The organism is Algoriphagus winogradskyi, assembly GCF_900182815.1.
GTDB classification, from domain to species: Bacteria; Bacteroidota; Bacteroidia; order Cytophagales; family Cyclobacteriaceae; genus Algoriphagus; species Algoriphagus winogradskyi.
In genome coordinates, this window is record NZ_FXUA01000005.1 from 1 (window position 1) to 230,686 (window position 230,686).

Here is a 230,686-nt window from a genome sequence, read left to right on the forward strand (position 1 = left end):
ATCCTGACTCAATGCCCATAAGAACTTCTCCGGTTCCGTGCAACAGCGGTTTCATTGTTCGTGCTACGCACGCAACGAAAACCTAGTTGTTGGCAACTGGCTTTTTTTATTCAATTCTATTTAGAAATCTTATGTCATTCATATTATACTCGTTCTCGTAAGTTCCTATCTTTTTCAAATAATAGTATCTTAATCTGTCAGAACACGATTTGTAATTTTCATAACCTCCAACCGAATATTTTAGGATTTTAAAGGGTGTCCAATCGTTTTTATCAAATTCAAATCCATTTCCAAAATATTCAATTCCGCCATTTGGATAGTCCATATACTTGTTGAACACCTTGTTTATAAGTAATCCAGCAACAATTTCATTTCCATTATCGGAGTAAAAAATTGTATCGATGATTGTTTCTTTATACTCGAGTTTTGTTGGTAAATCAATTGCCCAATCTCTTTCTATTGAATCATTATAAGTTTTGCCGTTAAAATATCTCAAATTTAAATCCGCTGGTCTTTCAACAATTTTGATTTTTATTAGACTATCAACTAAATTTTGAAGTTCGGCTTTATCTCGTTCGTATTTAGCTGTCGAAACTTGTGCGTTGTAGACAAACTTAACGGGTGTTGTCGTTTCTGTAATTTTCAAAGAAAGCTCCTTTGTCATATTAGTCATATACATCAGGGCAAGTGGACAGCTTAAAATGAGAAAAATCCAGACACTTATTTTTCGGATATTTTTCTTGAATGATAGATAAGTAAAAAGGATTGTAGATAAAAATAGAACTATTGAAGTAATAGTTAAAGTGTCCATTATATTTCCTAAAGCTGAACCACCTTGGTCATTTAAAATATGAAATACTGAAATTAATATTCCAACTATTAAAATTCCCGATAAAACCTTGATTCCGTATTTCATTTTTCAGCTTGTTGCCAACGTTTTGGGGCTTGGCGAAGGTGGCGATTTTCACCACAATTGCTAATGCGGAGAACCAAACTTTGATTAACCACAAATTTGTCTGCGGAGCACTGAACCGCCACTTTTGCCAAACCCGTGTTAGCGGTTCGGCTTTCTTGTTCGTTCCAATATTCCATATAGTAGTTTTTCAATTCCTGTTGTCATTTCGAAGTCGTCTTCTTTTCTGAAAAAGTTATATCCATTTTCACTCCAACCCATTAATTGAGGGCTAAAAATGTCACGAACTGTTTTATGTATTATAGTGTCAGAGTTTGGTAGATATTCAATGATAGTTGTTGAAGTGTCGTTATTAATTAACTTCAATTGTCTTGAATCATATTGAATTTTTCCTTTCTTGAACTCAAATAGATGGGTTCTAGGGTTTAAACTTTCATAATTTTGTCCTGTGCTGTCAATTTGAAGGGCAATAAATTTGTCGGGTAGTTCTTCTTTGAACTTGTAAATGTATGCAACTCTTTCTCCTGTCGTCAAATTTGCAAAATCGCTGTAATTAATACTGTCGTATTTCACATAAGCATTAAAAGTGTCTCTGATTTTATATAAAGTCGTCCCACCGAAGTCTTGAGGGGTTGTCATTAATTGTAAGAATATTTGAAATGAAAATACGCTTAAAAAAAGTGTCGAAAGTTGCCAAATTTTTAGTTGTCGTTTAGTTACCTTAAAAATAATTAAACCAAGTCCCATTGCAATTAATATTGTCAATGGCCAGCAAATTAGTCCACCAAGTCCTGTGTATGGAAATAACCATAATATAATTGCCTCTGCTATCAAACACAAAATGACATAAATTCCAAAAAGTAAAAGTCGTTTTGATTTGTCCATTTATTCGTTCCGTGTCTATTGGTTGTCGTATTTTAAGCTGACCGCTAACGAGTCGCTATACGCAACTAGTTTCGTATATATTTTATATATCCAATTTGTCTAATGGAGAGATGATCTGGCTAAATCCCTTGGTTGTAATATGGGTGTAGACTTCCGTCGCTTTGGAATTGCTGTGTCCTAGAAGACTCTGTATGTACCTAAGATCAGTCCCATTTTCCAATAAATGAGTAGCGAAACTATGCCTTAGCGTGTGGACTGTGACATGCTTGGTTATCTTGGTCTTACTTAACGCCTTCTTCAAAATCTGTTGGATACTTCGCGATGTGTATTGAACAGGTTTTTCCTTGGTGCTTCCCGCTCCTTCAAATAACCAATAGTGAGGCCTTTCTTTCTTGAAATATCCTCGTAAAAGCTCCAATAATTTCTTGGACAGGATCGTGTACCTGTCTTTGTTTCCTTTAGCATTTTCTACATAGATCTGCATTCGATCCGAATCTATCGCATTTATGGGAAGGTTGATCAGCTCGCTGATCCTCAATCCTGCCGAGTAAATAGTGCTCAAAATGGCTTTATGTTTGATGTTTTGGATGCCAGATAATATTTGTTTGATTTCTTCTTCACTGCATACTGTAGGAAGCGTCTGTTCCTGCCTTGGACGCTCCACAAAATACAACTTTCTTTTTCCTCCTAATACCTTCTCAAAATAAAATTTGATAGCATTAATCGCCTGATTTTGATATGAGGTAGATACCTTTCTTTCTGTCACTAAAAATCTTGAAAACTCCATCACATGTCTATCATTTAATGAGTCAAGATCTTCTTTTGGAAAATGATTTATAAATTCTTCAAAAAGCGGAACGTAGCTTTTTACAGTGTTTTCGCTATAGCGTAGCTCTTGGAGCTTGTTTAAATAGGTATCTGGGCATGTTTTGTAATAGGCTGCCTCTTTAGGTTTCAACTTATTGATCCCTTGTTTCTTGGGAGGTTCTTTTTCAAAAGTAATTTTAAGGCCAAGGCGCTTCGCAACTTGACTTATTTCTCCAAGGAATTGTTCACTATAGGGTATTGTCCACCACTTATTTTTGGTATCCCAGATTGAATAAGGAATGGTTTTTATATGCTTTATTAATTCTGGAACATACGCAAATAGTAGTTTAAGGCGGTTCTTTTGAGTTTGTATTATTAAAATCTCGTCTTTTTCAATTGTGGGTTTTGCCACATGATTTAAATTAATTACCTCATCTTTTTCTATAAGAGTTATTCTATCTCCAAAATAGGCCTTTAACTTTTCTAAGTTGCCTGGATAATGCGGTACTTCCCAAACGAATTGATTTTGATTCCACCTAGCGTAAGTGATTCCTTTGACAAAATGGATGTCAGTGTCATTTTTGGGCATTTTAAGTAAGATCTTCCTACCGAAGACTCGAATTTCTATAGAAGTGATCACAAGCGAAAAAAATAAACGGTTGCGTATATATTTCTATAGAGCTACTATGCGCAATTAATTGTGATTCAGAATCCTACTTCATTGGATTTTATTACCCTCCACGTGCTTTACTAATCTTTCGACGTACCGGCTCCAAACTTTTTTCTCCAAGGACCATTTAGCACTTGAAATTCCTAAAAAATCTTCTGATAAACCTCCTCCAGCTTACTCACCGCCATCACCTCAATTTTGTATTTGCTGAGATCCAAGCCTTTCACAGCGTATTTGGAGACAATGATTTTTTTGAAACCTAGTTTCTCAGCCTCTGCGATTCGGTTTTCGATTCGGTGAACAGCCCGTATTTCTCCACCCAAACCAACTTCTGCCGCAAAACAAATCTGCTCAGAAACAGGCGTATCCTCATAGCTGGAAATCAAAGAGGCGCAAACTGCCAGATCCAGCGCTGGATCATCCACTCTTAGTCCACCTGCTACATTCAAAAACACATCTTGCTGCCCAAGTCGCATTCCGCCCCGCTTTTCCAATACTGCCAGTAGCATATTCAATCGCTTGGCATCATGGCCCGTGCTACTTCGCTGCGGAGTCCCATAAGTTGCTGGACTGACTAAGGATTGGATTTCGATCAGAAGTGGGCGATTACCTTCCATCATGGCGCCAATTGCCACACCGTTTAGCACTTCTTCCCGCTGGGTCAATAGGATTTCTGAGGGATTTGCTACTGGACGGAGACCCTCTACTCGCATCTCATAAATACCGAGCTCATGGGTAGATCCAAATCGGTTTTTGGAAGTTCGCAGAATTCTATAGCTCATGTGTCTATCTCCCTCAAACTGCAAAACGGTATCCACCATATGCTCCAGCACTTTTGGTCCTGCGATGGAACCGTCTTTCGTGATATGACCAATTAGGAACACCGGAGTTCCTGTTTCCTTGGCAAACTTCATGAGTTCGGCAGTGCATTCCCTGACTTGGGAAACTGAGCCTGCAGCAGATTCTACATACTGAGAAGTCAAGGTTTGAATAGAATCAATCACCAGTAAATCTGGCTTTAGCGCTTCGATTTGCTGAAAAATCTGTTGGGTATTTGTTTCCGAAAGCACGTAGCATTCCGGGTTTTTTGCAGACATACGATCCGCACGCATCTTGATCTGAGCCTCGCTTTCCTCACCGGAGACGTAGAGGATTTTTTTGGTATTGAGAATCAAAGCAATCTGAAGCATCAGCGTAGATTTCCCTATTCCAGGTTCTCCGCCAATTAATACCAGCGAACCCGGTACAATTCCTCCTCCCAAAACCCGATCAAGCTCCGCATCTCCCGTTACATATCTTGGTTGCTCCTCGTAGTTGACTTCTTGGATTTTCTTAGGTACAGATGCTTTTTTGGGGCCTGTTGTTGGAGTTTTCCAAGACCCTTTCCCTGATTCCTCCTTTTGGATTACTTCTTCCACATAGGTATTCCATTCCCCGCAAGCAGGGCATTTGCCAAGCCATTTTGGACTTTGAGCACCGCAGTTTTGACAGAAGAATGTTGTTTTTATTTTGGCCATTTGGATATGGGAATTACGAGATGCGATTTAGGAGGTTTGCTGGAACCTCGGAGATTGAATTAGGAAGTGAATTTTTCCTAGCAAGTTAATCTGGAAGTTATTTTCAAAACTTTCAATTTATAAATAATGAATGCCGAACGTTGAATATCGAATTTAAAACCTTCCAACCTTCCAACCTTCAACTTCCAACCTCCTAGTGCGCCTGCAGCCAATCCGTGCCTGTTCCAACTTCTACTTCTACCGGTACGGCCATTTTGATGGCATTGGACATCAGACCAGGTATGTTAGCTTTCAGGAGTTCAACCTCATCCTTGTGTGCATCAAAAACCAATTCATCATGCACCTGAAGGATCATCTTGGACTTGAGGTTTTCCTTTTTCATCCATTGATGCACATCGATCATGGCGACTTTGATCAGATCGGCTGCAGATCCTTGGATTGGTGCGTTGATTGCATTTCGCTCCGCAAAGCCACGCATGGTTGCATTTCGACTGTTGATATCCCGAAGATATCTCCGGCGACCGAGGATAGTCTCCACGTATTCGTGAGTTTTGGCTTTTTCAATCGCTCCATCCATGTATTCTTTCACTGCTGGGAATTCCTTGAAATAGGAATCAATAATCTCTTTGGCCTCACCGCGTGAAATAGACAATCTCTGTGAAAGTCCAAAAGCCGAAATACCGTAAATAATCCCAAAATTGGCTGTTTTGGCTTTTCTACGCATATCTGAAGTCACTTCTTCCAGGGGAACCTGGAAGATCTTTGCAGCGGTAGTTGCATGAATATCTCTTCCGCTTTTGAAGGCTTCGATCATAGATTCATCGCCTGAAAAGGCAGCCATAATCCGCAATTCAATCTGAGAGTAATCCGCTGCCAATAGGATGTGGTTTTCATCTCTTGGGACGAAAGCCTTTCGGATTTCCCGGCCTCTCTGGGTTCGGATTGGGATATTCTGAAGGTTTGGATTGATGGAAGAAAGACGGCCTGTTGCAGCCACAAACTGGTTATAGGTCGTGTGAATTCTACCTGTTTTGGAATTGATCAAGAGCGGCAAGGCATCCACGTAGGTAGATTTTAACTTCACCATTTGGCGAAAGTCCAGAATATTCTGGATGATTTCGTGCTCATGTGCCAGTTTGCTAAGTACTTCCTCACCGGTAGCATATTGACCAGTTTTAGTCTTCTTGGCTTTGGGATCGAGTTTTAATTTATCAAAAAGCACTTCGCCCAGTTGCTTTGGAGAAGCTAGATTGAAGCGAACTCCAGCCATTTCATAGACTGTGTTCTCGATCTCCTTACTTTCTTTTTCCAGCAAAAGGGACATTTCTGCCAGACTTTCCATGTCTATCCGCACTCCTTCAAATTCCATATCCGCGAGTACATTGATCAGTGGATTTTCTACCTCATCAAAAAGTTTTTCCAGGTTATTCTCCTTCAGCAAGGGGTCAAATTCTGCCTTCAATCTCAATGTAATATCTGCATCTTCAGAAGCATAAGCAGTCACTTCATCTTCGTCTACATCACGCATATTTCCCTGATTCTTGCCCTTTTTTCCAATCAATTCTGTGATGGAAACTGGCTCGTAATTCAGGTATTGCTTTGCCAGCCAATCCATGGAATGCTTGCCATCCGCATCGATCAGGTAATGTGCAAGCATGGTGTCATAAAGGACTCCCTTGACTTCGATATCGTAATTTTTCAGTACCAAAATATCGTATTTGATATTCTGGCCAATTTTCAGAATAGCTTCGTTTTCAAAAACCGGCTTCAGTAACTCAAGAATAGCTAAGGTCTCCTCCCGACTTTCTGGACAAGGAATATAATATGCCTCCCCTGTGACATAGGCGAAGGATATTCCAACCAACTCAGCTTCCATAGGATTTACAGAAGTAGTCTCTGTATCAAAGCAAAGCTCTTTTTGAATCTCCAAATACTCAACGAGCTCCAAGATTTCAGCTTCACCTTTTACTTTGTGATAATTCTGAATATTGCTGTGAATAGTATCCGGTGCTTTTTGCTCGGCTACGTTTACAGATTCCTCTTCAAATTCTATTGCAGGTGAGGAAGAGGCTGTAGCAGCTGGAGCCTCTCCGAAAAGTCCTAATTGATCGTTTTTCTGAACTGCAGCTTTTTTGTCTGTGCCTTTGAAAACCCTGGAAGCAAGGGTTCTAAACTCGAGTTCTGTAAATATCGCACGAACTTTCTCCTCGTCGATTCCCTCGTATTTCAAGTCTTCTTTAACGTAGGTAATTGGCACATCGCATTTGATCGTGGCAAGTTCCTTTGACAAAATACCCTGCGCGGCAAAGTTCTCCACATTCTCCTTTTGCTTTCCTTTCAGATCAGCGGTGTTTTTCACCAATTCTTCTACGGTGCCATAAGTTTTTAGAAGTTTGACAGCGGTCTTTTGTCCAATTCCAGGAATTCCAGGAATGTTATCCACAGCATCTCCCATAAGGCCAAGAATGTCCCGAACTTGATCTACATGCTCTATATCCCATTTGGCGCAGATCTCTTTTGGCCCCATGATATCCACACCATTTCCCATGAAGGCTGGCTTGTAGAGGAAAATATGATCATCTACAAGTTGCCCATAATCCTTATCGGGCGTCATCATATACACAGTGAAGTTTTCCTTCTCTGCCTGCTTGGCCAAAGTGCCAATTACATCATCAGCTTCGTAGCCGTCTAATTCCAAAATCGGGATGTTGAAAGCCTTCACAATTTCCTTTACCCAAGGAATGCCCACGGCTATATCTTCTGGCTGTTCCTGGCGGTTTGCTTTGTAAGGTTCGTACTGAACATGGCGGAACGTTGGGGCGTGGGTATCGAAGGCGACCCCAATGTGGGTAGGTTTTTCCTTATCAATTATTTCGAGTAAGGTATTGGTAAAGCCCAGCATGATGCCGGTATTCAATCCTTTGGAGTTGATTCTGGGGTTTTTGCTGAAGGCAAAATGCGCTCTATAAATAAGCGCCATGGCATCGAGTAAAAAAAGCTTACAGGGCTGTTTTTGGGACATTTGAAGTAAATTTATAGTAAAAAGGCATCTGCGTTTTAGCCAAGCAAGTTACAAATTTTAGACAAGGAGCTACCCAAAATCTAGCTATATCCATTGATAGTGCGACAGAGTTTGGCTGTAATATTGACAATAGATCAAACCTGACTTTAAACAAACAATCTTATGAAAAAATTATTCGCAATTCTCGCACTTGTATTCTCCGCTCATATGCTTGTAGCAGCGCCGGCAAATGACGATAATTCCAAAAAAGAGAAAACAGAATTGACAGAAGCTCAAAAAGAGCGCTTAGCCGAAATCCAAACTAGAGTGGATGAAATCAAGGCCATGGATTTTAGTGAAATGAGCAAAGAAGAAATTAAGGACGTTCGTAGTGAGCTAAAGGAGATGAAGGAGGAAGCCAAACGTGCCGGAGGTGGAGTTTACATTTCTGTAGGAGCAATTATTATTATTTTACTTCTGTTGATTTTGCTTACCTAAGTAGAAAAATTATGTGATTATCCGCATAGATGCCAGTCACCTTAGCTTCTTTGCTTACTTGGTAGGAAGACCCATGAGCGAAGACTCCCGCTTTGGCGGGACAGGCTGAAGTGACCTCAATTATAATTTTGAACAAATTCTAGATTGCTTTTCCCTTTTTACTGGCACAAAAGCGGATATATATAAAAAATTAAATCTATAGAAGTGAAAAAGGAAGATCAGTAACGATCCTCCTTTTTTTGTTACAGGGTTTCTTCACTTTTATTTTTGTGTTTCAGCAAGATAATTTTTTACCTGAAGTCCCCTCAGGAATACTGCAATCAGCGGAATAAGCCAGAGAATTTCATTGAAAATAAGTTGGAATGCAGTGCGCTTATTCCAGCCAAGATCAGGGACAAAACCCAAGGCAAACCAGATTGAAAGGATAATTTTCCCAGTGATTCCTGCAATAATCAGATATACCCAGCTGATCGGATAGAAGGCACTAAAAAAGATAAGTATACCGACTATAATCCCAAACCCTCCATAATAGGCTAAAGAAAGACTAGCATTTACTTCAGAACCATTTGCGAGCCATGTCAAAATGGAAGGGCCCATCAATCTGTAAATTGCTGACCAAGCGATGGTGTACATCCCAGTTAGCAGAAGAATTCCACGAAAGGACATTGGGAATACAGGAAAGGAAGGATTTTGATCCATTGGTTGATTATATTGGGTAATTGATATGCACATAGCATTCTTGGATTACATTATGTGATTATCCGCAATGATGCCAGTTGCCTTAGATTATTTGCTTATCTGGTCGGAAGACCGATGACCGAAGACTCCCGCACTGGCGGGCCAGGCTGGAGTGGCCTCAATTATAATTTTGAACAAATTCTAGATTGCTTTTCCCCCTTTACTGGTAGAAAAACGGATATACATATTACTTACATTATTACAAAACTATTCAATGGAATCAAAAAACACAGTTTCTTCATCCGCTTTTATACTTATCGCTGCAGCAGGATGCTTACTTCTTGGATTCACGCTTGGTAGAAATACCGGTGAAATTACACCTATTTCCATAGAGGAAGCTTCCGAGATTTTTGGCTTGTCTTTTACTCCTGCAGAAAAAGACAGCATGTTGGGATCATTAGAAAATCAACGCAATAGGTATGAAGCCTTGCGTGAAGTAAAGCTAGACAACTCAGTAGCACCATCTTTGGTTTTCAATCCCCTTCCTAAAGGTTTTCAACCTGAACAAACCCAGAGACCGCTAGACTGGGGCTTAGCCACGGAAATGCCCCTGCCTGAAAAGGAATCTGACATTGCCTATATGCCTGTTCACGAACTCGCTGTGCTAATTAAATCAAAGAAAATATCCAGTGAACGTCTGACAAAAATTTATTTGGATCGCATCAAAACCTACTCAGATACGCTCCAATGCCTGATTTCTTTGCTTGAAGATTCTGCATTGGAAAAAGCTAAAGCGATGGATGCTGAATTGGCTGCAGGAAAATATAGAGGTCCTCTTCACGGGATTCCTTATGGAATCAAAGACCTTTTGGCAGTGAAAGGTACCAAAACAACTTGGGGTGCTATGCCATACAAAGATCAGGAAATCGATATGACTGCTACGGTTGTGAATAAGTTGAATGATGCAGGTGGTGTATTGGTTGGCAAATTCACTCTTGGAGCCTTGGCGATGGGAGATGTATGGTATGGAGGTGTAACCAAAAACCCTTGGAATCTGGAGCAGGGTTCCAGCGGTTCCTCTGCAGGATCTGCGTCAGCGGTAAGTGCAGGCCTAGTTCCTTTTGCTATAGGTACAGAAACATTGGGGTCGATAGTTTCCCCGTCCACTAGAAACGGTGTCACTGGCTTGCGGCCCACCTATGGCCGTGTCAGTAAGAATGGCGCGATGGCTTTGAGTTGGTCGATGGATAAAATCGGGCCGATCTCCAGATCAGCGCTCGATGACGGGATTGTATTGTCTATCATCAATGGGGAAGACGAGATGGATGCCAGCACGATAAAAGCAGCTTTTAATTTCTCATCCAAAACTGATGTGAAAAAGCTGAAAATTGGTTACTTCGAGGGTTTTTTTGAAGGGGAAGGCTCAGGGTCTCAGAACAACCGAGATGTACTTGATCTGCTAAAAAATCAGGGATTTGAGCTGCATCCAGTTGAATTGAAAACTTCTGTAAATCCCAGAGCGATACAAATTATGCTTTCAGTGGAAGGCGCAGCGGCATTTGATGAATTGACTAGATTAGGCTGGGATGATCAATTGGTTGCCCAGCACAAAAATGCCTGGCCTAATACTTTTCGTGCGGCTAGATTTATTCCTGCAGTGGAGTACCTGCAGGCGGCACGGCAGCGAACTATTCTTATTGAAGAAATGCATCAAATCATGCAAGACTACGATGTAATAGTTACACCAAGTTTTGGTGGAGCCCAGCTACAGATCACCAATTTAACTGGCCATCCTGCGCTTTGCCTTCCAAATGGATTCAGTGAATCCGGGAGCCCAACTTCTATTACGTTGTTGGCTAATCTTTTCGAAGAGGAGAAACTGGTAATGCTTGGAGATCTAATTCAAAAAAATAGCGATTGGCAAGCTAAGCGGCCTCCGATGTTTGATAAATAATTAAACAATGTGATTATCCGCAATGATGCCAGTTGCCTTAGATTCTTTGCTTAACTGGTCGGAAGACCGATGACCGAAGACTCCTGCACTGGCGGGACAGGCTGGAGTGGCCTCAATTATAATTTTGAACAATTTCTAGATTGCTTTTCCCCTTTACTGGTAGAAAAGCGGATATACATATTAAACAATATGATCCTCCTCAATTTTGCCAGTAACCAAAAATTCATTAGAAAAAGAAAGGACTGAAGATTTTCTCCAGTCCTTTACTTTGTTTTTTAATGTGGAAAAGCCCTTAATCTTTTGCGACTATTGTTCCTTCGATTTTCATGTTATTCTCATCCAAAAACCAAATCTTCTGAGTTGTCTCAATGGAATAATGATCAAATAACTTGGTAGCATTATCAATATAGATAGCTGCCAAGGTAGTAGTAGAGTAGAATAAGTTATCATCTTCTATTTTGATTGAAACACTGCTTACTGCTCCATCATCATAGGTTACTTTGACGAATTTCACTTTTTCTTTGGAATTTGGTAGCGCTTCGTGAGTCAAACCCTCGTCTGAAGTCGTGGTTTTATAGGATTGTAGCATGGAAGCCTTATTGATATCAGCTTCTTTGAAAATGCTAAATTCTTCCTCCCAATCCTTGATAGAATAGACCACTTTCACTTCCTTTTTCTCTTCTTGAATCTGAGAGACTTTGGCAACTTCTACGTTATCTACTTTTTGGATATTCTCTTCTACAAATCCTTTTAGATCAAAATAGGGGTCTGTTTCGATGGTATTTGAAATCTCATCCACACAGGAGGAAAGCCCAAACAAAACGAAAAGGATCCCTAAAGAAAAACTTTTGCAATGTTTCATTAAGTCAAAAGGACATTTCCAGTCATATCGCTTGGCTTTTCTATCCCCATCAGTTGAAGAATTGTCGGAGCCAAATCTCCAAGTTTCCCATCATTGATAGTCAACTGGTCATTTTTGTCCACCATGATGCAAGGCACTAGGTTGGTAGTATGCGCGGTGTTTGGAGAACCATCCTCGTTGATCATCATGTCACTATTACCGTGATCTGCAATTACGATAATCGTGTAATCGTTGGCCAAAGCCGTCGTGATTACACTTTCTGCGCAAGCATCCACAGCTTCACAAGCTTTCACAGCTGCATCGAAATCTCCTGTGTGACCCACCATATCTGCATTGGCGAAGTTCAGGCAAATGAAATCAGCACTTTTCTTTTTCAGCTCTCCATTGATTTTGGAGGCAATTTCAAAAGCACTCATCTCAGGTTTGAGGTCATAGGTTGCCACTTTTGGAGATGGGCAAAGTAATCTGCTTTCTCCCATGAACTCCTGCTCTCTTCCTCCGGAAAAGAAGAAAGTCACATGAGGATACTTCTCAGTTTCAGCTATTCTTATCTGCTTCTTATTGGCTCTTTCCAGAACTTCTCCCAAGGTATTATTAAGATTGTCTTTTTCGAATAGAACTTCTACTCCTTTGAAAGTCGCATCATAATTCGTAAACGTGATATAGTCTACATTCAACTTTTTCATATTGAAATCTTCGAAATCACGCTGTGTAAGCGCTTGGGAGATTTCCCGGCCTCGGTCAGTGCGGAAGTTGAAGCAAATCACAAGATCGCCATCTTCAATCATAGCCAAAGGCTTATTATCAGCTCCAACATGGATGATTGGGCGTATAAATTCGTCAGTCACACTGTTTTCATAAGATTTGCGCATGGCGGCGATGATGTCCTTGGACTTTTCTCCCTCACCTTTTACCATGGCATCGTAGGCAAGTTTTACTCTCTCCCAACGATTGTCTCTATCCATTGCATAATATCTGCCTACTACCGAGGCGACTTTCCCTGCAGAATGAGTCAAATGCTCCTGAAGGTCTTCAAGATATCCTATACCTCCTTTAGGATCTGTATCTCTACCATCTGTAAATGCATGAATAAACACATCGTCCATTCCATTAAATTTTGCTGCATCACAAAGGCCTTTCAAATGCTTAATATGCGCATGTACACCACCGTCGGAAAGCAATCCCATAAAGTGAGCTTTCTTCTTTGCTGCTTTAGCTTTGGCAAATGCTTCTACCAAAACAGGATGTGTATTTAGCTCTTTATTTTCTACGGCAAGGTTGATTTTCACTAAATCCTGATACACCACCCGGCCTGCACCTATATTCATGTGACCTACCTCAGAATTGCCCATTTGGCCTTCTGGTAAGCCTACAGCAAGACCAGAAGCTTCCAGTTTTCCATGAGGATATTTTGTGTAAAGACTATCTACAAAAGGGGTTTTTGCTTTGTCAATCGCAGAAACAGAAGGATTGGTGGCTATTCCCCAACCATCCAAAATCATTAAAAGTACTTTCTTATCCATACCGCAAATATATTATAATTCAGAGTAAAGTAGTCCCGAAATCCTGATAACACAAAACTTCCAAGATATGCGCTTGGTAAACTGATAAATGCAGAACATGATTCCTTTTTTGGCTTAGTATTTGCCTAGCAAGGGCAATGACCTCATTATTAAGTTTAATCGTTTCGATATTCCTGTTTATTCAATCTCCCGTTGAGGATATTGAAAACGTGAACTCCATAGAAACGGTTATTTCTGCAATTGAAAGTGGTTCTAGCAGCGATTTAGCCAAATACTTCGATTCCAGTATATCCTTAAATGTAAACGGACAGCAGGGAGATTATTCTAAAAATCAGGCAGAACTTGTCTTAAAAGATTTTTTTAAGAGAAATCCTTCATTAGGTTTTAATCTTGTTTTCCGAAGTGAAAACAACCCAATTTTGAGCTCTTATATTGGTGATTATCAAACTGGCCAAGGAATTTTTAAGGTGTTTATAAAAGTCTCCCAACAAGCTTCTGAATTTAAAATTTACAGTTTGGAATTTGTAAAAGGCTAAGGTGTTTTTTAAAGCATTTTTACCCTGAGGAGCTTGGAGAAAGCATAATGTTGGTGATCGCTTTCCCTTGAATATTGAATTTGATTACGGATCATTGCTCATTATCTATCTTCAATTCCAATGAAATGCTTTTTTACTGAAAGAAATTTGCGCATTTGCGCCTTTGCGGGAGCTTCAAATCCCTATTTTTGGGCATGAAACCTACTTATCTTACCGAAGAAGCCATTTCCACATTTATTGCAGCTGCCTTTGCAGAGGATATTGGTCCAGGTGATTACTCTTCACTTTCTTCTATTCCAGAGGGAAAAACCGGGCAGGCAAAACTCCTTATCAAAGACGATGGTATAATAGCGGGTATCGAGTTGGCAGAGAAGATTTTTAAGACTTTTGATCCCACTCTTGAAGTAGAGCTGTTGATCAAAGACGGCGATGAAGTCAATTATGGTGATATTGGTTTGATCGTAAAAGGGGCTTCAGCTTCTATTCTTTCTTCTGAGCGGTTGGTCTTGAATTGCATGCAGCGTATGAGTGGGATTGCGACCCTAACTCATCGTCTTACTAAAAAGATTCTGCATACAAAGGCTCGTTTGATGGATACTCGTAAGACAACTCCTAATTTCAGATTGATGGAAAAATGGGCTGTATTAATCGGTGGAGGCGTTAATCATCGCTTTGCACTCTATGATATGGTCATGCTCAAAGACAACCATGTAGATTTTGCGGGAGGAATACCTCAGGCTATTGAAAGATGCAATGCTTATTTAAAAACCAATAATCTGGATCTGAGAATAGAAATAGAAACCCGAAATCTGGATGAAGTCAAGCAAGTGCTGGCCGTAGGGGGAGTAGATCAGATAATGTTGGATAACATGGATTATGCGACTATGCGAGAGGCGGTAGGTTTAATTGGAAATCAATACAAAACCGAAGCTTCTGGGGGAATTACCGAAGAGACCCTTGTAGATGTGGCTGAATGCGGAGTAGATTATATATCAATGGGGGCATTGACACATTCGGTGAATAGTTTAGATATCAGCTTGAAGGCTTTTTAAAATCAGATGTCGGAACAATTTGGCATGATTTAGGACTTATTAGAAGTAAATCACCCAATTATGAAAAATATATTCCTTGCATTCACACTTCTTATTTTAGCTTCCTGCAGTTCCAAATCATATCCTGATAAAAAGTGGGACGGCAAGCAATGGACTTTGGTGGAGATCATGCAAGTACCGGTTCAAACTTCAGGTTCGGAGCAGGATGCTCATTTAATTTTTGATTCCAGAGAAGGTATGATTACTGGGACTGGTGGATGTAATCGTATTTTTGGACCTTATGAAATAGGGAAGAAAAACACATTGAAATTCGGGGAAATTGGAGCAACAAGAATGGCTTGTCAAGATTCTCCTTTCGAAAACAAATTTTTGGAAGTCCTCAAATCTGTGCGCTATTATCAGGTAAGTGCTGGAGAGCTCTTACTTAAAAATGGTAAAAAAGATGTCATTTTAAAGCTTCAGTAAGCTATAGCCAATTTTTCCTTCGGAAAAAAAGAAGCATACCAATCACAGCTGCTGTCATTCCACCCATGACGACGAAATAGCTGTATTTCCAATGTAACTCAGGCATATTGTCGAAGTTCATTCCATAGACCCCTGCCACAAAACTCAGTGGAATAAAGATCGTGGAGATGATGGTAAGCACCTTCATGATGTTATTCATGCGGTTGGAAAGGCTATTCATGTAGAGATCCAAAACTCCTGAGGACATGTCTCGAAAGACCTCCATGGTTTCGATTACCTGTATGGTATTTTCATATAAATCACGGATAAAAGGTCGGGTTTCGGGACTGATTTTGTCATCTGCGTATTTGTCAAAAGAGCCAATCACTTCACGAAGTGGATACACCGTCCTGCGAAGATCCATCATTTCACGTCTTTGTACATAGAGCGCATTCAGCGTCTCATTGCCTGGGGTGAACATCGCTTGGGATTCCAGGTTTTCTATCCGTTCACCCACATTTTCCATCACGATGAAGTAATTGTCAATCACGGCATCCAGAAGTGCATAGAGTAGGTAATCGGCTTTTCGCTGTCGGATGGCGCGTTTTTGATCAGCCAGGCGACTTCTCACAAACTGAAATACGTCTCCTTTTTTCTCTTGAAATGTCAATAAAACTCCATCTTTCAACACAAAGCTGATTTGCTCATCGTCTATCGGTGCCTCTGGCGAATCACATTGGATCATCTTCATGGCGGCAAAAAGATAATCCTCAAATGCTTCCATTTTCGGACGCTGATCTACGTTCAGAATATCTTCCATAGTCAGCTTATGGATTCCAAACAGTAAACCGATTTTCTCCATCAATTCTACGTCATGAAGGCCAATCACATCTATCCAAAGTACCTTCTTTTTCAGCTTCAAATGTTCCTCCAGTTGATTGAGAAGAATAGTTTCTTCATATAAATCATTTTCATCATAGGTGATGATATTGATCAATACTTTTTCTAGCTTTTTATCTCCGGTAAAGACTAAAGCACCAGGAGGTAGACCAACCTTGTGAGTGTTTTTCTTTTTCTTCTTTTTAGGCTTAAAAAGCTTCTGAACAGCTTTAAGATTTGGAGTTTGAGGGCTCATAAGAATCTCGGAAGAGGTTAATTTGATTTCAGAAAGTCGATATTTCTTTTTAACCCTGCAAGTTTGGTGCGCTTTACTGCTGATTTTTTGAAAACCTTACGGAAAGTTTCTTCAGTGATTTCTTGCCAATCCCGATTGGTAAATTCTTCTAGCTCTGGATGAGGTTGGAATTTTGGCTCCTGATGAGGCTTGGAAAAGCGATTCCAAGGACATACGTCCTGGCAGATATCACAGCCAAATGCCCAGTTTTCCATCTTGCCTTTGAACTCGCTGGGAATGGAGTCTTTTAGTTCAATGGTCAGATAAGAAATGCATCGGGAACCATCAATGACTCCATTTTCCACAATCGCATCTGTGGGACAAGCATCGATGCAGGCAGTGCAAGTACCGCAGTAATCTTTGGCAAGAGGGGGATCCGGAGTTACTTCCAGATCAATGATGAGTTCGGCTAGAAAAAAGAAACTGCCCATCTCTCTATTAAGTAGAAGACTGTTTTTTCCCAACCAGCCCAAACCGGCTTTCTGCGCCCACTGACGCTCCATGACGGGAGCGGAATCCACAAATCCACGACCATCGATTTCACCGATTTCATCGCGTAGGATTTCCAAAAATTCATTCAGTTTGTCCCGAATCACAAAGTGATAATCCTCTCCGTAGGCGTATTTGGCAAGCTTGATATTGGAGTTACCTCTTGGCAATTCATCCTTCGGATAATAATTATAAACCAAAGAAACCACCGTCTTGGCACCTTCAATCAGTTTGGTTGGGTCGAGTCTCTTGTCAAAGTGATTGGCCAGATAGCCCATTTGACCGTTGTAATTCCAGTTAAGCCAATCTTCCAGTTTAGGTGCTTCCTCCTCCAAAAATCCTGCTTTTGCTATCCCGCAGAAGTCAAACCCCAGCCGTTTGGCGGTGGATTTGATGATGGATGCGTTTTTTGAGGCGAGAGTCATGGGGTAAAGATACAAGTCTTACGGTTCTCCGTGATTGCGAAGGGGTTTAAGAAAAATTACAATGTTGAATTTTGATGTGTCGCCGAAAATCAATAAACTAAAGAAATTTTTACATAGTCAACTAATCAAATTTTATGAAAAACATTATACCCCCCCCCAAATGCAATTATCTGAATAAGTTGCTTGGTCGATTATTTTTGGCCTTTCTTTTTACCCAAATAGTTTTTTCCTGTACGCAGGAACAGAATCTGAAGATCTCCCAAGATGAAATTCAGCTGATCCGTACATACATGGAAGGGGAATTGACTGGGAAAACTACCTTTGACAATCAGCCGCTGGAGATGGATTGGGAAAATGCTACATATTTTAAAGGTAATTATGAAATTCCCCTGCATAGCCCATTACTTGGCTTTGTTCCAAACTATCAAAATGTGGAAACTAGACTATTGGTTCCCAGTTCTAAAATCGAGAATTATTCTTTTATGACTTTGGATACGGAGGAGATACTAGGTGGCCTCAGCTTTATTGAATTGACTTCCGACCCGGACAAAACCTCTCTGGATACTTATAGATATATGAATTTTAGTAAGGATCTACAGCCTGGAGACTTTGTATATAAAAGAACTACAGCTTCAGCCTGTTGATTACTGAACAACAGGAAATAATAAATACAAACTTGCAACACAGATCGGGGCTAAAGGGAACAAAATGTAATTGAAATACCTATGAAAAAGATGATTTTAGTATTCCTTGTTTTGCTTGCTGTTCCATTTGTTACGACTGCACAATCAACTTCTACCGAACAGGAGAACGATTTTATGCAGTTGAGAAAGAGTTTGCAGCCCATTGTATTACATCACCCCAAGGATCTTGATGAGAGAAAATACATAGCATTTTCATTCGAAGTCTATTATGGTGAAAAAGTAATGGTCTCCTTTTCGGAAAATACGCCGGAAAATATTAAAAGACGAAAGAAGCTATCGGAAGAACGAATAGAGGCGACTTTAGTTGAAAAGGGGATCGAGTTTAATGAGCCTTGGCGCGTTATTTATCCGGTGTTTCTAATTTGGAATGATAAGAATGACAGAACTGACAACTTAGAAGAAGAGCTTGGTTTTTTGATTGGCGAAAATGAATATATCGGTCATGAAAAAATAAGAATAGAAAGACCGATTGTGAATAAACTACTTGGTCCAGCCCATTAGCTGAGAGGGTATAAAAATGATCAAGAAGCCGCCAAACTATTTGTCGATGGAATTAAATACGCAATCTACTGATTTGGATGATTTATCTTCCACTCAAATTAACAATACAGATCAGGTTCAAAAGGGACAAAATGCAACTATACATTATGAAAAACATAAAATTATTCCTTCTTATTGTTTGCCAGGTCCTGTTTTCAAACATATATGCTCAAGATCAAAACAGTGAAACTGATTTTAGAAGTATTGTTCAGAGACATGTCAGGTGGTATCCGCTAACCTTTGATGACTGGGAAAAGAATACTAATCAATATTTTGGTTACTATTTAAAATTGACCTTAAAAGAGAACAAGGTCATTCTAGCTGAATTTTCTAAAGAAACACCGCTTAAAGTAGTACAACGTAATGAGGAGCTCAATCAAAAACTAAGTAGCAAAATTTTAGAAGAAAAATTAAGTAATATTCCAGATGGAATACATGTTTTTCCAGTAATCTGCGAGATGATCACTATACCTAAAAAAGAACTACAAAATAATTTGGAAGGTGAATTGGAAAAGATGATTCCTAATCCAGAAATGGTTCATCAAAGTGAAGTTTTGTTCAATAAACCAATTCTTGTTAAGATTTATCCTCCAATGCGATAATTAATGGATTAAACATTTGGAGGGTTTTCACCTGCCCATTGGCGCTTAGTTTATATTGTATATTTAATCCACCTTTCGCTATCCCGCAGAAGTCAAACCCCAGCCGTTTGGCGCTGGATTTGATGATTGATGCGTTTGTTTCGGCGGGAGCAATTATTTGAATAAGTCGCTTTATCGTCTTTTTTTAATCCTGCTCTTTGCTCAGATGATTTCTTCCTGCACACAGGAGCAGGATCTGGAGATTCCCAAGGATGAGCTTCAGCTGATCCGTACATACATGGAAGGGGAATTGGCAGGGAAATCCACCTTTGATAATCAGCCTCTTGAGATGGATTGGAAAAATGCTGTGGTTACAAAAGAACATTATGAAATTCCCTTGCTGAGACCTTTGCTTGGCTTTGTTCCTAAATACCAAGATGTGGAAACGAGGCTATTGGTTCCAAACGGAAATATGGAGAAATATTCCTTTATGACTTTGGATACGGAGGAGATAATAGGTGGCCTCAGCTTTATTGAATTGACTTCCGACCCGGACAAAACCTCTCTGGATACTTATAGGCATATGAATTTTAGTAAGGATCTACAGCCTGGAGACTTTGTATATAAAAGAGCTACAGCTTCCGATCCTAACGCCTATATGCCTGTACAGTGTGAACCTGCAACGATCATTTATTATGAAAAGGATTGTTATATAATTGCAAGTACATTAGTGAATTGTAGCGAATGGCGTGAAGTAGAAAGAGTGGAAATTGAAATTTGCGGTCCTGATGGTATTATTGGGGGAAATAATTACAAGGTAATTCAGATTGATATGAAAGATATTTCAGAATGTCATCAAGATTTGATAAGAGATCTAATAGGCGGAACAAATACTGAAATTAAGAAAATATTAAACATGTTTAATGATGAAGCAACTACATCTGTTCCATATAATTTAAAATTTCAATATGGAAACTGTGGAACAGCAACTGCATGTACAAGCCCACAAATTACAAATAACTATGCAATAGTAAGCTATAATCAATCTGTAATATCAAATGCTACCGATCTTTCTATGGCACGATCTACCATGCATGAGGTACTTCATGCATATTTAGTATATGAATTAGAATATCCTAATGATTGTGATTTAAATTGTTTGCTAAATGATTATATAGCTATTTATGGTGGAGAAGATTTAAATCCTGTCCATCATAATTTATTTGTAGAAACTAAATTTTTGAATGATATAGCTGTTGAGTTAAAAAATTACGCCTCGAGCGTAGGGTATAACGTTGGAGTTATTGGGGATCAATATTTTAAAGATATGGCGTGGGGTGGTCTCCACGATACAGATGTTTTTAAAAATACATTAACATTGTCGGAACAACAACGAATTAATAACAGATACAATGCTGAACTTAATAATACCAATGTTGGAAATATTGCACCAATTGGAACGTTACTTTGTGATTAGCCTTCGATCCATTATACTGTGTATTGTTTTTTCTTTAGTTGGATGCTCTTCTGTAAAAAATGAAGATCTAGAAATTAAGGAGTTAATCACTACAGTACTTGCGAGAAAAATTTCCATAAGCGATACTGTGAAAGTATCTATGAAAGCGGATGCGGAGTGGGTTCAAAATCCCCTCTTAAAACCGTGTAATCTTGAGTCATTTTCAAGGCTAAGGAGTATAATTAAAATAGAGGGAAAATCTTTACAGAGTATTCTTAGTGAAGAAGATTTAAAAAAGATATGTGTAGAGTCGGAAGAGGATTTTATCTTTTCTAAAAAAATGGTTCCTCAATCGGTTAAACTTGTAGAACAGAACTATTTAGATTCGCTCTTTGCTGCTTACACTCTGTCTTTAAAGAATCAAACTGTTGCTTCTCAACAATTTGAGAATTTGAATGCAAATGCATATATCCGTTTATCAAAGCCTATATTTTTGCAAAAGGGTAAATTTGCCTTCATATATTATTCTAATCACTCTTCAGAAAGTTCTTCAAGCTTACTTGTCTATGAGAAAACAGGTCAAAAATGGGAATTGATTTTATCATTTCCTTTATTGATTTCTTAGGTGCCTCCTTTAGAAATCCCGCTTTCGCTATCCCACAAAAGTCAAAGCCCAGCCGCTTGGCGGTGGATTTGATGATGAAAGAGTGTTTTGAGGCGGGAGTCATGAGGCAAAGATACAAGACTAAAGTTTCCCCTTTAAATTCATAAATGGAACATCTTTCCCCAAAATACACGTATATTTAAATCAAACACGTGTCACTTATGAAAACCAAACTCACACTCACTGTAAAAAAGGAAATTGTAGAGAAAGCCAAGATGCAAGCGGCTAAGAGAGGAATTTCGCTTTCTAGGATGTTTGAAGAGATTTTTGAAAAAGAAACACCTAAAGTTGAAAAAACTCAGGAGCAGCTAGCAGCTGCACGATTTTTAGAGAGATTAAAAAAGGAGTCTCCAATCAAAGCCCTCGAAAAGTCAGATAAAGAATTAATGCGAGAACACCGCGATAAAAAGTATGTATAGGATATTTTTGGATTCTAATGTTGCGCTGGACTTAGTTGCAAATCGGGAGCCGTTTGTGGAAGACTCTTTGCCATTTCTTACCTTAGTGGCAGATGGTGAAGCTCAGCTGTTCATTTCTGAAGTGTCTTTAGGCCTACTTATTTATATGTCTTTTGACCGCTATAAACTAGTTGATGCTAAAGAAAAACTGCTTCAGTTTAATGGCTTTTGCAAGGTAATCTCTGGGGGAGAGCAAGCATTTTTGCGTGCTATGAATTCAGATTTCAAAGACAAAGAAGATGCTCTTCAATACTTTACTGCCATTGAAAATAAAATGGATTTCCTAATTACTCGTGACCTTAAAGACTTCAAAACAGCGAATCAAATTCCTGTTCTCACTCCCAAACAATTTTTCTCAAGCTAAACCCCTTCTCCGCATTTCAGGCTCATCCTGATACCATTGTTCTTCAAAAGTTTCTTTTACGACCACATCTGCAATCAGCACTGACCACACCATCCACAAGACCAAAACAGGGCCTACCAAGAAAAGCAGCCATATCAGAAACATACCTAAATTGAATTGTATAGCGCTGACAAATATGATTAACACACCAGTGACTATACCGACGGCTCCAAGGTAGTTTTTCATAATTTTAGAGTTTTTATTCCATTTACTAAACTACCATACCCTTCTGTTTGTTACCTGAACTGTCGGAGTCAATAAAATTCCACTAAATTGAATTTCAAGGCTTTCCGGCTTAGTTAATTTTGACAAGAGTCTCGTTGGTTACTTTAAAACCAAAGTCTTGTGTCTTGAATCTTGATACTTGAGTCTAATTATGAAAGGATTTCGATTTACTCAGTTCGTACCCACTCAGGATCCTGAGAAGAATACGTTTGAGAATCTGTTGAATATATTTTTGCAACTCGTCACCATGACTGGCGGGGATGTGGCTGAGGCGATGAGCTGGCTCACCAATCTTGACAATCGCTACAACATGACCAATCCCAAGTATGGGATCGGAGACTTTATAGAGGATCTGAAAAGCAAAGGCTACCTAACCGAGGAAAACCGAAAAGGAGAATTCAAGGTCACTGGGAAAGCTGAGCAGACGATTCGCAAGTCAGCTTTGGAAGAGATATTCGGCAAACTTAAGCGCGGAAAATCAGGTCAACATAAAACCACACATTCAGGACAAGGAGAAGAGCGTGGCACAGATCGCCGAGCTTATGAATTTGGAGATAATCTGGATCAGATTGCTTTGACGGATTCTTTGAGAAATGCCCAGGCAAATCATGGTTTTGGTGGAGATTATTTGCTTACCGAAGATGACCTGGAAGTGGTGGAAAATGAGTTTCGATCACAGACATCTACGGTGCTGATGATAGATATTTCCCACTCTATGATTTTGTATGGGGAAGATAGAATCACTCCAGCGAAGAAAGTAGCCATGGCTTTGGCAGAACTGATCAAAACTCGATATCCAAAAGACACACTCGACATCATCGTCTTCGGAAATGACGCTTGGCAGATAGAAATCAAAGACTTGCCATTCCTGCAAGTTGGCCCTTATCATACGAATACCGTTGCTGGTCTGGAACTAGCGATGGATATACTTCGAAGAAGGAAGAATCCAAACAAGCAGATTTTCATGATCACCGATGGAAAACCGACTTGCCTGAAATTGGGAATCAAATACTATAAAAATGCTTTTGGAATAGACAGCAAGATCCTCAGCGAGACACTGAAACTTGCGGCCCAATGCCGAAAATTGAAAATACCAGTGACTACCTTTATGATTGCTTCAGATCCCTATTTGAAGGAATTTGTAAAGGAATTTACCAAAGTGAATAATGGGAATGCCTACTACAGCAGTCTGAAAGGGCTCGGCGACCTGATTTTTGAAGATTATAGACGAAATAGAACGAAACGCTTTTAAGCAATATGGACTACCAAAAACTGACACCACAGGAACTCACCCAGATAAAAACCCTCGGCCAACTGAAGGCAGCGGGCTACCAACCCAAATCCATCAAAGAAGAACTTCGCGACAATTTGATCTTGAAGATCAAGCGAAAGGAAAACGTATTTGAAGGAATTTGGGGATATGAGGATACTGTGATTCCAGATATCGAGCGGGCGATTCTCTCCAGACACAATATCAATTTACTGGGACTTCGTGGGCAAGCTAAAACAAGAATTGCCAGAATGATGACTCATCTTCTCGATGAGTATGTCCCGGTGGTTTTTGGAGCTGAGTTGAATGACGATCCATTGCAGCCGTTGACTTCTTTTGCCAAGGATTTGATAGAGGAAAAAGGTGATAATACGCCAATTGGATGGTGGCATAGATCAGACCGATATACTGAAAAATTAGCAACTCCTGATGTTTCTGTAGCCGATTTGATTGGTGATGTGGATCCTATCAAGGCCGCCACTATGAAGCTGAGCTATAACGATGAGCGCGTCATCCATTACGGTTTGGTGCCACGATCGCATCGCTCCATATTCGTGATCAATGAATTACCCGATTTGCAAGCCAGAATCCAGGTAGCCTTGTTCAATATCCTGCAGGAAGGCGACATTCAAATCCGTGGATTCAAATTGAGGCTGCCGCTGGATATTCAATTTGTCTTCACGGCAAACCCTGAAGATTACACCAATCGTGGGAGCATTGTAACACCACTAAAAGATAGAATTGAAAGTCAGATCATTACGCATTATCCTAAATCTATAGAGATAGGGAGAAGGGTAACTGCACAGGAAGCTAATTTGAAAGGCAAGCCTGTGGACAATATCTATGTGCCTGAACTGATGAAAGACTTGATCGAGCAGATTGCTATTGAGGCTCGAGGTTCTGAATTCGTGGATGAGAAAAGCGGTGTTTCTGCGAGATTGACAATTTCGGCTTACGAAAACTTGATTTCCGCTGCTGAGCGCAGAATGTATATGAATGGAGAAAGCGATACCATTATTCGAATTGCGGATCTGATCGGAGTAATTCCTGCTATCACCGGAAAGGTGGAGTTGGTCTATGAAGGCGAGCAGGAAGGCGCAGGTTTAGTTGCTTATAATTTGATCGGAAAAGCCATCCGTTCGCAGTTTATAAATTATTTCCCATCACCTGAGCAGAAGAAAAAAGAAAAGCAAGGCAATCCTTATGTGTTGCCTCTAGCTTGGTTTGGTGAAGGAAATGAGTTGGATATCCTAGCTTCTCAGGGAGACAAGGACTACAAGTCTGCACTTCATTCCGTACCAGGTTTGGAAGAGGTAGTGACGCAGTTGGTGAAAGACATGCCTGAAAAAGAGAAGGAATTCTTTATGGAATTTGCGCTACATGGATTGGCGGAATTCTCTCAGCTAAGCAAAAAAGTGCTGGATACTGGCTTGCAGTTTAAAGATCTATTTAGCTCCATGTTCGATATGGGTCCGGGAGAAGAAGATGATTTCGAGGAGGATGATTTATAAATGATTTCCCGCAGATCAGCGCAAATAAAAATCGCAGATATTCGCCGAATGTTTCTAATCAGCGAATTTCTGCGAAACAATTAGCGTAAATCTGCGGGAAATACATTTCTTTTTTTTAATGTAAATGCAGCAATACCAAGGCGATTAGCGCTGGTAAACCCTGTACCCAGAAGATTTTTTTACTTGCCGTCAGTGCACCAAAAATTCCAGCAACCAACACACAGCTCAGAAAAAATACCGCCACATAAAAAGACCATTTCTGATCCTCAATGAGCAGCGACCACACCAATCCAGCTACCAGAAAGCCATTGTAAAGTCCCTGATTTGCAGCTAGCCCTTTGGTTTTAGGAAATAATTCTGCTGGTAGGGATTTGAAAGTTTTTTTTCCAATTGTTTCCCAAGCGAACATTTCGAAGTATAAAAAGTAGAGGTGAAGGGCAGCAATGGCACCGATGAGAATTTTAGCGAGGATTTCCATAAATCTTTAGAATTTAGACAATCTAGCAATTTCTAAGATTTGATAAAGCATTTCAGTTTCTGAAAACTGATTACTGAGACTGCGAACTGTTGACTTATATTTGTCCCATGCCAGAAACCAATCTTCCAAAGGAATTCGAGTCTCAGATGCTCGAACTACTCGGTCAAGCCGAATTTGAGCAATTCAAAGAAGCAATTAATAATCCTTCCCGAACTTCCATCAGATTAAACTCTGCTAAATCTTTTTCACTTTCTTGGGCAAACACGCCCATTCCATGGTCCAAGACAGGATTTTTTCTAGAAGAAAGACCTTCATTTACTCTTGACCCTGCGATCCACGCCGGAGCCTATTATGTGCAGGAAGCATCTTCGATTTTTATAGAACATATTCTTAATTCACTGGAAATCCCCAAAGGAATTTACCTCGATTTGGCAGCTGCGCCAGGTGGGAAATCAACCTTACTCTCTACCTATTTAGGTAGTGAAGGAATGTTGGTTGCCAATGAGGTCATTCAGCCTAGAGCTCAGATTTTGAAGGAAAATATCATCAAGTGGGGGTTGGGAAATACTGCGGTTACCAACAATGATCCTGATCATTTTGCACCCCTGGAGGGCTTTTTTGACTTGGTTTTGGTGGATGCACCTTGTTCCGGAGAAGGAATGTTTCGCAAGGATCCTCAGGCTAGGGAAGAATGGTCCATTGACAATGTGCAGCTTTGCTCTGCTCGCCAAAAGCGAATCATGGATCAAGCTGGAGCTTTGGTGAAAGCTGATGGATATTTGGTTTACAGTACCTGCACGTTCAATGAGTCGGAAAATGAAGATATGATCCGGTTTTTGACCGAGGAGTTCTCGTATGAGCCGGTTCGAGTTCCTTTAGACGCTAGTTGGAATATTAAGGAAACCGAGGTAGAAGCTGAAGGAAAAACATTTTATGGCTATAGATTCTTCCCGCATTTGGTGGAGGGAGAAGGCTTTTTTATTACGGTTTTGAAGCGATCAACAGAGGCTTATATCCAAGAACCGAAGCGAATAAAAGATTTCAAACATCCTTACCTGAAGGAAGTATTTAATCGGGAATCCAGCGGATTGGATGAGGAATTAGGGTTTGATGGTACTGGAAAATTCTACACGCTGAATGATTCTTATTTCAGGATTTCCAAAGATTGGAATCTGCATTTTCAGAAAATTTCACAGCATTTGAGCTTGAAGTATTTCGGAGTGGAAATTGGGAAAAAGCAGAAAAACGATTGGATTCCAAATCATGAGTGGGCTTTATCCACATTACCTAAAAAGGACTTCCCTTCTCATGAGCTTTCGGAAACTGAAGCCATTGAATTTTTGCGTAAAAATGAGTTTGAAATACCTGATTTACCAGTTGGCTGGGTGTTGATAACTTATAATAACTTACCGCTTGGCTGGATCAAAAACTTAGGAAACCGTGTGAATAACTATTATCCGAAAGAGTGGAGAATTAGGATGTAAGGGGAAGTACAAAGTAAAAAGTCTCAAGTATAAAGTAGGTTACATTTTGAGCCCGGTAGCTGAAAATACGCATGTTAAAATTTAGTGTTCGCAGGATCTTTTTTCTAGGCCAATTAAAAACGCGGTTGACAGGAAGGTTTTCACATAGGAAGCAAGTTAACTATGATGGCTAGAAACATCGGACACCCGACATCCGACATCTAACATAACAATCAAATCTCCTCAATAACAGACTCGCCTCTAGACCGATCACCAGAAGTCCATTCCCAGGTTTCATGGAGACGGATTTTACCATTTTCTAGAATTTTGGGTTTGGATTGGCAGATGCCAGTCATGAGTTCTCCAACAGAATTTACTTGGTGATAGCGCATATTTATATTTCCTTCTTCATTCACTAACCCGATTAGATGGCCTTTGACAATCTTTCCTCCAGCGTATTCTGCTGTTAGAATATTACCTTCTTGCTGATAGTGGAAAACTGTTTCGGCTGAAGTTTCCCCATTTTCTGTGTTTTGAACTGCACGGAATTTACGATTGTGGTAGTTGATTTTGCTCATATTAATTAGGTTTCACTCTTCTTATCGTTTACAACCTTCATTTCACTAAAATTAAGTCCTTTCGTGGAAATGTATGGCTTTTCAATTGATCCTACCCAGTATCTTGTGGTTTCAAATTCCAAATTTCGCCTTCGTCATGAGATTTATACTACTAAGCTTTTCCATACTCCTTTGCCTTAGTGCCCAAGCACAAATGTTTCCTCATGGAGAGAAATTCACGCGTCAGGACACATTGCGAGGTACCATTACTCCTGAGCGAGCCTGGTGGGATTTGCAATATTATCATTTGGAAGTGACAGTTGACCCGGATACGAAGTCACTTTCGGGCAAAAATACGGTGAGGTACAAAGTGCTGGAAGATGCAAATCGCATGCAAATCGATTTACAAACACCTATGCAACTTTCGAAAGCCGAGCAGGATGGAGTGGAATTAAAAATTGAGCATGAGGGGAATGCTCATTTTATCACGCTTAAATCGGACCAGCCAATCGGGGAAGAAAAGGAAGTGGTTTTGACATTTTCAGGAACACCTGTGGAGGCGGTTCGCCCGCCATGGGATGGTGGTTTAACTTGGCAAAAGGATAGTAATGGCTTGCCTTTTATCGCAAATTCCAATCAGGGAATTGGGGCAAGCGTCTGGTGGCCAAATAAGGATCATGGCTATGACGAGCCAGATCAAGGAGTTCTGATGTCTGTAACTGTACCCGAAAATCTAATGGATATATCCAATGGACGCTTAATCAAAACAGATCATGACAAAGCAGCCAAAACCAAAACCTATCACTGGGAAGTGAAAAACCCAATTAATAACTACGGCATCAATATCAACGTGGGCGATTATGTGCATTTCGGAGAAAAATATAAAGGTGAAAAAGGCGAGCTGGACATGGATTACTATGTGCTTCGTGAGAATCTGAAAAAAGCCAAAAAGCAGTTTGAAGATGCACCAAAGATGATGGAGGCGTTTGAGCATTGGTTTGGGGCCTATCCATTTTATGAAGACAGCTATAAACTAGTGGAAGCGCCCTACCTGGGTATGGAGCACCAAAGTTCAGTTACCTACGGAAACGACTATGCAAATGGTTATCTAGGTCGTGATCTCAGTGGAACAGGCTGGGGATTGAAGTTTGACTTTATCATCATCCATGAGTCAGGGCACGAATGGTTTGCCAATAATATCACCTATCGGGATGTCGCGGACATGTGGATTCACGAGAGTTTTACGGCTTATTCTGAGAATCTTTTTGTGGACTACTTCTATGGAAAAGAAGCCTCGAGCGAGTATGTGCTGGGTACCAGAATGGCCATTACTAATGATAGCCCGATCATCGGAACTTATAATGTGAATTCCGAAGGATCTGGTGATATGTATTACAAAGGTGCCAATATGCTACATACCATCCGGCAGATTGTGAATGACGATGAGAAATGGAGGTCAATTTTGAGGGGGCTGAATTCCGAATTTTATCATAAAACTGTCTCCACTCGCCAGATCGAAAATTATATTTCCCAAAAAGTTGGCATCAACCTTAAGCCAGTTTTCGATCAATATTTAAGAGATATTCGCATTCCGATTTTCAGCTATAACTTGAAAGATGGCCAGTTGCTTTACCGCTGGGAAAATGTGGTGGTTGGATTCGATATGTCCCTAAAAATCTATGTGGAAGGGGAGGAAATGATTCTGAAGCCCACTCAGCAATGGCAGTCAGTAGATGTGGCAAAGAAAGATGCAAAAGTCACTGTAGACAAAGGTTACTACGTAGGCACTCTGAATGTCTCTGGGAATTAATTCAAAAAAGGAATCAAAATCTCTTTTGCTTTACCTTCAGTGAAAAGCACAAGGCCGGTTAGTTGGTCCGGATATTTGAATACTATCATTTGATTTCCTAAACACTTCACTTCAAATCGAAGCGGAGGATCAATGTCATCGATGAATTCTAGAATTCCTTCGGGAGTTAGGATCCAATCTAATGCATCCTCTTCCCCATTTTCTGATTTTATGGAAGTACCATCTTCGAAAAAAGTGAAATAGCAGTTTATCTTTCGGGTTTCGTCTAGACAATACCAAGGATTTGCAATTAACAACTCGCGGGAAATTACCTTCCCGAAAAAAATGATGTCAACGGACAACTGATTGATGAAGTCGAACATAGTAGTTGAAAATACGTAATTTTTGAATTCCTATTTCAATGGGCAACTAGAAAATGTTATACCAGCTATAGTGCGGGTTCTGAGGGCAGGTTTGGTTTGTAAATCCCCCTTGCCACCTTTAGAAAAGGGCAATTTCCAACATTGAACCTCAATCATGAATTCTTTGGAGATATTTTTTAACAAGAACATCATAAAAAAAAGACTGGCATTGCTACCAGTCTTTTTTGAATAATGGTATTACTCAGACTTAAGAGAATAGTAATCCTCCGTTGATATCGATGTTAGTTCCTGTGACGAATGAAGATTCATCAGAAGCAAGGTATGCAACCAAGTCAGCTACTTCTTTTGCTTTTCCTTCTCTTCTTAAAGGAGTTCCACCTGCAACTTTCTCACGTACTTCGTCCTTAGTAAAGGTGTCGTGGAAAGTTGTGGCAATCATTCCTGGGCAAAGAGAGTTTACTCGGATGTTTTTTGGTCCAAGTTCTTTTGCCATAGATCTAGTAAAGGTGATCACGCCACCTTTTGCAGTCGAATATGCAGAAGCTCCCGGTCCGCCACCGTCACGACCTGCCTGAGAAGCGAAGTTCACGATAGAAGCACCGCTTTTCATATGAGGAACGACAGCCTTGGTCACTAGGAAATTAGAAGTAAGGTTCAATTTCAATAGGAAGCTGAAGAAATCAAGATCCATTTCTTCCAACGTCTTTCTAGCAACTAATCCACCAGCCACATTCACTAAAATATGTACTTCATCTCCATAAGCTTTTGTTGTTTCTGAAACTAGGTTAGCAACCTCAGCCTCGCTTGTCATATCACCTTGCACCAAAATCGCGTCGCCGCCGTCCGCTTTTATTTCCGCCAAAGTTTCCTCAGCTTGCTCTTTATTGTCAAAATAATTGACCACTACTTTAGCGCCTAGTGCTGCTAATTTTTTGGATACCTCCTTACCGATGTCTCTTCCACCGCCTGTTACGATTGCTACTTTTCCTGATAGGTTCATACTGTTCGAATTAAATTTATTTTGAAATGAGATTAGTTACTGGTTTGATTTTGCCTCCTAGCAGTGCAAATGATATTAAAGCTAGGGGTACTAGGGATGCTCCCAACACGAAGAAAGGAATGTAAGATGTTGCTGTGATTACTGGAACTAGCCAGATCGTAATCAATACTCCAATCACTGCAGCAGATCCGCTAACTCCAGCTAAGGAGCCTACAGATTTGCCTGAGAAATAATCACTTGGAAGTGTCTGGATATTGCCGATTGCGATTTGGAAACCGAAAAGAATCACTGCGATTAATAATACTGCGATCAATGGAGTCGCTGCATAAGCCGTCAAGATCAGCGGTGGGATCATGATCAGGCATCCGAGATAAATAATCGTTTTCCTGGCTTTATTGACTGACCAGCCTTTGCGGAGCCAGACACCTACGAGCCATCCTCCGAATAAACTTCCAACTGCCGCTCCTACGTAAGGCACCCAAGCGAACAGCCCGATTTGCTTCACGTCGAAGCCAAATTGATCTGCGAGATAAATAGGAAGCCAAGACACGAATAACCACCAAACGGGATCGATAAAGAAGCGCATCAAGATGATAGCCCAGCTTTGTTTTAGTTTTAATAGTTCCCGTAGCGTAGGTACATATTCCTCCTCCTGAGCTATATCGTCAGGCTCAGGTTCTGGCTTTTGGCCTTTGATGATGTAATTCCGCTCTTCTTCTGTGATCCAAGGATGCTTGTCCGGCGAGGATTTGTACACGATAACCCAAGGAATAATCCATAGTAATCCCAACGCCGCTATGCAAACGAAGGTCATCTGCCAACCAATTGTCACGTACATCCAAGCAATAATTGGTGCTGAGATGACTGCGCCCAAGGATGCACCTGAGTTGAAAATTCCTTGTGCTAGGGCCCTTTCTTTGACAGGAAACCATTCTGCGTTTGCCTTAGTAGCTCCTGGCCAGTTGCCTGCTTCCCCAAATCCAAGTGTGAATCTGAAGATTCCAAAGGACAAAACAGATTTGGCCACTGCATGTAATGCGATGGAAATTGACCATATAGAAATGGAGAGCAAAAAGCCAAAGCGTGTACCGATTTGATCAAAGATTTTCCCAAAGGCTGTCTGCCCTAAGGCGTAGGCGATCATGAAGAAGGAGAGGATCAATGCATAATCTTCCTTTCCCATGTTCAAATCCTCCGCCACTCCCGGCCACATGACCGCGAGCGCGTTTCTATCGATGTAATTGATGACGGTAGCTAGGCCGACAAGACTCACTACCAACCATCGTAGTCCTTTTACCTTTTTCATTATTTATACTTTTCTCCTGTGAAGAAATCCTCTCTGATTGGACTGAAGACATCTATCAAGACTCCAGCAGCTAAACACACCGCACCGTGTGGCTCGTGAGGAGGAATGTAAAAGCCATCTCCAGCCTTAAGTACTTTTTTGGCTCCACCTATATTGACTTCAAATTCCCCAGATTCTACGTAGGTAGCCTGACTATGAAAATGATCGTGAATCGGTCCTATGCTTCCTTTCTCGAAAAAAACTTTTACGATCAAAATTTTATCATCGTGTCCCATGATCTGACGCTTCACGCCTTCACCTACCACTTCCCACTTGATATCTTCCCCTTTTTGAAATATGTCACTTTGAAATTTCATGCGTTCTTTATTTAGATGTACTAGTTTGATTACTAATTGATTTCGTAGTTTTTGATCCCTGAATCTTTGGTTGTTACCACTATTGATTTTTTTCCGTCTTTTACTGTAAGTTCCAGTGCTTGGATTTGATTGGAGGCATTCATAGTCACTTCATTTTTGGAGTCAAAATCGCCATGAGTTTCCAAAGCAGAGAGGAAATAGTGATTGCCGTGACCTGTACTTCTAAGGATAATGGAGCGCTCATTTCTAAGATTGAAATCCGGATCATTTGCACCTAATTCAGTCACGATCAATTCATCCTCTGCGCTGGTTTTGGTGCTCCAGGTGTAGAATCTGTTATCCAGCAGCCAAGTGAATTGACTGAGCTTGTCGTGAGCTTTTCCTTGAGCCATATTCCAGAGATGCTGGTAGCCATTAGCTTTTCCTAGCGGGCTCATTTGTGTACTGTTCGCCTGCAGTGGCACATTTAAGTGAATAAATTGCCCATTGAAATGAATTGGAAGATCATATTGATGTGCCTCATTAGATTCTATTTCGAAAAGATCGAGGACCACCGGATATTCAAAGGCTTCATCTCTCAAGTAAATCATCGTACGCGTGAACTTTACACCTTCGTAAACTCCTTCTATTTCGGCGCTTGCGATTTGGTAATCTGGATCACTTACATCGAAAATTAATTCAGTTGGAAAAGCTTTCTCAGCTGTGGATAACTTTCCGCCGAAGTGACTTTTTTCATCAACTACCACCGTATTGTGTGCGATGGATTGCTTAGCCCATGTATTGTTTTCAGCCAAATAATGTCCACCATATTTGGCTTCAATGTTCAAAAATCTGGCTGCACCATAGTCACGAATGATTTCAGAATTATTGTCGTAATACAACCAGGTCAGTTTGTCGAAATGACCATGACCCATTCCCTGTGCTGTGTACTTGTAGATTAATGCAGAGGAATTGGTATAGGACTCTGCTCTGAAAATGGCCAAACCTCCTTCTGTTCCGTCATTCCCATCTCTCACCCTTATAGATTTGAAATCATAAGGCTTAGTCAATCCAGCTGCTACTGCTGCCGCCACGCTAAACCCACCATCGATGGGAGCAAAATTTTGCTGGTATTCTGCAATAGACAGTAGGGAGGGATCCTTGGTAATGCTATAGGCGATATCCACTCCAAAAACCATCTCGGAGGTTTTCAGATTTTTCTCTTTTAACGCATCATTGATCGGGAAGAAATGACCCGCATAGGTCAGGTCTATAGCTGTATAAATTGCCTTAGTCAGAATAGCATTCCGGTGTTCAAAAATTTTCAGTTCTGGATTATTAGTTGCGATGGCCTGACCAAAAACCACAAAGGGTAGCAATGCATATCTTTGGTAATAAGGACCTTCGGTGTAATAGCCGTCTGGAGAAAAGAGCTGATCCAACTGGGCAATAAAGCCACCTGATCCATCTGCAGCGGTACCTTTCAATGCCATCTGCACCCACTCATCTACTTCCAAACTATAACCAGTCATCCCTACCGCCGCTAGAGCCCAAGTACCATGATTATGGATTTTATTGAAGGTTTCCGCGCCGTCTACACTTAGAAATTCCACATAAGGCTCAAATAACTCTGTTTTGAGGTAATCCCGCTCTTCAGGTGTCAAATAGGATTTGATTGCATCGAAGCCTTGAACTGTATAGACTAGCCACACGGCATCATTCAAACTTTGCCAAAACAGCTTTCCTGGAGTCTGCTCCTTTTTCTCAGGATGCAGCGGAAGGGTTTTGTACATTTTCGCGTAAGCAGTTAAAAGTACTTTGGAGTGCTTCGCGTATTTCTCTTCTCCTGTAAGTTTGTAGAGCACCCCTGCCTGGAAAATCGAGAGTTGATTCGATTTGTGTTTCTCATGAGTGAATCCTCCCCCGGCATCCTTTGGGATAGGTACATTGATAGGCTCAGCCATTTCTGCTTCGACTTTGGCTTTCATTTCCTCTATCTGTTGCACAGCTTTTGGATATTTTGCTGCCAAAAATCTGTAGTCCTTCACACCTTTGGATGTAAGAAGAAGTTTGCTTTCGGCTGAAGGGATTTTTTGCTGCGCAAAGCAAAAGCTTGTGCAAAAACTTAAAGCCAGTAAGAATAGTTGGGTTCGGGTCATTGTTATTTGATTGCGTGGGTGAATAAAGAAGGCATATCAAAATCGTTATCCGAAAATTTCAGCATGGGTGTCCCCACTGTTTCCACCAATTTTATTGGAGATGAGGAGGTAAAGGAATTGCCTGTGACCAGCACCCATTGTGCTCCGTGTATTACTAGAGAAGCTCCGTCTTGATTTCTACTGTTTTTTCCGACCGTTGTCAGTTGGTTATTGCTTGCGATGAGGTAAGGTCCAAACGTACTTTCGTCTGTCCCACCTCTATACATATCCACTACTTTTCCACCGATATTTGAAAAGGAATTCCCCTCCAAAATCACATATTCAGCGTTGTATTTGCCCAGATCATCTGTTTCCTTATTAAGGGTGAGTATAGATCCAGTGAAGTTTTCAAACTTGGAATCTCTGATCAGCACGGTATCAGCAAAACTGCCTTTTGAAGCTTCTAAGAAATTGAATGAATGGTTGACCGTCATGTCTACAAACTCACTGTGGCTAACTTCCAACTTGTAATTTTTTAGCGTACCAGATCTATTTAGCCTTACTACCGCGTTTCCGGCAGCATCAGCAGAATTTTTTCCATTGACTTTGATGCCTTCCAATCTCAAAGCACCACCATCGTATATCTCAAATAGATGAGTTCCCTCAAAGCTGATTTCAGAGTCCGACCCACCTTTTACAGTCAATGGGAAGCTGACTTCCAGCACTTTGCTCTGTTGATAAGATCCAGCTGCTAAATCCAGTATATCGCCAGTTTCAGCATTTTCCAATGCATCGGCGATCGTATTCAATCCCGGAGTTACTGGAATAGTTTTTCCAGTAGAAAAGACGATTTCTTTAGAAACCTTTGGGTACCAAGAAGTGCCAGTTTCAGACTTTTGTATCACTACCAAATCTGCTGGAGCGCCGATAGAATTGCTCGCATCAGATGTATACATCAGACCATTTTCGGCTTTTTGAAATTTTAATGACTGATTGCTCAGGCCATTTGGAATAAGCCTGGAAGAAAAATTAGAGACGTTTCCCGCAAAGGAAATTCCTGAAATGTCGTCGTATGCTTTAAAATTATCAGTTTGATTTTCGTTGAAAATCAAGTTGTTGGTAAAATGGCTATTCATCGGAATCGCTGACCTCTCTTCGTCACTACCTACAGCCAATTCAATGTGCGCTACATTCACAAATGTGTTATTATTGATTTGCACATTTTTCACCTGGTGATACCGATTGATACTGGAATTGGGCACCCCGTTCATCACTGTGATGCCTGCACGGAATTTATCCCCGGTGAGATCCTGCATGTAGTTGTTTTCAATCTTATGATCTGCATTGATCACGCGGATGCCACCTGTCTCTGGTTGACCGTTTCCTAGAAAGATATTTCTTTCTACGATGTTGCCATTTCCATGTCTCAGGGTCAGTGATCCTTTTGATTCGAAGAAAACATTTCCGCGGATAATGTTTCCTCCAGATTTGATGGAAATGATCTCAGTTTCCCCATTACACTTATCGAAATAGTTATTCTCAATTAGCGTGTTTGAGTTGCTCAGGGAATATTGACTTGTGCCCACACGAAGCGTCTCGCCGCCATTTGAGCCTAAGATTGGGCGTGGGCCAAAGTAATTATGGTCGATGCTGTGGAGATTTTCTTGACTGTCTTCAGAATTCAGTCGCACAGCCATCGTCACTCCTTGATTTCGCTTTCCTTCGATATGATTGTGATCAAATCTGTTGTTTTGTCCATACATCATAACCCAGGAATCTTGAGCGTTTCTGTCCGGATTGTTGAAATTATCAATCACACATTCCGTGATTCTAGAGTTGAATGCAAGATTCTTACTGTCTTTTCTGAATGAAATCACTTCTCCGGATGGAGTGTAGCCATTTCTGAAAACTAACCCTTTCACGACTAAATATTCGCCGGCTATACTCAGATTGGATTTGCCTACTATAAATACTTCTCCGGGAGTTTCTGCTAGGAGTACGATCAGGGAATCAGCTGTTCCTTTTCCTTCAAATACTAACTCCACATCCTTCCAAACTCCATTTGCGAGAAATAAGGTATCTCCAGGCTTAAGAGATTTTACAGCAGAATCATACTCGGTTTTATTTTTCACTACTGAGTGGCTCTGCTTGCTTTGACATCCCATTGGAAGCAGGCAAATCAGGGCCCAGCTGAGGTAATAATTCAAATTATGTATTGACTTAGTCATTGAGTTGGGTTTAGTGTCAAGGTTTCTAGCGCAGAGATTGTGAAATCCTGGCCGTTACTTCTTAAGGTTATTTCCTTTTCTCCGAAGGATTTGATTTCCAACTTCCCATCCATCGTACTGATCAAAACGTCAGCTGGAATTGCGGATAAAAAGGTTTGGCTTCCTAGCGTCATCTCGGTCATGCCTACCAAGAAGGTCATTTCATCTTTTTTGAAAATGTATTCTGCGACGTAAGAATCTTCCATAATCTGGCTGCTGCCTTCATTGATTTGCCATTCACCTACGGTCATGGTTCCATCAGATTTAGGTAAAGAAGTGCGGTCTTCGTATTTTCCATAAGGCTTTATGATGGTGGTGAAGCGATGTTTGTTAGCACTTATTGATTGGAAAGTGATTCGGTTCTTGCCTTTATTACCACTTATTTTTGCATTTGAAATTTGGTCCCCAAGCTGGATGATGTCCAGTCCTGAAGCGTTAGCTAGATTAGCTCTTGCTATCATCGGAGTATCTTCCAAGGAGTAGTTTCCTTGAAAATTCTGGTAGAATTCATGTGCTCTTTCTCCTTCAAACTCATCAAGGATCAGAAAGAAATCTCCAGAGAAATAATAGATCGTACGTCCATAATTCACCCCTATGGTTTGGTATCCATCGTGTGATCCGCGGAAAGCTTGAATCTCACCTTTTGGCTCCCATTGGCTGACCAAAGCTTTCGGTAAAGTCTGAAACTTACCAAAACCACTTCCTCCTTGATTTCCAGTCCAGTCTTGGCCTTGTGGGATTGAGTCCACCAATGCGACATTTTTCACCCAGGAATTTTTGAAAAACTGGAATTCGGGTAATGGATAGCGAACTTGGTAATTTGGCATCAGCATCTCGCCATTGGCAAAAAGCTGAAAACCTAAAACGTCGCCGTGCTGGTGATCTGGCTTTTCCTTTGAAACTCCTGTACTGATGAGCATGTAGAGGTCATTTTCTTTCCAGCCCTCTCGGAATACATAATATCCAGTAGATTCCAGTGCAGTGGATTTGACGGTGGGTTTCTTAGATTTTTTTCCTTGAAGATTCTCCAAGTCGGCTTTTCCCAGCAACCAATAGTATTCCTCGGACGGGTGATTTGCGGCTAAGAATCCGTATTCTGGCTCAGGAAAAAGCGCGTAGCCCAGTGCCATGATTTCACCCAGATTATTTTGAGTAGCCATCGGTTGATCAGTGTCGTCCTGAATGACTGGGGCATTTTTATTGGGTAGAGCTATAGCTAGCATCGCCGAAAACATTGCTTTCAGTTTGCCTGACCAAGCTTCAGGAATAGGACTTCCTGTAATTTGAGCCAGTTTATATACGCGGAAATAATTGTCTATATCTCCCACGTGATAGTGGAAGGAGCGCTCAAATTGAAACCCGTCAGCATTGACTTCCTTTTCTAGGTGCTCGCCTAGGATAGCTATCGCAAAGTCATAGTATTTTTTATTCGTATCAAATTCCGGATACATCATTGAGATTACTGCCAATGCTACCATTCCTTTGGTCTGGTGATTCCCGTAATTGAAGGATTGGTTGGTGTGGTAAAGGACCTCTGCATGATGTAAGAACATACGCATGGCTAGTACCTGGTCTTCGGCCGAGTATTTCTCCGAAGCCAGAAATAAATGATGTGCCAGCACCCAGTTTTCTATTCTATTTCCCCCACGGAAAGCCTCATAGGCTCCATTTCCATCTTCGATCAATTCTATAGTTCCAGCTTGATAGGCAGAACCTAGGCTTTTCACATGCTCAGTGAAATATGGTAAGTATTCTGCTTTGTCTGAAAGAAAAAAGCTAAATGCTAAATCGCCTGCTTTGTGCTGACGAAATAAATGTCTGATGGCATAGGCATCCATTTGTTTGCCTGCCTTGTTTACAAAAGGTAATCTCCACGAAGTAGAAGCCGAAAAATCACTAGTATGATCTTGCGCGTCTTTAAGGTGACTTTTGGCTGCAGAAGGATACATTTCATTGTACTCAGTCATGCGCTGAGGTACATTTTGCCAGTTAAAAAAGAATCTTTCTGCTGCTTTGACTTTGAAATAGGAAGCCAGTTGTTTTATAGCTTCAGTACGACTTCCATCGGTATAAAGGCTCTTTATTTCTGCAAATCCCGGAATAGAGTCGGGTAATGTTTCAAAAAATGACTCTTCAGAAGGCATAGGATATTCCTTAGTTTCATTCTGAGACATGGCTTTCACAGCTATGAATAAGAAGAGAAAGAAGATGTAATTCCTAAGATGGTTCATTTGATTTTGGACGGATTGTCCTTGGTTTTCTTTAATGAAAAGACAAAGCGGTGGCTAGTCTTAAGCATATGCTTAAGAAGAATGGCCGATCTGGAAACCCCCATGGTAAACCAGACCGACCGTATCTATCTACATAGGTTTAGTTGCCCTGATTAAATATGTCTACTTCACGCTGAGGTAGTGGAAGCAGTAATTTGTCAGATTGTACTGGACTGATTCCGAAGGTATATTCAGAGTAGAATACTTCGGTTTCATATTGTGTATTTAGCGTTTCTTCTACCATATTATATAGTACTAGATCAAACCATCGCTGATTTTCAAAGGCAAATTCCAACCTTCTTTCTAATAGTAATTTTTCAGTAAATGCGTCTTTAGAACCAACCTCTTCAATGGTATAAGCAGTCAAGCCTGCTCGCTCTCGCACTTGATTCAAATAGGTCAGTGCCATAGCCGTTTTTCCGTTTTCATTGAGCGCTTCTGCGTACATCAGGAGGATGTCGGCATATCTAAGCACTGGGAAATCATTTTCTGCATCTTGGCTGATGGAGACAGGAGAATAAAATTTATAGACGAAATTATCTTCTACAAAATTTCCACCTGCGCCTATGTATCCTCTTTGAAACGCTACATTTTGACGCAGGTCTGCTGAATCATACAGATTGATTAATTCATCTGTAGGTTTATTGAAGTGGTTTCCATCTCCGTTGATTACAAAAGAACCGCTATTCTGAGGTGCGAAGTAATTTGCTAATGGAGAACCAATTCCCAACCCACCTGCTTTAAAACGCACTGCAAACAAGATCTCTTTATTTAGCTCATTGGAGGTGGAGAATACTTGCTGGTAGCCATTAGCTCCAGTAAGTAAAGCCGCTCCGCTTCCGGCGATCACTTCTGCTAGTAAGGTTTCTGCCTCGGTAAACTTGCGTTGAGTTCTATACACTTTCGCCAAAAGACCTTTTGCAGCCCAAGAAGTTGCTCTTCCGGCACTTTCTGCTGGATAGCTTGTTGGGAGCAAGGAAGCCGCAGCGGTCAAATCTGAGATTATAAAAGAATAAAGTGCGTCCACACTAGCTGGCGTCAGATTTTTGGCTTCTTGCGCAGAGATTCGCGAATCGACCAAATACACTTCTCCAAATAATCTTACTAAGTTGAAGTAATGATATGCTCGAATAAATGAAGCTTCACCTTCAAGTTGAGCACGAAGGGACTGACTTTCTATATCATCTAGTCGATCTAATACAGTATTTACGCGAGAGATATTCTGATAGGTATCTGCCCAATACTCGTAGATATTAGGCTGCTCTGCTGTGAAGGTCATCAAGTCCAACTCCCGAAGTGGGATATAAATGTTGCTCGCAGTTTGCGAGTTGTGGAGACGTGTATTATCAGATCTCAATTCTGTCATCGCCCACTCATTGAGAATGGGTGCTTGCATGCCATTGTATGCAGCTACCATTGCAGTATTGAAATCTAAATCTGTTTGATAGAAGTTTCCCTCGCCTATCTCAGAGATAGGCTGAAGGTCTAAATCACAAGCAGTAAACAAACCAAGCGAAGCCAGGCAAACGAAGATATTTCTAGTTATTTTTTTCATGTTGATCAAGATTAAAAGCTGACATCTATACCGAATACAAAAGCTCTAGGTACTGGAAAAGAGCCTCTTTGATACCCTGTTACCAGCGGAGAAGCATATTGTGAGGAAGTAGATCTCGCCTCTGGGTTGATTCCACGATAGCCTTTTGCGCTGAAGTAAAGGGCATTTTGAGCGGATCCATAAACTCTCAGGCCTTTCAATTTGATTTTTTCTGTAATTGACTGAGGGAAATTATATCCAAGAACAATATCTCGAACAGAGACATAAGACCCATCTTCGATCATGTAATCGGTAAACTGCCATCCAATGCCATTCGTGCTATATGGTGTGACGCCATCCCCTGGAGACTCTGCCGATACCCACCTGTTTTCCACATATTTTCTATTGGTTCTTTTGGTCTCATTGTAGTGACCATCACCATTGAAAACATCTATCCCTTGTACCCCTTGGATCAGCACGCTCAAGTCAAAATTGCCGAAGTTGAAGTTGTTAGTAATTCCCCAGGTGAAGTCTGGGAATGGATTTCCTAATACAACGCGATCATCGTCATCGATGATACCATCTTCATTGGCATCCAACAATCTTAATCCTCCTGGGCGGTCCAAGCTATTGCTAGCATTTGCATTGATTTCTTCTTGAGAGTTCCATACACCAATTGCTTTATAACCAAAGAATTGGATGTAAGGCTGACCGACTTGAGCTAGGTAGATTTCATTTCGCTCTCCGTAGGAAAGTAATCTGTCCTCACCACTGAATTCAACCAATTTGTTCTTTACAGAAGATAGGTTTAGTGAGGTTGACCATTGGAAGTTTTTCTTATTGACGTTATTTAAGTTCATTTCAAATTCAAACCCGTTGTTCTGAATTTTACCTATGTTGTTCCAGAATTCAGTAAACCCTGTAATTGCCAGAGTAGGCTGTCTAAGTAGCAATTGGTCAGTCTGAGACTGATAATATTCGGCCGAAAGGCTAAACCTATTTTCGAGAAATGCGATGTCAAAGCCAATGTTGGTAGAGAAAGTACGCTCCCATGCGATGGATCTATTGGCAAGTGTGCTGCCTGACTGAGCTAGCCCTGGAGTTAACGTGCCTGTCCCAGCTCCGAAGGCATAATTTTCGGGATAAAGTCTATTTACAGAAGCATAATTCTCGATGTCGTTGTTACCAGTGACACCGTAGCTTGCTCTTAATTTCAGAAGATCTATCACGCTATTTCCTTGCAAAAAACCTTCTTCAGATAGCACCCATCCTGCCGAAACTGATGGAAACCAACCCCATTTATTGTCTGGACCGAAAAGTGAACTTCCGTCAGTTCTTGCACTTGCTGAGAATAAGTATTTGTTTTTGTAGGAATAGCTAGCTCTAGCTAAATAAGAAAGCAATAATGTTTCATCCTTTAAGGTGTAGGTATTTACCAAATCAATCACCGTTGCCCCATTCAACGTAGGGACATAGTCCGTTGGGAAGTTGGTTCCTACAATACTAGAATAGGTATTGGTTACTTTTTGAGCTGTAAAACCACCTACTGCTGACACTTCGTGATCCCCGAAGCTCTTGTTGTAGCTTAATATATTTTCTGAAAGGAGGTCGATTCGAAGGTTTGTTTCATAAGACCCTCTGTTAGGATCTCCAGCTCTATTAGTACCTTCATTTCTGTATTCTTCCTGTACTCTGTTGGTGATATAAGCACCTTGAGAAGCTTTGAAGAATAGATTTTTACCCAGGTCTATCTGTAAATAAGTAGATGCTAGCAGTCGGTATTGGTTGTCTACACGCGAATCGTTATCTGAAATGAACTTTGGGTTGTTGTTTGATGTGCTCCAAGGTCTAGCAGAAGTAGTAGACACATCTATACCCTGAGGAGTTGTGAATTCATACAAGACATTGCTGAAATGACGTCCATGTGCATACTCACCGACAGGAATTCCAGTAAGAGCAGAAGTCTCTTCATTATGTCTTACAGGCATGAAAGATGGCGTTCTGAAGTAATCCGTGAAGTTGGAAGCTGGAAGAATACGCTTGGTATAAGAAGGGTTAATATTTACCCCAACTTTCAACACCTTATTCAACTTCGCATCCATTTTCATTCTGAGGTTTAATCGCTCAAAATCGTTATTGATAAGCATACCCTTTTCGTCATTGTAACCGCCAGAGATTAGGTATGTGATGTCTTTTTTACCTCCAGAAACCCCTAACTGATAGCTGCTAACTACCCCTTGTCGAAGTCCTTCTTCTTGCCAATTAGTTTCGTTTTCCACAGACCAAGCGGCTTGCTCATGAATAGTAGGTGCCGCTCCTCCTCTAGTTTCCTCTTCCCACAACATCTCTGCATACTCTTTGGATGTAAGCATGTCATGGAGTTTATAGGGACTTTTCACGCCAGAAAACATCTTGAAGGTAAAGGTCGGCTTGTCTGCTACTCCGCTTTTGGTAGTTACTATGATGACACCATTTGCACCTCTAGAGCCATAGATAGCTGCAGAAGCGGCATCCTTGAGGACTTCGATTGATTCGATGTCGTTAGGGTTGATAAAGGAAAGACCGTCTGGCGTAGGGAAACCATCCACTACTACTAGAGGCTCATTATTAGCTCCTATTGAGCTATTGCCACGGATTCTAATGGATGGAGAAACGCCTGCTTCCGAAGTAGTATTCTGAATTTGTACACCTGCTATTTTCCCTTGAAGGGCTTGATCTGCCTGTAAGATTGGCAAATCACCCAAGTTGGTGTTTTCAAACTTAGATACTGCACCAGTGAGATGAGATTTCTTTTGGGTTCCATACCCTACTACTACAACTTCGTCTAGTTGAGTTTGATCCTCATCAAGTACTATGCTGAGCTGGGTTTGATTACCTACTACCATCTCTACTGTCGTGTATCCAATAAAGGAAAAAATTAGGATGTCAGTGGGACTTGCATTGATACGGAATTTACCGTCTAGGTCAGATACCGTTGCAGTAGTGGTACCTTTTACAAGAATGTTTACTCCTGGAATATATAGCCCTTGAGCGTCATTCACTTGGCCTGTGATCGTATTGGCAGATTGGCTTTGAAAAGCCTGAACATGGGCTACATTGCCGATTAAAAGGCAAATGCATAAGGTTAGAATTTGAAGATTAATCACCTGCCCATTCCAAATTTTATTAGGTAATGGTTGTCTCATTTTTTGGGTTTTGTTTAGAAAATTTTTTTGTAGGAGACCAGGGATAGTAAGTAATTTAATAGCTAGCGAATTTTTCTTAAATTTGACTATCCATTAGGGAGACTACGGTTAGGACCTCGACAATCTTTATACAGTAGTACTTAATATTCCTGATGTGAAATTTGGTGGATTCTGTCCACCATTTTTTTTACCATAGGCTACTCATTTTTTATTTATGATTTCAGATAGGTGGTTTTTCATGGCGAATTCTGCCATTGTTGTGTCTTGATTAATGATATGGGTAAGGATTTCTTTATGCTCCTGCAAAGCCCCAAATGGCTTGCCTCCACCACAGACATTATGTTTAGTGAAATGTGTCAGAATATCAGGAGTGACAATAAGCATCAGCGATTTGAGCACATTGTTTTTGCTGGCTTCAGCGATTTTGATGTGAAAAAGTAAATCCTCATCTATGGCCTGTGCTCCTGATTTTACTTTGGCTTCGTAGAGATCTAATGCTTCCTGTAGCGCTTCAATATCTTCCTCAGTCCGTCTCTCTGCTGCGAGCCTCACTGTTTGAGATTCAAGAATCAATCGGGTCTCTATCAAGGAATGAAAATCACTTCCTTCCATTTTCAGGACATCAGAGATCAATCCTTCTAAAGCTGTGATTCCCAGACCTGCGATGATAGTTCCGCTTTGTGGGTGGGTTTTGACTATCCCGTAAAACTCAAGTTTCTTAATAGCCTCTCTGACGTAAGTTCTGCTGATGCCTAGTTTTTCGGAAAGTTTGCGCTCAGGAGGAAGCTTGTCACCCGCGTTAAGTTCGCCTGAAATAATCAAATCTCTTATTTGACTGATAATAATATCTACAGGATGATCAAGCTTAATTGTTTTAAAATTACTTAAGGTTTCCATGGGTTTAAATTGGTTGACCAATAATTGGTTGACCAATTTTAAACAAAAAAATCTGTGTTCCAAAAAAATGTTAAACTTTTTTTACAAACTCATTCTGAGCGAGATAGAGATTTCTCTCTATTAAAAAATTTGGCTTTGCTGTTTGTGGAGGGTCAAATAATATTGAGAATTCCTATTAAGGCAAGATTTTATAAATTTTACCTTCTGTTTTACTCATAATATAAATGTTGTTATCAGCATCCTGGCCGAATTTTAGATCTACTCTGTCATTCTGCACCAACTCTCTCAAAGTCATCTCTTTACCGTCTACTGTGACTCCCCAGCTTTGAACCTTCATTTTCCCCAGATCCTTGAGGTCTGTGAAAAAGAGTCTTCCTGAAAGAATATCACCAAAAATAAACTTCCCTTTCAGGGCTCCATAGGGCATTTCATATCCTGCGAATATAGCCGCCAGTTCGTCATGATCGAGCTGGACTTCCGGATAAGTCACTCCAAAATTCCCGTCATCTTCATTCAACGCAAAAATCTCATTAAACTTACCATAAGGATTAATGATAAATCGACCTTCCCGAATCGGCCATCCATAAAATTTGCCTGGTTCTATTCTATTTAACTCTTCCACTGAATGTTGACCTATATCTGTGGCAAACATATTTCCATCAGCATCCCAGAACACACGATTGGGATTTCGGAATCCATAAGCATACACTTCTCCAGCTTTTCCCTCTTCTTCTGCAAAAGGATTGCCTGGTGGAATTCCATATTTACCATTTGGGCTGTTATTCCCTTGTGGATCAATTCTGAGAATGCTGCTATATACTTTAGTCCCCTTATTGTCCGAAAGATAAGCGGCTCGTTTTTCAGTCAGACCGCCATCACCGAATCCAATATATAGCAATCCATAATCCTCATCGCCTTTATTTGCGTGGGGATTGAATGTCAGTTCCTGCATCCCATGAGCCTGTGTAGGGATATCAATCCGAAGTAATTCCCTGTCAGTTCCTTTAAATACGGCACCTGTCGGATCCTCAGCTTTCCACTCCGTTACTACCCACTGCATGAAAACTCGAATGGTGTCAGAATAACCATAATCGGCAATTTGTGATCCACCCGCATCTGTATGTGCAGTATAGAAAATCCCATTTTGATCGAATTCCGGGTGGAAAGTAAAACTTGCCAAGCCAGTAGCCCATCCAGGTTTGCTCACGAGGTCAGATTTATACTCAGTGATTGGAAGGTAGAGGTTTGGCTTTCCATCGATTAACTCATATAATCCGACCCGTTGATCGTTGATAAATAAGCGTCCTGAATTTCGCTCAGGCTCCATTTTGGTCATTTTTGCCATTGGAGCTTTGGGATCTGAAGCAGGAAGCTGCGCAAAATATTCAATAGCTAACCGTACCCCCGAATCAGGAATGCTATCAGGAATAGGATCTTTCAGTCCAACCATCGGAACGGTGTCAGGGAGGGCTGCAAATGTGTGGAGGTAACTTAAAACTGCGTCAAGCTCCTTCTCGGTGAAACTTTCAAAAGGAGGCATAATTGCCTTATACTGCTCTAGCAGGGTCACCCCACGCGGATCGCCAGAACGGATTACTTCCGAAGGATTTTTAATGAAATTTCTTATCCACTCGGTTTCTATAGTATGTGTTAAACCACTTAAATTCGGTCCTATACCATTTTGGTCAAAACTATGGCAGGTGCTACAGTTAGCTTCAAATAGAGACTTTCCAGCCATAATCTGTTCAGAATCTGTGCTGATGGAGCTTCCAATTTCACTTTTCTGAGAGCAAGCGAAAAAAGCTAAACTGATAATAAGAAGTTTAAATAGAGATTTTTTCATCAGTGCTAAGTTGTAATTAATGCATCACGAGACCAAATAATAAAGTATAATTGGTCTATCTGTCCTGTAATGTCTTTGGCTTCGAAATAATTTGCAGCAAAAGAATTAGGCAGGGTTAATGATATGCATTTAGTGAAATTCGAAAGGTGGTCCCTTCTTCAGGAATACTTTCTACTTCAATTGTACCGCCCAAGCCCTTTACGTGATTATAAACTAAATAAAGACCAATTCCAGTGCTGTCTTTTTTAGAATGAAATGATTGCTGGAAACCGAAGAGTTTATTTCCTACTTTATCCAAATCAAAACCTTGGCCATTGTCCGTGAAGGAAAGTTGGATTTTGTCTTCTACGAGTTTGCTGGTAATTGTAATCACTGGAGGAATTCCGGGCTTTTTATATTTAATTGAATTGGTAATCAGATTCAGAAAAATGCTTTCTAGGTAATTTGGGTTGGAATGGATTTTCTTTACCTCTGAAAAGTCACTCGAAATTGTTGCGTTAGAATTTTTTATCAGTAAACTGATTGATTTAGAGACTTTTTTAACGATTTTATTGAGGTCAATTTCTTCAAATGGAATGTAAAGTGATTGTTTGTCTTTGAGCTCTTTAGAGTAAAAATTAAGCTTCTCTCTTAAGTCTTCACAGCAAATTTTAAAAACCTCCATGAGATCCAGCGTATCCTTGTCTGTGATTTTTGAAAAATCTAATAATTCATAAATAGAGAGTAAGTTATTGACTGGTGACCTGAGATCATGGGAAGTCATGTGGCCAATATGTCGAAGATCTTTATTGATCTCAGTTAAGTTGGTCAAGAGCGTGTTTCTTTCAGCTTCAAGCTCTTTTTTTTGGGTAATATTTTTCGCTATTGCAAAAACTAATTTGGATTGTTCTATTGGTTGGGAGGTCCAGGAAAGCCACACCACCTCTCCTGATTTGGTTACATATCTATTTTCAAAATCAACTAGAGGCGTAGAATTAAACAATGATTTTCTTACCATTGCTGTTTTTTCTTTATCCTCATCGAACACGAAGTGATTTACTGGCTTTGCATATAACTCTTCATAACTATAGCCTAAGACATCTATAACTGCCGGATTTACTTTTTTGAAATATCCATCAAAACCTGCGATACATACGAGGTCAGGTGTTATTTCAAAAAATATGTCATATTGAGAATACTCAGAACTCATACTTGTATGGTTAGCTAAAGAAAAAGGTCAAAAATTATAGTGAGGATAGGGAAAATAATAATAGAAAAGAATAGGGAGAAGTAATAAAAAATTGGGTATCAACAGAATTAATACCCAATCAGAAATTTTTATTCTTCTAGAGAAAATGTTTGATCCTCTAGGTAGTGAGGATATATTTTTCGATGCTGCTTTTTTACTTCTGCTATCAATGCCTGGCGAAAACCTTCCACATTCTGACCATTTACTGCGGCCATGAATACTGGTGGGATCCCGGTTTTTTTCTGATATGCGTCTGCAAGCGCCTCAAAATCAATAAAGTTTGCTTCTTCGAGTTCAAGCTCTGTCATCTTCATACTTTCTTCCTCACTAGGCATAGTTTCTACTAAGTCGATTTTATTGAAAACGAGTAGGGTAGGCTTATCTCCTGCTTTGATCTCATTGAGCGTTTGAGTAACGACAGCAATGTGATCCTCAAAATGAGGGTGAGAAATATCTACCACATGCACAAGTAAGTCCGCTTCACGGATCTCATCCAGTGTAGATTTAAATGCTGCAATTAGATGCGTAGGGAGTTTTCGAATGAATCCAACTGTATCAGACAGTAAGAAAGGTACATTTTCAAGTACTACTTTTCTGACAGTAGAGTCTACCGTTGCGAAAAGCTTATTTTCAGCTAGAATATTTGTCTTGGTGATCAAGTTCATCAATGTGCTTTTACCCACATTGGTATAGCCAACTACGGCCACTCGGACAATCCCCTTTCTGCCTTTTCGCTGAGTTTCTCCTTGTTTTTCTATTTCACGAAGCTTTTCCTTGAGGAGTGTAATTCTTCCTCGGATATCTCGCTTATCCGTTTCTATCTCCTTTTCACCTGCTCCGCCTCGAGTGGTAGTTCCTCCTCGCTGCCGCTCTAAGTGAGTCCACATATTCGTCAATCGAGGAAGCAAATATTGGAATCTTGCCAGTTCTACTTGGGTTTTAGCCTGAGCAGATTGCGCGCGATTTAAGAAAATATCTAAGATTAATAAGGATCTGTCGTAGATAGTCACCTTAAGTTCATTCTCAAGATTTCTCATTTGAGAAGGTGAGAGGTCATCATCGAATATGACCATATCTACTTCAAAATGCTTAATGTAGGCAGCGATTTCCTCAAGTTTACCAGTACCAACAAATGTCTTGATATCAGGCTTTTCCATTTTTTGGGTAAAGCGATAGACAGTCTTTGCACCTAAGGTCTCAGTCAAAAAAGCTAATTCATCTAAATATTCCTCAGTTTGTTGCTCAGTTTGATATTGTCTCACCACACTTACTAAAATGGCAGTTTCCTCTTTCGGAGCTGTTTCGTAAAGTTTTTGGATTTTTCGGGAATGTTTACTCATATTTTGTATTCTATGTCAAAACAATGCGGAAAACTTGAAATTAGTTTCCTTATTATCGTAAAAACCACCAGTTAAAGTACTGTTTTTAGAATTTCTAGCATCGGATTCAACAAAGTTCGACATATTTCCTTAGAATTGATTAGGATAGTGTTTTGTCTCTTGGTTATTTTACCTTTCAATGCCAGTATCAATATTCACCCCATGGCCCAAATAATAAAAGCACCTTTAGCAGGTGTACTAGAGGTATTTCCTAGGATTTTTGAGGATCAAAGAGGTTATTTCTTTGAGTCCTATCGAGCAGATTGGTTGCATTCTGAAGGTGTAGTGCATGACTGGGTGCAAGATAATCAGAGCTATTCCCAGAAAGGGACAGTCCGAGGATTACATTTTCAGAAAGGTGAATATGCTCAGGCGAAATTAGTAAGAGTTATACAAGGGAAGGTGCTCGATGTGATCGTAGATTTGAGAAGAGATTCTTCGACCTTTGGTGAGAAATACTCAACTATTCTTGATGCTGACAGAAATAATCTGATGTATGTTCCAGCAGGATTTGCGCATGGCTTTTCAGTTTTGGATGATGCGATATTCGCCTACAAGTGCTCTAATTATTATCATAAAGCTAGCGAAGGGGGAATTCTTTGGAATGACCCAGCATTAGCCATTGATTGGCAAGTGAAAGACCCGATCACATCGGATAAAGATGCTGTTTGGCCCACGTTAGAAGAATTTAAGATTAGTGAAGGAGGATTGTAATGGGATTTTTAGATCTATTTAAAAGAAAACCAGAGGTGATTGAGGACCTTGACCTTAGTTGGTTACAGGTGGATATGCACTCGCATCTGATTCCGGGAATAGATGACGGATCTAAGACCATGGAGGAATCGCTCCATTTGATAAAACGGCTTGCTGATTATGGCTTGCGAAAAATAATCACCACTCCACATATTATGTCTGAGTATTATCGCAATACGCCGGAAATAATCAATATGGGGCTTGAGGATTTACGCAAAGCGGTTAAGAAAGAAGGTATTTCTATTGAATTAGAGGCTGCTGCGGAGTATTACATGGATGAGATTTTCTTGGAGAAAATTAAAAATGGAGAAGAGGTTCTGACATTTGGAAATAACTATATTCTCGTAGAAACAGGCTTTATAAATAAGCCTCAAATGCTATTGGAAATACTTTTTCAACTTGAAATGGCGGGTTACAAACCAATTCTAGCCCACCCAGAGCGATACCAATACCTGATTTCAGATAAGGGGTTACTTCAGGACCTTACTGATAGACAAATACTTTTTCAAGTAAACATATTATCCCTGACTGGGTTTTATTCCAAACCTGTAAAGGACTTTGGAGAAATGCTGGTGGAGACTGGACTAGTTAGGTTCCTAGGGACCGACTGCCATAATCCACGCTATTTGGATATGATGGAAAGCCTTCCGAAATCAAAATTGTACCAAAAATTGAAGCAACTAGAATTGCTTAATTGCTCTCTTTGATTTGCATAAAAGTCAATGAAAATTCTCATCACAGGCATTACGGGATTGTTTGGTAGCTATTTAGCGAAGGAATTTGCTACTCTTGGAGAAATACATGGTTTGCGTAGGGCAAGCTCTTCTACAAGGTTAATTGATGAGGCGCAATTTCCTATAATTTGGCATGAAGGGAAGCTTTCGGATATTGAATCGCTAGAAGAAGCTATGAATGGGATTGATTTGGTGATCCATGCGGCAGGTAAGGTTTCTTTTGACCCAGGCGAAAAAGATAGCCTTTATCGAATTAATATGACTGGCACTACTAATGTAGTCAATGCCATGTTGAACACCGGAGTAAAAAAGTTGGTACATGTCAGTTCTGTTGCCGCGATAGGGCGAAGTCCTGAATTAAAGCATCTTGATGAGAACTTTAAGTGGGTGGAGTCTCCACTTAATACAGATTACGGTGTTTCTAAGTATTTAGCTGAACTGGAAGCTTGGCGTGGAGAGCAGGAAGGAATAGATTTGATTGTTGTAAATCCTTCGATATTATTGGGGAAGATCAGCGATGATCGATCCTCCACCGACCTATACCATTATGTCATCGATGAACACACCTATTATCCTGAAGGAGATTTGAATTATATAGATGTGCGTGATGCGGCACAGCAAGTGAGAGCCTTGGTATATAAAGAAGCTTGGGGCGAGCGGTTTATTTTAAACAAAGAAAGCATTTCGTATAAAGAATTTTTTGAGAAAATGGCCTTGACTTACGGGAAAAAAGCACCTAGTAAAGCAGTAAGTCCTTTGATGTTAAAAATTGCAGTATTCTTCAATACAACGCTTAGAAAAATAGGGCTGAGTAAAAGCCCTCTGAATAGGAAGACTGCCATGATTTCACAACAAAAAGTTTTTTTCGATAGCAGCAAAGTCAACAAGTTATTAAGAACCTCCTATCATAGCCTGGAAGATACCTTTGAGTGGTCAAAGTAAACTTATTTTTGATCCTGTTCGTTGGTAAGCAAAGTCTGAAGCATAGAGGGTGCTATTCTCTCGTGATCAGAAATAAAATTTAACAAATCCAGATTTTGAGAGACCAAATTTATTGGTAAATTAAATAAACCATAACGCATCCTAATGACCGGAGATCACGATCACGATTGGGAAAATGACAAGAAGCTGGTAGAGCGATTTGAAAATTCCCTACAATCCAATCTGGACCTTTATTTCGAGGAAGAAGAATTGGAGGATATTATCCGATTTTACTTTGATCAACAGAAATTCCTGAAGGCGTTACGCGCAGCCGAATTTTCATTGGAAAGATTTCCTTTCTCGGTAGAAATTAAGCTCCTGAAAGCCCAATGTTTGATTTTCAATGATGAATTGGAAGAAGGACAGGAGATTTTGGAAAATATCAATAATATTTCTCCGAACAACGAAGAAATAATTCTTGCATTGGCAAATGCTTATATTCTTAGCGGAACGCCAAAAGAAGGAATAGAACTTTTGGAGAACTACCTGCCCTTAGCAGAAGACAAAGCAGAGGTATTCTATTCACTTGGAAACCTTTATCGTGTTCAAAACAATAATGAAAAGGCGAGCTTTTATTTTAAAGAAGCTGTAAAAAACCGTATCAATCACGAAGACGCCCTATTTCAGTTGGCGATGATCACTGAAGAGGAGGGCTCCTTTGATGAAATCCTAGAATTTTACCAGGAGTTCATTGATCAGGATCCTTACAGTGCAGGCGCTTGGTACAACTTAGGGGTAGTTTATAACCGCCTTGGCCGATTTGAAGAAGCGATCAAAGCATATGATTATGCAATTATCATTGATGACAGCTTTGCCTCGGCTTATTTCAACCTTGGAAATGCGCTGATGAATACCCAGCAATATGAGCTGGCGCTGGAAGCATACCAAAATACGATTAACTGTGAAGGAGCAAATGCGGAAAATTGCTGTTACATGGGTGCCGCCTATGAAAAACTTGAAAAAATAGATGAGGCTTTCAAGTATTTTAAAAAGTCTGCAAAGTTTGATGAAGAATACGACGATGCTTGGTTTGGACTAGGAATGTGCATGCTGAAGAAGGAAAAATACTTCGAAGCCATACATTATTTCAAAAAAGCACTCAATCTCACAAAAGAAAATTCAAATTATTGGGTTGGACTTGGTGATGCAGAATTCAATTTGGGAAATATGCAAGCCAGCTCAGAAGCCTACGAAGAAGCCATCAATTTGGAACCGGGAATTCTGGAAACCTATGTGAATCTGGCACTTATATATTTTGAACAGAATCGCTTTGAAGAAGCTATAGACGTAACTCGGGAGGGAATAGAAGAAATACCGGAGGAGGCAGAGCTGTATTATCGCCTGGTGGTATACCTAATTAAAATGGGCAATTATAAAGAGGCGTTTTCATTTTTGGAAAATGGGTTAACTTTGGACTTCGAAAAGCATACGATCATGTATGATTTGATGCCAGAGCTGAAGCAGCAAAAGGCCTTATACAAGATTATTGCCCAATATCGAGAGGAAAACCTCGAGTCTTAACATTAAAACCTCGCTAATGAATTATGAGCTGAATAATATCCCTGTTCGGACTGAAAAGCCACGAACCAAAGGATTTACCATGGCCATGGACAAAGGCTTAAGCCTACGTGCCACAGAAGATTTTGTAGAAAGTTGTTCCGATTTTGTAGATATAGTAAAACTTGGTTGGGCTACATCTTATGTGACCAAAAACCTCAACGAAAAACTTGCCATCTATAAAGAAGCTGGTATTCCAGTTTATTTGGGTGGTACTCTTTTCGAAGCTTTTATCGTACGAGGTCAATTTGACGATTATAGAAAAGTATTGGATAAATATGATCTTTCCTTCGCTGAGGTGTCGGATGGTTCTATTTCTCTAAATCATGACAAGAAGTGTGAATACATAGCTACACTAGCCAAGCAAGTAACGGTGCTATCCGAAGTGGGATCCAAGGATGCAGCTAAGATCATTCCTCCGTATAAGTGGATTGAGCAGATGCAGACAGAATTGGATGCGGGCGCTTGGAAAGTAATCGGGGAAGCGAGAGAAGGCGGAAACGTGGGTCTTTTCAGAGATTCTGGAGAAGTGAGACAAGGGTTGGTTGAAGAAATCCTTACTCAGATCCCTGAAGAAAGAATCATCTGGGAAGCACCTATCAAATCTCAACAGGTTTGGTTTATCAAGCTGATCGGAGCTAATGTGAACCTTGGAAATATCAGCCCTTCGGAGGTGATTCCGTTGGAGACTATCCGATTGGGATTGAGAGGTGATACCTTCGATCATTTTCTTGGAGAAATCAAATTGTAATACAACTCAACTCATTACAGGCTGATTGGAATATTCCGATCAGCCTTTATTTTTGACCATGGATTTTATCAAAAAATATGTTCTCACCTACCTAAAAGGTATGGGAATGGGAGCGGCAGACATTGTACCAGGGGTATCAGGCGGATCGATAGCGCTGATTACCGGGATTTACGAGGAGCTACTCAATAGTATAAATTCTGTTAATGGAGACAGTCTGAAGTTGTTACTCAAGTTTGAGTTCAACAAGTTTTTTCAATCGATAAACGGTGCTTTTTTGCTTAGTCTTTTGCTTGGGATCATGACGAGCATCTTTTCACTTTCAAAGCTAATCACCTATTTGATGGCTGAGCATCCTATTCCGCTATGGTCGTTTTTCTGTGGGTTGATTTTAGTGAGTGCATTCCTGATTTTGAAGGATATTAAAAAGTGGAGCATAGGAGTAATTATCGCTTTAATCATTGGGACAGTTTCAGCCTATTTCATTACAGACTTACCTCCTACAAGTAGTCCTGATGCACTTTGGTTTACTTTTGTAGCTGGGGCTATTGCGATTTGTGCGATGATTCTACCTGGAATTAGTGGAAGTTTTCTTCTATTGATCTTAGGGAAATACGAGCCTATTCTTAATGCAGTATCAGAGCGTAATTTTGCTACACTTGGCGTTTTTGCGCTTGGATGTATAGTAGGACTCTTATCATTTAGCAGAGTCATTTCCTGGTTGCTGAAGTACTTTTATTCCATCACCATTGGCCTGCTGTCCGGCTTTATGCTTGGGTCTATAAATAAACTTTGGCCATGGAAAATAGTGACTGCTTACCGCACATCTTCCAGTGGAGAGGAAAAGCCATTTTTGACAAAAAACCTTTTTCCTAGTGAATATCTTGATCAAACTGGTCTTGAGCCAAAGTTACTGATCGCATTAGCAGCCTTTACATTTGGAATTATTTTAGTACTTGGTATTGAGCGCTTAGCGGCATATTTGAAGAAATCATGAGGAAATTCGGACTGATAGGGCATCCACTTACGCATTCTTTTTCAAAGAAATATTTTACAGAGAAATTTGAAAAAGAAGGAATTCCCGACTGTTCCTATGAATTATACGACATACCGAATGCGCGTAATCTCGAGGATATTCTAAGTGAAAATCCAGATATCGAAGGCATCAATGTCACTATTCCGCACAAGGAGGATGTGATTGCCTTGATGGATGATCTGGAAGAAGCCTGTGAGGAGATCGGCGCGGTAAATTGCATTCATATTCAGGATGGAATTCGCACAGGTTATAACACAGATTACATTGGATTTAAAAATTCGCTTTCACCTTGGCTTGGTGGAGTTAAACTCAAGGCCTTGATTTTGGGAACAGGCGGAGCATCAAAAGCAATTAAGCAGGCGTTGATAGATTTGAATATAGAGTTCCTGAATGTATCCCGCTCAGAAGATGAGGATCAAATAACTTACGGTGACCTGGCTTCCAACCCTGAGATCATGAAGACTCATCACCTAATCGTAAATACTACCCCTCTCGGTACTTTTCCTAATGAGGAAGGGATGCCTGCTATTCCGTTGGATCAGTTTTCAGCTGCACATTTTGTGTATGATTTGGTCTATAATCCTCCGGTGACTACGCTGATGAAAGCTTGTTTGGATGCTGGAGGCAAAGCTAAGAATGGCCACGAAATGCTAATTTTGCAGGCAGAGGCTTCGTGGGAGATATGGAATTCGTAAAAGCTGGAAGACCGAAGACGGAAGACCGAAGTAGCGTCAAGCCAAGTTGTTGTGCATAATTGAAAACCTATGAGAATACAAAATAGAAATGCAATTCTCACGAAATTTTCACTTTCGATTATATTTCTATTCGGACTAAATTATTACGCTTTTTCTCAAGAGTATGAATTCACTCTTTATTATCAGGATCCTTGTAATAATAAAACTGAATATGCCTTAAACTTTTCACTGGAAAAAGATGGAATTGAATTTTACCCAACTTTTGAAAATGGAGCTGCCAAATTAAAAACAAAAGGGAATTATAATTTAATTCATGAGCGTCAAACCATTCCGATAACTATTGACCAAGAGAAAAATTCTCACACAATCATTATATCTGACATACAGGAATTCATTGTAACCCATGACAAACATGGATATATATTTAAAGCTTGTGAAAGCTCTCTAAATGGAGATATTATAGATTATTTCGGGAATGGAAAAGTAAAATTTATGGGAACATTTAAAAATGGACATGCAATTGGTTTCTTGACTGAATTTTACGCAAATGGAGAAATAAGAAAAATCAGACTTTTTGATAAAGAAGGATATTTAATTGAAACAATCCTGTCTAATGAATAACAATTACTATGGTCTACGCAATGCCCTTCGGTACACTGCGCATAAATAAACCTTTTATCAAAAAAGCCGCTTTTATCTTTACAGGTAAGTAAATCATTGAACTATGAAAAAAGCCATACTTATCATTCAGTGTCCCGATCAAAAGGGAATCGTCGCCCAAGTTTCCAAATTCCTTTACTCGTATGAAGGAAATATACTTGAAGTAGATCAGCATGTGGATGAGAATTTGGGGATGTTTTTCATGAGAGCAGCGTGGGAATTGGATTCTTTTTCTTTGGAGAAAGATGAGATTGCTGCTCGATTTAAGGAAGAAGTAGGAGATCGATTCCAGATGGAATTCAAACTGCATTTTAATTTCCCTAAGCCAAGAATGGCGATTTTCGTCAGCAAACTTTCACATTGCTTGTTTGATATTTTGGGAAGACACTATGCAGGACAGCTTGAGGTTGATATTCCTTTGGTCGTTTCCAATCATCCTAATTTGAAGCAAGTTGTGGAGGCCTTCGGGATTCCATTTCACCACATTCCAATTACTTCTGAGACCAAAGCTGCCGCTGAGGCCAATCAGTTGGGATTGATGAAGGCAAATCAAATTGATTTTGTGGTGCTAGCAAGGTACATGCAGATCTTGTCTGCGGAGTTTATTCAGCATTTTCCAAACCGAATTATTAACATTCACCACTCATTTTTGCCTGCTTTCGTGGGAGCGAAACCTTATCACGCAGCATTTGAGCGGGGGGTAAAAATCATTGGTGCCACTGCTCATTACGTTACCGAAGAATTGGACGCTGGGCCGATTATCGAGCAGGAAGTAGCCCGGGTGAGACATCATAATACCATCGCTGAATTAGTACAAATCGGTCAGGACGTGGAGAAAGTGGTACTTTCCAAGGCCATCAAATATCACCTAGACCGCAAGGTGATGCCGATCAATAACAAGACCGTTATATTTTATTAAGGAATTATTTTTCTTGGAATTTCTTTCGGCAATCTGGTGAGCATTTCATAATTCACTTGTTGCGTCGATTCTGAAAAAGAGGCAACTGTTATTTCCTTTCCGCCTTGCTTTCCTATCAAGATCACCTCATCTCCGACTTTTAGATCTTTAAGTTTGCTTACATTCACGGCGATAGCATTCATGGTGACAGTGCCCACCACCTGGCAATATTGCCCTTTGATCAGCACCATTCCCTGATTACTCAGAAGACGGCTGTAGCCATGCCCATAGCCCACGGGTACGATTGCCATCCGTATATTTTCTAGCGCCATGTAGCTATTTCCATAGCCTACAAACTCGCCGGTTTTCACTGACTTCAGGCTCATGATGGTGCTTTTCCAAGTGATCAGCCTTCTCAGAGGATTCTTATTTCCTTTAGGAAGTGAGTTTAGCTTCGCAAAAAAAGTCTCTTTGGTAGGCCAAAAACCATAGCCTGCGATGCCTATTCTCACCATGTCCATGATCGTTTCTGGGAAAATAAGTGTGGCCGCGGAGCAGGCGGTATGATAGGTTTTGAACGTGATTCCTTGATGGTTGAAAAAGTCTTTGAACTCGTGATATCTGGCAATCTGATTTTTTACTCTAACGAAATTACTCACTGATTCTGCGCCCGCATAATGCGTACATAGGCCTACGATGGAAATGAAGCTAGAATTTTCTACTAGCATTTCTGCAAGTTTTTCCCGTTGACTCCAATCAAATCCAGTTCGGTGAAATCCAGTCTCCACTTCGACATGGATTTTGGCAGGAATATCAATTTCCTTGGAAATCTTGATCGCTTTTTCCAGTCGTTCAAAATCAAAAACATAGAAGCTGATTCCCTTCCGGATGAGTTCTTCCAATTCCTCCAAGTGGAGCATCCCTAAGATCATGATTTCTGATCCTTTTTTTGATTTCTCCCATACTTCCCATGCTTCATCCGAGCTGAAAGCACTAAAATGTCTAATTCCGGCTTTTTCGGCTATTTCTACCATTTGTGAAATCCCATGTCCGTATGCATTACCTTTCACGACTGCGGAAATGATAGGCGTAGGTCCTATTTCTGAGCGTATGTAGCGTATATTTTGTCGATATGCTTTCGCGCTGATTTCAAGGGTGGAGGTGGCAATCATATTTGTATTCTAATTGAATTGAGAAAGTAATGCACTCTGCTTCCTTATCCCAATTCTTCCTTATTTTTATTCTTTAACAACAGACTAAATGAAAAATACCTTTCAAGTTTCTGATCAAAAAACTCGCTGTCCTTGGTGTCTTGGATTCGAAGAATACGTTGCGTACCACGATACTGAATGGGGCGTTCCAGTATGGGATGATCGTGTTCACTTCGAGTTTTTGATTCTGGAATCTGCTCAGGCTGGCTTGAGTTGGGCTACGATTTTGAAGAAGAGAGAAGGCTATCGCAAAGCTTTTGCAGACTTTGACTACAAAGTTGTTGCGGAATTTCCTGAGAGTTATGTGCAGGAGTTACTGCAAGATCCGAGCATTGTCAGAAACGTGTTGAAGATCCGAGCGGCTATCAATAATGCCAAATGCTTCATGGAAGTACAGCAGGAATTTGGCTCTTTCTCCAAGTACATCTGGGGATTTGTTGGAGGAAAGCCAATTCAAAATCGCCTATCCTCCATGAGCGAGGCTCAAGCCACCACCAAAGAATCTGACTTGCTTGCGAAAGACTTGAAGAAACGTGGATTCAAATTTCTGGGAAGTACAACAGTCTACGCACACATGCAGGCAACAGGCTTATTTAATGACCATTTGGAGTCTTGCTTCCGATTTGAAGAGGTTTGATTTTATACAAAAGCAAAGAATACCAACCAAACTAGAATTAGAATCGGTAATAAAATGGGTAAGGAGAACCGGATAATGTATCCAAAGAAGGAAGGCATTTTAACACCATTTTGCTCTGCAATGGACTTCACCATAAAGTTTGGACCATTTCCTATATAGGTCATCGCTCCGAAGAATACGGAGGCAATTGCAATTGCCATTAATTCAAAGGCAGAATCATGATAACCATCCGCCGCAAACTGGCGAACTTCTTCAATATTACTGATAGAAGCTCCTTTGGAGGCCATCGCTGCTGCAAGGAAGTTGAGGTAGGTAGGGGCATTGTCTAGGAAGCCAGAAAGAACTCCCGTTCCCCAATAAAGCGTGTTGTGCGTAATCATAGCTGCGCCTTCGGGAGATTTTGCAAAGGTGCCTACTAGCTCCAGTGCTGGCATCATGGTACCAAATATTCCTACGAAAATAAATGCAACTTCCCGGATAGGCTCAAAATTGAACTCATTGCCTTTGATGGCTCGCTGATCTGCGAATCGGTATGACAGGAAGGCAACACTTAGCATGATAATTTCTCGGATATAGGAGAATTTTTGACCGTCATACACTATAGCAGGAACGCCGTCTATCACATTAGGGTCTAGGAATACTGAGCAAATGATAATAAATAACCAGCCGAAATTCTTAACTCCAATTAAAGAAAGCTTATTCGAATAAGTAGTTTCTTCGAGTTCAGTATCGTCAGATGCCCTTCCAAATTTTTTATCAATAAAGTAAAAAGCAGCGGCTAGTACGATCAATGCAAAAACCCAAGCTGGCCAGTTATGCTCTAAAGTCCAAAAGAAAGGAATGCCTTTCAAGAATCCCAAGAATAGCGGAGGATCACCGATTGGAGTGAGGGACCCACCAATATTACTTACCATAAAAATGAAGAATATGATGTGGTATGCTTGGATATTCCCTTTGTTTAATCTAATAAATGGTCGAATCAAAAGCATGGAAGCTCCGGTAGTTCCGATCAGATTGGAAATCAAGGCTCCGATTACCAGCAAAGTTAGGTTTGCTAATGGTGTTGCCTTTTTATCAATCTCAATGAGAATACCTCCAGACGCAATATATAGCGAAGCCAGTAATGCAATAAACTGAATATATTCGGCTAGCGCATGGACAGGTGCATGGACATTTCCTAGGATAAATAAATAGTAGAAAACGACCAATAGCGCAAATCCTATAGCAATTTTAGGATAATTGTGGTGCCAAAAATGCTCATAAAACAAAGGTCCTGTGGCAATCATCAGTAGTAGTGCCACGAAAGGGATGACTAGCCAAATGGGAGCGGTATGGTGATTTTCTTCCCCATTTTCGTCAATACCTTCTCCATGAACATCTGCATGTGCTGCATCTACATGATCGGCCTGAGCTAGGTAAACCTTCTCAGTGTCACTATTTTGGGCGTAGGCGTACTGCTTGTCTAGCCCGCCTAAAAATAATATTCCGAAAAGTATGGTGAAACTAAAGATAAAATTCTTCATTAGGCGTAATGGGTATGCTGGGTGTTCTTTTCGGTTAATTTAAGCAAATAATTAATTGTTGTTGTCCAACTGTGGCTTCTGCTAAACTACAGATTTTGGCTGACACAGCACAATCAAAACATTCCATCCTGATGGAATTAATCAAAAATTAACTCCATCAGGGCAAAAGAAAAGAATGATTTTACACGAGTTGTGCTAAAGCTATGCTAAAGGAGCTTTCTGCTAGTTTGACTTTTCCAGGATTTTTTGAATTTACCTTCAAAAGCGCTTTTTCAATTGTCTTGCTGACATCTGTAAATATGGCTTTGTCGGTGACTTCTGCATTATCAGTCATTAAGTATGCAAATACTCTCGCCATACCACAATTTGCAATGAAATCAGGAATAACAGAAACACGCTGATCAGTCCAAACGCCTATAGGCCCAAAGAAAATCTCAGGGTCCGCAAAAGGAACGTTTGCTCCACAAGATATAACTTCCAGACCGGCATTGACCATTCGCTCCGCTTGGTCCTGGGTGATCAGCCTGGAAGAGGCTGCCGGAATAAAGATTTCACTTTCTAAATCCCAGATTTTTTCATTGATTTCTTCGAAAGAAAGTTGATTTTCCGCTACCAGTTTGTTTCCATTTCTATTCAGAAAAAGCTCACGTACCTCATCGAGAGAATATCCTTCCTTGTTGATTACGCCTCCATCTCTGTCTATTATACCAACTATTTTCACTCCTTCGACAGCTAGAAAGCAGGCAGCTGCCGCTCCCACATTGCCCCAACCTTGGATGACAGCACGTTTTCCTTTGATACTTCCTCCCCAAATGGTATAATAATGTTTTACAGCTTCGGCCACGCCAAAACCTGTAATCATATCAGCTACCGTATATTTCTTTGTTCCATTGGGAGTAAAATCGGGGTCCTCTAGTACTTTTGAAACTCCCTGTCTCAATTGGCCGATTTTTCTGATTTTCTCAGGTTCTGTAGCGTGGTAGTGACCATTTACTACACCTTCCTGAGGGTGCCACAATCCATAGGATTCGGTGATTGGAATGACTTCATGAATTTCGTCCACATTTAGGTCGCCACCTGTCCCGTAATAACTTTTTAACAAAGGAATGACAGCTTTGTACCAACGTCTCAGGACCTCATCTTTGCGTGGATCATTTGGATCGAAGTTGATTCCTGATTTTGCACCACCGATAGCGGGACCTGAGACGGTAAATTTCACCTCCATGGTTTTGGCAAGGGATTCTACTTCTCGTTTATCTAGGCCTTTTCTCATTCGTGTGCCGCCGCCAGCAGCTCCGCCTCGAAGAGAATTTATTACCACCCAGCCTTCTGCTTCTGATTCGCTGTCGCTCCATTCAAAAGTGATTTCCGGCTGTTTGTTTTCAAATTTTTTAAGTAATTCCTGCATGTGATTTGGGTTTATATCAAGGCAAAAATAGAAAAATAAACCAGTGTTGTCCTATGAAGTCTGACGGGCGGTTAACCATAAATTACTCCTCCGCAAGAGTCAGTTATTGCTCCAGTGACAGAACCCAAGCAGTTGTTTTCATTGCGGAGACGCAATACTCCTAAAAATCCAAAAATCAATGCTTCCTTAAATTCTATAAGTTCTGGCGAAGCAAAAGTATGAACCCATTTATTATCAAGCTGTTTCGCTAGACATTCTATGAAAAATGAATTATACGCACCTCCCCCAGTAATCAGGACAGAAGGCTGATCAGTATGTTGGTAAAATTTGATGACTTTGGCGATTTGAACTGCATAATGCTCTACAAGAGTTCGCAGAATATCTTTTTCTGAGAGTCCGCTAGAACTTATTAGTGGGATGAAATCATTTTCCAAATCCTCCCTACCCAAAGACTTTGCTTTTGATTTTGAATAATATGGAAGGGAATTCAAAGCCTCAAATAGGGTCATATTCAGACGACCTTCCTTTGCCCACGCTCCATCTTTATCATACTCAGCACCTAATTTTTTTGCCTCAGAATTTAGCAACAGATTAAAAGGGCAAGTATCAAAAGCGATTCGTTTGCCTGAGGTATCCATGCTAATATTTGCTATGCCTCCCAGGTTGATACAAAAATTGCTAGAGGTGAAAAGCAATCTATCTCCAACGGGAACCAAAGGCGCTCCCTGTCCACCAAGTTGGACATCTTTCATCCTAAAATCATTAATTACGCGCTGTCCCGAAGCATGATGTAGTGCCCAGCCATTCCCGATTTGTAGACTGAGCTGACTTGATGGCTGGTGAAATACCGTGTGACCGTGAGAGCAAACAGCCATGGGTTTAATTTGCTTTTCGTCACAATATTGCTTGACTTTTTCTCCCATCCACTTACCAAAGCTTACATCAAGAAGTGCCAAGTCCAACGCTGAGAGTTTGTGGCAATTCATGAGCTTAGACCCTAGGTCAGCTGGAAATGGAATCGTTATCGCGTCCAAAATCTCGTAAGACCACTGATGATGAAGTTCATAGCTACAATAGGCTATATCTAATCCATCTCCGGAAGTACCAGACATCAATCCGATCATGGTGTATTGTGTAGGACTCATGGGTTAAAGTTTGTTAAGTACCAACTAGCCCAAAGATAATTTAACATGTATAAAAGGCAGTACTTTTTTTGAATGGCTATTTTGCAGACTATTAATTAACCTGCATGACTAATCTCATCATAGATATCGGTAATACACGAATCAAATCAGCACTCTTTGAAGGGGGAAAGTTGATGGAGGAAGAAGTGTTTGACCTATTGGAAAATGCATTAATCTATTGGGATTCAGTGTCATTCGTTCATTGTCTAATCAGTTCTGTTAGGTGGAATCAAGTCGAATTGCAGCAACTAATACCCTTCCAATTTTCATTTTTAAGCCCTGAAACCAAATTGCCAATTACGAATGCATACGGAACTCCGGCAAGCTTAGGCTTAGACAGAATAGCTGGAGCAATAGGAGCATGGGCAATGCGGGGTAAAGGACCTGTTCTCGCAATAGACTTAGGAACTTGTATTACTTTTGATCTTATCGATGAAAGAAACTCGTATCTGGGTGGAGCCATCAGTCCTGGTCTCGGGATGCGTGCCAGAGCCATGAAGGATCAAACAGCGAGATTGCCCTTAGTTGATCTTAAATATAAGCCTAGTGAATTAATCGGCGACAATACCATATCCTGTATGCAAATCGGAGTTTGGTACGGAGTTGAGTTTGAAATACGAGGGCAAATAGAAGCTTACACTAAAAAATTTCCAGAAATTGAGGTCTTTGTTAGCGGTGGAGACGCCCAATCTTTTGATTCATTGGCAAAAGACCTCATATTTGTAGTCCCAAATTTGGTCCTATACGGATTGAATTCTATTCTAAACCACAATGTTGAGTAAAATCAAATTGCAATTGCTGGGTGTACTATGCACCCTTTTCTTATTTACAGAAGCACAGGCTCAGTCCAGTGCGTCTACTTATAGTGCGCTAGGTATCGGTGAATTTAACTATTCAGGTCTTACCAATAATCAAGCAATGGGGGGACTTGGCATAAGTTACGGTACTCCATGGAATCCGAACACAGTAAACCCAGCTCTTTCTACCAAAAATACAATTTTCAATTTCGAAGCGGCGCTGAATTACAAAAGGATCGCTGCTGACAACGGTTCGGAAACCTCTGATGTAGATGGAGGTGGACTGTCATATATTGCTTTTTCACTCCCAGTGAAAGTAAACAAGTTTACAGTTGGCTTAGGCTTAAATCAAATCACCAGTGTGAACTACCGATTACTGATAGAAAGTACTGTTGCAAATTCAGATGTGAGAGCTCTGAATTCTATTGAAGGTGATGGTGGTATTTCTGAGGCTTACTTAAGTTTAGGGATGGTGGTTGCAAAGAATTTGAGTCTTGGCTTGCAAGGATCATATCTTTTTGGGTCAACAATTCGCACGGATCAATTGGCACTTTTTAGTGATGAAGGAGTTCCGGTCGGGAATGTCACAGAATATTATGAAAGATTAACAGTTAGCGATGTGGGTATCAAAGCGGGTGCATATTACTTCATTCCTTTGAACACAAAGAGCAGATTACATTTGGGTGCCATTTATCAGCATTTAGGAGATGTTAATGGAAAAGCCTTTGCCAAGCTCGCTGCATTTGGCCAAGCTAGCGATCCGGATTCGGATGGAGACTTGATTGCTAACGACGAGCCGGGAAGCATTTATATCCCTAATCGCTACGGATTCGGGGTTTCTTATGAGAAAAACAACAAATTTGTAATCGGATTGGAAGGACAATATCAGGACTTTAAAAAGTTTAGATCTTTGCTGGATGATCCTCTGAGATTACAGGAAGCAATTAAGGTAGGCTTGGGATTCCAGTTTACACCTGATTATCTTAACGTAGATAATGCATTGAAAAGAGGTTCTTATCGAGTCGGTTTGGAATACCAACAGACTCCATATTATTTGAACGAGACAAATATTAATGACCTTGGCATTAACTTTGGAGCTTCACTTCCTGTAAATCAACTTTCGTTATTGAATTTCGCAGTGAAGGTAGGTCAGCGGGGAACCACTGATAATGGCCTGATCAAAGAGAGTTATGTGAACTTAACCTTAGGTTTATCCTTGAACGATAACAGTTGGTTCTTCAAACGAGTATTTGACTAATTAATTAACCAAACCATTCAATCAAAATGGTTAAATCCTGAACCTCGGATTTAGACATGAAGATTAAATTGTGCCGAATTAAACCATTATGAAAATGAAAATTAAATCTACAATCCTAGGGCTTACTGCCCTGCTTCTGGCCGGAATGGTCCAAGCTCAAGAAGGGTGGAATTTTCCGTCTGACCCAGCTCAAGAAGCAAAAGCAAGAGAATTAAACGCAGCCTACACTGATTATATGAATTCTGATCAGGTAATAGAAGCTACGCATCCACTGCACTGGTTGCTAGTTAATGTACCTGAGCTGAATGAGTCAATCTATCAGAATGGTATCAAAATTTATGATGAAGCATCGAAGATTACAACTGATGAGGCTCAGAAGAGAATTTACCAAGATTCTGTAATTACTCTTTTTAATAAAAGAGGTGAAATCTACGATAATGAGAAAAACTGGATAGAGAATAAAGCTTATTATGGCTATCAGTACTATAAAGGCGACAAAGATATGTTGGCTGGACCAATTGCTGATTTTGAAAAGGCAATGGAACTGAACGGTACTATCAACTATCAATTGACTGCTGCATATTTTGATTTAGTCTACAGAAACTATGCTTATCACCAAGCTTATACAGGTGAGGAGATTCTAGCTATTCATGACAAAATCAATAAAATGTTGGATGAAGCTGCTGCAGAAGGAACAGACGTTTCCAGTCAAAAGTCTACACTTGAGACATTATTAGTGGCTATGGAGTTGATCGATTGTGACTTCATCGAAAATACGTTGGGTCCAAAATTGATAGCTGATCCAACTAACGAAGTTCTTGCTGACCAAATTTTCAAGTATTCTGTACAGTATAAATGCTTTAATACTAATGCCTTCCTACAGGCATTAGAGATCAAGCATGCGAAAGAGCCTTCATTCTCTACTTCTCAAGTCATTGCGATGAGATATATGCAGGAAGATAATGCTGCTAAGGCAGAAGAAATGTGGAGTCAAGCATTGACCCTTGCTGAGAATGATACTCAGAAAGCAGAAGCTCAATTTGAATTAGCAAAAATCTACCTGAAGCAAGGCAAAAAGTCTGCTGCAAGAACTGCAGCAAGAGAAGCTGCTAATCTAGATTCATCTAGAACTTCAGACGTCTATACAATGATAGCTGGCATGTATATGAACTCTTTCAATGATTGTAAAGCAGGTAATAGCCGTGTGAAAGATTATTCAATCTATATCGCTGCTTATAATGCTTACCAAAGAGCGGGTGATTCTTCCGGAATGGCGAATGCTAGATCTAGATTCCCTTCTAAAGAAGAGTTGTTTACTGAAGGAATGCAGGCTGGTCAAACAATCAGCACTGGCTGTTGGATTGGTGAGACTGTCACATTAGCTACAAGAGATTAATATAAGAATAGAGATAAAAAGGCAGTCTTCGGGCTGCCTTTTTTCATTTATACACTAAAGCAAATTTCAAGTATCTTTGAGCCGTGAAATCCAGACTAATTTTCTTCTTTATTTGTGTACTTTCTATTACTAGCTCCTGCAGAGAGGATGTAGATGCATCTCTTTTACAGGAATATGAAGGTCCCATGAACATGAGTACTAATTTTCACTTGACACAGAGTGATTCAGCTATCGTTCGTTCTGAAATTAGAGCACCTAAGCAGTTGGAATTCGCGAATGGAAATATGGAGTTTCCTGATGGAATAGAAATTCAGATTTTTGAGAAAGATGGTCAATTGAGTACGACCTTGACTGCTGATCGAGGGTACTTATTTAAGCAGGAAAATATCTTCAAAGGTGAAGGAGACGTACAAGTTCACAACTTAGCTAAGGACCAAAAATTGCAGTCAGAAGAGCTTTTTTGGGAGCCAAACAAGAAAAAGATATACACTGAGAAATTTGTTAGGGTACAGGAGCGTAATACCTTTTTCTTTGGAACTGCATTGGAATCCGATGAGACTTTTACAAATTATTCCTTGAAAGATATCAGGGAAAGCAAGTTGGAATTGACCGACGATGGGCTTTAAATGAATTCTTTAGAAAGAAATTTCCTAGTAAATAAAACTGAACTTTGCTCCTTCAGTTTTCTTCAATACTATTCAACATGAAATTACTTGACGCATTAATATTATCGCTTTCGCTTGCACTGATGATTGTTGGCATCCACCAGACTATTACCCAAGGAGTAGGTGCATCGTATGCAATTTTTATGTTTGCGGTAGCCTTATTATTTTGGTTTCAGTACCGCAAAATGCAAAAACCCGATGAGCCTCCTACCTCTAAGAAAAAGACCAAACCCCGCAAAAAGCGCTAAGCATGGAAATTAGTTATTATTTGATTTATGTGATTATCACGCTTGCGATGTCTGCCTTTTTTTCAGGAATGGAAATCGCGTTTATCTCAGCGAATAAGCTTCAGATAGAACTTCAAAATAAGCAAGGAGATCTCACGGGTAAGATCTTGAGCGTATTTGTACAGCGTCCTGGGCAGTTCATCGGCACTACCCTGATGGGCAACACCATCATGTTGGTGCTCTATGGTATTTTCATGGCTTACTTGATGGAAGATCCGTTGAAAAATTTGTTAGATGGCTATGCTAACGATGCCATAATACTTATGCTGCAGACAGTGATCTCTACCATAGTTGTCCTCATCACTGCTGAGTTTTTGCCAAAAAGTCTTTTCATGCTGAATCCAAATAGCATGTTGAACTTTTTTTCACTGCCATTTTGGGTCATTTATATTCTGTTTTACCCTGTGGTATGGGCTGTGGTAGGCCTTTCCAGGTTTTTTATTACCAAAATTCTGAGATTAGAATACAGTGAAGACAAGCCTGTTTTTACGGTTACAGATCTCAATAGCTTTGTCCAAAATCATATTCATAAAGGAAAAGAGGAAGGACATGTGGAGATAGATACCAAGATTTTTGATAATGCGGTGGAATTCAAAACTGTACGAGTACGGGAATGTATGGTTCCACGTACAGATATCGTATCTGTGGAAGTAGATGATGCAATCGAGGAATTGAAGCAGGTATTTGAGGAAAGTGGACATTCTAAAGTCATCGTCTATCGGGAATCTATCGATGATGTGATTGGCTATTGCCACCAATTGGAGCTTTTCAAAAAGCCTAAAACCATTGAAGAAATCCTGACTCCTATCATTATTGCTCCAGAATCCGCCTTGGCTAATGAGTTACTCATACAGTTTATTCAAGAGAGAAAAAGCTTGGCTTTGGTAGTAGATGAGTTTGGAGGCACTTCAGGGATAGTTTCTATGGAAGATATTATTGAAGAGATTTTTGGGGAAATCGAGGATGAGTATGACTCAGATGATTTGATTGAGCAGAAAATTTCAGATCAGGAATATTTGCTTAGTGCACGCCATGAAATTGACTATCTCAATGATAAATATGGGTGGGAATTGCCGATAGGAGACTTTGAGACCCTATCCGGCCTGATTCTTTCGCTTACAGAGAACCTTCCAAAGAAAGGGGAATCTGTAACTTTTGAAGCGTATAATTTCACGGTGGTGACTAAGCAAGAGCATAGAATAGAGACGGTTCGCCTCAAAATAAATAGCTCTGGAATTTTCTAGTTAAGAGTTTGATTCAGAATATATTTTGAATTTCGTTAGTAATGCTCTTATTTTGCGACTCTCTAAAAAAGCGTAGTAACAATAATGGCGTTAATTAAACAAATTAGACAACGAACTGGTCTGATGATCGGCGTAATTGCCGGCGGATTGATTTTATTCCTCCTAGGAGGAGATCTATTAAGCCCAAATTCCTCTCTTCTAGGCTCAAGTCAGAACATAGTGGGTGAGATTGCTGGTGAAGATATTACTTACGAAGAGTATATCGCCCGCGTGGAAGAATTTAAAATTGCTAATCAGCAGCGTACTGGAAGAGTTCCTTCTGAAGTAGAATTGTATTCTATCAGAGAGCAAGCTTGGCAGTCTATGATTGTGGAGCGCGTGTTCAAAGAAGAATATGAGAAATTAGGCTTGACTATTTCTGATGCTGAATTAGTTGATATGGTTCAGGGAAAAAACATCGTTCCGGAATTGCGTCAGCAATTGGTAAATCCGCAGACAGGTCAGTTTGACAAAAGTCAATTGGTGGCTTTCCTACAATCTTTGGAAACAGCAGATCCTGCGCAGCAGGCTTATTGGAATCAACAAGAGCGGCTTTTTGCTGACTCAAGATTGAGAATCAAATATGACAATATGCTCGCTACTTCTGAGTTTGCAACTGAAGCTGAGGCTAAAGAAGAATACAAAGCAGCGAACACTATTGCAGACGCTTCTATTCTTTTCGTTCCTTTCTATGCAGTTCCTGATGCAGATATTACGGTTTCTGAAAGTGAAATGCAGGCATATTTGACTAAGAATAAAAGCAAGTTTAACGCTGGAAATGCAGCTAGCATCGAGTATGTAACATTTAGCATTCAGCCAAGTGGAACTGATTCAGCAGAAGTTATTTCTCAGATTCAAGAATTGACTGAGGAGTTAAAAACTACCGAGAACGATTCGCTTTTCGCGTTGAGAAACTCTGAAGGACAAATGCCATTTTTGACGGTAAGACCAGGTGATGAGCTTCCAATCAATTTGACTAATAACGTTTCTGATATTCAAGCAGGCCAGACCTATGGTCCGTTTATCACTGCTAACTCCACTTACGTTTCCTATAAGATCTCTGATCAATACGAAGGAACCCCAAGATTGAGAGCGTCCCATATCCTATTCAGTACAGAAGGAATGGACGATACGTCCAAAGCCGCTGTGGAGGCACAAGCTCAAACAGTTCTTTCACAGCTGAAATCCGATGGAAACTTTGAAGTTGCTGCTAGACAATACGGGCAGGATGGAACCGCTCAGACTGGCGGAGACCTAGGATGGTTTGCGAAGGCTGATTTTGTGACTGAATTTGCTGATGCTGCCTATGCTGCAAAAGCTCCTGGTATTCTTCCGAACCTAGTAGAGACAGAATACGGCTACCACATCATCAAGGTGACTGAAATGCCTAAGACTACTTATACCAAAGTGGCCACAGTAGAATTAGAATTGGTAGCTAGTGATGCCACTAGAAACGAAGCTTTCAGAAATGCGGATTCCTTTGCTGCGAATGCAGGAAACAGAAATGAGTTCACAGAAAATGCTACGACTGAAAATTACAGAATTCTACAGGCTAACAATGTAGATGCAAGCGCGAGAAACATTAACAATCTTCAAAATGCTAGAGAAGTGATTCGTTGGGCATTTACAGATGGTACTTCTACAGGTGAGGTTTCTGACGTTTTTGAGCTAGACAATGCATACATAGTTGCTACTCTTGTGAGTAAGAGAGGCGAAGGCGACTTGCAGCTCGCTGATGTAAAAGAACAAGTAGAAGCTCAGGTGAGAAATGAGAAAAAAGCTGAAGCCATCAAAGAAAAGCTTGCTGGTAAAACTTCATTGGAAGATATGAAAGCCGTATTCCCTGAAGCTGCTTCTCTAAACGAAATTCCTGATTTGAAATTGAGTGCCAATGTAATTCCAGGAGTAGGATTTGCTCCACGTGCGATCGGCGCAATCTTCGGGATAGAGCAAGGTAAAATTACCCAACCAATTCGTGAGGATGTAGGTGTGATCGTAGGTAAACTGAATGCATTGACTCCAGCGGCTGAAATAGGTGACTATTCTGCTTACCAAGGTCAATTGACTCAAAATGCGTCACAACGTACGACATATTCCGTTATGATGGCTCTGCAAGATCTAGCAGGCGTCAAGGACTATAGATATAAATTCTTTTAAAAAAGAAAGAAACTAGATACGGAACCCATGCCATTCAGCATGGGTTCTTTGTTTATATTCGACACGTAATTTGCCTAGCGCGTACTATTATGGACAAAAAGAAATTCGATAAAGAAAACTTTAAAGAGAAATTGGAAGCTAGTGGAGAATTTCCTCAGCTTTATATGTTTAAATTTATAGTTCCTAATGGAAAGGAAAATGAAGTAGCAGCCCTTTTTCCAAAACATGAAGTGTCAACAAAAGCAAGTTCTGGAGGGAAATACGTAAGCGCCACTATCCAGGCAATGATGAAAGACCCCGATCAGATAATTAAGATCTATGAAGAAGCTGCCGAAATAGAAGGATTAATCTCACTCTAAACTCATTCGATTATGTGGAAAGAAGAAGATAACAAGCTTAAAAAAACATTCAAATTCAAAGATTTCCAGGAAGCTTTTGGCTTTATGACCCGCGTAGCATTTTTGGCGGAGGCTTCGCAGCATCATCCTAATTGGAGCAATGTTTACAATACCGTCGAAATCGAACTGACTACGCACGACTCAGGAAATAAAGTGACAAAAAAGGATCATGATCTGGCAAAAGCCATAGATGGGCTAAATGCATGAGTGAAAATTCCCCAAACCTATATTTAGTACCTACGCCAATTGGTAACCTGAAAGATATCACCCTTCGGGCAATTGAGGTATTGAAAACGGCCGATGTGATCCTGGCAGAGGATACACGTACCAGCGGCCAATTGCTAAAGCATCTGGAGATCTCACGTCCACTTCAGAGCTACCATATTTTCAACGAACACAAGACTGTCGAGAAGCTCGTAGAGCGCATGAATCGCGGTGAGGTCTTCGCGTTGATCAGCGATGCCGGAACTCCTGCTATTTCGGATCCAGGATTTCTTTTAGTCAGAGAAGTACTCGCTGCAGGGTTGGATGTGCAGTGCCTTCCTGGTGCTACAGCATTCGTACCGGCTTTGGTAAATAGTGGATTGCCAAATGACCGTTTTGTATTCGAAGGATTTTTGCCTCACAAAAAAGGACGAAAAACCAGAATTGATGGACTAATCGAAGAAGTAAGAACCATCATCTTTTATGAGTCCCCCCATCGCCTCCTTAAAACGCTAGGGCAGCTTGCTGAGGCTTTTGGAGCCGAGAGGCAGGCTTGCGTATCCCGTGAGCTCACTAAGCTGCACGAGGAGAATGTTAGAGGCACCTTAGCCGAGTTAATTGAATATTATGAGACCAACACCTTAAAAGGCGAAATCGTCCTTACAGTGGCAGGTAAGAATCCCAAATCCTGATTTAGAAAATCAACTTTTATGATTTCAACAGAAAAACTAACTCTGCTTCTTGAGAAAACCCAGGAAGTAGCCAAAGAAGCCGGCGCTTTTATCCGTAAGGAAAGACGCCATTTCAATCCAGAACGCGTGGAGCACAAAGGCGTCAATGACCTTGTTTCCTATGTAGATAAGGAAGCAGAAAAAATCATTGTGAATAAGCTTTCTCAAATTTTTCCTGAGGCAGGTTTTATAACTGAAGAAGGAACCAATACCACGCAAGCAGAAGAATTCAACTGGGTGATAGATCCGCTTGACGGCACCACTAATTTCATTCATGGCGTACCTATTTATTCTGTAAGTATTGCATTGATGGAGCGGAACGAGGTGGTTTTAGGAGTAGTCTATGAAGTTAATCTTCACGAGTGCTTCTATGCTATGAAGGGTGGGGGAGCATTCTGCAATGATACCCGGATTAAAGTAAGCGGAGCCAAGACGCTTTCCGAATCGCTGATAGCTACTGGATTTCCCTACAGTAATTTCGATTTGATCGATAAATACCTTGCGGCATTGAAATCAATCATGAAGTCTTCACATGGTGCTCGTAGATTTGGAAGTGCGGCGGTAGATCTTTGTTATGTTGCTGCTGGGCGTGTGGAAGGATTTTTTGAGTATAATCTGAATTCCTATGATGTCGCTGCGGGGACTTTGATCGTGGAAGAAGCAGGTGGAAAAGTAACTGATTTCTCCGGAGGAAGGAATTTTGTGTTTGGAAGAGAGATTTTGTCTACGAATGAAAAAATCCATGAGGAGATTTTAGCCAATTTGAAGACTGCTTGGAGCTAATCAGCTAAGGAAATAATACCAAACCATAATTGTAACCAGAGAGATTGGGATTCCCAATCCAGCTAGAAGTGTGGCCAATTTTGGCCTGAGATCATATTGTATCGCCACGATAGAGCCTGTGATCATGGGAGCCATGCCACTTTCCAATACCGTGACTTTCAGTTCAAGACTGTTTTCTGAAAGAATATTTCGGTATACCAGCCAAACAATTAAAGGAGCCAGCAAAAGCCTATAGCCCATTCCAAACCAATAATATTTGGAACTCAGAGAATCAAAGTCTAGGGAGAACTTGAGTCCGATAGCAAAAATAGCCATTGGAGCCATTGTTTTGCCTATGAAGGAAACGATGGGTATAAGGAGTTCTGGAGTCTTCCAGCCTAGTATGCTCATCACTATGGTGAGTAAAAGGAAACCGAATGGTGGGAATTTGATAATTTTCAGCGGGATTTCGCTTAGATTACCTTCTTTGTGGGAATAAATCGAGCCTACTAAAATCGACAAGGAAGAAACCAGCAAAAAGGATCCGCCCTGATCTATAAGGAGTGCAATTGGTAAGGCCTCTTTCCCATACAGTCCCTCCACTACAGGAAACCCTAAGAAGGAGGTGTTGGCTAAGCCAGCCACTATCACTAGACAACCCGTTAATTGGTTATCCCATTTTAAGAGTTTTCCCAGTGTCCCAAATATCAGCCAAGAAAGCAAGAATGTGAACCAGGCTGAGGAGATAGGAATGAGTAAGTTCCAGCCGGGATTTATTTGGGGAATATATAAAAGTGCAAGAGCGGGGAGGACAATTTTGAGAAGATAAGCATTGACCCATTTCGTGATTTTTTCTTGAGGAAGGCTAGGTTGTTTCTGAAGGAAAAGACCTAGAAGAAGACATAAAAATGCAATAATAGCTCCTGTCATGCTGTTTTTCGATGGATGGTATTTTTTGTTAACATAAAATTAATTTGCTAAAATTGTACTTTGCTGATTATCAGCATACTTTTGATGCAAATAACTGAGAGTCTATGACTAAACTTATACCGATTTTTATCAATGGAGGAAAATGGATTCAACTTTCACAGCTATCTAAAGAGCAAGCGTTAAAATTGAAATCATGGCTTCCAGTTAGCTGCCTGAAGAAAATCATGTTTCAAGGAAGCGAATTTACTGAATGTCTGGATTTCGAAACCTACGAATATTGGTTTCGCACACAACAAGTCTCAGAGCAAAAGCAAGCCTTGTTGGATTTTTAATCCAATCCGTAATTTTTTCTTTTTTCATCAAAATACTTTCTCAATTCAGGGTAGAAGTCACTTTCTACTTCGGGAATTCCGTCTAAGATCAATTCCATATTTCCCTCCATCGCGTCAGTATTCACCTGCATGCCTTCGACTAGATAGACCATGTCTTCCATGGACAAAGGTTCAAAACTTGATGATGGATAAAGCATGTAATCATTTCCATAGAAATCAACTGCCTCAAACTGGATCTTTAGCTCCAGAAAATGTGCATAAATGCTAATTTGTTCTCCCCATTGGCTCTCAGGGTAGTTCAATTTAACCAATAAAACAGAGGTATTTTCTTCAGTAAAGTAGCTTTTAGGCTGAAATTTGAAATCAATCATCAGCCAAAAATAGCAATTCCTTAGAATTGGAAATCCCAATCCTATTTTTGGATTGGATAATCGGGACTTTCGGACTATTTTTGGGCACATTTGCAGGTAGGCCTTTTTGGCTACCTTTCCATTAAAATTTGCTTTCAAACCCCTGATTATGAAAAGAGATTCGCTTGTTTTCGACCTAATCAACGAAGAAGAGGACAGACAAAAGAGAGGCATCGAACTGATTGCTTCCGAAAACTTCACCAGCAAACAAGTGATGGAAGCTGCGGGAAGTGTGCTGACAAACAAATATGCTGAAGGTCTGCCGGGCAAGCGCTACTATGGTGGTTGCGAAGTTGTCGATAAAATCGAGCAATTGGCGATAGACCGCGCAAAGGAGCTTTTCGGAGCTACTTGGGTCAATGTACAACCACACTCAGGTGCGCAGGCAAATGCCGCAGTTTTATTAGCATGTTTGAATGCAGGGGATCCAATATTAGGCTTTGACCTATCGCACGGCGGTCACCTGACTCATGGTTCTCCGGTGAATTTTTCTGGTAAATTATATGAGCCGCACTTCTATGGAGTAGAAGAGGAGACAGGTAGAATCGACTACGACAAGCTTCATGAGAAAGCATTGGAAGTATCTCCAAAGGTGATCATCTGTGGTGCTTCTGCTTATTCTAGAGATTGGGATTATGCACGATTGAGAGAAACTGCGGACGAAGTTGGAGCAATTCTTCTGGCCGATATCTCCCATCCATCGGGCTTGATCGCAAAAGGACTTTTAAATGATCCGTTGGATCATTGCCATATCGTGACCACAACTACCCACAAGACTCTTAGAGGTCCAAGAGGTGGTATGATCATGATGCGTGAGGATTTCGACAATCCATGGGGATTGACCACTCCAAAAGGAGAAATCAAAAAGATGTCTTCTTTGCTTGATATGGGCGTGTTCCCAGGAACTCAAGGAGGCCCGTTGGAGCATATTATTGCTGCAAAGGCCATTGCTTTCGAAGAATGTCTATCTGACGAGTACATGCATTATGTACTTCAGGTGAAAAAGAATGCATCCGTAATGGCTGATCAGTTCGTAAGTCTTGGATATCAAATTATCTCTGGAGGAACGGACAATCACATGATGCTTATTGATCTTAGAAATAAGGACCTTACTGGTAAAATCGCTGAACAGACACTTGGGAAAGTGGATATTACCATCAATAAAAACATGGTACCATTTGATACCAAATCTCCGTTTGTTACTTCCGGAATGAGAGTAGGAACTGCAGCGATTACAACCCGAGGGTTGAAGGAAGATGACATGGTCAAAATTGTCAACTTGATCGACAGAGCGTTGCAAAATCATGAGAATGAAGCCGAATTGGCAAACATCCGAAGCGAAGTAAATGCTTGGATGAATCAGTTTCCATTATACTAGACATTAGATACCACCCGTGGCGTTAGATCAATACCAAGAAGAAGAGGAAGAAGAAGGAATGTCCTTTTTGGACCATTTAGAAGCATTGCGCTGGCATCTGCTTCGTTCTGTAGCAGCGATTCTAATTTTGTCTGTTGCGGCCTTTCTGGCCAAAAGCTTTGTTTTCGGAGTTGTAATCCTTGGTCCTTCCAAGGTAGACTTTGTCACCTACAGATGGCTGTGTGAGCTAAGCGATTATGTGGGCTTGCCGGCACTTTGCATAGACGAATTGCCGTTTACGATCCAGAGTAGGCAGATGACAGGTCAGTTTACCATGCACATGACTTCGAGTTTTGTGGTGGGATTCATTGCTTCTTTTCCGTTTGTATTCTGGGAAGTATGGAGATTTATCAGTCCGGGATTGTATGATCAGGAGAAAAATGCCGCCAGAGGAGCTGTCTTCTTTGTGAGTTTATTGTTCTTCATGGGTGCAGGATTCGGTTACTTTATCCTTTCGCCGCTTTCGATCAATTTCCTTTCAAACTATCAGTTGGATCCTTCCATTCTGAATGAATTTGATATCACTTCCTATATCTCCACATTGACTATGCTGGTATTGGCTTCGGCCATCATGTTCCAACTCCCAGTGGTGGTATATTTCTTGGCCATGTCTGGCTTGGTGACTTCAGGGATGCTGAGATCTTATAGAAGGCATGCGATCGTCGTTATTCTTGTATTATCAGCAATTATCACTCCGCCGGATGTGATTAGCCAGATTCTGATTGCCATGCCGATACTAGTTCTATATGAAGCTGGTATCCAGATCGCGAAAAGACTGGAAAAGAAAAGAGCTAAGAAAAAAGCGGAGGAAGAAATAGATGATGCTCTTTAAATCTAGACGCTAGACATAAGTATTAAGTAGCTAGACTTAAGTATTAAGATGCAAGATTTTAGAATCTAGAGTCAAGATATCGGGATCGAATCCTTAGGATAAAAGAGTTATAGATTAGAATATAGAATTTAAAGATAAGATGGAAGGCCTTTCTAAAGTCTTCTGTCTCACGTCTTATATCTAAAATTAATTATGGCAAAGAAAATAGCAATAGGAGGAGATCACGCAGGCTTTGAATACAAAGCGAAAATGGTCAGTAAACTGGAATCACTTGGTTATGAAGTAAAGGATTTTGGTCCTTTCTCAGATGCTTCAGTAGATTATCCGGATTACGTGCATCCCTTGAGTTCTGCGATTGAAGCAGGTGAGTTTGACTTGGGAATAGTGATCTGTGGGTCTGGAAACGGTGTTGCGATTACAGCCAACAAACACCAAGGTATTCGTGCTGCACTTTGCTGGAATGAGGAATTGGCTGCACTTTCCCGTCAGCATAACAATGCGAATGTGATTGCCCTTCCTGCCCGATTTATTTCTTATGAATTGGCTGAAAAGCTAGCTGAGACGTTCCTTACAACAGACTTCGAAGGTGGAAGACATCAGAATCGAGTGAGTAAGATAGCGTGTAGTTAAAAAATGTAAGGTGCCGGATGTCCGGTGTTAGATGTTAAAGCCCAAACTTGAAAATTCAGGTTTGGGCTTTTTTTTAGTTTAGGGTAAGCTTTTACAAGCTTACCGTTCCGTTTGCAACTTGGCTAGCCAGGATCAAGGCATTGTATAGGTTGGCGATTTTGCCGGATTTAGAGATTTCTGAAAAGGACTTTTCTACCCCTTCTGTTCCGCCAACATGAACTTTGACCGAAGGTGAAATACCTGATTCCAAGATCACTTTCTTCACTTGCACTGCTGTTAGCGTAGGGAAATAGGATCGAATCATCGCTGCAAGGCCCGATACTGCTGGAGCAGCCATGGAAGTACCCCCTTGAAATTCGTAAGAATCATTCGGCATAGAAGAATATATTGCATCTCCTGGTGCAAAGATATCGACATACTCTTTCCCATAATTAGAGAAGACAGCGATCATATCCGCTCCAAAATATTGTGTCAAAGCACCTACAGTAAGGTAATTGTTTGCAAAATTAGCCTCATCTCCATCCGGATGGTCATTAGGATAGTTAGTGTTTTTAGGATCATCCAAATCAAGCGCGTCATTTCCTGCTGCATGTACAAAGAGTACATCCTTGGAAGCTGCATAAGTTAAGGCTTCATACACCCATTCAGAATTGGGAGAAAACCCTTTCCCGAAGCTGGCATTGATTACCTTAGCGCCATTGTCAGCCGCATAGCGAATCGCGAGAGCAATATCTTTGTCGTATTCATCGCCATTTGGAACAGCTCTGATCGACATGATTTTCACATTGCTTGCGACACCATCCACTCCTTTTTTATTGTTTCGGGTGGCTGCGATGATTCCCGCTACATGCGAACCATGACTTTCATCTGCATACCTGGAATCTGGGTTTCCATCGCCATAGTCCTGATCGGAATAGTCGTAGGGATCATCGCCCACGGGAGTTCTTCCATTGAAATCTACATTCAGATTGTAATTTACCTGAGCCTCATAATACTTGAGCCCGTCTTGAAGGTCCTTGATTGCAGCTGGAATTTCTTCGCCCATGGACATTACCTGCATCAGCATGCCTACAGTTCTTTCCTCTTGCGTATTTTTGGGTTGGTAGGCTTCCAAATCAGCAAGTGTATAATTCTCTTTTCCTAAAGCTTCTTTGATATTTTTATCTGCCATGGTCACCATAGCTTCGATCTGCTTGAGTTGAGGAAGTGCGGCTTGAGCTTCAGGAAGCTTTTCATTTAGTTTTTGTCTGGCGGCTTCTTGATAGGCTTCGTCACCGATTTTAAGGCGAAGGATTCTTGCCATTTCCATTTGCTCGTTGTAGGATTCCCCAAGAAAGTTGTACCCATGGATATCATCGATGTAGCCATTTCCGTCATTGTCAATGCCATCACCAGGTTTCTCGCCAGTATTGGTCCAAAGCACATCTTTTATGTCCTCATGATCTAGGTCAATGCCCGAATCAATCACTGCCACGATAACTTCCTCGCCTTTTTTCTTTTTCAGAAGTTCGGCGTAGGCTCGGTCCACACTCATTCCCGGAATTGTGTCTTTTTGTAGATCGAGATGTCCCCAATGTCTGGATTGCTGGTCTGAGAGTTCAGCTACTTTTGGGCTAGTATTTGTGTAATTGATAGGAGGGGCTGTCAGTACTAATGAAGTATTACATCCCATCACTAGCAGCCCAATACCTAGTCCTGCCAAAATTTGAATCTTGCTTTTAATCATAGGTAAAATTAACGCTCACATTTCTAAAAGAGAGAACTTTTAGTTGTTAAAAATGGTGAAGTATAGCTTATTTTACTTAAATGGAAGATTCCGGATCATAGTAGGTATTTCGTGTTTTCAATCGAATTTATTGGTTCTTTTTTAAGCTTTCTATCCTAGTTCTGGCGTGTTCGTTAGCTGGATTTAAGCGAAGCGACGTTTCATAGTTTGCGATCGCTTTTTCTATATTCCCTACCACTTCATAAGCTTCTCCTAAGCTATCAAATGCATTAAATGATTCTGGATAATTTTCAGTGTTTAGTATGAAGAATTCTAGGCTCTTGGATTTCTCTATTTCGTCTCTGCTTTGAAGTCTGCTGTACCCTATTCTGTTTACGAGGTTTTCAGGAGGGCTAAATGTCCAGGAAAGTCTATGGGAAATTTTCTCAAAATGCTCGGTGAGTTGATCCAAACTGTCCACATCTCTATAAGAAATGCCATAGCCTTCAAAAATGCTCGATATTCCATGGTGAAAAGCAGGGATGGGCACTGAGCTATGATCTTCATTTTCGAAATATTCCATGCTAGCCGCAAATTCTCCCTCAACTTTACTGTTCAGTGATTCAAACAGACGCACATGTCTGTCCCGATTTCTGATATTTCTCTTTCCCCAATTTGCTGTGGCGAGATAGAGATATCTATTAAAAGAATTGGTAGTAACGGCTTCTAATTTTTTATCCATCGTAGCAGCATCCCAAGAGCCAAAACTTGGATCTATGGCAATAAATGAATTGAAAATTGTAGTTTCCTTCATGTAAGCATGGGTAGCGAGTAAGCCGCCCAATGAATGTCCAAATAGAATTCTATAGGGGGCTGTTCGGTATTCTTGATCAATATTTGGGATAAGCTCTTCCTCCAGAAAATCCAGAAAATTATCCCCGCCTCCAAAATCATTTTCCCGGGTAGTTACAATCTTATCAGGGGTGAAATCCCGAGTTCTACTCACATTTTGAATGCCGATGACAATCATCTCTGGAATCCTTCCAATTCTGCCCATGTAATTTACCGTGCTGCTAATGGAATGAAAAAAGGAGTTCCCATCTAATACAATCAGCAAGGGGTATGTTTTATAAGACGATTCTTCTTGGCTATATGATTCGGGAAGGCTGATCCAAAAAGCCCGTTCTTCCTCCAAAATTTTGGAGTAAAGGGTATGTTTGCTGCCAATTTGGATGAGTTCGTTTTCTTGTGATTTTACTTCGTGAATTCCGAGTAAAAAGATGATCAGTGCGAGTAAATTTTTAAGCATAGAACTAATACAGGTTTTCCTTTTCTGGCCATTAAGAAAAGAAACAAAATTTATTTTATCCTTATACTGTACGTTTTTTTGGATTGGGTAGCTTGAGTCTAGAATGTCGGATTCTTGGTTTTTTGATGTAATAGAAGCCTTTTTCTCTCTGCCTCAAGTAATAAATGCCGCGCATATGAAGATGAAGATATGAATCCCACTCGCTCAAGTTTGTAGGGAATTGTTCTATAGTTTAGAACTTTTTGAAACCTGAAAATAGGAATTGAAAACTTAAATGGGAGGATGGAAATACGTTTTTAAACTTCACCTTCCAGGCTTAGCTTAAACCCTCTTCATGTCACGATACCAGGCATTAATCAACAAAAATATGCCATACATGGCCAGGCCTAAGGCTACTAACGATAATACAATTGTACCGAATTCATCTTGAAGAAAGCTAAACGCATCCTTGGTGCCTCCTGCTTCCTCAGTACTGTAGGAAAAGGCGGCTCTATACGTCAGAAATGCAACCACTCCAATGACTATTCCCCTTGAGGTATGGCCAATTTTTCCAAGGGTAATCATTAATTTTTCTGTTTTAGGACCCAAATTTTGAGCTTTCATTCTCTTTTTATACAAATTGGTGTAGGCAATGACCATTTGAAAAATTGCTCTCCCTAGGATGATGGTAGCAATAATTAGCACGATGATCTGACCGGACGGCTTAGTTAAGGCACTTGTAATTAAAGATTCTTGCCCGTCTCCCGATCCACTACCTGATCCGATTAGAATCTCAAAAGCTGAAAAGGCTAAAAGGCCATAAAAAACACCACTGGAAAAGAACCCTAACCTATTTCCAATTCCTTTCAAATCAGTTCCTTCCTTGTCCGGATCCTTGATAGCTTGATAAAAACGCCAAAATACGTAAGCCACTAATCCAATGGCCGTGATTCCGAGTAAAATGGTGCCAACGGTATTGTTTTGTAAAAACTTTAGCGCATCACTAGTACCCGATTTTGTACCCCCGGAACCTATAGCTGCCATAAAGGTGAGCACGCCCATTAGCGTGTACACAAAACCCTTGGTGGCAATACCAAAACGCGCAATATTCTCTTTGTTAAAATTCATGAGTTGTTCAAAACATTGCCCGATCAAGCAAACTATTTTCCTAATATAAATGATTTTGAAAAGAAGGAGCCTAGGAAATGGGATTGGTGGTTTTGCGGGCAGTGCTAGGACTCATGTTCTGGGCATAAAACTTCAGATAAAAAGGTTGAACATTCAGTATCGAAGAATGAAATTTCAGGTTCTGAGTATGAAGTTTCATTAGTAAAGGTTGAACATTCGAGTTCCGAGCCTGAGCGTTCAGGTAAAAAGGTTGAACGTTCATTATCAACGTATAAAATTTCAGATTCTGAGTATGAAGTTTCAGTAGTAAAGGTTGAACATTCGAGTTCTGAGCCTGAATCTTCAGGTAAAAAGGATGAATATTCAGTATCTAAATATAAAACTTTAGAAAATAGAAAGGTGTCGATGTAAACTCCCCCTAGTTTCAAAATAATTCATCTCGTCTCAAACTCAATTAGTCAAAAAATAATTCCTCTACACTCCTAGGTGTCAAGAGTTCATTTAAAGACGGCCATCATTTTGTTGAATAGAAAAGGTTCTAGAGTTTTGTAACTGAAATTCCCTGTATTTTTCAGTAATTTTTTTACTATCTGAATCAGATTGTTTGATCCATCTAAATGCATCAGAATTTTGACCTCCATTTTTGTTATAGATAGTTTCATGCACAAGGATTACATCATTAGCTAGTTGTATTTCAAGAAATCCAAATCCTATTTCTCCATTTGAATTGGGATTGTGTTGGAAATGTCCTTTTCCATGGTTGAAGTTATTTTCATCCATTGTTATCATTCCATTAAAATCTTCATTTCCTATCACAGAAATTCCGTTTTCTATTAAAAGCATGTTTTTATCTTGTTTCAATATAAAACAACGGTATGCGCTTTTGTTTTCACGATCATACTTTTTATATGCCAAATAAACTCCAGAGTATTTGGAATATAGTTTTTTGAATCGGCGATACTTAGATTTCTTTCCTATCCATGATGCAATCTTGCTAAGAAGCAGACCTAAGAACGCACCAAGTATAGCCCCTATCCAAAGAAGTTGAAATTCATTACTATTGACTAAAGTAATATTTAACGTAGCAAGTTCACTTAAAACTTTTTCCTGAATATTCAAAATAATTTGGTTATTGGAGTCTATTTCTGAAAGTCGATTTTGAATCTCAGTAATAATTGAATCCTGATTATTTTGAATTGAATCTGACATTATTAATTCCACAATTGAAAATCATTTTCTGTATACATAAGCTCCTATTTTTTTAAGAAAAAAAATGATATACTTTCCTACTATACTCCATACAGGATATTTTTCCTCACCCTTCCCTCTGATACCAGCTAATTAAAGTGGGTATTTATTTAGGAATATGGAATAAGGGGTAAATTATTTTAGGAAAAAATGAATCAGGGAAATGATTCATTAAAAAATTTCAAGATCATTTATGCATTTAATCTAACGTTTGGCTCTGCTCGTAAAATGGCTACCGTTGCAGGTCCAATTCCTGGGGCAGCATCTAATTCTGCATAGGTAGTTATACGTTTTTTATTTCTCTGAGTGATTATAGCTTGTGCTCTTACTTCGCCTAAACCATGAACTCTTTGAAGGACTTCAATAGGAGAATCATTTAGATAGACCATAAAGTTTAGCCTTCCTGTTCCAAAACCAGGGATGGAAGATTTGTTGTGAGCAATATTAGATGGAATATCCCAGTTTGCAGGCTGAGTTGCAGCAGGCACCCAATTATTATTGGTGTACTCTAGCTCTTGAAGACTGAAATTTAAGCTATCGGCTACATAGGTGTCAGGGTCACTTTTGACTCCATTACTTAAGTTTTGAGAGTAATTTACCTCAACTTCATATCGAACGACTTTACCCTCATCGATTATATGCTGCTTTGCAAAACGCTCAAACTTAGAATTCATCTCAGAATTTGTTTGTTTTGCGATTGGAGTAAGGTTCCAGGAAACATTTCCTGGGCCATGAAGCTTATGGTTTAGAAGGTGCCCTTCCACAATATAGTTTGGATAATTCATCTTCAATAACCTACCTAATCCAGTGGTATAGGTTGGTTGGCTACCAGCTAAACCACCGGGATCCAAGCTCAGCGGATTTACTACCACATGTTTACCCATTTCCATTCCAGCTCCTGAGACTTTATCTTGTATTTCTAATCTAGTCTGAGGAATAGGTGGCCCCCCTATTGCATTTAGAATTGAAACAATCTTTTCAAATTCCCTCATGATTATTTGACCTTTTTCTACTCCTTGCCCCTCTCTATTTCTGTCTATTTCACTTGCGGAGGTTTGTAGTTCAGCGACTTTGGGGTCAGGTATTGCTTTTCCATTCCAGCTTTTACTTGAGATAATCTGGCCAAGAGTTTTTGGATCAGCGCTGGCTATAATGATTTGTGCTTGTGGGCTTGAATCTTCAAAATATGCTTCATGCTGCTCACCATTTGGAAGGGTAAATCTTTTTCTAAATCCAAGCCAACCAAGAACAGCGTCCGCAGCATTCCTCCCCGCCTGTAAAATCGCTCCTCCCACGCTTATCGCCCGATCAATCAACCAATCAATCGCGGCATTTACCCGATCTCGTAGGCCGCCGATCATTTCAGCTATTCTTGCTCCCAGACCTCTCAGTCCAACTTGATTTGCTAAGAAGCCGATGGCCACTGGGATAGCTCTAGCCAATGCAGCCTCAAGGAAATTAGCTGCATCTGCAATGTTGCCACGGGCGATATTCGCTACGCCAGCCACGAAGGAATTGACGATTTCCAGCATTTCCCGAAGCTTCTCAATAAAGGATTGAATGGCTCGATAAAATGCTATAAAACTATTGACCACCGCCATGATTCCCGTAGGGTCGAGCATCGAAAGCAATCTAGTGGTGACCTGAGTGATGATCTGAGTGACCACCCAGTTCTGCACCTGCTCCAGCACCATAGTCCAGAGGTTGCTCAATTGCTCCTGTACATATTCCCAGATCGCAATTGGGCCACGCTCCCACACGTCCTTGATGAAAGTCCAGATGCCCGTCAGGGTATCGATCGCCCCACGGATCTGAGCTACACGCTCTGGTCCGAGTTTCATTTCGAGTCTTTCCCATACATTGTCCATGGTCAGACCAAGAACATCCAACACAAATCCCAGAATACTTTCGAAGGTCAAATCAGCTGGCGGATTGATCCCAGCAGATGCTAATTCTCCAAATAGCCAATCTCTCAAGCCATCAAGTAGGTGAGTGAGAATATTATCAAAAAACTGTACAAATCCTTGCTTGACAGCAGCTAGTAGATTTCTAATAAATCCGATGGGATCCCTCTTGATATCAGCAAAAGCACTTTGTGCATTGGCTATTATCTGCTGAATAGTATCAATAGGGAAGTTCATCACCACCAGGATCACCTCCACCAAGATCTGCACTATGGTGACTACAAAGGCAAAAAGGCGTTGAACAGGCGCAGCTAGCGTCTCAACTATTCGGAGAAATGCATCAATTGGATGAAAGACATCCTGAATGGAAAAGCTATTCCAAAGACCAAGGAATAGTCCTGTGATATACCCCCAAGACAAATTAAGGGTTGCTACGGCATCGTCTATTCTGGAAGCAGTTTGCTCAATCGCTCCCGTTTCCTGCATTTGCTGGAATTGTGCCTCTCCGCCTGGCATCAGGCTCATAAATCCTCGAATAAGATTAACCGTCGTTCTTGGGACAACTTCTTCAGTAAACGGATCTTTTTCGAGAATCACAGTAAGCAGATGAAAGCCCTGTTGCTCCCTTGCATAGGCAGAAAGCTGTGCCAAAAGAGCTGTTTTGATAAACTCAAGGACCTTGATGGCAACATTGCCTGCAAAAGTGAAAACACGGGTAGTGAACGGTGTGAATATGGCCACCGTTCTCTGAAATGCACCCATTGGATCCCGGATATCTTCAAGTGAAAATGCATTCCAGGCTGTTTCAAATAGTCCTCTAACTTCCTCAAAGCTGAAGTTTAAAGCGGCGAGTTCAGCATCGATCCAATCAGCAGTTTCCTGAATGGTACCCTCAGCTTGCATACGCTCTAGCTCTTCTTCTTTTCCGATCAGGAGTAAAAATGCTTCGATTTTCTCAGCCGTGGTAGAGTTTACTTCCTCACCTGTGAGTGGGTCGTGTCCGAGTAATTTGGTCAGTAATGGATATCCAGGGAAAGCGTCGGCAAGTGCTTTCAAACCTGCCATTAATGCATCTTTGATTAGGGTGAATATCTGGTCTTTTACCCTACCTGCAAAAGTGACTATGTCTCGATAGAGTTGTCCAAAAGTCTGATCCAGAATCCTAATATTCCCATCCCAGCCTTCCGTAAGCCCCATTCGGTCCCAAGCTTCTTCCAATGTATCACTCAGTCTGCTGGAAGTTAGATTGAGAGAAGTCATCTCGCTTTCTACCCAAGTAAAGGCATCGTTGATGATTCCTAGTTCATCCAGCTTATTGTAAAGTAGCATCCCGAAAACCGGAATAAGCCCTAAAAGTCCACGAAGGAGATTTGGACCATTTCTTTCAACACTTCTGCCGGCCAATGGGTCATATCCGATAATAACTGTTAGTAAGGAATAGCCTGGAATATAGCTGGCAAACTCAGCCAATCCCTCTCTCACAGCCCAAGGCAGGCGCTGTACTTGAGGTTCTGTTGAGCTAATCTGCTGAAGTGGCATTCGCTGAACAGGAGCAGCTCCTTGCTGTACGGTATGGGTCAATTCATGGGCCAGCAAATGCTTACCCTGAGAAGATTCCGGTTGATATTTTCCTTCGTTGAAATAGACATCATTTCCGTGCGTGAATGCCTGTGCTCCAAGAGCATTGCTCATTCCAACTGCCTGAGAATCGGTGTGAATGCTGACTCCGCTAAAATCCGCTCCAATCTTACTTCCCATTTCCGCTTGAACTGGTGCGGGAAGTGCTTGGCCTGAACCTTTACTCTGGGTGATTTGTGAAGAAATGTCTGGAGAATTTGTAGCTGTGCCATCTGCCGAAAGTTGGATAGATTCTTCCTCTTCTTCCTGTCTTTGGATTGTTTTGGAAAAATCCGGGCTGAGTTGGATTGATTCTTCTTCTTCCATGGAACTCAGTTGAAGAAAGGAAGTGCTTTCTGCAAAAGGCATCATTTGAAGCGTTTCTTCCTCCTCTTCTACTTTCATTTGAAAAGCTGCCTCAGAAGCTGGTGCGGGACTCATCGCTAATGCGGGTGCTGCATTTGATGGAGCCATCACCACGTGATTTGCTACAGACTCTGCTTCTTGTTCGTATTTGTCTCCAGGTCGACCAATTTTTAAGCTTGGCTGAATCGTATGTCTTCCCTCCCCATTTCTCAATGGCATAGGCATAGGCTTACGTTCAGCTAGAGCTCCCATATTATTTTTTTACTTCAGCTTTCATCGGAGATGCAGCTGCCAACGGTGTCATCGGCTCTTGTTCTTCTTCCACAGGAGTCATTTTCACTTCTGGTTTTTGATCTTTCTCCTTTTCCTTCTCGGCTACTACGACCACCACATCTTCTTTATCTTTATCTTGATCCTGCTTTTTTCTGACTTTCTTCCTCATATTGTCCTTCCCATTTTATGATATTCTCTTCTAACTCCTTCTTTGATATCGCCAAGCTTTACTTGGGCACTTTGCTGATCTAATGCCATCAAAAGACTATGCTGAATCACCTGAATTATAGATCCTCCTGAAAGCTCATAGGTTCTTGCCAATTCCTGCAAATCAATGCGATCTTCCAGTTCTACATTGGACGGAAATCCTTTTTTCCAGAGTTTTTTTCGTTCATCAGGCTGAGGCATAGGAAAAAAAACAGAGGCTTGAAATCTTCTCATAAAGGCTTCATCCAAGTTGTTTTTAAGATTCGTAGCCAAAATCACCAAGCCATCGTAATCCTCAATCCGCTGAAGTAAATAAGAAACCTCTTGGTTTGCATACCGGTCATGTGCGTCGGAGACAGAAGTCCTTTTTCCAAAAAGAGCATCAGCCTCATCGAAAAATAAGATCCATCCCTTTCGCTCCGCCCGATCAAAAATCTTCGCAAGATTTTTTTCAGTTTCTCCGATATACTTTGATACCATTCGCGAGAGATCGATTCGGTAGACATCCAATCCTAGTTTTTGTCCAAGTAGCGTTGTAGTCAGCGTTTTTCCTGTGCCAGGAGGTCCATAGAAAAGCGCCTTGAAGCCGGGCTTTAGTTTCTTATGCATGCCCCATTCTTGAAGCAATTTATCCTTGTGCTTAAGCCAGATTTCAATCTCCCGAAGCTCCTCTTCAGTATGTGGATTGAGTACGAGGTCATCCCAGCTCATTTCTGTTTCCAATAATTGCGCAGGAAAATCTGCACTGAAATCAGGCTTACGAACAGTACCACTGGTTATTTCTTGAAGTGTATCTCGGGAGATAGTCAGGGTTCCATTCAGGTAGGGATCATCAGGATCCGTATCACTGAGCTTTAAGTGACCTTCTTTGAAAAGTGTGGTTTCTTGACTGAGCAAGCCGAGGTATTTGAATCGCTTTGCGAGGTCGCTTCCAGCTAGGATAAAAAGAACAGTCTCGCCTGTGGGGATAAAACCGTTGTGGTTTTTGCCTTTTCTACCGCCGAATTCCGTGAAAATCTGCTGGGTCAACTGATTTTTTCCCATAAACATATCCAGCATCTGAGGCTTGATATGAGGGACAGCTGCCAAAATCAACAAGAATCTTTCCTCTGCAGATAGATTTAGTCGCTGAATAAGCCTGGCATAAGAGCCAGACTCCTTTTCAAAAGTTGGAGCGGGAATTTCTAAGACGTCCCGAATACTCGAACCAGAATTGGCATTCATTGCCGAGCGGGCTTTCAGAAGTGTCTGAAGCCAGTCTAGCTCTGCCTGAACTACCTCCGCATTATTTGGGTTCGATTTTACCATTCTACAGCTATTAATTCATCCATCCAGGGCAACTTGATCATCCCGATAGTCCAAGGCAGGCGATCCAACAATAGATCGAAAGGCATTCGTTGGATCTGAAGTTGATAACCCTTACTAACTCTTCTAAGTGATCCTTCCCGTTGGAAAAATCCCTCAGAAACCATTTTTCCGGAGCGGCTTTTTAAAGCTGTCCATTGCTCCGCCATGCTATTAAGAAGAGATGTGATTTCTTCTTTTTCAGACAAAGTGATTTTTGGAAGTAAGCCGAGCGCTGCTGCAGGCGGAATTCCACAAAGAAGCTTGTTAAGAATCAAATCTGTCTCGTCATATTCTTGATCTGTTCCGAGCGTTTCCTGCAGAATCACTACTGCCCTCAATTGAGCTTGATCAGAAATAAATCTACCTGATTTCACCAAGCCTAAATTTTCAAAAAATCGAGGAAGAAAAGCTGCTGTCAAGACCAGACCGGCGTTGTTGATAACTATCAATTCGTCTAGGTCTGCTGCATTTGATTGCGCCAGATTATTCTCAAGAAATTCTAGCTTTTCAAGCTCAGTGTTGGCTGTGGATAACTCCTTCTTAGGTAATGATTCACTACTTAAGTTTTCCACAACGGTTTTCCAAAATGGACTAACCGAGGGTAGAAATTTTTCGACTTTTGAAAGATCAATATTCTTATTCCTAACCAAATTGAGAGATTCAGAGGCTGTTTTTCCGTCCTCTGAGGTAGATTTATTGCTACTGAATTGGACAATAAACCTGCTCATGAAATTCAGAAATTGCGCTGTTTCTATAGCTTTCTTTTTTTCCTGCGTTTTCAATGATGCAAATCCAGATTGGATAAATGAAGTGAGCCCAGTCTTTCTTCCAAAGAGAGAAAACAAGACAACGGCACTTAACCAAAATCGAATTTCAGCTTTCCTTAGGATTGATTCAGTAAGCAATAGTTCGAGGAAGTTTAAAATGAGTTTGAACTCCAGTTTGGTAGGTCCTGAGCCACTTTGAATTAGACTTTCCAGGTCATTGTCAGTAAGAAGAACAGACAGTCTTTTTGCCGTAGCCAAGGAAATAGGATTTTCCTTCAACCAGGATTTGAGTAAGGAATGATTTTCATTCAGTACTTGATTGAAAAGCGATTGAATGGATTTTTTTTCTTTGGATGAAGTCCACCAAGGAAGTCTCCCGTGAATAAGGTAAAAAGTGATTTTTTCCCAGTCCGAATGACTTTTAGATAATCCAGGTTTTTCTTTCTTGAAATTAGAAGTGGAGGTAGGATCAGCTAAAATTCCTTTTTCTAAGTAGATTTTCCTGAGCTGATCTTCTAGCACATCTCTCAGCCTATCCCGCATCATTTTTTCGGGCAGATCAGCAGGGAATCTTCCTAAGTCAAGTTCTAATTTTTCTATCCTGAGCGACCAACTCTTGGGGCTATATTCATCAAATACCTGCTCCATCAATGGAATTAAGACATTTTTATAGCGTTCCTGAAGCAAGTTTTGCCCAGATAAAGCAATTTCCTTATTCTGAAAGTTTGCTTCTATAAGTTGCCGATGGATCAAATGTGAAGCCATTATTTACCCAGGATTTTGCCAATTAACACACTCTTATTGTCAGCAGAGCTGGTGGATATTGATTTTTCCTTGAGAATATTAATCAATGTGTCTTTCTTCAGAAGAGAGAGGTCCTTTTCAGTCAAGGCGGAGTCAGTGATTGCAGCTCTGTAAGTTTCATCTAGGACGGTTTTATCAGAAGTTTCCAAATAGGACACTTTATTTGAGTCCAAGATTACCTTGATTTCATCGGCAGTTAATAGCTCGGAGGACACTCTACCCACAATCACCCGTCGAGCACCGCAATTACTATTTTGGTATTCCTCAATTCTTGTCGCATACAGTTTTGGACTTATACTAGCTGAGTCTATGCCTACACTTTCCAAAATCATTTTTTGAATTTCCGAAGAACTTGCAGTCGTTTCGCGAAGTTCTGTGGAGGTGAAGCCAGCAGCTGATCTTAGGCTTTCCAGCAGATTAGTGATCACTTCAGGAAGGTTTCCTGATGGACGAGTCAATTGTCTGTCTTTTGCTACGGCTCGAATGAAATCTTCTTGCCATGTGGAGATAATTGCGATGGAATAACATTCTCTGGCTGGTTTAGGACTTGGAACCAACGTTACGTTCGCTTCACTTTGGCTGCAGATTTCCACCTCTTGGTTTTCAAATCCTTCAAATTCAAATAGTAATGTTTGGCCAGGCGATTGGAATTGGACTTCGTATATTCCCTCACCATTAGTAAATGTGTTTAGATCTTCCCCAACCACCGTCACCCGTACTTTGGAAAGAACATTTCCATCCACTCCTGTCACAGTCCCTTTCACTCCTAGCGAAGTACATTCTGGAGTTACTATTGCTCCACAATTTTTCCCCTGATGATCCAAGATTGCTTGTTCTTGTTGTTGATAAGTCATCTGATCAGTTAGGAGGCCTAGGCAACTCAGTAGCTGCCTCCTTGATTGCTCATCTTCCAATACGTTGAACCTAATTTCGTCAATTGAGAAGCCTTTTGTATCTGTGAGACTTTTCAGAAGCAAGTCAACAGCACGAGAATCCGACTCGTTTGCTGCTTCAATTTTTCTTTCCTCCAGTGTCTGTCTTACTCGTTCAATTCCCCAGCAATTAAGCACTTCAATAGAATAACAACCTAGTGCGCCTTTGACTAAAATGCTGACTTTTCCCTGATCGGATTGATTTGTATTGGTATCCCGTAGGACATATTGGAAACTATCGACCCCGGTAAATCCTGGAGCCGAAGTGTATCTGAAACTATTTGAATTTGGGTCTTTTTCTACTTTTCCATTCTGAGCGGAGGATGATCCAGACGCTAAAACAACATAGCTTCTGCCCGAAACTAAGGCGTCGTTTAAGGTGATCTCCAGCTTGATTGGTTGTTCTGTATAGGCTACTGCATAATCTGGCCTGGCGAATGGAGGTAAAGAGAACCCTTGCTCTCCGCAGGCATCCAAGCATGGTGAGCACTCACAACAGTAATAAGGCAAGCTGAAATCTCCGATAATGCGCTCTTGCTTTGCATCATGGAGCAAAAAGAAAGTGCCTGCTTTCAATACACCAGCCTCATGGGTAAGCCCATTGTGTTTTTTGAGGTAGGTAGAAAATTGATTTGCTTTGACAAGCTGCTGAATCCGATTTTCATAGCTGGTATATATTCGCTGCAGCTTGGTGAAGAAAAACAAATCTAAAACCCTATAAAGAACTGGCGAAAGCCTCATCAATATGCCATTATAGAAATCCAATTCTTTGGTGTTTTCTGGATTTGCTTTTACCTGATTCAAAAGGCCTGATTCCAACAAAGCGAAATCAATTAAGTATTGAAGTAGTTTTTTATAGGTGTTTTGAAAGGTTGTCCAAACCAAATCTTTGAGACATTCTGGCAAAGCATTAACCATCCCAACAAGTAAATCCAAAACCTCCGAAGCTTTTATATAGAACTTGTTGGAGGTGAAATCCTCCTCTTCAGAGTCCTTGGCATATTCCGTCACGTAGTCAAAAATCTGTTTCAATTCCATGATCATCCCAAGCATAAAATACCGCTGGAAAGCATACTCTTCCTGAAGGTCTTTCCATCCACAATCTTCTATTAATTCTGCTTTACCAACTTCTCCTAAATGAAGGGTTTCCACATGTATTGGGAGATTGAATTGTAAAATGAGCTGATTCAAATAATTGAGTGTGCTATCTAATGGTTTTCCTAGGTGCCCTTCAATCCGCAGAAAAGGATAAGATTCTATGTCAAAGAATAGGGGAGTTTCAATAGGGTTTTTGGCCTCGATAGCCTCATCATCTGGCTGGTTATCATAAGATTGAACAGGTATTCGTGCTGGATTCACCAACTGAATATTCCCTGGATCTACCCAGCTGTTTTCCAGAGAAAACCAGGTTGATATAGCTCCTTTGGACTTGATGTCGTAATAATATGGAAGCGCACGATTTCCCAACAGCCCCAATTTTTCTTTGGAAGGAGTGATCTTGATTGGGAATTTTTCAGTGTCAGCTTTTTTAAATATATCTGTTTCAAGCTTTTCAAGCATTAAAATCACCCTTCTATGTCGCTGAATACAGGTTTCTGCAAGCAATTTCTGCTGATTGAATATGGGCGGCTGTACGAACCCATGACGATATTTTAGGAATTGGGCATGTGTTTCTGAGCTGGTTTTTGCCCGACCGAGCATGAGATGCAGCGGGAAAAGTGAGCTATCAGTCACACAATTGTACCAAAGCTCAACTGCGGAATCACGGAATTCTCTGTATGCTTTCAGAAGTTCCTTGGCGAAATCCCAGAGGTATTGAATGCCCTGAATTTCTGCTGGATTACCTTCTATTAAAGAAGAAATGGTAGAGATCTTGTTTTGTAAAGTAGCATTATCCAGCGGGTTGGAAAAGTTATAACCCTTACTTAGGATAGGTTCAAAAATGGTATATGAAAGTGAAATCGCTTCGAAAAATTCCTTGCTTAATGCTTGGGATATAGAGTTTTGATAGTGTTTTACAAAGGCTTCATATTCATTTGATTCAGGATTTTCCGGGTAAAAGAGCGGGGTATGGGGAAAAAATTCTGGAAGGTCTAGGGCATTTGAAAATGGTGCACGAACGTTGGAAGATTTAGTCAAAATTTTATCCAAATCCGCTCCGCTTACAACAAGCCTTCTCAGCGTAAGTAATCGATCCTGACCACGATCATCGCAAGCATTCCCGAGGCAGGATTTCAGGTCTTTGTCAAAGATTTCCAGAAAAACGAGAACATATTTGTCATTTAGAAAATTGGCGGGATTAGTCAGTTTTTTTACGCCGGAGTTGTCAGTAGGGACTTCTGTCAGTAATTCGAAAAGTGAAACCTCATGATCCACGTCCTTGAAAGGCTTGTAAACTACGCCCTCTGGTAAAGAATAAGGGCGATAATGTGTGGCATTGAAAGTGCCTCCTTGGATCAAAAAGCCTTCGGATGTAATTCCTAACCCCTTTGTAATCTGCAGACCTTGCGGATAGGGCTGAACCTGCATTCCGCAGACTACACCAATTCCGATGAGCTTTGATCGGGTGAGCCTGCCTTGCTGATCCAGGTAGGCGGAGAGCTGGTTGAGCTGAGTACTGGTCAGTACCTGGCTACCTTCAAAAATCGGATAAGTTGAAATGATCTGGCTCATAATCGTTGTGGTTAAAATTCTCCCAGTGATGAGGAGTTGAGAATGATGGAGTTTTCCAAATTGTCATCCTCGTCACAGTCGTGAAGAGTGCCTACAGGATAGACGTTTCGGATTTGCGCCAAGGCATCAATTAGCCCTGCGAGTGTCTCAGCAAGCTTTTTGGGCTCCTGAGTAGATTTTAGCGTTTCGAGTAGCCAAAGTTTCCAGGCCAATTCCAACGCTTTCATATGGCTAGGACTAATCCAACAAATGGTCAAAAACACATGCGCTGGAGTCTCCCTTTTTATCTTTTTCTCCAGAAATCTCCTGAAGTCTGTAGTTGTAAAGCGACCTGCCCAATAAGGTAAAATCACATGCGCCATGCAGGTATAAGGATCATCGAGTGTGCAGACACATTCATCTTCTGAGTGCGGATCTAGGAGTTTATCTTCCAGGATTTCATTGACAAATCCGCCAAGTCCATCAGGCAGCTTATATTTACCTTTTACTTTTGGTCTGAGTAAAATATGCTCGATCAGATGTGTCCCTTCATGTGAGAAAAATTCCCGAACGAAAAATTGCTGTACTTTTTGAATTGCTTTCGTTTCCGCTCCGCCTAGTATTCTAAAAGAGTCTCCAATCACAGTTTTTACCTCAAACTGTCTGCTGAGAATCACGAAACCTCCGGGCTGCTCTTCGGCATTTTCAGGATTTTCCACCAAGTCAGGCCTTGGCTTTTTCTTAGTTACCAATATGGTATCCCCATCTTCTTCCCGGATTTGATGGATGGTGTAGTAAATCAGATGCTCGGTTTCACCCTGCATAAATTGAACTTCAAAATCCTCGAAATCTTCAAAGAGTGCTGCTTGTAGCCCTGCTATTTTAATTTCATGTGCTTCTACATCTAACCCAATAATCTCAAAAGCACGCTCGAAATGAATCTGATCAGACTTTTGCGGCGTTGGATCGGCTTTGAGCTGAATAAATGGACCAATGGCTGTTGATTCAGTGATGTCCAATTCTATTGGTTCGAATCCAGCCTGAACTAGCCAAGCATCTCCCCAATCCTCATTCAAAATGGATGTGGCTAAAGGAGCATTGAAGTTAGATTCCACACTTTTAGCAAGCATACCCCCACGGATTGGATCAGTAACTGAGAATTTATAAGGTGAAGAATAGGGAGCAGGATCAGTTACATAGGCTGCTTCCATCACTCCAGCAGTACAAATCTGCCAAATCAACTCTTCCAGTCTTTCTTCAGCCAATTCTTGAAGCTCGGGGTCAGATGTCGCATCAGGAACTTCTACTTCCAAAGTTCCTTGAATCAATTTTGTCCCAGCCCCGAAAGGAGCGTCAAAAAGTTCGAATTCTAACGTGTATTTAGGAGGAGACGAACCCAAGCTTACCGTAATCTCAGCCTGCCAAAATGCGTCCAATGCAAGACTCAAATTTTTACGGTTTGCGAGGGGATTATTTAAGAATTCTTCTCGAAAAATCTCCCATACTTCTGTAAGAGCAAGATCTGCATCACCTCCTTCGGTATCGTCTCCAAAATCAACTTTTAAGCTTGATCCTACAGTTTTTCCATCCCAATGCAATTCAAATGAGAAGCCTGAATCTTCTGTGCTAATCTGGTAATTTTCTTTGTTTGCTCCGATCAAAAGTGTTATTTCCAATGCCAAAGCAGCTTCTTCTTTACTAGGGAAAACTGCTTCTAATTCGAATAGAACTACATCTGAAGAATCCTTCACCTGAACTTTCCAGTTGTCAGAAGCTTCCACGAATTCAAATGCAGGAGAGAATCGGAGCCAGGAAGCAGATTTTTCTCTAATTCCCATCAATCCTTGGATCCGATTTTCCAGTCCAGACAAGTTTTCCCGATGCCAAAAATGATCTCCGATTTTGTAGTCAAATCCTTTTCCTCGGTAAGAGGAGATTTTCGGATAGTTATTGAGAAAAGCCATTTTGTCCTCAATCAATCTAGCTTGGCCTTGGGCAGGATTCAGTCTTAAAGCGAGCAAGCCGTAATCTGTAAATTGCTCGGCAAAACGTGCTAACAGATGATCTAGGAAGCGGTTCCTTCTGATTTGAAAGTCTTCGACTGACTCTGTAATTTCTTTGACAGTAGGCTCAAGAGCCACTAAATCCTTCCAAAGTTCTGCTCCATCAGGAGTTAGCTTTTCTAAGCTCTGGGAAAAATAAGTCGCATCAATGATTGGGTTTCCAAATTCATCAGTGCTATTATCTATGGAAAATAGGTGTCTAGTATTGGCAAGTTGACTCAAGTAATTCACCAGCATCTGCTCAAAAACCATCAAATAGGCCTTCAATTGCTGCACCTGAGGCAGATTCGGCCTCCCTTGGGATTTTGGAAGCATACCGGCTTCTGTGATACCGTAAACCAACGGAAAGTCATTTTGGATGGAATCGTAATTTCCCGGATCTCTGAAATTTCCCGTTGGCAAATCGAAATCCATTTTAGGATAATAGATCTTTTGCTTGCGTTCCCCAGCTTTATATTCTTGCAGCAAATCCTCGACCTTCTCCCGATTTGCCCGGAAAGGCAATTCTTCCTTGTAGTAAGTGATTTTAGACAGCTCGGTATTTAGTCTTGGGACGTAATACTCATCCACTGCTAATTCAAGACACCATCTTACACTTTTAGATGGAATAGATCCGCTGGCATTATCCTGTGGTTTGTTCGCTATTTGGATACTTTTAACTGCCTTCACACCTGGAATGTCCATAATTATATGGATCAGATCCGTTACATGAATGCTGGATCTTCGGTCGGCTTTAGCTAGTTCTCCTTCATCTATAAAGCCATGTTTTAGGAGTGGTCCTTCGAAAAGTTTTTCTGTTGGGATGCATTGAGATTCCTCCCAATTTCCTAGAAATACTTGATCGTCATCCATCAAAACCGGTGAGGGGAAATTTGGACTAAGTAGGATTTCGCAGAGTTTACTGTTTTTTGGATCTGTTCTCACCTCAAGCGCCTCATAGATACCTACGTTTCCACCTGAGCCGATTATACTTAAGCTGGACTTTGGTTTTGGATAGTCAGAGGTTGGTATTTCGATCCAGATTTTTGCTGGATTTTGCTGGATCTTGGCTATCGGCAATGCTTCATTTTTGCAGCGATTGAGTATCTCTTCCAAATTGAAAAAGTTGACCTGAGGAGAAAGAAATGCGCTTATTGTTTGAAAAATCAGTGCTTCAGTTTCATTAATAGGAGCGTTTGGAGACAGTTCTATGTCTGCGCAAACCAAGATTTCCTCCACTCTCAATGCATGAAAATCCACAAAATCCTCACATAGGTTTCTATGCGCATTCAAACTCGCTTTTGCCTTCCCGAGAATTTGTCTGATTTTGGCTACTTTTTTCAGGTAAAATGCCAAGATACCCTCAGGACTAGAGTAGGTGAACGTATTTACCTGATTGCTCAAAGTTCCAAGTCCCTCAAGAGGATCAAGGCCCTCAGCCACTAATTTGTTACCTTTTAATTCAATGAGATTGCTTGGGCTGAGGTCGAATTCAAGCGTAATCCCATCCGGTACATTTTGGAATTGAATGGAGATTGCACGTACATTTTTGCGGATGCTAACCGAATCTGCCCAATCGACATTGGTATCATCCCATCTTGGGAATTCAATCTGAATATCGATGACCACACCTTCCAAATCTGGGTGTTCCTCGACTTCGATTTCCATGCTAATTTTATTCTCGTTGAGGTCTCCAAGATTCTCGCAAGAGTCAAACTCCAACAATACATCGTACAAAATCCCAAGTTGAAGAGCTTCTTCGGTTGTTGGAAAAGGGTTGTACGCTAAGGTTTTTTCTTTTCTGTCAGGATAAATAGCAATTTCATTGCTTTCGCGAATAATTACCCAGGCATTTTTGATTCCAGCACGAGGGCATTCTAAATCCTCTTCATCGACGATTTCCACATCCATCAAAAATTTCCGATAATCATTTATCGTGACAGGTGTAGAGGGAAGGATCTCGGAAGCTGAGAAAAATTGGTTTTTCAAGCTTCCAGATTCATCCGCTAGGAGATCCTGTATGGGAAAATTGCTTCGGTATCCCAAATCTGTAATTGCATAACAAAGTACTTCCAGAATGGTGATGCCAGGGTCATGACTATTGTAGTCAGTCCATATTTTTCCTCCCACGCGTTGGATATAGCTGATTGCTTCAGTGCGCAGCAGCTCATAATCCATGCTTTTGATGGTAGGTTTCGCTTTCGATATGGTTATTGACTGTTCCATTTTTTCAAGTATCAAAATGCCTCATCCAAGTCCTCGTCTTCTACAGATGCGATGCTCGCAGCTGGTTTTATTTCATTGTCCTCACAGAGGCAATCCTCAGTTTCCAACACTTCAATAAGATGATCTCCATAGGAATTCAATGTGCCGATTGACCCAAGGACCGAAACTCCGCGACTGCCTTTGGCAGCCTCTACTCTGGTTCTTGAAAGGAGTTCTCCAGAAACTGGATTTTTGACTAGATGGTAAAGTTCAAAGCAGGTCAAGTAGTCCACATATTCCAGTTTTTCCACAAAGTGAAGTACCACTGAGCTGTGTAAGGATTCGGTGAAAGTCCAATCGAAATCCGTTTCAAATGCCCAAGGAGAAAGGAAAGCCTTGAGATCATCTTCCAGTTTTCTGGCAAAAAAGTTCTTGTCCGCCCAGGAGTGAAATTTCACTTTTGTTCTGACCTGAATCTCCTCAAATACTGGATTTACCACATGTAGGAAAACTCCCGGAGGATATATTCTAGTGATAAAATTTCGGATTGTAGACAGCTGGGCTACACTTGCTTTTGGACGAAGCGGGTCGATGGCATTTTTGTTTTGCACATTTGAGATAATTACCAAAGTCACATTTCGAGGAGCCAAGGCACGGTATTTTGTGAGATCTCCATCGTAGCTAGTATGGTTAAGGCATTTCACCTGATACACTTCAGGGAATTCCTCCAAAACTAAATGCTCGTAATCCCAAGATGTGATCGCACGTTGCTTATGGCGAATCCGCTCAGCAATTCGCTGGTAAAAATCATTGGAGGATTCAGCAGTTTTGCCCCCGAACGATGAAAAAGGCTGCTGGATTTTACTAATCGCACTTTCACCAATTTTAAGTTTGCTGATAGTTTCTGCTGGAATTGCTTTCCCCACTCGCAAAGGATCGTTCTCGTAGGATTCAAACTTTGTCTTGACGGCTTGTGCTAGAACGGCAATAAAATCAGGGATAGCATCCGAATCAGAATTGACTGAAGCTTTCAGCCAAGTAAGCTGATCTGTCAGAATCGTATGCGTATTATCTGCCTCTCGGGGCATAGCAAAGGATACCAATCCACTTTGAATCAGTCCATTTGTTTCATCAATTAGGACGGAATATTTATCAAATTCTTTCCATTGATTTCCTGCCAAATAGCTCCAATTGACTTGAGGAACAGGTTTCTCAGGATTGGCAGAGCCATCCAGAATCTGAATTAAGAGCTGAATATTTTGTGATTTTTGATGAGAAGAAAGTCCAATTAGCAATTCTCCTTCATCAGAATAGTTAGGCAGCAATGGTGAACTCTCATTCTGTCCTGAAACTTTTGCCTCTCCAAATGCTCCAAGGTGAAAAAAACCATCCCATTTACTTTGCTTCAAATTCAGTTCTTCCTCAGAAGTGTAATCTAGACTAACCGTTTGAAGTTCTGGAGTATATGGCTCTTTAGGAAGCGCTATATCAGTAATTGTTGGTGAAGCTTGTGAAAGTGCAGCCTTGGCAAAAAGTAGAGGGTATTCCTTGTGTCCAAAATCTGGGCTGTTCAGTTTTAATCGAAGAAAACCACGGTTGGAAGCTGGGGACCATTGGGTAAGGTGCTCTAAATCGGGATCTTTTGTGATTGAATTCCAAGCTGCACCGCTGAGATTTATTGTTTTGTCAGTGCTTAGTGGAAGACTATTATTTCCTTGAAATAGTGATTTTGATGCGTTGATGGGTTTCCAGGTTTTCTGATCCAAGAAATCCACAGCTGCTGTAAAGCTCTGGTTATTTCGAGTTTCATAACCTGCATATTGGTCTGCAAATCCCGTGGTAGCTTCCGGTAGTCCATGCCATTTGAATTTCAACTCAACCGTTTTCGGGGATTTACCAAAAACCTCCTTACTTCCGATATAAAAATTCGATCCTTTGACTGGTCTGAATCCAAAGGGCTGAATGTTTTTGCCAATCGGTAAAATGGTCTGGTCGTTCTGCAGGATCAGGTTTTCTACGCCAGCTACATCGATTTTGATAGTGGCTGATTTTACCTCACAATCTTTCAGAATCTCATAGCCATAGCTTTGGATGGTATTCGCCAAATTCACTTTCATAATTGGTAAATTGGTTTGAATTCGTTGCAGCAGGACTTCTTCGTCATAATTTACCACTGCTGGATCCTCCGGCAGCAGCATACAATTCAAAATGAGATCGATTCCGTAAGGACCAGAAATGAGCTTGTGTTTGGTGTTCCGAAAGGAGTAGCGGAGGTCATTGAGTTTGTCTGAGCCAACTCCGCGGACTGCTTCTACTTGATTCAAAGTCGAAAATCTCTTGGTAGAAAATGAATCTCTTCGACTTAGAATATTTTTAGCAGTGATCTCTCCTATGTCATAGCCCTTGAACGGACGGTGCTGGCCAAATTCAGGATCATCTATTACTGGCCCGAATTGAGGTTCCAGCCCAGCGATGTCTTGCCAAGAAGTAGCATTATTTAGAAATGCCAACACTTCTGCATCCACATTATCTGCAGCGTTTTCCCAACCTATAGTTGCGCGAATCCACTCTTCTTCTCCGCTAAACCAGATTTCGAAAGTTTTATCCAACGCGAGCGTTCGCAATCTTTCTAATAACCCCTCGGTTGGTTCAAATCGAATTCTTAAGGAAACTTTGCGGGTTCCTTCTCCCATCAGCAGAATGGGAGAAGCAAATGCAAAGCCTATGGTGGCTAGCTCTCGATCCTGATTTGGGAATTGTGTAGAGGGTTTTCCAAAGGTCTTCCATTGTTTCTCATCAGACAGAATTTCTGCACCCGATCCATCTGCGGAATTGGCAATTGAGGATTTGTAAAGCCTTCCATTTTCATCTTTAAAAAGACTCATCAATGAACTGACCTCTGCCTTGTTGATAACGTTTGGATCTGTTGTTTGGAAAAGAATTTCTTTCCCTAAGTCATCTTTTCCAGCTTTGAAGGCCGTGTCTTTGGCAAGAAAATGTTCTTGAATATGCTTTGCAAGCTTAATAATCAAATAAACCTGATCAGACTCTGCCGGCTTTTCTCTCAACCGAAGTACGTCACGATAATAAAAATCTAAATGCCTCTGGGTGATAGTATTTATATCCTGCTGCGCAAAATTGAAAAGCTTTAAGAAGGCGAGGAAAAGAGCAAAATGAGGGTTGGTTAATTGGTTTTCCTGTATTTTCTGATCGAAAAATCCTGACCAATCTCCTACAGTCCAAGGATCTTCATTTTTGATGAATTTTAATTCTCCTGCAATTTTTACTGCAAATGCCTGCAAATCTTCCATTTTCCGCTCATCCACACGGACATAGTCAGGCAAAAGACCTTCTATAAGTCTTTGCGCGCGGCTAGTTCCGTTGCCGGGAAGGGTCAGATCGTTGCAGTCTTTACTCATAATTCAATGTCTGTTGCTTCGGTGAATAGATAAGGATACACCAAGTTTCTTCGGTTGTTTGTGGCAATGATGGTATAGGTGACCAAGACCTCGATTCTTCCTTCATTATAATCTGGCCTTAGGTCTATGTCTTCAGTTTTCACTCTTGGCTCATGGAACAGAATCGCCTTTTTGATGCGATTAGCAATCATATTTGCAGTGGTCACATTCAATGCTTCGAATAGTAAATCCTCCATGTTTGCACCGTAATCAGGGCGCATCACACGCTCTCCCAGTGTAGTATTTAGAAGAATGATCAGGCTTTGCTGGATATCCACCTCATCTTCTGCCATCTGCACTTGCTGGCTTTCAGAGCTGAAAGTCACTGGAAATGCCCAGCCTCTACCTAGAAATGATTTGTTATTTTCCATGTTATCCAATGATTACAGTTGGTTCTCCCACAGCAGCTGAAGCACCGCATACGCATGCATCCCCAACTCTCACTGCGGGTTTTCCTCCAATTAAGACAGTTGCACTTCCAGCTATGAAGGGGCTGACTGTTGGCTGATGGGAATTTGGAGGCAATGAGCAGGCATGGTTGTCAGCCAAAACTGCCGCAGGCATACCTCCGATCAATACCGTAGGTTCTCCTGGGCCAATGATGGTTCCCCCATGTGTAGTTGTATCTCCGAATCGTGCTGCTGCAGGCATAGTTTAGTTGATTTGTACTAGTGAACCTGAAATAACTGTTTGTCCTCCAGAGGAAACTTCTGCTCCTGCTGATCCTTCAGCTTTGAGTTGGGCACTGGCTTTTACCTCCACACCGGTCCCTTCAATGGAAACATCGCCGCTTGCTTTTAGAATCAGATCCTTAGCACTCTCGATAGTAATTCCATCGCTATTCATACTGATCTTATTTCCATTTTCATCTTCCAAAAGGATAGCTCCCTCGTCATCTGTGAGGAGGATTTTATTTCCATTTGGAGTCTCAATAGAAATTGTCTTTTTGTCATCATCGAAAAGCAACTTGAGTTTGTCTCTAGTTACAATCCCTTTTTCGTGATTATCATCTTTCTCTTCAAAGGGAGAAGGTTTGGTACTACTGTGAAGCATGCCCAAAATCACTGGATCTCGAGGGTCCTCATTGATAAAAGAGACTATGACTTCATCTTCAATTTCTGGTCTGAAATATATTCCCCGTTCATTTCCAGCATCGGGTGACGCAAATCTTGCCCAGATTCCTTCTTCATCTTTGCTTATCAGCGGTAGCCTTATTTTAATTCGGTTTTCTCCATCAGGATCGCCTTCTAATGCAGTTACAATGCCGATATGTAAGCCTTTGATTGCTGGAACCAGTCCTGCTGCAGGCACATCGATGATGTCATCGTATTGCTGAGAAACCCATTTTGGATCCAAGCCCAAACCTAGGTGGGTAAACCATTTTTGATTGGGAGAGATCTCGTGGTAGACGGCAGACACGAAGGCCTTGCCATTAAATCGTGATCCGAAGCCCTTCAGCTCTACCATGTCTCCGGGTTTTACCGTGTTATCACCAAGAATTTTTACCCTGCCTTGAATTTTCGAAAGTCGGCTTCGCATCAAACCAGCATCGGTCCAAGCCTGAAGTTCTTCGTCTGCTAATAGACCACCATGCTGCATCTGGAAGGATTCCAGACCAATAACTGCTGCTAGATCATCTCCACTGATATCTCCTTGAAAGTCCATGGATGGATTAGCGCCTTCTTTTTCGGCTACTTCTTGCTTGATGAAATCCCAGCTAAATCCCTTAGTGGCGGTATATTGCTGCCTTGCATCCATCTCGGCCTCAAACTCTACGACATTATCTCCATATTGAAGTTCGATGATAGGATCAGCACTGGTTTGTGGCTTTTGGATAGTTACTTTTCCAGCTTCTGTTGTAGCGATTTTTCCATTTGCGTCAGCTCTGCTCAGGATGAAGTCCCAGTCAGTAGCGTGGTATTGAACAATCTCTGCGTGAGATAAACTAGTGCTTTCTACCTCAGCTTCCAGACCGGAATATTTGCCAATCAACTCTTCCATCACATCGCTGTCGCTACTTTCAAAAAAGTACTTGTTTTTTCTCCCGACAGTCATTTTGATCACAGGATCACGAAGCTCTAGAATTAGTCTTGATGCCTTGTCGGTATAGATTTCCAGTCCATGCTTGATAATTATTCCTTCGAAAATAGTCTCCTCCCTATTATCATATCCCGCATCAATTTTCAGTTTTACACCTGGCTTGAATAAGTCGCCTTCACTCCATTGGAACTCACCTGTGGCTATATCTCCATCAAAAAGCACCAGCTTCGCCATTGGAATCTTATTCACAGCTTTGCGAATCGCAATCATTGCCACTCCTACAGAAGGCGGGAGTTCTTGACCTTCAGAATATACTTTGAAAGTGGCGTGATCTAGGTTGCTTTGTGTAGCTATCGGGACTAAAGGCATATCAGTTTTTTGCTATTGGGGGAAAAATGAGTTTCTGACCTGGGACGAGTTTTCTGAAATTTCCCAATTGGTTTGCTCGGGCTACTTCCATGTAATATTCCTGTGTTCCATAGATTCTTTGACACATTAAAAGCAAGGTGTCTCCAGCTTTTACAATGCGCTCATGAGTCAGGTCTGGTGAAGTCCGGGCTGTAGTTGCGGCTTGTTCCTGTCGGGAAAGGGATTGGTCAAAATTGGCCGTGACAGTTGCTCTAATGGGCAGGCCTGAGCTGTTGAAAAGTTTGTAATTAATTGTGGCTGAGGCCAAAACTCCTCTGAATTGATAGGCTCCCCAGTTGATCTGCAGGTAATTTGGCTTATGCGTGTCAGACTGAATGTTTTGTGTGATATCAAGAAACTTCCGAATTGCACGATCTACGTGTTTGTCCTGATTTATTAGTTCTATCGCAGAGATTTTATTGCCAGAGATACTTTCCAGATTTGGCTTGTCCTCTCCGAGGTAAGAGAAATTTGTATCACCTGATTTGTCTTCACTTGGCGGGGAAGCAGCACTGGCATCGAAAAGAAACTCAAAAGATACCGAGTCAGATTCCAATGTCCTGAATTGATATTGTTTTCCATCGGAAGGCCCTTCTTCTGGAATCCATTTAGACTTGAATTCCTGGCTGAATGTTGTAGGATTATACATCACCACATAAGTCGCAGTGGACTCATTGTAGTTTTCGTCTTTGAAAGCTGTGATTTTCAGCTTTTCTAACCCTCCTTTTTGAGAAAAAATATCTAAAAGTGACATTTAGCTAAGTTTTAGCGTTCGTTTTTTTCTTTAATTATTCGGCTCAGTTCTCTAATTCCGTCCATTACTGCACCTGTATCCGGAAGTTTATTTCCGCTACCTGTAGGCTTGCTTTCTGCTGCATCCACCGTAGTACGGATGATGAGTTCTTTGATTTCTATGGGCATCTTCTTATGGCAAAAGGTCGTCTGGACTAATCCTCCTATAGTATTGATAGGCGAATTCTATGTTTTCGATCATGATTGAACTTTCCATCGCATTGAGTCCTTCCACCGACCATTTCACTGGCCAGGCATTGACAAAATTCCAAGCCTGAAGAGGAACCTTCTCTGGACTTAAAAGAATGACCGTGATATCCTGCGTTTCAAACTGAAAGCCTTCCACGCTGTCTTTGAACCATTTTGCGATTTGAGAACTGATTGCCATCCCTCTTTTTAAAACTAGATTTGGATAAGAAATCGGGTTAGGCATTCTATGCTTGAATCGGTTTTCTCCACCTTCGGCATATTCCTCAACTCCTATCTCCACGCTCAAGCCAGATACCTCTTGGAACCCTATATCAGGTAAGGCCGGGTATTTTAGTAAAAGCCCTTCAAACCTTACTAGAAAGTGAAACCCGGTTGGTGGATGAAATAGCGCCATTGTTTACGGGGTTTCGATTGCCAATCCCTCGTGGCAAAGCTCGATCGTTTCAATCGCCACTTCATTTCCTGTTGAATTCAAGGAAGGTCCTTCCACTTTGCACGGCCAAGCTTCTTTTACCTTCCAGACCATCACTGGTTCATGCTCTTCGTTGAGCAAGCTGATGGTGAGGTCTCTACGCTCAATGTTGTTCATTTTTACCGTGTTGAGCCATTGGAAAAATTCGTTGTCAGCTCTGAACACCCCTCTTTTTAATGTAATATTTGAATATTGAGGAATGCCAGGCATTTTGCTCACATGGTATTCAAGTGAGCTGCCTTCACGATAGTCTATGCTTTGTAGCTCCACAGTAAGGCCTGATACTTCTGTGAAACCTATGCGGGATCCGCCCCATTCTACCTGGAAATGAAACACGGAAACTGGATATGCTACTGCCATAATATTTTGATTTTAAGTTTGCTTTCAATGAAATGTTAGGTTAGGATTCCTGAAGCTTATGAGAGAATTTCAGGATAATAAATTCGGCAGGTCTTACTGCTGCCATTCCGATTTCGATAATGAGTCGCCCTTCGAGAATATCCTGAGCAGACATCGTCTGACCCAGTCCCACTCTTACAAAAAATGCCTCTTCGGGTTTGGCTCCTGCCAATGCTCCATCCCGCCAAAGTTTAGAAAGGAAGTTTTCGATCATGGTTTTGCTGCGCAGCCAAGTATTGGCGTCATTTGGCTCAAAGACCACGAATTCAGTCGCTTTTTTCACTGATTCTTCCACAAAAATGTAGAGTCTTCGCACGGGTACATACCTCCATTCGTTATCGTTTCCAGCCAATGTTCTTGCGCCCCAAACTAGCGTTCCTTTACCAGTGAAAGTACGGATGGCATTGATGGATTTTCCTGAAGTAGCATCTACATTAAGTGCTGCTTGCTGATCATGGGAAACTTTGCGCGATGGACCGATTACTGTTCTTACATCCACATTTGCCGGAGCTTTCCATACACCACGCTGACGATCTACTCTTGCATAGATGCCCGCAACTGCTCCTGATGGAGGTAAAGTGATGTATTGTTTTTTGATCTCTGCTAGAATTCCCCTATAAATACTTGGTTCGCTAGTTTCAAGAGCTTCTAAGCTTAGCGTATCAGAAGCTCCTGCTTCTGTAAGAGTTCCTCCAGAAGGATAATTGCTGGTATGCGTGATCGTTTGATCTGCTAGAGAGTAAGCGTAATTCAAAGAAGTACTCAAGTTTGGATAGTATGCCGCTCCATACTTTAGATTGCTCATTCCTATTCCATTATTTCTGAAATTCTGTGCATCAGCAAAGGGGTCAGCAGTAACTATTTTGACATCTATTATTACAAACCTGTCCTTCAAAGAGTCGCATTGGGCAAGTGCAGCATCGTAAATATCTTTATAATCAGACCCAGTAAGATCTGTGGGAATTTGATCAGGAAAGACGAGCAAGGTTGGTTCGTCGATCGCTTTGATAGCTTCAAGACCTCCCAGAATACTCGCGGGAGTAGCAGAATCCCCTTTGATAGGTACATTGTCATAATCATTGACTGACACGATGTAACATGGCCCACCACCGTTGGAAAAATAGAGCTGCATGCTGTAATAGAGCTTGTAAGGGCTTGGTGTGGCAGGAGGGGTAGCAGTGATTTTCCTGGTTGCTAATTTCTCTCCTGAACCTTTAGCAGCGTCGTAGCTGTCCACCACCGAAATCGTAAAAGTTTCTGGATTTCCTTTACCAAAAATCCCTTCGAATTCAAGCATGTTGGTGATTCGTGTTGGGACTCCCCGAACGTCCTCACCGTTTTTTTCAGCTCGATCTGTATGACCTATAAATGCGGGGACTGCTGTTTCCACAGAAGCTACCGATGCTGGTAAAGTGGCGATTTCTTCGATATATACGCCTGGCGTTGATTGTATTGACATGGCTAAATTTTTTTAAATGAAATGGATTAAGATTCCTGAAGTTTATGAGAGAATTTCAGGATGATAAATTCTGCCGGTCTCACTGCCGCCATACCGATTTCTACTATAAGCCTTCCCTCCAAAATATCTAAGGGAGTCATAGTTTGCCCTAAACCTACCCGCACAAAAAATGCCTCCTCAGCCTTGGCACCAGCCAAAGCTCCATCTCGCCAAAGATTGCTCAGAAAGTTTTCGATCATGGTTTTTACCCGGAGCCATGTATTGGCATCGTTTGGTTCAAATACCACAAATTCTGTTGCCTTTTTGACCGACTCTTCTACAAAAATGTAAAGTCTGCGGACAGGGATGTAGCGCCACTCATTGTCATTTCCTGCGAGTGTTCTAGCTCCCCAAACCAAGTTTCCTTTTCCTTGGAAAAAGCGTATCGCGTTAATAGATTTTCCTGAAGTGGGATCTACGTTGAGTAAACCCTGATCCTCCGCACTGATAGAGACTACTGGTTTGATTACTCCTCTCACATCCACATTTGCCGGCGCTTTCCAAACACCACGCTGCCGATCAACTCGAGCACAGATACCTGCCATCGATGCAGATGGATAGAGTTCCATTTTTTTGGATTGAAGCTTTGCTACTATAGTATTATAAAGAGTCTTATCAGGTGCTTGCCAAGAGAAAGTGCCTGAACCTGAAATGACAGCCCCTCCATCGCCATTGTCATCATAGGTCAGGGCGATAGGTGCCCCAGCAATTCCTGGTGTGGTTGCCACGAGCGTGAGTGTGGAAGTAGAAGGGGTTCGGGAAGCAGTAAAAAGTGGGTCTGCAGTTGCATTGATTGCATTTAGCAAGGCATCCGCGGTATTGATATCAGTGGCGCCTGGAGTAAAAGTGATACCAGCTGTATATGCTGTGCTTCCGATAGTAATAATATCACCATCGATATTTGCAGTATTATTTATGCGTATTGTTGCAGTTGCAAAAGCATCACCGTTACCAACAGTAGTAAGCATTTTATTGTGAAATGGTCCTAAACCTGCTCCGCCTCTATTATCAGTAATGGTCAATTTGGATTCGGAATAATATTTATAAAGTGAGGTTTTAAGCGATGGATAATAAGCTGCTGCATATTTCAAATCGCTGCTTCCTACTTCATCTCGGAAAGAGTCTCCATCTTCTTGAACACTTTGTCCATTGTAGTTTAGTGCATCCATCAAGGCAAACCTGTCTTGGAGTTTGGAACATTGCGCTATTAATGTGTCATGGATAGTTTTTCGATCTGTTGGGCTCAGAATCACAGCCTCTGGTATCACCAAAAGTGTTGGCTCGTCTTCTTCTTCCAGCGCATTAATCCCTGCTATCAATTCGCCTGGGTCGATAGATGCTGGAGCTGGATTAGGTCCGGCTACGAATCCGCCAACAGGAACAATGTAACATGGGCCACCACCATTGTTGAAATACATGAAGACCTGATAAGTCATGCGGTAAGGCGAAAAATTTGTTGGATCCGTGATTTCTACCACTGTTGATCCGTCCGATGCTTCAGTCAAGACCACTCCATAGTCTTCAGGATAGGATTCACCGAAAATCTCCTTGTATTCCAAATAGGAACTGACTCGAACTGGCTGATTTGCCGGTAAAGTCTCACCGTTTTTTTCGCGAGTAGCGGTATAGCCTACAAATGCTGGGATCGCTGTCGCGACTGGAGCAATAGAGGCGGGAAGGGTTGATATTTCCTGAACATAAACCCCGGGGGTTTTAAAGTCTGCCATATTCGGATTGTTTGCTAGATGAATACATATATTTCTGAGTTTGCCTCTCCACCACTTTGCTTAGTCGGAGCGGATCGGGATGGATTTGGGAGGTTTGGGATTAGAATCTGATTTCCGGGAGTTCTTCTAAGCTGAAAATTGAGTTTTGGAATCTCGAAGTATGGAATCTTACTCTGCGAGCGGAAAACCACTGTTTCCAGATTATTTATTTTAATGTCAGCGTTTGGACTAGCTCCAATCTGGTCAAATGCGTAGGAGCCATAGGGAACGCTGCCTACATTTCCTTGATCCTGAATTTGCAGCTGCGTAGCAACTAGATCTATTTTATTGTTGCCATTCACTACGAAATAAGTCCAGCGACTTTCTTTTCTTGAAAAGGAAACTTGATAGTATTCCATAGCTCCATAGAGATGATTAGGAGCAGCTTGGTATCGTAATTCAATCAAGCCAAATGGCTGAGCCGAGGCGGATTCACCAAGCCAATACTTCTTGGACCACAAGTCATCCGTATCTCCGGAATTTCTAAGTGTGAATGTGTAAACACCTTCTTTTTTTCCTTTGAGATCAAAAAGAATTCTAAAAAGGCCATTTTCATCAGGATTGATTTCATATCCATCAGGCAATGGATTTCCAACAGCATCTTTACCGGCTGATACTACTTCTCCTGCAGCATTTCTGACCTTGATCCGAACTGAAGCTGGTATCGGATCTAGTGTGAGCTGCATGGAGAAAGCTTTTGGCCTAAGCCCATCTAATAATTGATAAGACAATTCCTCTGGATTTTCACTCGCCGTTGAGGCGTTTGCCGGAGTATTTTGAAAAAAAGGAATTTTGCCGGCTTGAAATTCTTCAGAACCATTATTTAGGTCAGTTACCTGAAGAAATGCGCCTGCATTCTCTGGTTTAAAAAAGAAGAAAAATGACTGGGGTAAAGCTAATGGCGTAAGAGGAGTAGTTTCATCATCTTCTGCACGATAAAGTAATACAATACCTCCAGGTGTTTTTCTGAATAGGATTTTGCCGTTTTTCATCAAATGCGCGGTTTCAGCTGAAGGCATAAGAATCAGGTCTTTGGCCAAGCCGTCGCGGTAAAAGTCATGGCGAAGCGCTACTTCGCCGAGGCGGGTGTAGATTATGCTCATGATTTATGAAGAGTATCGAGATGTATTTTTTCAATCGGATCTCCGCTTTCCTGAATAGCGTTTTCCTGAATTTTCAGGGTCTTAACCTTATATAAAACAGAGGGTAGGTATTTTGCGCCCACCACTGTCCAGAAGTTATAGAGCTGCTCGAAAGAATAACTGTATAGCTCAACGACAATTTTTGAAAGTTCAGGATCGAAGTTTGCCAAGCCAGGACTGTTTTCTTTCGTGAATACATTTTTGGATTGGAAGAAAGCAATGGCGTATCCCAATTGCTTGAGTCCTTCCACATAGTCATCTGAGGAATCATTTAACTTTTTGTTCTGGAAGTTTGCAGTGATCAACACATATAGATTCAGTTGTATCTCTGGATTTCTCTTTTCAGTCTTTCCGACAGCATTGATATAGGTGCTACGCTGTTCCTTGATCGTGCGCTCTTCTTCTATATTTATAAGTGAAAGGCCAAGGCTTTGATCGGGTATGGCGAGCCCAGATTCATTGGTGACACTGGAGAGATAAATTCTATTCCCCATCGTATCACCTACCTTTAGCTTGATAAAGGCATTGAGTTCTGCGGTTAAAAATTCCAAAGTGGAGTGGATCATGTCTGTATAAAAAATGTTTAAAAAACCAGTTAAAAACCTTTGTCAAGGTATTGAACTTAGCTTGCAAAAGACAGGAAATAATATGGCGGAATTATGCAATAATTAAGAATTAAAAAATTACAATTCGCTGAAAATCATTTGAATAGTTAAAATATGTGTTTAACTATTGACATTTATCATTCTCAATAATTCAGAAAGTGATGACGCTTTCAGGAGAATAATTCGTTTGGGAGCTGTAGTGATTAGAAAATTTGGTTTTTCGTTTTTGCAGTGATCCAACCATCATATCTAATTAGCTCAGAAGAGCTGGGTCTCCACTCTAAGCCTTCATTTTCATTTTGAAGTTTAAAGAGAACTGGATCATAGACGTAATCCTGCAAGCCCGCATTAAAAAGTGATTTTTGCATTTTTGAAAAAATTTGGAACGAGAGGTGAATTCGTTTTAAGGTCTTGCATTTATACCTTGAAATTAATTTTCTGAAGTTTTCAATTTTATATTCTAGCCAGTCTTCATCATTTTGTTCAAAAAGGATCATAATCTCCAACATTTTTGAGCCTAAATAGTATTCAGAATTACTCTTCAGATATTTTTGGCATGAATGAATCTCCTTCAATGCAGTTTTAAAATTGCCTTGTTTGAAATAAATGTAGGCTTCTAGATAACTCCATATTTTATCTTGTGAGGAATCCAATTTCATCAGATTTTTTCGAAGAATTTGATGTGCTTCCTCGATTCTATTTAAATGGAATAAGGCATACCAATGATTTAGTGAAAACCGAAGTTTATTTTCAATGGAGAATTTAATTGGGTTTACCGAGTATATGCACTCCTCCAATACTTCGGCATATTCCCGCTTTGCAAGAAGTATAGAGGTCTTGGTTAATACTAATTCATCTTTTGTTCGAGACTCTGTATTCTGATTTAAATCCAATTCTGCTTCATTGACCTGAGTCAAGGCTTTTTCATAATCTTTATGCTGTATGGCTCGGTTAATATCGTCCAATATAACCCAGGATTTGCGGCTATAGTTAAGTTGACGAATCATCGTCTTTAAATGCTCGTTTTTTGACTCCTTTTGATCTGTAGGTTTTTTATAGTTTTCCTTGATTAATAACTGTAAGTGACTTTTAATAGCAATCTCGAGTTCTGGCAAGTCATTGTTGTTCAAAACCTCGCAAATTCCAAAGCGGGAAGCTGTACTGTAAATTGTTAGGACTAAATCATGAAAGCCATTTTTAATGGCCATTTTCAGGCCACGTTCTAGTAATTTAGAACCCTCATTTCGTATGCCTCTAGCAAGAATTAGCTCGCTTTTCAAAAGTAATTCGGAACATTCAATGTGAAGCTGATTTTCCCGCTTGATACAGCTTGGCTTAAGTATTAATAATAGTTCTTCAAACTCATCTTTCACTCTTTTTTTGAGTTGAAAATATGCTGAACCTTCTGGCTTTTTATAGATTTTCTGAGAGTACTCTGTATCGCTAAGCCCAGGTTGGTTTACAAAGAGTTTCATGAGCATCAGTTTCTTTGAACCAGGAGGGTTTTTGATTTTAGCAAATTCTAGCAACTGCGTTTTTTCTGGCAATGAACATGCTTCCAACAATTGGTTGATAGATTCCATAAAAAAGTATTAAAGGCGTAAAAAAGGGTTGACTAGGCCTAAAATACGATTTATTTACCTGGTAATCAAACCATTAAAACATAAGTTGCCCTTAAGGTGTAGTGCCTAAAACAAGGGGAACCTTACTTTATCAAAGTGAAAACACTGGCAGAGGTTTTTTTGTACTGACTTTCCAAAGCCGGAAATTGCTTGAGTAGTGTTTCGAAATCGCCATTAGGATCTATGACTTTGGATGGCAGCTGCTTTTGAAGCATTTGAAAAAGTCTTGCCTTTTCTCTTAAATCCCGATCTTGATCCAGATACAGTTTACTCAGCCGATAATTTAAAAATGGCCCGCCAATTCTGGTGTTAAGGTATGGAGCGAGATTGTCTCCCATTATCAAGATATCACCAGAATAATTAGATTCATTTTGTCCTACAAAATATTCTGAATCCGTGATTTTTTGTTGCCAATACCATATTCCAGCCACTGGAAGCCCTACTACTAATAGGTAAAAGGCAATTTTCGCAATTATTTCTTTTTTGATATTCAGGAAAAACTGATTAATCAAATAAGTAAGGCCTGGGATTAAAATCACCAATTGATAAGCTGCCTGTTTTTTGATAATAAAGTATTCAGCAGCTGAAAAGACCAACCAGATTAGTATAAGCTGCCTTTGCTTTTGTTGATTGATAGTAGATCCTCGCATGACTGTAGCTATAAAATAACCTACCACTGCTAATGAAAGAGGGAATATTCCTAGAATTAGCCAGTCAATTAGAGATTGATATTCATATTTTTCTGATAGAAAAGTGAGTGGCCAGATTTGTATAGCTTCTTCCAAGCCATCGTTCCAAAAGTAAAATACTGTGATCAACAATATTGGCAGAAAATATCCGACTAAAGAAAGCATCAACTGCCGGAAGGAAAAGCTACTGATCGCAATTCCAGTGAATATCATATAAGGCAGAAATAGGATATAATTAGGTTGGAATCCTGTGGCCAATCCAGCATAAATACCAAGTAAAAGAGTGGCTTCACTTGTATCTTTTTGCAGCACAGTTTGTGAGAAAAGCTGTCCAAGAGCAAGTATTAAAAAGGTGCTGCCAAGTAACGCCGGGCTTAAGCTCAACATATCAAATGAAAAATGGAAGAGCGCAGCCATAATAATAGCTGGAAGATAGGTATTGATGTCAAAGGCCTTAAATTTGATCAACATGGAATTCCAATACAGAATCTGGAAAGAAATCAAAAGCCTTCCCACCACTTCATAAGCAAGGAGGCTGCGACCAAACAGCAAGTCCATTAAAGTGAAGAAACCCGCAGATAGAGGACCATTGTCGTCTATAATATCCTGATATAAAAAATAACCTTGCTCCAGGCGCTCTCCGAGAAGCATCCACATCAATTGTGGGTTGGTAATAGGAAAAGGATTTAGCATCAAATAGGCTAATGTCAGCAGTAGAACGTATATTCCTATGCCGATTAGCCTGAAGGGATCATTTAATTTGAAAAAGCTGAACAAGGTAAATTGGAGAAGAGTGTTTGGTTGGTTTTGCCCGAAATTAAAGCTTGCCCAACTATTTCGCTAAATTTGTACCACAAATACTTCATATGGAAAGTAAAAGACAACAAAAATATGCCAAGCTTATCCAAAAAGAGCTTGGAGATATATTTCAAAAAGAATCAAAACACCTAGTCGGACGTGCTATGGTGACGATTACTCGTGTGATGATGAGCCCTGATTTGGGATTGGCAAAAGTTTACCTAAGCTTTTTATTGGCTGATCCAGAAGCGACTTACAAGTTGATCAATGAGCACAAAAAGGAAATTAGACATCAATTAGCCAAGAGAATCGGAAAATCAGTTCGAGTAATTCCTGAAATCGCATTCTTCCCTGATGATTCGGCTGCCTATGCTCAGCATATGGACAAGGTGATTTCTAACCTAGCTATTCCACCAGCGCCGCCTGAAGAAGAAGATCAAGAGGAAGAGGATTAATCCAGCTATCGTTGAATCTCAGCTTTTTCATAGCCACCAGATATTTTCGCAGTAAAAAGAAGCGAAACTTCATCACTATTTTGTCCAGGATTTCTATGATAGGAGTCGCAGTGGGCACGATGGCGCTGGTGATTGTCATGTCTGTATTCAATGGCTTGGAAGATTTGATTCGCGGTATCTTTGCCAGCTTCGATGCGGAGTTGAAAATAGAGGCAGCTGTTGGTAAAAGCTTTATGACCAACGAAGAGTGGCTGGATAGTATCAAAAACCTAGAAGGGGTAGCAATTCTAACTGAGGTCATTGAAGACAATGTACTGTTAGACTACAACGGCAACCAAATGGTAGGGAGAATCAAGGGTGTTTCAGAGAATTTTCTCGACCAGGAAAGATTCGCCAATGGTTATTTTTGGGGTGACACTACGCTAGGCACTGAACATAATCCTGCAGCAATTCTTGGAAGAGGTGTGGGCTTTTTCCTTTCGGTCAATCTTGAGAATGTCAATGTGCCTTTAAAAATCTATTATCCAAAAGCACCTAGAAGTGCGGCCACTATCGATCCCACTCAGTTTTATGAAACTGCAGTCCTAGACCCGGTAGCCTATTTTAGCATTGATCGGCAATTTGATGACGAATATGTGATAGCGCCCCTGTCTTTTGTAAAGAAGTTGTTGAAATATGGTGATAAAAGGACGTCACTTGAAGTGAAAGTAGCCGAAGGATATTCTATCGCAGAAGTCCACAAAACACTAAAAGCACATTTAGGGGAAAATTTTCTGGTGAAAAACGCAGACGAACAGCATGCAGGATTGATCCGGACCGTCCAGATGGAAAAGTTATTTGTGTTTCTTACACTTACTTTTATTCTTGCGATAGCCTCTTTTAATATTTTCTTTTCACTCAGCATGTTAGCAATAGAAAAAAAGAAGGATATAGCTGTGCTGAAGGCCATGGGAGCACCAGAGAAATTAATCAGAAGAATTTTCCTAAAGCAGGGTGCTATGATTGCTTTTAGTGGTGCAGCAATTGGTCTTATACTTGGTTATTTGGTATGCTTTCTACAAAAGACATTTGGTTTAGTATCTCTTGGTATTTCATCGGCGGTTGTCGATGCTTATCCTGTCAAAATGATTTGGAGCGACTTTTTCTGGATTAGTATTGCGATGGTTGGAATCACTTTTTTGGCTTCCTCACGGCCAGCTTGGATAGCATCGCAGGTTAATACGGTCAAGGAGATTTAACTTTTTTAAATAAGCAGTTTTCATGAATTAGGTATCCAAATTTATCGCACAAAACTTATCAGAAATTCTGGCCACAATATTAATTTTTGTGATTATCCGCAATGATGCCAGTTGCCTTAGATTCTTTGCTTATCTGGTCGGAAGACCGATGACCGAAGACTCCCGCATTGGCGGGACAGGCTGAAGTGGCCTCAATTCTTAAGTTTAACCTATGTCACATTACTTTTGTCAGCATACTGGAAGAAAAGCGGATGTATATATTATTATTTTAAATAATTGATAATAAGCCAAATAGATTGATTTATTTGTGGGTAGGTATAGTCCAGTTAAAAAATGGCCTTGTATATCCCCTGTAAGGCATGTTTATTGGTTGCTGAAGTCATTCACTCTAGTTTGTAAATTAATTCCCCAATGAAAAGAATACTACTCCTATTCCTTATCATAACTTTCTTTATTACTCATCCATCACTCATCTTTGCCCAAGAGGCTTCCGAGGATAGCGGTTCTCTTGAGTCAGGCACGATTGATAGTCAATTTGATTATATCTACAGTGTGTCGAATAATTTCCAAGAATATAAAGTTGTAAAGCGATCAAATTTGGATCAGCTGAAAGCTAATATTCTTGATTCCATGAGTACGATGAGAACTGAGGTCGGTGATCTAAAACTATTGATTGCCAATGAGAAGGATTCAATCAATAATCTAAATACAATACTGGCAACAGCCGAAACTGAGAAGTTAGCTGCGATTGCCGAAAAGGATAATTTTTCATTCCTTGGTATCGGAATCCACAAAGGGGTTTACTCATCTATGATGTGGATTCTGGTGGCAGTACTTGCAGGCGCACTTGCTATTTTTTCTTTTCAATATTTCACTAGCTTCAAAAAAATCAAAAAGGCGCAGAAGGATTTGGCCGAAGTCCAAGAAGAATTTGAAAACCACCGAAAGAATATGCTTGAACGTGAGCGTAAACTTAAGCGGGAATTGGTTGATGCGCAATTGGGCAGATAGTTGCCTCATTCCACAGCGGCGGTCATTTATACTAATATCATTTCAAAAGTATTCAGGAAGGTTCTAGGTAGTCTAGGAATACTTTGGAAGGTTTTACCTTTCTGGTATTCGCGAGACCCATATTGGATTGATTTATTAGTCTAAGTTGATTGTCAAAGCTTTCGCTTTTACTGAGGAAATCCTTGCAAAAAAGCCTTAAGTTTGTGCCCTCAATACCAAAATTAACGGATGGCTAAGAAAAGAGGAACTGCTTTGGAAGAGGGTGAAAAGAGAAAGTTGAATAAGCAGAATTTAAGTAAACTGGGAGGCATTTTTCAGTTTTTAATGCCGTATAAAGGAACCTTCTTTCTTGGATTGGTTTTCCTTGTATTTTCCTCACTTACGCTACTCACCTTCCCTTTTGTAGCTGGCAAGCTTATCGATACCGCGCAAGGCTCAGACTGGATAGTAAATGATATAAATTCTATTGCCCTGATCTTAGTCGCGATCTTGGCAGTTCAGAGTATTTTCTCTTTTTTCAGAGTTTGGCTTTTTGCCTTAGTCTCGGAGAAATCGATGCGGGATATCCGGCTAGCCCTGTACTCTAGAATGGTGCGACTTCCTATGACTTTTTTTGATAAGCGCAGGACTGGGGAGCTAATCAGCCGTATTACATCTGATGTCAGTATGCTTCAGGATACATTCTCTGTTACACTTGCGGAGCTTTTTCGTCAGGTAGTTACACTTATTGCAGGTGTAATCTTCTTGATGGTCAATACACCCAAATTAACCTTATTTATGCTCGCTACCTTCCCAGTTTTGGTGGTAATAGCGATGGTTTTTGGGAAATTTATTCGAAGACTTTCCAAAAGTACGCAGGACGAACTGGCCTCGGCAAATGTGATTGTAGAGGAAACGCTACAGTCTATCAGTACTGTTAAATCTTTTGTAGGCGAAGCGTTCGAGTCAGCTCGCTATGGCACTGGTTTGAATAGAGTAGTAGGTGTTGCTTTGCGGGCTGCCAAGTACCGTGGAGCATTTATTTCCTTTATCATTTTTGCCTTGTTTGGAGGAATCGTGGCGGTGATGTGGTATGGTGCCAGCTTAGTCAGCTCAGGTGAAATGAGTGTAGGGGAATTAGTTTCCTTTGTTTTGTACACTACATTTATCGGCGGATCCATAGCGGGATTAGGAGATATTTATGGGCAGGTTCAGAAAGCCATAGGATCATCTGAGCGAGTTTTGGAAATATTAGACGAAGAGCCGGAACCAATTACCGGGCAAAAAGCCGCTAATTTCCAAGGCAAAATTTCTTTTGATCACGTTGGGTTCCATTATCCAACACGTCCTGAAATGGAAGTTCTAAAAGACCTGACTTTCTATGTGAATCCAGGAGAGAAAGTTGCCTTGGCAGGTCATTCAGGAGCGGGTAAATCTACCATCATTCAATTGCTGATGCGCTTCTATGACGTGCAGAAAGGATCAATTAAAGTTGATGATCGACAACTGAGTGAGTGGGATTTGCAAAATCTTAGATCACATGTGGGCATGGTACCACAGGAAGTGTTGCTCTTTGGTGGATCAATTCGTGAGAATATCGAATATGCTAAGCCTGGTGCATCGGAAGAGGAAATTATTATGGCTTCAAAGCAAGCTAATGCTTGGCAGTTTATTTCACAATTCCCCGAGGGTCTAGATACCTTAGTAGGTGAGCGAGGGATAAAGCTTTCTGGCGGTCAAAGGCAACGTGTCGCTATCGCCAGAGCTATATTAAAAAACCCATCTATTTTGATATTGGATGAAGCGACCTCTTCTTTGGATGCGGAATCAGAGCACCTGGTTCAGGAAGCGTTGGATGAGTTGATGAAAGGAAGAACCACCATTATCATCGCGCATAGGCTAGCGACAATCCGCAAGGTGGATAGGATATATGTACTTAGCGACGGCGAAATAGTCGAGCAGGGTAATCACGTAGATTTGCTCACTAGAGAAGATGGTTTTTATGCCAACTTGGTTCGCTTACAATTCGATGATTAACCTAAATTGTGGGCACTGATTGATTTGATCATGCCCATGAATCTTTCCAGATACAGTTTAGATTCAGGGAAGAGCTGCTGCATTTCTTTTTGATCAAGTAATCGGATTTCATCTAGATATTGCTGCGCATGTTTAGAATCCCATTTCTGAAGCCTACTCACTTTTGTTTTGGTGAGGAAAAAGAAAAGCAGGTTATGAGGAAGGTATTGGGCAAAGGGAATTGCGTAATGCGCCTCAATTGGAAATGTCCGGTTTGGAGTTTGGATAAAATGCTTTTTACCCACACGGAGTATTTCATTGGCCATTTTTTGCTGATTTTCCCAAGTATACAAGTGCTCAATTACAGAGTTTGAAAAGACCAAATCAAAACTATTGTCTTCGAACTCAGGCATACTCGTTGCATCGCCAACTACAGATTTTATTTTAGGATGTGTAGTATTTTCCTTTCCTAGATTTAGAAGTGTGATTTCAATATTAGGCAAGGAGGGAAGACTGCTGGTATCCCAGAAATAGGAAGCACCACCCACATCAAGAACTCGAATCGGATCGTTTTTAGAAAAATTCTGAAAGAATAAATCTTCAAAATCTTTTTGTCTTTGGTTTCTAAATTTAGCTCCCAAAGAATTGGGATTGTCGGAAGGTGAAAAGAAATTCGAAATAAAACTCATGCGTTGCCCTAGAGGCGTTTCAGCTAACAAATAATCACAAAAGTAATCAGCCTTGGGGATTCTTTGCTTAATTTCGAGATTGAAATGAATCTCATTTCGTATCTAAATGAATTGCTGCAGCTCTTAATTGATAATAAGCTTGGTTTTGGCCCCACTACTTTCCAAAAATTCAAAAAACTTTATCGAACATAGAATTGTAAATCGATCCTAGCACGAGCTAATTTTTATTTGTCCTAATAGCTATTGATTTGTATAAAGCCTGTAAGTTTTGTGGAAGTTTAAGCCTTATATCTTTTGAGGCTACAGAGAGAATGTTTGGAATGGGCGGATCCTTTTCCTATTCGGAATGCGCTGATTGTAGGTCTATTCAACTTGACGAGGTCCCACCAAATCTTGGCGACTATTACTCCCAATCCGGATATTATTCATTTCTACCCTTAGTACAATCCGGCTTAGCCAGAAGGATATTTAAGCAGGTTCGTATGAGTTTATTGCTAACCACAAAGTCAAAGGCCTTTGAGCCTAAGGAATATGGTTATTGGTTAAAAAAGCTAGCGCCAACATTTCATTCAAAAATTGCTGACGTCGGATGCGGCAATGGCCAATTGTTATACGAATTGTTTGCTTCAGGATATACCGATTTGCACGGGTTTGATCCTTTTATGAAGCAAAATCTCACAGTCAATCCAAGTCTCCATCTTTGGAAAAAGGGAATTGAAGAAAGTGAAAATACGTTTGATCTAATAATGCTACATCATGCTTTTGAGCATATGGAAAACCCAATGGAAGCTCTGCAAGCATGTTATGATAAACTCAATCCAGGTGGAAGGCTATTGATCAGAACTCCTGTGGCCGATGCTGCAATATGGAAGGAAAAGCGGGAGTTTTGGGTGCAATTAGATGCGCCTAGACATTTGATTATTCCATCCATTTCTGGATTTGAAATTGTTTCTAAGAGCATAGGATTTAACTTGGATGAAGTGCTGTTTGATTCTACTGCATTTCAATTCTGGGGGACAGAATTATATGAAAGAGGCATTTCACTTCATAAGAAATCTGCACATGATGTTTTTTCCCAAAAGGAAATAGAGAGTTTAGAAAAAAAAGCCCTCCGTTATAATAAGGAGGGCAAAGGTGATCAGGTATGTTTCTTTCTAAGTAAAGCAGATTAGACTTTAAATAAAGCTTCAAAGAAGCCCATTGTTTCACCCTTTTTCTTAAAGATCAGCATTGGTAAAACGTTATTTACCATAACTAATTTTTCGGCCACACTACCAAGAAGAATTGCTGCTGATTTAGTTTTTCCTCTAGATCCAAGTAATATCATGTCTGCACCGAGTTTTTCGGCTTCTTCCAGTAGGGCTTTGCCCTGTCCCTCACCGTTGTTCAATACGAATTGGCATTCTAATTCTTTATGGTTATGCTTTTGAATGAATCGTCTAAAGTCTTCACGAGCATTCTCTTTCATGATTTCTGCAAACTCCTCAAAGGATTTGCCGGTTTTAGAATATCCGTGAGGTACTTCATATAGGTGGACTGGAATTAATTCCGCCCCTAATTCTTCGGAAATCCTCTCTCCAAAATCATAGATCAAGTCCGTGTGATCAGAGAAATCGGAAGGAATCATTATTTTCTTTGGCAATCCTGGCTTCCTTCTTTCTTGTAATAATAAGACTGAGCAAGGTGCTTTTTTTGCAATGCCTTTGGCAAGAGAGCCTGATCCTTGCAACTCTTCTTTTCTACCCATGATGATCAAATCAACATCTTTGATTTTAGCCCACCTTAGTAGGGTTTCTAGCTGGTGCGCTCCTTCTTCCGCAAAAACCTCAATATCCATCGTCTCTGGAAAATCAAACTCGGCTAGTTTCGACTTAATCAAGGCCTCAATAGACTCATCGCCTGGAGCAAGTAACTCAGGATGGTTTTTAAGAATTTCGTCAGGAACTGCCAGATTTTTGGCTACATGCACAAAATAGCATTTATCTATTCCTAAGAAATTTAGGTAAACTATCGTTTTTTTGATCAGGATGTCATCCATCTCAGTCAGATCAAGACCAATCATAGCCTTATAAAAATACTTCATAGTTGTTTGGTGTTTATTCCCCTTAATTTAAAGCTTTGATCCAGTTTATCGAATAGTTTTTATGTTTTTACTTGCTGAATTCCTTTTCGAGGTAAATTTGCCTGATGAAGATAATGCAAAAATATTTTTTGGCCATCGTACCTGATGGTGAGTTTGAAGAGCAAGTAACAAACCTAAAATTGGAGATAAAGAACCGTTTTCAGGCTAAATATGCATTGAAATCTCCTCCTCATATTACCGTGAAAATGCCATTTACTTATAATGAGGCCAAAGAGGAGCAACTTATTGGGAGACTGGGAAGTTTTATGGCCAACTATGAGCCAATGCACCTCATAATAAAAGGAGTGAAAACATTTGGCGAGCGTGTAATCTATCTTGATGTCCATGCTGAACAGGACTTATATGACTTTCAAAGTGACTTAAAAAACTTTTGTAAAAGGGAATTAAACCTAGTGGATGAGCTGAGTGATCGGAATTATCACCCTCATATGACGGTAGCATTTAAGGATATTAAAAAAGATAAGTTTCAGAATATTCTTCACTTCGTGTCTGAAATGGGGTTAATGCATAAAATCGAAGTTTCTAACATAATGCTTTTAAAAAGAGTAGATAGGGTGTGGAAATTGCATAAAAAGCTACAGAAATTGGTTGATTCATGATTGTTGCTACATAATTTGTCGAAAAAGGGATAAAATCTGAACTTTTTTTCAAACTCTTTAAATCGTGCTATATTTTGCATTATTTGCAATTTACAGAATTTTATTCTTTTCAATTTTTTCTTAAGTTTTATAGTCTCGGATTAATATGGAGGTTTTTTCATTAAACTAATTGATTAAAAGAATTTTGTTTGGATAATTTGCCCAAAAAGATTTTTAGTGCATACGACCAGTTTTAACTATTTAGGTTACACGGGATCGAATTCAGATTTTTTTTAGAATAATTCAGATTTTTTAGGAGCTAAAATTGAAAAATGAGAAATAAAAATCTGAGCAACGTAAAGATTGGGTGTTTTTAAATTCAGTTTTTCATTTTTTAACAAAATTCCGAAATAAAGTATTTTATCGGGTTGATATAGTGGAAGTTGTGGGTCATTGAAAAACCAACTTTAGGTTTAATATTCGCGTCAAATACCACTCCACGTAAATGATTAATCTATGAAGAAAGTTTTATTAACCTTTGCTTTCGCGATTCTGACTTTGGTGTCAGTCTTAGCCCAAAGCAAGTCAATAACTGGTAGAGTCACTTCGGCTGAAGAGCCTGAAGGCATACCAGGTGCAAGTGTAATAGTGAAAGGCACTACTGTAGGGGCGATCACAGATTTGGACGGAAGTTATTCAATCCAAGCTCCAGCTGACGCGACCACCCTTGTATTTAGTTTTGTTGGCTACCTGTCTAAAGAGATGCCAATTGGATCCAATTCCGTTATAAATGTAGTTTTGGATGTGGATGTAAAAACCCTCAACGAAGTGGTTGTAGTGGGATACGGAACACAAGAAAGAAGAGAAATCACAGGTTCAGTAGCATCAATTGATGCTTCAGCGATTGAGAATTTGGTGTCTCCTTCCTTTGAGACTCAGCTTGCGGGTAGAGCACCAGGTGTGCAAGTAACTACTCCAAGCGGTATTTTGGGTTCTGCTCCAATCATCCGAATTCGTGGCGTGAACTCACTTACTTCAAGTGCAAGCCCGCTGTTCGTTATTGATGGAGTTCCTATGGTTAATTCTGACAGATCTGCTGTTAACGCTTCAAACCCTATGGCAAATATCAACCCTTCTGACATTGCTTCATTTGAAGTATTGAAAGATGGTTCAGCATCTGCAATCTATGGTTCTAGAGCTGCAAATGGTGTTATCTTGATCACAACCAAAAGAGGAGCAACTGGGAAAGCTAAGGTGAATTACAGCACTACTATGGGCTTCAATGAGGCTGTAGATACATTTGACCTTCTTACTGGTGATGAATGGGTTACTATTGCCAATGAAAAAAGAACAAATGCAGGTCAATCTGAACTTGCTGCACCAGGCGTGAATACAGATTGGCAAGATCTTGTTTTCAGAAAAGGATTTACTCAGCAGCACAACCTATCGATTAGTGGTGGATCTGAAGCTACAAAGTATTTCTTCTCATTAGGATTTACTGATCAGGAATCTCCGGTAAGACCAAACGAATTAAGCAGGTATTCTTTCAGAGGCAATATTGATCATAATATCTCTAAAGCGGTACGAGTGGGAACATCTATGTCCTATTCATATACTGAGATTTTTGGCCTAAATAATGGTTCAAATTCACTTTCAGGAGCGATCTACAATGCTACCCGTGCTTTGCCAAACGTACCAATCTATGATGCAGAGAATACAGCATTTGATGGATTTAATGTTACTGCGAATGGTGCAACGACTGGATTTGGAGCTAACGCTGCTGGACCAGATAACAACATTCCAAACATTGGTTTTGTAATCCAAAACAACATCTATAGAAGCCGTACGCACCGTATGATAGGAAACGCCTACGGTGAAGTAGATATTATCAATGGCTTGACTGCTAGAACACAAATTGGTGTTGATTTGACAATGGCAGATGATTTCCAGTCTCTTGATGCTAGACATGGTGACGGTAGAAGCTCAAATGGTAGCGTCTATATGGCTACTAACCCAGCTTTCCAGTGGAACTGGCAAAATACGTTGAACTATCAGACCGTATTTGCTGATGACCATAGCCTAAACGTAACTGCTGGTTTGGAATATCAGTTTGCTAAATATTATGGTTTTAGTGGACAGGGTACTGATATCTCAGATGATTATTTCAGAAGAAATAACTTGATTACAGGTTCTTACAATAACCAATTTTCAGGTGGTAGCTACACTGAAAGAGGATATGATTCTTACTTCGGTAGATTCAACTATTCTTACAAGGGTAAGTATTTGGCTTCCTTCACGGTTAGAAACGACGGAATCTCTGATTTGGCAGTAGAAAATCAAAGAGGAACATTCTTTGGTGGTTCTGTGGGATGGAGACTTTCTGATGAGGCCTTCTTTAATTCTGATCTGATCTCTGATTTAAAATTGAGAGCTTCTTATGCTGAAGTAGGAAATACGGGGATAGATTCATTTGCTGCTTATGGAGGTTATAGCCCAGTTCTAGGTGGTGCAGGTGCAGGCATCGGCTACAATAGAATTGCTAACGCTGACCTTCAGTGGGAAACTTCCAAAAAACTAAACTTCGGTTTGGATATGACTATTGGGAGAGTAACATTCTCCGCAGATTACTTCAAAAACAACATTGACGGAATGATTCTAGCTGCACCGACAGCACCTTCTTTGGGTGTTCCTGGTAACAGCATCAACCAGAACGTAGGTCAGATGGAGAACTCAGGTTTTGAATTGAGAGTATTCTCTAATGTAATCAATAGAGGTAAATTCACTTGGGATACTGATTTCAACATCACATTTATCAAAAATGAGGTTACTAACTTGATTAGCCCGCTAACAGGTACTTATAATAAGACTGAAGTTGGAAATCCAGTAGCCCAGCTATATGGAGTAATGTGGGCAGGTGTTAACCCTGCAAATGGTAACCCAATGTATTATTCTGGCGAAAATATCGTACAATACAACTTGGTACCAGGTGCACTTGGCTTTAAACAATACAATCCAGCTGATCCTTCAAATGTATCTACCGCAGCTTCTGGACCTACTCAAGAATATTTGGGAAATACACTTCCTAAGTGGCAAGGAGGCTGGTCTAACAATTTCAAATTCGGAAACTTCGATGCTGAGATTTTTACTAGATTCTCTGGTGGAAACTACATTATGAACGAATCTCTTAGAGGTTTGCTAGGCCAAGGATTCTCTAATAACCAAGCAAGCATTCTAAACAGATGGACAGAAAGCGGTCAAGTAACAGACATTCCTAAGCTTTACTCAGGTCAGGATCAAAACATGTGGCAAAACTCTGTGTCTAACTCTAGATTCGTAGAGAAAGGTGATTATGTGAAAATTCAGAATATCGTTCTTGGATACACTGTCCCTACTTCTGCATTGCAGTCCACATTTAATGGAGCGATTACAAATGTGAGAATATTTGGACAGGTTCAGAATCCATTCACATTTACTGGCTATTCAGGCTTGGATCCAGAAGCAAACTCTTACTCTGGTCAGCTAAGCTTCGGTGTAGATTGGAATGTCGCTCCGATCATCCGTACCTATACACTCGGCATAAACGTAGGTTTCTAATCACTCCAACCGAAAAATTATCATGAAAAAATTCGCAATAAAAAATATAAAATTAGCATTGGTTGGTGCGGCCCTTTTAGGCTTTACTAGTGCTTGTGATGTGACTGAATTGGTTCCTGCTAACCTAATTCCAGATTCTGAGGCATTTACTACAGGAGCTAGAATTGAGTCAGCGATCTTAGGGGTATATGAATCCGCACAAAGAGGATTTTACGCTGGCGCTGTTCAACGTGGTTATCCTTTCGGAGCTGCTAATGTGGAGCAAGGTGACATGAGAGGAGAGGATATGTACAACGATCAGGCTTTCTACGAAATCACTTATAATAACTCATACAGCCCTAGTTCTGCAAACAATGTGGGTATGTGGATCTCTCTTTATCGAATGATTAACAGGCTGAACATCATTTTGGAGAACTTAGATATTGCTGTTGAAAATGGTGTATTATCGTCTGAAGATGGTTCTGCCTACAAGGGTGAAATGTTGTTCTTGAGAGCTTTAGCTCACCATGAATTGCTTATTCACTTTGCAAGACCTTATTCTGACAATCCATCATCTCCAGGAATTCCTTACAGAATTTTTGGTATCGATGACGTTACTAAAGTTCCTGCAGGAGAAGCTGTATCTAGAGGAACGGTAGCAGACGATTACGCACAACTTCTTCAAGATCTTGATGCTGCAGAAGGCTTTCTGCCAGAAGGTGGTCCTTTCAGAGCCAACAAAGGTGCTGCGATTGCTCTTAAATCCAGAATCAAATTGCATATGAAAGATTGGCCAGGAGTATTGGCTGAATACAACAAATTATCTTCTAAATATGCTGTTACAGCTAATCCGGCTACTCCTTTCAGAGGAGGTACTAGTTCTGATAATATCTTCTCTTTTGTAAATTCTGCAGAAGCTAATCCTGGCGTAAACGGTGCCCTTCCATCTATGTATGGAAACCCTGATCGAGGAGCTAGAGGTTTAGTGAAAATAAGCCCGATTATCTGGAGATCTGATTTCTGGAGTCCAGAAGATACTCGTCGTACGTTATTGACAACAAGCAGTGCAACAGGTATTTTCACAGATAAGTATCAAGACGCTACTACTTACACAGATCCTAACATAATTTTGAGATTTGCTGAGGTAGTACTTAATGCAGCTGAAGCTAATGCTAGAACTGGCAAAACGACAGAAGCAGTTACTTTATTGAATTCTGTTAGAAGCCGCGCTTTACCTGCTTCTGTCCCTGCATATACAGTGGAAGGTTTAGGAGATGGTTTACTTGATGCAATATTCAATGAGAGAAGAATTGAGTTTCTTGCCGAAGGTAGAAGATGGTCAGATATTCACAGATTGTCTGGAGAAGGTTTGATGTCTGGTATCCCACTTAAAGCTACTTCCAGATCAATTACAAAAATCAGCTTCTATCAGGGTGGAACTATTCCGATGGATCACTCACTTGAGTATTCTAGCCATTTGTTCGTGTGGCCAATTCCATTAGATGAATTAAACACCAATATTTCGGCTCCAATCGATCAGAATCCTGGTTATTAATTAGAAATTAAAAAAGATTAAAAGTCCGGCCTTTGCCGGACTTTTTTTTGTTCAGTGAAATCAATTCTGTTAAAGGGGTAAAGTTTGAGATTAGGAAGTATTACAAAAGAGTATTTCATCAAAAACTTAAAGTAATTTGAGTTATTGATGAAATCAGTTCAAATTGAGGACGAAAAAGGGACAGTTAAGCTAGTTGAGGAAAGCTTAATAACCTTAGGCCATATTTTTTAAAGCTTGAAGTTTCCTTCTCCAAGTATGATGGTTGGCCAGCAAGAAATTTTTGATACATAGGATTAATTTCTCGCTGAAGCTAGGAGTTAATTACAGCTGGCAAGATGAGTCTCATGAATTTCACCTCACATAACTGCCAAGTTCATTGATTCTAGGGTATTTGGTTTAGGAACACTCATACTTATGTTTCAATAGTGAGCCTTCTATTGAATAAGAAGGTGAACAAAACTGAGCTTTTAAGAAGCTTGGTGCTTATTCGGTTATCTGTAGAAAACTACCGTTTAAGAATTAAATAGCCTTGCTATTACTTGAAATACCTTTCAATTGAAGATGAGAACCTTTTTAATATGATAAAAAAAAAGTAGCCGAGATGACTCGGCTACTTTTAGTAAATAAAGAATATGGCTTAGTAGCCAGGGTTTTGGTCTGCATTAGTTAAGGCAGAATTATTATCTAATTCCACAGTAGGAATGGGCAGAAGATCATGCTTTGACTGATAGCCAGCAATAGGTTCACCTTGTAAGGTCCCCATTCTTCTCCATCTACGAATATCTCTGTTTCGTACTTGCTCGCCTGGCATCTCCACTCTTCTTTCATGCTGAATAGCGATTCGAGTTTGCTCTTTTGTTCCAGTTGGATATTGAGCAGTTGGATATTCTGGCATCATTACATCTGCTCTTTTTCTTGTTCTATTGAGATATGGTAAAGCTGCAGCTGGGCCAGTTAGCTCATTCTCTACTTCCGCCATCATCAGATAAACATCAGCAAGTCTGATCACGCGGAAGTTGATTCCAGATTGAGTGTTTTCATTGGCTCTCTTATAGATAGTCTGGTATTTTCTCCAGCTTGGCTTATTGAAATCCCCCTGAACAGTTGATTCATTCAATACACTTGCTCCAGCATTGAATGTGTCACCTAATCTGTAGAAGTTATAGCTCATTCTAGGGTCCTCTTTAGGAGCTCCTGTAGAAGGTTTTTCAAATTCAGCCACCAAACTAGTGTTTGGAATTAAATTCCTCCAAGCATTTGGTCCATATTCTTGGCCTCTAAAGGTCACTTCAGCAATACCTGTACCGTCACCATTCCATCCACCAGCATTTCCGAATGCTTCAGAGAATTGGATCTCCCAGATAGATTCGGAGTTGTTTTCGCTTTCTTCTTCAAAATTATCTAGGTATCGCTCAGTCAATGAATACTGATTGGAATTTATTATCTCAGTGAGGTAAGGTTTTGCTTCAGAGAATTTTCCTTGGAAAAGCAACAATTTAGCAGCTACTGCTTGAGCAGCCCCTTTACTAGCTCGTCCCACATCGGTCCCTGAGTAAGTAGAATTGAGAGGAAGTCTCGAAATAGCTTCATTTAAATCACTTAAAGATTGTGCGTAAGATGCTTCTTGTGTTGCCCTTGGAAGACCTTCAGGAGATGATGCAGATGTTGTCATAAGTGGGACCCCGCCCCATAAGGTAGATAATTCGTAAAAGGCTAATCCTCTTAAGAAATAGGCTTCTCCTACAATTCTACTTCTAAGCGCCTCAGTAATATTATCTGTAGCGTTGTCTGCATTTTCGATCACTAGATTGGCACGATGTATCAATCGATACCAACCTCTCCAATTCGCTTCAATTTGAGGATTGGAACCATCAAAAACGTAGTTTAATACTTGCGCTCTCGGTGCTTCTAATTGCGCTCCTCCAGTCTCTACATCATCGGATAGGAGGTCATGTAGGAAGAAATATTCTCTATTATATAAATTGTTTCCTTGAAGTGTAGCATATACCGAATTGATCGCTGCTAATAGTTGCGGTCCAGTCCGATAGAAAGTCTCAGTGCCCAATTGATTAGGGTTTACTGGACTTAACACTTCCTCATCACAGGCAATCATACCAACAGACATGATTATTGCCAAAAGTGTGGATCTTGTTTTCATGATTTTTCCTTTTATAAATTAAAATGCAAGTTGTATACCTCCCATGATCGTGCGGGCAGCTGGGAATTGGCCATAATCAATCCCTGTCCCTAGGGATGAATTTATACCTGTTCTTACTGCTACTTCAGGGTCATATCCTGTGTAATCTGTTATGGTAAACAGATTTTGTGCAGAGACATACACTCTTACTTTTGATACAGTTCCTTTGCTCCAAGATTGTAGAGCTGCGCTAGGAATGCTATAACCTATTGATATGTTTTTAAGCCTCAAATAGGAACCGTCTTCTACAAATCTCGAACTTGCTCTGGCATTTCTATTTGGATCACCGGAGATTGCTCTTGGAACATCTGTATCCGTATTAGTAGGAGTCCAACGGTCTAACACCACAGTGCTGGCGCCAAATAATCGGGTCATACCTTCTGTATGGTATCTTAGATTATTGAAGATTTCATTGCCTGATACTCCCTGCAAGAACATAGTGAAATCAAATCCTTTATAAGATGCATTCGCATTCAAACCGTACGTAAAGTCTGGAAGGTAATGACCAAGGTTTGTTCTATCATTGGCATCTATTACACCGTCGTTATTGATATCTCTGAATTTAATATCACCCGCTGAGGCATTTGGCTGCTGAGTTGTGCTTTCACCAGATTGGAATATTCCATCTGCAATCCATCCATAGAAGTAGGCAATTGGCTGTCCCTCTTCTGTAAGCGTCATTGCGTCTCCTTGGAAATTAGGGCCGAAAATAGTGTTGCCTGTACCCAAGGAAGTTAATTCGTTGGTTACAAATCCCATATTTCCATCAATTCCCAATTGGAAATCCCCAGATCTCAATTCATAGCCAGCTGTGATTTCAAATCCGCTATTCTTGACAGTCCCTACGTTTGCTACTGGTGCTCCGTCATAACCTAAAGATGGTGGAATAGGGACGCCAAGGATCATACCTTCGGTAGTATTTTCATATACTTCCAAGGAAAGGCTAAACTGATCATTGAAAAGCCCAATATCTAAACCTAAGTTTTTCATGATAGTAGTTTCCCATTTCAAATCAGCATTTGCAAGAGCTGAAATAGTACTGCCAGTAAGCAAATTATCATCAAAATTGTAGAATAAATTAGAGTTAATCGTAGCCTGGTAGACGTAATCACCAATTCTGTCATTACCAGTTTCACCATAACTTGCACGCAACTTCAAGTCACTTACAGCATTTAGACCTTGCATGAAGCCTTCCTCACTTAATCTCCAACCAACAGATAGAGAAGGGAAAGTACCCCACTTATTGTCTGGGCCAAATCGAGAGCCACCATCTCTTCTTATACTAGCACTGATCAGGTATTTCTGTGCATAATCGTAGTTGATTCTACCCACATAAGATATTAGTGCGTACTCAGTTTTAGAACTTGTCGTAGTTTGATTCTCTACACCTTGAAGTTCTCTCACGTCATTGGTTAATGAGTTTTGTCCGGCGCCATTTAAACTGGTGAAAGTGGAAGTTTGTCTTTCAACCACACCTAATAAATCAAAATGGTGTTTGTCGATATCTTTAGTATAAGTTAGCTGATTACTGAAGAGCGGAGAAACAAAGTTTGTTTTGGTTTTGGAAATTGTCGCAAAGTTCTGAATGCTAAAGTCTCCAGCATTGAAGCTAGGAGTATACTGGTAGTTGTCACCAATCCCTACATCCAATCCTACTAAAAATTTATAATCTAGACCCTTAAGGATATTTACGCTCACATAAGCAGATCCAAGGATTTTATAATCCTGACTGTTGTCATTTCTGAGTGTGGCATTCAATACTGGGTTTTCAGGATCAGATCCATCAACTCGGTCTGGGGCTCTGAAACCTCCAAGTCTGGTAGCATCCCTAACAGGGATATAAGGCACAGCCTTTACAATATGCTCTAGCTGGCTTCTGCCTCCAGAGAATGGTTCATTGTTTCTGTTTGAGTAGGCTACCGTTAAGGTCTGACCAATTTTAACTCGCTTGTTTACTTTGAATTCAGTATTTGATCTCAAGGAAACTCGCTCAAAATCAGTTCCTAGCATAATGCCTTCTTGGCTAAAATATCCGATGCCAAAGTTGTAAAGCACATTTTCCGTACCTCCAGAGACACTTAGATTATGATCCTGAATTGGTGCTGTACGGAACATCTCATCTTGGTAATCAATATCTACGTTTGCAAATTCACCTAGATTATCAAAACGTGCTGGAGCGTCAGCACCTGCATTTCCTAGAAGTTCTCTACCAAAAGCGATGTATTGATCTCTATTAAGTAAATCCAGTGTTTTCCAAGCTTTTTGGCTTCCGTAATAAGAGTCCAAACTAACTAGAGGCTTGCCTATTTTACCTTTTTTGGTTGTTACCAAAATCACACCATTAGCACCCCTTGAACCATAGATAGCTGCTGTAGAGGCATCTTTCAATACTTCTATTGATTCGATATCAGCAGGGTTGATTTGATTTAAACCACCTGCTGGCATTCCATCGATCACATAAAGTGGATCATTATTACCAACAGTACCTATACCTCTGATTCGCACAATAGGATTCGTGCCAGGAGAACCAGCGTTGGTGACTGCGACTCCTGCAGCCCGTCCTTGTAGTGCTGAAGCTAAACTTGGTACTGGTAAAGCTCGAATCTGCTCTGAACCAACAGAAGAAATTGCACCGGTCACTTTAGCACGTTCTTGCGTACCGTATCCGACTACTACCACTTCTGATAGGGAAGAAAGATCCTCTTCTAAGACGACATTGAGTTCACTGGAATTGCCTACACGAACTTCTTTTGAAGTGTAACCAATAAATGAGAAAACTAAAATTGATTCGTCAGAAGGGACGGTTAAGCTAAAGTTGCCATCGATATCCGATGCTGTACCGGTGGTGGTACCTTTAACTAAAATATTCACACCGGGCATGGTTTCCCCGGATGATGATTTAATAACGCCAGTAACATTTCTGCTTTGGGCGAATGAGCTTCCTATAAAAATAATTACTAGGAATAGTGAGAGCATTAGCCCATGAAAATTTTTCCATGGAGGTAATGCACGAGTTTTTGGGTAAATCGTTTTTGACATAACAATAAATTTGTGGACAGATTCTTATAATCTGCCAGGTCTGAGATGGGTTTTGTAAATATGTTTTTATAACATTACTACCAAAGTAATAATTTAATTATGATGTTCCTCAAAATTTTGCTTAAATAATTTTTTAAGAAATAATTGTTTGTAGAAATTAATTATTTTAATGAAGTGAGTCTTTTTGTAGGGTCTTTGCAAAATTTTAATGATTTTCACTTTAATTAGTTTTGATAGCCTTAATTGCATCCTCTGTTTCTACTATTTTTGAAGTTAAAGCAATTTCAGGCCAAGAAATAAACCGATTTGATACTTCTATTTTGAACCTATTATAAATTTAAGTGAAGTGAAAAACGCCCATTTTCATAAGTGCATACCCATCCATTTAATCTTCCTATTTTTTTATGCATGTAACAATCCTGCTGATAACACCCTATTCCAACGGGTAGGCGCTTCAGATACAGGAATTGATTTTGCTAATCAATTAACAGAGTCTGATTCCTTTAACATCGTGGATTTTGACTATATCTACAATGGGTCAGGAGTAGGCATCGCTGACTTAAATGGGGATGGTTTGCCTGAAATATTCTTTGGTGGAAATCAGGTAAGTTCGAGACTCTACCTCAATGAAGGAGGGTTTAATTTTCAAGACATCACCCAGAAATCCAAGCTAGCAACCCAGTCTTGGGTGGAGGGGGTTACTTTTACAGATATCAATGGAGATGGGAAGTTGGATATTTACCTTTCTGTTTCTAATCGAAATGAGTCCCAGAATCCAAATTTATTATTTGTCAACCAGGGAAATGATGAAAATGGTATTCCTGTTTTTGAGGAACAAGCCGCTGATTTTGGATTGAATGCGGTAGGGTATTTTACCCAAGCCGCTTTTTTCGACTACGACCGGGACGGGGATTTGGATTGCTACCTTTTGGCAAATGCTCTGGAAAGCTTTCAACGTAATATAAGTCGTCCCAGAATCACTGATGGCTCCGGCAAAAGCAATGATTTATTGTTTAGAAATGAGGGGGAGGGAAAATTTGTAGCTGTGACTAGCGAAGCTGGAATAACCTACGAAGGATATGGCTTAGGACTTACCATAGCGGATATCAATCAAGATGGTTGGCCGGATATTTACGTAGCTAATGATTTTCTTACCAACGATGTGCTTTACATCAATCAGCAAGACGGAACATTTATAAATGAAATACAAGATCGCATAGATCACCAAAGCTTCAATGCCATGGGTGTCGATGCTGGAGATATCAATGGAGATGGCTGGCCGGATTTGGTAGTAGTAGATATGTTTCCTCCAGACAATCTAAGACAGAAAACAATGTTTTCTCCAACTGAAAATTACAATCTCTATCAGGCTAATCTTGCTAAGGGCTACGAACCTCAATATGTTAGAAATACTTTACAACTAAATCGAGGCAATGGGACTTTTGCTGAGATTGGCGAATTGGCAGGGATATCGCAAACTGATTGGAGTTGGTCACCGCTTTTTGAAGATTTTGATATGGATACCCGGCAGGATCTGATTATTTCCAATGGCTATGGAAAGGACATCACCGATATGGACTATATAAACTATACCAATAATTTGGGTCCGTTTATGTCGCCTGAGGATAAGAAAAAGTTGCGAATGGATGGCCTGAATCTACTGAAAGAAGTCAAACTTAATAATTACGCTTTCAGAAACACGGGAAATCTGACCTTCGAAGATGTTTCTAGTAGCTGGGGTGTTGACGGATTAGAAATATCGAATGGAATGGCTTATGCAGACTTGGATGGTGATGGTGACTTGGATTTGGTCACCAATAATCTTAATGAGGCAGCAGGAATTTTCCGAAATAATAGAAATACAACGCCATCGAATGCGTACAATGCGAATTGGCTGAAGATTAAGCTTCATGGCAGCAATCAAAACCCACTTGCGATTGGAGCTGAAGTAAAAGGCTATATAAATGAAAATGGCGGCGTTCGTGTGCTCAGTAAGACTATGAACCCTTCTAGAGGCTACAAATCTGCCATGTTTGGAGATGTAATATTTGGATTGGGCGATAGAGAGAGCATTGACTCCCTAGTAGTCCTTTGGCCAAACGGTACTCAATCGAAGATAGGTAGTACTGAAAGCAATCAACACATAACAATAACTCAAGACTCTTCACAAACTGAGTTTTTGTCAAATGAAGAAATTGAAAAGACTCCATATGACGAAGTGTCAACCGCCTTAGGGATCAATTATGAGTCTGCAGCAATTTCCTACAATGATTTTAACAGGCAAGGGTTGTTGCCTATGAAGCATAGCAGTCTGGGACCTGGAATTGCTGTAGGAGATGTAAATGGTGATGGACTGGATGATTTCTATTTATCTGGATCTACTGGACAACCTGGACAAATTTTCATTCAAAAAAATACTGGTGAATTTATATCTGAGGCATTGAAAGGCTCGGGAAGCTCGGTTGAAATGGGAGCATTGCTATTTGATTCAGATGGAGATAATGACTTGGACCTGTACGTGGTTTCAGGAGGAAGTAGATATGATGCGGAAAGTCAGGTATATCAGGATGTCCTGTATATTAATAATGGGAGGGGTAGTTTCCATGCTGATTCGTTACTTCTACCAAAATTGGTAAGCTCTGGTTCACTCGTCACTGCTTCAGATTATGATCAGGATGGGGATCTGGATTTGTTTGTAGGAGGAAGAATCAAGCCAGGAAGATATCCGGAGCCACCAATGTCCTATTTGCTTGAAAATATAAATGGAACATTTGTCGATGTGACTGAAGCATTAGCACCAGGATTGAAGGAAGCTGGTATGATTAGTTCGGCACTTTGGACGGATTATGACCAAGACGGTAAACTTGATTTGTTGATAGCAGGCGAGTGGATGCCGATCACTGTCTTTTTACAGTCAAATGAAAGAGGTAATAGGGTGTTTAATCTTAAAGTGCTCGATTCTGAATCATGGAAATCTGCTGGTTGGTGGAACAGTATAACTCCTTTGGTTTTTGAAGATGGGAAATTGCCCAGTTATGCTTTAGGGAATGTTGGATCAAATTCTAGATATAGAGCTTCCCAAGCCAAGCCATTGCAGATGCACTTCGCGGATTTTGATAAAAACGGAAGTGTGGATCCTGTCATTTTCCAATACTTTGGAGATACCATTTATCCACTGGCCAGTAGAAACCAGCTGGTAGGACAGGTGCCTAAGTGGAAAAATAAATTCTTGGTGTATCGTGAATTTGCATACGTGGATAGGGATCAGTTTTTTTCCGCCGAGGAAAAAGAAATGGCCAGCGTGCTACAAGTTCATGAGTTCCGATCTGGTGTTTTGAAAAATCTAGGAGACTCTATTTATTTTGATGGATTTCCTCAAGAAGCGCAGTTTTCGCGCATTTTTGGAATGATGGAGATTCCGGAAGGTGTTTTTGCTGTTGGAAATTTCTTTGATAATGAGACAGTCACAGGACGAAATGATGCTGGGCGCGGGGCTTTACTCAATACCAAAAATGGACTATTTCAAAACTTTGAATTTGGTAGACAGCTAGGGCTAGAAGTGCCTGGAGAAAGCAGGGCTGTAGCCAAATTGATGGGCGCTGATGGAAGAGAGATTATTTTGGTTAGTAGATACAACCAGTCATTGATGGCTTTTCGATCAGCTATTCAAACCTCTAAAGTCATTCAGCCAAGTGCTGATGTGCAGCAACTTATTATTTATCAAAACAATAAACCAACTTTGAAAAGAGAGCTGTTTTATGGTTCTGGCTATCTGAGTCAATCGTCAAGGAAACTGATACTTGGGTCTGGGGTTGATTCTGTCGTGACGGTAAATTACAAAGGAGAGAGAAGCAAAATCTCTCTTGATTAGTTGTCTAATTTCCCAGTTTCTGCACCTTTTCCTAATATGATGCTTTTAGGTGAGGTTTTATCAAAATAGAACTGAATGACATTCTTTTGATCAGGAAAAATATCTACCAGTAAACTGTTTTTTACTTTAACAGAGGTTGGATTTTTTACTTTCTCAGATTCAAGGTAGAACCAAGCCGCATCTTCCTCCACTTCATATCCAATGAAATTCAAGGGGACTGTTTTGTCGGCAATCCAAATCATATTTTTTTCTTTCAAATAGGATTCAATTTGCTTATTGAGCTTGTCTTTGTTGGAAGGATTTAGAAAATCAATGGATTCCTTGTGGAAATCGCCCAGCCCAATCTCTAAATCGTCCCAAAAAATCTTCTGCGAAATCTCTATATGCTCAGTCTCAGCATTCCATCTAATCTCTGTCAAGCTGATGTGAAAAGGGTGGGTAAATACCAGCCATCCCAAGCTGATCATGTATAAGTAAAACTGTTGCATTTGGTGCTATGTTGCCTGTCTTTTCTGCCAATTATGACGTATAATTGCGCAATTTACTTCTTTAGAGGTATTTCACCCTTCTTATGAATTCATTTGAGTTATATTTTCGTCTAGGCCTTGAGCATATCCTTGATATCAATGGCTATGACCACATCCTTTTTGTGTTGGCACTCTGTGCAGTTTTTATTCCTAGAGACTGGCGCAAAGTTGTGATTTTAGTTACCGCTTTTACCATAGGGCATTCCATCACGTTGGCACTAGCCACATTTCGATTGATCAATGTCAACTCTGATCTCATCGAGTTTTTGATACCAGTTACGATAGCGATCACTGCTTTTATAACAATTCTACGACCAAAACCTGCGTCTGGGAAAGGACTTTCGATTAATTACATCTTCGCGCTATTCTTCGGACTAATCCATGGACTTGGATTTTCTATTTACCTGAGAAGTCTTTTGGGCAAAGAGGCAAGTATTTGGCATCCCTTACTAGCATTTAACCTAGGCTTGGAATTGGGACAGCTGGTAATCGTTGGCATATTTCTTTTGGCTACCTCAATACTTGTAGGACTGGCAGGAGTAAGTAGAAAAGAATGGACTTTAGTTGTGGCATCCATGGTATTTGGAGTGGCCCTAATGCTGATGTTAGAAGCTAAATATTGGTAAAAATAGGTTAGCTGCCAGTAGCTGTTGAATTGACATACGAATAGAATTGAGCATAAAAATTATACAATGAAAAAATTACTTGCACTTACAGCGCTAGCAATCACGGGGATTTTCCCTGCTTTTGCGCAGCAATCAGAGCAGAATCATGCAGAGCGATTTGAGCAGCTCGGACCTATGCTTCGCTCTCCAAATGTTTATCGCACTGCCTCCGGAGCTCCGGGTCACATGTATTGGCAGCAGCAGGCTAACTACGTGATTAATGTAGAGCTGGATGATGAAAATCAGTCCATCAAAGGATCAGAAAAGGTCACTTACATCAATAATTCACCGGACCAATTGACTTACCTATGGGTTCAATTGGAAGAAAATCAGCGTGGTCCTGACTCAGATGCTCCTAAATCTTCCGAGAGCTCTATTAATTCTAGAATGACTCTTCGTTCCCTCGAAGGTCTAATCTGGGCAAATGATGACTTTGGTTATAAAGTACTTGAAGTAAAGGACGCTAAGGGCAATCCACTTCCTGTTACAGTAAATAAAACCATGATGCGAATCGATCTTCCTACACCTTTAAAAGCTGGCGACAGCTTTACTTTTGGAGTAGATTGGACTTTCAATATTACCAATAGAGTTGGGTATATCTCTGGTCGTCCAGGATACGAGTTGTTTGAAGAAGATGGCAATTACCTATATACCATGGCTGAGTGGTTCCCTCGAATGGCAGTTTATTCCGATTTCGAAGGATGGCAAAACAAGCAATTCCTAGGTTCCGGAGAGTTTGCTTTAGTCTTTGGAGACTATGAAGTGAATATTACTGTACCTGCAGACCATATGGTAGGGGCAACTGGAGAACTTCAAAATGCAAGTCAGGTTCTTTCGGCAACTGAGCTAAACAGATGGAATACTGCCAAGAAAACTTACGATAATCCTGTAGTCATCCGTACGCAGGATGAAGCAACCGAATTGGAAAAGGGTAAATCAACTGCTAAGAAAACCTGGAAATTCAAAGCTGAAAATGTTCGTGATTTTGCATGGACTTCTTCCCGTAAATTCATCTGGGATGCCATGGCTGTAAAGCAAGGTGGTAAAGATGTGATGGCTATGTCTTATTATGCCAAAGAAGCTAATCCGCTTTGGGGTCAGTATTCTACCAGAGTGGTGGCACATACAATCAAGTCTTACTCTGCACATACCTTTGATTATCCATATCCTACAGCCATTTCTGTAGAGGCTGCTAATGGAATGGAGTATCCAATGATCTGCTTCAACTACGGTCGTCCAGATTCGGATGGTACATACTCTGAAGCAGTGAAAAACGGGATGATCGGCGTGATTATTCACGAAGTAGGACACAACTTCTTCCCAATGATCGTGAACTCTGACGAGCGTCAGTGGACTTGGATGGATGAGGGGTTGAATACTTTTATGCAATTCATGGCAGAGCAAGAGTGGGATCGGAATTTCCCTTCCCGTCGTGGGCCAGCACACAAAATTGTGCCTTACATGAAAAGCAGTGTAAATACATTGGAACCGATCATGACCAATTCTGAGAATATCATTCAATTTGGTCCAAATGCTTATGCAAAACCGGCAACTGCGTTGAATATACTTCGCGAGACAGTGATGGGTCGAGAATTGTTTGATTATGCATTTAAGGAGTATGCACGCAGGTGGATGTTCAAGCATCCTACTCCTGACGATTTGTTCCGTACGATGGAAGATGCTTCTGCAGTTGATCTGGATTGGTTTTGGAGAGGTTGGTTTTACGGAACTGAGCCTGTGGATATAGCTATTGAGAATGTAGCTTTGTACAAAATGGAAAACCGGACCCCTGCAGAAATCAATGCAGAAAGGAAGGCGCAAGCTGACCGTGAGGAGGATTACGTTTCCAAAGAGTTTAATAGGACAGAAATCCAAGAGACCGTAATTGAAGCAAATCCAGCTACGCGCGATTTCTATACTTCTTATAATCCTTTCACCGTGACTCCGGAAGATGAAGAGAGCTATAAGAAATTTATGGCTAGCCTTTCGCCGAAGGAAAAGGAGTTGATGGAAAGTAATTTGAATTTCTATGAGATCACCTTCAATAACGTAGGTGGCTTAGTAATGCCTATCATTTTAGAATTCCAATACGCAGATGGTACCTCCGAGATCGACAGAATCCCAGTAGAGATCTGGAGAAAGAATGAGTCTCAGGTGACTAAGGTTTTTGTGAAGGAAAAAGAAGTAACTCAAATCATACTCGATCCAAAAAGAGAAACTGCCGATATAGATGAGTCGAACAATTACTGGCCAGCTCAGCTTCAGCCTAGCAGATTTGAACTGTTTAAAGGTTCAGGAGCTGCTAGAGGAACATCAGTCGGAAGCAATCCAATGAAGAAAGCTCAAAACAATAAGTAAGTAGAAAGCCGACGTGAGTCGGCTTTTTTTCATTAAATCTATTTCTCTGTATTCTCAAATTTCTGTTAGGGTTGTTCGAACAGGATTGATGAATTCAATGTTTACCTTAGATTGCAATTCAATTACCCATTCTTAACCTAAAGCCTAAAAAATGAAAGAATTAAAAACATTATCACTCGGTTTTTTTGCGTTGTGCCTGCTCCTAAGCTCAAGCTTGATGGCTCAAAAAAGAGATTTCTACGAACTGAGAACCTACCACATCGAAAATGCCGAGCAGGAAGCAATGCTTGACGATTACCTAGCCAATGCTTTTATTCCTGCTGCCCACAGACATGGAATAGCAAAAGTTGGGGTTTTTAAACCTATCGCTTCTCAGCCTGATGCAGGAAAGAAAGTGTACTTATTTGTCCCGTTCAAATCGATGGATGAATTCCTAGCTTTGGAAAGTAAATTGGCAAAAGATGCTGCTTACCAAACTGCTGGCAGTGCTTATATCAATGCGGCTTATGACAATCCACCTTACAAAAGAATAGAAACTTCGATCCTTCAAGCAATGACTGGCCAGCCTAAATTTGCGGAGTCTGAATTGACTAATGCTAAAAAGGATAGAGTTTACGAATTGAGAAGTTATGAAGGGCCAACGGAAAGACTTTACAAGCAGAAAGTGAAAATGTTTAATTCTGGTGAAATGGACATTTTCAGCAGAATAGACTGTAGTCCGATTTTCTATGCTGAAACGATAGCTGGTGCTAATATGCCAAACTTAGTCTATATGACTACTCATGAAAATATGGAAATCAGAAATGAACACTGGAATGTTTTCAGAACAGATCCGGCTTGGTTAGCCATGAAAGATTTACCAGAATATGCCAATACGGTATCCCGCAACGACACCAGATTGCTTTATCCGGCTGAATATTCGGATTTGTAAGAGATCTCCCGCCAAGGCGCTACCGCGCAAAGTTCTGTTGATCTCTGTTGGCCTGCTTCTCCACAAGCAGGACTTCAGCTAGACCCTCCAGGTTTTGAAAACCTGGAGGGTCTTTTTTTTACCCATTCACCTTTCTTGCAATTCCCTCAAAAATCTTCACGCCAGTCACTATCAACTCATCTGGGAAATCATAGGTAGGTTCATGGAGTTGTGGGCAGTTTTCTCCCGATCCCAATCCAAAAAGATAGGAAGGACAACTTTGGCTGAAAAGCCCAAAATCTTCCGACCAGCGAAAGGGTTCCGGCTTCTCAATTACTTGCAAGTTTTTTTCTTTAAGTACACCTTCTGCAATAGCAGCTGCTCCGGGATCATTTTTGGAAACGGCGAACGATTCTACGAAGGAGAATTTACAGCCAAGCTTTTCGGTAGTTGCAATTCTCTTGACTTCCTCGGTAATCATCTTAATCAGATTTTCCAGATCATCCTGATCAAATGCCCGGATCGTCAGGCTCAGGCTTCCTTTTCCAGCACTAGTCCCAAATGCCAAACTTCCGATCTCCGCATGAATAACTGTGACTAAAGCAAAGGTGGAAAGCTTTTCTGTAAGTTTTGGAAGGGTTTGAATCAACTGTGCAATTGCCTGAGCGGGGTTTATTCCTGCATCGGGGTGGGCAGCATGGGAAGTTTTTCCTGTAAGGGATATCGTCAAGCCTGTACTTCCTGCGGCAAAAGTTCCTTGCCTGACAACAACTTGACGAAGTGGGAATCCTGGTAAATTATGTAACGCAAAAGCATAATCCGGTTTGATCTGCTGAAATTTTGGATCATCCAAAACCCTTCTTGCGCCTTCGCCGGTTTCCTCCGCTGGCTGGAAAAGCAATACTACTTCACCACTGACAGGTCTTTGCGCAGCAAGCTTTTCCCCTAGTCCGCAAATAATCGTCATGTGACCATCGTGCCCGCAAAGATGTGCTTTCCCTGCAGTCTGGCTTTTATAGCTTGGATCTCCTTTTTCCTGAATTGGCAATGCATCCAGTTCAGCTCTGAATAAAATTCGCTTACCAGGATTTTTCCCTTTAAAAATAAAAGCTAGCCCCGTTCCCCCTATATTTTGAATGGTTTGATCTGGTTTTAGGTTGGCAAAAAAGGCTAAAATCTTCTCGGCTGTGGCAGATTCTTCACCGGCAATTTCTGGAGTTTGGTGTAAAAGCTGGCGAAGATTTATAAGTTCTGTAAGGGGCATTTTTATTAATTATTTTCGGAAGGTAAGTTTCTACTGCTCAGTTGGAATCATTTTTGACGAAAAAAATGAGGCTTCGATCAGGAACTATTCAAGATCGCTGGCTATTTTAGGATATCATTTCAACCCTTAATCTAACTTTTATGAGCGAAGCACAAATTCAAAACTACAACGAGCAAATCCAAGCTTTGGAATCACAAATCACCGGTGACATGTTTGCAGACATGGAGATTCGTGACAAAATCCATAACCTGAAGATGGAACGTGACGGTGTGAAGCCGACTGATTCCAGCATTGATTGCGTAGGCTGCGGCAGTTAATTTACTGACTTTGGCTAGATACTTTATTATATATAAGCCTTTCGGGGTTTTATGTCAATTTTCTGGAGAGGGGCAGACGCTTGCCTCTCTTTTTGATTTTCCAAAGGAGGTGTACCCGGTAGGCAGGCTCGACAAAGATTCTGAGGGACTTCTAATTATAACGGATGACAAATCCCTAAACCATCATTTGCTTAATCCTCGTTTTGGACATCAGCGGACTTATTATGCACAAGTGGAAGGATCTCCTGAGCCAGAAGCATTGAAAGGATTAATGCAAGGCGTAATGATCAATGTGGAGGGTAGAGATTACAAAACTAAACCTGCGATAGCCAAGGTATTGGATCCAATTCCAGCACTTCCAGACCGCGATCCTCCGATTCGCTATCGAGCGTCCATTCCTGATACCTGGGTTTCTTTGACTTTAATAGAGGGCAAAAACCGGCAGGTTCGGAAGATGACTGCGGCTATTGGTCATCCTACGCTAAGGCTGGTTCGCTGGTCTATGGAGAAATTAACCATTCAAGGATTCAAGGTGGGTGAAGTGCAGGAGATCGATGAAAAAACCATTTACCATAGGTTGGGACTGACTGGGTTTAAAAAGACGGAGGCAAATAAATCAAGGAGGTAGGTCCTTTCCCGCTCAAAACCTTCGAGGTTTTGTAAACCTCAAAGGTTATCTATTGCTGCGTTGCCGCGCTGCCGCGAGAAATAAGCTTCTTAAAAAATCATAAAATCCCTTTAATCGTAAGGCATTACCGCTTCTAAGATTTAAGATTGTCCTTTGGGACAAAAACCTCTATTTTAGTCTCCGATTAAAAAGCACTCAAAGATTCAGATTCCATGCATCAGGAAAAAATAGCAGACGTAATACAGGAAGTAAAGAAAGTAGTAGTAGGCCAGGACAGAATGGTCAACAGACTTTTGATTGGACTTTTTACCAATGGACATATCCTTTTGGAAGGTGTACCAGGCTTGGCAAAGACCTTGACGGTAAATACGCTGGCCAAAGTGCTACATCTTGATTTCAATAGAATTCAGTTTACTCCGGATTTGCTACCGGCGGATTTGATAGGTACGATGATCTACAATCCTCAAGCAGCAAGTTTCGAAGTAAAGAAAGGACCAATATTCTCCAATGTGATTTTGGCGGATGAGGTTAACCGTTCTCCTGCCAAAGTTCAATCGGCACTTCTGGAAGCCATGCAAGAAAAGCAGGTGACGATTGGTGATACTACCTATCAGCTTGACCGTCCCTTTTTGGTTTTAGCAACTCAGAACCCTGTAGATCAGGAAGGAACTTACCCATTACCGGAAGCTCAGGTAGATAGATTCATGATGAAAGTTCATATCGACTACCCAAGCAAAGCTGATGAAATGGAAGTGATGCGTAGAATGGCAAACATGTCCTTTAGCTCAGAAGTGAATGCGATACTTTCAAAAGATGAGATTTTTGAGATTCGTAATCAGATCAATGCGGTAAAAATGGCTGAGCCATTGGAACACTATATCATAGAGTTGGTTTTTGCGACTAGATTTCCGGAGCAATATGGTCTGAAGGAAGAAGCCAAGTACATTCAATTTGGAGTTTCTCCTCGTGCAAGTATCAATTTAAACTTAGCATCCAAGGCGGTTGCCTTCATGGATGGTCGAGATTATGTGTTGCCCGAAGACATCAAGGAAATAGCAGAAGATGTACTAAATCACAGAATAATTCTCAATTATGAGGCAGAAGCCGACGGAATTAATACGCGAGATCTGGTCAAAATTTTAATGGAGAAAGTTCCCATTAACAAATCGGTAACATTGAAATAACTGCTATTCTAAGTAAAAAAAGGCTTTTCGTAAGAGAAGCCTTTTTTTATGCACTTTTTGTTATTCCAATATTAAATTCTGTAATCAATATTAAAAAAAGCATAATTCGGAAAATACTCTTGCGGTGAATAATTGAAGCAGATTTGCAACGTCAAAGAAGGCAAACCATTTCAATTATACTATACCAATGAAAAAGTTCAATTCCCTATTATTCATGTTTGCAGCAATCGTGATTGGATTCACAAGCTGTATAGACGGAAATGACAAACCAGTAGATCCTGTGGATCCAGGAGCAGATAATGTTTTGCTTGTAAACACAAACATCACTTCCAATACAACTTGGGAGACTGGTAAGACTTATGTACTTGGAGGAAGAATTACTGTTACTTCTGGGAATACATTAACCATCCAGCCAGGTGTAATTGTAAAAGGCGAAGTAGGATCCGGCTCTAATGCTACAGCTTTGATTATTGCTAGAGGTGGCAAGATTGACGCACAAGGGACCGCAACATCTCCGATCATCTTCACTACAGTTGCTGATGAAATCATACCTGGTCAAATTGCTTCACCTAATCTTGATCCAGATCTTTCTGGTCTTTGGGGAGGTTTGATCGTTTTGGGAAATGCTAAGGCTTCCCTTGCAGGTGATGTCACCGAGGTACAAATTGAAGGTATACCACCATCCGATACAAACGGACTTTACGGTGGATCAAATGATGAGGACAACTCAGGAACTATCAAATATATTTCTATCCGTCACGGTGGTGCAAACATCGGTGAAGGAAATGAAATTAACGGACTGACACTTGGCGGCGTAGGCTCTGGTACAATTATCGAAAACGTGGAGGTGATCGCAAATCAAGATGATGGAATCGAATGGTTCGGTGGTACTGTAAGCGTGAAAAATGCAATCATCTGGAATGCTGGTGATGACGCACTTGATACTGACCAAGCTTGGGCTGGTACGTTGGATAACTTCATCGTAGTTGCAGGTGGCGAAACTGATCACTGCCTAGAAATCGATGGTCCGGAAGGCTCATACAATGCTGGCCATACGTTGAAAAACGGAACTGTTAAAGGTAATGCAGTTGCTGAACTAGGCGACTTCCGTGATGGAGCTAGAGGTACATTTGAGAACATTTACTTCTTCAACTTTGCTGACCCAGCAACCACAGATGGTCGTGGTGACTTATCCCTAAGCGGTGACAAAACACTCGCAACATTCTCTGAAGGATCATTGAAATTTATGAATCTCGAAGCTACCCTAGCAGATGGTGTTACGTTGGCTACAGTTTTCAAAAATGGTACTGCTGCTTCAGCAACAATGGTAGCTGCCGGTGCTAATACTGTAGGGGCAAACAAGACTGCTTTCGCAAGCACTTGGTCTTGGACTGCAGCCTCAGGCGCTATTTCTGATCTAAAATAAACAAACACACTTTTGAAAGAAGGGAGAAAGAACTTGCAAGGTCACTTTCTTCCTTCTTTTAAAATTTATTCTAATTGCTGTATGAAAAATCAATCTACTAATCCACTCATGAAGGGATTTCTGATTTTAGTTCTGCTTGTGCTTTCTCAAGTATTTGCAGGATTTGTTTTTGCCCAAAATGGTACCATTCGTGGCGCTGTCTTCGAAGAAGGTACAGGCGAACCTCTATTTGGTGTCTCTGTTTTAGTAAAAGAAACATCTACAGGAGCTGTAACAGATTTCGATGGTAAATTCGAAATTAAAGTTGCTCCAGGGTCTTACACTCTTCAGATCTCTTACATCTCCTATTCTTCTATCAACTTGACAGAAGTAGTAGTAAAAGCAGGAGAAGTAAACGTAATCAATGATCTGATGATGGCTGAAGAAGCATCAGACCTCGAGACCGTAACTGTCTCTGCCTCTGCAATCAGAACTACTGAATCAGCTTTACTTTCTGTAAAACGAAATGCTGCTAACCTCCTTGATGGTATTTCTGCCAGCACTTTTCGTCAAATCGGTGACGGCGATGCTGCTTCTGCAGTAAAACGAGTGACAGGTGTATCTATCGAAGGTGGTAAATATATCTATGTAAGAGGGCTTGGCGACAGATATACCAAAACTGTTTTGAATGGCGTGGATATTCCAGGCCTTGATCCTGATAGAAATACAATCCAAATGGATATATTTCCTACCAATGTGATCGATAACATTATCGTTTCCAAATCTTTTACAGCTGATCTTCCTGCGGATTTTACAGGTGGTGTTGTAGATATAGAAACAAAAGATTTTCCTGAGGAAAAAACAATGCGATTGAGTTTGAGTGGTGGTATCAACCCATCCATGCACTTCAACTCAAATTATTTGAAATACGATGGTGGCAACACTGACTTTTTAGGATTTGATGATGGCACAAGAGCTATTCCTACAGACGGAAGAACAGACATCCCTCAATATGGTGATGCAGTAGGTAATCCAAATGGCCCAAAAGGCATGGAGTACCAAGAGATTCTTGGAAACTTCAACAAAACACTGGGTGGCTACAGAGCTAATAGCTTGATGGATGTTGGAGTTAGTTTTTCCCTTGGAAATCAATTTACAAGATCAAAAGCCACTTGGGGTTACAATTTTGCTTTGACCTATAAGAATGAGACTGAGTTCTATCAGGATGCAGAGTACAACTTGTATGCTAAGCCTAGAGAGGCTGATCAGACGGAGCTTGAGCCTTTGGAAAGACAGCGTGGAGACTTTGGTGTAAACAATGTATTGCTTGGCGGACTTGCGGGTATTGCCTTGAAGACTGACAATTCAAAATTCAAGTTGAATTTAATGCATTTGCAAAATGGAGAGTCTAAGGCAGCTGATTTTGCTTTTATCAATACCAACCTAGGAGCGAACTTTGAAGCTAGACAATATAACTTAGAGTATAGCCAAAGAGGATTAACTAGCATTTTGCTAGCGGGTACACATTACATCAATGGAAATGATTGGGAGCTTAATTGGAAACTAGCTCCAACAAGATCTACTATTTCTGATCCAGACATTAGATTTACAAGATTTAGAGAGCCTACCAATACTGTATCCACTGAAGTAGGACTTCCTGCTAGAATCTGGAGAGATCTAGAAGAATATAGCATTGTTGCAAAAGGGGATATCGCTAAAAGACTGACACTTTTCTCTAGAGAAGGTAAAGTTAAATTTGGTGGTAATTATGTCTTCAAACAGCGTGATTTCAACATTCAAAGCTTCCAGTTTGCTACAGGAAATACAGAGTTTACAGGCGATCCAAATGAGATTTTGCTTGAAGAGAATCTTTTCTCTGCAGACAATAGAAATGGGGTAAGGTACAATGCGGACTTTATTCCGATTAATGCGAACGCCTACAATTCCATCGCTACCAATATGGGCGGCTATGTGTCAGTGGAGGCAAATCCAGCAGATAAATTAAAAGCTATCGTAGGATTAAGAGTTGAGAAATACAATCAATACTATACTGGTACTAACCAGACTGGAACAATCAATTATGATTTGGTTGAAGTACTTGATGATATGGATTTCTTTCCAACTGTCAACTTGATTTTCAACTTGAAAGAAAATCAAAACCTACGTGCTTCAGCATCTAGAACCATCGCAAGACCTTCTTTCAAAGAACTGTCTTATGCGGAAATTCTTGACCCAATCACAGGTAGAACTTTTATTGGTGGTCTATATCCTGAAACTACCAATGGGGGAACAGAAGTCCTTTGGGATGGTAATTTAGTTTCTACTCATGTGAATAACTTTGATTTGAGATGGGAAGCTTTCCAGGAAAGAGGTCAAATGCTTTCAGTAAGTGCCTTCTATAAAACCTTTGAAAAGCCTATTGAAATGGTTCAGTTCCTAGCTGATCCTGGAACTTTCCAGCCTAGAAACGTAGGTAATGGTACTGTTGCAGGTTTAGAGTTTGAATTCAGAAAATCTCTGAAATTCATTGCTCCTACCTTGGAAAATTTCTCTTGGAATACGAACGTTACGGTTACTAAATCTCAAATAAAAATGTCTGAATCTGAATTCAGATCAAGATCATTGACAGCTAGAGAAGGTCAGGTAATTGAGGATACACGTGACATGGCCGGACAGGCACCTTACTTGATTAACACGGGCTTAAGCTATAACTCGTTCACTACTGGTTGGGAAGCTGGTGTTTTCTATAATGTTCAAGGATCTTCTCTTCAGTATGTTGGATTTGGTAACAGAACAGATACATACTCTGTACCATTCAATAGCTTGAATTTAAACATCAATAAGACTTTTGGGGCAGATGAGCGACTGCAAGCTGGCTTTGGGGTGCAAAATATTCTGAACTCAAAGAGAGAGTATGTTTATAAGTCATATGAGGCACAAGATCAGATTTTCAGCAGCCTTTCTCCAGGCACAAAAATCAACATGAGAGTTTCCTTCTCTTTCTAATATTCCAACTATCACAATTGAAAAAGGCTCCTTTAAGGAGCCTTTTTTTTATGTCAATTTATTGATGATTTCGAAAGATTCTGGGAATTGTTGGAGAAGTGCCTTGGCCTCGAAGAGTTCAAAATCTGCAAAATCAAACCCAGGCGAAACGACGCATGAAACTAATGCGAAACTGTCAGGCTCGTCCACTGTGCTACCAAAGATGGTATGAGCTTTTACTAAATGCTGAGGAGAAGTAATTGCCGTACTTGATGGATATCCAAGCGAAAGCTGCTTATGACCAAGTTCACTTAAGGTGTGAACTGTCAAATTGCTTCCTTCATGGAAGAACCAAAGCTCATCACTTTTGATACGATGGAATTTTGATACATTCTCTGAGGTAAGTAGAAAGTAGATAGCTGTTGTTAGGTTTTTATTCCCGGCACTTGTTTCAATGTTTGCTTCAGATCGATAAGTCTCTGAATAGAACCCTCCTTCTGGGTGAGGCAGTAGGTTCAATTTTTCTACCAAAAAAGCTATTCTGTTCTGCACCTCCATATCAAGCTGCGGAATAGGAATCTAGTAATATAGCTACTATTCGCTCTGCTGTTTTTCCATCCCAAAGCGGAATTCCTTGGTATTGCTTCCATTCTCCCTGCATTATTTTTTCCAAGTAAGGTTTAAGCTTAGCTGGATCAGTCCCTACAAGTTCATTGGTGCCAAGGTGGATGGTTTCAGCACGTTCAGTATTGTCTCTGAGAGTAATACAAGGCACATTCATGACAGAAGCTTCTTCAGTAATTCCTCCAGAATCGGTGATTACACCTTTCGCATTTTTTACCAGATAGTTGAATTCCAAATATCCTAAAGGTTCACACATATGAAGGTGCGGTGCATCGATACCAATTGTTTGTAAGTTCTTGGCGGTGCGTGGATGCACTGGAAAAATGATTGGTAATCCTTTTGTGCCTTCCAGAATCGCATCTATCATGGCTTTTAGTTTTTGCTCTTGATCCACGTTTGCAGGACGGTGCATGGTCATCACAAAGTATTGACCAGGTTCCAAGCTTTCGAAAATCTCACCTTCCGGCTTTTGGAATCTAGGCATCTGCGCCATCAATGTATCTATCATCGTATTGCCTACGTAATGGATTTTTTCTTCAGAAAAACCACTATTTCTAAGATTGCTATTTGCTATCTCAGAGGTGGTGAAAAAATGATCGGTAATACTATCTGTGACCATTCTGTTGATTTCCTCGGGCATGGTTAAATCGCCAGAGCGTATTCCTCCTTCTACATGAGCTACATCTATTTGGAGTTTTTTGGCAGTAATAGAGCAGGCAAGTGTGCTGGTGACATCTCCTACAACTAGTACAAGGTCTGGGCGATTTTCAAGAAGTTCTTTTTCAAATGCGACCATAATTGCGGCTGTTTGTTCAGCTTGAGTTCCACCTCCTCCTCCAAGATTTGCGTTAGGCTCGGGGATATTCAGTTGATCAAAAAAGTCACCTGACATCTTTTTATCATAATGCTGTCCAGTATGAACCAATCGGAAATTGATATCAATGCCTTCCTGTTGCTTTTTGATAAATTGGTGAATGATAGGCGCAATTTTCACGAAATTGGGTCGCGCACCTGCGACTATGGTAAAAGTAGCCATCTCATATTTTTTTTTGTAGCCAAAAATAGTAAAACCTTTTGGAGACCTGAGCTAAAATTACCCTTCTTTTGGTAAGTCTCATTTGGCTCCTTTTTTGTTTCTTTGCAAGGTTCTATTTTCTTAACTAATTGAATTTGATGGATTATTATAAATGGTCAAAAGCAGTGAAGATACTTCTACTACTTATGACTTTAGGGTTTGTTTCCTCTTGTACTGAAACATTGGAGTCAGAGCAAGTGGTCTATTCCAATGATTTTTCAAATCTAGATTTGGCAGGATTTGAAAACGGTAGGTTTTTAATTTTTGAAAATGACACAGTAGTCGGCTATTACCATAATGAAGAAATTGCAGTTAATTTGTCTGGTCTTCCATCCCACAATCTGTTAAAAGTTACGCTTGAGATTTTGGTTCATGATTCCTGGGATGGAAATGCTTCAGATAACGGAAATGGTCCAGATCAATGGTTTTTTGGGGTAGATGATGAGGAGGTTTTTAGAACTACATTCTCCAATACGCCTTGTGAATCCACCTATTGCCTTTACCAATCTTATCCAGATCATTTCTTCAAACAAAATAGACCTAAAACAGGAGCAATTCAGACGAATATGCCTGGTCTCTGTCTTTTTGGCGCATTTCCGAATTATACGACCAGATATAGTATTTCCAAGATTATTGAACATAGTAATCCCAATTCCAGAGTTTATATGAATTCGGAATTAGTGGCGGATAATGCAACTGACCCTTTGTGTGATGAATCTTGGTCTTTAGCTAAAATTACTATTGAAGCCCTTACCTTGAAATGATGATGAAGACAGGGAAAATTTTGAATAGTTTTTTTGGGACATTAGTGCTATTCCTTTTGCTCAATAATTCTTCTTTCGCGCAGACTGTACCAGTAGGCACGCCAGTATTGGATGATTATTTAAGAAGAGCGCAACTATTGGGAGATGTGGACTCCGCATCTTCTTTTATGATCAGACCACTCTATCCCACTGAGGCCTTCGGGATTAAATATGGCTTTGACCTCGATAGCTCTGTCGTTGATTTGGATGTCTCCAAGGTCAACAAAGTTTTTGGAAAGAATAATCAAGGCAAGTTTTTACTTCTGCCAGCAACTGCTAAGTTTCAGTATAATTCGACATATGCCTTCGGAGTGAATGATGGCGCTTTTATTCCAAATCGAGGAATTCAAAGTATACTTAGTGTCGGCGCTTATTTAGAATATGGACCATTGAGCCTACAATTTCAACCGGAAATGTTAATGGCTCAAAACAAGGATTACAAGGGCTTTCCAATCGAGCATCAAGCAACTGTTTTATTCTATTATGAATATATGAACAGAATAGATATGCCAGAGCGATTTGGAGAGAATGCCTACAATCGTGCCTATTTAGGTCAGTCTAGTCTTCGCTTTAATTTTGATGAGTATTCAATAGGCATTTCCTCCGAGAATCTTTGGTGGGGGCCTGGTAGACGAAACTCGCTTTTACTTGGAAATAATGCCCCAGGATTTGTCCACTTCACGGCTAACACCCGAAAACCAGTAAAGACAAAAATTGGATCATTTGAAGGGCAGATGATTGGTGGATTCTTGAGATCTTCAGGTTACTTGCCTCCATTGTCTGATTATAGAATTCAGGAAAATCCAGTTTTAATTCCTAAACCAGAGGATAATAAGCGTTTCTTGTCAGGAATCGTATTGACTTATCAGCCAAAGTGGGTTCCTGGATTATTTTTGGGCTACGGGTCAACAAATCAAATGTACAGAAGTGATATTTCTGATCTAGGAGATATACTTCCGGTATTTAATGGCAGGAAAAAAGCGCAGAATATTGTAGATCCTACTCAAGAAAAGAGACAGCAATTTAGCTCAGGGTTTTTCAGATGGCTAAGTCCAGAAGGTCACTTCGAATTCTATGGTGAGTATGGGACCCGGGATAATGATCGCAAAATGAGCGATTTCATGATAACTCCTGAATCTGGCAGAGCCTTCACTTTTGGGTTTTCGCACTTGATGAGTTTGAAAAAACCTGGTCATTTTTTCCAGATAAGTTCTGAGATGACTCAGACGGGACAAACTATCAGAGAAGATATCAGAGCGCTTAAAACATGGTATATACACGATCATGTTGTAGAAGGCTATACTCAAAATGGTCAGGTGTTAGGAGCAGGAAATGGTCCTGGCAGTAATGTGATATTCGTTGAGTTTGCTTGGGTTAATAAAATGAATAGAATTGGATTCCAAATGGAGCGAATTGTCTATAACAACGACTTTTATTACTACAGATATGAAGCTTCGAAAGACTGGCGAAACAAATATGTGGATCTTGTCCCTTCTTTGATAGGTGACTGGAAGTTTGGTAGTGTTTTAGTAAATGCCCGACTGCAATATGTCAATACCTTGAATTACAAATGGTATCTGGAAAATAGCCCAGATCAGTATTTTGTGCCTGGTTATGATAGGAAAAACTTCGTAGGTCAAATCGGAGTTGCTTATCTATTTAGATAGGGTTTTCATTCAAAAGCTATAAAATCTAGCTTGAGGATGGCATCAGAAAGTTTAATAATTATCCATGAGGCGAGATTCCATTTCTCATCAAAAAACAATTAAATACACATGAAAGTAGAGAAGAATAAAGTGGTAGCAGTTTGCTATGATCTCAAAGTGGATGATGGAGAGACGGGCATGGTTCCGTATGAAACTGTCCCAGAAGACAAGCCATTTTACTTTTTGTTTAATGCCGGTGAAGTTTTTCCAAAGTTTGAGGATGCCTTGCTAGGGAAGTCGGCTGGAGACACATTCACAGCTGATCTTAGCTTTGAAGAAGCCTATGGGGATTATATGGAGGAGAAAAAAACCATAATTCCAAAAGCTAATTTCAAGGAAAAAGGAAAGACAAATAAGAACCTACTGCGCATAGGCAATGTAATTCCTATGCAGGATAATAAGGGTGGACAGATCAGAGGAGAGATTACGAAGATTGATTATAAAGGTGTCCATATGGATTTCAATCCACCACTAGCAGGATACGATTTGTCTTTTGAAGGTAAAATCATCTCGGTACGGGATGCCTTACCGGAAGAACTCGAACATGGACATGCTCATGGTCCAGATGGTCATCATCATCACTAACCTAACTTAATCAAATGCCCTGTTCATAGAATAGGGCATTTGTCGTATAGGGAGCTTCAAAAAATGCGAATATTTTTGAAATAACAAACGAACCTAACTCTAATGACAGAGGATGTTATTATCGCTGTGATAAAAAAAGCTCTGCTTATTGGGTTCTTCGTAGCATTTATGGCTTAACAAATACTAAAATATTGGAGTAAGGTTTTTTTAACAGATTGTTTGGACGACAGGGGTGATTGGTCCAACAAGTTTAGGCCTCCTTTAGGAGGCCATTTTTAGTTTGATGCTAGCAAGTTGGCTTGTTCTTCTGCTAATGCTTTGAGGCCTTCAATTCTCTCAGAATTGTAAAGTTTCAGTGCCTTATTTAATTGTGTGGAAGCCTTTTCAAAGCGTTGATCATTGAAATATGAGATCGCATCATTATAATATTGCAGTCCGGCTAATTCAGTCAAATTGACTTTTCTAAAAATTGCATTATCAGAAAGATCTGCTTTCGGAGCTCCTAGTCTCTGGTTAAGAGACTTGAGCTGGGTTGAATCATCAGCTTTATACCCTTCTAAATAAGCAATAACCTCCGTTGGAGCTGTAATCATCCCACCGATGGGCAATGTACTTTCCAAAATAATATCTTTCCCCTCGTGATTCACTACTATAAACACATGATAATCCGTTTCCACAACTTTGTAAACAAACCCATATCTTTCTAAGAGAAGGGCCAAAGCAGCAGAAGCGCTTACGCAATCATATTTTCCTTCTTCCAACATATCATTGAAAGTGGAATGTTGTTCGTAGGTTTTGAATAGCTGCTGATGAGATTTTTCAAAAATACTGCGGAGTACACTTAGGTGTGTGCCTTTTTTATTGAATTTTTTGTCCAGTTCAGATACCAGGCCATCCCACTTTTCGTCTGAAAGGGATCTCTCAGCTTGAACAGCTCTAAAAAGTAAATAGGGATTCTTTTGGCCTGCCTCCCATAACTCCTTCTCTGAATCGCTTTCAAAGCGTAAACCCTCAATTATTCCAATAGCATCTTGAGCCATGGCAAAAATGCCAATTGCAGATATTAGAATAAATGTGAGTAAAACTTTTTTCACCTGGGATGAAGCTAATGTTACTATTGTTACGGTCAATGTTAGGTAAAGTTAACAATTTGGTAATATTAAAACATATAACTATCCAAAACTTAACATTGGAGTAATTTTAGGGGTAAGTCTTCAGCCTCAGTTACAGCAGCCGAAACAATATTTTGTGGTAGCTAATTAAAACTAGATGGCTTGTGCCTATAGTAAATTCACTTGAACCGGAATGAAGGCTACTTAATATCGCACAATGCGGCTTAATCCTACCTATTCGTGATGATAGGGTTCATTTCGCAGGATTGTAAACCCACGATACAATTGTTCGATAAAAAATGGACGGATCATTTGATGTGAAAAAGTCATCTTAGAAATGGAAAGTTTACCGTTGGCTCGGTTATAAACTGCTTCAGAAAATCCATAAGGGCCACCTATTACAAAAATCAATTGCTTCAGTCCACTATTCATTTTCTTTTGAAGAAACTCAGCGAAATCCATAGAGCTGTAGCTTTTGCCGCGCTCGTCCAATAGAATTACCTCGTCTGCGGGTATGATATTTTTCAGAATTAATTCGCCTTCTTTTTCCTTCTGGAGGCTTTCAGAAAGAGATTTACTGTTTTTAAGGTCAGGAATCACTTCAAATTCAAACTTGATATAAAAATTCAGACGCTTACTATACTCCTCGATCAAAGAGATGATTGCTTTGTTGTCAGTTTTGCCTATTGCGATAAGTTTTATTTGCATTCCCAAATATGTGGAATTTCTATTTATGGTCCATTTGTGTAGCTGAAAGGTCTAAAATTGGGGTGTTTGATACTTATATGTTTTTATATTTCTTCATGAAACATAATTCTTAAAAAACTGAAAAACAATTGATTATAAGTAGTGTTATAGGGGTATTAAACCAATTTTAAAATTAACACTTAACAACAATGAAAAAATTAGGAATAGTAGTGATGCTAACAATGCTAGTAATAGCATCATCTTTTGCACCAAAAAGGAATGCTGTCCATGAGACAAAAATTGAAGCAGATATTGTTGATTTAGCAATTTCTCAGGATTTCTTGAGTACGCTAGTAGCAGCTGTGAAAGCCGGTGATTTAGTGGATGTATTGAAAGGAGATGGTCCGTTTACAGTTTTTGCTCCAACAAATGATGCTTTTGCAAAGCTTCCTGCTGGTACAGTCGAAAACTTGTTAAAGCCAGAGAATAAAGCGCAATTGGTTAAAATCCTAACCTACCATGTAGTACCTGGAAAAGTGATGTCTAAAGACTTGTCAAATGGTCAAATGGCAAAAACTGTACAGGGTAGCTCTGTGAAAGTTACAATTATGGATGGTAAAGTGATGATTGATAAAGCAACTGTAACAGCGGCTGATATCGAAGCGGACAATGGAGTAGTACATGTGATCGATACGGTTATCATGCCATCTATGTAACAGGTGATTATTTTAATCCCCAAGAAGCCTATCCATTTGGATAGGTTTTTTTGTTGAGGAAATTCCTAAATGTTGCATTGCAGATTGCATGGATCGGTAATTATTCCGCTGCCTCTACATTAGTAAATTGAATGGCTAGCGTGTAAAATGAAAAAGCCTCCCAATTTGGGAGGCTTTTTCTATGAGTTGGGGTGATCTTATTTGATCAGTTCTTTACGCTTCAGGATTGTTTCCATAAATTTTCGCTCATTGTCTGAGTTAAAAATTCGAAAAGGCAGATGAATGAATTGCGCTTTGGACATGTAAAGGACGAAAGCATCTTTTCTGACTTCAGCATTTTTGATCATATTCCATTGAACGGGCATGCCTTGCTTAGTATTGATTTTCATCAGAATCTGACGGCTATCTATTTCGTATGCCATCTTATCAAATATTACTTTATTTTGCTCCATCTGGGTTACTCCAGTGAATTGAATCGCCCAAAACAGTACATAAAGGCCATATGCGATCAATGCTCCGATGATCCACCAGATCGAAGGGATCCAAAAATAACCGCACATAATCACTAATGCTATTGGAATAACCCACCATTGTTCCTTCAAAACATTAACCAAAGCCATTTTGATATAGGTGCCAGTAGGGAGCTGATATTTTTTTGTTTTTACTATCATCACTTTTCTTTTTCAGAGCGCAAATATCCACCTATCCAAGGGAATTAGCAAGTCCGCTTAAATCATAAAAAATATCTTTATGCGAAAACAAATCGGCACTACCATTGATTTAAATCTTGTATTCAAGTATATTATCTGAAACTTTTAGCGATGAGCAGTCTTGTAATCGATTTGATCCTTTGTGGTTTGGCTTATGTCATTTTGATATATGTCATGGCGACTATGACTAAAAAATCTTTAAAAAAGGGTGGTAGGAGTGAAGATGATGGAGATGGCGGAGTCGAGGATTTCACACCACCTAAGATAGATTTACCTCCTGGGGTTCAGTGGCCTAGTGATTCCCCGAAATCAAGAATTCCTGAACCAGTGGAATATTAATGACACTTGTTGCATACACCTTGAACCAATAAACTCATATCCTTCTTTTTAAAGCCTGCAGGTAGCTTGATACTCGGCAGGGAAATAGATTCCAGGCAGGTAGTTTCTCCACAAATTTCACATTTGAAATGGACGTGTTCGTGGTTATGATCTTCCTCTTCGTGGGAGCATAGCGCATATTTGGTAGCACCACTGTCATCAAGAACTTTATGCACTACGTCTTTGTCTACAAACGTTTTTAAAGTCCGATAGATCGTCACACGGTCAAACTGGCTATCCAATGATTCTTCTAAATCAGAATGGGCTAACGCGACTTGTTTGTCCAAGAACTCGCGGATTATTTCCTGCCGACAATCTGTTATGCGTAGTTTATGACTCTGAAGTATGGAAAGAGGTGAGGACATGTTGATTCGTTTGAAACAAAATTAATCAAAAAATCATATCAAATGTTGAAAATCCCGCAACGGCGCACTGAGGCAAAGTTTTTAAAAATTGGAATTAGTTCGCTAATTATTGCGAGTCAAATCCCAAGTTCTAGAGGGCGGTAAAAGCTGAGCCTTCGTAAGTAGTGAGATAGCGGTAGAAGTTTTAATAAAAAAAAATGGGCACCAAAACTGGCGCCCATTTAACTTTATTGCTTCTTCTTAAACCTTACTTCGGGTCAAGAATAGTATTTACTCTTTCTAAGGCATCTTCAAGATGCAGCTTAGACATTCTGTCAGAAGTTCTGGCAATCGCGGATCTGATATCTCTCTGTAGGATTTTCAATTCTCCTCTTGCCATCGGTCTGATGTCAGATTGAGATGCATTGATCTGTGGACCAACAAATCTTCTGAATGAAGCTGGTACGGTAGGGCCGTCGGTAGTCATCAGATACTCCAAGCGCTCAATATAAGCTCTCTGTAGTGCTCTTCTGTGCACGTCGATTGTTTTTCCTGAAGATAACTCGGTCCAGATGCCTTTTCTCAGGTCATCAAATAGCTCAGTCATCTTATACGCTTCATTACCATTCAATGCCTCGTTTTCGATCACACGACCAAGTCTACCAAGGTCAAGTACTGAATTCAACGTACCAGCCTGTACTCCACGGATTCTTTCCAATGCTCCAAAATCTTCTGTCCTTGCAAAGATGTCATCCTGCATCATCCATTCTGGAGTGGTAAAAAGCTCTTTGTTCAAGAAAGCAACAGCTGACTTCTGAATTTCTTTTGAAGTGTGTGTATATACTGGCAGGTCCTGTCCAACGGCTCTGTAAACTTCAGATACACCACCAATGTTGGTTTTCACATGACCCATATATCTGTTGAATTGAGTGATCACTTGACCATACATTTCTTCCAGATCATCGAAATCTTTGTAAGGCTTATTTGGCTCTGAAGTCCAATCCATAAGGTTTGGCATGATTCTCTTCAGGTTGGCAATGCCGTATTCAGAAGCTTTCATAGAGTTGTCACCCAAATCTTCACTTTGTGCAGTTGGATCATAGCTATTTCCCTGACGTCCATATCTGTAAATAGGATCACCTTGTTTCTCCAGGATCCATTTATCCAGTGTCGCTAATTCATCTTCAGGCGTAGCAGCATCAGGAATAGGTCTATACCCCCAAGCCACTGCATATTTATCATAAGGTCCAACGTTTGGCATTAAGCTTACACCTTTGTCACCTGGCTGTGCGATGTAGTTAAATCTCGCATAGTCCATGATTGATGGTGCGGTTCCCATTTCCTTTGTAAATGCAGCATCTCTTAGCTTCTCTACTGGATATGCATGAGAAGAGGCAAAGTTGTGAGGAAGACCAAGGGTATGCCCTACTTCGTGAGAAGAAACAAACTGAACCAATCTGCCCATTACTTCATCCTTAAATTGTACGCTCTGTGCATCAGGATTGATTGCTGCTGTTTGGATGAAGAACCAGTTTCTTAATAGGTTCATCACGTTGTGATACCATCCGATATCAGATTCTAAGATTTCACCTGATCTTGGATCAGACACGTGTGGTCCATAAGCATTCTGGATATCTGAAGCGAAATATCTGATAACAGAATATCTCGCATCTTCTGGGCTCCAATCAGGATCTTCTTCTTTTGTTGGTGCTAATTTGGCCACAATTGCATTTTTGAAACCTGCAGCTTCAAAAGCGACTTGCCAATCATTCACACCGGCAATTAAGTATGGGATCCACTGCTTAGGAGTAGCAGGATCGATGTAATAAACAATTTGCTTTTTAGGCTCTACTAATTCTCCGGCTTTAAATTTAGCCATATCCTCATCCTTTACTTCAAGTCTCCATCTGTCAAGGAAAGTACGGCTTTCAGCTTTTTGAGCATCAGCTCCATAATCGACGATAGAACGGCTAAACCATCCTACACGCTGATCTCCCAATCGCTGCTTCATCGGTTCTTTTGGTAGAAGAAGCATAGAAGAGTTCATCTCCAATGTGATAGAACCTGTAGAGCTGTTTGAAGGTGGGTCATTAGCAAGGTAAGTCATTACATACCTCGCTTCAATATTGATAGGATAGGTATGGATGTGTGCAATGTACGATCTATCTGTATCTAGTCGAGAGACTTTATATTGTGTACGCTCGCCTTTAGGTAAGCCTAATGCTTGCACATCTTTTGACCAAAGATCAGTAGCATCGATTACGATTCCAGTACTGTCTGTTCCAAGAGATTTGATAGCAAACTTCTGCAGGATTGGCTCCAGGTTAGAATTCTTAACAGCCATCGCGATAGGAAGTGAATCGGCTGCATAATTGTTCACAGAAATAACCTTTAGATGAATATCGTTGTTGTACTTTTCCCAACGAAGCATGAGCGTATTGGTGCGCTCTCCGCCATATCCAATTCCATTTGCGGTTTTGGCAATGGTAGTGACCATCAACATGTCTCTTCCGAGTAAAGAATCAGGGATTTCGTAGAAGTATTTGTCCTCAATCTGATGAACCTTAAAAAGACCATCCTTAGATTTGGCCTTCGCAGTAATTACCTCCTTATAAGGTTTTGGATCTGAATCATTACCTTTTGGTTTAGCCGGGGTTGCTGGTGCAGCTGTTTCTTTCTTAGCATCCTTTTTCTTCTTTTTCTGAGCAAAAGTATCCGTAGAATAAAACATCACACCCATTACACCAAGGATTAATGGTAATCTCCTGAGTAATTTGGGTATCTTATTTCTCATAGTTATTATTTGGTTAAGTATTTTCTAAACCGTGAATTTCTTGAAAGGATCAGTACCTAGTACTCATTTTTGATGAACGGTTTATATGTAAAATTAAAGGCAGAACTGTGAACAATAAGTACAATACAGTGGTAATTGGAGGTGGACTGGCAGGTTTGACTTCATCGTATTTATTGGCCAAAGCTGGACATGATGTGCTTTTGGTCGAAAAAAAGCAGTATCCCTTTCATCGGGTATGTGGAGAATACCTCTCTAATGAAGTACGTGATTTTTTAGAAAGGGAGAGTCTTTTACCTGAGCAACGTGAGTTTCCGACGATCACATCTTTTCTTTTTTCTGATACTGCTGGGAAAAGCGTAACCACTGCTTTGGACTTAGGAGGATTTGGAGTTAGCCGCTATGTGTTAGATGATTATATCTATCATAAAGTTTTGGAAAAAGGTGGGGCAGTACAAACTGGTGCACAAGTAGATACTGTGGTTTTTGATAAGAGCGAGAATTTATTCAGAATCGGCTTGGCCGATGGAACACAGCTAACAGCCTTTAATGTAATAGGAGCTTTTGGCAAGCGATCTAAACTGGACAAAACACTCAAACGAGCATTCATCGAAAAGAGAAGTCCTTATATAGGGGTTAAATATCACATAAAGACTGATTTCGATAGAAGCACAGTTGCGCTTTATAATTTCAAAGGCGGGTATTGTGGACTGAATACCATAGAAGATGGCAAAGTTAATTTATGCTATCTGGGAGATAGGGGGCAATTGCGGGAATACGGCTCAATTGAGGCAATGGAACGAGAAGTTTTGTGGAAAAACCCAGCGCTCAAGCCCTTTTTTACAGACAGTGATTTCCTTTTCGATAAACCGGAAGTGATCAATGAAATCAATTTTGAGCGAAAGGAGCCTGTGGATAATCATGTACTCATGGCAGGCGATTCAGCTGGATTAATCACTCCACTCTGCGGCAACGGCATGGCAATGGCTATCCATGCAGGGAAATTGGCAGCAGATGCAATTTTGAAAGGAAAATCCAGACAAGAAATTGAAGCTCAATATGAGCATTCTTGGAGATCACTGTTTGAGCGGAGACTCTGGCTAGGAAGGAAGGTTCAGCGCCTTTTCGGATCTAATCAAGCGTCAGTTTTGACAAGAATGTTAATTAAGCATGTGCCTTTTATTTCAGATCAAATCATAAAGAATACGCACGGAAAACCTTTTTAATAGCCCAGAGCTTGTATGATCTGCGTGTTTTCCAGAAAGTAATAAATGAAGAAAGCATTGAGTGCTAATGCCGAGAAATAATTCATCCCCATAGCCCAGTTATAATTAGCATACTTAGATGGATTCACTCGGATGAAATTAAACCAAGTCAAAAAGTAAAGCATAATTGGGGTCATCGCAGCTAGATAAATCCAAAGAATGTTGAGTTGATTACGGTCAAAGAAAAACCACGCAAACCCAGTGCCGGTCACCATAAATGCCATGGCTGAAAAAAGAAAAGTGCCTTTTATTCCCAACACCAAACTTAATGTTCGGTCGCCTCTCCGAGCATCTTCGCTATGTTGATAAACCTGTGTCAGCGGATAGTTTCCCCACAACATCAAGCTGGTAAACAGACCCGGGATCAGCACATGAGGCTTGTATAGGACTTCCCAACTTAAATTGCTAAGTCCGGCATAAGCTGTGGCAAACGTGAAATATCCTTGGAAAAATCCAGCAATGAACCAACTGAGCCAAGGATACTTTTTGATCCGGATAGCCGGGTGAGAATAGGCCATACTCACCAAGCCATAAATCAAAATCATAAGTGCAACGCTGAGATTTATACTTGCACCTATCCAGATCGCAATCAAGAAAAAGGTGAGTGAAAGCCAATAAAGGTCTTGGGTGACTTTTGGTGGATGCTTCAGTCCACCGATACTTTCTTCGTCCTTATCAAAATAACTATTGTAGCCGTTACTAGACGGATATAGAAAAAGATGAAGAGCAATAAACACCCAAAGAATTCTTGACTCATTATGGTTGGGAGTGAGTGCCAAAGCAAAGAAAAAGATGGGCATCAAAAAGAGTGAAAAGGGAATTCGAAGATGCTTAAGGCTAGAACTAGAGATCATATCGTAAATGAGGTTGAGCTAATAACTATTCCAGATGGAGATAGTTACAATGCATTCAGCCAATTTAGATATATTCAATTAACTTGATCAGAAGAACTGAAAATTGGATGAATCAAATTTTCTAGGATTTATTTAATGAAAGAAGCGAAACCGACTAAATCTTTATACATGAAGGCAACCTCCACAAACCCAAACTTCTGTTTATGAGGAGTGGAATCGTAAGTATAGGCCTGGCAAATCCAGGCGACCCTATTGATCAGTCGGTAATAGCCAGCTTTATGCAGAAGGCGCATCAACTGGACGAAGTTGAGTCAAGAAAATTGGGCTTTTTGTATAGAAAGTCTGGAATTTCCAGTCGTTACAGTGTGCTGAATGATTTTGAGAAGTCAGACCCAAATGACTTTACTTTTTTCCCGAATTCAAAAGACTTTGAACCCTTCCCTGGCACAAAGGCAAGGATGGAAGTATTTCGTCAGACGGCTCCAGGTCTTTGTGAAGAGGCTGTGATTAATTGCCTTGCAAAATCTGAAATAAAAGCTCAAGATATCACTCATTTGATATTAGTTTCATGCACAGGAATGATGGCTCCCGGAGTTGAATTAGCCCTGATGAAAAGTCTTAATCTCGATGATGCCGTGGAGCGATACTGCGTACATTTCATGGGTTGCTATGCAGCATTTACAGGGTTGAAATTGGCAGACAAAATAGTGAAAGCAGAACCAGAAGCTAAAGTGCTGCTGGTTTGTGTGGAGCTATGCACCTTACATTTTCAGAAGGAATATATGGAGGATAATATTCTGGCCAATTCACTCTTCGGAGATGGGGCAGCTGCGGCTTTGGTCATGCGATCTGAGAAAGGATTAAAAATTAAATCTTACCTGAGTCAGGTGCTTCGCGAAGGCGAGGAAGATATGGCTTGGGGGATCGGGGATTTTGGTTTTGAGATGCGGCTGAGCAAGTATATTCCTACACTTCTGGATCAAGGCATTAGCCAATTGAAAGAGAAATTTGAGCAGAAATTCAAGTTATCCACAGTGGATAACTTTGCTATTCATCCAGGCGGGAAACAGATACTCCAGAAAGTTCAAGAAGCATTTGGTCTGGAAGAATCTGTCAATTCACATGCATTGGAAGTGCTCAAGCAATTTGGAAATATGTCGTCAGTGACCATACTTTTTGTCTTAGCCCGAATGATGCATGATGATCAAATTCAAGGAGATATACTTTCTATGGGATTTGGACCAGGGCTTACGTTGGAAACTTTACTGCTGGAAAAGTGATGAGTAAATTTGCGCAGCGAAGCGAGGAGAAGGAATTGATGGACGACCTCAATTGCTCTGGCGAAGAACTTAATCAAACTTTGCGCGAGCTAAAAACCATCAATCGATGGCTGGGTGGAAATTATGTGACTACTTCTGGTCTGGCGAAGATTTTTAAGAGTTATCCACAAGATAACTATTCAGTGGCAGACATTGGCTGCGGGGGCGGAGATATGATCAGAGTAATGAATGAATGGGTAAAAACCCAGAAAAAAGTGGTTACCTTTATCGGAATCGACGCAAACAGGAACATTATTGACCTAGCGAAGGTTAGACTACGTGACTTATCAGAAGTCACTTTTGAAGTTCAGAATGTTTTTCAAGAAGAATTTTCTGAAGAAAAAGTAGATATCTCTACGTGTACGCTCTTTACACATCATTTTACAGACAGCGAGTTAGTTACATTGCTGAACTCTCTTCGAGCAAAATCCCGATTAGGAATAGTCATTAACGATTTGCACAGGCATCCACTTGCTTATTATAGCATTAAGTGGTTGACTCGGGTATTTAGCAAATCAAAAATGGTTCAGCATGACGCCTGTTTATCTGTTTTAAGGAGCTTTTCGAGATCAGATTGGGAAAGAATTTTGCACACTGCACAAATAAAAAATTTTGAAATAAGCTGGCATTGGGCTTTTCGCTGGCAAGTGAATATTATATTTTAGTAACAAATCAAACCAACCAAAAGTAAGTAACATGGAAGACTTTGGAATTTCACAAGAAACCACAGATGCATTATATGCGCAAGGTATCAGTCTAGCTGTAGAAGTAGTTCTTAGACTTATAGCTGCAATTTTAGTCTATTTTATCGGGCGATTTATTATCAAAAAAGTACTCAAATTCATAAAGCACTCGCTTGAGAAAAGAGAGGATTCGCCTTCATTGAATGATTTCCTATTTGGATTTGCGAAAATTATGCTTTTCGCAGCCCTAATTATCGCTGTTGCAGTTACACTAGGAATAGATGCCACTTCATTTTTGGCAGTCTTCGGTGCAGCAGGTTTAGCTATTGGTCTTGCACTTCAGGGTTCCTTGTCAAATTTTGCAGGAGGATTATTGATTTTAGCTTTTAAGCCATTCAAAGTAGGGCATGTTATCGTTGCTCAAGGTCACACAGGTGTAGTCAATAGAGTTCAGATTCTTTACACCCATCTAATGACATTTGACAATCAGGAAGTGATTATCCCGAATGGTAATTTGGCAAATTCCGATATTGTCAATATGAGTACACAAGAAACTCGAAGAGCAGAATTGAAGGTAGGTGTAGCTTATGGCACAAACATCAAGCAAGCGAAAGAGATCATTTTGGATATTTTCAATAATGACCCTAGGACTCTGCAAGAACCAGCACCTTTTGTGGCTTTGAATAATTTTGGGGATAGCTCATTGGACATTGTGGTAAGAGTTTGGGCAAAATCAGCAGATATGTGGCCACTTTATTTTGCAGGAATGGAAGCTATTAACACTGAATTTGAGAAACATGGAATAGAAATTCCTTTCCCTCAGCGAGTTGTTCATCAAATCAAAGAAAAAGCTAAAGAAGAAGAGGCTTCTTAAGTTGGAAGGCTAAAAACAGAAAGGCGATCATTGATGTGATCGCCTTTCTGTTTTTAAAACCTTTTTATGATTTCATTAAGAGACTTTCTTTTGATAGCTGGCACGTATGTTTCTGCCTTTGGATAGCCTACTGGAATCAATAGATAGGGTTTTTCATTAAAGGGTCTTTTAAGAATCTCACTCAGAAAATTCATTGGGCTTGGCGTGTGGGTGACAGCGGTGAGTCCTGCTTGGTGAATTGCAGCAATTAGAAATCCACAGGCAATTCCCACGGATTCGTTTACATAGTAATGCTGGATTTTTTCACCATTTTCCATACCATACGACTGCTTGAACACTACAATTAAATAGGGTGCTTCCTCCAAAAACGGTTTCTCCCAGTTTGTTCCCAATGGTTTCAAATCAGATTTCCATTGATCCGGCATCCGGCTCGAATAGCTGATTTTTTCTTCTTCTTCTGCTGCATCTCTGATTTTCTTTTTGATAGAAGGATCTGAAATCAGGCAAAATGTCCATGGCTGCTTGTGCGCACCTGAGGGAGCTGTGCTTGCTGTGAGGATGATTTTTTCCAAAATTTCGATTGGAACTGGACGTGAATCGAATTCTCTAACTGTCCGACGCTGATCCATTTCCTGATAAAACTGCTCTGAGCGTAAAATCATTTCCTCAGGACTGAGCTGCGGACGCTTATATCTGACATGCTCAAATCCTTCAATTATTTTCTTGTCCATAAAAAAAACGGCTAAATCGAAAGATAGCCGTTTAGATTTTATAAATGGAATTGAATTAATCCAGCGTCACTGGCTTTGATCCACTTGGATAGAAGATCGTTGCCATTTTATCACATGCTCCATCTCCGTAGTCCACAGTCACTTCAATTCCACTGTATTGAAATGCCAAGATTCCCGAATTTGGAATTTTCACGCCCGAATCAATACAGCTTTTGGTGTAAATCAGCGGTTCAGCAATTGAAGATGTATAATTAAGTCCTGCGCGGCTTGTACCGGAAGCTGTACCCGTAATGGAAGCTTCGTATTCTCCCTGGGTACCAAGTTTGATGACACGTACTTGGTCGCTCGTCAACGTCACAAACGTATTGTCAGACCAAGTAACTTTTCCATTTTGGATTTTCACTTCCAAAGTGATCGTGCCATTCTCAAGGCTCACACCTTTATTTGTAAGTGTTCTTGTGCCTTCAATCTTATGACCGTTGACTTCATAGTCTTCAAACGTAGTGGTGATTTTTGCACCTGTTATCAAGAGGTTGCCAGTGTAGGCCAAATTGACGATCCCTTTTCTAATAATGCCATTTACGCTAGTACAGCCGTCACCAAAATCAACTTTAATTGTCTTGGTGCTTTCATCCAAGGTGATTATTGCTCCATCACATATATTTGAAGCAGGGATAGTTACGGAGGTTCTAGCGCTGAGTCCGCTGGTACTCAAAACTGAGAGTGTGAGGTTATCCAAATCCTCAAATGCCATATTTACTTCCATGTCTTCATTGACTACTGCAAGATTTGGCACTGGAGGTTCATCATTCATATCACAGCTGGATACGAGCATGATGCCGAAGATCATCAGAAATAAAATTGTGGGGTTAAGTGTCTTTTTCATATTCTTTTACGATAGATTTTGGTAATTATTTAGTTGGTTTTTTTATTGAATTGTTGGGCTTTTTGGACTTTCCGCCTACACAGCCGATGTTCTGCGTAAAAGCGACATCATCAGGCAGAATTCCCATCCCCTTAGAAATGTCCCAGTCCTCAGCTTCTGTTTCCTTGTCTGTCATTTTTTTAGGTTTGTTATTTTCCATAATTCTGATGCAGTTAATGATTAACGTCCATGACTTGCTAAAAATTTGAATAGGTGTCAAGGATTGCGCCAATTTGAATAGTTAGCGTGATTCAATTCCTATCTTTGGGCATGAAAGGATTTGATTTTGAAAATTCTAATCTGTCTGAGAAGCTAAAAACGGTTAAAAGTAAGGTTGGAACCTACTCTCTAATGCGTTTGGTCGTCTTTTTTGGCATGGGTGGATTATTTGTTTTAGCAGTAGCGGAAAGTCCGTTTTGGTTCTTGTTTTTTGGAGTCTCAGTGGTGATTTTCATTTCTCTGATTAGAAAGTATAATTTTCAGAAAGATCAGGAGGCTATTTATCTAGCACTTGAGAAAATGAATATGTCTAGAGAAAAGCGGGTTGGTAGAAATCTAAAAGATCTTGATGCCGGAACTGAATTTCAAGAAAAAGCTCATCCTTTCGCGAATGATTTGGATCTATTTGGAGATCACTCTTTATTCCAACTCCTGAATCATACTGTTTCTAAAAAAGGTAAGGAAACCCTTGCTGCCAAAATAAAATCTGAATTTGAGAGTGTGAAAGCTGGGGCTTTTCGGGAAGCTTCTAGTGAGTTATCCACAAAATCCGAATTTCTTCAAGCGATGGAAAGCATTGGGATTGCTTTTTATAATGAGGAGAAATCAAATTCAGGCTGGACCAAATGGTTGGAAGAAAGTGACAAGAGTACATTATTAGTTACTATTGGAGCTTTCCTCGGTCCAATCGGAGGTATAACTCTTTCTGTTTTAATATATATAGGAATAGTTCCTGGAGCGTTTTTCGGTGTATGGATTTTGCTTGGAATGGTGTTTTTGGGAATGGTATTTAAACCATTGAAGAAGGCGGCTGAGTCGATTCCGAGTCGCCATCAATTGAAAACATATCGCTATTGGCTGGCAGTACTTGAAAAGGAGCCAATGCAATCAACTCTTCTCAAGGAGAAACAGGCACCATTCCTCACCAAAGAGGTCAAAGCTTCTACACTTTTTGATCAGTTGGACAGCTTAGGATTGTGGATCCAAAACCGGATAAATATTCTTTATATCCCGATTAACCTCATTTTTTGGACAGACTTGTTTTTATACGTTAGACTAGTTTCTTGGAAGAAAAAATATGGTCATCTAGTCGCTCACTTTCCAGCCCAGCTAGTAGAATGGGAAGTTTTGATTTCCTTAGGAGCATTTGAAAATGAAGTTGGTGGAAAGGGGAAACTTATTTCTATTGAGAAAGGAATCAAAGCCAAGTCAGTTTCTCATCCTCTACTTTTGCCGGGAACTGCAGTGCCCAATAATTTCAAAATCGACGGAAATCAACGAGTCGTTTTGCTCACGGGTGCAAATATGAGTGGAAAGACCACTTTTATGCGAACGCTCGGGATTAATTGTGTGTTGGTGAATCTAGGCTTGAGACCTTTCGCTGAGGAATTTGGATTTAGTACATTTCAACTTTATACCAGTATGAGGAATTCGGATAATTTGGGAGAAAGTGTCAGCTCATTTTATGCGGAACTTAGTAGGATTAAGAAATTGATCGATAGAATCGAAAAAGGAGAACAAATCTTCTTTCTTTTGGATGAAATCTTGAAAGGAACCAATACCGAAGATAGAATTGCTGGTTCAGAAGCCTTGATTAGGCAAGTGAATGATACCAATGCTTTTGGAATCATCAGTACGCACGATATTGAGTTAGCAGAATTGGAAGAAAGAATGAGTACTGTGTGGAATTACAGTTTTCATTCTGAGATTCATGACCAAAACATAGATTTTGACTACAAAATAAAACGGGGAGCATGCCCGAGTTTCAATGCACATAAACTCATGGAGTTAATGGGAATTCGCTTTCAGCAGGAAAAGTGAGTTCTGTTTCTTGAGATTATATTATTTTTGATTACAAATAAATTATGGCAATACCATCGCAATCACCCATTTTGGGAGTCCTCGGAGGAGGTCAATTGGGCCGAATGCTTATACAGTCGGCAATCAACTATAATCAGGATATCCACATTTTGGATCCAGATCCGAATGCGCCATGCAAGGATCTTTCACAACGATTTACAGTGGGTTCTTTAAAGGATTTTGATACTGTTTATGCATTTGGTCACGGCTGTGATGTTATTACGGTTGAGATTGAAAGTGTTAATACAGAGGCACTTGAGAAATTGCAGCGTGAAGGAAAGAAGGTTTATCCACAGCCTGATATACTGAGCTTGATAAAAGATAAGCGTAAGCAAAAGCAGTTTTATCAACTAAACGGAATTCCAACAGCGGATTTTATCCTGACGGCGGACAAAGCTGAAGTTATCCACAATGCTGATTTTCTTCCTGCTGTAAATAAATTGGGTAAAGAGGGCTATGATGGACGTGGTGTTCAGGTCTTGAGATCTGAAGCCGATTTGGATAAAGCATTTGATGCTCCGGGTTTATTAGAAAAACTAATTGATTTCGATAAGGAGATTGCAGTGACTGTGGCAAGAAATGAGGCTGGTGATTTAATCGCTTATCCTGCAGTAGAATGTGCGTTTCACCCAACTGCCAATTTGGTTGAGTTTCTTTTTGCTCCAGCTGAGATCAGCAAAGAAGTAGCAGAAAAGGCTGAACAGATCGCCAAAGATGTAATTCTGAAATTGGGAATGGTAGGGATTTTGGCTGTGGAAATGTTTGTGACCAAAGAAGGTGAAGTATTGGTTAATGAAGTTGCGCCTCGACCTCATAACAGTGGTCACCATACCATAGAGGCCAATTACACCTCGCAATTTGAGCAGCATTTGCGCTCTGTGATGAATTGGCCGCTAGGAAATCCTGACTTGAGATGTCCGGCTGCCATGATTAATTTGCTCGGAGAAGATGGATTTACAGGGCCAGTTTTGGTAGAAGGGCAGGAGGAAGCACTTGCAGAGCAGGGAGTATACATTCATTTGTATGGCAAGAAAATCACAAAGCCTTTTAGAAAAATGGGGCATGTGACCATTGTATCAGATACCGTTGCAGGCTTAAAAGAAAAAGCGCAGCGAATAAAAGAGTTAATTAAAATCAAATCTATATCATGAATCCACAGGTAGGAATTATCATGGGCAGCCAATCCGATCTCCCGATTATGGCAGAAGCTGCACAAATGCTAGAGGAATTGGGAGTAAACTATGAATTGACAGTTGTGTCTGCACATCGTACACCGCAGCGGATGATTGATTATGCACAATCGGCCCGTGAGCGCGGTATCAAAGTGATCGTTGCAGGTGCTGGTGGAGCGGCTCATTTGCCTGGAATGGTAGCTTCGATGACCAGTCTTCCTGTAATTGGCGTTCCCATCAAAAGCTCCAATTCCATCGACGGCTGGGATAGCATTCTGTCGATTTTGCAAATGCCAGGAGGCATTCCGGTAGCGACGGTTGCCTTAAATGGTGGGAAAAATGCTGGAATTCTTGCGGCTTCTATTGTAGGGTCATTCGATTCTAAGGTTGGAGAAAGTTTGGATGCTTATAAAAAATCATTGAAGGAAAAAGTAGAGGAATCTGCCGCTCAGCTAGAAGCGAAGGGCTGGAAAGAGATTTTAAAGAAATAAAAAATGCGGCTCTTAAGCCGCATTTTTGCTTGTTGCTATGAATTGGAAAAAGATAATTCGATTTAAAATCGGAGATGTACCTTGGGAAGTTCCATTGGATGTTTTAATCCTGATGGGAGTAATTACTTTGATTTTGATGGGAGTCGGGGCTTATTTTGGCTTCCAATTTGGAAGTAGTTAATCCGTAAAGATTCCCCAGCCATCATCATTTTTTTCATTTGAGTCAAAGCCATTTTTCCAGTCTATGAATAGTATGCGGTATTCCTCAATAGCCTCTCGAAGTAAATCAAGATGCTCCTCAGCGTGAGTTTCTTCCATTCCTAATTGATAAGTCATGGTATTCAGGTTTTTAGCATGTACTTTCATGATCATAGCCTTTTCCATTTTTAGTACATAATCAGGGATAGCTTCTGCCGCAGCGAATTTGGTACTCAACACTATCGCATCTTCCATCATGATATTGCCGTAAAGTTCCCTTCGAGCCTCATCCAGACTTCCTACCAAAGCGCGAGTTAAGGCAAAGATGTCCTTTGCCTTTTTCATTAATGGGTGCTTATAGATGTTTTCGTGTTCCTTGCGTGCGTCGAATTCATCGTCTTCGTCCCATCCTGACTCATCATCATCGTCATCATCCCACATAGGACAAGTGTTTTTTAGAAAGGTAATTTATCTTCTTCTCCCTCCGAATGGAAAGTATCCATTTCAGGCATATGTGAAGGGGCTGATCCACCGCCATTTCTATCTACTTTGAAAGCCTTCACTTCAGTGTACCATCGACCATTGTATTCTCTGCTTTCTACATCTATACTCATGGTAACATTATCGCCTTCTGAAATAGCGAACTGATCGATTTTATCCCCCCAAACTGACACGCAAACCTTTTTGGCGTATTGCCCTGGGGTTTCTAGTATATATTCTTGCTTTTTCCAAGAGTTTCCACTTTTTGATGTTCCACCTACTTCGGGTAGTTTTTGGATAATTTTTCCGCTCAATTCCATTGTATTTTTTTTAAATTTCTATCTCCGCGAAGTTACACAAAGCACTTGAAATGTCCTGTTCGTATAGGTTCAATTTACTTCTATCTAAATGTGGATTTTAACATTTTTTGGCATAAACATTGGTTAATGTGTACTCTGGATTTTGTATGTTTCAAATAATGTATTGGCTTTGATACTATTTGAAAAATAAAATTTGGATTATGTTCTTCATGAGCTTTGTGAAATAAAATCCTTGAATTTTTTTTGCAGAGTTGTTTTCGAAATCCTACTTTTAAAGACCTTTCTTTTTCTTTCACCCTTACTGGATACTATGGCCTAGACCTTTACGTTTATAATAAACCAACTTAAAATGAGTAAGCGAATTGGTCCTAAGGACAGTGAATTGATTGCACAGTATCGAAATGGTAGTGATGCTGCCTTTGATCTCTTAGTAGATCGATATAAAGGTAAAATGTATACCACAATATTTTTGATCGTTAAGGATCAAAAGGTCGCTGAAGATTTGCTTCAAGATGTGTTTGTCAAAGTGGTCAAAACACTTAATTCAGATAAATACAACGAAGAAGGGAAGTTTCAGCCTTGGGTGATGCGGATAGCTCACAATCTGGCCATTGATTATTTCAGAAAGGCCAAAAGATATCCAACCATATTGATGGAGGATGGTTCTAATATATTCAATTCGCTGAGATTTGCAGAAGAGAATGTAGAAGACCGACAGGTAAGGGATGAAAATATTGAGCTCGTGAAGCGTCTGATAGAAGAGCTACCCGAAACTCAAAAGCAGGTTCTGATTATGCGCCATTATCTGGATATGAGTTTCCAGGAAATAGCGGATCAGACAGGTGTAAGTATTAATACTGCTCTTGGAAGAATGCGATACGCGCTGATCCATCTGCGGAAGAAGATGAAACAACTAAATTTTGCATATGATAAAACCATTTACCCCAAATGATCTGATAAGATATATTTATCAGGAAATGTCTGAGGTAGAGCAAGAACTCTTCGTGCAAGCCTTGCATAGTGATGATTCACTGATGCAAGAATATGTAGAAATGCTGAGCACAATAGAGCAGATGGATCAAATCCAGCTACAACCTTCGGAAAAAGTAGTACAGGCGATCAAGTCGAGAGCTCAATCTACGGGACTCGAGCGAGTCTGACAATATGGTAATCCCGCTTCTGGCGGGATTTTTTGTTATAGTTCGTTGATAAAGATAGCAGCCTGCTGAAATAAGGAAGGGTAAGTTTGGAGTGCAAAGCCATGACCTTGATTGGGCACTATAATGAAATTATGTGCTACATCAGCCTCAGTTAGGGCTTTTTCTAAAAGGAAGCTTTGCGAAATAGGCACTACTGTATCATCAGTGCCATGAAAGAATATGGTGGGGACAGATTGGCTGTCAACAAATGTAATCGGACTGGAAGCCGCATAAGCTTCGGGTCTTTCCCCGGGATTTCCTCCTAATAATCCTCCTAGACCAGTTACCGTAAGAAAGCTGAAGTCATAAAGCTCAGCTAGATCGGTGGGAGGAAAAAACGCTACCACAGCTTTTATGTTTCCAAATGGCTTATGCTTATAGGCGTGCAGTAATGCCAAATGTCCTCCTGCACTTGCTCCAGCCAATATAATCGTGTCAGATATATTCCATTCATCTGTTTTGCTTACTACATAACTGATAGCTTCTATTACGTCATTTTCTTGGGTGGGAAATTTATTTGTTCCGTTGGCAAGATTATAAAGGCTATAATTGATAGAAACGAAAGCGTATTCGGGAAAGGCGGAGGAAAGGGAATTTTTAAATTGCTTGAACTCGTCTTTACTCCCTTCGATCCATGCGCCTCCATGGATATAAATAAGCAGTGGGGTCTTTTCAATAGAACGGCCTGCTGGTAAATAAACATCCAAAAGCTGGGTTGAGTTAGGCCCGTAGGATTGGTCGGACAAATCCAGTGCTGTAAGTTCTCCAGTTGGATTTTCATCCCGCTCCGAGGAACAGCTGCCTAGGGCTAAAATCAGGAAAACCCCTAAAGTTAATTGTTCAAAAAGTCTATAAATCCTAGGTGTCATTTTTAGAACCATTTAATAAGTGAAGCAATAATTTGTTTCGCTTTGATTCCGTAGGGTGGCCTTAGCAGTGTCACATTATTAATACCGACTCGCTGCTTGAGTACACCCTTTTCATTGCTAAATGCCAGAAACCCATGGTAACCATGCGCTTTTCCGATACCACTATTATTTACTCCTCCAAATGGTAACTCCAAATGAAGGAAATGTAAAACGCAGTCATTGATTACGGTATTTCCGGAGCTTGTTTCCCTTAGGACCTTTGAGGTCTGTTCTGAGTTTTTGCCAAAATAATAAAGGGCTAATGGTTTAGGTTTGGAATTGACGTATGCTATTGCGTTTTCTAAAGAACTATAGCTCAGGATAGGTAAAATAGGTCCGAAGATCTCCTCTTGCATTACCTGCATATCATTATTGACATTTGTCAGAATAGTAGGATCAATATAGCGAGTAAGGGGGGTATACTTTCCTCCGAAAACTAACGCTGCGCCTTCCGATAAAGCATCTTCAATAGTTTGTGTAAGCCTTTTAAAATGCTTGTCATTAATAATCCTAGCCATATCAGGTGACTTTTCTATCCCTTTATAATCCGGGTCATACATCTTTTGTAGTGCCACTTTCATTTCCATGATAAGTTTCTCCTGCTGAGATTCATGCACCAGAATATAGTCTGGTGCTATGCAAGTTTGTCCACAATTGACGTATTTTCCCCAAATAATCTTTTCAGCTGCATCTGTTAAATCCGCATCCTCATTCAGGATGACAGGAGATTTTCCTCCTAATTCTAAAGTGACTGAAGTCAAATTCGCAGCTGCGGCCTTCATTACAATTTTTCCTACTGAAGGACTTCCTGTGAAGAATATGTGATCAAAAGGAAGTTTTAGTAATTCAGTAGAAATCTCCACCTCACCTAAAACTACAGCCACTTCACTTGGATCAAAGAGTTCTGAAATCATTGTAGAGACCAGATCAGAAGTATGTGGAGTCATCTCTGATGGTTTGATAATAGCCGTGCAACCTGCGGATAAAGCAGAAATTAGAGGGCCTATCGTCAGATTAAATGGATAGTTCCATGGGGAAATTATCAGCGAAGTACCTTTCGGTTCCAGGTAAATTTTGCTGGATGTCCCAAGCATGGGAAGAGGAGTTGGAACCGAATTTGGCTTCATCCATTTCTTAAGATTTTTGATGCTATGGTTGATTTCTGCAGTGACGGGGAATATTTCACTGAGGTCTGTTTCAGCTTCAGGCTTTCCAAAATCGTTCTTTAGCGCCTCACGAATTGCTTGTTGATTATCTTTTATCCAAGATCCTATTTTTTTTAAGTGAGCTATTCTCTCCATTGCTGTTGAAGTCCTCCAAGCTAAGGAAGTCAGTTTCTGGCTCTGCAAAAGAATGTCAAGGTTTATGGTTGAGGGGGCTTTGCTTTTGTGTTTTAGCATTTTGACAATTCTTGATGGTTCTGGGCTGTCTATGAATTTAATGTACAAATATTTTTCCGGGAAGAGGGTAATCAAACATACTTTATTAATGAGGTTTCTCTCCCATAATATTATAAAAATTTCACGCTTTTAATCTAGTGGGAAATACTTTTCAACACCTGTAAAATTATTTTCACATAAAAAAAAACGTATTATGTATGAATATTTTTCATATAAAGCTTGCATATGAAAAACATAAAAGTGTATTTTTACAGCAAATAAATAGTGTTTATTGGAAAATTGGCTACTTATTCAATCATTTTTAAATGATTTAGTCTCCAGAAACAAGGAAAAAAGTAGTTTGAGAAGCAGATTTTTTCTCTACTAAGTATCTGAAAAAGAGAATATTATAGAACGACAATTACGAACTAGAAAAATTTTAAATACTAACGATATGGACAGTACATCCAATTGTCAATTCAGCTCCCGACCACAAACCAGTGGATTTTTCGAAAGGGGTAAATTTCAAAAAAGTAGTTTAGGGTTAATTGCCTTTATCTCTTTTTTTATTTTTGGTTTATTTTTGGGCTCGAGTGAATCCATTGCTCAATCAACAGTTCCGGGAACAATAGTCGGATCAACTCCTTTGAATATTAATCCGAATTCTCCCCCTGCCTGTCCGCAAAACAATATGCGAGTAACGGGCTTGGAATTCAGAGATCAAAATGGGAATGTAATTGATCCTAATAATCTTAATGAACCTCTTGGAACACCCATCACCGGGACTATTTTTGCCACTTTTGCGGTGAATGGCCAAGGGTATAACCCTTATATTCAATATGATCTATTAATCAATAATCAATTGATTACATCTAAATCTCTGTGTGTAGTTTCACAAAATGCAGGAGGTCAAACTATAAATATAAGTAACGGGCAAAAATTACGTATTGACAATTTTACATGGAACTATGGGGATAAAGTTGAAGTTAAAAATTTCTATTTAACATGGACAACAGGTAATGCGTCAGCTAGTGATAAAACTTGTTCAGCAGACCTTGGGAACTCTCAGTGCTATTTTTCAGCTCCTGGCTTTATAGTTAATACACCTTTAGTTGCGAATTTTAATGCCGTGACTTCTTGCGAAAATCTAAATGTTTCTTTTACCAATTTGACTACAGGTGGTGATCCTGCAATTTCTGCTACTTATTCTTGGAATTTTGGAGATGGTAATTCTTCCACTTCTGCCAATACAAGTCATACTTATTTATCGACTGGAACATTTACTGTTACACTTACATCTACAAAATCTGGAGTAGTTAAAACTATCTCTAAGGATGTTGTTTTATATCCTGCATTAGGTGCCAGTGGAATAAAAGCCGATGATGATTGTAGTGATAATAATACTGGTTCCATTGATTTAAGTGTTTCTGGAGGGCTTGCTCCTTTTGTTTATTCTTGGAGCACAACTAACGGATCCGGTTTAGTGGCGGGTGTTGAAGATCAGACTGGATTATCTGCAGGAACTTATTCAGTAATTGTAACTGATGATAGAGGTTGTACGGTTACTAAAGAGTTTACAATCATCAAACCTAATCAAGCGCCTACTCCTAGTGGTGATGATGCAGTCGTTTGTGAAGGCTCTTCAGTTCTTGGTTATAATATTACTGCGGATCCAGGGTATAGTTTGATTTTTTATGATTCGAATGACCCTAACGCTTCTCCAATTGTTGGGACTCCTACAGTTGATCCTTCGTCCAGTGGAACAGGTACTTTTTCGGTTTGGGTGAGCCAAACAAAAGCTGGAGAATGTGAAAGTGAGAGAGTGGAGGTTTCTATTCAGGTAGTTAATTGTGGTATTTCTATAGTTAAGCAGGGTGAATTTAAAGGTGAGGGTGAATGTACAGTCGTTGGTGATCCAATTTTATATACATTTTTAGTTACCAATCTTGGAGATATCACTCTTCAAAATGTTGAAGTTACGGAACTAACTTTTTCTGGAACCAATGGTGTTCCTACGCTTACTTTTGTTAACTCCTCTCAGGGTAGTCCAGCAGGGACTCTTAAGGCAGGAGAAATAGCCGCTTACACCGCAACCTATTATGTTTCTCAGGAAGATATTTTAGCGGGCAAAGTTGAAAACCAAGCAAAAGTTACAGCTGATGCAGGCACTTTAGATTTGGAGGATATTTCTGGTAGTGGTTTTAACTTTAATGAGTGGAACCTTATTGTACGTAATAATGTGACAAATTCATCTGAAGTAGAAGGATCCTCTTTAATAGGAGGTAATTTGTCAGGTACGTCAAACTATTCTATTGTTTCGCCAACAGCATCAAATGGAGCTGGTTTAATGCTTGGAGGGGATTTACTAAGTGGTTCTATTCAAATTAATGCGGGTGGTGATTTCTACATTGGAGGATCATCAGCAGGAGGCACAGTCAATTTAAATGGTGGAGCACAATATTCTACGACTGAAATACCTGCTTTAGTAAGTGAAGCATTTGCCCAAGCAAATGCACTATCTGCATATTTAGCAGCGCTTACTTCCACAGGTTCAATAGATGGTGGAGGGAATATGACTTCTCCTACTACTACAAATGTAAATGGGGAAGAGCTTGCTATTTATTCCGTTACCCAAGCAAGTATTAATGGTCTTGGTCAATTGAATTTAAATTTTGGTACAGCTGATGTTGTAATCATTAATTTTGATGCTTCTGGAAATGGTGGTACGGCAAGTTTAAGTGCACCTCCAAATTTGATAGGAGCTTTTACTGGTAGTCAGAGAAAAATCATTTGGAATTTTGTAAACACTACACAAGTGAATGTTAACAATTCATTTGAGGGTATGCTTTTAGCACCAAATGCAAATTTGATCCATTCTGGAGGCCAAATTAATGGAAATGTTATTGTTGATAATATTTCTAGCATGTCGGCTGAAATCCATGACTATATTTTTAATGCAAATGTGACTAATCTTGGTCAATCTGGAGAGTCAGGATTGACTGTGGTTTATTTGTGTCAGAATCCAAGCTTGACGATTACTAAGACAGTTGATCAGGAGAGCATCAATGCTCCTGCGACGTTGAACTATACGATTACGGTGGTAAACACTGGAAATGTTGCCTTGACCAATGTGGTTGTGAGCGACGTATTGCCAGACGGCAGTGCAGGAGTTCTTACCCAGACGCAGGGTGACGACAGCGGGCCACTAGGCTTCGGTGAGACCTGGATCTATACGATCAGCTATGCAGCGGATCAGGCGGACATCGACTTGGGCGAAGACCTGGAGAACATTGCATCGGTAGTGACTACAGAGCTTCCGACACCACAGTCTGATAATGCGATCACTGAGATCACCGCAGAGCCAGCGTTGACGATTACTAAGACAGTTGATCAGGAGAGCATCAATGCTCCTGCGACGTTGAACTATACGATTACGGTGGTAAACACTGGAAATGTTGCCTTGACCAATGTGGTTGTGAGCGACGTATTGCCAGACGGCAGTGCAGGAGTTCTTACCCAGACGCAGGGTGACGACAGCGGGCCACTAGGCTTCGGTGAGACCTGGATCTATACGATCAGCTATGCAGCGGATCAGGCGGACATCGACTTGGGCGAAGACCTGGAGAACATTGCATCGGTAGTGACTACAGAGCTTCCGACACCACAGTCTGATAATGCGATCACTGAGATAGATCAGGATGCGAGCATTGCAATTGTGAAATCAGCTTCTGTAGATTCTGATGACGACTGCTATGATACTGATGACTTAGTAACCTACACTTTTGTGGTAACCAATACTGGAAATGTGACCTTGCAAAATGTGGTGATTGATGAAACTTACCACTTCACTGGAACAGGAACATTGGGTGCAGTAATGTTTGTAAGCAGTAGCATGAGTAGTTCAGAGGGTGTTTTGTTGCCAGGTGAGACGGCTACATACACTGTAGAATATATAATTACTCAAGAAGATACTGACACAAGGTTCATTAATAACCAAGCAGAGGTTACTGCTAAATATGGTGATGGCTTGTCTGTAGATGATTTATCTGGTGATTCAATTGACACTGATAATGAAACTCAGGTTGATTTGTGTCAGAACCCATCTCTAGACGTTACCAAAACACTTATATCTAATGACGATGAATTAGCTGGAGACTTAAGCTACGAAATCAAGGTTGAGAATGATGGCAATGTGACCTTGTACAATATCTATGTAGAAGATGAGACTACAGGTGATAATTGGACAATTGCTGAATTGGCTCCTGAAGGAGAAGCAACATTCACTGTGATTGTTACCATTACTCAGGAAATGATCGATGGTAAGTGTTATGAGAATACAGCATTTGCTGAGGCGAGAGAATACAATGACGAGCAATCTCAGCCAGGGTCTGAAAATCCAAGTGCAGAGTATATAGTGATAGCAAGAGACATGGATTCTGTAACAGAATGTTTCACACAAACTCCGGCTATTGCAATTGTTAAATCTGCAGAGGTTAGAAGTGACGATGATTGCTACGACACTGGAGATACGGTTATTTATACTTTCCTAGTGACAAACACAGGAAATGTAACTCTAGAGAATGTTGATGTAAATGAGACTAGCTTCACTGGTTCAGGAACATTCGGCGCTATCACATTTGTGAGCAGCAGCATGACTAGTACTGAAGGAATGTTGAAGCCAGGTGAGACAGCTACTTATGAGGTGACTCAAGCGGATACTGATCTTGGTTATATCAACAATCAAGCAGAGGCAACTGGTATGTTCGGTGAACAAACTGTAAATGATCTATCAGGTGATAGCAACGATGATGATAATGAAACTCAGGTTGATCTATGTCAGCAACCAGCTATTGCAATTGTTAAATCTGCAGAGGTTAGAAGTGATGATGATTGCTACGACACTGGAGATACGGTTATTTATACTTTCCTAGTGACAAACACAGGAAATGTAACTCTAGAGAATGTTGATGTAAATGAGACTAGCTTTACAGGATCAGGATCATTAGGAGCTATCACATTTGTGAGTAGCAGCATGACTAGTACTGAAGGAATGTTGAAGCCAGGTGAGACAGCTACTTATACAGCTACTTATGAGGTGACTCAAGCGGATACAGATCTTGGTTATATCAACAATCAGGCAGAGGCAACCGGAATGATCGGAGAACAAACTGTAAATGATCTTTCAGGTGATAGTAACGATGTTGATAACGAAACTCAGGTTGATCTATGTCAGCAACCAGCTATCCAGATTGTGAAATCAGATAACGGAGCTGTAGTAGATGCAGCAGGCGATGTAATTACTTATACATTAACAGTTACGAACACTGGAAATGTGACCTTGACAGATGTGATGGTTACGGATCCATTGACAGGACTAGATCAAAATGTAGGAACATTGGCCCCTGGAGCATCTAAAGCTGTGAATACAGATTATGTGGTGACTCAAGGAGATATGGATGAAGGTTCAATCTTGAATACTGCGCTTACGACAGGAGACGCTCCTGGAGATAATGATCCAAGTGATGATGATCAGGTTGAAACACCTGTTATCCAGATACCAGCTATCCAGATTGTGAAATCAGATAATGGTGCTGAAGTTGATGCAGCAGGCGATGTGATTACTTATACATTGACTGTTACGAACACAGGAAATGTGACCTTGACAGATGTGATGGTTACTGATCCATTGACAGGACTTGATCAAAATGTCGGAACATTGGCCCCTGGAGCATTTACAGCTGTGAATACAGATTATGTGGTGACTCAGGCGGATGTAGACGCTGGTTCAGTATTGAATACAGCATTGACGACGGGTGATGGCCCTTCCGAGGATGATCCAAGTGATGAGGATGAGGTTGAAACACCAGTAATCCAAACTCCAGCTATCCAAATTGTAAAAACAGATAATGGAGCTGAAGTTGATGCAGCAGGCGATGTAATTACTTATACATTAACTGTTACGAATATTGGTAATGTGACCTTGACAAATGTGATGGTTACGGATCCATTGACAGGACTTGATCAAAATGTCGGAAAATTGGCACCTGGAACATCCACAGCTGTGAATACAGATTATGTGGTGACCCAGTCAGATGTAGACGCTGGTTCAGTATTGAATACTGCTCTTACTAGAGGAGATAGTCCTGATGATGAAACTCCGACAGACGAAACGGAAGAGACCACACCAATAGTCCCTATGCCTTCTATTACATTGGACAAATCAGTTGATGTAAGTTCGGTAAGCAAAGAAGGAGTGGTATTGAACTATACTCTATTGGTGAAAAACACGGGTAATGTAACACTTACAAGTGGTGAGCTGAAAGATCCTAAAACAGGATTGGAACTAGGTTCACTCACGCTGGCTCCAGGAGAAGAAAGAAGCTTCCAGACCACCTACACAGTGACTTTGGAAGACATACTTAGCGGAGAACCTATTCTGAATGTAGCCACAGTGAAAGCGGTCCATGAAAATTCAGGTACTCCAGTGGAAGCAGAAGATAATGCGGTTGTTACTGTAGATCTGACTGCAGGCATTCAAATAGACAAGACAGCTGATAAAACGGTAGTCTATGAAATTGGAGAAGTAATAACCTACACTATCACAGTGACCAATACGGGAACAGCACCATTGGTAAATGTGGAAGTAAATGATCCAATGACAAATTTCTCTGAAACAATCACGATGTTGCTACCAGAAGAGGAGGTTGAGTTTACCACTACCTACACTGTGACAGCCTCTGATATTGCGAAGCAGGAAAGCTTAATCAATGTTGCGATAGTTACAGCGACAAATCCTGTTGATCCTGATAGTCCAATTACGGAAGAGGATGATCATGTAGTGGAAATTGGTTGTATCGATGGTACGCTTATCACAGGCATCATTTACAACAATGAAACGGGTGAGCCATTGGCTGGTGTGCCAGTTACTTTGGTTCCACAAGAGTCAACCCCTGGTGATATCCTGATATTAGTGACAGGTGCAGATGGTCGATATACATTTAAAGATTTCGCTCCTGGTCAATACCTGGTACAAGTACAGGATGCAAACTTGAATGGTGCTAGAGGATTGTATCCAGTAGAAAGTTCCTTGTTCTTTACTTTCATTGAGAATTGTAAGTATCAAACACATGACTTCGGCTACGAAACCTATGACGGAATTGTTCTTGGAGACTTTGTATGGTTTGACTTGAACGGCGATGGAATACAGAACGAATGGTTCGATGCAAATAACGATGATCAGGTAACTAAGAATCCTATTAATGGTACTCCTATAAGTATTAGAGAATGGGAATGGTTTGATCTAAATGGTGATGGTAGATATGATGGTCCTGAGAATGAAGGCGAATTGAATAAGGCTGGATTCGGTAATGATCAAAGTGCAAATATCATTGTCACTGGACCTAACGGCTACACTGATGATGTAATTATCGGTATCCTTGGATACTGGAGATCTAGACCAGATGCCGGGCTAGGAGACTATACAGCAACTATTGAAGTTGATGAATTCTTAAGTCAGCAAGCTGTATTCATTAGAGATACAGGTTTGATCAAGATCTTACCAGATCCAGGTGCTAGAACACAGGGTATCAATGAAGGTATCAGATTTGAAACGAGATGTGGTGTAACGACTGATAACTCTCATACAAGAACTGCCACCGCATCTGAAGTTGTATTCCTTGATATGGACTTCGGAATCAGATGTCTGGAAGCTGAAGTGAGAATTATTGCAAATGATGACGACTTTGGTACTTACTTCTTAAGCTATGGCGGATTGTTAGGAAATATCCTAGATAACGATCTGCTTGAAGGTCAGCGTCCTGATCCTGCTGATGTGGACTTTGAATTCACAGAACTTGACGGAATCGTAGGTCTATTGATCGATGAAAATGGAGAGTTGAGCTTGATCCCAGGAGTGAATGAAGCAAGAGAATATACATTGAAGTATACTCTTCGTGAAACAGCATTCCCAGATAACCAAGATGATGCCTTAGTTGTATTCAGATTGATGAATGATGAAGTGGATCTTGGAGTAACCAAAACATCCTTTGAGGCTGAAATATTTGAAGGTGACGAATTTGAGTATGAGATCGTCATCACCAATGGAGATACGCCGGCGACGAATGTGGTTGTGACAGATAACCTTCCTGCTGGGGTGACTTACATCAGTAACACTGTAACCGCAAATAGTACAAATGCTACGGTTAGTGATAATGTGTCAGGAAGTGCCATTACTTGGACAATTCCTGCACTGGAAGCTGGAGCTACCATCACTATAAGAGTTAAGGTGAAAGCAGTAACACCGGGTACAATTACTAATACAGTGATTATTGGATCTGATGAAGATGATACTGATGATTCTAATAATCAGGATGACGATGTGAATACAATTAAGCCATTCCACATACCAAATGTGATCACTCCTAATAATGACGGAGATAACGATACTTTTGAAATTGAAGGAATTAATATATTTGTAAGCACCGAGATAACTATCTTTAACAGATATGGTGACCATGTTCTAGAGCAGAAGAATTATAAGAATGATTGGAATGCTCCTGGTCAGACAGCTGGCACCTACTTCTACATACTAAAAGGTGTAGACACTAGTGGTAAAGAACATGAGTACAAAGGTTGGATACAGGTAATTAAAGACTAATCATTGGTCTACGGACAGGAAGAAAATAGATAGCATATGAAAACTACTTTTAAAATCATTGGAATGACCTTTCTGGTGGCCATACTGGCCACCGGGGGGACTTTTGGGCAGCAGCTTCCGCAGTTCAGCCAGTATATCTTTAACGGGTTACATATTAATCCAGGGTATGCAGGCTATAAACAGGAGGGCTACATTCAGTCTACTTACCGCAGCCAGTGGGTTAATTTCCCTGGGGCTCCCGAGACCTTCACAGTTACAGCAGATTTGTCTGCTAACGAAGGTTCAATGGGATTCGGGGTATCGTTTCTGAGTGATAACTTAGGGCCGACAAAAACCACAGGAGGCTTGTTGACCTATGCTTATCGTATACAAACAGGAGCAAATAGTCAATTAGGACTAGGAGTCAGTGCAGGGTTTTCACAATATTCCATTGATGGAAGCATGCTCGATCCTAATGACTATCCTGATAGCGAAATTCCTGACGGAAGAATCAATCTAACCGCACCTAACCTCAACACAGGGTTGTTTTTCAACACCAAAAAGTTCTATGCAGGTTTCAGTGTATACAATATGATTGGTAAGAAGTCACTGGAGAAAGAAGATGTTGCCTTAGCCTATCATGATTTTCACTATTATTTAACCGCAGGAGCACTGTTTGATTTGGGCAAAACTGTCAAATTCAAGCCAAGCTTCTTAATTAAGGAAGTCAAAGGAGCTCCTACCAACTATGATATCAATGCGATGTTTTTATTCGCTGAGAGGATTTGGGTAGGAGGGTCTTACAGAAGTAATATCAAGATCTGGAATGATAATTTGCAAGAGAATCTAAACAGTCGAAATGCAGTTGCGGCGATTGTTGAGATCTACGCTACCAAGCGTTTAAGATTAGGTTATGCTTATGACCATAACCTCAATGTGCTTAGCAACTACAGAAATAACTCTCATGAGCTATCTGTAGGTTACTATATCACTCCAAAAACAGCAGTAATGAAAAACCAAAGATGGTTCTGATTATGAAAAAGACATTTACAATACTCAGTATTACCGCAGCCATGATCTTTGGATCAGTTGGAGTTACAGAAGCGCAGAAAAGCAAAATCCGATATGCCGACAAGCAGATGGAGTTGATGAACTACACCCATGCTTTGGAAGTGTATGAGCAGTCCTATGCTAATAAGCCAAATTATGAAACTGCTAAAAAAGTAGCTGGTGCAGAGGATATCATCCGTGATTATGACAAGTCTTATGAGTGGTGGAAGACTACAGTAGGATATGATGAAGCGACTAATTCTGATTATGCACAGTTCCTTAGAGCTGCTCAATTAACAGATAATTTTGAAGAGGCAGTAAGTATCATAGAAGCTAAAGGAGTATCGGCAGATAGTTTGGACGTTGCTAAATTATTGACGCTTCAGAGTAAGAGAAAGGTTAAGTTAGAACCTGCTGAAGGTTTAAATTCTACAGGTTCGGATTTTGATTTGGCTGTAGATTCAAATGGAAATAAATATTTCGTTTCGGATCGAGGAGGAATTTATCCTAGTGAAATGCCAAGCTTAAGGTTTGATGCTAAGAATAAGTACTTCAGTGATGAAAAAAGTGATTATACAGATCGCGAATATTTTTCAGTTTACAAGCAAGATACTACCGGAAATGTAACTGAGCTTGTTTCAAATGTGCCAGGAACATACAACTTCTCTGATCCAAGCTATGATAAGGGACAGGGTATTCTTTTCTACTCTATCACAAGAGATATTAAAAAAATTAAGAAGAGAGATGATATTGTTGTTCAGCCAGAGATTTACTATAGCAAATTGAATGAAGATGGAACGATGGAAGGTTTCTACCCAGTTCCCTTCAACGATTCTATTAAATACGCTGTAATGAACCCCTATGTAGATGAGGAAGCTAAGAGGTTGTATTTCACTTCCGATATGCCAGGTGGTATGGGTGGAACGGATTTGTACTATGCTACCTATGATGCTGACATGACATTTGGAGATCCTGTTAATTTAGGGTCTACCATCAATACTTCGGGTAATGAATCACATGCTTTCAGAAAAGATGATAAGTTTTATTTCAGCTCAACTGGACATCCAGGTGTTGGGGGAATGGATGTGTTTCAGTCTGATTACACTGCTACCCAATTTAGCAATGTGCAAAATATGGGAATGCCTATTAATTCCCTAGCTGATGATTTTGCATATCGTGAAGTGTTAAATGAAAAAGGTAAGGAGGAAGTATATCTTTCTTCTAATAGAAAAGGTGGACAAGGCCTCGATGATATATACACTATCCAAGATGTTTATAAGCAATTCCTAGCTAGAGTAATTGATTGTGAAGGTTTGGTCATCACGGATAGTTACATGGCTACCTTAAGAGATAAAACTCAAAATGGTAATGTGCAGACTACTAGAGGAGCTACTGGTGAGCTTCTAGCCGAACTGGAGCCAGATAGTGACTTTGGAATTGTAATTTCGAAGCCAGGATACTTCAGCGTGACTGACGAGAGTATTACAACGAAGGGTTTTGAAGGAGATACGGTGAAAAGGGAGTATACTTTAATCGCTATTCCTTACCAATTGCCAGTATATGTTGATATAGTTTATTATGATTTGGATAAGTTTAAAATTAGAGATGATGCAAAACCAGCTCTTGATAAACTAGGGGAGATGATGAACAAATATCCATTCCTGGATTTACTTGTTGCTTCTCATACTGACTCAAGAGCAAGCGATGAGTATAACATTATCCTTTCTAATAACCGAGCAAAAGCGGTGACTGAGTACATGGCGCAGCATAATATCTCTGCCGATAGAATCAGACTAGAATGGTTCGGTGAGCAGGAATTGGTGAATGATTGTGGAAATGGTAAGCCATGTAATGAAGTGGATCATCAAATGAATAGAAGATCAGAGTTGATCCTTGAAGCCTTCCCGGACCCGAGTAAGCAGTACGAAATTCCTGAGAGCTTTAAAGACCTAAATTTCTGCGATCCAGAAACTCTTTTTGAAGATATACAAAAAGAGCTTGCAGCGATTCCGACAATCTACTTTGACTTTGATAAATCAATGTTGAGATCAGTGCATAAGAAGGAGCTAGAACGTACAGCGATTATGTTGAAGCGTATGCCAAACTTAATGTTATACATAGAAGGGCATACTGATCAAAGAGGTTCTGACGAATACAACAAACCGCTATCAGAGCGTAGAGCCGATGTGGTTAAGAAATATTTAATTCAGAGAGGAATCGAAGACAATAGAATGGAAGAGACATGGTTTGGAGAGACTAAACCAGTCAATGATTGTAATTCTATCAGCTGTACAGAAGCGATGCACCAGTTGAATAGACGCACCGAACTTAGGGTAGGAAAAACCTCCTTCACCTATACAGGGAGGAAGAAGAAAGTTGATACGTTGTAATACGTGATTGATGTGAATAGTAACCTGTAAAAAGAGTCCCGCATTTGTGGGACTCTTTTTTGTTGTACAACTCTGTATGGGTTATAGCTTGAAATTCCTGACAATCCCCACACTCAATCTGCTCGAATGCATGATCTGGTTACCATTTAGGTTTTGGGAAATGGGATACTGGTATACTAAATTTAAAGTAGTTTGAATGATATTAAAATCCATTCCGATCTGCGCAAAAGCTACTTTTCCACCTGTAAGATCCTGCTTTACATCATCCCATAGATCTTTTTGCGAAGCCTCATAATATACTCCTGCATTGGGAGCTAAAAGCACTTTTTCACTAGCCTGGAATTGATGGAAATATATCGCGTAAGCATTAAAACTGTTGCCTGCCTGATAGTCTTGAGCTCCCTCGGTACTGAATTGATAGCTTGCTCCCGCATTTACGCCTTGATTGTTTAGAAACCACTGATAATTTAATCGTGGTATAAATGCAAAAGCATTTTTCCCAGGCTGTATGATGGGGTCAAAGTAATCCTGGTTTTCATTATCTGACCGAACCAAAGCCTGTCCTGTAGGTAAATTCATGGCAAATCCTGGGCGAATGGTATGTCTGGATTTTTGGTTGTAAACCATCCAAATGTAGTCGCCTGCCAAAGTCAAATCCCCCCATCCTTGAACAAACAAGGTAGTGTCGCGGCTAGGGTTAGGAAGGTCAAGGTAATTTTCATAGTACACCTTGTTGAATTCATAAGGCAATACTACCGTGAAGTTCCATTTATTTTTTACAGTAAAATTCCCTCTCACCTCGACGGTTTGATAGGTTTCAAAGTCTTGTTTTGATTTTTGCACATAAAGATTGTTTCCCTCAGGCTCATGCATGATAATGGGATAATTCCCAGGTAGTAACTTAGTCGATTGCTGCTGTGGATAAGTCAAAACGGCTTGGGTAGCCGGCGTGATGGAAGTATAACTTTTATAGTCATTGAAGCCTCTGTATCTATAGAATACTCCCAAATAACTTTTGTTTTGGAGTAGGCTATACTCGAAGAAATTGCAGCTATCACAAGCATAGCTTTTTTGCATTCCGAGAAATGAAATGCAGATAAAACTTAGAAGTGTTATTTTCTTGTAGAATGATTTCATCAGTTTGATTTTGGATGATGATTATGAATAAATAGGGAGTCGGTCAGAGTAGCCAAAAATGCAAGCAATGCTTCTCGTTCTTGCTGATTTATTGCAATTCCATTTGTTAATTGTGAAGCCAGCGATTCATTGAGCTGGATGCCATTTTGATAGTGGTCGAGCACCTCTTCCAAAGTCTGGAATCTTCCATCGTGCATATATGGTGCTGTTAGGGCAATATTCCGAAGGGTTGGAGTTTTATATGCTCCCATATCCTGAGGATTTGAGGTGATTCTAAAACGACCTTGGTACAAACCTTCCAGTTCTAGAGGATTGAGATAGGTTTTGTCTAATCCATTGTTGTGAAAGCTTCGGTCAGTGAAAAGCCCCTCCTGATGGCAACTAGAGCAGTTTTTTTGGTAAAGCTGATACCCTTTGATCTCTAGATCAGTCAAAGATTCTTCCTTCCTTTGCCAGCGGTCATACTTGGAATCTTGGGAAATCAGCGTTCTCACGTATTGACTAATCGCCCGGCTTACTTGTGCACTTTCAATTTGTTCTTCAGGAAAAACTACGTTGAACTGCTTCTTGTATGCAGGATCATGCTCCAGATATGTGATTATTTCGTCAAGATCGGCTCCCATTTCGTCTGGATGAGTCAGTGGGCCAAAATTCAAAGACTCCAAATCATGTGCACCGCCATCCCAGAATAATCCTTCAGTTTGCCAGGCCAGATTGAAAATCGCCGGAGCTGTGCGGTGCAATTTTTCTCCCGAAACACCATGTTCAGCTAGGCTCACTCCGTCGGTAAAAGCCAGTTCTGGATTATGACAGCTGGCGCAGGAAACCTTGCCATTCGCAGATAGATTTGGGTCAAAGAATAACTTTTTACCCAAGTCAACACCCTCTACTGAAATCATATTTCGCTCCGGTTGTGGAAATCCAGCTACCTGAAGGGTAGGAGATAGCTTAGGGACAAAGTAATTGACCGCACTGATTGGCTCTGTAGGATCTACATCCTGGGCGCAGGCGGTTGCCAGGCTTATGGCTGTTAGCAGAAGAAATTTCTGATAGGTTTTCATACTAAAACCCGGGGGATAAAGCCCCCGGGATAGGAATTACTTCACAGTGATAAAACCTTCAGAATAATTTTCAGCAACTTTGGCAGCCATCTCTCCAAACATGATCGTAGTACTCTCCAAATCGCTCAATTGAAGGGTGTTCGGATCTTTGAATAGCTCATCCAGATCAGCAGCAAGGATTAAAGAGATAGCTTTGCCAGCTCTGACTCCTGTGAGCGGTTGAGTGATAGTTTGGAAATTAGGATTAGTGCCAATATGCAGGATAAGTCCTTGTCTTTCAGTGGTGTTTTTGTTTGTGAATTCACCTTCGAGCACCAGAAATTTGTAACCTGTGTTCCAGTTCCAAGCCATGTCGGAGTTAGGATCCAAATCGCCGGTCTGGTCAGTCTTACCATTTGCCACTTCGTCCACGCCTATGGAGAAAGTCAGTTGGTTGTAATTGGCAGAAGGGATCATTCCCAGGTCAATGCTTTTGTTTCCGTCCTCAGAGATGAGGTGGTAGCTATCCATTTCCTCATACATTTCTCCTGTCTGAGTGTTGGTGAGTACTACATTCGAGATGTAGTATTTGAATTTTTTCGGAGTGAAATCTTCACCAGAAGGAAGAGTAAATGACTTTCCATTAAGTTCTAAAGTTTGGCCGTCCAGCTTATGCTCTAGAGAAATGTCCATTGCCATAGTTGCAGGAACTTCCACATCATTACAAGAAGAGCACATCAAAATTGAACTGAGTAATGCTGTATATACTAGATTTTTCATCTGTTTTAAATTTGTAATTCTGAATTAGTTAAAAGGATTAGAGAACTTTGAATTGGTTATAAATTGCTGATCCGTAAGTGTGTGGAGAAAAGCAATAATTGCTTTTTTTTCTTCCTCACTCAGATGCAGCTTCACGGCTTCGGAGCCGTTTGGAAGTTCATTGCTGGCTTCCAAAATCAACACATCAAGCGTACCGCTGTTTTGAATGTGATCATTGTAGTGATCAAGTACTTCTTCCAAAGTTTCGAATCTACCGTCATGCATATAGGGAGCTGTCAGGGCTATATTTCGTAAGCTGGGCGCTTTGAATTTTCCCTTATCAAAGGCATTGGATGTGACTTCCATCAGACCTGAAGCTAGGTTTTCTTCCGAATCCAGACCATTATTGTGAAAGCCAGCAATTCCATTTGGATCCCCTGCCGTAAGAAATCCCAGATGACAATCGCTACAATTCCCACCGCGAAGCTGCAGCTTGGGATCAGGATGCGTGAAGAAAAGCTCCAAACCCAATTTTTCTTCAGGGGTAAGTTCTACTTCATTTCTGATCCAGGCATCAAACTTTGAATTGGCAGAAACCAACGTGCGCTCAAACTGAGCCAACGCTTTCCCTATCAGTTCCGGAGTGATTTCCTCCGTGCCAAAAGCACTTTTGAAAAGAATCGGATACTGTCCATCAGCTTGTAACCTATTTACAGCCTCTTCTATTGGAAGATTCATTTCCCTTGGATCTTCGATCGGCTGAACCGCCTGTATTTCAAGTGTGGCAGCGCGGCCGTTCCAGAAGAATTTATTTTGCCAGTGAAGATTGGACAAGGACATGGCATTCATGTCTCCAATAGAGTCATTGACGCCAAAGCTGAATTGATTGCCATCAGAAAAGGCTTTTTGTTGCTGGTGGCAGGAGCCACAGGAAACAGTACCATCAGACGAAAGCTTTTTTTCATAGAAAAGCATACGCCCAAGTTGCACTCCTTCCTCAGTTAGCGGATTGTCGGCGGGCATGGCAATATTCCCCGGAAAATAATCCGGTGCCTCCAAAGAAATCTGAGTGGGCCCATCTATAGGGTTTTCCTCAGTATTCCCACAGGAAACTATGCCACACACGCAGACCAACCCTAGCCAAGCAGGGAATTGAAATCGCATGAAATGTAATTTTGAAATAAGAACTCGGTTACTCGATCAAAAAATCACACTTGCGGTGGATGGTCGATTTCTGTAGTGTTGGTTTGGCCAAACCAGTTTTGGTAAAAAGATTGATGAGCAAAAGGCTCAGTGGAATTTGAAGGATGCTGATAGCTCAATGTCGGGTTTTGGACGTAAACCCCAAAGTCCTGACTAAATGAAAGTGCAGTTTTATTTTCCTGTCTTTCTTGCTCTTCTTTAAGTTTAGTTGCGAGGTAACATTTTCCATCACAGTTCATCATTGGCTTGTCTGTATTGATACAGAAATTGTCTATGATGTATTTCTGATTCATCGTGAAACTCACTTTGATCACCGAATACACCATGCTGTTCATGATTAGAACAGCGCAAAGCCATATATAAAATGTGCTTTTAAGCATTTGGCACAAAGGTATATCAGAATCCGTTTTTGTGCTATTAATTATACTTTTTATTGATCAAATGATATTGCTGGCTTATCCAGTCTAAAATAAATTACCTTTTGTAGAATGGATTTTGGGCTTATCTTGATCGTTCCCTTTTAACCCAAAATCTCTTAAAATGATTAAGCACAAACTTTTCTTTCTAATATTTTCTCTTGGCACTGCTACTGTAGCACAAGCGCAATTCGATCCTACAAGTGCTGGCTATAAATTAGTCTGGCAGGAAGAATTTGAAAACTCAGGTCAGGTTAACCCAGAGTTTTGGTCTTTTGAAAAAGGTTTCAAGAGAAACAATGAACTGCAATGGTACCAGGAACCAAATGCAACTGTAAAAGACGGAAAGCTAATCATCACTGGAAAAAGAGAGCAACTCAATAATCCCAATTTTGATCCGGATAGTAAGGATTGGAAGAGAAATCGGAAATTTGCAGAATACACATCATCCAGTATCAATACGCGTGGAAAGTATGAGTTTCAGTACGGAATCATGGAAGTTCGGGCTAAAATCGACACATCTATGGGGATGTGGCCTGCGATATGGACATTAGGGATTTCCAAACCATGGCCATCAAACGGTGAGATCGATGTAATGGAATATTATAGGGTGAAAGGGGAAGCTACCATCTTGGCAAATGCAGCTTGGGCAGACGAAGGGCAATACAATGCAAAATGGGATAACGCTAAAATCCCATTCACCGACTATTTGAAAAAAGACCCAGATTGGCCAAATAAATTCCATCTCTGGAGAATGGAATGGACTGAACAATCCATCAAAATTTATCTTGATGATGAATTGCTCAATGAGGTGGATCTAGCGAGAACTATCAATCCTGATGGTTTTAACCCTTTTCATCAGCCTCATTATATATTGTTAAACCTTGCCATTGGAGGTAACAATGGTGGTGATCCTAGCAAAACTATATTTCCAAAAGAATATGTAGTGGATTATGTAAGGGTTTATCAGAAATAGATTCTAGTATTTCGAGTGATGCTGCTTCTCCAGAAGCAGCATTTTTTACGCGGATAAGTGCAGCTTCTGGAGAAGCAGCACAACGAATAACCTGTCGGTTTAAGTATCTCTATAGCTCGAGATCGAGAATTCATAATAACGTGCTTCTGGAAAAGCAGTACAGCAGAAAGAATGAAAACTGCGCCCTCTGCGAATCCTCCGTGGACTCAGCGGTTAATACCCTCAATCAAAAGTCTTCGAACTATCGGAAATCATATCATTGATTTCTGCCATTTCCTTATCAGTCAAATCACGCCATTTTCCAACTGGAATATCCAAGTGCACATTCATGATTCTGATTCGTTTCAGCTGTACTACTTTGAATCCAAAATGCTCGCACATTCTCCGGATCTGCCGATTGAGTCCTTGAGTGAGGGTAATTCTGAACTTGAATTTACTGATGCGTTCTACTTTACAAGGATCAGTCACTGTGTTTAGTATGGGTACTCCGGCTCCCATTAACCTGATAAACTCATCATTCACCGGCCGATCTACAGTTACTATATATTCCTTTTCATGGTTGTTTTTGGAGCGGAGAATCTTATTTACAATATCTCCTTCACTGGTTAAAAAAATTAATCCTTCACTATCTTTATCCAGTCGGCCAATTGGAAAAATCCGCTGTGGATGACCAATGTAGTCAATGATATTGTCCTTTTCACCTTTAGTGTCAGTGGTGCTTACTATTCCTACTGGTTTATTAAAAGCAATATAGGTATGTACTTGTTTTGGCTTTCCTACGGGTTCCCCATCCACAGCTACTACATCGGTCGGGCCTACTTTAGTGCCAAGTTCAGGGGCTTTTCCGTTGATTGTAATTCGACCTTCTTCCAGAAGTTTGTCCGCTCCGCGTCGAGAGCAAAATCCAACTTCACTCAGGTATTTATTGATTCGTATGTATTGATCTTCTGCCACTGGAAATCTAGAATGGATTCTGGCTGCAAGTTACGTAAATGTTATTTACCGCGGTGAACGCAGAGGGTTTCGCAGAGAGCGCTACTAGATAATTTGAATCAATCAAATCCAAATCAGTTGCGTTCTCTGCGAAACCTTTGTACAGTTTGCGGTTAAAAAAAAAGCGCAAGACCGAAGACCTGCGCTTTTGAAATGATGTGTTTGAAATTCTATTCGCTTTTACCTGCTACAACTGGCTTTGGAGTCTCGGCCACTAATCGTGCTGGTTCACCTGGAATAATAATAGTTGCTAATCTATCCATATATTCAGTTTTGGTAGATTCAAATGCAAGTTTGTTAGCAGAAGAAATAGGCTCGGAAGGTGGAATCTTCTCTCTCAACCAATCTTCCTGTTTGCCATTTTTCCAAAATCTAAAGCAAAGGTGCGGGCCAGTTGCCAAGCCAGTGCTTCCCACATAACCAATTACCTGACCTTGTTTAATTCGCGTTCCAGGCTTGATGCCTTTGGCAATTTTAGACATGTGTAAATATTGGGTAGTGTAGGTGCCATTATGCTTGATCTTTACATAATTACCATTTGCTGAAGTATAACGGGCATCTATTACCGTTCCTTCTCCCACAGAGCGGATTTCCGTGCCAGTTGGGGCAGCGTAATCTGTACCCAAGTGAGCTTTATAGCGTTTTTGAACTGGATGGAATCTTTTCAGGCTATACCTAGAGCTTATTCTCGAGTATTTCAGTGGATCTCTCAAAAATGCTTTCTTGAAGCTGTCTCCGTTTTGATCGAAGAAAGCTACTTCTCCGTTTTGCTCAAAAGGAATCGCATAATAAGGGGTTCCTTTGTGTTCGAAAAAAGCTGTTTGAATGTCTGAAACGCCAACAACTACTCCGTCAATTACTTTCTCCTGGTAGGATACTTTAAACTTGTCGCCTTTTTGCAAAGCTCCAAAGTCAATAGACCAACCATATAGATCGGCAAATTGATCAATAATATCATAAGTTATTCCAAGACCAGTCATGTCAGCTGAAAGATTGGAATTGATAATTCCGCCAGCTTCCTTGGTTCTGTATTCTGCGGGTTTCTCTGCTTTATAAATATCTATGGAGTCCAGGTTGAAGACTACATATTCAGCTGGATTTGGCTCGTAAATGAAAAATGCTGCCTGAGCTGAATCAGCAGGAGTAACTACCGTAAATTTCTTGTTTGCTGCTATCCCTCTTACGTCAAAAATCTCCTTTGATTTTTTGGCTATCTGATCGATAATCTGATAGGGGACATTGAAAGGCGCTAGGATAGACCCTAAAGTTTGGTTTTTACTCACGGTTCCTTCTACAATATTCAACCCGGTGACGTTGATTCCGTAAAGAAACACCTGGTTCGCAAGGGAATCAATGAGCGGTGGTTCTACGATCTCAGCTTCCTTTTCTTTCTGAAAAGGCAGGTCGAAAAATTGGAGTGAAGATGCTGCGCCAATGGTGATAACGAGTGCAGCAATTCCTATCCAGATCTTTTTCATTAATCTAATTCTATTTGGGGGAGGTGAAATTTAACTCAATCAAGCAAAAAAGGGCTTTTAATCCAAGTTTTGGGGTATAAACCTTTCGATCGCTCCTTTCCAACTATCATACCAACGATGAATAGTGCCTGAATATTTCATAAAAAAATATTTTCGGCAATTAAAACTATGACTAAGAATTCCCATTAGGCCTCGACTTCGCTCCACCACCGAGATATAATTAGGGTAGATAAGAAGTGGATGGGAGCGGAAAAACTGCACTTCTCCAGTCCATGCTCAAGCACTAGCCAAGCGGACACCGAGCGAAGTCGAACTGGGAATATTTATCTTGGATATTCATGTAATTTTTGATAGCTACATAAATCACAAGTCTTCATCTTATTTCAATTTTCATAAAGAATAGTCTGGTTTTTCAGGAAAAATGGAAGGAAATCACTGAAATTATTGCTAATCATCCAATGATTCCTGTGTTCTGACTGTCATTTCTTTATCTTTGACATCCCAAAAAAAACTAAATTAACATGCTGAGAACGCATACTTGTGGCGAACTACGCCTGGATCACGTTAATCAAGAAGTTACCCTTGCTGGCTGGGTTCAGCGGGTAAGAAATAAAGGAGGACTCATCTGGGTCGATCTTCGCGACCGTTACGGTTTGACTCAATTGATTTTTGAAGAGGACTCAAGCGAAAAAGCATTGTTGGAAAAAGCTGCAGAACTCGGTCGTGAGTTTGTGGTGCAGGCTACTGGCAAAGTAATCGAGCGGACTTCCAAAAACGATAAAATCCCAACAGGATCTATAGAAATCAAAGTAACTGCACTTGAAGTGTTGAATGCTGCGAAAGTTCCTCCGTTTATCATCGAAGATGAAACTGACGGTGGCGAAGAGCTTCGTATGAAATACAGATACTTGGATCTTCGTAGAAATGTAGTTCGTGAGAAGCTTCAACTGCGTCATAAAATGATGCAGGAGACTCGTAAATACATGGATGCGCAGGAATTTATTGAGGTGGAAACCCCAGTTTTAATTAAGTCCACTCCAGAGGGGGCACGCGATTTTGTCGTACCTAGCCGTACCAATCCTGGTGAATTTTATGCTTTGCCGCAATCTCCGCAGACCTTCAAGCAATTGCTGATGGTTTCTGGTTTTGACCGATATTTCCAGATCGTAAAATGTTTCCGTGATGAGGATTTGAGAGCGGATCGTCAACCTGAGTTTACTCAGATAGACTGCGAAATGGCTTTCGTAACCCAGGAAGATATCCTAAATACCTTCGAAGGATTGACTAAGCATTTGTTTAGCAAAGTGAAGGGAGTGGAGTTGGAAGAAGTGAAGCGAATGACTTATGCAGATGCCATGAAATATTATGGTAACGATAAGCCAGATCTTCGTTTTGATATGAAATTCGTAGAGTTAAATGAATTGGCTCAAGGAAAGGGATTTAGCATTTTTGACCAGGCTGAGCTGGTAGTTGGTATCTGTGCGAAAGGAGCTGCAGAGTATACCAGAAAGCAAATTGACGCACTGACTGAGTGGGTAAAACGCCCTCAGATCGGAGCAAAAGGCATGGTCTACGCCAAATACAATGCTGACGGAACCATCAAATCTTCTGTGGATAAATTCTATTCTGCTGACGATCTTCAGGATTGGGCAGATGCATTCGGAGCGACTCAGGGTGACCTGATTTTGATCCTGAGCGGAGATGCAGATAAGGTACGTAAGCAACTTTCTGAGCTTCGTCTTAAAATGGGTGAGGACCTTGGACTTCGTGATCGTTCTGTTTTCAAACCGCTTTGGGTAATGGACTTTCCTTTGTTGGAGTGGGATGAGGAGACTAACCGATACCATGCCATGCACCATCCATTTACTTCTCCTAAGACAGAGGATATTCCTTTGCTGGATTCAGATCCAGGAGCGGTGAGAGCAAATGCATATGATTTGGTTATCAATGGTGTGGAAATTGGCGGCGGTTCTATCCGTATTCACGATAGAGCTACTCAGCAATTGATGTTCAAGCATCTTGGATTCTCAGAGGAAGAGGCGCAAAAGCAATTCGGATTCCTGATGGAAGCTTTCGAATATGGAGCCCCACCACATGGAGGGATAGCTTTCGGATTTGATAGATTGTGTGCGATTTTCGGTGGATCAGATTCCATTCGTGATTACATCGCCTTCCCGAAAAATAACTCGGGTCGTGACGTGATGATCGATTCTCCAAGCAGCATTGCGGACGAGCAATTGAAAGAATTATCGATACAATTGGCTGTAGTGGCTAAATCATAATATAAACTTTTCGGTCTGTGGGGACACAGACCGAGGCGCTAAAGTGTAGGGCGAATGATGATTTGCCCGAATATAAAATAAACATACAAGGCTGTTTCAGAGATGAGACAGCCTTTTTTGGTGAATATTTTGTCCTTCTATAGTTGAAGCGTCTATTCTTAGTGCAAGTTTCTAATGATTAAAGGAACAGGCTTTAAGCATATCGTTTTTTTAGTTCCGCAAGAATTCCTTCCAATCCATTGAGTCGGATTTCATAAAGCGTGTGCAGCCACATACCTAGTTTGCCTTCTGGAAATCCTTGGCCGTACATCCATACCAAGTAGTGTTCTGGTACATCGCATAGTAATCGGCCTTTATACTTTCCATAAGGCATTTTTTTAGTCACCAGATCAATAAGGATTTGTTGGTCCATGGGGCAAAGGTATAAGGAATTTGATCCAGCCTTACTGCTTATTTCTTGTTCTTACATTCTTTTTTCTAGGAATCACATTTAATTTATTATGAAATTAGTTTAGCTTTTCAGCTTAAATCCAGCTGATTTATTTATGAAAACAAGTTTACTTATTCTTTCTTTTCTAATCCTTTCGTTTACTGCTTCCTTTGGGCAGGTTGCTAAAGATTCCATCACGATTAGGAAAAGTTTTTGGGGGTATAAATTTTATCAGGGAGACACAAGGGTACAACTTGGAGACTTAGTGAATATCATGCAAACAAACCAAGAAGCTTACAAATCAATAAAATCCGCACAGTCCAACTATACCCTGGCATCAATCATAGGTTTTGCTGGAGGGTTTATGGTTGGCTGGCCTATAGGAGCAGCTGTGGCAGGTGGTGACCCAAACTGGGCACTCGCAGGTATAGGCGCAGGATTGCTTGTTGCAACCATCCCTATTACAAATAGCTTTGTCAAAAAATCCAGATTTGCTCTAGACACTTACAATAGAGGATCTACTGCAAGTTCCGTCTGGGATAGAACTGAACTAAACCTGTCTTTTTCAGCAACTGGAGCAGGACTTTCGCTCAATTTCTAGATGTGCCAGTTAAAAATCTTTAGCTTACAGCTACCATTTCTAAGAGTGTATTCAAATTATCAGGACTCTGAACAGTAGAGCGGTGAAATTAAGTCTACTGGCCAAAGTGCTTATTATCACAACATTCAATTTGATCAATTAACCAACTCAACTTTAAATCATGGGATTATTCAATAAAATATTAGGCAATGCCAGCGAAGTATCTGTTGAGCAACTGAGCAAGGATTTCGGAAGATTGCTAGCAGAAGGAGAGCAGATTGAACTTGGATTCAAGCTTATTCGGGATACGTTTATGTTTACGGATAAGCGTCTTATTTTGATAGATGTGCAGGGACTAACAGGAAGCAAGGTGGAGTACAAGTCCATGCCTTATAAGAGTATTTCCAGGTTTTCACTGGAAACCGCTGGCACCTTTGATTTGGATGCGGAGCTGAAGATCTGGATTTCGAGTGAAGACATGCCTTCGGTCAGCAAGCGCTTCAATAAAAGCATTGATGTCTATGAAGTGCAACGATATCTGGCTTCAAAAGTGATGTAATTCTCGCAACTGAATGACCTAGCGTTATTTGAGGTATTCACTTTACCATTTCTTCTTCAAGCCTTTTAGTTATTGAAATCGAAGATCCCGGGTTCGTTTGCCCGAGCTGAACCGAATCGGCAGGGAAGCGATTCGGGAACAACCAATCTACTACTTATCTCTTATCTACATCTGGAGCAGGATCGATCACCTTCTCTCTTCAGAGCGAGTCACGAGAATCGGGAAGAAGAAGGGCGTAAGGTAGGAAGGCCAATTGGAAATTGGTAAGAATATTAGGGTGGAATTACAAATCCCACCCAGTCAAATAGACTATTCGACTACACCCAGACGGGGGAATCCTGTATGCCCGGCTGTCAATCTATCTGGTGTACTCTTGGGTGATCCATCTTATGGTAGTGTTTCATTTATATCAAGCCAGTACTATCTCCCTTGATGCTCCCTTAATCCTCCCTTGCAGTTCCCTTACGTCTCCCAGTGATTTAGGGAAGTTCAAAGGAGAAGCTAGGGCGGAGCAGTGGTGAATGGTAAGCTTTGGTAAGGCTTCAAGTCGACCTTTCTACGATGCTACTCCGATGGTATATCGAAGAAGCTATGTTTTTAAACCCGACATGTTTGAAGTTAAAGTCAAGTTGAAATCCGTAAATGGATGCTATATCTGAGAGTTTAATCTAGCTATTGATATTCTGATATATGACTCTGCTTTCTGTTTTTACTAATAATGAAACGAGGGCCCCTGATATTTTTACAGCATGTTTTTGAGAAGACTGATGGTCAATAGAACAGTAACAATAGTAGCCTTTACCCAGCTTTTCCCGACAGGAATTATTTCCGTTTTCCGTATTATTCAAATAATTTTAAGAGAGGGTGTTCTGTAGACTTGAAACTTGGAGTAAAAAATTGGTGGGGTAACTTTTCAAAGCGCGATTAAATACCAAATAAAAATAAGGGAAGGGGAGATTGGGTAAAAATTTAATGTGATTATCCGCAATGATGCCATTTGCCTTAGATTCTTTGCTTATGTGGTCGGAAGACCGATGACCGAAGACTCCCGCATTGGCGGGACAGGCTGAAGTGACCTCAATTATAATTTTGAACAAATTCTAGATTGCTTTTCCCTCTTTACTGGTAGAAAAGCGGATATACATAAAATTAAATTTTTATTTTGTTAAAATATAGTTAGATCTTTTTTGATACCTAAGAAACAACAGATGAAAAAAACACTACTCTCTGCACTGATTTTTACCTTCGGAATCAGTGCTTCTTTCGCACAAGACGATGCTGCAGAACTTGCCAAGAAACTAGCCAACCCTATCGCGTCCTTGATATCTGTTCCTTTTCAGAACAATACAGATTATGGGATAGGTGATTTCAAAGGCAGCCGCAACACTATGAATATCCAGCCAGTGATACCAATTTCGATGAGTAAAGACTGGAATATGATCACAAGAATAGTGATTCCTGTGGTCACACAATATAATATCACTTCTCCGGGAGAGAAGCAATCAGGACTTGGAGACGCAGTGATGTCTGCCTTTTTTTCACCAAAAAACTCTGAAAAATTGACTTGGGGTGTAGGGCCTGCCTTGCTTTTGCCTATAGGAACGAATGATTATCTGACCACCAAGAAATTCGGAATGGGACCAACCGCTATAGCGCTGAAATAGGTAAATGGCTGGACTGTTGGTGGCTTGATCAACCAACTTTGGTCGGTTGCTGGAAATGAAGATAGGCCTGACGTAAGCCAGATGTTTGTTCAGCCTTTTGTGAATTATAACTGGAAATCCGGCGCAGGAATAGGAGGTAACTTGGAGTGGACGCAAAATTGGAAAGCCTCAACTGCTACAGTTTGGTTGAATCCGACCATTTCTGCGGTGACCAGTCTGGGTAAGCAGAAAACTCAATTTGTGGTAGGTCCTAGATTAAATCTGGCCTCTCCTGATGGGGGCAAAGCTGATTGGGGATGGAGAGCTGTAGTGATCTTTCTGTTTCCAAAGTAATGTGATTAGTATCAGCTATTAAGCGATTGCAGTCATCCCGTTGGCCTTACCCTATTTACCCTTGTCGAATAACTTATCGGACAGCCTCAGAGAGCGGCTTATAATATGCTTTCATTCAACTTTACGCCAATTTTTTATCGATTCAACTTCGATCTTCCAACGATAGTATATCGAAGGAGCATCGAAGGAGCATCGGAGAAGCATCGAATAAGCTACTGATTTGCCGACTTTAATTTCTTACTAAAACCAAGCAGCAAAGGGGATGAGAGAATACCTCTGAGTGCCTTAGATTAGTCGTTATAGGTGAATACTCTTTTGGAAGAAAGTTCAGTTATCAATTAGGAATTATCTGATAGGATTTCAGATCAAATTGGTTGAGCTAGCTATGCTAAAATCCATATCTAAAATTTGAAAAATCGGAATATTGAGGTAATTCTAGTACATAGTGCCCCGTAGTAAATGCGAATAATCACCCTTTTTTGATTTTAATCGCTTAATTTTTAGTCAGTACTCTGATTTTAATCTAATTTTATCTAGACATTTTCACACCAGCAAGAGGAGCAAACCGTAGGCAGTAAAGAGCCCACCGAAGAAGATATGGAGGCGGAAGACATTGAACAATCCGAAAACTCAAATGCCACAATGGCTAGAGAGCTTGAAGAAGTTCCTGAGGATACCGATCCTGCCGTTCAGAAAGATAACAGTAAGATGCTGATGCGTAAAGTAGATGATGATCCATCGCTGTTTTTGAAAAGGAAATTTGCCTACCAAGTGAAGAAGGATAGCATAAAACCAAAGGCGCATGAAAGGAATTGGTAACTATAGGCAGCTTTTCTTGATATTCTTACTTGCCTTCATTTCTGTTGAAGTGCAGGCTCAAAAGCTTTGGGCAGAGCTTCATATAAATCCAAGCAATCCCTATTTGGGGCAGCCTGTGGAGGTGAATATATTTATCTACTCTTCCACCTGGTTTACTACAGCTCCAGACTTGGGCAATATCAAAGTTCCGGGAGCTTTCTCCTACTATTTAAGGTCGGTTTCGGTGTCCAAACAAGAAGGAAGTCAGACCTTTGCAGGTGTCCAGTTGATTTACAATATATTTCCTTACACGGACAAAGATGTAGTTTTTCCTGATTTGAATATAGCGCTGGAGTCCCCCGAGGTCGGAGATTATAAAGGGAAAAAGCATGTCATCAAGGCTAAAGGGAAAACCATCAAAGTAAAGCCAATTCCATCAAAATTCTCAGAGAATGAGTGGCTCGTGGCTAATGGACTAAGTGTCTCTGAGCGTTGGTCGGGAAATAGGGCTAAGGTCAAAGTAGGTGATGTGGTGGAGCGAACAATTTCCAGAACTGTTTCCGGTACAGTCTCTGAATTAATTCCCCCGATAGAATGGGATAGCATTGCAAATGTTAGCTTGTATCCTTCGCGTAGTGAGGTGTCAAATAATCAAACAAAGACTTCTATTTCTGCATCCAGAACAGAAAAGATGCGCTACCTCTTCGAGAAAGAGGGGGAGGTCATCTTGCCCGAAATGGTATTTACCTGGTATAATCCCTACAGAAATCAATTGTACGAGCGAACCCTGAAAGAAGTGAAAATTCAGGTCGAAGCAAATCCAGGTTTGGGAGTATTGGCTAGTGTAAGGGATTCCTTGGCGATGATTCAGGAAGAGATTGTATCTGAAGAAGCTGAAGATCAGCCCTTGACAATATTGGGGATGAGCCTTGAGAAATTTGCAGGAGTGGTTGTTATAGGAATACTAGTATTGATTTTACTTTTCAAAGCGCTTCGCAAATTCGTCAGCATTTTGAAAGAGAGAAGAGCGGCATATTTGATTTCGGAGGAATATTATTTCCATGAATTTAAAAAAGCGGCTCATGGGAAAGACAAAAAAACTACTGCGGCCAAGCTTTATCGATGGATCGATGCCCTTGATCTGGAGGAGCCTAGTGCCGCATTTTTTGCAGAGATGTATGGTTCTGAAAGTTTGCAGAGGCAGGTAGCAACAATGGAAGCTAAATGGGGAAATGGAAATCAGTTTTCAGGTCTGGCGATCAAAGAATGGGAATTCGCCAGGCATAACTATCTGAACCGTGGTGTGGTGGTAGATTCCGGATGGATTAATCCTTAGCCAATAGACTTTAGCGAAGATGCTTTGGTACTTGGCCATCCATTTCTTTCCACTTTTTGGTGAAAAATTTCCGCACTAATAGTTTGGCACTTATACCTACTGCCGCCGTTATTGCAGTATAAAGAACTACTTTTCCGAAGGATGCTTGATCTGTTTCTGGGTTTTTAGGCGCAGGATCTCCTGTAACAGCTTCGTATCTGTTGTCTATGGCAGCTTTTGCTAATGCAGCCACTCCTAGAGATAAGGCTGCGGATAAAATTGTGAATTTATTCTCTGATAGTTTCATATCTCCTTTTTTCTAAAAATCTGCAAACTCTGTGCGCAAACAGTTATAGAATAATATGATTATCCGCAATGATGCCAGTCACCTTAACTTTTTTGCTTGTCAGGTTGGATGACCGAAGACTTAGTCCACATCGTTGCTCACCATATCAAACGTCTCTCTTACTTTAGGCTGAAAGTTCCACTTCAAGGCTACGGTTGGCCCGTAATACACGTCAAATTGAGTTCCGCTGCTGCGAAGTTGCATTTGAGCAATGATCCCAGTTAATACAGTTAAGTTTTTAGTAAGTCCTGCGGAGTAATAAACCGATTGCCTTAAGATGTCAAAATGGTCTTTTGCATAATCCTTTGGAGCAAATTTGAACATGACCTCAGTGTAATAGGAAATATTGTGCGACTGGAAGATTGGATTCTCACCTTGATTCAAGTAGTGGTTTACTCCGAATCTTCCTCTTATTCTAGGGATTGTTCGCTTGATGCCATTCTTATCTTCAAAGAATTTGGTTTCAAATCTAACTTGCTCGAAAATACTTCTTTGGGCATTTTTTGCATGTAAGTTCCCATGAGGATCAGTCGCCTTTCGAGAATTTCAGGGTTACCGGCCTCTACTATTTCATATTTCTTATTTCGGGCGTAACCCACATAAAATTTCATATGCTTGAATCCTGAATAGATCAACCAAGGTCTAACCACAAAACGCTGCACATATGCATAAGGATTTGAATTGGAATACGCGCCCTGTGATACCAATTGAAGGTCTACTTGTCCAGATATTTTCCATTTCTCCAAAAGTGGAAATGCAACATCAATCTCGGAAATTGAGGCAGGGATAAAACCTACTTCATAACCGGGCTCTGATTGAGCCATTAAGTTATTAGACAAGAAAAATTGAAGTAAAAACAAGCAGCAAGTAGTAAATACTTTGCGGACTTTCGGTTTGGTCGAGTAACTCCAGGTTTGTATCATTTTCTATTGAGAGGGAGTGTTTAGTATGCCTAGCTCTTAAATGGTAGCTATTTTTAAATCTAGGATAAAGTTGGTTTAATTAGATGTGATCGAATACCCATCACTATCATCAGCTGGGCGATAGCATAAGTGCCCATAATGATGATACCTGCATCAGGAATGGGGAGGTAAAATTTATCCAGAGCAATAACTCCATCAGAAATAAAGAAGAGAATAGCTCCAATGAATACTTGCCAAAATGAAGCTGGATTACATTTCCCATAGCGCTCTCTTGCAGTGGTTACCATACTTACTATCACTATAATGTAGATAATCACGGGGATTTTCAGTGCGCCAAGATTCGGGTTGATCATGTAAAAAGTAAAGGCCGCCAAAAAATAAACCGGGAGATTGATAAAGAAGGTCTTTACAAAGTTCACATTAAGGAGAGATTCCGGAGCTTTTTGAGCTACCTTAAATCCTATGATATAACAGACATGGGCCAGAAGGAAGGCGCCAATTCCATATATAAAAAGGTGATCCCACAAAAGTAGAATATCTCCAAGCAGGGAAAATATCAAAGCACCTAAAATAGATTTGGATAGTAAAGTAGAGGAAATTGGTTTAGTAATTTGGTAGAAATATCCAATCAACCCCAATATAATCAGAGGTTTGGAAAAAAATCTTAGCTCTAATTTTTGCTCCAGAATAAAAGCTAAATCAATTAAAGTCGCGAATAAAAACAGGTAGAGCCAAAGGATATTTTTCTTTTTCAAATGATGGATAATTTTGAGTAATTTTTAAGAGACATAATTTTTAAATAGGTTGTTCCATATTTTCAGAATAAAATACTGATAATATTGAGAATTTCAATTCTTGGGTGACTGAGGTTCTTCTGAAATTTTATTCTAAAATAAGTCTACTTTTCTAGGTAAAAGGAATGTGTAACAAAACTTTTTGGCCTTTTGGCAGAATATTATTCACCTTTCTATGTTAAGAAATAGTTAAAATTAGTGAAATTTGTAACGCAAAACTTAACGTTATGTACCCATAGATCATCGCGGGTGAATTTACCTTTGCAGGGAATAATTTCAAACCAGTTTATATCAAAACGTACAAATTATGAGGAAAAATTTACTTAAAATTTTGGTTTCACTCGTATTGGTAATAATTGCCACTATTGGTGTATCCCAAGCACAAGTAACTACCAGTTCTATTGTAGGACTAGTGGTTGATGCACAAGGGGAGACACTTCCTGGAGCGAACGTTGTCGCTACACACGTGCCTTCTGGTACGCGTTATGGTGCTGTCACTAACTTAGACGGCCGATTTACCATTCCTAACATGAGAATTGGTGGTCCTTACACTATTCAAGTTAGCTTTATTGGATACCAAGCTGCTTCCTACAGCAATGTGGTTCTGAGACTAGGCGAACCTTATGCGCTTTCAGTTACGCTAAACGATGATAGTACGGAACTTGGCGAGGTGATCGTTTCTGCATCAAAATCTTCGGAATTTGATTCTAACAAAACAGGTACTTCTACAAGTATTTCTACCAAGCAGTTGACTGACCTTCCTCAGATCAACAGATCTGTTACAGAATTTACTAGATTGACTCCTCAGGCGAATGGTACTTCTTTCGCTGGTCGTGATTCCAGATATAACAATCTTCAGGTCGATGGAGCAAACTTCAACAACGGTTTTGGATTGAGCAGTAACCCACTTCCAGGTGGAAATTCTCAACCTATTTCTTTGGATGCGATCGAGCAAATCTCTGTGAATATCGCTCCTTTTGATGTAACTCAATCTGGTTTTACTGGTGCAGGTATCAATGCTGTAACACGTAGCGGTACAAATACATTTACTGGTTCTGCATATTTCTTCACCAAAAACCAGGACTTGCAAGGAAAGAAAATTGGTGATATTGAGTTGGAAGCAACGGATGCTGCTACAAATAACTTCGGTTTTAGACTAGGTGGTCCAATCATCAAAAACAAATTATTCTTCTTCGTCAACGCTGAAAGAGAAGTGAACACTGGAGCAAATGCTTCTGGAGCTAACCTATGGAAAGCATCTACAAATGGTGTAGCGGATCCAGATAATAACATTGCAAGAACTACTGTAGCTGATCTTGAAGCAGTACAAAGCCACCTGATCAATCAGTGGGGATATGATCCAGGTAGATACCAAGGATTTGCGAATGAAGCAGAACAGTTTAGCACCAAATTTTTGGCTAGAATTGACTGGAACATCAGTGACAAGCATAAGCTAGCTGTACGATACAACCAAGTAGTAGGTACTTCTCCTCAGATTACTAACGGATCTTCAGGTCCAAGACCTAGAACTCCGGGTTCTGCACAAAGAGTTAGTCAAAACTCTATGGCTTTTGAAAACGCAGCTTATGGCTTCGAAAATACAGTAAGGTCTGTTACTGCTGAATTGAACTCATATTTCAGCCCTAAGATCTCTAATCAGTTCCTAGCAACTTATTCTAAAATCCAAGATACCAGAACTACTCCAGGAGCTGAGTTCCCAATGGTGGATATCTGGGATGGCGGCGGAAGAGGTGATGGCGATGCCAATTACATGAGCTTTGGTACGGAGCTATTCTCTTATAACAACGATGTGATAAATGATAACTTCTCTTTTATCAACAACTTGACTTATACTGAAGGTCGTCATACGGTCACTGCAGGTGCAGCATTTGAGATCCAAAAATTTGGTAACTCTTTTGTAAGAATGGGTACTTCCTATTATAGATATGCTTCTGTTGAAGATTTCTTGACTACTGGTACGCCAAATGAAGTGGCACCAATCATGTTCGGTTTGACTTACCCATATGAAGGACAAGAGACTTACGCTAGAGTGAACTTTGGCTTGGCTTCTCTATACGCTCAGGACAAATTCGCTGTAAACGATCAATTGACCTTGACTCTAGGTTTAAGAGCTGAGTTACCAATTTATTTGAATGATCTTACTCCAAACGAAGCGATCAATGATCTTACTTTATTGGATACAGATTATCAGCCGAAGAATTACGATTCAGGAAGCTGGCCTAAATCCCGCGTAATGCTGTCTCCACGATTTGGATTCAACTATGACGTAATGGGTGATAGAAGCCTAATCATTAGAGGTGGTACAGGTATCTTCTCTGGTAGAGTTCCTTTCGTATGGTTGACAAATATGCCAACTGGAGCAGGTGTTTTGCAAAACACTGTTGAGCCTGGTAGTTATGGTGAGGTTGCTGGATGGATTGGAAATGTGTCTTTCCAGCCTGAGAAATACTATTACGTAGAGAACCCGCCTGCAGGTGGAGAAAATGTTTTCATCAAGAATCCTACTCAAGGTGCACCAAACTCATTTGCTTTGGTTGATACAGACTTTAGAATGCCAATGGTATGGAGATCTAGTTTAGGAGCTGATTACCAGTTGGGTGATTCTCCATTTATGTTAACTGCTGATCTCTTGTATACCAAAGACATCAATGGGGTATTCCAATTCGGAGCGAACAGAGCTATTTCTCCAAACAAAATGAATAGTGCTGGAGATGACAGAGAGGTTGTTTTACCCGGTACTAGCGTAGCTTATAACTCAGCAATGGGTGCTAATAATGCAACTATCCTGACTAACACTGATGTGAAAGGTCATGCTGTAAGTGCAACAATCGGTTTGTCAGTTCCAGAATACAACGGCTTCTCAGGTAGCGTATTCTATACGTACTCTGCAGCAAAAGAGGTTAGCTCCAATTCTGGATCTAGTGCAAGTTCTGCATGGGGAGCTTCTCCAAACATTAACTCTCCAAATGATCAGCGTCTGAATATCTCTGATTTTGCTTTGCCAAATAGAATAGTGGCAAACATGAGCTACAGAGTGGAATATGCTAACTTCCTTGCGACTACAATTGGTGTGTATTACACAGGAGGAAATCAGGGCAGACTTTCTTACACGTATGGAAACGACCTTAATGGAGACGGTATTAATGCTGATCTTCTTTACATTCCTGAAAATACCGCAGACTTCAATTTTGTTGACATCGTCTCTAATGGTACTGTAGTCTATACTGCTCAGCAGCAAAGAACTGCCTTCGATCAGTATATTGCGGACAATGACCTTGAAGAGTACAGAGGTGGATATGTTCCTAGAAATGCGATCATTCAGCCATGGTTGAGCAGATTCGATGTGAGAGTACTACAGGACATCTTTACTAATATCGGTGAAAGAAGAAATACACTTCAGGTAAGTTTAGACGTAGTAAACTTCGGTAACCTGTTGAATAAAGACTGGGGAATTTCACAAAGAACAAACGGAGCTCAGAACCTTCTTTCTCGTTCTGGCTCAGTTAGTGCAAACCCTAACTATGTGATGAACCAAGTTTCTGGCGAATTGCCAACAACACCATATCAGAATGTAAGTAACTTCTCTACTACCTGGAGCATGCAGTTAGGCTTGAGATATATCTTCTAAATACAAAAAATCCATAAGTCTAAAAGCACCTCAGTCTTGGGGTGCTTTTTTTGTTTATTCTAGCTGTATTTCTTTATTTTAAGGGTTTAAATTTTATGACTATGAAAAAAGGTTTACTGTTTTTAGTATTTGTTTTAGCATTCTTTTTTGAGTCCTCTGGGCAGACAGATTCACTTTTGCTAAGTAATGGCAATCTGATTGTGGGTGAGATAAAAAGTATGGACAAAGGTGTTTTGACTATTGAGACGGATTATTCAGATTCAGATTTCAAAGTCACTTGGGGAGAAATTAGAGAAATAGCTTCCAAGACTAAATACCTTATTACACTTTCCAACGGCAAACGTTACAACGGTACGCTCAACAGCATAGATAGTATCCGGGCTGAGATAGACACCTATGACCCGGAAAGTATACTCAGGAGTATAAGAGGTAAAAGAACGGAGACAGAGCAACCAATAGGTGGCAAAGAGCTTGTAAACCTATCGGAAATAGTCTATCTCAATGCGTTGGATGAAGGCTTCTGGAGCAGACTATCCGCTAATATTGATTTGGGATGGAGTATAACGAAAGCAAATAACCTAACTCAATTCAATATTAGATCAGGCTTAGGATACCTAGCAGATAGATGGAAAGCCAGTTCGTCCTATAATTCCCTTAGATCCACCCAAGATGAAGTAGCGGATGTCAAACGAACGGATGGAAGCTTCGCATTCAACTATTTCTTGCCCAAAGATTGGTTCTTGTTATACAACTTCACTTACCTGTCTAATACCGAGCAGCTGATCAAAAGTCGAGTAGGTAATCAGATCGGTTTGGGAAAATATTTGATCCACACCAATAAAACTTACTTCGGGTTTCAGACAGGTATCAACTTAAACTCTGAATCCTATTTCGATGAAACCCCATCCAGAAATTCTGGGGAAGCTATGATAGGTGCGGAGTTGAACTTGTACGACATAGGAGACCTGACCTTACTCACCAACTTGATGGCCTATCCCAGTTTGACGGAGTCAAATCGATTCAGAACGGATTTTAAGCTTGACGTCAAATACGATTTCTTGGATGATTTCTATGTGAAGGTAGGTACCACAATGAACTTTGATAATCAGCCGATTGAAGGAGCTACCAAACTGGATTACATTTTCCAGACTACTGTAGGCTGGGAGCTTTAGACTTGACTTCTGTTCGTGTATTAAAAATGCCTGATTTCATTACTGATTTCGGGCATTTTTGAGTTGAGTATCCTGTATTTTTTCCATTGATGGCAAAGATTTGCCTTCAGTATGTTTTGTTACTTTTTCCTGTATTTACTGAGTTATTTTTGTATTCTGACAACCTTAAGAATGATCCCGAGGTTAACCTACCATGTTGTATTATAAGATATTTTCTCATTCGGTGAGTAAAGAATGGGTCGTGTTTATACATGGTGCAGGAGGATCCTCTGCGGTATGGTTTAAGCAGCTGAAGGATTTCAGGGAAAAGTATAATCTGCTACTGATAGATCTTCGGGGGCACGGCAAGTCAGCCGATCTGCCTCAGCAGATTTACAATGAGGAATATACCTTCACCGGAGTCACGAATGACGTTATTGAAGTGCTGGATCACCTGAATATTCCACCGGCTCATTTTATGGGGGTTTCTCTGGGTACAATCATAGTCCGACAGCTAGCTGAGCTAGAAAAATGGCGAGTTAAATCACTAGTATTGGCTGGCGCAGTGACTCGACTGACCGTTCAGTCCAGAATACTGGTTACGCTAGGGAGTACGTTCAAGCGAGTGATTCCTTACATGTGGCTGTACAGGTTATTTGCCTTTGTGATCTTACCGAGGAAGCAGCATGCCGAATCGAGAAACTTGTTTGTCCAAGAAGCCCAAAAACTATGTCAGAAGGAATTTATTCGCTGGTTTCAGTTGACTAAAGATATAAATCCGCTTCTGAACTATTTTAAGGAATCTGATCTAGGAATTCCTACACTTTATGTAATGGGCGATCAGGATGTCATGTTTTTGGAGCCAGTCAAAAAAATTATAAAAACGCATAAAAGCTCAGTATTGAATATTTTGAAGAAATGTGGACATGTAGTGAATGTTGAAAGACCTGATGAGTTCAACAAACTTTCGCTCGCATTTATTCAAAATCAACACATTTAAGCATATTATTTTTCTCAATGAAAAAGCAAACTAAAGTCCTATTGATCATTGCAGTTATTGTGATTGCTGCTGTTGCATATTTCTACCCAAGAATGGACACCCGTAATAGTAATGATACAGGCGTCGCTTCGGTGGGTGCAGGCCCCGGTGCCCCATCTGATTTGCAGGTGAAAGTCGTAAAACTAAAGCGTGAAACCTTGAGGAATCAGCTTTCCATTACCGGTACTATTTTGCCAAATGAGTCAGTGGATCTGCGTACTGAGATTACTGGTTTGGTTACCAAGATTTCCTTTAAAGAAGGTCAATATGTAAGTAAAGGAACACCTTTACTTTACCTAAACGACGATGAGCTACAGGCTCAATTCCAACGTCTTCAGTTTACTCAAAAGCTCTTCGAAACCCAAGAAAATAGACAAAAGCAGTTGTTAGCACGTGAAGCGATTAGTCAGGAAGAGTATGATATTGTGCTCAATGAATATAATACCACACTTTCTGATTTGAAATTGGTAGAAGCTCAGCTTTCTAAAACGATCATTAGAGCTCCTTTTAATGGGATCCTGGGTTTGAGGCAGGTGAGTGAAGGCTCAGTGATAGGTACTAATGATGTGATTGCAAATTTTGTAAACATAGACCCAATCAAAATTGAGTTTTCTGTTCCGGAGCGCTATGCCAATCAGGTGACTCTAGGCTCTCAAATTTACTTCACTAACGAATCTTCCCCAGAGGAGGAGGTAGGAAAAGTCTATGCTTTTGAGCCACAGATAGATGCTGCTACTCGTACATTGAAATTAAGAGCAGAAAGTCCAAACAAGGACCGCAGGTATTTACCTGGAATGTTCGTAAGAATTCGTTTTGTACTGGGAGAAACTGAAGATGCGCTGATGGTGCCATCAGAATCAGTGGTTCCGGAATTGCAAGGCTATAAAGTTTTCGTAGTTGGTGCCGATAACAAAGCCGAGGAACGCTCGGTAGAAATAGGTACTCGTACAGATACGCATGTTCAAATCACTAGTGGGTTGGACGTGGGAGATCTGGTACTCACCACTGGTGTATTGCAAGCAAGGACGGGAACCCCTGTTGAATTCACACAAATCAACTAACATGTCGAGCTTATCAAATGTAAGTATCAACAGGCCAGTTTTGGCCATCGTGATGTCTCTAGTCATCATGCTTTTTGGTGCCATAGGTATTACACTTTTGGGAATAAGGGAATTTCCAAGTGTTGATCCTCCAGTCATAAATGTGCGGACAACCTACGTAGGAGCTAATGCAGATGTCATTGAAGCTCAGATCACTGAGCCGCTAGAGGAGGCAATTAACGGTATCCAGGGGATTAAATCCCTGACATCGACGAGTAATGATGGCGGAAGTAGCATCACGGTAGAATTTGACGTGGGAGCTGATCTGGAAGCTGCAGCCAATGACGTGCGTGACAAAGTTTCGGGTGCTCAGCGAAATCTTCCTCCTGATGCGGAACCTCCAGTAGTTTCCAAAGCTGATGCTGATTCGGAGCCTATCGTTTTCTTGAACGTTAAAAGCGATGAAAGAAGTCTTTTGGATCTCTCAGATATTGCAGAGAATATTTTCAAAGAAAGACTTCAGACCATACCGGGCGTGAGCCGGATTCAGATTTGGGGTGAAAAAGAATATGCGATACGTCTGAGGATGGACCCGCTAAAGATGGCTTCTTATGGAGTTACTCCACTAGATGTGCTTTCCAAAGTGCAAAGTGAGAACGTCGAATTGCCCTCCGGGAAAATTGAAGGAGAGACGATTGAGCTGTCTGTTCGAACAAAAAGTAGATTGAGTAGCCCTCAGGAATTCAATGATCTGATCATAAAAGAGGATCAAAACAACATCGTGCGTTTTCAGGATGTAGGGAAAGCAGAGTTGGCTGCCCTTAATGAACGCAGTATTTTGAAGCGTGACGGTGTACCTATGGTGGGTATAGTGTTGGTGCCACTTCCTGGATCTAACAGTATAGAAATTGCTGATGAATTCTATAGGAGATTGGAATTTATCAAAAAAGATTTGCCATCTGATGTTGGGTTAGAAATTGGATTTGATAAGACAAACTTTATACGAAGCTCCATATCCGAAGTAAAGGAGACGATTATTACAGCCTTCGTACTCGTTGTAGCCATCATCTTCCTATTCCTGAGAGATTGGCGAACTACTTTTATTCCAGTTCTGACAATACCGATCTCTCTAATTGGAGTATTCTTTGTCATGTACCTGATGGACTTTTCTATCAATGTACTTACGCTCTTGGGGATTGTACTTTCGATTGGACTCGTGGTCGATGATGCGATCGTAGTATTAGAGAATATTTACTCCCGTATTGAAAAAGGAGAAAATCCACAACAAGCAGCCGAAAAAGGCTCTGAGGAGATTTTCTTTGCGGTAATTGCTACTACAGTGGCGTTAGCAGCAGTATTTCTTCCAGTGATCTTCTTAACGGGTACAACTGGCCGACTTTTTAGAGAATTCGGTGTAGTAGTTGCCGGCGCCGTGATCATCTCTTCTTTTGTGGCGTTGACGATGACTCCCATGTTGAGTTCAAAACTTCTCAAGAAAAGAGAGAAGCATAATGCCTTTTACAATTTTACCGAACCTGGCTTTGTGTGGATAAATGACAAATATGATCGAGCACTCGCCTGGTTTATGCAATTTCGTTGGGTGTCATTTTTATTGGTAGGTTTTATGGGATTTGGCATTTATTGGCTCTTTAACGAGATTCCAACCGAACTTGCTCCTACAGAAGATAGAGGTGAAATCGTAATCAGAATGTCAGGTCCAGAGGGGGCTACTTTTGGATATATGGATCGTGTAATTGACCAAATGGTAGCTGATTTTGGCGAGGATTACCCTAAAGACGAGGTGAGAGGCATGGTGTCAGTTACCTCTCCCGGTTTTGGATCTTCAAGTACAAATTCAGGTTTCATGCGATTTATTTTAACAGACGCTGAAGACAGAGAAAAAACCCAAGGTGAATATTTCAATGAAATAAATCAAAAGCTTAAACAGTATACCGGAGTAAGAGCTTTTGCTTCTCAAGCACAATCCATCGGGAATAGCCGTGGAGGTCTTCCTGTTCAGTATGTTTTGCAGGCGCCAACACTTGATAAATTGAAGGAAGTGATACCTACTTTCATGGAAGAGGTAGGCAAAAGCCCTGTGTTTATTTTCTCTGATATCAACTTGAAGTTTACCAAACCTGAGCTTGAAATCGAGATAGATAGAGAGAAATCAAGAAATATTGGCGTGTCAATTCAAGAAATCGCCAGGACATTACAGCTATCTTATTCAGGACAAAGATTCGCCTATTTTATCAAAAATGGTAAGCAGTACCAGGTAGTTGGAGAGATGAGGTTGGAAGATAGAAATGAACCTATAAATCTAAGAATGCTGTATGTACGCGCAGAGAATGGTTCGTTGGTTCAGCTGGACAACCTAGTCACTGTCACAGAGAAAAGCACTCCGCCTCAATTGTATAGATTCAATAGATTTGTTGCGGGTACTGTTTCTGCCAATTTAGCGGAAGGTTATACCATTGGTGACGGGTTGGATGAAATGGACCGTATAGCTGATGAGGTATTGGATGGCTCATTTACTACCGATGTGTCAGGTCCTTCCAAGGAATTTAGAGAAAGCTCAAACAGCTTATTATTCGCATTCCTTTTCGCGTTGATCCTGATTTATTTGGTGCTTTCAGCACAATTTGAAAGCTTCTTAGATCCACTTACCATCATGTTTACGGTGCCACTCGCAATCTTTGGCGCATTGCTTACTTTATGGTCATTTGGGTTTACGCTGAATATTTTCAGTCAGATTGGTATTATTATGCTGATAGGTCTGGTGACTAAAAATGGTATTTTGATAGTAGAATTCGCCAATCAACGGAAAGCCACCGGAATGTCAGTTCATGAGGCGATTTTTGGAGCAGCAGTGGCTAGATTCAGACCGATTTTGATGACTAGTTTGTCTACCATTTTGGGAATTTTACCTATTGCACTTGGGTTAGGTGCAGGTGCTGAAAGTAGAGTTCCAATGGGCGCTGCCGTTATTGGTGGTTTGACCTTTGCGACTATATTGACCCTTTTTGTGATCCCAGCAATTTATACTTATCTCACTTCCAAAGAAGGAAGATTAGCCAGAATTTAATGAAGAATCTTAGCCTATTGCTCTTACTGAGTATTGTTGGAACAAACCTATTTGCACAAAGTAGCGAATCTCTGGATTTGGAGAAAGCGATAACTATTGGTTTGGAGAAAAATCTAGATATTAAAATCGCAGTAGAAACTGTGGAAATTCAGGAGGGAAATCAGCGAATTGGAACTGGAGATTATTTGATGCCGATTGTGGACGCTACCTATACCCGGACTTTTAGTAATGAAGATGTGGAGCAGGTATTTGCCACAGATCCTAACCCAAGAACGATTGACAATGCGAAATCCAGATCTAAGAATTTTAGCGTAGTCGGCATTTATGGATTTCGACCTGAGAGCTTTATTGTACTGAAACGACTTGGTGTCTTGACAGAAATCTCCGAATTGGATGCTAAGATCGCGGTAGAAAATACAGTAGCTAATATTTCATCGGCATACTATCGATTAGTATTGGAGCTGCAGCGGCAAAAAGTTTTGAAGCGCACCTTGGATTTGAGTAAGGCTAGATTGGATATAGCTGAGGCTCAATATTCCTTGGGAGGAGCGGGTAAACGCGACTTTCTCACTGCAGAAGTTGATTACAATTCCGATTTGAGCTTGCTGCTAGGACAGGAGCAGGTCATCCAAAATGCCCGTGTGAATCTAAATGAACTGATGGCGTTGAATCCTGAAGAGCAGTTTATGATCAATGACACCATCACAGTAGGTGAACCCTTACTTTTACAGGATCTGGTAGAAAATGCATTCTTAGAAAATAAAACCTACCTTATTGCTCAGCGCCAAGAAAATGTTGCCTTTCTACAATTGAAAGAATTGCGGGCTAGTAGGCTTCCAGTTATTAATTTGAATGCCACCTATGCAACCAATACTTCCAATTCTGACGCGGGAATTCTTACTCAAAATCAGCGCTCTGGATTCAATTATGGGGGAAATATTGCTTTAAATGTTTTCAACGGGTTTACCCTGAATAGAAGGATTCAGAATGCCAAGGTACAGCAGAAGATTCAAGGTTTTGCTGTAGATCAATATGAGATCCAACTTCGATCTGATATTCATAGGGCTTTTAATACCTATACCACTAATCGCAATCTACTGGAGGTGGAGCAGAAGAATTATGCTGTTGCGAAAGAAAGCTCCGAAATCGCTTTAGAAAGGTTCCGATTGGGAATTGCCTCCTATTTGGAATTTAGAGATGCACAGGTGAATTTGCTTACAGCTGAAAACCGTTTGATTACATCTATTTATAATATTAAAGAGCAGGAAATCGAATTGAGACGCCTGTCCGGGAAGATTTTCTTCGATAATAGTTTTGAGGAATTAGACCTGCCTACAGAAGATTAATACTGAAAGGAAGGCTATTACGATAGTCTTCGTTTTAATATTTGCTTTTTTTAACGAATGCTTATTTTTTCCTTTGGCATAGCATTTGCCAAATGGGCTTTCGTGTAACATCCAGAGTCTTACGACTCTACTGAATGAAAAAAGCAATAATTCTATTTTCCTCCCTTTTAATCCTTCTCCTCTTTGGTGTGCAATGCACTTTTATTGAGAAGCATTTTGGGCCTATTTCCAAGGAAGATACATACGTACTTGACCTTCCAGGAATTCAGAATAGGGGATTTATTCGAGCTGCGGTGGATAATAATTCAACAGGTTACTATATCTACCGAGGACGAAGAATGGGCTACGAATATGAGTTGCTTCGTGACCTTGCTAAGCGATTGAATGTTCAGTTGCACCTAGTATTGGTTTCAGATATTGATCGAGCCTTCGATTATTTACAGGAGGGAAAAGTGGATTTAATTGCCATGAACCTTGAAAAAAGCATAGAACGCTCCGAGAAAACCTCCTTCTCTCTTCCCCTTGGGAAAATGAATACAGTTCTGGTGGGAAATGAAAATTCCGGCAAAATCACTTCTTGGGATCAACTTGCTTCAGATACAATCTATGTGCGGGAGGGTGCAGTGTACAAAAGTCAACTGTGCAATCTTAAAGATTCTCTTCAATTAAAATATACTATTATTCCAACCCCTGATCACGAAGAAACACTCATTGATAAAGTGGCTGAAGGTGAAATCAAATGGACCATAGCTGATCAAAATATTGCTCAAGCCAATGCCACTTATTATGGAGGTTTAGATATCTCATGGAAAGTGCAAAAGGAAGGAGATGTGTCTTGGGTAGTGCGGGAAAATGCTCCAAAACTCCTTGTTTCATTGAATAAGTGGTTGGAAGAAAAGCAAAAGAGATTTATTCCAGACCTCTATGCCAAGTACTTCCTGAATTCTAAGAATAGTTATTTCAGGAGCAACAGTCCATTTTCTTCCTTAGCGGGCAATCAGATTTCTGTTTACGATGAGATAATCAAAGGTGGTGCTGAACAGTTAGGTTGGGATTGGCGCTTGCTCGCTTCGTTGGTTTACAAGGAGTCGAGATTTGATACGGTAGCTACTTCTTATGCTGGTGCGAAAGGCTTACTGCAGCTGATGCCAGTTACATTAGAAAGATTTGGAGTGGAAAATCCAAATGATCCAACCCAGTCACTAATGGGAGGGGTTCGGTACTTAAGATACCTGGATAAGTTCTGGATGGAAAGAGTTCCCGATACTTCAGAGCGATTGAAATTTGTTTTGGCTTCCTACAATATCGGTCATGGTCATGTAGAAGATGCTTGGCGATTGACGCTGAAGTATGGTAAAAACACTCAGTCTTGGTCATCGGTTTCTGAGTTTTTAGAGCTAAAAAGCGATCCCGATTATTACCGGGATCCTATAGTCAAAAGTGGCTTTGCCAAAGGACATCTGGCAGTGAATTACGTGAAGGACGTCATGAGCGTGTTCGAATCCTATAAAGCGCTGGTGCAGCCTTAAGCACCTTCCTAAAGCTTTCCTGCCTTGGTCTGTGTAACACAGACCATTCTAAACTGGGATTCAAAACGTGACACATGAAGCCTTACGCTCCTTCGTGTAGCTCAAACATAGCTTCTACTTCTACAGGTATATTTCCTGGCAAGGAACCCATTCCCACAGCAGATCTTACTCCTACACCATTTTCTTCACCCCAGACCTGCATGAATAATTCACTGCAGCCATTGATTACATAAGGATGTCGCTCGAAGGAGGAGTCGCAGTTTACCATTCCTAGTACTTTGATCACACGCTTCACTCGATTCAGTGAACCTAGATTGGCTTTGATAGTTGCCAGCATCGCAAGTCCAACTTGTCGGGCAGCAAGTTTTCCGGCTTCAATATCCATATCTACGCCTATTCTTCCCATGATCAAACTGCCATCTTCTTGTACAGTACCATGGCCGGAGAGATACAAGTATTTGCCATCGATTAGGCATGGTTTGTAAACACCCAGCGGTTTTGGTGCTGGTGGAAGGTTAAGACCAAGTTTGGTGAAGTTGCTTTCAGGAGTTTCCATAATGGGAGTGTTTTCTAATTTTTTATACAAAAATGTCCAAGATCAGGACACCGGCCAATCCAGCCACAGCTACAATTGTTTCCATCAAGGACCATGATTTGATGGTGTCTTTGATACTTACATTGAAAAACTCCTTATACATCCAAAATCCTGCATCGTTGAAATGGGAAAACATCAGACTTCCTGCCCCTATGGAAAGAACCAGAAGATTTGGATCCACATTCATGGTGGTTATTAAAGGAGCGATTATTCCTGCAGTGGTAAGCCCTGCTACTGTAGCTGATCCTACGCAAACCCGGATAATTGCAGTAATAATCCAAGCCAAAATCAATGGATGAATATCCCAACTTTGAAGTCCTTCTGCAATCACTAAGCTTACACCTGTATCAGTAAAAATCTGTTTCAAAGCACCCGCGCCAGCTACGATCAGTAAAATCATTGCGATGTCTTTGGTAGCTACCGTATAGAGATCCATGATTTGCTTCATGGTGAAATTGCGCTTAAGCCCAAGCGTAAACGTAGCAATCAAGACAGAAATCAACATTACTATTCCCGGATCAGCTACAAAAGCAATCACTGGCGCTAAGCTGCTTTCTTTGGGAATATTTAAATTTAGTGCAGTGGTCCCTACAAGTAAAACAACGGGTAGCAATGCGGTGAAAAAGCTGTTCGCTGTTGAAGGCAACTCAGACTCAGGCTTTGTCTCTGCCTGAAAAGTCTTAAGCGGTTCTGCTTTCATATTCTTCAGCGTTCTTGCGAAAAGAGGTCCTGCAAGAGCAATAGTCGGAATTGCAATTAAAAAGCCGTAGAACAGCGTCAATCCCATATTGGCGTCAAACTGTGCAACCAAAGCAGCCGGAGAGGGATGTGGAGGAAGGAAACCATGTGTCACCGAAAGCGCCGCCAATAAGGGAATTCCCACATACACTGCTGAGATTTTATATTGATAAGCTACGGTGAAAGCCAGAGGGACCAGGAGCACAAAACCAACATTGTAGAATAGGGGAATGCCCACTACCAAACCGGTGATAGCCATAGCCCAGGTAATGTGTTTTTGGCCAAAGATCTTCATCAGGAAGCCTGCGATTCGCTGCGCGGCACCGGATTCTGCAACCAGCTTGCCCAACATGGCGCCCATCACAATTACGATCACCAAGTCTCCGAGCAAGCCACCCATACCACGCTGCACAGATCCGGCGATCTGATCTGCCGGAAGACCAAGCAGAAAGCCTGCAGAGATGGAAGCGATCAGAAATGCCAAGAATGGATTGAGCTTAGCCCATACAATCAGCAGCACAAGGATCGCTATGCTGAGCAGTACTAGAAGAATGGTCATAGGAATAGGTTGGGTTTAGCCGACTAAGATAAAAAACATTGGCGAATAAGAGTTTTACAATAGGAGATTGTTGCCAGTAGAGAAACAGAGTACAAATTGGTCTGTGATCAGTCGCAGAGATCAGTCTCGGAAGGGCGTATTTATTGAACTGTTCGGAACTATAAATTGGACTTTTGCTTTTGACGGAACGCTCAGGACTATTTCTTAACCCATCTAGTTTGAAGAGATTTTACTGAATTAGAAAAAGTAACAAAATAAAACCCCGGCTTCAAAAGCTGTAGTTCTTCGGTGAATTTGATTTCACTATAGCCAAATGATGAAATTAAAACTCCCTGAGTCGAGTAAATGAAGACTTGAGTATTTTCAGCATTATAGCTTTCAGGCAGTATAACTCGGATGCTGCCACTGGAATGAGGGTTTGGAAAAATTGAGAATTGATCATTAATGTTACCCGAGAGCTTGTCTAATCTTACAACCTTGCTCCAAGATGATTGGCCTGAAAGGTCTATCAGTCTAATTTGATAATAAGTTGTGACAGGAGTTGATAAGCTAATGTCAGAGAAAGAATAGAAGGCAGGAGAGTCTGAATTGCCTTGGCTGGGCACTTCGCCGATTTTTTCCCATTTGGTCAAAGGGGAATCAGATCTGTAGATTTCAAATTTCTCATTCTCATTTTCACCTGCCACCGACCAGGTGATATGTTTTATGTTTTCTTTGAAACTTACAGAAAGTGAAAGCCAGGTGACAGGAAGAATACTCAATGTTCGGAAACTGCCTACTGTGAAGTTTTTACCTGGCAGATCGTCAAATGTTAGGTTTCTAATAGCCCAAAGGTTAGTTGCATCGGAACTTTCTATATGAGTTCCCGGAGCTGCATAACCCGTACACACCAGTCTAAGATCTTCCGGCTCATCGACGATTAAGTTTTGCGCTGATATTCGTAATTCAAGTGGGTTAGTGCTCGTATTTAACCCCGAAAAATTGAAATAACTAAATAACCTATAGAGAATTGGAGTGCCGTCCAAATCATTGAAACTTGGATTGAAATCTGCTCCTTTATATTCAGTGTAGTTGATGGTGAGATTTCCACCCGCATTTATGCCAAGTAATTGCACTTTTCGGATACCTCCATGATATCGATCGCCAAAGGGAAAGGAGCCATTCGTAGCAGTAAAAGTTATAGGCACATTCGCATAGGTAAATGATGATAAGTTTTCCCAAGAACCAGCTTGATAATTCAATACTCCAGAATTCGAGGTATTGATGGTGAGGCTGTTATTTTGGAAATCCAGTTTGCCGTCAAGCATGGTGAGGTTTCGAAGTACGCTCATGTTTTGATCTAACTTGAGCTTACCGTCTGATTTATTGACAGTTAAATCCTGAGGGCTAAAAGCAAATCCCACAATTTCCTGATCGGCAGTTCCTGAAAAAGTAAGGTGTGAATTGTTGGTCAGAAATTGACCTGAACCAATGCGAGACAAATCTCCTGTGATTGTCAAAGTGGAGGGGAATTGGACATTTTGTAATCCTTGTATTTCTATATGGTGAAAAGATGATAGGGTACCTGCATCTGCGAAAGTAGGTGCTAGAATGGACTTGGTGGATGATCCCCCTCTGAATATCACTTTTCCCTCCATTCGGAAATTTGCTGCTTCAATTCTGGGGCTCGTGCCTTCTAGGATCAACTCTCCACCAGTTTGGAGTTCGAAAAGTAAAGCACTAACAGATCCTGAAATTGATCTGGCAATGATGTTTTCATTACACTCGGAAATGAACTTTCCATTTGATTCAATAAGGAAATCACCAAAAGCGCCTGGGGGATAATAGCTTGTTTCTGTATTAAACGAGAGAGATGAACAAAAATTAGGCATAACTGAAGTGTCTAATTTCTGGTGTAAAGTTCCAGACCGAACTATGAATTTTACAGCTTTGAATGGTTCTTCAATTGTCAAAATAACCCCAGGTCCAGGGTCAAATATGACTGTATACCTACTCTGGGTGGTAAAGCCACTCCAAGCGTTTTTAGGAATAATTATTCTTGAATTCCCCTTAAAAGTAAGTGTACTTGTAATGGAATTGCCTATCCAGTTTTGACTGTTCCATGTTCCACTTGGGCTTCCCGGTGCAGCACCTGAGAATGCTTGCAGAGATCCATAAATATTAATATTTCTACCATTGATATTAAATTTTTCTCCTGCTCCTGTTTCAGCATTGATAAAGAGACTTTTTACTTCTTCATTACCAGTCAAGGTAACTTTATGATTCTTATCAATATAAATATCATTCGTCTGACTGGGCTTTACTGATGCTGCAGTCCAAATTGCTCCATCATATATTTGCCAGATAGAAACCGTACTAAAATTTCCAGATGCAATCGTACGATATGAGCCTGTTTCTTGGCAAAGGCAAAGGTTGAACCAAAGGCAATAAAGTGTAACTGCCGAGAATATGAAGTATATTCGGCATTGAAAAAGTGCCTTCCAGGCCAACGTTTTGCCCCGTGTTTTCATTTTAAAAAGTATTCTGAAAAAGCGTCTATTAATTTAGTGAAATGAATTTTAAAAAAACAATAGTTAGTTTTATTTTTTTATTGATTGTCAGTGGTTTAGGTGCACTTAAAGCCCAGCAATACCAAATTTCTCTACTGACTTGTGATCCCGGAGAGGAGATCTATAGTTCCTTTGGGCATAGTGGGATTCGGGTGATCGAGTTGACTACGGGGAGGGATGTGGTGTATAACTATGGGACCTTTGACTTTGGCGCGCCTAATTTCGTCCTGAATTTTGCCGGAGGTAGACTGGATTACTACCTCTCGGTATCAACTTTTGATCGCTTTATCGCAGAATATGATTACTTCCAGCGCTCCGTACGGGAACAGGTATTGAGTCTAAATGAGCAGCAGAAGTTGGATTTGATTCGGTTTCTGGAGACGAATTACCTGCCTGAGAATAGGGCCTATCGTTACGACTTTTTCTTTGATAATTGTGCTACCCGAGTGCGTGATGCGATCAGCACGGTCCTGGGAGATCAGCTGATCTGGCATGATGAAGTTCGAGAGCCTGTTGAAAGTACTTTCAGAGAGTTGATCGACGAAATGGTTTACTATATGACCTGGTCAGATTTGGGAATTGATTTGGCACTGGGTTCCCGCTTGGACAGGGATGCGACGCCACTGGAAGAGCAGTTTCTGCCTAAGTATGTGGAAGGTGCCTTTTCCAGAGCTGAGATCCAGGGAGATGGGCCTACCCGGCCTTTGGTGGAGAAAAGTAGCGTGATTTTGAATTTTGAAAAACCGGAAGGTTCTTTTGGAGCCATCAATCCCTATTGGATTTTTTGGGTGATAGCGTTCGTATTTACAGGGATTACGTTCATTGGATTTAAGAAGAAAAAGCTATTCGTGGGATTTGATATTGCATTTTTTGGAATATTAGGGATCGTAGGATTGGTGATGACTTTGCTGTGGATAGGATCGGAAATTCCTTCTACCAAGTACAATTGGAATATACTCTGGGCATTTCCAGGGCATTTAGTATTGGCGATTGTTTTACTTAGAAAAACCATAAAACCTTGGGTTTTAAAATACCTTCTTTTTGCCCTGATTATGGCTGATGCTGCAGTGGTATTCTGGATTTTGGGTTGGCAATCTTTTCACCCTAGTCTAATTCCTTTGCTTTTGGTGCTGATCCTTAGAACAAACTATTTGTATTATAATGTTGGGAAGTTTAAGCAGGTAGAAAAGTAATTTTCTCTTTCCCTCTAAACTTTTGCATAGTGGGTTGGTGTTAGGTATTTTCGGACGAAGCTTATGGAATTCAAACTTACCTCAGATTATCAGCCTACAGGAGATCAGCCCAAGGCTATAGAACAACTGACGGCTGGAGTCAATAACGGCGATCAGGCCCAGGTTCTATTAGGCGTGACTGGTTCTGGAAAAACCTTTACCATTGCCAATCTTATTCAGCAAACACAGAGACCAACGCTGGTCCTGAGTCATAATAAGACTTTGGCGGCTCAGCTGTACGGAGAGTTCAAGCAATTTTTTCCAGAAAATGCGGTTGAGTATTTTATTTCCTACTACGATTATTATCAGCCGGAAGCCTTTATACCCACTTCTGGTACCTATATAGAAAAAGATCTTTCTATTAATGAGGAGATCGAGAAGCTACGATTGAGCGCGTCATCGGCATTGCTGACAGGTAGGAGAGATGTAATTGTGGTTGCTTCTGTGTCTTGTATTTACGGTATTGGTAATCCGGATGAATTTGGGAAAAATGTCATCAAACTTCAGGAAGGGGACAGGATTCCTAGAAATCAGTTGCTATTTAAGCTGGTGGATATATTATATAGCCGAACCCAGCATGAGTTGACACACGGAACCTTCAGAGTGAAGGGCGATACAGTAGATATTTTTGTGGCTTATGCTGACTGGGGATATCGAATTTTCTTTTGGGGAGATGAGATTGAAGCTATTCAGCGATTTGATCCAGCTACAGGTAAGAAACTTAATGATGAAAAAATCATCTCGATTTTCCCTGCAAACCTGTTTGTGACTGGTAAGGATACCTTGCAGACCGCTATACATGAGATCCAATATGACATGGTGGATCAAGTGAATTTCTTCGAAAGAGAAGGGAAGTTCATGGAGGCTAAGCGTCTTCAGGAACGCACGGAGTTTGATTTGGAAATGATGCGTGAGCTAGGCTACTGCTCTGGGGTAGAGAATTACTCCCGATATTTTGATCGGAGGGCTCCAGGAGCTAGGCCGTTCTGCTTGTTAGACTATTTCCCGGATGATTTTCTTTTGGTAGTAGATGAAAGCCATGTGACACTACCGCAGGTACGTGCTATGTGGGGAGGAGATAGATCCCGAAAAATCAACTTGGTGGATTTTGGGTTTAGACTCCCTTCTGCTTTGGACAACCGTCCCTTGAAATTTGAAGAGTTTCAGGATCTGACCAATCAGGTGGTTTATGTTTCGGCGACACCTGCAGATTATGAACTTTCACTTACGGAGGGAGTGGTCGTGGAGCAAATTATTCGTCCTACAGGACTTTTGGACCCTACGATTGAGGTGAGACCTAGCCAAAATCAAATAGATGATTTGCTGGAGGAAATAGATCAGACGATCAAGTCTGGTGCAAGGACATTGGTCACAACTCTAACCAAAAGGATGGCTGAAGAGCTTCAGAAATTCCTTGAAAGGGCTGGCGTAAAGTCACGTTATATTCACTCTGAAGTAAAAACACTCGATAGGGTAGAAATTCTACGTGAATTACGCTTAGGTATCTTCGATGTATTGGTTGGAGTAAACCTTTTGAGGGAAGGATTGGATTTGCCGGAGGTTTCTTTGGTGGCGATTTTGGATGCAGATAAGGAAGGTTTCCTCCGAAATGAGCGGAGTCTGGTGCAGACTATTGGTCGTGCGGCACGGAATTCGGAAGGGCGAGTGATTATGTATGCCGATAAAATTACTGATTCCATGCAGTTAGCGATAGATGAAACCAAGCGAAGACGTGCCTTACAAATCGAATACAATACTGCTAATGGCATCACCCCGACAACAATTCTGAAATCTCATGATAAGATTATGGGACAAACTAAAGTTGCGGACTCCAAGAAAAACGCTAAGTTCTACGCCGAACCAATGCCTGGTGAAGAAAGTATGGCTGCCGATCCAGTGGTGCAATATTTAAGCAAAGACAAATTGGAGAAATTGGTCACTCAGACTCAGAAGTTAATGGAAAAGGCAGCGAAGGAATTGAATTTCATGGAAGCTGCGCGACTACGCGATGAGTGGCAGTCCCAAAAATCTAGATTGGAGCAATTGAATCGTGGGGTAAGTAAATAGGGTTGACAGGGCAAAAAAATTGTAATAATGACGCTTCAAGAGGTAAAGTTGCTTGCTGCAAAAGGTGAGGGACTGAGAATAGAGTTTAAGAAGAAAGCAACCTATCCTGAGAAGATTGTCCGTGAGTTAATTGCCTTTGCAAATACTTCGGGCGGCGATTTGCTGATCGGTGTAGATGATGACGGCACTGTCAGTGGCCAACGATTTATTGAAGAAGAAATCTTTGTGATGGAAAATGCAATCAAAGAATTGATCTTTCCACCATTAGCGTATGAATTATTTTCTATCAAACTAAATGAGAAAAAAGGTGTAGCAGTTTTTAAGATTTCTTGCAGCCCAAATAGACCACATTATTTAAAAGAAAAAGACAGAAAGCAGGCTTTCATTCGTGTGGCTGATCGCTCAGTACAAGCGAGCAGGGAAGTTTGGGAAATATTAAGGCGTGGGAAAAACCCAAGAGATATGGTATTTACCTATGGGAGAAAAGAAGAGATATTGATGAAGGCATTAGGAGAATCTGAAAAAATCACGCTCAGGGAATTCGCTAAGCTAGCAAATCTGCCCAAGTTTTTAGCCTCTAAGACTTTGGTTCGCCTAGTGCTCGCTAATGTGCTACAGATTCACCCACAGGAGTCAGAAGACTTTTTTACCCTCAAAAGTTAGGGAGCTTTATACCAGTTCTTGCCGTAAACCCGCTATTTCCTTGTAACCCTCCCGAGTGAACCAAAAGAATTTTTGAACCTATAGGGAAATAGTCTTTTTTGATCAAATCCCAGATTCCAAAGGCCATTTTTCCAGTATAGATAGGGTCTAGAACTAGTCCAAAGTTTTCATAAAACCACCAAATAAATTCTATTAATTCTGATTTGTGTTTGGCATAGCCCCCAAAATGATAATTGGTGAAAATCTTGTAAGTGCCCTTACTTAAAAGTTTGTGTTTCTCAATTAGCCCAGTAATTTCCTGGTGAATGAATTCCCCTTTTAAAGAAGAGAATCCAAGTAATTTTTGGTTTGAGCCAAGTGAGGCATAAAGTCCGGCGAAAGTTCCCCCAGTTCCTATGGAAGAACAAATATGAGAGTATAGCTGATCTTCTAAGTCTAAGATTTCTTGTGTGCCTTTGATGGCAAGTTCGTTAGTTCCTCCTTCTGGGATGAGGTAGAAATCACCAAATCTTTCTTTCAGATCAGTTAAAAAATCAGTTTTTGCTTTATTTCTGTAGGCAATTCTGTCAATAAAGTAAAGCTTCATCCCGAGCTTCTCTGCATGCAAAAGTGTGGGGTTGAGTGGTTCGGTCCGTTCCCCTCTTATCATGCCAATTGATTCCAATCCTTCAATTTTCGCTGCTTGAGAAGAAGCGTAGATATGATTAGAAAAAGCCCCTCCAAAGGTTAGTATCGTATTTTTCCCTTCTTTTTTGGATTGTTCTAGATTGTATTTGAGTTTGAAAAACTTGTTTCCAGAAATTTCAGAGTGAATGAGATCCAGGCGCTTAATGGCCAATTCGATTCCCTTTTCTTCTAATAAAGAGTGTGTAATAACTTGTGTAGGAATTGTTTTTGGAAGTAGCATTTGAGGTGCTTTTTGACAGAGGTGTCAAAGTTAAGCCTGATAATCCTATTTTTGCAGCATGAGCATGCACCCAGACGAAGATTTTGACGAGGAAGAATTAGAGCTTTATGAGCACTACAAGTTTGTAATCGACAAAGGTCAGACCCCAGTTAGAATTGATAAATTTTTGACAGGCAAGATTGCTTTTGCTACCCGAAACAAGATACAGCAAGCTATCGATGCTGGAGCAATCCAGGTAAATGGAGAAACTATTAAGGGAAGTTATAAGGTGAAGCCGCTTGATGATATCCGAGTGTTGATGGGCAAGCCCCCCCGCGACACCGAAGTGGTTCCTGAGCCTATTCCGCTGGATTTTGTTTATGAAGACAAGTACCTGCTTGTTGTCAACAAGCCTGCAGGAATGGTGGTACATCCTGCCCACGGTAACTGGTCGGGGACTCTAGTCAACGGTCTGGTGTATCACTTTCAGCATCTGCCGGAAATGAAAGGTAATGAAGGCCGTCCTGGGCTGGTTCATAGAATAGATAAGGATACTTCAGGGTTACTTGTGATTGCAAAAGCTGAAGAGGTGATGACTCATTTGGCAAAGCAGTTTTTTCACCATACGATAGAGCGTACTTACTTGGCTTTGGTATGGGGAGAGCCGGAAGAGGATTCGGGTACTGTGACTGGTCATGTAGGAAGAAGTGCCAAAAACCGTAAGATCATGGATGTATTTCCAGACGGAAGTCAAGGAAAGCATGCAGTCACTCACTGGAAAGTACTTAAAAGGTTGAGGTACGTGTCACTAATACAGTGTAATCTGGAAACTGGCCGTACGCATCAAATCCGGGCGCACATGAAATACTTAGGCCATCCGCTTTTCAATGATGCCATGTATGGAGGGGATAAAATCCGAAAAGGGACCCAGTTCTCAAAGTATAAAACCTTCGTTCATAATACGTTTGAGCTTTTACCGCGCCAGGCACTTCATGCCAAATCCCTAGGCTTCCTTCATCCAGTGACCAATGAGAAACTATATTTTGAAGCACCTTTACCTGCCGATTTTCAGTCAGCATTAGATAAGTGGGAGAATTATGTCAACTTTGAATAAGATGCTTATGTTTAAAAATTACGCAATAATTGTGTCTAAATGATATGATTTCAGCAATAAAATGGCTGTTTTTAGGCTGTATTGGCAATATTAGTATGAATCATTAAGAAATAGTCAATTTTGAACTCGATAATACAGTAGATTTTGATGATATGGTATTTATCAAACGTTTTCATTAAAAATAATGTAAATATTCAGTTTTATTTTTGAATTATTTGCAATAAATAAACCGACCTTCTATATTTGAATCATACAAAGAGGGAAAAACAAACGGTTTACTCTCAAAGCACTCAGAATACATTGAAATTACACTACACTGTAGGATGTTGAAATTGGCAGACAAGCCCTCCTGTCTCGGGGGTGGAGGTCATAGGATAAAGCATTTAGCGAGCTCGTAAATTTGCCTAACTACTCCGTGGAGGTTCGAATCCTTCTCCTACAGCAGGTTATTTTGGGTTTATTGTTAATTGACTAAAACCATGAAATTTTGTTTCATGGTTTTTTTTATGTCCTGTTTTTTCTAGCACCCTATTCTGCAGGACCTATATTCTACCAAAATAAACGCTAACCTATTGATGTTCTTGTAAATTTTGCTTTTCATTAATTATGCACAATAAGATTTGGTTTAATTGGCGGGTTTTGTCATTATTAAATCATTAATTTGATAGTATAAATTCGCCTATATTTTGTGATAAAGTTTATTTTACTCGCTTTTTAGTATCGATACTGTAAAAAAATAAATTATTTGTTATCAAAATTTTAATAAACCAATGGTATTTCTAATTTTGAGCCAGCAAAATAAAAGATGGTAGTAAAGCAGCCGTTTAGCTCTCTCATATATTTTGCTTCTCAGACCTATTAAACTTTGGTTTGGTTTTGAACCAATCCAATTGGCATAAGGCCAATAAAATTGCACATTCATTGTAGGATGTTGAAATTGGCAGACAAGCCCTCCTGTCTCGGGGGTGGAGAATCGAGTAAAAAGCGTAATTCAACCGGACTATTGCCTAACTTCTCCGTGGAGGTTCGAATCCTTCTCCTACAGCATAAAAGCAGCACCTAGGTGCTGCTTTTTTCGTTTACATTTGTCTTAATTGTCTATTTTAGACAAAAAACCAACTAAATGACAGAAGAGCACAGAGATAAGCATTCGAAACACCCTTTTCGTAAGAAAATACTCAGGTGGGTCATGTTTACTTTTTTGGCTGTACTTTTCTTGGAGTTCATTGTGTATTTTGGATCCAACCTAGTGCTTTCCAACTGGGCTAGGCGTAAAATCAATGAAGCTGCTAAGGATGTTTATTTAGTTGACTTTAATCGGGTTAGATTTTCGCTGCTAAGAAGAGGCATCTTCATGGATGGCATAGTGATGGAGCCTATAGGTGAACGTAAACCAGGTCAAAACCAACCCTTATTTGATCTAACCTTAGATGAATTAGCGTTAAGAAATCTTTGGTTTGACTTTTCTGAAGGTATTTTGTACGTAGGTAAATTGGATTTTGACAATCCTAACATAAGTATGGATTTACCACCCAATAAAAACAAACCCGACAAGGAGGAGGAAATTCAGAATGAGCAGAAAGATGGTTCTCCGGTAAAAGCCCTCGAGGATGAGTTAAAGAAGATAATTGGTAAGATTAATTTTACCGGTGTTTATATTACTGAACTTGAAATAAATCATGCAGATTTATTCTTTTTAAATTTTCTGAGCCAAAATTCATTAAAAGCAGAGAACACTAGATTGATTGTAAAAGATATCAACTGGGCAACTAAAGAAGAATGGGCTACTCCGTTTAATGCCAGAGGTTTCGAATTTGACTTGGAAAATGTGAACTTCCCGCTTCCCGATGGCGTGCATTTTATTCAGTCGGAGAAGGTATATGTCAGTTCTCTTGATAATCGGATTTTAATTAACGGGTTTCAACTAAGTCCGGACAAAAGCATTCAAAGCAAATCCTACTATGATGTCTATCTAAGTGAGCTTCGGGTAGGAAATGTTGACTTGAATGAGGCTTTTATGTCTTCAAATGTTGTCATCGATGAAATAGTCTTAAACGATCCTCGATTTAAAGTTGAGCAAAACCTAATCAGTGAAAAGGATAGTACTGCAACTGGTGATCTTAATGAATTGATTCAAGGGATTCTAAAGTCATTTGAG

Annotated in this window: 190 protein-coding genes and 1 pseudogene (1 of these 191 cut by a window edge); 97 read left to right on the forward strand and 94 right to left on the reverse strand. The window is 40.5% G+C overall.

Going from position 1 to position 230,686, the window contains the following annotated elements; all coding sequences use genetic code 11:
• Positions 1-106 precede the first annotated feature (106 nt).
• From QOL76_RS13330 to polA, 5 genes are all read right to left on the reverse strand, one after another.
• Positions 107-916: a hypothetical protein gene (locus QOL76_RS13330; protein WP_283413466.1), complete on the reverse strand. Its 810-nt coding sequence runs from the start codon at positions 914-916 to the stop codon at positions 107-109.
• Positions 917-1,054: 138 nt separating this feature from the next.
• Positions 1,055-1,798: a hypothetical protein gene (locus QOL76_RS13335; RefSeq protein WP_283413467.1), complete on the reverse strand. Its 744-nt coding sequence runs from the start codon at positions 1,796-1,798 to the stop codon at positions 1,055-1,057.
• Between the two features lie 82 nt (positions 1,799-1,880).
• Entirely contained in the window at positions 1,881-3,194 is a 1,314-nt protein-coding gene (locus tag QOL76_RS13340) for a tyrosine-type recombinase/integrase (RefSeq protein WP_283413468.1), read from the reverse strand.
• A 224-nt stretch (positions 3,195-3,418) separates the two neighbouring features.
• On the reverse strand, positions 3,419-4,792 hold the full coding sequence (gene radA, locus QOL76_RS13345; RefSeq protein WP_283413469.1) for a DNA repair protein RadA: 1,374 nt from the start codon (positions 4,790-4,792) through the stop codon (positions 3,419-3,421).
• A 193-nt stretch (positions 4,793-4,985) separates the two neighbouring features.
• Positions 4,986-7,814, reverse strand: coding sequence for a DNA polymerase I (gene polA / locus QOL76_RS13350; protein WP_283413470.1), 2,829 nt, complete (start codon positions 7,812-7,814; stop codon positions 4,986-4,988).
• A gap of 162 nt (positions 7,815-7,976) precedes the next feature.
• On the opposite strand from polA, the gene QOL76_RS13355 reads away from it, so the two are divergent.
• Complete coding sequence (locus tag QOL76_RS13355; RefSeq protein WP_283413471.1) at positions 7,977-8,291, forward strand: hypothetical protein; 315 nt, start codon at positions 7,977-7,979, stop codon at positions 8,289-8,291.
• Positions 8,292-8,552: 261 nt separating this feature from the next.
• Here the strand turns inward: QOL76_RS13355 and QOL76_RS13360 are convergent, their stop codons facing one another.
• The gene (locus QOL76_RS13360) at positions 8,553-8,990 is read right to left on the reverse strand and encodes a hypothetical protein (protein WP_283413472.1); all 438 of its coding nucleotides are present in this window, start codon (positions 8,988-8,990) and stop codon (positions 8,553-8,555) included.
• Positions 8,991-9,243: 253 nt separating this feature from the next.
• On the opposite strand from QOL76_RS13360, the gene QOL76_RS13365 reads away from it, so the two are divergent.
• Positions 9,244-10,923, forward strand: coding sequence for an amidase (locus QOL76_RS13365; protein WP_283413473.1), 1,680 nt, complete (start codon positions 9,244-9,246; stop codon positions 10,921-10,923).
• A gap of 292 nt (positions 10,924-11,215) precedes the next feature.
• On the opposite strand, the gene QOL76_RS13370 is transcribed toward QOL76_RS13365, so the two are convergent.
• Together QOL76_RS13370 and gpmI are read right to left on the reverse strand one after the other, a co-directional pair.
• Positions 11,216-11,785 (reverse strand): hypothetical protein, encoded by a 570-nt coding sequence (locus QOL76_RS13370; protein ID WP_283413474.1) that lies wholly within the window; start codon positions 11,783-11,785, stop codon positions 11,216-11,218.
• Entirely contained in the window at positions 11,785-13,308 is a 1,524-nt protein-coding gene (gpmI, locus tag QOL76_RS13375; protein ID WP_283413475.1) for a 2,3-bisphosphoglycerate-independent phosphoglycerate mutase, read from the reverse strand. Before gpmI ends, QOL76_RS13370 begins: the two co-directional genes overlap by 1 nt.
• Positions 13,309-13,445: 137 nt before the next feature.
• Between gpmI and QOL76_RS13380 the strand changes: the two genes are divergently transcribed.
• The 3 genes from QOL76_RS13380 (at position 13,446) to QOL76_RS13390 (ending at position 15,361) form a co-directional block, all read left to right on the forward strand.
• Entirely contained in the window at positions 13,446-13,844 is a 399-nt protein-coding gene (locus QOL76_RS13380) for a DUF4783 domain-containing protein (RefSeq protein ID WP_283413476.1), read from the forward strand.
• A gap of 194 nt (positions 13,845-14,038) precedes the next feature.
• Complete coding sequence (gene nadC / locus QOL76_RS13385; RefSeq protein WP_283413477.1) at positions 14,039-14,896, forward strand: carboxylating nicotinate-nucleotide diphosphorylase; 858 nt, start codon at positions 14,039-14,041, stop codon at positions 14,894-14,896.
• A gap of 60 nt (positions 14,897-14,956) precedes the next feature.
• Positions 14,957-15,361 (forward strand): META domain-containing protein, encoded by a 405-nt coding sequence (locus QOL76_RS13390; RefSeq protein WP_283413478.1) that lies wholly within the window; start codon positions 14,957-14,959, stop codon positions 15,359-15,361.
• A 1-nt stretch (position 15,362) separates the two neighbouring features.
• Here QOL76_RS13390 and corA read toward each other — a convergent pair whose 3' ends face one another.
• Positions 15,363-16,475 carry a magnesium/cobalt transporter CorA gene (gene corA, locus QOL76_RS13395; RefSeq protein WP_283413479.1) on the reverse strand — a complete coding sequence of 371 codons (1,113 nt, stop codon included), beginning with the start codon at positions 16,473-16,475 and terminating at the stop codon, positions 15,363-15,365.
• A 17-nt stretch (positions 16,476-16,492) separates the two neighbouring features.
• Positions 16,493-17,428, reverse strand: coding sequence for a tRNA epoxyqueuosine(34) reductase QueG (gene queG, locus QOL76_RS13400; RefSeq protein ID WP_283413480.1), 936 nt, complete (start codon positions 17,426-17,428; stop codon positions 16,493-16,495).
• A 134-nt stretch (positions 17,429-17,562) separates the two neighbouring features.
• Between queG and QOL76_RS13405 the strand changes: the two genes are divergently transcribed.
• From QOL76_RS13405 to QOL76_RS13425, 5 genes are all read left to right on the forward strand, one after another.
• Complete coding sequence (locus QOL76_RS13405; RefSeq protein ID WP_283413481.1) at positions 17,563-18,072, forward strand: hypothetical protein; 510 nt, start codon at positions 17,563-17,565, stop codon at positions 18,070-18,072.
• A gap of 81 nt (positions 18,073-18,153) precedes the next feature.
• On the forward strand, positions 18,154-18,633 hold the full coding sequence (locus QOL76_RS13410; RefSeq protein WP_283413482.1) for a hypothetical protein: 480 nt from the start codon (positions 18,154-18,156) through the stop codon (positions 18,631-18,633).
• 146 nt (positions 18,634-18,779) lie between these two features.
• Positions 18,780-19,274: a hypothetical protein gene (locus QOL76_RS13415; RefSeq protein ID WP_283413483.1), complete on the forward strand. Its 495-nt coding sequence runs from the start codon at positions 18,780-18,782 to the stop codon at positions 19,272-19,274.
• Between the two features lie 205 nt (positions 19,275-19,479).
• Positions 19,480-20,730, forward strand: a complete 1,251-nt coding sequence (locus QOL76_RS13420) for a hypothetical protein (protein ID WP_283413484.1) — start codon at positions 19,480-19,482, stop codon at positions 20,728-20,730.
• A complete protein-coding gene (locus QOL76_RS13425; protein ID WP_283413752.1) occupies positions 20,708-21,334 on the forward strand; it encodes a hypothetical protein in 627 nt (208 codons plus the stop codon). Before QOL76_RS13420 ends, QOL76_RS13425 begins: the two co-directional genes overlap by 23 nt.
• Here the strand turns inward: QOL76_RS13425 and QOL76_RS13430 are convergent.
• Positions 21,330-21,437: pseudogene (locus QOL76_RS13430) on the reverse strand (tRNA epoxyqueuosine(34) reductase QueG); the annotation flags it as partial. The gene QOL76_RS13425 and the pseudogene QOL76_RS13430 sit on opposite strands and share 5 nt — an antisense overlap.
• A 97-nt stretch (positions 21,438-21,534) precedes the next feature.
• Between QOL76_RS13430 and QOL76_RS13435 the strand changes: the two are divergent.
• The gene (locus QOL76_RS13435; RefSeq protein WP_283413485.1) at positions 21,535-21,792 is read left to right on the forward strand and encodes a DUF6364 family protein; all 258 of its coding nucleotides are present in this window, start codon (positions 21,535-21,537) and stop codon (positions 21,790-21,792) included.
• Entirely contained in the window at positions 21,785-22,195 is a 411-nt protein-coding gene (locus QOL76_RS13440) for a type II toxin-antitoxin system VapC family toxin (RefSeq protein WP_283413486.1), read from the forward strand. Before QOL76_RS13435 ends, QOL76_RS13440 begins: the two co-directional genes overlap by 8 nt.
• Here QOL76_RS13440 and QOL76_RS13445 read toward each other — a convergent pair.
• Positions 22,187-22,420: a hypothetical protein gene (locus QOL76_RS13445; RefSeq protein WP_283413487.1), complete on the reverse strand. Its 234-nt coding sequence runs from the start codon at positions 22,418-22,420 to the stop codon at positions 22,187-22,189. The two genes, QOL76_RS13440 and QOL76_RS13445, sit on opposite strands and share 9 nt — an antisense overlap.
• A 190-nt stretch (positions 22,421-22,610) precedes the next feature.
• Here QOL76_RS13445 and QOL76_RS13450 point away from each other — a divergent pair, with 190 nt between their 5' ends.
• Positions 22,611-23,711 (forward strand): vWA domain-containing protein, encoded by a 1,101-nt coding sequence (locus QOL76_RS13450; protein WP_283413488.1) that lies wholly within the window; start codon positions 22,611-22,613, stop codon positions 23,709-23,711.
• A gap of 5 nt (positions 23,712-23,716) precedes the next feature.
• Positions 23,717-25,240: a P-loop NTPase family protein gene (locus QOL76_RS13455; protein WP_283413489.1), complete on the forward strand. Its 1,524-nt coding sequence runs from the start codon at positions 23,717-23,719 to the stop codon at positions 25,238-25,240.
• Positions 25,241-25,355: 115 nt separating this feature from the next.
• Here the strand turns inward: QOL76_RS13455 and QOL76_RS13460 are convergent, their stop codons facing one another.
• Positions 25,356-25,718, reverse strand: a complete 363-nt coding sequence (locus tag QOL76_RS13460) for a DUF1304 domain-containing protein (RefSeq protein ID WP_283413490.1) — start codon at positions 25,716-25,718, stop codon at positions 25,356-25,358.
• A 107-nt stretch (positions 25,719-25,825) separates the two neighbouring features.
• On the opposite strand from QOL76_RS13460, the gene QOL76_RS13465 reads away from it, so the two are divergent.
• Positions 25,826-27,202 (forward strand): methyltransferase RsmF C-terminal domain-like protein, encoded by a 1,377-nt coding sequence (locus QOL76_RS13465; protein ID WP_283413491.1) that lies wholly within the window; start codon positions 25,826-25,828, stop codon positions 27,200-27,202.
• Positions 27,203-27,414: 212 nt separating this feature from the next.
• Here the strand turns inward: QOL76_RS13465 and QOL76_RS13470 are convergent, their stop codons facing one another.
• The gene (locus tag QOL76_RS13470) at positions 27,415-27,759 is read right to left on the reverse strand and encodes an avidin-fold protein (RefSeq protein ID WP_283413492.1); all 345 of its coding nucleotides are present in this window, start codon (positions 27,757-27,759) and stop codon (positions 27,415-27,417) included.
• Between the two features lie 136 nt (positions 27,760-27,895).
• On the opposite strand from QOL76_RS13470, the gene QOL76_RS13475 reads away from it, so the two are divergent.
• Complete coding sequence (locus QOL76_RS13475; protein WP_283413493.1) at positions 27,896-29,548, forward strand: M1 family metallopeptidase; 1,653 nt, start codon at positions 27,896-27,898, stop codon at positions 29,546-29,548.
• Here the strand turns inward: QOL76_RS13475 and QOL76_RS13480 are convergent.
• The 13 genes from QOL76_RS13480 to hflX form a co-directional block, all read right to left on the reverse strand.
• Complete coding sequence (locus QOL76_RS13480) at positions 29,545-29,910, reverse strand: hypothetical protein (RefSeq protein WP_283413494.1); 366 nt, start codon at positions 29,908-29,910, stop codon at positions 29,545-29,547. The two genes, QOL76_RS13475 and QOL76_RS13480, sit on opposite strands and share 4 nt — an antisense overlap.
• A gap of 247 nt (positions 29,911-30,157) precedes the next feature.
• Positions 30,158-30,910 (reverse strand): SDR family NAD(P)-dependent oxidoreductase, encoded by a 753-nt coding sequence (locus QOL76_RS13485; RefSeq protein WP_283413495.1) that lies wholly within the window; start codon positions 30,908-30,910, stop codon positions 30,158-30,160.
• Positions 30,911-30,926: 16 nt separating this feature from the next.
• Positions 30,927-32,216 carry an MFS transporter gene (locus tag QOL76_RS13490; protein ID WP_283413496.1) on the reverse strand — a complete coding sequence of 430 codons (1,290 nt, stop codon included), beginning with the start codon at positions 32,214-32,216 and terminating at the stop codon, positions 30,927-30,929.
• Positions 32,216-32,572 carry a cupin domain-containing protein gene (locus QOL76_RS13495; protein ID WP_283413497.1) on the reverse strand — a complete coding sequence of 119 codons (357 nt, stop codon included), beginning with the start codon at positions 32,570-32,572 and terminating at the stop codon, positions 32,216-32,218. Before QOL76_RS13495 ends, QOL76_RS13490 begins: the two co-directional genes overlap by 1 nt.
• Positions 32,573-32,604: 32 nt before the next feature.
• Positions 32,605-34,710, reverse strand: a complete 2,106-nt coding sequence (locus QOL76_RS13500) for an alginate lyase family protein (protein ID WP_283413498.1) — start codon at positions 34,708-34,710, stop codon at positions 32,605-32,607.
• A 2-nt stretch (positions 34,711-34,712) separates the two neighbouring features.
• Positions 34,713-36,917 (reverse strand): polysaccharide lyase 6 family protein, encoded by a 2,205-nt coding sequence (locus tag QOL76_RS13505; RefSeq protein WP_283413499.1) that lies wholly within the window; start codon positions 36,915-36,917, stop codon positions 34,713-34,715.
• Positions 36,914-39,187, reverse strand: a complete 2,274-nt coding sequence (locus QOL76_RS13510) for a heparinase II/III family protein (RefSeq protein WP_283413500.1) — start codon at positions 39,185-39,187, stop codon at positions 36,914-36,916. Before QOL76_RS13510 ends, QOL76_RS13505 begins: the two co-directional genes overlap by 4 nt.
• Positions 39,188-39,326: 139 nt before the next feature.
• On the reverse strand, positions 39,327-40,781 hold the full coding sequence (locus QOL76_RS13515; protein ID WP_283413501.1) for a RagB/SusD family nutrient uptake outer membrane protein: 1,455 nt from the start codon (positions 40,779-40,781) through the stop codon (positions 39,327-39,329).
• A gap of 11 nt (positions 40,782-40,792) precedes the next feature.
• A complete protein-coding gene (locus QOL76_RS13520) occupies positions 40,793-43,945 on the reverse strand; it encodes a SusC/RagA family TonB-linked outer membrane protein (RefSeq protein ID WP_283413502.1) in 3,153 nt (1,050 codons plus the stop codon).
• Between the two features lie 201 nt (positions 43,946-44,146).
• Positions 44,147-44,842, reverse strand: a complete 696-nt coding sequence (locus tag QOL76_RS13525; protein ID WP_283413503.1) for a FadR/GntR family transcriptional regulator — start codon at positions 44,840-44,842, stop codon at positions 44,147-44,149.
• Between the two features lie 175 nt (positions 44,843-45,017).
• Positions 45,018-46,685: a PQQ-dependent sugar dehydrogenase gene (locus QOL76_RS13530; protein WP_283413504.1), complete on the reverse strand. Its 1,668-nt coding sequence runs from the start codon at positions 46,683-46,685 to the stop codon at positions 45,018-45,020.
• A gap of 115 nt (positions 46,686-46,800) precedes the next feature.
• The gene (locus QOL76_RS13535) at positions 46,801-47,874 is read right to left on the reverse strand and encodes a PAS domain-containing sensor histidine kinase (protein WP_283413505.1); all 1,074 of its coding nucleotides are present in this window, start codon (positions 47,872-47,874) and stop codon (positions 46,801-46,803) included.
• Between the two features lie 128 nt (positions 47,875-48,002).
• Positions 48,003-49,253: a GTPase HflX gene (gene hflX, locus QOL76_RS13540; protein ID WP_283413506.1), complete on the reverse strand. Its 1,251-nt coding sequence runs from the start codon at positions 49,251-49,253 to the stop codon at positions 48,003-48,005.
• Between the two features lie 201 nt (positions 49,254-49,454).
• Between hflX and rfbC the strand changes: the two genes are divergently transcribed.
• From rfbC to purU, 9 genes are all read left to right on the forward strand, one after another.
• Positions 49,455-50,006, forward strand: a complete 552-nt coding sequence (rfbC, locus tag QOL76_RS13545; RefSeq protein WP_283413507.1) for a dTDP-4-dehydrorhamnose 3,5-epimerase — start codon at positions 49,455-49,457, stop codon at positions 50,004-50,006.
• The gene (locus tag QOL76_RS13550) at positions 50,006-50,752 is read left to right on the forward strand and encodes a tyrosine-protein phosphatase (RefSeq protein ID WP_283413508.1); all 747 of its coding nucleotides are present in this window, start codon (positions 50,006-50,008) and stop codon (positions 50,750-50,752) included. Before rfbC ends, QOL76_RS13550 begins: the two co-directional genes overlap by 1 nt.
• A gap of 15 nt (positions 50,753-50,767) precedes the next feature.
• The gene (locus tag QOL76_RS13555) at positions 50,768-51,721 is read left to right on the forward strand and encodes an NAD-dependent epimerase/dehydratase family protein (RefSeq protein WP_283413509.1); all 954 of its coding nucleotides are present in this window, start codon (positions 50,768-50,770) and stop codon (positions 51,719-51,721) included.
• A gap of 144 nt (positions 51,722-51,865) precedes the next feature.
• On the forward strand, positions 51,866-53,281 hold the full coding sequence (locus QOL76_RS13560; protein ID WP_283413510.1) for a tetratricopeptide repeat protein: 1,416 nt from the start codon (positions 51,866-51,868) through the stop codon (positions 53,279-53,281).
• Between the two features lie 16 nt (positions 53,282-53,297).
• Entirely contained in the window at positions 53,298-54,068 is a 771-nt protein-coding gene (locus QOL76_RS13565; RefSeq protein WP_283413511.1) for a phosphosulfolactate synthase, read from the forward strand.
• Between the two features lie 58 nt (positions 54,069-54,126).
• On the forward strand, positions 54,127-55,062 hold the full coding sequence (locus QOL76_RS13570; protein WP_283413512.1) for a DUF368 domain-containing protein: 936 nt from the start codon (positions 54,127-54,129) through the stop codon (positions 55,060-55,062).
• Positions 55,059-55,796, forward strand: a complete 738-nt coding sequence (locus QOL76_RS13575; protein WP_283413513.1) for a shikimate dehydrogenase family protein — start codon at positions 55,059-55,061, stop codon at positions 55,794-55,796. The genes QOL76_RS13570 and QOL76_RS13575 overlap by 4 nt, the downstream gene beginning before the upstream one ends.
• Positions 55,797-55,865: 69 nt before the next feature.
• Positions 55,866-56,417, forward strand: a complete 552-nt coding sequence (locus tag QOL76_RS13580) for a toxin-antitoxin system YwqK family antitoxin (RefSeq protein ID WP_283413514.1) — start codon at positions 55,866-55,868, stop codon at positions 56,415-56,417.
• 103 nt (positions 56,418-56,520) lie between these two features.
• Positions 56,521-57,375, forward strand: a complete 855-nt coding sequence (gene purU / locus QOL76_RS13585) for a formyltetrahydrofolate deformylase (RefSeq protein WP_283413515.1) — start codon at positions 56,521-56,523, stop codon at positions 57,373-57,375.
• On the opposite strand, the gene alr is transcribed toward purU, so the two are convergent.
• A complete protein-coding gene (gene alr, locus QOL76_RS13590) occupies positions 57,372-58,526 on the reverse strand; it encodes an alanine racemase (protein ID WP_283413516.1) in 1,155 nt (384 codons plus the stop codon). The two genes, purU and alr, sit on opposite strands and share 4 nt — an antisense overlap.
• Before the next feature lie 88 nt (positions 58,527-58,614).
• Here alr and QOL76_RS13595 point away from each other — a divergent pair, with 88 nt between their 5' ends.
• Positions 58,615-59,202 carry a DNA-3-methyladenine glycosylase I gene (locus QOL76_RS13595; protein WP_283413517.1) on the forward strand — a complete coding sequence of 196 codons (588 nt, stop codon included), beginning with the start codon at positions 58,615-58,617 and terminating at the stop codon, positions 59,200-59,202.
• Between the two features lie 2 nt (positions 59,203-59,204).
• Here QOL76_RS13595 and QOL76_RS13600 read toward each other — a convergent pair whose 3' ends face one another.
• The 3 genes from QOL76_RS13600 to QOL76_RS13610 form a co-directional block, all read right to left on the reverse strand.
• The gene (locus QOL76_RS13600) at positions 59,205-60,725 is read right to left on the reverse strand and encodes a sodium:proton antiporter (RefSeq protein ID WP_283413518.1); all 1,521 of its coding nucleotides are present in this window, start codon (positions 60,723-60,725) and stop codon (positions 59,205-59,207) included.
• A 181-nt stretch (positions 60,726-60,906) separates the two neighbouring features.
• Positions 60,907-62,133 carry a Glu/Leu/Phe/Val dehydrogenase dimerization domain-containing protein gene (locus tag QOL76_RS13605; RefSeq protein WP_283413519.1) on the reverse strand — a complete coding sequence of 409 codons (1,227 nt, stop codon included), beginning with the start codon at positions 62,131-62,133 and terminating at the stop codon, positions 60,907-60,909.
• Between the two features lie 71 nt (positions 62,134-62,204).
• Complete coding sequence (locus QOL76_RS13610) at positions 62,205-63,278, reverse strand: anhydro-N-acetylmuramic acid kinase (RefSeq protein ID WP_283413520.1); 1,074 nt, start codon at positions 63,276-63,278, stop codon at positions 62,205-62,207.
• 104 nt (positions 63,279-63,382) lie between these two features.
• Here QOL76_RS13610 and QOL76_RS13615 point away from each other — a divergent pair, with 104 nt between their 5' ends.
• The 11 genes from QOL76_RS13615 (at position 63,383) to QOL76_RS13665 (ending at position 73,276) form a co-directional block, all read left to right on the forward strand.
• Positions 63,383-64,099, forward strand: coding sequence for a type III pantothenate kinase (locus QOL76_RS13615; protein WP_283413521.1), 717 nt, complete (start codon positions 63,383-63,385; stop codon positions 64,097-64,099).
• Positions 64,089-65,372, forward strand: a complete 1,284-nt coding sequence (gene bamG, locus QOL76_RS13620; RefSeq protein WP_283413522.1) for a BamG family beta-barrel-assembly machinery protein — start codon at positions 64,089-64,091, stop codon at positions 65,370-65,372. Before QOL76_RS13615 ends, bamG begins: the two co-directional genes overlap by 11 nt.
• Positions 65,373-65,466: 94 nt before the next feature.
• The gene (locus QOL76_RS13625) at positions 65,467-66,768 is read left to right on the forward strand and encodes a hypothetical protein (RefSeq protein ID WP_283413523.1); all 1,302 of its coding nucleotides are present in this window, start codon (positions 65,467-65,469) and stop codon (positions 66,766-66,768) included.
• Between the two features lie 83 nt (positions 66,769-66,851).
• Positions 66,852-67,394: an LPS export ABC transporter periplasmic protein LptC gene (gene lptC, locus QOL76_RS13630; protein ID WP_283413524.1), complete on the forward strand. Its 543-nt coding sequence runs from the start codon at positions 66,852-66,854 to the stop codon at positions 67,392-67,394.
• 77 nt (positions 67,395-67,471) lie between these two features.
• Complete coding sequence (locus QOL76_RS13635) at positions 67,472-67,681, forward strand: hypothetical protein (protein ID WP_283413525.1); 210 nt, start codon at positions 67,472-67,474, stop codon at positions 67,679-67,681.
• A 2-nt stretch (positions 67,682-67,683) separates the two neighbouring features.
• Positions 67,684-68,964 (forward strand): hemolysin family protein, encoded by a 1,281-nt coding sequence (locus tag QOL76_RS13640; protein WP_283413526.1) that lies wholly within the window; start codon positions 67,684-67,686, stop codon positions 68,962-68,964.
• 84 nt (positions 68,965-69,048) lie between these two features.
• The gene (locus QOL76_RS13645) at positions 69,049-71,160 is read left to right on the forward strand and encodes a peptidylprolyl isomerase (protein ID WP_283413527.1); all 2,112 of its coding nucleotides are present in this window, start codon (positions 69,049-69,051) and stop codon (positions 71,158-71,160) included.
• A gap of 89 nt (positions 71,161-71,249) precedes the next feature.
• Positions 71,250-71,519, forward strand: coding sequence for a DUF493 family protein (locus QOL76_RS13650; RefSeq protein WP_283413528.1), 270 nt, complete (start codon positions 71,250-71,252; stop codon positions 71,517-71,519).
• 12 nt (positions 71,520-71,531) lie between these two features.
• A complete protein-coding gene (locus QOL76_RS13655) occupies positions 71,532-71,765 on the forward strand; it encodes a 4a-hydroxytetrahydrobiopterin dehydratase (protein WP_283413529.1) in 234 nt (77 codons plus the stop codon).
• Positions 71,762-72,454: a 16S rRNA (cytidine(1402)-2'-O)-methyltransferase gene (gene rsmI, locus QOL76_RS13660; protein WP_283413530.1), complete on the forward strand. Its 693-nt coding sequence runs from the start codon at positions 71,762-71,764 to the stop codon at positions 72,452-72,454. The genes QOL76_RS13655 and rsmI overlap by 4 nt, the downstream gene beginning before the upstream one ends.
• Before the next feature lie 18 nt (positions 72,455-72,472).
• Positions 72,473-73,276, forward strand: coding sequence for an inositol monophosphatase family protein (locus QOL76_RS13665; protein ID WP_283413531.1), 804 nt, complete (start codon positions 72,473-72,475; stop codon positions 73,274-73,276).
• Here QOL76_RS13665 and QOL76_RS13670 read toward each other — a convergent pair whose 3' ends face one another.
• On the reverse strand, positions 73,277-74,185 hold the full coding sequence (locus tag QOL76_RS13670; protein ID WP_283413532.1) for an AEC family transporter: 909 nt from the start codon (positions 74,183-74,185) through the stop codon (positions 73,277-73,279).
• A gap of 104 nt (positions 74,186-74,289) precedes the next feature.
• On the opposite strand from QOL76_RS13670, the gene QOL76_RS13675 reads away from it, so the two are divergent.
• The gene (locus tag QOL76_RS13675; RefSeq protein ID WP_283413533.1) at positions 74,290-74,517 is read left to right on the forward strand and encodes a hypothetical protein; all 228 of its coding nucleotides are present in this window, start codon (positions 74,290-74,292) and stop codon (positions 74,515-74,517) included.
• Here the strand turns inward: QOL76_RS13675 and QOL76_RS13680 are convergent.
• Entirely contained in the window at positions 74,514-74,888 is a 375-nt protein-coding gene (locus tag QOL76_RS13680; protein ID WP_283413534.1) for a UDP-glucuronosyltransferase, read from the reverse strand. The genes QOL76_RS13675 and QOL76_RS13680 overlap by 4 nt on opposite strands.
• Before the next feature lie 148 nt (positions 74,889-75,036).
• On the opposite strand from QOL76_RS13680, the gene QOL76_RS13685 reads away from it, so the two are divergent.
• The 3 genes from QOL76_RS13685 (at position 75,037) to rpiB (ending at position 77,806) form a co-directional block, all read left to right on the forward strand.
• Complete coding sequence (locus tag QOL76_RS13685) at positions 75,037-76,305, forward strand: serine hydroxymethyltransferase (protein WP_283413535.1); 1,269 nt, start codon at positions 75,037-75,039, stop codon at positions 76,303-76,305.
• Between the two features lie 16 nt (positions 76,306-76,321).
• Positions 76,322-77,176, forward strand: a complete 855-nt coding sequence (gene tatC, locus QOL76_RS13690; RefSeq protein WP_283413536.1) for a twin-arginine translocase subunit TatC — start codon at positions 76,322-76,324, stop codon at positions 77,174-77,176.
• A gap of 192 nt (positions 77,177-77,368) precedes the next feature.
• Positions 77,369-77,806, forward strand: a complete 438-nt coding sequence (gene rpiB / locus QOL76_RS13695; RefSeq protein ID WP_283413537.1) for a ribose 5-phosphate isomerase B — start codon at positions 77,369-77,371, stop codon at positions 77,804-77,806.
• Positions 77,807-77,897: 91 nt separating this feature from the next.
• Here the strand turns inward: rpiB and QOL76_RS13700 are convergent, their stop codons facing one another.
• The 24 genes from QOL76_RS13700 to QOL76_RS13815 form a co-directional block, all read right to left on the reverse strand.
• Positions 77,898-79,532 (reverse strand): S8 family peptidase, encoded by a 1,635-nt coding sequence (locus QOL76_RS13700; protein WP_283413538.1) that lies wholly within the window; start codon positions 79,530-79,532, stop codon positions 77,898-77,900.
• Positions 79,533-79,659: 127 nt separating this feature from the next.
• A complete protein-coding gene (locus QOL76_RS13705) occupies positions 79,660-80,820 on the reverse strand; it encodes an alpha/beta hydrolase-fold protein (protein ID WP_283413539.1) in 1,161 nt (386 codons plus the stop codon).
• A 321-nt stretch (positions 80,821-81,141) separates the two neighbouring features.
• Positions 81,142-81,927: a DUF1206 domain-containing protein gene (locus tag QOL76_RS13710; RefSeq protein WP_283413540.1), complete on the reverse strand. Its 786-nt coding sequence runs from the start codon at positions 81,925-81,927 to the stop codon at positions 81,142-81,144.
• Between the two features lie 501 nt (positions 81,928-82,428).
• On the reverse strand, positions 82,429-83,136 hold the full coding sequence (locus tag QOL76_RS13715) for a hypothetical protein (RefSeq protein ID WP_283413541.1): 708 nt from the start codon (positions 83,134-83,136) through the stop codon (positions 82,429-82,431).
• A 230-nt stretch (positions 83,137-83,366) separates the two neighbouring features.
• The gene (locus tag QOL76_RS13720) at positions 83,367-87,314 is read right to left on the reverse strand and encodes an eCIS core domain-containing protein (protein ID WP_283413542.1); all 3,948 of its coding nucleotides are present in this window, start codon (positions 87,312-87,314) and stop codon (positions 83,367-83,369) included.
• Position 87,315: 1 nt separating this feature from the next.
• Entirely contained in the window at positions 87,316-87,504 is a 189-nt protein-coding gene (locus QOL76_RS13725; RefSeq protein WP_283413543.1) for a hypothetical protein, read from the reverse strand.
• The gene (locus QOL76_RS13730) at positions 87,501-88,850 is read right to left on the reverse strand and encodes an ATP-binding protein (protein WP_283413544.1); all 1,350 of its coding nucleotides are present in this window, start codon (positions 88,848-88,850) and stop codon (positions 87,501-87,503) included. The genes QOL76_RS13725 and QOL76_RS13730 overlap by 4 nt, the downstream gene beginning before the upstream one ends.
• The gene (locus tag QOL76_RS13735) at positions 88,844-90,421 is read right to left on the reverse strand and encodes a contractile injection system tape measure protein (protein ID WP_283413545.1); all 1,578 of its coding nucleotides are present in this window, start codon (positions 90,419-90,421) and stop codon (positions 88,844-88,846) included. The genes QOL76_RS13730 and QOL76_RS13735 overlap by 7 nt, the downstream gene beginning before the upstream one ends.
• Positions 90,421-94,065, reverse strand: a complete 3,645-nt coding sequence (locus tag QOL76_RS13740; protein WP_283413546.1) for an Ig-like domain-containing protein — start codon at positions 94,063-94,065, stop codon at positions 90,421-90,423. The genes QOL76_RS13735 and QOL76_RS13740 overlap by 1 nt, the downstream gene beginning before the upstream one ends.
• A gap of 11 nt (positions 94,066-94,076) precedes the next feature.
• Positions 94,077-98,312, reverse strand: a complete 4,236-nt coding sequence (locus QOL76_RS13745) for a hypothetical protein (RefSeq protein ID WP_283413547.1) — start codon at positions 98,310-98,312, stop codon at positions 94,077-94,079.
• A gap of 11 nt (positions 98,313-98,323) precedes the next feature.
• Positions 98,324-101,710: a baseplate J/gp47 family protein gene (locus QOL76_RS13750; RefSeq protein ID WP_283413548.1), complete on the reverse strand. Its 3,387-nt coding sequence runs from the start codon at positions 101,708-101,710 to the stop codon at positions 98,324-98,326.
• Entirely contained in the window at positions 101,707-102,120 is a 414-nt protein-coding gene (locus QOL76_RS13755; protein WP_283413549.1) for a GPW/gp25 family protein, read from the reverse strand. The genes QOL76_RS13750 and QOL76_RS13755 overlap by 4 nt, the downstream gene beginning before the upstream one ends.
• A gap of 1 nt (position 102,121) precedes the next feature.
• Positions 102,122-102,400 (reverse strand): PAAR domain-containing protein, encoded by a 279-nt coding sequence (locus QOL76_RS13760; protein ID WP_283413550.1) that lies wholly within the window; start codon positions 102,398-102,400, stop codon positions 102,122-102,124.
• Between the two features lie 3 nt (positions 102,401-102,403).
• Positions 102,404-104,158, reverse strand: a complete 1,755-nt coding sequence (gene vgrG / locus QOL76_RS13765; RefSeq protein WP_283413551.1) for a type VI secretion system tip protein VgrG — start codon at positions 104,156-104,158, stop codon at positions 102,404-102,406.
• Position 104,159: 1 nt separating this feature from the next.
• Positions 104,160-104,951, reverse strand: coding sequence for a CIS tube protein (locus QOL76_RS13770; RefSeq protein WP_283413552.1), 792 nt, complete (start codon positions 104,949-104,951; stop codon positions 104,160-104,162).
• Between the two features lie 11 nt (positions 104,952-104,962).
• Entirely contained in the window at positions 104,963-105,118 is a 156-nt protein-coding gene (locus QOL76_RS13775; RefSeq protein WP_283413553.1) for a DUF5908 family protein, read from the reverse strand.
• 4 nt (positions 105,119-105,122) lie between these two features.
• Positions 105,123-105,593 (reverse strand): phage tail protein, encoded by a 471-nt coding sequence (locus tag QOL76_RS13780; RefSeq protein ID WP_283413554.1) that lies wholly within the window; start codon positions 105,591-105,593, stop codon positions 105,123-105,125.
• 3 nt (positions 105,594-105,596) lie between these two features.
• Positions 105,597-106,031: a phage tail protein gene (locus tag QOL76_RS13785; protein ID WP_111320708.1), complete on the reverse strand. Its 435-nt coding sequence runs from the start codon at positions 106,029-106,031 to the stop codon at positions 105,597-105,599.
• A 40-nt stretch (positions 106,032-106,071) separates the two neighbouring features.
• Entirely contained in the window at positions 106,072-107,529 is a 1,458-nt protein-coding gene (locus QOL76_RS13790; protein WP_283413555.1) for a phage tail sheath family protein, read from the reverse strand.
• Between the two features lie 26 nt (positions 107,530-107,555).
• Positions 107,556-109,295 carry a phage tail sheath family protein gene (locus tag QOL76_RS13795; RefSeq protein ID WP_283413556.1) on the reverse strand — a complete coding sequence of 580 codons (1,740 nt, stop codon included), beginning with the start codon at positions 109,293-109,295 and terminating at the stop codon, positions 107,556-107,558.
• A gap of 14 nt (positions 109,296-109,309) precedes the next feature.
• Positions 109,310-110,437 carry a hypothetical protein gene (locus tag QOL76_RS13800; RefSeq protein WP_283413557.1) on the reverse strand — a complete coding sequence of 376 codons (1,128 nt, stop codon included), beginning with the start codon at positions 110,435-110,437 and terminating at the stop codon, positions 109,310-109,312.
• Positions 110,434-111,042, reverse strand: a complete 609-nt coding sequence (locus QOL76_RS13805) for a Pvc16 family protein (RefSeq protein WP_111613186.1) — start codon at positions 111,040-111,042, stop codon at positions 110,434-110,436. Before QOL76_RS13805 ends, QOL76_RS13800 begins: the two co-directional genes overlap by 4 nt.
• Before the next feature lie 242 nt (positions 111,043-111,284).
• On the reverse strand, positions 111,285-112,664 hold the full coding sequence (locus QOL76_RS13810) for a tetratricopeptide repeat protein (protein ID WP_283413558.1): 1,380 nt from the start codon (positions 112,662-112,664) through the stop codon (positions 111,285-111,287).
• 122 nt (positions 112,665-112,786) lie between these two features.
• Entirely contained in the window at positions 112,787-114,085 is a 1,299-nt protein-coding gene (locus QOL76_RS13815) for a hypothetical protein (protein WP_283413559.1), read from the reverse strand.
• 173 nt (positions 114,086-114,258) lie between these two features.
• Between QOL76_RS13815 and rbfA the strand changes: the two genes are divergently transcribed.
• The 4 genes from rbfA to QOL76_RS13835 all read left to right on the forward strand — a co-directional run bounded on the left by rbfA (position 114,259) and on the right by QOL76_RS13835 (position 118,910).
• A complete protein-coding gene (gene rbfA / locus QOL76_RS13820) occupies positions 114,259-114,645 on the forward strand; it encodes a 30S ribosome-binding factor RbfA (protein ID WP_283413560.1) in 387 nt (128 codons plus the stop codon).
• An 11-nt stretch (positions 114,646-114,656) separates the two neighbouring features.
• Positions 114,657-115,883, forward strand: coding sequence for an FtsX-like permease family protein (locus tag QOL76_RS13825; RefSeq protein ID WP_283413561.1), 1,227 nt, complete (start codon positions 114,657-114,659; stop codon positions 115,881-115,883).
• Between the two features lie 411 nt (positions 115,884-116,294).
• Positions 116,295-116,894, forward strand: coding sequence for a hypothetical protein (locus QOL76_RS13830; RefSeq protein WP_283413562.1), 600 nt, complete (start codon positions 116,295-116,297; stop codon positions 116,892-116,894).
• A gap of 228 nt (positions 116,895-117,122) precedes the next feature.
• Entirely contained in the window at positions 117,123-118,910 is a 1,788-nt protein-coding gene (locus tag QOL76_RS13835) for an ABC transporter ATP-binding protein (RefSeq protein ID WP_283413563.1), read from the forward strand.
• Here QOL76_RS13835 and QOL76_RS13840 read toward each other — a convergent pair.
• Complete coding sequence (locus QOL76_RS13840; protein ID WP_283413564.1) at positions 118,907-119,578, reverse strand: class I SAM-dependent methyltransferase; 672 nt, start codon at positions 119,576-119,578, stop codon at positions 118,907-118,909. The genes QOL76_RS13835 and QOL76_RS13840 overlap by 4 nt on opposite strands.
• Before the next feature lie 482 nt (positions 119,579-120,060).
• On the opposite strand from QOL76_RS13840, the gene QOL76_RS13845 reads away from it, so the two are divergent.
• Positions 120,061-120,750, forward strand: coding sequence for a class I SAM-dependent methyltransferase (locus QOL76_RS13845; protein WP_283413565.1), 690 nt, complete (start codon positions 120,061-120,063; stop codon positions 120,748-120,750).
• On the opposite strand, the gene QOL76_RS13850 is transcribed toward QOL76_RS13845, so the two are convergent.
• Entirely contained in the window at positions 120,747-121,661 is a 915-nt protein-coding gene (locus tag QOL76_RS13850) for a universal stress protein (protein WP_283413566.1), read from the reverse strand. The genes QOL76_RS13845 and QOL76_RS13850 overlap by 4 nt on opposite strands.
• A 113-nt stretch (positions 121,662-121,774) precedes the next feature.
• Here QOL76_RS13850 and QOL76_RS13855 point away from each other — a divergent pair, with 113 nt between their 5' ends.
• From QOL76_RS13855 to QOL76_RS13865, 3 genes are all read left to right on the forward strand, one after another.
• Complete coding sequence (locus QOL76_RS13855; RefSeq protein WP_283413567.1) at positions 121,775-122,320, forward strand: 2'-5' RNA ligase family protein; 546 nt, start codon at positions 121,775-121,777, stop codon at positions 122,318-122,320.
• Between the two features lie 495 nt (positions 122,321-122,815).
• Positions 122,816-125,893, forward strand: a complete 3,078-nt coding sequence (locus tag QOL76_RS13860; protein WP_283413568.1) for a SusC/RagA family TonB-linked outer membrane protein — start codon at positions 122,816-122,818, stop codon at positions 125,891-125,893.
• A gap of 22 nt (positions 125,894-125,915) precedes the next feature.
• Positions 125,916-127,427, forward strand: a complete 1,512-nt coding sequence (locus QOL76_RS13865) for a RagB/SusD family nutrient uptake outer membrane protein (RefSeq protein WP_283413569.1) — start codon at positions 125,916-125,918, stop codon at positions 127,425-127,427.
• A gap of 637 nt (positions 127,428-128,064) precedes the next feature.
• On the opposite strand, the gene QOL76_RS13870 is transcribed toward QOL76_RS13865, so the two are convergent.
• Entirely contained in the window at positions 128,065-129,585 is a 1,521-nt protein-coding gene (locus QOL76_RS13870; protein WP_283413570.1) for a RagB/SusD family nutrient uptake outer membrane protein, read from the reverse strand.
• An 18-nt stretch (positions 129,586-129,603) separates the two neighbouring features.
• Positions 129,604-132,600: a SusC/RagA family TonB-linked outer membrane protein gene (locus QOL76_RS13875; RefSeq protein ID WP_283413571.1), complete on the reverse strand. Its 2,997-nt coding sequence runs from the start codon at positions 132,598-132,600 to the stop codon at positions 129,604-129,606.
• 409 nt (positions 132,601-133,009) lie between these two features.
• On the opposite strand from QOL76_RS13875, the gene QOL76_RS13880 reads away from it, so the two are divergent.
• Positions 133,010-136,534, forward strand: coding sequence for a VCBS repeat-containing protein (locus QOL76_RS13880; RefSeq protein ID WP_283413572.1), 3,525 nt, complete (start codon positions 133,010-133,012; stop codon positions 136,532-136,534).
• Here QOL76_RS13880 and QOL76_RS13885 read toward each other — a convergent pair.
• Complete coding sequence (locus tag QOL76_RS13885) at positions 136,531-137,022, reverse strand: DUF6702 family protein (RefSeq protein WP_283413573.1); 492 nt, start codon at positions 137,020-137,022, stop codon at positions 136,531-136,533. The genes QOL76_RS13880 and QOL76_RS13885 overlap by 4 nt on opposite strands.
• Positions 137,023-137,105: 83 nt before the next feature.
• Between QOL76_RS13885 and QOL76_RS13890 the strand changes: the two genes are divergently transcribed.
• From QOL76_RS13890 to QOL76_RS13900, 3 genes are all read left to right on the forward strand, one after another.
• The gene (locus QOL76_RS13890; RefSeq protein ID WP_283413574.1) at positions 137,106-137,687 is read left to right on the forward strand and encodes a HupE/UreJ family protein; all 582 of its coding nucleotides are present in this window, start codon (positions 137,106-137,108) and stop codon (positions 137,685-137,687) included.
• Between the two features lie 66 nt (positions 137,688-137,753).
• Positions 137,754-140,084 (forward strand): M1 family metallopeptidase, encoded by a 2,331-nt coding sequence (locus QOL76_RS13895; protein WP_283413575.1) that lies wholly within the window; start codon positions 137,754-137,756, stop codon positions 140,082-140,084.
• Between the two features lie 217 nt (positions 140,085-140,301).
• A complete protein-coding gene (locus QOL76_RS13900) occupies positions 140,302-141,015 on the forward strand; it encodes an NIPSNAP family protein (RefSeq protein ID WP_283413576.1) in 714 nt (237 codons plus the stop codon).
• Positions 141,016-141,133: 118 nt separating this feature from the next.
• Here the strand turns inward: QOL76_RS13900 and QOL76_RS13905 are convergent, their stop codons facing one another.
• Entirely contained in the window at positions 141,134-142,258 is a 1,125-nt protein-coding gene (locus tag QOL76_RS13905; RefSeq protein ID WP_283413577.1) for an amidohydrolase, read from the reverse strand.
• A 140-nt stretch (positions 142,259-142,398) separates the two neighbouring features.
• Between QOL76_RS13905 and QOL76_RS13910 the strand changes: the two genes are divergently transcribed.
• The 5 genes from QOL76_RS13910 to QOL76_RS13930 all read left to right on the forward strand — a co-directional run bounded on the left by QOL76_RS13910 (position 142,399) and on the right by QOL76_RS13930 (position 148,798).
• Positions 142,399-142,575 (forward strand): hypothetical protein, encoded by a 177-nt coding sequence (locus QOL76_RS13910; RefSeq protein ID WP_170124589.1) that lies wholly within the window; start codon positions 142,399-142,401, stop codon positions 142,573-142,575.
• 10 nt (positions 142,576-142,585) lie between these two features.
• A complete protein-coding gene (locus tag QOL76_RS13915; RefSeq protein WP_377919225.1) occupies positions 142,586-143,203 on the forward strand; it encodes a pseudouridine synthase in 618 nt (205 codons plus the stop codon).
• 212 nt (positions 143,204-143,415) lie between these two features.
• Positions 143,416-144,387, forward strand: coding sequence for an AAA family ATPase (locus QOL76_RS13920; protein ID WP_283413578.1), 972 nt, complete (start codon positions 143,416-143,418; stop codon positions 144,385-144,387).
• A gap of 187 nt (positions 144,388-144,574) precedes the next feature.
• Positions 144,575-145,813: a hypothetical protein gene (locus tag QOL76_RS13925; RefSeq protein ID WP_283413579.1), complete on the forward strand. Its 1,239-nt coding sequence runs from the start codon at positions 144,575-144,577 to the stop codon at positions 145,811-145,813.
• Between the two features lie 81 nt (positions 145,814-145,894).
• On the forward strand, positions 145,895-148,798 hold the full coding sequence (locus QOL76_RS13930) for a TonB-dependent receptor (RefSeq protein WP_283413580.1): 2,904 nt from the start codon (positions 145,895-145,897) through the stop codon (positions 148,796-148,798).
• 48 nt (positions 148,799-148,846) lie between these two features.
• Here QOL76_RS13930 and QOL76_RS13935 read toward each other — a convergent pair whose 3' ends face one another.
• Entirely contained in the window at positions 148,847-149,335 is a 489-nt protein-coding gene (locus QOL76_RS13935; protein WP_283413581.1) for a cupin domain-containing protein, read from the reverse strand.
• A gap of 1 nt (position 149,336) precedes the next feature.
• Positions 149,337-150,437 carry a non-hydrolyzing UDP-N-acetylglucosamine 2-epimerase gene (wecB, locus tag QOL76_RS13940; protein ID WP_283413582.1) on the reverse strand — a complete coding sequence of 367 codons (1,101 nt, stop codon included), beginning with the start codon at positions 150,435-150,437 and terminating at the stop codon, positions 149,337-149,339.
• 137 nt (positions 150,438-150,574) lie between these two features.
• Here wecB and QOL76_RS13945 point away from each other — a divergent pair, with 137 nt between their 5' ends.
• From QOL76_RS13945 to QOL76_RS13955, 3 genes are all read left to right on the forward strand, one after another.
• The gene (locus QOL76_RS13945; RefSeq protein WP_283413583.1) at positions 150,575-151,240 is read left to right on the forward strand and encodes a hypothetical protein; all 666 of its coding nucleotides are present in this window, start codon (positions 150,575-150,577) and stop codon (positions 151,238-151,240) included.
• Between the two features lie 20 nt (positions 151,241-151,260).
• Positions 151,261-152,946 (forward strand): capsule assembly Wzi family protein, encoded by a 1,686-nt coding sequence (locus QOL76_RS13950; RefSeq protein ID WP_346771410.1) that lies wholly within the window; start codon positions 151,261-151,263, stop codon positions 152,944-152,946.
• Between the two features lie 108 nt (positions 152,947-153,054).
• Complete coding sequence (locus QOL76_RS13955) at positions 153,055-153,570, forward strand: FKBP-type peptidyl-prolyl cis-trans isomerase (protein ID WP_283413585.1); 516 nt, start codon at positions 153,055-153,057, stop codon at positions 153,568-153,570.
• Between the two features lie 275 nt (positions 153,571-153,845).
• Here QOL76_RS13955 and QOL76_RS13960 read toward each other — a convergent pair whose 3' ends face one another.
• Together QOL76_RS13960 and rlmH are read right to left on the reverse strand one after the other, a co-directional pair.
• A complete protein-coding gene (locus QOL76_RS13960) occupies positions 153,846-154,664 on the reverse strand; it encodes a hypothetical protein (RefSeq protein ID WP_283413586.1) in 819 nt (272 codons plus the stop codon).
• A 252-nt stretch (positions 154,665-154,916) separates the two neighbouring features.
• Positions 154,917-155,390 (reverse strand): 23S rRNA (pseudouridine(1915)-N(3))-methyltransferase RlmH, encoded by a 474-nt coding sequence (gene rlmH / locus QOL76_RS13965; RefSeq protein WP_283413587.1) that lies wholly within the window; start codon positions 155,388-155,390, stop codon positions 154,917-154,919.
• A gap of 188 nt (positions 155,391-155,578) precedes the next feature.
• On the opposite strand from rlmH, the gene QOL76_RS13970 reads away from it, so the two are divergent.
• Entirely contained in the window at positions 155,579-156,085 is a 507-nt protein-coding gene (locus QOL76_RS13970; RefSeq protein ID WP_283413588.1) for a fasciclin domain-containing protein, read from the forward strand.
• Between the two features lie 197 nt (positions 156,086-156,282).
• On the opposite strand, the gene QOL76_RS13975 is transcribed toward QOL76_RS13970, so the two are convergent.
• On the reverse strand, positions 156,283-156,756 hold the full coding sequence (locus tag QOL76_RS13975; RefSeq protein WP_111613160.1) for a YcxB family protein: 474 nt from the start codon (positions 156,754-156,756) through the stop codon (positions 156,283-156,285).
• Between the two features lie 150 nt (positions 156,757-156,906).
• Here QOL76_RS13975 and QOL76_RS13980 point away from each other — a divergent pair, with 150 nt between their 5' ends.
• Entirely contained in the window at positions 156,907-157,134 is a 228-nt protein-coding gene (locus QOL76_RS13980) for a hypothetical protein (RefSeq protein WP_283413589.1), read from the forward strand.
• Here the strand turns inward: QOL76_RS13980 and QOL76_RS13985 are convergent.
• Entirely contained in the window at positions 157,131-157,538 is a 408-nt protein-coding gene (locus QOL76_RS13985) for a Fur family transcriptional regulator (protein ID WP_283413590.1), read from the reverse strand. The genes QOL76_RS13980 and QOL76_RS13985 overlap by 4 nt on opposite strands.
• Before the next feature lie 247 nt (positions 157,539-157,785).
• Positions 157,786-160,311, reverse strand: a complete 2,526-nt coding sequence (locus QOL76_RS13990; RefSeq protein ID WP_283413591.1) for a zinc-dependent metalloprotease — start codon at positions 160,309-160,311, stop codon at positions 157,786-157,788.
• Between the two features lie 107 nt (positions 160,312-160,418).
• On the opposite strand from QOL76_RS13990, the gene QOL76_RS13995 reads away from it, so the two are divergent.
• Positions 160,419-161,534, forward strand: coding sequence for an NAD(P)/FAD-dependent oxidoreductase (locus tag QOL76_RS13995; protein ID WP_283413592.1), 1,116 nt, complete (start codon positions 160,419-160,421; stop codon positions 161,532-161,534).
• Here the strand turns inward: QOL76_RS13995 and QOL76_RS14000 are convergent.
• The gene (locus QOL76_RS14000; protein ID WP_346771411.1) at positions 161,531-162,373 is read right to left on the reverse strand and encodes a UbiA family prenyltransferase; all 843 of its coding nucleotides are present in this window, start codon (positions 162,371-162,373) and stop codon (positions 161,531-161,533) included. The two genes, QOL76_RS13995 and QOL76_RS14000, sit on opposite strands and share 4 nt — an antisense overlap.
• Positions 162,374-162,630: 257 nt before the next feature.
• Here QOL76_RS14000 and QOL76_RS14005 point away from each other — a divergent pair, with 257 nt between their 5' ends.
• Genes QOL76_RS14005 through QOL76_RS14015 form a run of 3 tightly spaced genes read left to right on the forward strand, consistent with a single transcriptional unit; the run spans position 162,631 to position 165,303 of the window.
• Positions 162,631-163,707, forward strand: coding sequence for a type III polyketide synthase (locus QOL76_RS14005; protein WP_283413594.1), 1,077 nt, complete (start codon positions 162,631-162,633; stop codon positions 163,705-163,707).
• The gene (locus tag QOL76_RS14010; protein ID WP_283413595.1) at positions 163,707-164,411 is read left to right on the forward strand and encodes a methyltransferase domain-containing protein; all 705 of its coding nucleotides are present in this window, start codon (positions 163,707-163,709) and stop codon (positions 164,409-164,411) included. Before QOL76_RS14005 ends, QOL76_RS14010 begins: the two co-directional genes overlap by 1 nt.
• A gap of 31 nt (positions 164,412-164,442) precedes the next feature.
• Positions 164,443-165,303, forward strand: a complete 861-nt coding sequence (locus QOL76_RS14015) for a mechanosensitive ion channel family protein (RefSeq protein WP_283413596.1) — start codon at positions 164,443-164,445, stop codon at positions 165,301-165,303.
• A 53-nt stretch (positions 165,304-165,356) separates the two neighbouring features.
• On the opposite strand, the gene QOL76_RS14020 is transcribed toward QOL76_RS14015, so the two are convergent.
• Genes QOL76_RS14020 through QOL76_RS14030 form a run of 3 tightly spaced genes read right to left on the reverse strand, consistent with a single transcriptional unit; the run spans position 165,357 to position 167,095 of the window.
• Positions 165,357-166,034 carry a nitroreductase family protein gene (locus QOL76_RS14020; protein ID WP_283413597.1) on the reverse strand — a complete coding sequence of 226 codons (678 nt, stop codon included), beginning with the start codon at positions 166,032-166,034 and terminating at the stop codon, positions 165,357-165,359.
• A gap of 55 nt (positions 166,035-166,089) precedes the next feature.
• Positions 166,090-166,920, reverse strand: coding sequence for a hypothetical protein (locus tag QOL76_RS14025; RefSeq protein ID WP_283413598.1), 831 nt, complete (start codon positions 166,918-166,920; stop codon positions 166,090-166,092).
• 25 nt (positions 166,921-166,945) lie between these two features.
• A complete protein-coding gene (locus tag QOL76_RS14030) occupies positions 166,946-167,095 on the reverse strand; it encodes a hypothetical protein (RefSeq protein ID WP_283413599.1) in 150 nt (49 codons plus the stop codon).
• A gap of 134 nt (positions 167,096-167,229) precedes the next feature.
• Between QOL76_RS14030 and QOL76_RS14035 the strand changes: the two genes are divergently transcribed.
• The 4 genes from QOL76_RS14035 to QOL76_RS14050 are packed head-to-tail and all read left to right on the forward strand — an operon-like array spanning position 167,230 to position 170,882.
• Positions 167,230-168,999 (forward strand): MutS-related protein, encoded by a 1,770-nt coding sequence (locus QOL76_RS14035; RefSeq protein WP_283413600.1) that lies wholly within the window; start codon positions 167,230-167,232, stop codon positions 168,997-168,999.
• A 44-nt stretch (positions 169,000-169,043) separates the two neighbouring features.
• Positions 169,044-170,189: a 5-(carboxyamino)imidazole ribonucleotide synthase gene (locus QOL76_RS14040; RefSeq protein WP_283413601.1), complete on the forward strand. Its 1,146-nt coding sequence runs from the start codon at positions 169,044-169,046 to the stop codon at positions 170,187-170,189.
• Entirely contained in the window at positions 170,186-170,701 is a 516-nt protein-coding gene (gene purE / locus QOL76_RS14045; protein WP_283413602.1) for a 5-(carboxyamino)imidazole ribonucleotide mutase, read from the forward strand. Before QOL76_RS14040 ends, purE begins: the two co-directional genes overlap by 4 nt.
• A 37-nt stretch (positions 170,702-170,738) precedes the next feature.
• Positions 170,739-170,882, forward strand: a complete 144-nt coding sequence (locus tag QOL76_RS14050; protein WP_283413603.1) for a hypothetical protein — start codon at positions 170,739-170,741, stop codon at positions 170,880-170,882.
• Here the strand turns inward: QOL76_RS14050 and QOL76_RS14055 are convergent.
• Positions 170,879-171,340 (reverse strand): hypothetical protein, encoded by a 462-nt coding sequence (locus QOL76_RS14055; RefSeq protein ID WP_283413604.1) that lies wholly within the window; start codon positions 171,338-171,340, stop codon positions 170,879-170,881. The two genes, QOL76_RS14050 and QOL76_RS14055, sit on opposite strands and share 4 nt — an antisense overlap.
• Before the next feature lie 14 nt (positions 171,341-171,354).
• Positions 171,355-171,699, reverse strand: coding sequence for a DUF3127 domain-containing protein (locus tag QOL76_RS14060; RefSeq protein WP_283413605.1), 345 nt, complete (start codon positions 171,697-171,699; stop codon positions 171,355-171,357).
• 349 nt (positions 171,700-172,048) lie between these two features.
• Between QOL76_RS14060 and QOL76_RS14065 the strand changes: the two genes are divergently transcribed.
• Complete coding sequence (locus tag QOL76_RS14065; RefSeq protein WP_283413606.1) at positions 172,049-172,651, forward strand: RNA polymerase sigma factor; 603 nt, start codon at positions 172,049-172,051, stop codon at positions 172,649-172,651.
• Positions 172,626-172,859 (forward strand): hypothetical protein, encoded by a 234-nt coding sequence (locus tag QOL76_RS14070; RefSeq protein ID WP_283413607.1) that lies wholly within the window; start codon positions 172,626-172,628, stop codon positions 172,857-172,859. The genes QOL76_RS14065 and QOL76_RS14070 overlap by 26 nt, the downstream gene beginning before the upstream one ends.
• Positions 172,860-172,894: 35 nt before the next feature.
• On the opposite strand, the gene QOL76_RS14075 is transcribed toward QOL76_RS14070, so the two are convergent.
• Positions 172,895-173,767, reverse strand: a complete 873-nt coding sequence (locus QOL76_RS14075; RefSeq protein ID WP_283413608.1) for an alpha/beta hydrolase — start codon at positions 173,765-173,767, stop codon at positions 172,895-172,897.
• A 2-nt stretch (positions 173,768-173,769) separates the two neighbouring features.
• On the reverse strand, positions 173,770-175,206 hold the full coding sequence (locus tag QOL76_RS14080; RefSeq protein ID WP_283413609.1) for an aldehyde dehydrogenase family protein: 1,437 nt from the start codon (positions 175,204-175,206) through the stop codon (positions 173,770-173,772).
• 433 nt (positions 175,207-175,639) lie between these two features.
• Between QOL76_RS14080 and QOL76_RS14085 the strand changes: the two genes are divergently transcribed.
• The 3 genes from QOL76_RS14085 to QOL76_RS14095 are packed head-to-tail and all read left to right on the forward strand — an operon-like array spanning position 175,640 to position 187,260.
• On the forward strand, positions 175,640-183,841 hold the full coding sequence (locus QOL76_RS14085) for a DUF7507 domain-containing protein (protein ID WP_283413610.1): 8,202 nt from the start codon (positions 175,640-175,642) through the stop codon (positions 183,839-183,841).
• Positions 183,842-183,877: 36 nt separating this feature from the next.
• Positions 183,878-184,852, forward strand: a complete 975-nt coding sequence (locus QOL76_RS14090; protein WP_283413611.1) for a PorP/SprF family type IX secretion system membrane protein — start codon at positions 183,878-183,880, stop codon at positions 184,850-184,852.
• A gap of 2 nt (positions 184,853-184,854) precedes the next feature.
• Positions 184,855-187,260 (forward strand): OmpA family protein, encoded by a 2,406-nt coding sequence (locus tag QOL76_RS14095; RefSeq protein WP_283413612.1) that lies wholly within the window; start codon positions 184,855-184,857, stop codon positions 187,258-187,260.
• An 81-nt stretch (positions 187,261-187,341) separates the two neighbouring features.
• On the opposite strand, the gene QOL76_RS14100 is transcribed toward QOL76_RS14095, so the two are convergent.
• From QOL76_RS14100 to QOL76_RS14120, 5 genes are read right to left on the reverse strand one after another with little or no spacing between them, the layout of a single operon-like run.
• Positions 187,342-188,397 (reverse strand): transporter family protein, encoded by a 1,056-nt coding sequence (locus QOL76_RS14100; protein WP_283413613.1) that lies wholly within the window; start codon positions 188,395-188,397, stop codon positions 187,342-187,344.
• Positions 188,397-189,458, reverse strand: a complete 1,062-nt coding sequence (locus QOL76_RS14105) for a cytochrome-c peroxidase (protein WP_283413614.1) — start codon at positions 189,456-189,458, stop codon at positions 188,397-188,399. The genes QOL76_RS14100 and QOL76_RS14105 overlap by 1 nt, the downstream gene beginning before the upstream one ends.
• A 36-nt stretch (positions 189,459-189,494) precedes the next feature.
• Positions 189,495-190,217, reverse strand: a complete 723-nt coding sequence (locus tag QOL76_RS14110; protein ID WP_283413615.1) for an MbnP family protein — start codon at positions 190,215-190,217, stop codon at positions 189,495-189,497.
• Positions 190,218-190,241: 24 nt separating this feature from the next.
• Positions 190,242-191,360 (reverse strand): cytochrome-c peroxidase, encoded by a 1,119-nt coding sequence (locus tag QOL76_RS14115; RefSeq protein WP_283413616.1) that lies wholly within the window; start codon positions 191,358-191,360, stop codon positions 190,242-190,244.
• Positions 191,361-191,404: 44 nt separating this feature from the next.
• Complete coding sequence (locus QOL76_RS14120) at positions 191,405-191,779, reverse strand: hypothetical protein (RefSeq protein ID WP_283413617.1); 375 nt, start codon at positions 191,777-191,779, stop codon at positions 191,405-191,407.
• 160 nt (positions 191,780-191,939) lie between these two features.
• Between QOL76_RS14120 and QOL76_RS14125 the strand changes: the two genes are divergently transcribed.
• Entirely contained in the window at positions 191,940-192,791 is an 852-nt protein-coding gene (locus QOL76_RS14125; protein WP_283413618.1) for a glycoside hydrolase family 16 protein, read from the forward strand.
• 222 nt (positions 192,792-193,013) lie between these two features.
• On the opposite strand, the gene rluF is transcribed toward QOL76_RS14125, so the two are convergent.
• The gene (gene rluF / locus QOL76_RS14130; protein WP_283413619.1) at positions 193,014-193,745 is read right to left on the reverse strand and encodes a 23S rRNA pseudouridine(2604) synthase RluF; all 732 of its coding nucleotides are present in this window, start codon (positions 193,743-193,745) and stop codon (positions 193,014-193,016) included.
• 209 nt (positions 193,746-193,954) lie between these two features.
• On the reverse strand, positions 193,955-195,262 hold the full coding sequence (locus QOL76_RS14135) for a peptidoglycan DD-metalloendopeptidase family protein (RefSeq protein WP_283413620.1): 1,308 nt from the start codon (positions 195,260-195,262) through the stop codon (positions 193,955-193,957).
• A gap of 521 nt (positions 195,263-195,783) precedes the next feature.
• On the opposite strand from QOL76_RS14135, the gene aspS reads away from it, so the two are divergent.
• Entirely contained in the window at positions 195,784-197,544 is a 1,761-nt protein-coding gene (gene aspS, locus QOL76_RS14140; protein ID WP_283413621.1) for an aspartate--tRNA ligase, read from the forward strand.
• A gap of 193 nt (positions 197,545-197,737) precedes the next feature.
• On the opposite strand, the gene QOL76_RS14145 is transcribed toward aspS, so the two are convergent.
• Positions 197,738-197,956, reverse strand: a complete 219-nt coding sequence (locus QOL76_RS14145) for a DUF3820 family protein (RefSeq protein ID WP_283413622.1) — start codon at positions 197,954-197,956, stop codon at positions 197,738-197,740.
• 133 nt (positions 197,957-198,089) lie between these two features.
• Between QOL76_RS14145 and QOL76_RS14150 the strand changes: the two genes are divergently transcribed.
• The 7 genes from QOL76_RS14150 (at position 198,090) to QOL76_RS14180 (ending at position 203,244) form a co-directional block, all read left to right on the forward strand.
• On the forward strand, positions 198,090-198,575 hold the full coding sequence (locus QOL76_RS14150; RefSeq protein ID WP_283413623.1) for a hypothetical protein: 486 nt from the start codon (positions 198,090-198,092) through the stop codon (positions 198,573-198,575).
• Between the two features lie 160 nt (positions 198,576-198,735).
• Positions 198,736-199,113 carry a PH domain-containing protein gene (locus QOL76_RS14155; RefSeq protein ID WP_283413624.1) on the forward strand — a complete coding sequence of 126 codons (378 nt, stop codon included), beginning with the start codon at positions 198,736-198,738 and terminating at the stop codon, positions 199,111-199,113.
• 72 nt (positions 199,114-199,185) lie between these two features.
• Positions 199,186-199,380 carry a hypothetical protein gene (locus tag QOL76_RS14160; protein ID WP_283413625.1) on the forward strand — a complete coding sequence of 65 codons (195 nt, stop codon included), beginning with the start codon at positions 199,186-199,188 and terminating at the stop codon, positions 199,378-199,380.
• Between the two features lie 941 nt (positions 199,381-200,321).
• Positions 200,322-200,777: a hypothetical protein gene (locus QOL76_RS14165; protein ID WP_283413626.1), complete on the forward strand. Its 456-nt coding sequence runs from the start codon at positions 200,322-200,324 to the stop codon at positions 200,775-200,777.
• 24 nt (positions 200,778-200,801) lie between these two features.
• Entirely contained in the window at positions 200,802-201,110 is a 309-nt protein-coding gene (locus tag QOL76_RS14170) for a hypothetical protein (RefSeq protein WP_283413627.1), read from the forward strand.
• A gap of 597 nt (positions 201,111-201,707) precedes the next feature.
• Positions 201,708-201,929, forward strand: coding sequence for a hypothetical protein (locus QOL76_RS14175; protein WP_283413628.1), 222 nt, complete (start codon positions 201,708-201,710; stop codon positions 201,927-201,929).
• On the forward strand, positions 201,913-203,244 hold the full coding sequence (locus tag QOL76_RS14180; RefSeq protein WP_283413629.1) for a hypothetical protein: 1,332 nt from the start codon (positions 201,913-201,915) through the stop codon (positions 203,242-203,244). Before QOL76_RS14175 ends, QOL76_RS14180 begins: the two co-directional genes overlap by 17 nt.
• A 10-nt stretch (positions 203,245-203,254) precedes the next feature.
• Here the strand turns inward: QOL76_RS14180 and QOL76_RS14185 are convergent, their stop codons facing one another.
• The 4 genes from QOL76_RS14185 to QOL76_RS14200 all read right to left on the reverse strand — a co-directional run bounded on the left by QOL76_RS14185 (position 203,255) and on the right by QOL76_RS14200 (position 205,247).
• Entirely contained in the window at positions 203,255-203,530 is a 276-nt protein-coding gene (locus tag QOL76_RS14185) for a DUF4235 domain-containing protein (RefSeq protein ID WP_283413630.1), read from the reverse strand.
• A 120-nt stretch (positions 203,531-203,650) separates the two neighbouring features.
• Positions 203,651-203,953 carry a hypothetical protein gene (locus QOL76_RS14190; protein ID WP_283413631.1) on the reverse strand — a complete coding sequence of 101 codons (303 nt, stop codon included), beginning with the start codon at positions 203,951-203,953 and terminating at the stop codon, positions 203,651-203,653.
• A gap of 26 nt (positions 203,954-203,979) precedes the next feature.
• Positions 203,980-204,393: a hypothetical protein gene (locus QOL76_RS14195; protein WP_283413632.1), complete on the reverse strand. Its 414-nt coding sequence runs from the start codon at positions 204,391-204,393 to the stop codon at positions 203,980-203,982.
• Between the two features lie 158 nt (positions 204,394-204,551).
• A complete protein-coding gene (locus tag QOL76_RS14200) occupies positions 204,552-205,247 on the reverse strand; it encodes a lysoplasmalogenase (protein WP_283413633.1) in 696 nt (231 codons plus the stop codon).
• Positions 205,248-205,593: 346 nt separating this feature from the next.
• On the opposite strand from QOL76_RS14200, the gene QOL76_RS14205 reads away from it, so the two are divergent.
• The 7 genes from QOL76_RS14205 to QOL76_RS14235 all read left to right on the forward strand — a co-directional run bounded on the left by QOL76_RS14205 (position 205,594) and on the right by QOL76_RS14235 (position 218,125).
• Positions 205,594-208,935, forward strand: a complete 3,342-nt coding sequence (locus QOL76_RS14205; protein ID WP_283413634.1) for a TonB-dependent receptor — start codon at positions 205,594-205,596, stop codon at positions 208,933-208,935.
• Between the two features lie 101 nt (positions 208,936-209,036).
• Positions 209,037-210,107, forward strand: a complete 1,071-nt coding sequence (locus QOL76_RS14210) for a DUF481 domain-containing protein (RefSeq protein ID WP_283413635.1) — start codon at positions 209,037-209,039, stop codon at positions 210,105-210,107.
• 193 nt (positions 210,108-210,300) lie between these two features.
• On the forward strand, positions 210,301-211,086 hold the full coding sequence (locus QOL76_RS14215; RefSeq protein ID WP_283413636.1) for an alpha/beta fold hydrolase: 786 nt from the start codon (positions 210,301-210,303) through the stop codon (positions 211,084-211,086).
• Positions 211,087-211,103: 17 nt separating this feature from the next.
• Entirely contained in the window at positions 211,104-212,186 is a 1,083-nt protein-coding gene (locus QOL76_RS14220; RefSeq protein WP_283413637.1) for an efflux RND transporter periplasmic adaptor subunit, read from the forward strand.
• Between the two features lies 1 nt (position 212,187).
• Positions 212,188-215,250, forward strand: a complete 3,063-nt coding sequence (locus QOL76_RS14225) for an efflux RND transporter permease subunit (protein ID WP_283413638.1) — start codon at positions 212,188-212,190, stop codon at positions 215,248-215,250.
• Positions 215,250-216,596, forward strand: a complete 1,347-nt coding sequence (locus tag QOL76_RS14230; protein WP_283413639.1) for a TolC family protein — start codon at positions 215,250-215,252, stop codon at positions 216,594-216,596. Before QOL76_RS14225 ends, QOL76_RS14230 begins: the two co-directional genes overlap by 1 nt.
• Positions 216,597-216,730: 134 nt before the next feature.
• Entirely contained in the window at positions 216,731-218,125 is a 1,395-nt protein-coding gene (locus QOL76_RS14235; RefSeq protein WP_283413640.1) for an MltF family protein, read from the forward strand.
• A gap of 82 nt (positions 218,126-218,207) precedes the next feature.
• Here QOL76_RS14235 and QOL76_RS14240 read toward each other — a convergent pair whose 3' ends face one another.
• The 3 genes from QOL76_RS14240 to QOL76_RS14250 all read right to left on the reverse strand — a co-directional run bounded on the left by QOL76_RS14240 (position 218,208) and on the right by QOL76_RS14250 (position 222,527).
• A complete protein-coding gene (locus QOL76_RS14240) occupies positions 218,208-218,681 on the reverse strand; it encodes a RidA family protein (RefSeq protein ID WP_283413641.1) in 474 nt (157 codons plus the stop codon).
• Between the two features lie 22 nt (positions 218,682-218,703).
• Positions 218,704-220,017, reverse strand: coding sequence for a gluconate:H+ symporter (locus QOL76_RS14245; protein ID WP_283413642.1), 1,314 nt, complete (start codon positions 220,015-220,017; stop codon positions 218,704-218,706).
• 197 nt (positions 220,018-220,214) lie between these two features.
• Positions 220,215-222,527 (reverse strand): T9SS type A sorting domain-containing protein, encoded by a 2,313-nt coding sequence (locus tag QOL76_RS14250; protein ID WP_283413643.1) that lies wholly within the window; start codon positions 222,525-222,527, stop codon positions 220,215-220,217.
• 41 nt (positions 222,528-222,568) lie between these two features.
• Here QOL76_RS14250 and QOL76_RS14255 point away from each other — a divergent pair, with 41 nt between their 5' ends.
• The 3 genes from QOL76_RS14255 (at position 222,569) to QOL76_RS14265 (ending at position 226,528) form a co-directional block, all read left to right on the forward strand.
• On the forward strand, positions 222,569-223,759 hold the full coding sequence (locus tag QOL76_RS14255) for a lipoprotein N-acyltransferase Lnb domain-containing protein (protein ID WP_283413644.1): 1,191 nt from the start codon (positions 222,569-222,571) through the stop codon (positions 223,757-223,759).
• A 63-nt stretch (positions 223,760-223,822) separates the two neighbouring features.
• Positions 223,823-225,865: an excinuclease ABC subunit UvrB gene (uvrB, locus tag QOL76_RS14260; protein ID WP_283413645.1), complete on the forward strand. Its 2,043-nt coding sequence runs from the start codon at positions 223,823-223,825 to the stop codon at positions 225,863-225,865.
• 27 nt (positions 225,866-225,892) lie between these two features.
• Complete coding sequence (locus QOL76_RS14265; RefSeq protein ID WP_283413646.1) at positions 225,893-226,528, forward strand: AlbA family DNA-binding domain-containing protein; 636 nt, start codon at positions 225,893-225,895, stop codon at positions 226,526-226,528.
• Here the strand turns inward: QOL76_RS14265 and QOL76_RS14270 are convergent.
• A complete protein-coding gene (locus QOL76_RS14270; RefSeq protein WP_283413647.1) occupies positions 226,518-227,435 on the reverse strand; it encodes a 1-aminocyclopropane-1-carboxylate deaminase/D-cysteine desulfhydrase in 918 nt (305 codons plus the stop codon). The two genes, QOL76_RS14265 and QOL76_RS14270, sit on opposite strands and share 11 nt — an antisense overlap.
• 58 nt (positions 227,436-227,493) lie before the next feature.
• Between QOL76_RS14270 and QOL76_RS14275 the strand changes: the two genes are divergently transcribed.
• A complete protein-coding gene (locus QOL76_RS14275) occupies positions 227,494-228,528 on the forward strand; it encodes an RluA family pseudouridine synthase (RefSeq protein ID WP_283413648.1) in 1,035 nt (344 codons plus the stop codon).
• Between the two features lie 1,189 nt (positions 228,529-229,717).
• Positions 229,718-230,686, forward strand: partial view of an AsmA family protein gene (locus tag QOL76_RS14280; RefSeq protein WP_283413649.1) — the 5' end (the start) only. It continues 3,345 nt past the right edge of the window; only the first 969 of its 4,314 coding nucleotides appear in the window; the start codon lies at positions 229,718-229,720; its stop codon lies off the right edge, out of view.

Coding starts and splice junctions, on each gene's coding strand:
- QOL76_RS13990 (WP_283413591.1), bottom strand. CDS start 160,311: ATGAGAAATAAGATACCCAAATTACTCAGGAGATTACCATTAATCCTT.
- QOL76_RS13490 (WP_283413496.1), bottom strand. CDS start 32,216: ATGAAAAAGGTAAAAGGACTACGATGGTTGGTAGTGAGTCTTGTCGGC.
- QOL76_RS14040 (WP_283413601.1), top strand. CDS start 169,044: ATGGCAATACCATCGCAATCACCCATTTTGGGAGTCCTCGGAGGAGGT.
- QOL76_RS13525 (WP_283413503.1), bottom strand. CDS start 44,842: ATGGAAACCTTAAGTAATTTTAAAACAATTAAGCTTGATCATCCTGTA.
- QOL76_RS13600 (WP_283413518.1), bottom strand. CDS start 60,725: ATGAAGAATTTTATCTTTAGTTTCACCATACTTTTCGGAATATTATTT.
- QOL76_RS13675 (WP_283413533.1), top strand. CDS start 74,290: ATGACTAAACTTATACCGATTTTTATCAATGGAGGAAAATGGATTCAA.
- QOL76_RS13760 (WP_283413550.1), bottom strand. CDS start 102,400: ATGCCTGCAGCAGCACGATTCGGAGATACAACTACACATGGGGGAACC.
- QOL76_RS13955 (WP_283413585.1), top strand. CDS start 153,055: ATGAAAGTAGAGAAGAATAAAGTGGTAGCAGTTTGCTATGATCTCAAA.
- QOL76_RS13920 (WP_283413578.1), top strand. CDS start 143,416: ATGCATCAGGAAAAAATAGCAGACGTAATACAGGAAGTAAAGAAAGTA.
- QOL76_RS14270 (WP_283413647.1), bottom strand. CDS start 227,435: ATGCTACTTCCAAAAACAATTCCTACACAAGTTATTACACACTCTTTA.
- QOL76_RS13650 (WP_283413528.1), top strand. CDS start 71,250: ATGGACAAAAAGAAATTCGATAAAGAAAACTTTAAAGAGAAATTGGAA.
- QOL76_RS13515 (WP_283413501.1), bottom strand. CDS start 40,781: ATGAAAAAAATAACTAGAAATATCTTCGTTTGCCTGGCTTCGCTTGGT.
- QOL76_RS13410 (WP_283413482.1), top strand. CDS start 18,154: ATGAAAAAGATGATTTTAGTATTCCTTGTTTTGCTTGCTGTTCCATTT.
- QOL76_RS13930 (WP_283413580.1), top strand. CDS start 145,895: ATGAAAAATCAATCTACTAATCCACTCATGAAGGGATTTCTGATTTTA.
- QOL76_RS14050 (WP_283413603.1), top strand. CDS start 170,739: ATGAATTGGAAAAAGATAATTCGATTTAAAATCGGAGATGTACCTTGG.
- QOL76_RS13535 (WP_283413505.1), bottom strand. CDS start 47,874: ATGAGTTCTGAGTATTCTCAATATGACATATTTTTTGAAATAACACCT.
- QOL76_RS14225 (WP_283413638.1), top strand. CDS start 212,188: ATGTCGAGCTTATCAAATGTAAGTATCAACAGGCCAGTTTTGGCCATC.
- QOL76_RS13865 (WP_283413569.1), top strand. CDS start 125,916: ATGAAAAAATTCGCAATAAAAAATATAAAATTAGCATTGGTTGGTGCG.
- QOL76_RS13625 (WP_283413523.1), top strand. CDS start 65,467: ATGAAAATTAAATCTACAATCCTAGGGCTTACTGCCCTGCTTCTGGCC.
- QOL76_RS13505 (WP_283413499.1), bottom strand. CDS start 36,917: ATGACTAAGTCAATACATAATTTGAATTATTACCTCAGCTGGGCCCTG.
- gpmI (WP_283413475.1), bottom strand. CDS start 13,308: ATGGATAAGAAAGTACTTTTAATGATTTTGGATGGTTGGGGAATAGCC.
- QOL76_RS13980 (WP_283413589.1), top strand. CDS start 156,907: ATGAGCAGTCTTGTAATCGATTTGATCCTTTGTGGTTTGGCTTATGTC.
- aspS (WP_283413621.1), top strand. CDS start 195,784: ATGCTGAGAACGCATACTTGTGGCGAACTACGCCTGGATCACGTTAAT.
- QOL76_RS14235 (WP_283413640.1), top strand. CDS start 216,731: ATGAAAAAAGCAATAATTCTATTTTCCTCCCTTTTAATCCTTCTCCTC.
- QOL76_RS13970 (WP_283413588.1), top strand. CDS start 155,579: ATGAAAAAATTAGGAATAGTAGTGATGCTAACAATGCTAGTAATAGCA.
- QOL76_RS13770 (WP_283413552.1), bottom strand. CDS start 104,951: ATGTCACTTTTAGATATTTTTTCTCAAAAAGGAGGGTTAGAAAAGCTG.
- QOL76_RS13640 (WP_283413526.1), top strand. CDS start 67,684: ATGGAAATTAGTTATTATTTGATTTATGTGATTATCACGCTTGCGATG.
- QOL76_RS14015 (WP_283413596.1), top strand. CDS start 164,443: ATGGAAGACTTTGGAATTTCACAAGAAACCACAGATGCATTATATGCG.
- QOL76_RS13710 (WP_283413540.1), bottom strand. CDS start 81,927: ATGAATTTTAACAAAGAGAATATTGCGCGTTTTGGTATTGCCACCAAG.
- QOL76_RS13705 (WP_283413539.1), bottom strand. CDS start 80,820: ATGCTTAAAAATTTACTCGCACTGATCATCTTTTTACTCGGAATTCAC.
- rsmI (WP_283413530.1), top strand. CDS start 71,762: ATGAGTGAAAATTCCCCAAACCTATATTTAGTACCTACGCCAATTGGT.
- QOL76_RS14080 (WP_283413609.1), bottom strand. CDS start 175,206: ATGCTAAAACACAAAAGCAAAGCCCCCTCAACCATAAACCTTGACATT.
- QOL76_RS13895 (WP_283413575.1), top strand. CDS start 137,754: ATGAAAAAATTACTTGCACTTACAGCGCTAGCAATCACGGGGATTTTC.
- QOL76_RS13870 (WP_283413570.1), bottom strand. CDS start 129,585: ATGAAAACAAGATCCACACTTTTGGCAATAATCATGTCTGTTGGTATG.
- QOL76_RS14055 (WP_283413604.1), bottom strand. CDS start 171,340: ATGTGGGATGATGACGATGATGATGAGTCAGGATGGGACGAAGACGAT.
- QOL76_RS14230 (WP_283413639.1), top strand. CDS start 215,250: ATGAAGAATCTTAGCCTATTGCTCTTACTGAGTATTGTTGGAACAAAC.
- QOL76_RS13355 (WP_283413471.1), top strand. CDS start 7,977: ATGAAAAAATTATTCGCAATTCTCGCACTTGTATTCTCCGCTCATATG.
- QOL76_RS13685 (WP_283413535.1), top strand. CDS start 75,037: ATGAAAAGAGATTCGCTTGTTTTCGACCTAATCAACGAAGAAGAGGAC.
- QOL76_RS14100 (WP_283413613.1), bottom strand. CDS start 188,397: ATGAAATCATTCTACAAGAAAATAACACTTCTAAGTTTTATCTGCATT.
- QOL76_RS13415 (WP_283413483.1), top strand. CDS start 18,780: ATGAAAAACATAAAATTATTCCTTCTTATTGTTTGCCAGGTCCTGTTT.
- QOL76_RS13370 (WP_283413474.1), bottom strand. CDS start 11,785: ATGAAACATTGCAAAAGTTTTTCTTTAGGGATCCTTTTCGTTTTGTTT.
- QOL76_RS13925 (WP_283413579.1), top strand. CDS start 144,575: ATGAAAAAGTTCAATTCCCTATTATTCATGTTTGCAGCAATCGTGATT.
- QOL76_RS14185 (WP_283413630.1), bottom strand. CDS start 203,530: ATGAAACTATCAGAGAATAAATTCACAATTTTATCCGCAGCCTTATCT.
- QOL76_RS13830 (WP_283413562.1), top strand. CDS start 116,295: ATGAAAAGAATACTACTCCTATTCCTTATCATAACTTTCTTTATTACT.
- QOL76_RS13735 (WP_283413545.1), bottom strand. CDS start 90,421: ATGGCTTCACATTTGATCCATCGGCAACTTATAGAAGCAAACTTTCAG.
- QOL76_RS13380 (WP_283413476.1), top strand. CDS start 13,446: ATGACCTCATTATTAAGTTTAATCGTTTCGATATTCCTGTTTATTCAA.
- QOL76_RS13335 (WP_283413467.1), bottom strand. CDS start 1,798: ATGGACAAATCAAAACGACTTTTACTTTTTGGAATTTATGTCATTTTG.
- QOL76_RS13885 (WP_283413573.1), bottom strand. CDS start 137,022: ATGCAACAGTTTTACTTATACATGATCAGCTTGGGATGGCTGGTATTT.
- QOL76_RS13405 (WP_283413481.1), top strand. CDS start 17,563: ATGAAAAACATTATACCCCCCCCCAAATGCAATTATCTGAATAAGTTG.
- QOL76_RS14210 (WP_283413635.1), top strand. CDS start 209,037: ATGAAAAAAGGTTTACTGTTTTTAGTATTTGTTTTAGCATTCTTTTTT.
- QOL76_RS13610 (WP_283413520.1), bottom strand. CDS start 63,278: ATGAGTCCTACACAATACACCATGATCGGATTGATGTCTGGTACTTCC.
- QOL76_RS13890 (WP_283413574.1), top strand. CDS start 137,106: ATGAATTCATTTGAGTTATATTTTCGTCTAGGCCTTGAGCATATCCTT.
- QOL76_RS13560 (WP_283413510.1), top strand. CDS start 51,866: ATGACCGGAGATCACGATCACGATTGGGAAAATGACAAGAAGCTGGTA.
- uvrB (WP_283413645.1), top strand. CDS start 223,823: ATGGAATTCAAACTTACCTCAGATTATCAGCCTACAGGAGATCAGCCC.
- QOL76_RS13725 (WP_283413543.1), bottom strand. CDS start 87,504: ATGAGGAAGAAAGTCAGAAAAAAGCAGGATCAAGATAAAGATAAAGAA.
- QOL76_RS14035 (WP_283413600.1), top strand. CDS start 167,230: ATGAAAGGATTTGATTTTGAAAATTCTAATCTGTCTGAGAAGCTAAAA.
- QOL76_RS13485 (WP_283413495.1), bottom strand. CDS start 30,910: ATGAACCTATCAGGAAAAGTAGCAATCGTAACAGGCGGTGGAAGAGAC.
- QOL76_RS14215 (WP_283413636.1), top strand. CDS start 210,301: ATGTTGTATTATAAGATATTTTCTCATTCGGTGAGTAAAGAATGGGTC.
- QOL76_RS13575 (WP_283413513.1), top strand. CDS start 55,059: ATGAGGAAATTCGGACTGATAGGGCATCCACTTACGCATTCTTTTTCA.
- QOL76_RS13655 (WP_283413529.1), top strand. CDS start 71,532: ATGTGGAAAGAAGAAGATAACAAGCTTAAAAAAACATTCAAATTCAAA.
- QOL76_RS13665 (WP_283413531.1), top strand. CDS start 72,473: ATGATTTCAACAGAAAAACTAACTCTGCTTCTTGAGAAAACCCAGGAA.
- QOL76_RS14005 (WP_283413594.1), top strand. CDS start 162,631: ATGAGGAGTGGAATCGTAAGTATAGGCCTGGCAAATCCAGGCGACCCT.
- QOL76_RS13815 (WP_283413559.1), bottom strand. CDS start 114,085: ATGCTAAATCCTTTTCCTATTACCAACCCACAATTGATGTGGATGCTT.
- QOL76_RS14000 (WP_346771411.1), bottom strand. CDS start 162,373: ATGCCCATCTTTTTCTTTGCTTTGGCACTCACTCCCAACCATAATGAG.
- QOL76_RS13985 (WP_283413590.1), bottom strand. CDS start 157,538: ATGTCCTCACCTCTTTCCATACTTCAGAGTCATAAACTACGCATAACA.
- QOL76_RS13495 (WP_283413497.1), bottom strand. CDS start 32,572: ATGAAATTTCAAAGTGACATATTTCAAAAAGGGGAAGATATCAAGTGG.
- QOL76_RS14205 (WP_283413634.1), top strand. CDS start 205,594: ATGAGGAAAAATTTACTTAAAATTTTGGTTTCACTCGTATTGGTAATA.
- rlmH (WP_283413587.1), bottom strand. CDS start 155,390: ATGCAAATAAAACTTATCGCAATAGGCAAAACTGACAACAAAGCAATC.
- QOL76_RS13595 (WP_283413517.1), top strand. CDS start 58,615: ATGAAAAATACCTTTCAAGTTTCTGATCAAAAAACTCGCTGTCCTTGG.
- QOL76_RS14115 (WP_283413616.1), bottom strand. CDS start 191,360: ATGCGATTTCAATTCCCTGCTTGGCTAGGGTTGGTCTGCGTGTGTGGC.
- QOL76_RS14250 (WP_283413643.1), bottom strand. CDS start 222,527: ATGAAAACACGGGGCAAAACGTTGGCCTGGAAGGCACTTTTTCAATGC.
- QOL76_RS13360 (WP_283413472.1), bottom strand. CDS start 8,990: ATGGATCAAAATCCTTCCTTTCCTGTATTCCCAATGTCCTTTCGTGGA.
- QOL76_RS13875 (WP_283413571.1), bottom strand. CDS start 132,600: ATGCTCTCACTATTCCTAGTAATTATTTTTATAGGAAGCTCATTCGCC.
- queG (WP_283413480.1), bottom strand. CDS start 17,428: ATGACTCTCGCCTCAAAAAACGCATCCATCATCAAATCCACCGCCAAA.
- QOL76_RS13555 (WP_283413509.1), top strand. CDS start 50,768: ATGAAAATTCTCATCACAGGCATTACGGGATTGTTTGGTAGCTATTTA.
- QOL76_RS13805 (WP_111613186.1), bottom strand. CDS start 111,042: ATGATCCACTCCACTTTGGAATTTTTAACCGCAGAACTCAATGCCTTT.
- QOL76_RS14255 (WP_283413644.1), top strand. CDS start 222,569: ATGAATTTTAAAAAAACAATAGTTAGTTTTATTTTTTTATTGATTGTC.
- QOL76_RS13465 (WP_283413491.1), top strand. CDS start 25,826: ATGCCAGAAACCAATCTTCCAAAGGAATTCGAGTCTCAGATGCTCGAA.
- QOL76_RS13645 (WP_283413527.1), top strand. CDS start 69,049: ATGGCGTTAATTAAACAAATTAGACAACGAACTGGTCTGATGATCGGC.
- QOL76_RS13670 (WP_283413532.1), bottom strand. CDS start 74,185: ATGACAGGAGCTATTATTGCATTTTTATGTCTTCTTCTAGGTCTTTTC.
- rbfA (WP_283413560.1), top strand. CDS start 114,259: ATGGAAAGTAAAAGACAACAAAAATATGCCAAGCTTATCCAAAAAGAG.
- QOL76_RS13860 (WP_283413568.1), top strand. CDS start 122,816: ATGAAGAAAGTTTTATTAACCTTTGCTTTCGCGATTCTGACTTTGGTG.
- QOL76_RS14220 (WP_283413637.1), top strand. CDS start 211,104: ATGAAAAAGCAAACTAAAGTCCTATTGATCATTGCAGTTATTGTGATT.
- QOL76_RS13480 (WP_283413494.1), bottom strand. CDS start 29,910: ATGTTCGACTTCATCAATCAGTTGTCCGTTGACATCATTTTTTTCGGG.
- purE (WP_283413602.1), top strand. CDS start 170,186: ATGAATCCACAGGTAGGAATTATCATGGGCAGCCAATCCGATCTCCCG.
- QOL76_RS14265 (WP_283413646.1), top strand. CDS start 225,893: ATGACGCTTCAAGAGGTAAAGTTGCTTGCTGCAAAAGGTGAGGGACTG.
- QOL76_RS13420 (WP_283413484.1), top strand. CDS start 19,480: ATGATTTCTTCCTGCACACAGGAGCAGGATCTGGAGATTCCCAAGGAT.
- QOL76_RS13680 (WP_283413534.1), bottom strand. CDS start 74,888: ATGATTGATTTCAAATTTCAGCCTAAAAGCTACTTTACTGAAGAAAAT.
- QOL76_RS13475 (WP_283413493.1), top strand. CDS start 27,896: ATGAGATTTATACTACTAAGCTTTTCCATACTCCTTTGCCTTAGTGCC.
- QOL76_RS14060 (WP_283413605.1), bottom strand. CDS start 171,699: ATGGAATTGAGCGGAAAAATTATCCAAAAACTACCCGAAGTAGGTGGA.
- QOL76_RS14070 (WP_283413607.1), top strand. CDS start 172,626: ATGATAAAACCATTTACCCCAAATGATCTGATAAGATATATTTATCAG.
- wecB (WP_283413582.1), bottom strand. CDS start 150,437: ATGGCTACTTTTACCATAGTCGCAGGTGCGCGACCCAATTTCGTGAAA.
- nadC (WP_283413477.1), top strand. CDS start 14,039: ATGAAACCTACTTATCTTACCGAAGAAGCCATTTCCACATTTATTGCA.
- QOL76_RS14105 (WP_283413614.1), bottom strand. CDS start 189,458: ATGAAAACCTATCAGAAATTTCTTCTGCTAACAGCCATAAGCCTGGCA.
- QOL76_RS14195 (WP_283413632.1), bottom strand. CDS start 204,393: ATGGCTCAATCAGAGCCCGGTTATGAAGTAGGTTTTATCCCTGCCTCA.
- QOL76_RS14025 (WP_283413598.1), bottom strand. CDS start 166,920: ATGAAAAAGACACTTAACCCCACAATTTTATTTCTGATGATCTTCGGC.
- QOL76_RS13450 (WP_283413488.1), top strand. CDS start 22,611: ATGAAAGGATTTCGATTTACTCAGTTCGTACCCACTCAGGATCCTGAG.
- QOL76_RS14125 (WP_283413618.1), top strand. CDS start 191,940: ATGATTAAGCACAAACTTTTCTTTCTAATATTTTCTCTTGGCACTGCT.
- QOL76_RS14175 (WP_283413628.1), top strand. CDS start 201,708: ATGGAGGCGGAAGACATTGAACAATCCGAAAACTCAAATGCCACAATG.
- QOL76_RS13810 (WP_283413558.1), bottom strand. CDS start 112,664: ATGGAATCTATCAACCAATTGTTGGAAGCATGTTCATTGCCAGAAAAA.
- QOL76_RS13340 (WP_283413468.1), bottom strand. CDS start 3,194: ATGCCCAAAAATGACACTGACATCCATTTTGTCAAAGGAATCACTTAC.
- QOL76_RS13715 (WP_283413541.1), bottom strand. CDS start 83,136: ATGTCAGATTCAATTCAAAATAATCAGGATTCAATTATTACTGAGATT.
- QOL76_RS14240 (WP_283413641.1), bottom strand. CDS start 218,681: ATGGAAACTCCTGAAAGCAACTTCACCAAACTTGGTCTTAACCTTCCA.
- QOL76_RS13440 (WP_283413486.1), top strand. CDS start 21,785: ATGTATAGGATATTTTTGGATTCTAATGTTGCGCTGGACTTAGTTGCA.
- QOL76_RS14155 (WP_283413624.1), top strand. CDS start 198,736: ATGGGATTATTCAATAAAATATTAGGCAATGCCAGCGAAGTATCTGTT.
- QOL76_RS14095 (WP_283413612.1), top strand. CDS start 184,855: ATGAAAAAGACATTTACAATACTCAGTATTACCGCAGCCATGATCTTT.
- QOL76_RS13565 (WP_283413511.1), top strand. CDS start 53,298: ATGAATTATGAGCTGAATAATATCCCTGTTCGGACTGAAAAGCCACGA.
- QOL76_RS13975 (WP_111613160.1), bottom strand. CDS start 156,756: ATGATAGTAAAAACAAAAAAATATCAGCTCCCTACTGGCACCTATATC.
- QOL76_RS13720 (WP_283413542.1), bottom strand. CDS start 87,314: ATGGGAGCTCTAGCTGAACGTAAGCCTATGCCTATGCCATTGAGAAAT.
- QOL76_RS13840 (WP_283413564.1), bottom strand. CDS start 119,578: ATGAGTTTTATTTCGAATTTCTTTTCACCTTCCGACAATCCCAATTCT.
- QOL76_RS13615 (WP_283413521.1), top strand. CDS start 63,383: ATGACTAATCTCATCATAGATATCGGTAATACACGAATCAAATCAGCA.
- purU (WP_283413515.1), top strand. CDS start 56,521: ATGAAAAAAGCCATACTTATCATTCAGTGTCCCGATCAAAAGGGAATC.
- QOL76_RS13580 (WP_283413514.1), top strand. CDS start 55,866: ATGAGAATACAAAATAGAAATGCAATTCTCACGAAATTTTCACTTTCG.
- QOL76_RS14065 (WP_283413606.1), top strand. CDS start 172,049: ATGAGTAAGCGAATTGGTCCTAAGGACAGTGAATTGATTGCACAGTAT.
- QOL76_RS13910 (WP_170124589.1), top strand. CDS start 142,399: ATGAGCGAAGCACAAATTCAAAACTACAACGAGCAAATCCAAGCTTTG.
- QOL76_RS13750 (WP_283413548.1), bottom strand. CDS start 101,710: ATGAGTAAAGACTGCAACGATCTGACCCTTCCCGGCAACGGAACTAGC.
- QOL76_RS13460 (WP_283413490.1), bottom strand. CDS start 25,718: ATGGAAATCCTCGCTAAAATTCTCATCGGTGCCATTGCTGCCCTTCAC.
- QOL76_RS13755 (WP_283413549.1), bottom strand. CDS start 102,120: ATGGAAAATAACAAATCATTTCTAGGTAGAGGCTGGGCATTTCCAGTG.
- QOL76_RS13730 (WP_283413544.1), bottom strand. CDS start 88,850: ATGGTAAAATCGAACCCAAATAATGCGGAGGTAGTTCAGGCAGAGCTA.
- QOL76_RS13900 (WP_283413576.1), top strand. CDS start 140,302: ATGGCTCAAAAAAGAGATTTCTACGAACTGAGAACCTACCACATCGAA.
- vgrG (WP_283413551.1), bottom strand. CDS start 104,158: ATGCCTTTAGTCCCGATAGCTACACAAAGCAACCTAGATCACGCCACT.
- QOL76_RS14010 (WP_283413595.1), top strand. CDS start 163,707: ATGAGTAAATTTGCGCAGCGAAGCGAGGAGAAGGAATTGATGGACGAC.
- QOL76_RS14090 (WP_283413611.1), top strand. CDS start 183,878: ATGAAAACTACTTTTAAAATCATTGGAATGACCTTTCTGGTGGCCATA.
- QOL76_RS13855 (WP_283413567.1), top strand. CDS start 121,775: ATGCAAAAATATTTTTTGGCCATCGTACCTGATGGTGAGTTTGAAGAG.
- QOL76_RS13785 (WP_111320708.1), bottom strand. CDS start 106,031: ATGGCAGTAGCATATCCAGTTTCCGTGTTTCATTTCCAGGTAGAATGG.
- QOL76_RS13700 (WP_283413538.1), bottom strand. CDS start 79,532: ATGATTAAAAGCAAGATTCAAATTTTGGCAGGACTAGGTATTGGGCTG.
- QOL76_RS13530 (WP_283413504.1), bottom strand. CDS start 46,685: ATGAAAAAATCTCTATTTAAACTTCTTATTATCAGTTTAGCTTTTTTC.
- QOL76_RS13845 (WP_283413565.1), top strand. CDS start 120,061: ATGAGTTTATTGCTAACCACAAAGTCAAAGGCCTTTGAGCCTAAGGAA.
- QOL76_RS13740 (WP_283413546.1), bottom strand. CDS start 94,065: ATGAGCCAGATCATTTCAACTTATCCGATTTTTGAAGGTAGCCAGGTA.
- QOL76_RS14180 (WP_283413629.1), top strand. CDS start 201,913: ATGAAAGGAATTGGTAACTATAGGCAGCTTTTCTTGATATTCTTACTT.
- QOL76_RS13520 (WP_283413502.1), bottom strand. CDS start 43,945: ATGAGACAACCATTACCTAATAAAATTTGGAATGGGCAGGTGATTAAT.
- polA (WP_283413470.1), bottom strand. CDS start 7,814: ATGTCCCAAAAACAGCCCTGTAAGCTTTTTTTACTCGATGCCATGGCG.
- QOL76_RS13605 (WP_283413519.1), bottom strand. CDS start 62,133: ATGCAGGAATTACTTAAAAAATTTGAAAACAAACAGCCGGAAATCACT.
- QOL76_RS13470 (WP_283413492.1), bottom strand. CDS start 27,759: ATGAGCAAAATCAACTACCACAATCGTAAATTCCGTGCAGTTCAAAAC.
- QOL76_RS13330 (WP_283413466.1), bottom strand. CDS start 916: ATGAAATACGGAATCAAGGTTTTATCGGGAATTTTAATAGTTGGAATA.
- QOL76_RS13435 (WP_283413485.1), top strand. CDS start 21,535: ATGAAAACCAAACTCACACTCACTGTAAAAAAGGAAATTGTAGAGAAA.
- QOL76_RS14275 (WP_283413648.1), top strand. CDS start 227,494: ATGAGCATGCACCCAGACGAAGATTTTGACGAGGAAGAATTAGAGCTT.
- QOL76_RS14085 (WP_283413610.1), top strand. CDS start 175,640: ATGGACAGTACATCCAATTGTCAATTCAGCTCCCGACCACAAACCAGT.
- QOL76_RS13850 (WP_283413566.1), bottom strand. CDS start 121,661: ATGAAGTATTTTTATAAGGCTATGATTGGTCTTGATCTGACTGAGATG.
- QOL76_RS14135 (WP_283413620.1), bottom strand. CDS start 195,262: ATGAAAAAGATCTGGATAGGAATTGCTGCACTCGTTATCACCATTGGC.
- QOL76_RS14075 (WP_283413608.1), bottom strand. CDS start 173,767: ATGACACCTAGGATTTATAGACTTTTTGAACAATTAACTTTAGGGGTT.
- QOL76_RS13550 (WP_283413508.1), top strand. CDS start 50,006: ATGGGATTTTTAGATCTATTTAAAAGAAAACCAGAGGTGATTGAGGAC.
- QOL76_RS13775 (WP_283413553.1), bottom strand. CDS start 105,118: ATGCCCATAGAAATCAAAGAACTCATCATCCGTACTACGGTGGATGCA.
- QOL76_RS14120 (WP_283413617.1), bottom strand. CDS start 191,779: ATGCTTAAAAGCACATTTTATATATGGCTTTGCGCTGTTCTAATCATG.
- QOL76_RS14110 (WP_283413615.1), bottom strand. CDS start 190,217: ATGAAAAATCTAGTATATACAGCATTACTCAGTTCAATTTTGATGTGC.
- QOL76_RS13445 (WP_283413487.1), bottom strand. CDS start 22,420: ATGAAAAACTACCTTGGAGCCGTCGGTATAGTCACTGGTGTGTTAATC.
- QOL76_RS13745 (WP_283413547.1), bottom strand. CDS start 98,312: ATGGAACAGTCAATAACCATATCGAAAGCGAAACCTACCATCAAAAGC.
- alr (WP_283413516.1), bottom strand. CDS start 58,526: ATGATTGCCACCTCCACCCTTGAAATCAGCGCGAAAGCATATCGACAA.
- QOL76_RS13455 (WP_283413489.1), top strand. CDS start 23,717: ATGGACTACCAAAAACTGACACCACAGGAACTCACCCAGATAAAAACC.
- QOL76_RS13835 (WP_283413563.1), top strand. CDS start 117,123: ATGGCTAAGAAAAGAGGAACTGCTTTGGAAGAGGGTGAAAAGAGAAAG.
- QOL76_RS13365 (WP_283413473.1), top strand. CDS start 9,244: ATGGAATCAAAAAACACAGTTTCTTCATCCGCTTTTATACTTATCGCT.
- QOL76_RS13935 (WP_283413581.1), bottom strand. CDS start 149,335: ATGGAGGTGCAGAACAGAATAGCTTTTTTGGTAGAAAAATTGAACCTA.
- QOL76_RS13945 (WP_283413583.1), top strand. CDS start 150,575: ATGGATTATTATAAATGGTCAAAAGCAGTGAAGATACTTCTACTACTT.
- QOL76_RS14165 (WP_283413626.1), top strand. CDS start 200,322: ATGAAAAAAACACTACTCTCTGCACTGATTTTTACCTTCGGAATCAGT.
- QOL76_RS13790 (WP_283413555.1), bottom strand. CDS start 107,529: ATGTCAATACAATCAACGCCAGGCGTATATATCGAAGAAATCGCCACT.
- QOL76_RS13500 (WP_283413498.1), bottom strand. CDS start 34,710: ATGACCCGAACCCAACTATTCTTACTGGCTTTAAGTTTTTGCACAAGC.
- QOL76_RS13905 (WP_283413577.1), bottom strand. CDS start 142,258: ATGCCCCTTACAGAACTTATAAATCTTCGCCAGCTTTTACACCAAACT.
- rpiB (WP_283413537.1), top strand. CDS start 77,369: ATGGCAAAGAAAATAGCAATAGGAGGAGATCACGCAGGCTTTGAATAC.
- QOL76_RS13390 (WP_283413478.1), top strand. CDS start 14,957: ATGAAAAATATATTCCTTGCATTCACACTTCTTATTTTAGCTTCCTGC.
- rfbC (WP_283413507.1), top strand. CDS start 49,455: ATGGCCCAAATAATAAAAGCACCTTTAGCAGGTGTACTAGAGGTATTT.
- bamG (WP_283413522.1), top strand. CDS start 64,089: ATGTTGAGTAAAATCAAATTGCAATTGCTGGGTGTACTATGCACCCTT.
- QOL76_RS14145 (WP_283413622.1), bottom strand. CDS start 197,956: ATGGACCAACAAATCCTTATTGATCTGGTGACTAAAAAAATGCCTTAT.
- QOL76_RS14020 (WP_283413597.1), bottom strand. CDS start 166,034: ATGGACAAGAAAATAATTGAAGGATTTGAGCATGTCAGATATAAGCGT.
- QOL76_RS13570 (WP_283413512.1), top strand. CDS start 54,127: ATGGATTTTATCAAAAAATATGTTCTCACCTACCTAAAAGGTATGGGA.
- radA (WP_283413469.1), bottom strand. CDS start 4,792: ATGGCCAAAATAAAAACAACATTCTTCTGTCAAAACTGCGGTGCTCAA.
- QOL76_RS13635 (WP_283413525.1), top strand. CDS start 67,472: ATGAAATTACTTGACGCATTAATATTATCGCTTTCGCTTGCACTGATG.
- corA (WP_283413479.1), bottom strand. CDS start 16,475: ATGAGCCCTCAAACTCCAAATCTTAAAGCTGTTCAGAAGCTTTTTAAG.
- QOL76_RS13510 (WP_283413500.1), bottom strand. CDS start 39,187: ATGAACCATCTTAGGAATTACATCTTCTTTCTCTTCTTATTCATAGCT.
- QOL76_RS14030 (WP_283413599.1), bottom strand. CDS start 167,095: ATGACAGACAAGGAAACAGAAGCTGAGGACTGGGACATTTCTAAGGGG.
- QOL76_RS14150 (WP_283413623.1), top strand. CDS start 198,090: ATGAAAACAAGTTTACTTATTCTTTCTTTTCTAATCCTTTCGTTTACT.
- QOL76_RS13780 (WP_283413554.1), bottom strand. CDS start 105,593: ATGGCGCTATTTCATCCACCAACCGGGTTTCACTTTCTAGTAAGGTTT.
- QOL76_RS13795 (WP_283413556.1), bottom strand. CDS start 109,295: ATGGCAGACTTTAAAACCCCCGGGGTTTATGTTCAGGAAATATCAACC.
- hflX (WP_283413506.1), bottom strand. CDS start 49,253: ATGAGTAAACATTCCCGAAAAATCCAAAAACTTTACGAAACAGCTCCG.
- QOL76_RS13800 (WP_283413557.1), bottom strand. CDS start 110,437: ATGAGCATAATCTACACCCGCCTCGGCGAAGTAGCGCTTCGCCATGAC.
- QOL76_RS14245 (WP_283413642.1), bottom strand. CDS start 220,017: ATGACCATTCTTCTAGTACTGCTCAGCATAGCGATCCTTGTGCTGCTG.